Origin of the sequence: Neorhizobium lilium (assembly GCF_004053875.1) — a bacterium.
GTDB lineage: Bacteria > Pseudomonadota > Alphaproteobacteria > Rhizobiales > Rhizobiaceae > Neorhizobium > Neorhizobium lilii.
In genome coordinates, this window is sequence record NZ_SBIP01000004.1 from 394,388 (window position 1) to 620,271 (window position 225,884).

224 protein-coding genes, 3 tRNA genes, 2 pseudogenes and 1 other annotated feature (2 of these 230 running past the window's edge) are annotated in these 225,884 nt (G+C 60.4%); of the genes and pseudogenes, 123 read left to right on the plus strand and 106 right to left on the minus strand.

What is annotated here, in order from left to right; all coding sequences use genetic code 11:
- Positions 1–836 carry the 5' portion of a capsule biosynthesis protein gene (locus EPK99_RS18865; protein WP_128444631.1) on the minus strand. 556 nt of this gene lie to the left of the window's left edge, so the window shows 836 of its 1,392 coding nt (coding positions 1–836); the start codon lies at positions 834–836; its stop codon lies off the left edge, out of view.
- Positions 837–999: 163 nt separating this feature from the next.
- Here EPK99_RS18865 and EPK99_RS18870 point away from each other — a divergent pair, with 163 nt between their 5' ends.
- A complete protein-coding gene (locus EPK99_RS18870; RefSeq protein ID WP_128444632.1) occupies positions 1,000–2,289 on the plus strand; it encodes a capsule biosynthesis protein in 1,290 nt (429 codons plus the stop codon).
- Between the two features lie 182 nt (positions 2,290–2,471).
- Here the strand turns inward: EPK99_RS18870 and tuf are convergent, their stop codons facing one another.
- The 4 genes from tuf to EPK99_RS18890 form a co-directional block, all read right to left on the minus strand.
- Positions 2,472–3,647 carry an elongation factor Tu gene (tuf, locus tag EPK99_RS18875; RefSeq protein ID WP_128444619.1) on the minus strand — a complete coding sequence of 392 codons (1,176 nt, stop codon included), beginning with the start codon at positions 3,645–3,647 and terminating at the stop codon, positions 2,472–2,474.
- Positions 3,648–3,913: 266 nt separating this feature from the next.
- A complete protein-coding gene (locus EPK99_RS18880) occupies positions 3,914–4,408 on the minus strand; it encodes a histidine kinase (RefSeq protein WP_128444633.1) in 495 nt (164 codons plus the stop codon).
- A gap of 134 nt (positions 4,409–4,542) precedes the next feature.
- Positions 4,543–4,616: transfer RNA gene (locus tag EPK99_RS18885), tRNA-Gly, on the minus strand.
- A 25-nt stretch (positions 4,617–4,641) separates the two neighbouring features.
- A tRNA-Tyr gene (locus EPK99_RS18890) sits at positions 4,642–4,726 on the minus strand.
- A gap of 202 nt (positions 4,727–4,928) precedes the next feature.
- On the opposite strand from EPK99_RS18890, the gene rlmB reads away from it, so the two are divergent.
- The 3 genes from rlmB to EPK99_RS18905 all read left to right on the plus strand — a co-directional run bounded on the left by rlmB (position 4,929) and on the right by EPK99_RS18905 (position 8,118).
- Entirely contained in the window at positions 4,929–5,807 is an 879-nt protein-coding gene (gene rlmB, locus EPK99_RS18895; RefSeq protein ID WP_128444634.1) for a 23S rRNA (guanosine(2251)-2'-O)-methyltransferase RlmB, read from the plus strand.
- A gap of 18 nt (positions 5,808–5,825) precedes the next feature.
- A complete protein-coding gene (cysQ, locus tag EPK99_RS18900) occupies positions 5,826–6,614 on the plus strand; it encodes a 3'(2'),5'-bisphosphate nucleotidase CysQ (RefSeq protein WP_128445008.1) in 789 nt (262 codons plus the stop codon).
- 202 nt (positions 6,615–6,816) lie between these two features.
- Complete coding sequence (locus EPK99_RS18905; RefSeq protein ID WP_128444635.1) at positions 6,817–8,118, plus strand: UDP-glucose dehydrogenase family protein; 1,302 nt, start codon at positions 6,817–6,819, stop codon at positions 8,116–8,118.
- Positions 8,119–8,232: 114 nt separating this feature from the next.
- Here the strand turns inward: EPK99_RS18905 and EPK99_RS18910 are convergent, their stop codons facing one another.
- The 6 genes from EPK99_RS18910 to EPK99_RS18935 all read right to left on the minus strand — a co-directional run bounded on the left by EPK99_RS18910 (position 8,233) and on the right by EPK99_RS18935 (position 15,406).
- Entirely contained in the window at positions 8,233–8,442 is a 210-nt protein-coding gene (locus tag EPK99_RS18910; protein ID WP_128444636.1) for a KTSC domain-containing protein, read from the minus strand.
- A 316-nt stretch (positions 8,443–8,758) separates the two neighbouring features.
- Complete coding sequence (locus EPK99_RS18915; RefSeq protein WP_128444637.1) at positions 8,759–9,409, minus strand: hypothetical protein; 651 nt, start codon at positions 9,407–9,409, stop codon at positions 8,759–8,761.
- 43 nt (positions 9,410–9,452) lie between these two features.
- Positions 9,453–11,729, minus strand: a complete 2,277-nt coding sequence (locus EPK99_RS18920; RefSeq protein ID WP_128444638.1) for a polysaccharide biosynthesis tyrosine autokinase — start codon at positions 11,727–11,729, stop codon at positions 9,453–9,455.
- A 53-nt stretch (positions 11,730–11,782) separates the two neighbouring features.
- Positions 11,783–12,541 (minus strand): hypothetical protein, encoded by a 759-nt coding sequence (locus EPK99_RS18925; protein WP_128444639.1) that lies wholly within the window; start codon positions 12,539–12,541, stop codon positions 11,783–11,785.
- A 139-nt stretch (positions 12,542–12,680) separates the two neighbouring features.
- Complete coding sequence (locus EPK99_RS18930; protein WP_245582485.1) at positions 12,681–13,874, minus strand: polysaccharide biosynthesis/export family protein; 1,194 nt, start codon at positions 13,872–13,874, stop codon at positions 12,681–12,683.
- Between the two features lie 113 nt (positions 13,875–13,987).
- On the minus strand, positions 13,988–15,406 hold the full coding sequence (locus tag EPK99_RS18935; protein ID WP_128444640.1) for an O-antigen ligase family protein: 1,419 nt from the start codon (positions 15,404–15,406) through the stop codon (positions 13,988–13,990).
- 261 nt (positions 15,407–15,667) lie between these two features.
- On the opposite strand from EPK99_RS18935, the gene EPK99_RS18940 reads away from it, so the two are divergent.
- From EPK99_RS18940 to EPK99_RS18950, 3 genes are all read left to right on the plus strand, one after another.
- Entirely contained in the window at positions 15,668–16,255 is a 588-nt protein-coding gene (locus tag EPK99_RS18940) for a transglutaminase-like cysteine peptidase (protein WP_128444641.1), read from the plus strand.
- 144 nt (positions 16,256–16,399) lie between these two features.
- Positions 16,400–17,206, plus strand: a complete 807-nt coding sequence (locus tag EPK99_RS18945; RefSeq protein WP_281033479.1) for a DUF6030 family protein — start codon at positions 16,400–16,402, stop codon at positions 17,204–17,206.
- An 86-nt stretch (positions 17,207–17,292) separates the two neighbouring features.
- The gene (locus EPK99_RS18950) at positions 17,293–18,078 is read left to right on the plus strand and encodes a metallophosphoesterase family protein (RefSeq protein WP_128444643.1); all 786 of its coding nucleotides are present in this window, start codon (positions 17,293–17,295) and stop codon (positions 18,076–18,078) included.
- A gap of 41 nt (positions 18,079–18,119) precedes the next feature.
- Here EPK99_RS18950 and EPK99_RS18955 read toward each other — a convergent pair whose 3' ends face one another.
- The 3 genes from EPK99_RS18955 to EPK99_RS18965 all read right to left on the minus strand — a co-directional run bounded on the left by EPK99_RS18955 (position 18,120) and on the right by EPK99_RS18965 (position 27,788).
- Positions 18,120–18,908: an SDR family oxidoreductase gene (locus EPK99_RS18955; RefSeq protein WP_128444644.1), complete on the minus strand. Its 789-nt coding sequence runs from the start codon at positions 18,906–18,908 to the stop codon at positions 18,120–18,122.
- 16 nt (positions 18,909–18,924) lie between these two features.
- A complete protein-coding gene (locus EPK99_RS18960) occupies positions 18,925–20,283 on the minus strand; it encodes an aminotransferase class I/II-fold pyridoxal phosphate-dependent enzyme (RefSeq protein WP_128445010.1) in 1,359 nt (452 codons plus the stop codon).
- Positions 20,284–20,354: 71 nt separating this feature from the next.
- A complete protein-coding gene (locus EPK99_RS18965) occupies positions 20,355–27,788 on the minus strand; it encodes a type I polyketide synthase (protein ID WP_128444645.1) in 7,434 nt (2,477 codons plus the stop codon).
- A gap of 353 nt (positions 27,789–28,141) precedes the next feature.
- Here EPK99_RS18965 and EPK99_RS18970 point away from each other — a divergent pair, with 353 nt between their 5' ends.
- The gene (locus EPK99_RS18970) at positions 28,142–28,993 is read left to right on the plus strand and encodes a DUF6030 family protein (RefSeq protein WP_128444646.1); all 852 of its coding nucleotides are present in this window, start codon (positions 28,142–28,144) and stop codon (positions 28,991–28,993) included.
- On the opposite strand, the gene EPK99_RS18975 is transcribed toward EPK99_RS18970, so the two are convergent.
- The 6 genes from EPK99_RS18975 to clpP all read right to left on the minus strand — a co-directional run bounded on the left by EPK99_RS18975 (position 28,893) and on the right by clpP (position 39,295).
- Positions 28,893–32,363, minus strand: coding sequence for an ATP-binding protein (locus EPK99_RS18975; RefSeq protein ID WP_128444647.1), 3,471 nt, complete (start codon positions 32,361–32,363; stop codon positions 28,893–28,895). The genes EPK99_RS18970 and EPK99_RS18975 overlap by 101 nt on opposite strands.
- Positions 32,363–33,592 carry a metallophosphoesterase family protein gene (locus EPK99_RS18980; RefSeq protein ID WP_128444648.1) on the minus strand — a complete coding sequence of 410 codons (1,230 nt, stop codon included), beginning with the start codon at positions 33,590–33,592 and terminating at the stop codon, positions 32,363–32,365. The genes EPK99_RS18975 and EPK99_RS18980 overlap by 1 nt, the downstream gene beginning before the upstream one ends.
- Before the next feature lie 221 nt (positions 33,593–33,813).
- Positions 33,814–34,092 carry a DNA-binding protein HupB gene (gene hupB, locus EPK99_RS18985; protein ID WP_128444649.1) on the minus strand — a complete coding sequence of 93 codons (279 nt, stop codon included), beginning with the start codon at positions 34,090–34,092 and terminating at the stop codon, positions 33,814–33,816.
- Between the two features lie 198 nt (positions 34,093–34,290).
- Positions 34,291–36,711 carry an endopeptidase La gene (gene lon / locus EPK99_RS18990; RefSeq protein WP_128444650.1) on the minus strand — a complete coding sequence of 807 codons (2,421 nt, stop codon included), beginning with the start codon at positions 36,709–36,711 and terminating at the stop codon, positions 34,291–34,293.
- A gap of 401 nt (positions 36,712–37,112) precedes the next feature.
- Positions 37,113–38,390, minus strand: a complete 1,278-nt coding sequence (gene clpX / locus EPK99_RS18995; protein ID WP_128444651.1) for an ATP-dependent Clp protease ATP-binding subunit ClpX — start codon at positions 38,388–38,390, stop codon at positions 37,113–37,115.
- Between the two features lie 272 nt (positions 38,391–38,662).
- A complete protein-coding gene (gene clpP, locus EPK99_RS19000) occupies positions 38,663–39,295 on the minus strand; it encodes an ATP-dependent Clp endopeptidase proteolytic subunit ClpP (RefSeq protein WP_128444652.1) in 633 nt (210 codons plus the stop codon).
- A 389-nt stretch (positions 39,296–39,684) separates the two neighbouring features.
- On the opposite strand from clpP, the gene ggt reads away from it, so the two are divergent.
- Positions 39,685–41,439: a gamma-glutamyltransferase gene (gene ggt / locus EPK99_RS19005; RefSeq protein ID WP_128444653.1), complete on the plus strand. Its 1,755-nt coding sequence runs from the start codon at positions 39,685–39,687 to the stop codon at positions 41,437–41,439.
- A 41-nt stretch (positions 41,440–41,480) separates the two neighbouring features.
- Positions 41,481–42,728 carry a cytochrome P450 gene (locus EPK99_RS19010; protein ID WP_128444654.1) on the plus strand — a complete coding sequence of 416 codons (1,248 nt, stop codon included), beginning with the start codon at positions 41,481–41,483 and terminating at the stop codon, positions 42,726–42,728.
- A 31-nt stretch (positions 42,729–42,759) separates the two neighbouring features.
- On the opposite strand, the gene EPK99_RS19015 is transcribed toward EPK99_RS19010, so the two are convergent.
- Positions 42,760–43,563: an SDR family NAD(P)-dependent oxidoreductase gene (locus EPK99_RS19015; RefSeq protein WP_128444655.1), complete on the minus strand. Its 804-nt coding sequence runs from the start codon at positions 43,561–43,563 to the stop codon at positions 42,760–42,762.
- A 125-nt stretch (positions 43,564–43,688) separates the two neighbouring features.
- On the opposite strand from EPK99_RS19015, the gene EPK99_RS19020 reads away from it, so the two are divergent.
- On the plus strand, positions 43,689–44,168 hold the full coding sequence (locus EPK99_RS19020) for a MarR family winged helix-turn-helix transcriptional regulator (protein WP_128444656.1): 480 nt from the start codon (positions 43,689–43,691) through the stop codon (positions 44,166–44,168).
- A 2-nt stretch (positions 44,169–44,170) separates the two neighbouring features.
- Here EPK99_RS19020 and EPK99_RS19025 read toward each other — a convergent pair whose 3' ends face one another.
- From EPK99_RS19025 to EPK99_RS19040, 4 genes are all read right to left on the minus strand, one after another.
- Complete coding sequence (locus EPK99_RS19025) at positions 44,171–44,515, minus strand: cupin domain-containing protein (RefSeq protein ID WP_128444657.1); 345 nt, start codon at positions 44,513–44,515, stop codon at positions 44,171–44,173.
- A 56-nt stretch (positions 44,516–44,571) separates the two neighbouring features.
- On the minus strand, positions 44,572–45,285 hold the full coding sequence (locus EPK99_RS19030) for an exopolysaccharide biosynthesis protein (RefSeq protein WP_245582486.1): 714 nt from the start codon (positions 45,283–45,285) through the stop codon (positions 44,572–44,574).
- 121 nt (positions 45,286–45,406) lie between these two features.
- Positions 45,407–46,690, minus strand: coding sequence for an O-acetylhomoserine aminocarboxypropyltransferase (locus tag EPK99_RS19035; protein ID WP_128444658.1), 1,284 nt, complete (start codon positions 46,688–46,690; stop codon positions 45,407–45,409).
- A 140-nt stretch (positions 46,691–46,830) separates the two neighbouring features.
- The gene (locus EPK99_RS19040; RefSeq protein ID WP_128444659.1) at positions 46,831–47,259 is read right to left on the minus strand and encodes a CoA-binding protein; all 429 of its coding nucleotides are present in this window, start codon (positions 47,257–47,259) and stop codon (positions 46,831–46,833) included.
- A 353-nt stretch (positions 47,260–47,612) separates the two neighbouring features.
- Between EPK99_RS19040 and rplM the strand changes: the two genes are divergently transcribed.
- The 5 genes from rplM (at position 47,613) to EPK99_RS19065 (ending at position 51,490) form a co-directional block, all read left to right on the plus strand.
- The gene (rplM, locus tag EPK99_RS19045; protein WP_128444660.1) at positions 47,613–48,077 is read left to right on the plus strand and encodes a 50S ribosomal protein L13; all 465 of its coding nucleotides are present in this window, start codon (positions 47,613–47,615) and stop codon (positions 48,075–48,077) included.
- A gap of 2 nt (positions 48,078–48,079) precedes the next feature.
- Positions 48,080–48,547, plus strand: a complete 468-nt coding sequence (gene rpsI, locus EPK99_RS19050) for a 30S ribosomal protein S9 (RefSeq protein ID WP_128444661.1) — start codon at positions 48,080–48,082, stop codon at positions 48,545–48,547.
- A gap of 110 nt (positions 48,548–48,657) precedes the next feature.
- On the plus strand, positions 48,658–49,608 hold the full coding sequence (gene speB / locus EPK99_RS19055; RefSeq protein WP_128444662.1) for an agmatinase: 951 nt from the start codon (positions 48,658–48,660) through the stop codon (positions 49,606–49,608).
- 74 nt (positions 49,609–49,682) lie between these two features.
- Positions 49,683–50,615: an N-acetyl-gamma-glutamyl-phosphate reductase gene (gene argC / locus EPK99_RS19060; RefSeq protein ID WP_128444663.1), complete on the plus strand. Its 933-nt coding sequence runs from the start codon at positions 49,683–49,685 to the stop codon at positions 50,613–50,615.
- Positions 50,612–51,490, plus strand: a complete 879-nt coding sequence (locus EPK99_RS19065) for an aminoglycoside phosphotransferase family protein (RefSeq protein ID WP_164901817.1) — start codon at positions 50,612–50,614, stop codon at positions 51,488–51,490. The genes argC and EPK99_RS19065 overlap by 4 nt, the downstream gene beginning before the upstream one ends.
- On the opposite strand, the gene EPK99_RS19070 is transcribed toward EPK99_RS19065, so the two are convergent.
- Positions 51,480–52,580 (minus strand): COX15/CtaA family protein, encoded by a 1,101-nt coding sequence (locus EPK99_RS19070; RefSeq protein WP_128444665.1) that lies wholly within the window; start codon positions 52,578–52,580, stop codon positions 51,480–51,482. The genes EPK99_RS19065 and EPK99_RS19070 overlap by 11 nt on opposite strands.
- Positions 52,581–52,718: 138 nt before the next feature.
- Between EPK99_RS19070 and EPK99_RS19075 the strand changes: the two genes are divergently transcribed.
- Positions 52,719–52,931 carry a DUF2842 domain-containing protein gene (locus EPK99_RS19075; protein WP_128444666.1) on the plus strand — a complete coding sequence of 71 codons (213 nt, stop codon included), beginning with the start codon at positions 52,719–52,721 and terminating at the stop codon, positions 52,929–52,931.
- A gap of 110 nt (positions 52,932–53,041) precedes the next feature.
- Positions 53,042–54,277: a GNAT family N-acetyltransferase gene (locus tag EPK99_RS19080; protein ID WP_128444667.1), complete on the plus strand. Its 1,236-nt coding sequence runs from the start codon at positions 53,042–53,044 to the stop codon at positions 54,275–54,277.
- Positions 54,278–54,289: 12 nt separating this feature from the next.
- On the opposite strand, the gene EPK99_RS19085 is transcribed toward EPK99_RS19080, so the two are convergent.
- Entirely contained in the window at positions 54,290–56,506 is a 2,217-nt protein-coding gene (locus EPK99_RS19085) for a GumC family protein (protein ID WP_128444668.1), read from the minus strand.
- A gap of 168 nt (positions 56,507–56,674) precedes the next feature.
- On the opposite strand from EPK99_RS19085, the gene EPK99_RS19090 reads away from it, so the two are divergent.
- The 9 genes from EPK99_RS19090 to EPK99_RS19125 all read left to right on the plus strand — a co-directional run bounded on the left by EPK99_RS19090 (position 56,675) and on the right by EPK99_RS19125 (position 64,043).
- Positions 56,675–57,250 (plus strand): polysaccharide biosynthesis/export family protein, encoded by a 576-nt coding sequence (locus EPK99_RS19090; protein WP_128444669.1) that lies wholly within the window; start codon positions 56,675–56,677, stop codon positions 57,248–57,250.
- A 6-nt stretch (positions 57,251–57,256) separates the two neighbouring features.
- On the plus strand, positions 57,257–58,417 hold the full coding sequence (locus tag EPK99_RS19095) for a glycosyltransferase family 4 protein (RefSeq protein WP_128444670.1): 1,161 nt from the start codon (positions 57,257–57,259) through the stop codon (positions 58,415–58,417).
- 79 nt (positions 58,418–58,496) lie between these two features.
- Positions 58,497–60,044 (plus strand): undecaprenyl-phosphate glucose phosphotransferase, encoded by a 1,548-nt coding sequence (locus tag EPK99_RS19100; protein ID WP_128444671.1) that lies wholly within the window; start codon positions 58,497–58,499, stop codon positions 60,042–60,044.
- On the plus strand, positions 60,041–61,300 hold the full coding sequence (locus EPK99_RS19105; protein ID WP_245582487.1) for an O-antigen ligase family protein: 1,260 nt from the start codon (positions 60,041–60,043) through the stop codon (positions 61,298–61,300). The genes EPK99_RS19100 and EPK99_RS19105 overlap by 4 nt, the downstream gene beginning before the upstream one ends.
- Positions 61,301–61,331: 31 nt before the next feature.
- Complete coding sequence (locus EPK99_RS19110; protein WP_128444672.1) at positions 61,332–61,625, plus strand: helix-turn-helix domain-containing protein; 294 nt, start codon at positions 61,332–61,334, stop codon at positions 61,623–61,625.
- A 79-nt stretch (positions 61,626–61,704) separates the two neighbouring features.
- Positions 61,705–61,854: a hypothetical protein gene (locus EPK99_RS25350; protein WP_164901818.1), complete on the plus strand. Its 150-nt coding sequence runs from the start codon at positions 61,705–61,707 to the stop codon at positions 61,852–61,854.
- A gap of 100 nt (positions 61,855–61,954) precedes the next feature.
- The gene (locus EPK99_RS19115; protein ID WP_128444673.1) at positions 61,955–62,143 is read left to right on the plus strand and encodes a hypothetical protein; all 189 of its coding nucleotides are present in this window, start codon (positions 61,955–61,957) and stop codon (positions 62,141–62,143) included.
- A gap of 157 nt (positions 62,144–62,300) precedes the next feature.
- A complete protein-coding gene (locus tag EPK99_RS19120; RefSeq protein WP_128444674.1) occupies positions 62,301–62,636 on the plus strand; it encodes a hypothetical protein in 336 nt (111 codons plus the stop codon).
- A gap of 162 nt (positions 62,637–62,798) precedes the next feature.
- Positions 62,799–64,043 (plus strand): flavin monoamine oxidase family protein, encoded by a 1,245-nt coding sequence (locus EPK99_RS19125; protein ID WP_128444675.1) that lies wholly within the window; start codon positions 62,799–62,801, stop codon positions 64,041–64,043.
- A gap of 177 nt (positions 64,044–64,220) precedes the next feature.
- Here the strand turns inward: EPK99_RS19125 and EPK99_RS19130 are convergent.
- The 8 genes from EPK99_RS19130 to EPK99_RS19165 all read right to left on the minus strand — a co-directional run bounded on the left by EPK99_RS19130 (position 64,221) and on the right by EPK99_RS19165 (position 69,560).
- A tRNA-Pro gene (locus EPK99_RS19130) sits at positions 64,221–64,297 on the minus strand.
- Between the two features lie 139 nt (positions 64,298–64,436).
- Positions 64,437–64,916 (minus strand): BA14K family protein, encoded by a 480-nt coding sequence (locus EPK99_RS19135; protein WP_128444676.1) that lies wholly within the window; start codon positions 64,914–64,916, stop codon positions 64,437–64,439.
- A 100-nt stretch (positions 64,917–65,016) separates the two neighbouring features.
- The gene (locus EPK99_RS19140) at positions 65,017–65,553 is read right to left on the minus strand and encodes a MerR family transcriptional regulator (RefSeq protein ID WP_128444677.1); all 537 of its coding nucleotides are present in this window, start codon (positions 65,551–65,553) and stop codon (positions 65,017–65,019) included.
- A 250-nt stretch (positions 65,554–65,803) separates the two neighbouring features.
- Positions 65,804–66,142: an integration host factor subunit alpha gene (locus EPK99_RS19145; RefSeq protein ID WP_128444678.1), complete on the minus strand. Its 339-nt coding sequence runs from the start codon at positions 66,140–66,142 to the stop codon at positions 65,804–65,806.
- Between the two features lie 122 nt (positions 66,143–66,264).
- The gene (locus EPK99_RS19150) at positions 66,265–67,236 is read right to left on the minus strand and encodes a beta-ketoacyl-ACP synthase III (protein WP_128444679.1); all 972 of its coding nucleotides are present in this window, start codon (positions 67,234–67,236) and stop codon (positions 66,265–66,267) included.
- 19 nt (positions 67,237–67,255) lie between these two features.
- A complete protein-coding gene (gene plsX / locus EPK99_RS19155) occupies positions 67,256–68,302 on the minus strand; it encodes a phosphate acyltransferase PlsX (RefSeq protein ID WP_128444680.1) in 1,047 nt (348 codons plus the stop codon).
- Between the two features lie 147 nt (positions 68,303–68,449).
- Positions 68,450–69,016 carry a YceD family protein gene (locus EPK99_RS19160; RefSeq protein ID WP_128444681.1) on the minus strand — a complete coding sequence of 189 codons (567 nt, stop codon included), beginning with the start codon at positions 69,014–69,016 and terminating at the stop codon, positions 68,450–68,452.
- 7 nt (positions 69,017–69,023) lie between these two features.
- Positions 69,024–69,560 carry a ubiquinol-cytochrome C chaperone family protein gene (locus EPK99_RS19165; protein ID WP_128444682.1) on the minus strand — a complete coding sequence of 179 codons (537 nt, stop codon included), beginning with the start codon at positions 69,558–69,560 and terminating at the stop codon, positions 69,024–69,026.
- A 244-nt stretch (positions 69,561–69,804) separates the two neighbouring features.
- Here EPK99_RS19165 and EPK99_RS19170 point away from each other — a divergent pair, with 244 nt between their 5' ends.
- Complete coding sequence (locus EPK99_RS19170) at positions 69,805–70,326, plus strand: outer membrane protein assembly factor BamE (RefSeq protein ID WP_128444683.1); 522 nt, start codon at positions 69,805–69,807, stop codon at positions 70,324–70,326.
- A gap of 79 nt (positions 70,327–70,405) precedes the next feature.
- Here EPK99_RS19170 and EPK99_RS19175 read toward each other — a convergent pair whose 3' ends face one another.
- The 4 genes from EPK99_RS19175 to ribH all read right to left on the minus strand — a co-directional run bounded on the left by EPK99_RS19175 (position 70,406) and on the right by ribH (position 74,874).
- Positions 70,406–72,547, minus strand: coding sequence for a sodium-translocating pyrophosphatase (locus EPK99_RS19175; protein ID WP_128444684.1), 2,142 nt, complete (start codon positions 72,545–72,547; stop codon positions 70,406–70,408).
- 147 nt (positions 72,548–72,694) lie between these two features.
- The gene (locus EPK99_RS19180) at positions 72,695–73,885 is read right to left on the minus strand and encodes an MFS transporter (RefSeq protein WP_425374225.1); all 1,191 of its coding nucleotides are present in this window, start codon (positions 73,883–73,885) and stop codon (positions 72,695–72,697) included.
- Positions 73,886–73,931: 46 nt separating this feature from the next.
- Positions 73,932–74,411, minus strand: a complete 480-nt coding sequence (gene nusB / locus EPK99_RS19185) for a transcription antitermination factor NusB (RefSeq protein WP_128444686.1) — start codon at positions 74,409–74,411, stop codon at positions 73,932–73,934.
- Positions 74,412–74,415: 4 nt separating this feature from the next.
- Positions 74,416–74,874: a 6,7-dimethyl-8-ribityllumazine synthase gene (gene ribH / locus EPK99_RS19190; protein ID WP_128444687.1), complete on the minus strand. Its 459-nt coding sequence runs from the start codon at positions 74,872–74,874 to the stop codon at positions 74,416–74,418.
- A 297-nt stretch (positions 74,875–75,171) separates the two neighbouring features.
- On the opposite strand from ribH, the gene EPK99_RS19195 reads away from it, so the two are divergent.
- Complete coding sequence (locus EPK99_RS19195; protein ID WP_164901819.1) at positions 75,172–76,317, plus strand: HD domain-containing phosphohydrolase; 1,146 nt, start codon at positions 75,172–75,174, stop codon at positions 76,315–76,317.
- On the opposite strand, the gene EPK99_RS19200 is transcribed toward EPK99_RS19195, so the two are convergent.
- The 7 genes from EPK99_RS19200 to EPK99_RS19230 form a co-directional block, all read right to left on the minus strand.
- Positions 76,314–76,934 (minus strand): riboflavin synthase, encoded by a 621-nt coding sequence (locus EPK99_RS19200; protein ID WP_128444689.1) that lies wholly within the window; start codon positions 76,932–76,934, stop codon positions 76,314–76,316. The two genes, EPK99_RS19195 and EPK99_RS19200, sit on opposite strands and share 4 nt — an antisense overlap.
- Entirely contained in the window at positions 76,934–78,031 is a 1,098-nt protein-coding gene (gene ribD, locus EPK99_RS19205; RefSeq protein ID WP_128444690.1) for a bifunctional diaminohydroxyphosphoribosylaminopyrimidine deaminase/5-amino-6-(5-phosphoribosylamino)uracil reductase RibD, read from the minus strand. Before ribD ends, EPK99_RS19200 begins: the two co-directional genes overlap by 1 nt.
- Positions 78,032–78,033: 2 nt before the next feature.
- Complete coding sequence (gene nrdR / locus EPK99_RS19210; RefSeq protein ID WP_128444691.1) at positions 78,034–78,513, minus strand: transcriptional regulator NrdR; 480 nt, start codon at positions 78,511–78,513, stop codon at positions 78,034–78,036.
- A gap of 9 nt (positions 78,514–78,522) precedes the next feature.
- Positions 78,523–79,812 (minus strand): serine hydroxymethyltransferase, encoded by a 1,290-nt coding sequence (glyA, locus tag EPK99_RS19215; protein ID WP_128444692.1) that lies wholly within the window; start codon positions 79,810–79,812, stop codon positions 78,523–78,525.
- 169 nt (positions 79,813–79,981) lie between these two features.
- Positions 79,982–81,313, minus strand: coding sequence for a L,D-transpeptidase family protein (locus tag EPK99_RS19220; RefSeq protein WP_128444693.1), 1,332 nt, complete (start codon positions 81,311–81,313; stop codon positions 79,982–79,984).
- 348 nt (positions 81,314–81,661) lie between these two features.
- Positions 81,662–82,174: a transcriptional regulator LdtR gene (ldtR, locus tag EPK99_RS19225; RefSeq protein ID WP_205909118.1), complete on the minus strand. Its 513-nt coding sequence runs from the start codon at positions 82,172–82,174 to the stop codon at positions 81,662–81,664.
- A gap of 238 nt (positions 82,175–82,412) precedes the next feature.
- Positions 82,413–82,844: a DUF6163 family protein gene (locus EPK99_RS19230; RefSeq protein WP_128444695.1), complete on the minus strand. Its 432-nt coding sequence runs from the start codon at positions 82,842–82,844 to the stop codon at positions 82,413–82,415.
- 130 nt (positions 82,845–82,974) lie between these two features.
- Between EPK99_RS19230 and EPK99_RS19235 the strand changes: the two genes are divergently transcribed.
- The 7 genes from EPK99_RS19235 (at position 82,975) to EPK99_RS19265 (ending at position 87,500) form a co-directional block, all read left to right on the plus strand.
- A complete protein-coding gene (locus EPK99_RS19235) occupies positions 82,975–83,355 on the plus strand; it encodes a cupin domain-containing protein (protein ID WP_128444696.1) in 381 nt (126 codons plus the stop codon).
- 93 nt (positions 83,356–83,448) lie between these two features.
- Complete coding sequence (gene hemB / locus EPK99_RS19240) at positions 83,449–84,462, plus strand: porphobilinogen synthase (RefSeq protein WP_128444697.1); 1,014 nt, start codon at positions 83,449–83,451, stop codon at positions 84,460–84,462.
- Between the two features lie 87 nt (positions 84,463–84,549).
- A complete protein-coding gene (locus tag EPK99_RS19245; protein WP_128444698.1) occupies positions 84,550–85,008 on the plus strand; it encodes an RDD family protein in 459 nt (152 codons plus the stop codon).
- A gap of 142 nt (positions 85,009–85,150) precedes the next feature.
- Complete coding sequence (locus EPK99_RS19250; protein ID WP_128445013.1) at positions 85,151–85,912, plus strand: arginyltransferase; 762 nt, start codon at positions 85,151–85,153, stop codon at positions 85,910–85,912.
- A gap of 11 nt (positions 85,913–85,923) precedes the next feature.
- Complete coding sequence (locus tag EPK99_RS19255) at positions 85,924–86,808, plus strand: DMT family transporter (RefSeq protein WP_425374217.1); 885 nt, start codon at positions 85,924–85,926, stop codon at positions 86,806–86,808.
- 84 nt (positions 86,809–86,892) lie between these two features.
- On the plus strand, positions 86,893–87,114 hold the full coding sequence (locus EPK99_RS19260) for an AbrB/MazE/SpoVT family DNA-binding domain-containing protein (protein WP_128444700.1): 222 nt from the start codon (positions 86,893–86,895) through the stop codon (positions 87,112–87,114).
- A complete protein-coding gene (locus tag EPK99_RS19265) occupies positions 87,111–87,500 on the plus strand; it encodes a type II toxin-antitoxin system death-on-curing family toxin (RefSeq protein ID WP_128444701.1) in 390 nt (129 codons plus the stop codon). The genes EPK99_RS19260 and EPK99_RS19265 overlap by 4 nt, the downstream gene beginning before the upstream one ends.
- Here the strand turns inward: EPK99_RS19265 and parC are convergent, their stop codons facing one another.
- Positions 87,501–89,786 carry a DNA topoisomerase IV subunit A gene (gene parC, locus EPK99_RS19270; RefSeq protein WP_128444702.1) on the minus strand — a complete coding sequence of 762 codons (2,286 nt, stop codon included), beginning with the start codon at positions 89,784–89,786 and terminating at the stop codon, positions 87,501–87,503. It lies immediately after the preceding gene.
- A gap of 224 nt (positions 89,787–90,010) precedes the next feature.
- Here parC and EPK99_RS19275 point away from each other — a divergent pair, with 224 nt between their 5' ends.
- Positions 90,011–91,198: a hypothetical protein gene (locus tag EPK99_RS19275; protein WP_128444703.1), complete on the plus strand. Its 1,188-nt coding sequence runs from the start codon at positions 90,011–90,013 to the stop codon at positions 91,196–91,198.
- 66 nt (positions 91,199–91,264) lie between these two features.
- On the opposite strand, the gene EPK99_RS19280 is transcribed toward EPK99_RS19275, so the two are convergent.
- From EPK99_RS19280 to aspS, 3 genes are all read right to left on the minus strand, one after another.
- Positions 91,265–92,749 carry a SulP family inorganic anion transporter gene (locus EPK99_RS19280; RefSeq protein ID WP_128444704.1) on the minus strand — a complete coding sequence of 495 codons (1,485 nt, stop codon included), beginning with the start codon at positions 92,747–92,749 and terminating at the stop codon, positions 91,265–91,267.
- A gap of 64 nt (positions 92,750–92,813) precedes the next feature.
- Positions 92,814–92,871 (minus strand) — a sequence feature (sul1 is cis-regulatory element that is thought to sense ions involved in sulfur or methionine metabolism; They are found in Alphaproteobacteria).
- Positions 92,872–92,976: 105 nt separating this feature from the next.
- Positions 92,977–93,312 carry a DUF1236 domain-containing protein gene (locus EPK99_RS19285; protein WP_128444705.1) on the minus strand — a complete coding sequence of 112 codons (336 nt, stop codon included), beginning with the start codon at positions 93,310–93,312 and terminating at the stop codon, positions 92,977–92,979.
- A 233-nt stretch (positions 93,313–93,545) separates the two neighbouring features.
- Positions 93,546–95,336: an aspartate--tRNA ligase gene (gene aspS / locus EPK99_RS19290; protein ID WP_128444706.1), complete on the minus strand. Its 1,791-nt coding sequence runs from the start codon at positions 95,334–95,336 to the stop codon at positions 93,546–93,548.
- Between the two features lie 219 nt (positions 95,337–95,555).
- Between aspS and EPK99_RS19295 the strand changes: the two genes are divergently transcribed.
- From EPK99_RS19295 to EPK99_RS19305, 3 genes are all read left to right on the plus strand, one after another.
- Positions 95,556–96,794 (plus strand): MFS transporter, encoded by a 1,239-nt coding sequence (locus tag EPK99_RS19295; RefSeq protein ID WP_128444707.1) that lies wholly within the window; start codon positions 95,556–95,558, stop codon positions 96,792–96,794.
- A gap of 69 nt (positions 96,795–96,863) precedes the next feature.
- Positions 96,864–98,009, plus strand: a complete 1,146-nt coding sequence (rnd, locus tag EPK99_RS19300; protein WP_128444708.1) for a ribonuclease D — start codon at positions 96,864–96,866, stop codon at positions 98,007–98,009.
- Between the two features lie 160 nt (positions 98,010–98,169).
- Complete coding sequence (locus tag EPK99_RS19305; protein WP_128444709.1) at positions 98,170–99,180, plus strand: DUF2891 domain-containing protein; 1,011 nt, start codon at positions 98,170–98,172, stop codon at positions 99,178–99,180.
- A 22-nt stretch (positions 99,181–99,202) separates the two neighbouring features.
- On the opposite strand, the gene EPK99_RS19310 is transcribed toward EPK99_RS19305, so the two are convergent.
- Positions 99,203–99,610 carry a DUF2000 family protein gene (locus EPK99_RS19310; RefSeq protein ID WP_128444710.1) on the minus strand — a complete coding sequence of 136 codons (408 nt, stop codon included), beginning with the start codon at positions 99,608–99,610 and terminating at the stop codon, positions 99,203–99,205.
- Positions 99,611–99,716: 106 nt separating this feature from the next.
- Here EPK99_RS19310 and EPK99_RS19315 point away from each other — a divergent pair, with 106 nt between their 5' ends.
- Positions 99,717–100,517 (plus strand): AraC family transcriptional regulator, encoded by an 801-nt coding sequence (locus EPK99_RS19315; RefSeq protein ID WP_128445014.1) that lies wholly within the window; start codon positions 99,717–99,719, stop codon positions 100,515–100,517.
- A gap of 149 nt (positions 100,518–100,666) precedes the next feature.
- Positions 100,667–102,022, plus strand: a complete 1,356-nt coding sequence (locus tag EPK99_RS19320; protein ID WP_128444711.1) for an esterase-like activity of phytase family protein — start codon at positions 100,667–100,669, stop codon at positions 102,020–102,022.
- Between the two features lie 80 nt (positions 102,023–102,102).
- Here EPK99_RS19320 and EPK99_RS19325 read toward each other — a convergent pair whose 3' ends face one another.
- The 5 genes from EPK99_RS19325 to EPK99_RS19345 all read right to left on the minus strand — a co-directional run bounded on the left by EPK99_RS19325 (position 102,103) and on the right by EPK99_RS19345 (position 108,214).
- Positions 102,103–102,360 carry a hypothetical protein gene (locus tag EPK99_RS19325; protein WP_128444712.1) on the minus strand — a complete coding sequence of 86 codons (258 nt, stop codon included), beginning with the start codon at positions 102,358–102,360 and terminating at the stop codon, positions 102,103–102,105.
- Positions 102,361–102,550: 190 nt separating this feature from the next.
- Positions 102,551–104,071 (minus strand): exopolyphosphatase, encoded by a 1,521-nt coding sequence (ppx, locus tag EPK99_RS19330; protein WP_128444713.1) that lies wholly within the window; start codon positions 104,069–104,071, stop codon positions 102,551–102,553.
- A 6-nt stretch (positions 104,072–104,077) separates the two neighbouring features.
- Positions 104,078–106,261 carry an RNA degradosome polyphosphate kinase gene (locus tag EPK99_RS19335; protein ID WP_425374226.1) on the minus strand — a complete coding sequence of 728 codons (2,184 nt, stop codon included), beginning with the start codon at positions 106,259–106,261 and terminating at the stop codon, positions 104,078–104,080.
- An 86-nt stretch (positions 106,262–106,347) separates the two neighbouring features.
- On the minus strand, positions 106,348–107,046 hold the full coding sequence (hdaA, locus tag EPK99_RS19340; RefSeq protein ID WP_128444715.1) for a DnaA regulatory inactivator HdaA: 699 nt from the start codon (positions 107,044–107,046) through the stop codon (positions 106,348–106,350).
- A 7-nt stretch (positions 107,047–107,053) separates the two neighbouring features.
- On the minus strand, positions 107,054–108,214 hold the full coding sequence (locus EPK99_RS19345) for an AI-2E family transporter (RefSeq protein WP_128444716.1): 1,161 nt from the start codon (positions 108,212–108,214) through the stop codon (positions 107,054–107,056).
- A 188-nt stretch (positions 108,215–108,402) separates the two neighbouring features.
- On the opposite strand from EPK99_RS19345, the gene purM reads away from it, so the two are divergent.
- The 4 genes from purM (at position 108,403) to EPK99_RS19365 (ending at position 110,830) form a co-directional block, all read left to right on the plus strand.
- A complete protein-coding gene (purM, locus tag EPK99_RS19350; protein ID WP_128444717.1) occupies positions 108,403–109,476 on the plus strand; it encodes a phosphoribosylformylglycinamidine cyclo-ligase in 1,074 nt (357 codons plus the stop codon).
- Positions 109,470–110,141: a phosphoribosylglycinamide formyltransferase gene (purN, locus tag EPK99_RS19355; protein WP_128444718.1), complete on the plus strand. Its 672-nt coding sequence runs from the start codon at positions 109,470–109,472 to the stop codon at positions 110,139–110,141. Before purM ends, purN begins: the two co-directional genes overlap by 7 nt.
- A gap of 65 nt (positions 110,142–110,206) precedes the next feature.
- Entirely contained in the window at positions 110,207–110,440 is a 234-nt protein-coding gene (locus tag EPK99_RS19360) for a type II toxin-antitoxin system Phd/YefM family antitoxin (RefSeq protein WP_128444719.1), read from the plus strand.
- Entirely contained in the window at positions 110,441–110,830 is a 390-nt protein-coding gene (locus EPK99_RS19365; RefSeq protein WP_128444720.1) for a type II toxin-antitoxin system VapC family toxin, read from the plus strand.
- A 9-nt stretch (positions 110,831–110,839) separates the two neighbouring features.
- Here the strand turns inward: EPK99_RS19365 and EPK99_RS19370 are convergent, their stop codons facing one another.
- The 3 genes from EPK99_RS19370 to EPK99_RS19380 form a co-directional block, all read right to left on the minus strand.
- Complete coding sequence (locus EPK99_RS19370) at positions 110,840–112,009, minus strand: alpha-D-ribose 1-methylphosphonate 5-triphosphate diphosphatase (protein ID WP_128444721.1); 1,170 nt, start codon at positions 112,007–112,009, stop codon at positions 110,840–110,842.
- A gap of 95 nt (positions 112,010–112,104) precedes the next feature.
- Positions 112,105–112,698, minus strand: a complete 594-nt coding sequence (locus EPK99_RS19375; protein ID WP_128444722.1) for an NUDIX domain-containing protein — start codon at positions 112,696–112,698, stop codon at positions 112,105–112,107.
- Positions 112,695–114,833 (minus strand): molybdopterin-containing oxidoreductase family protein, encoded by a 2,139-nt coding sequence (locus tag EPK99_RS19380; protein ID WP_128444723.1) that lies wholly within the window; start codon positions 114,831–114,833, stop codon positions 112,695–112,697. The genes EPK99_RS19375 and EPK99_RS19380 overlap by 4 nt, the downstream gene beginning before the upstream one ends.
- Positions 114,834–115,187: 354 nt before the next feature.
- Between EPK99_RS19380 and EPK99_RS19385 the strand changes: the two genes are divergently transcribed.
- The 3 genes from EPK99_RS19385 to EPK99_RS19395 all read left to right on the plus strand — a co-directional run bounded on the left by EPK99_RS19385 (position 115,188) and on the right by EPK99_RS19395 (position 117,400).
- Positions 115,188–116,057, plus strand: coding sequence for a 23S rRNA (adenine(2030)-N(6))-methyltransferase RlmJ (locus EPK99_RS19385; RefSeq protein ID WP_128444724.1), 870 nt, complete (start codon positions 115,188–115,190; stop codon positions 116,055–116,057).
- Between the two features lie 73 nt (positions 116,058–116,130).
- Complete coding sequence (locus EPK99_RS19390) at positions 116,131–116,784, plus strand: ribonuclease T2 family protein (RefSeq protein ID WP_128444725.1); 654 nt, start codon at positions 116,131–116,133, stop codon at positions 116,782–116,784.
- 19 nt (positions 116,785–116,803) lie between these two features.
- A complete protein-coding gene (locus tag EPK99_RS19395; RefSeq protein ID WP_128444726.1) occupies positions 116,804–117,400 on the plus strand; it encodes a glutathione S-transferase in 597 nt (198 codons plus the stop codon).
- Positions 117,401–117,474: 74 nt separating this feature from the next.
- On the opposite strand, the gene EPK99_RS19400 is transcribed toward EPK99_RS19395, so the two are convergent.
- Positions 117,475–118,113: an outer membrane protein gene (locus EPK99_RS19400; RefSeq protein ID WP_128444727.1), complete on the minus strand. Its 639-nt coding sequence runs from the start codon at positions 118,111–118,113 to the stop codon at positions 117,475–117,477.
- A 677-nt stretch (positions 118,114–118,790) separates the two neighbouring features.
- Between EPK99_RS19400 and uvrC the strand changes: the two genes are divergently transcribed.
- From uvrC to EPK99_RS19420, 4 genes are all read left to right on the plus strand, one after another.
- A complete protein-coding gene (gene uvrC, locus EPK99_RS19405) occupies positions 118,791–120,833 on the plus strand; it encodes an excinuclease ABC subunit UvrC (protein WP_128444728.1) in 2,043 nt (680 codons plus the stop codon).
- 118 nt (positions 120,834–120,951) lie between these two features.
- Complete coding sequence (gene pgsA / locus EPK99_RS19410) at positions 120,952–121,542, plus strand: CDP-diacylglycerol--glycerol-3-phosphate 3-phosphatidyltransferase (RefSeq protein WP_128444729.1); 591 nt, start codon at positions 120,952–120,954, stop codon at positions 121,540–121,542.
- Entirely contained in the window at positions 121,539–121,793 is a 255-nt protein-coding gene (moaD, locus tag EPK99_RS19415; RefSeq protein WP_128444730.1) for a molybdopterin converting factor subunit 1, read from the plus strand. The genes pgsA and moaD overlap by 4 nt, the downstream gene beginning before the upstream one ends.
- Positions 121,794–121,798: 5 nt before the next feature.
- A complete protein-coding gene (locus tag EPK99_RS19420) occupies positions 121,799–122,266 on the plus strand; it encodes a molybdenum cofactor biosynthesis protein MoaE (RefSeq protein WP_128444731.1) in 468 nt (155 codons plus the stop codon).
- Between the two features lie 3 nt (positions 122,267–122,269).
- Here EPK99_RS19420 and EPK99_RS19425 read toward each other — a convergent pair whose 3' ends face one another.
- Positions 122,270–123,166 (minus strand): branched-chain amino acid ABC transporter permease, encoded by an 897-nt coding sequence (locus EPK99_RS19425; protein ID WP_128444732.1) that lies wholly within the window; start codon positions 123,164–123,166, stop codon positions 122,270–122,272.
- 61 nt (positions 123,167–123,227) lie between these two features.
- On the opposite strand from EPK99_RS19425, the gene EPK99_RS19430 reads away from it, so the two are divergent.
- From EPK99_RS19430 to EPK99_RS19440, 3 genes are all read left to right on the plus strand, one after another.
- Positions 123,228–123,776, plus strand: a complete 549-nt coding sequence (locus EPK99_RS19430) for a CGNR zinc finger domain-containing protein (protein ID WP_128444733.1) — start codon at positions 123,228–123,230, stop codon at positions 123,774–123,776.
- 14 nt (positions 123,777–123,790) lie between these two features.
- Positions 123,791–124,270 (plus strand): hypothetical protein, encoded by a 480-nt coding sequence (locus tag EPK99_RS19435; RefSeq protein ID WP_128445015.1) that lies wholly within the window; start codon positions 123,791–123,793, stop codon positions 124,268–124,270.
- 432 nt (positions 124,271–124,702) lie between these two features.
- Positions 124,703–125,422 (plus strand): hypothetical protein, encoded by a 720-nt coding sequence (locus tag EPK99_RS19440; RefSeq protein ID WP_128444734.1) that lies wholly within the window; start codon positions 124,703–124,705, stop codon positions 125,420–125,422.
- Between the two features lie 50 nt (positions 125,423–125,472).
- On the opposite strand, the gene ndk is transcribed toward EPK99_RS19440, so the two are convergent.
- Together ndk and EPK99_RS19450 are read right to left on the minus strand one after the other, a co-directional pair.
- The gene (ndk, locus tag EPK99_RS19445; protein ID WP_128444735.1) at positions 125,473–125,895 is read right to left on the minus strand and encodes a nucleoside-diphosphate kinase; all 423 of its coding nucleotides are present in this window, start codon (positions 125,893–125,895) and stop codon (positions 125,473–125,475) included.
- Between the two features lie 80 nt (positions 125,896–125,975).
- Complete coding sequence (locus tag EPK99_RS19450; protein WP_128444736.1) at positions 125,976–126,665, minus strand: glutathione S-transferase family protein; 690 nt, start codon at positions 126,663–126,665, stop codon at positions 125,976–125,978.
- Positions 126,666–126,944: 279 nt separating this feature from the next.
- On the opposite strand from EPK99_RS19450, the gene EPK99_RS19455 reads away from it, so the two are divergent.
- The 8 genes from EPK99_RS19455 (at position 126,945) to EPK99_RS19490 (ending at position 134,399) form a co-directional block, all read left to right on the plus strand.
- On the plus strand, positions 126,945–127,973 hold the full coding sequence (locus EPK99_RS19455; protein ID WP_128444737.1) for a GGDEF domain-containing protein: 1,029 nt from the start codon (positions 126,945–126,947) through the stop codon (positions 127,971–127,973).
- 118 nt (positions 127,974–128,091) lie between these two features.
- On the plus strand, positions 128,092–129,975 hold the full coding sequence (abc-f, locus tag EPK99_RS19460; RefSeq protein WP_128444738.1) for a ribosomal protection-like ABC-F family protein: 1,884 nt from the start codon (positions 128,092–128,094) through the stop codon (positions 129,973–129,975).
- A gap of 57 nt (positions 129,976–130,032) precedes the next feature.
- On the plus strand, positions 130,033–130,290 hold the full coding sequence (locus EPK99_RS19465; protein WP_128444739.1) for a type II toxin-antitoxin system VapB family antitoxin: 258 nt from the start codon (positions 130,033–130,035) through the stop codon (positions 130,288–130,290).
- On the plus strand, positions 130,290–130,682 hold the full coding sequence (locus EPK99_RS19470; protein ID WP_128444740.1) for a type II toxin-antitoxin system VapC family toxin: 393 nt from the start codon (positions 130,290–130,292) through the stop codon (positions 130,680–130,682). The genes EPK99_RS19465 and EPK99_RS19470 overlap by 1 nt, the downstream gene beginning before the upstream one ends.
- Before the next feature lie 38 nt (positions 130,683–130,720).
- Positions 130,721–132,763: a prolyl oligopeptidase family serine peptidase gene (locus EPK99_RS19475; RefSeq protein WP_128444741.1), complete on the plus strand. Its 2,043-nt coding sequence runs from the start codon at positions 130,721–130,723 to the stop codon at positions 132,761–132,763.
- Positions 132,764–132,866: 103 nt separating this feature from the next.
- The gene (locus tag EPK99_RS19480; protein WP_128444742.1) at positions 132,867–133,160 is read left to right on the plus strand and encodes a CopG family ribbon-helix-helix protein; all 294 of its coding nucleotides are present in this window, start codon (positions 132,867–132,869) and stop codon (positions 133,158–133,160) included.
- The gene (locus EPK99_RS19485) at positions 133,160–133,465 is read left to right on the plus strand and encodes a type II toxin-antitoxin system RelE/ParE family toxin (RefSeq protein ID WP_128444743.1); all 306 of its coding nucleotides are present in this window, start codon (positions 133,160–133,162) and stop codon (positions 133,463–133,465) included. Before EPK99_RS19480 ends, EPK99_RS19485 begins: the two co-directional genes overlap by 1 nt.
- A gap of 73 nt (positions 133,466–133,538) precedes the next feature.
- Positions 133,539–134,399 (plus strand): polysaccharide deacetylase family protein, encoded by an 861-nt coding sequence (locus tag EPK99_RS19490; RefSeq protein WP_128444744.1) that lies wholly within the window; start codon positions 133,539–133,541, stop codon positions 134,397–134,399.
- A gap of 9 nt (positions 134,400–134,408) precedes the next feature.
- On the opposite strand, the gene EPK99_RS19495 is transcribed toward EPK99_RS19490, so the two are convergent.
- Positions 134,409–134,858: a DNA polymerase III subunit chi gene (locus EPK99_RS19495; protein WP_128444745.1), complete on the minus strand. Its 450-nt coding sequence runs from the start codon at positions 134,856–134,858 to the stop codon at positions 134,409–134,411.
- Positions 134,858–136,348 carry a leucyl aminopeptidase gene (locus EPK99_RS19500; RefSeq protein WP_128444746.1) on the minus strand — a complete coding sequence of 497 codons (1,491 nt, stop codon included), beginning with the start codon at positions 136,346–136,348 and terminating at the stop codon, positions 134,858–134,860. Before EPK99_RS19500 ends, EPK99_RS19495 begins: the two co-directional genes overlap by 1 nt.
- Positions 136,349–136,629: 281 nt before the next feature.
- On the opposite strand from EPK99_RS19500, the gene EPK99_RS19505 reads away from it, so the two are divergent.
- The 7 genes from EPK99_RS19505 (at position 136,630) to EPK99_RS19535 (ending at position 145,087) form a co-directional block, all read left to right on the plus strand.
- Positions 136,630–137,802: an LptF/LptG family permease gene (locus EPK99_RS19505; RefSeq protein WP_128444747.1), complete on the plus strand. Its 1,173-nt coding sequence runs from the start codon at positions 136,630–136,632 to the stop codon at positions 137,800–137,802.
- On the plus strand, positions 137,799–138,887 hold the full coding sequence (lptG, locus tag EPK99_RS19510) for an LPS export ABC transporter permease LptG (protein WP_128444748.1): 1,089 nt from the start codon (positions 137,799–137,801) through the stop codon (positions 138,885–138,887). Before EPK99_RS19505 ends, lptG begins: the two co-directional genes overlap by 4 nt.
- Positions 138,887–141,226: an LPS-assembly protein LptD gene (locus EPK99_RS19515; protein WP_128444749.1), complete on the plus strand. Its 2,340-nt coding sequence runs from the start codon at positions 138,887–138,889 to the stop codon at positions 141,224–141,226. The genes lptG and EPK99_RS19515 overlap by 1 nt, the downstream gene beginning before the upstream one ends.
- A gap of 122 nt (positions 141,227–141,348) precedes the next feature.
- The gene (locus EPK99_RS19520) at positions 141,349–142,290 is read left to right on the plus strand and encodes a SurA N-terminal domain-containing protein (protein ID WP_425374227.1); all 942 of its coding nucleotides are present in this window, start codon (positions 141,349–141,351) and stop codon (positions 142,288–142,290) included.
- A gap of 16 nt (positions 142,291–142,306) precedes the next feature.
- Complete coding sequence (pdxA, locus tag EPK99_RS19525) at positions 142,307–143,332, plus strand: 4-hydroxythreonine-4-phosphate dehydrogenase PdxA (protein ID WP_128444751.1); 1,026 nt, start codon at positions 142,307–142,309, stop codon at positions 143,330–143,332.
- Complete coding sequence (gene rsmA / locus EPK99_RS19530; RefSeq protein WP_128444752.1) at positions 143,332–144,177, plus strand: 16S rRNA (adenine(1518)-N(6)/adenine(1519)-N(6))-dimethyltransferase RsmA; 846 nt, start codon at positions 143,332–143,334, stop codon at positions 144,175–144,177. Before pdxA ends, rsmA begins: the two co-directional genes overlap by 1 nt.
- A 115-nt stretch (positions 144,178–144,292) precedes the next feature.
- Positions 144,293–145,087, plus strand: a complete 795-nt coding sequence (locus tag EPK99_RS19535) for a Crp/Fnr family transcriptional regulator (RefSeq protein ID WP_128444753.1) — start codon at positions 144,293–144,295, stop codon at positions 145,085–145,087.
- A gap of 67 nt (positions 145,088–145,154) precedes the next feature.
- Here EPK99_RS19535 and EPK99_RS19540 read toward each other — a convergent pair whose 3' ends face one another.
- Positions 145,155–145,802 (minus strand): TetR/AcrR family transcriptional regulator, encoded by a 648-nt coding sequence (locus tag EPK99_RS19540; RefSeq protein ID WP_245582489.1) that lies wholly within the window; start codon positions 145,800–145,802, stop codon positions 145,155–145,157.
- Here EPK99_RS19540 and EPK99_RS19545 point away from each other — a divergent pair.
- Entirely contained in the window at positions 145,801–146,544 is a 744-nt protein-coding gene (locus EPK99_RS19545; RefSeq protein WP_128444755.1) for an SDR family NAD(P)-dependent oxidoreductase, read from the plus strand. The two genes, EPK99_RS19540 and EPK99_RS19545, sit on opposite strands and share 2 nt — an antisense overlap.
- Before the next feature lie 157 nt (positions 146,545–146,701).
- On the opposite strand, the gene gmk is transcribed toward EPK99_RS19545, so the two are convergent.
- The 7 genes from gmk to fabD all read right to left on the minus strand — a co-directional run bounded on the left by gmk (position 146,702) and on the right by fabD (position 153,322).
- The gene (gene gmk / locus EPK99_RS19550) at positions 146,702–147,367 is read right to left on the minus strand and encodes a guanylate kinase (RefSeq protein ID WP_128444756.1); all 666 of its coding nucleotides are present in this window, start codon (positions 147,365–147,367) and stop codon (positions 146,702–146,704) included.
- Positions 147,368–147,370: 3 nt separating this feature from the next.
- On the minus strand, positions 147,371–148,258 hold the full coding sequence (locus EPK99_RS19555; protein ID WP_128444757.1) for a YicC/YloC family endoribonuclease: 888 nt from the start codon (positions 148,256–148,258) through the stop codon (positions 147,371–147,373).
- Positions 148,259–148,332: 74 nt separating this feature from the next.
- A complete protein-coding gene (mltG, locus tag EPK99_RS19560; protein WP_128445016.1) occupies positions 148,333–149,502 on the minus strand; it encodes an endolytic transglycosylase MltG in 1,170 nt (389 codons plus the stop codon).
- A 138-nt stretch (positions 149,503–149,640) separates the two neighbouring features.
- Complete coding sequence (gene fabF, locus EPK99_RS19565; protein ID WP_128444758.1) at positions 149,641–150,903, minus strand: beta-ketoacyl-ACP synthase II; 1,263 nt, start codon at positions 150,901–150,903, stop codon at positions 149,641–149,643.
- A gap of 114 nt (positions 150,904–151,017) precedes the next feature.
- Positions 151,018–151,254 (minus strand): acyl carrier protein, encoded by a 237-nt coding sequence (locus EPK99_RS19570; RefSeq protein ID WP_027675866.1) that lies wholly within the window; start codon positions 151,252–151,254, stop codon positions 151,018–151,020.
- Between the two features lie 283 nt (positions 151,255–151,537).
- Entirely contained in the window at positions 151,538–152,275 is a 738-nt protein-coding gene (fabG, locus tag EPK99_RS19575; protein WP_128444759.1) for a 3-oxoacyl-[acyl-carrier-protein] reductase, read from the minus strand.
- A gap of 102 nt (positions 152,276–152,377) precedes the next feature.
- Positions 152,378–153,322 carry an ACP S-malonyltransferase gene (gene fabD, locus EPK99_RS19580; RefSeq protein ID WP_128444760.1) on the minus strand — a complete coding sequence of 315 codons (945 nt, stop codon included), beginning with the start codon at positions 153,320–153,322 and terminating at the stop codon, positions 152,378–152,380.
- A gap of 165 nt (positions 153,323–153,487) precedes the next feature.
- On the opposite strand from fabD, the gene EPK99_RS19585 reads away from it, so the two are divergent.
- Positions 153,488–154,531, plus strand: coding sequence for an aldo/keto reductase (locus tag EPK99_RS19585; protein ID WP_128444761.1), 1,044 nt, complete (start codon positions 153,488–153,490; stop codon positions 154,529–154,531).
- A gap of 91 nt (positions 154,532–154,622) precedes the next feature.
- Here EPK99_RS19585 and EPK99_RS19590 read toward each other — a convergent pair whose 3' ends face one another.
- The gene (locus EPK99_RS19590; protein ID WP_128444762.1) at positions 154,623–155,183 is read right to left on the minus strand and encodes a tyrosine-protein phosphatase; all 561 of its coding nucleotides are present in this window, start codon (positions 155,181–155,183) and stop codon (positions 154,623–154,625) included.
- A gap of 751 nt (positions 155,184–155,934) precedes the next feature.
- On the opposite strand from EPK99_RS19590, the gene rpsF reads away from it, so the two are divergent.
- The 5 genes from rpsF to EPK99_RS19620 all read left to right on the plus strand — a co-directional run bounded on the left by rpsF (position 155,935) and on the right by EPK99_RS19620 (position 160,207).
- Positions 155,935–156,384 (plus strand): 30S ribosomal protein S6, encoded by a 450-nt coding sequence (gene rpsF / locus EPK99_RS19600; protein WP_128444763.1) that lies wholly within the window; start codon positions 155,935–155,937, stop codon positions 156,382–156,384.
- 21 nt (positions 156,385–156,405) lie between these two features.
- Complete coding sequence (gene rpsR, locus EPK99_RS19605; protein ID WP_128444764.1) at positions 156,406–156,654, plus strand: 30S ribosomal protein S18; 249 nt, start codon at positions 156,406–156,408, stop codon at positions 156,652–156,654.
- Between the two features lie 158 nt (positions 156,655–156,812).
- The gene (locus EPK99_RS19610) at positions 156,813–157,787 is read left to right on the plus strand and encodes a DUF2232 domain-containing protein (protein WP_128444765.1); all 975 of its coding nucleotides are present in this window, start codon (positions 156,813–156,815) and stop codon (positions 157,785–157,787) included.
- Between the two features lie 13 nt (positions 157,788–157,800).
- Positions 157,801–158,376 carry a 50S ribosomal protein L9 gene (gene rplI / locus EPK99_RS19615; protein ID WP_128444766.1) on the plus strand — a complete coding sequence of 192 codons (576 nt, stop codon included), beginning with the start codon at positions 157,801–157,803 and terminating at the stop codon, positions 158,374–158,376.
- Positions 158,377–158,647: 271 nt separating this feature from the next.
- A complete protein-coding gene (locus tag EPK99_RS19620) occupies positions 158,648–160,207 on the plus strand; it encodes a replicative DNA helicase (RefSeq protein WP_128444767.1) in 1,560 nt (519 codons plus the stop codon).
- Positions 160,208–160,230: 23 nt separating this feature from the next.
- On the opposite strand, the gene EPK99_RS19625 is transcribed toward EPK99_RS19620, so the two are convergent.
- Together EPK99_RS19625 and EPK99_RS19630 are read right to left on the minus strand one after the other, a co-directional pair.
- Positions 160,231–160,539 (minus strand): helix-turn-helix domain-containing protein, encoded by a 309-nt coding sequence (locus EPK99_RS19625; RefSeq protein ID WP_128444768.1) that lies wholly within the window; start codon positions 160,537–160,539, stop codon positions 160,231–160,233.
- Positions 160,532–160,870 (minus strand): hypothetical protein, encoded by a 339-nt coding sequence (locus tag EPK99_RS19630; protein ID WP_128444769.1) that lies wholly within the window; start codon positions 160,868–160,870, stop codon positions 160,532–160,534. Before EPK99_RS19630 ends, EPK99_RS19625 begins: the two co-directional genes overlap by 8 nt.
- A gap of 175 nt (positions 160,871–161,045) precedes the next feature.
- Here EPK99_RS19630 and alr point away from each other — a divergent pair, with 175 nt between their 5' ends.
- The 17 genes from alr (at position 161,046) to rarD (ending at position 175,852) form a co-directional block, all read left to right on the plus strand.
- Entirely contained in the window at positions 161,046–162,212 is a 1,167-nt protein-coding gene (gene alr / locus EPK99_RS19635; protein WP_128444770.1) for an alanine racemase, read from the plus strand.
- A gap of 93 nt (positions 162,213–162,305) precedes the next feature.
- Positions 162,306–162,611, plus strand: a complete 306-nt coding sequence (locus EPK99_RS19640) for a type II toxin-antitoxin system ParD family antitoxin (protein WP_128444771.1) — start codon at positions 162,306–162,308, stop codon at positions 162,609–162,611.
- Entirely contained in the window at positions 162,550–162,873 is a 324-nt protein-coding gene (locus EPK99_RS19645; RefSeq protein ID WP_245582490.1) for a type II toxin-antitoxin system RelE/ParE family toxin, read from the plus strand. Before EPK99_RS19640 ends, EPK99_RS19645 begins: the two co-directional genes overlap by 62 nt.
- 4 nt (positions 162,874–162,877) lie before the next feature.
- A complete protein-coding gene (gene radA / locus EPK99_RS19650; protein WP_128444772.1) occupies positions 162,878–164,281 on the plus strand; it encodes a DNA repair protein RadA in 1,404 nt (467 codons plus the stop codon).
- 101 nt (positions 164,282–164,382) lie between these two features.
- A complete protein-coding gene (locus EPK99_RS19655) occupies positions 164,383–164,970 on the plus strand; it encodes a CvpA family protein (protein ID WP_128444773.1) in 588 nt (195 codons plus the stop codon).
- 142 nt (positions 164,971–165,112) lie between these two features.
- Positions 165,113–166,615, plus strand: a complete 1,503-nt coding sequence (purF, locus tag EPK99_RS19660) for an amidophosphoribosyltransferase (RefSeq protein WP_128444774.1) — start codon at positions 165,113–165,115, stop codon at positions 166,613–166,615.
- A 91-nt stretch (positions 166,616–166,706) separates the two neighbouring features.
- A complete protein-coding gene (locus EPK99_RS19665; RefSeq protein WP_128444775.1) occupies positions 166,707–167,447 on the plus strand; it encodes an SDR family NAD(P)-dependent oxidoreductase in 741 nt (246 codons plus the stop codon).
- A 90-nt stretch (positions 167,448–167,537) separates the two neighbouring features.
- On the plus strand, positions 167,538–168,116 hold the full coding sequence (locus EPK99_RS19670) for a DedA family protein (protein ID WP_128444776.1): 579 nt from the start codon (positions 167,538–167,540) through the stop codon (positions 168,114–168,116).
- 210 nt (positions 168,117–168,326) lie between these two features.
- Positions 168,327–169,712 carry a cysteine--tRNA ligase gene (cysS, locus tag EPK99_RS19675; RefSeq protein WP_128444777.1) on the plus strand — a complete coding sequence of 462 codons (1,386 nt, stop codon included), beginning with the start codon at positions 168,327–168,329 and terminating at the stop codon, positions 169,710–169,712.
- Between the two features lie 244 nt (positions 169,713–169,956).
- The gene (locus EPK99_RS19685) at positions 169,957–170,319 is read left to right on the plus strand and encodes an endonuclease domain-containing protein (protein WP_128444778.1); all 363 of its coding nucleotides are present in this window, start codon (positions 169,957–169,959) and stop codon (positions 170,317–170,319) included.
- 1 nt (position 170,320) lies between these two features.
- A complete protein-coding gene (locus EPK99_RS19690; RefSeq protein ID WP_128444779.1) occupies positions 170,321–170,815 on the plus strand; it encodes a GFA family protein in 495 nt (164 codons plus the stop codon).
- Complete coding sequence (locus EPK99_RS19695) at positions 170,812–171,288, plus strand: GFA family protein (RefSeq protein ID WP_128444780.1); 477 nt, start codon at positions 170,812–170,814, stop codon at positions 171,286–171,288. The genes EPK99_RS19690 and EPK99_RS19695 overlap by 4 nt, the downstream gene beginning before the upstream one ends.
- Entirely contained in the window at positions 171,285–172,259 is a 975-nt protein-coding gene (gene pip, locus EPK99_RS19700) for a prolyl aminopeptidase (RefSeq protein ID WP_128444781.1), read from the plus strand. Before EPK99_RS19695 ends, pip begins: the two co-directional genes overlap by 4 nt.
- Before the next feature lie 74 nt (positions 172,260–172,333).
- Complete coding sequence (locus tag EPK99_RS19705) at positions 172,334–172,801, plus strand: GFA family protein (protein ID WP_128444782.1); 468 nt, start codon at positions 172,334–172,336, stop codon at positions 172,799–172,801.
- The gene (cimA, locus tag EPK99_RS19710; protein WP_128444783.1) at positions 172,798–174,414 is read left to right on the plus strand and encodes a citramalate synthase; all 1,617 of its coding nucleotides are present in this window, start codon (positions 172,798–172,800) and stop codon (positions 174,412–174,414) included. The genes EPK99_RS19705 and cimA overlap by 4 nt, the downstream gene beginning before the upstream one ends.
- Before the next feature lie 105 nt (positions 174,415–174,519).
- The gene (locus tag EPK99_RS19715; protein ID WP_164901820.1) at positions 174,520–174,804 is read left to right on the plus strand and encodes a BON domain-containing protein; all 285 of its coding nucleotides are present in this window, start codon (positions 174,520–174,522) and stop codon (positions 174,802–174,804) included.
- 121 nt (positions 174,805–174,925) lie between these two features.
- Positions 174,926–175,852 (plus strand): EamA family transporter RarD, encoded by a 927-nt coding sequence (gene rarD, locus EPK99_RS19720; protein WP_128444785.1) that lies wholly within the window; start codon positions 174,926–174,928, stop codon positions 175,850–175,852.
- Here rarD and EPK99_RS19725 read toward each other — a convergent pair.
- Positions 175,841–176,446, minus strand: coding sequence for an LOG family protein (locus EPK99_RS19725; RefSeq protein WP_483466561.1), 606 nt, complete (start codon positions 176,444–176,446; stop codon positions 175,841–175,843). The genes rarD and EPK99_RS19725 overlap by 12 nt on opposite strands.
- Before the next feature lie 170 nt (positions 176,447–176,616).
- Here EPK99_RS19725 and EPK99_RS19730 point away from each other — a divergent pair, with 170 nt between their 5' ends.
- Positions 176,617–178,473, plus strand: a complete 1,857-nt coding sequence (locus EPK99_RS19730) for a LysM peptidoglycan-binding domain-containing protein (RefSeq protein ID WP_128444787.1) — start codon at positions 176,617–176,619, stop codon at positions 178,471–178,473.
- Positions 178,474–178,874: 401 nt separating this feature from the next.
- Here the strand turns inward: EPK99_RS19730 and EPK99_RS19735 are convergent, their stop codons facing one another.
- Positions 178,875–179,261: a response regulator gene (locus EPK99_RS19735; protein ID WP_128444788.1), complete on the minus strand. Its 387-nt coding sequence runs from the start codon at positions 179,259–179,261 to the stop codon at positions 178,875–178,877.
- 226 nt (positions 179,262–179,487) lie between these two features.
- On the opposite strand from EPK99_RS19735, the gene EPK99_RS19740 reads away from it, so the two are divergent.
- Positions 179,488–181,377, plus strand: a complete 1,890-nt coding sequence (locus EPK99_RS19740; RefSeq protein ID WP_128444789.1) for an ABCB family ABC transporter ATP-binding protein/permease — start codon at positions 179,488–179,490, stop codon at positions 181,375–181,377.
- A gap of 23 nt (positions 181,378–181,400) precedes the next feature.
- Complete coding sequence (locus EPK99_RS25355) at positions 181,401–181,541, plus strand: hypothetical protein (RefSeq protein WP_164901821.1); 141 nt, start codon at positions 181,401–181,403, stop codon at positions 181,539–181,541.
- A gap of 9 nt (positions 181,542–181,550) precedes the next feature.
- On the opposite strand, the gene EPK99_RS19745 is transcribed toward EPK99_RS25355, so the two are convergent.
- Positions 181,551–181,805 (minus strand): hypothetical protein, encoded by a 255-nt coding sequence (locus EPK99_RS19745; protein WP_128444790.1) that lies wholly within the window; start codon positions 181,803–181,805, stop codon positions 181,551–181,553.
- A gap of 178 nt (positions 181,806–181,983) precedes the next feature.
- On the opposite strand from EPK99_RS19745, the gene EPK99_RS19750 reads away from it, so the two are divergent.
- Positions 181,984–183,006 (plus strand): LLM class flavin-dependent oxidoreductase, encoded by a 1,023-nt coding sequence (locus tag EPK99_RS19750; RefSeq protein WP_128444791.1) that lies wholly within the window; start codon positions 181,984–181,986, stop codon positions 183,004–183,006.
- Positions 183,007–183,025: 19 nt separating this feature from the next.
- Here the strand turns inward: EPK99_RS19750 and EPK99_RS19755 are convergent, their stop codons facing one another.
- Positions 183,026–183,919 (minus strand): LysR family transcriptional regulator, encoded by an 894-nt coding sequence (locus EPK99_RS19755; protein WP_128444792.1) that lies wholly within the window; start codon positions 183,917–183,919, stop codon positions 183,026–183,028.
- A 100-nt stretch (positions 183,920–184,019) separates the two neighbouring features.
- Between EPK99_RS19755 and EPK99_RS19760 the strand changes: the two genes are divergently transcribed.
- Complete coding sequence (locus tag EPK99_RS19760; RefSeq protein WP_128444793.1) at positions 184,020–184,760, plus strand: SDR family oxidoreductase; 741 nt, start codon at positions 184,020–184,022, stop codon at positions 184,758–184,760.
- Between the two features lie 29 nt (positions 184,761–184,789).
- Positions 184,790–185,008, plus strand: a complete 219-nt coding sequence (locus tag EPK99_RS19765; RefSeq protein ID WP_128444794.1) for a tautomerase family protein — start codon at positions 184,790–184,792, stop codon at positions 185,006–185,008.
- A 112-nt stretch (positions 185,009–185,120) separates the two neighbouring features.
- Here the strand turns inward: EPK99_RS19765 and EPK99_RS19770 are convergent, their stop codons facing one another.
- On the minus strand, positions 185,121–185,408 hold the full coding sequence (locus tag EPK99_RS19770) for a hypothetical protein (RefSeq protein WP_128444795.1): 288 nt from the start codon (positions 185,406–185,408) through the stop codon (positions 185,121–185,123).
- Between the two features lie 128 nt (positions 185,409–185,536).
- Positions 185,537–185,707 carry a hypothetical protein gene (locus tag EPK99_RS25360; protein WP_164901822.1) on the minus strand — a complete coding sequence of 57 codons (171 nt, stop codon included), beginning with the start codon at positions 185,705–185,707 and terminating at the stop codon, positions 185,537–185,539.
- Positions 185,708–185,890: 183 nt separating this feature from the next.
- On the opposite strand from EPK99_RS25360, the gene EPK99_RS19775 reads away from it, so the two are divergent.
- From EPK99_RS19775 to EPK99_RS25365, 3 genes are all read left to right on the plus strand, one after another.
- Complete coding sequence (locus tag EPK99_RS19775; protein ID WP_128445018.1) at positions 185,891–186,589, plus strand: phosphatidylserine decarboxylase; 699 nt, start codon at positions 185,891–185,893, stop codon at positions 186,587–186,589.
- 12 nt (positions 186,590–186,601) lie between these two features.
- Positions 186,602–187,420 carry a CDP-diacylglycerol--serine O-phosphatidyltransferase gene (gene pssA, locus EPK99_RS19780; protein WP_128444796.1) on the plus strand — a complete coding sequence of 273 codons (819 nt, stop codon included), beginning with the start codon at positions 186,602–186,604 and terminating at the stop codon, positions 187,418–187,420.
- Positions 187,421–187,594: 174 nt separating this feature from the next.
- A complete protein-coding gene (locus tag EPK99_RS25365) occupies positions 187,595–187,732 on the plus strand; it encodes a hypothetical protein (RefSeq protein ID WP_164901823.1) in 138 nt (45 codons plus the stop codon).
- Positions 187,733–187,737: 5 nt separating this feature from the next.
- On the opposite strand, the gene EPK99_RS19785 is transcribed toward EPK99_RS25365, so the two are convergent.
- From EPK99_RS19785 to EPK99_RS19795, 3 genes are all read right to left on the minus strand, one after another.
- The gene (locus EPK99_RS19785; protein ID WP_128444797.1) at positions 187,738–188,361 is read right to left on the minus strand and encodes a LysE/ArgO family amino acid transporter; all 624 of its coding nucleotides are present in this window, start codon (positions 188,359–188,361) and stop codon (positions 187,738–187,740) included.
- 22 nt (positions 188,362–188,383) lie between these two features.
- Positions 188,384–189,151 (minus strand): SOS response-associated peptidase, encoded by a 768-nt coding sequence (locus EPK99_RS19790; protein WP_128444798.1) that lies wholly within the window; start codon positions 189,149–189,151, stop codon positions 188,384–188,386.
- A gap of 65 nt (positions 189,152–189,216) precedes the next feature.
- Entirely contained in the window at positions 189,217–189,543 is a 327-nt protein-coding gene (locus EPK99_RS19795) for a YnfA family protein (protein WP_128444799.1), read from the minus strand.
- 142 nt (positions 189,544–189,685) lie between these two features.
- Between EPK99_RS19795 and EPK99_RS25760 the strand changes: the two are divergent.
- The 11 genes and pseudogenes from EPK99_RS25760 (at position 189,686) to EPK99_RS19850 (ending at position 196,871) form a co-directional block, all read left to right on the plus strand.
- Positions 189,686–189,963: pseudogene (locus EPK99_RS25760) on the plus strand (type II toxin-antitoxin system RelE/ParE family toxin).
- Between the two features lie 23 nt (positions 189,964–189,986).
- A complete protein-coding gene (locus EPK99_RS19805; RefSeq protein WP_128444800.1) occupies positions 189,987–190,295 on the plus strand; it encodes a HigA family addiction module antitoxin in 309 nt (102 codons plus the stop codon).
- Positions 190,296–190,310: 15 nt separating this feature from the next.
- A complete protein-coding gene (locus tag EPK99_RS19810; RefSeq protein ID WP_128444801.1) occupies positions 190,311–190,736 on the plus strand; it encodes an NUDIX hydrolase in 426 nt (141 codons plus the stop codon).
- Positions 190,737–190,769: 33 nt separating this feature from the next.
- Complete coding sequence (locus tag EPK99_RS19815) at positions 190,770–191,210, plus strand: TIGR02301 family protein (protein ID WP_128444802.1); 441 nt, start codon at positions 190,770–190,772, stop codon at positions 191,208–191,210.
- Positions 191,211–191,308: 98 nt separating this feature from the next.
- Positions 191,309–191,566, plus strand: a complete 258-nt coding sequence (locus EPK99_RS19820; RefSeq protein WP_128444803.1) for a hypothetical protein — start codon at positions 191,309–191,311, stop codon at positions 191,564–191,566.
- A 16-nt stretch (positions 191,567–191,582) separates the two neighbouring features.
- On the plus strand, positions 191,583–192,368 hold the full coding sequence (locus EPK99_RS19825; protein WP_128444804.1) for a hypothetical protein: 786 nt from the start codon (positions 191,583–191,585) through the stop codon (positions 192,366–192,368).
- Positions 192,369–192,485: 117 nt separating this feature from the next.
- A complete protein-coding gene (gene ygfZ, locus EPK99_RS19830; RefSeq protein ID WP_128445019.1) occupies positions 192,486–193,346 on the plus strand; it encodes a CAF17-like 4Fe-4S cluster assembly/insertion protein YgfZ in 861 nt (286 codons plus the stop codon).
- A gap of 8 nt (positions 193,347–193,354) precedes the next feature.
- The gene (locus EPK99_RS19835; RefSeq protein WP_128445020.1) at positions 193,355–193,963 is read left to right on the plus strand and encodes a YfbR-like 5'-deoxynucleotidase; all 609 of its coding nucleotides are present in this window, start codon (positions 193,355–193,357) and stop codon (positions 193,961–193,963) included.
- A complete protein-coding gene (locus tag EPK99_RS19840) occupies positions 193,960–194,484 on the plus strand; it encodes a tyrosine phosphatase family protein (protein ID WP_128444805.1) in 525 nt (174 codons plus the stop codon). Before EPK99_RS19835 ends, EPK99_RS19840 begins: the two co-directional genes overlap by 4 nt.
- A 115-nt stretch (positions 194,485–194,599) precedes the next feature.
- Positions 194,600–195,424, plus strand: a complete 825-nt coding sequence (locus EPK99_RS19845) for a mechanosensitive ion channel family protein (RefSeq protein ID WP_128444806.1) — start codon at positions 194,600–194,602, stop codon at positions 195,422–195,424.
- Positions 195,425–195,933: 509 nt separating this feature from the next.
- Positions 195,934–196,871 (plus strand): annotated as a pseudogene (locus tag EPK99_RS19850) (IS110 family transposase).
- A gap of 14 nt (positions 196,872–196,885) precedes the next feature.
- On the opposite strand, the gene EPK99_RS19855 reads toward EPK99_RS19850, so the two are convergent.
- Genes EPK99_RS19855 through kaiC form a run of 3 tightly spaced genes read right to left on the minus strand, consistent with a single transcriptional unit; the run spans position 196,886 to position 200,370 of the window.
- A complete protein-coding gene (locus tag EPK99_RS19855; protein WP_128444807.1) occupies positions 196,886–198,370 on the minus strand; it encodes a sensor histidine kinase in 1,485 nt (494 codons plus the stop codon).
- 2 nt (positions 198,371–198,372) lie between these two features.
- Positions 198,373–198,675, minus strand: coding sequence for a circadian clock KaiB family protein (locus EPK99_RS19860; RefSeq protein ID WP_128444808.1), 303 nt, complete (start codon positions 198,673–198,675; stop codon positions 198,373–198,375).
- Between the two features lie 15 nt (positions 198,676–198,690).
- Positions 198,691–200,370 (minus strand): circadian clock protein KaiC, encoded by a 1,680-nt coding sequence (gene kaiC, locus EPK99_RS19865; protein WP_128444809.1) that lies wholly within the window; start codon positions 200,368–200,370, stop codon positions 198,691–198,693.
- 206 nt (positions 200,371–200,576) lie between these two features.
- Here kaiC and EPK99_RS19870 point away from each other — a divergent pair, with 206 nt between their 5' ends.
- The 4 genes from EPK99_RS19870 to EPK99_RS19885 all read left to right on the plus strand — a co-directional run bounded on the left by EPK99_RS19870 (position 200,577) and on the right by EPK99_RS19885 (position 205,931).
- On the plus strand, positions 200,577–203,375 hold the full coding sequence (locus tag EPK99_RS19870; protein ID WP_128444810.1) for a DUF2339 domain-containing protein: 2,799 nt from the start codon (positions 200,577–200,579) through the stop codon (positions 203,373–203,375).
- On the plus strand, positions 203,372–204,037 hold the full coding sequence (locus tag EPK99_RS19875; RefSeq protein ID WP_245582491.1) for an HD domain-containing protein: 666 nt from the start codon (positions 203,372–203,374) through the stop codon (positions 204,035–204,037). Before EPK99_RS19870 ends, EPK99_RS19875 begins: the two co-directional genes overlap by 4 nt.
- Before the next feature lie 7 nt (positions 204,038–204,044).
- A complete protein-coding gene (locus EPK99_RS19880; RefSeq protein ID WP_128444811.1) occupies positions 204,045–204,893 on the plus strand; it encodes an MOSC domain-containing protein in 849 nt (282 codons plus the stop codon).
- 135 nt (positions 204,894–205,028) lie between these two features.
- A complete protein-coding gene (locus EPK99_RS19885; RefSeq protein WP_128444812.1) occupies positions 205,029–205,931 on the plus strand; it encodes a DMT family transporter in 903 nt (300 codons plus the stop codon).
- Between the two features lie 6 nt (positions 205,932–205,937).
- On the opposite strand, the gene recO is transcribed toward EPK99_RS19885, so the two are convergent.
- Positions 205,938–206,690: a DNA repair protein RecO gene (gene recO, locus EPK99_RS19890; protein WP_128444813.1), complete on the minus strand. Its 753-nt coding sequence runs from the start codon at positions 206,688–206,690 to the stop codon at positions 205,938–205,940.
- A gap of 178 nt (positions 206,691–206,868) precedes the next feature.
- Here recO and EPK99_RS19895 point away from each other — a divergent pair, with 178 nt between their 5' ends.
- Positions 206,869–207,261, plus strand: a complete 393-nt coding sequence (locus EPK99_RS19895; RefSeq protein ID WP_128444814.1) for a hypothetical protein — start codon at positions 206,869–206,871, stop codon at positions 207,259–207,261.
- A gap of 27 nt (positions 207,262–207,288) precedes the next feature.
- On the opposite strand, the gene EPK99_RS19900 is transcribed toward EPK99_RS19895, so the two are convergent.
- The 9 genes from EPK99_RS19900 to rpoZ form a co-directional block, all read right to left on the minus strand.
- Complete coding sequence (locus EPK99_RS19900) at positions 207,289–207,792, minus strand: PAS domain-containing protein (RefSeq protein WP_164901824.1); 504 nt, start codon at positions 207,790–207,792, stop codon at positions 207,289–207,291.
- Positions 207,793–207,940: 148 nt separating this feature from the next.
- A complete protein-coding gene (gene era, locus EPK99_RS19905) occupies positions 207,941–208,882 on the minus strand; it encodes a GTPase Era (RefSeq protein ID WP_128445022.1) in 942 nt (313 codons plus the stop codon).
- A gap of 110 nt (positions 208,883–208,992) precedes the next feature.
- On the minus strand, positions 208,993–209,712 hold the full coding sequence (rnc, locus tag EPK99_RS19910; protein WP_128444816.1) for a ribonuclease III: 720 nt from the start codon (positions 209,710–209,712) through the stop codon (positions 208,993–208,995).
- Positions 209,709–210,458, minus strand: coding sequence for a signal peptidase I (lepB, locus tag EPK99_RS19915; RefSeq protein ID WP_128444817.1), 750 nt, complete (start codon positions 210,456–210,458; stop codon positions 209,709–209,711). Before lepB ends, rnc begins: the two co-directional genes overlap by 4 nt.
- Before the next feature lie 88 nt (positions 210,459–210,546).
- Positions 210,547–210,951: a holo-ACP synthase gene (acpS, locus tag EPK99_RS19920; RefSeq protein WP_128444818.1), complete on the minus strand. Its 405-nt coding sequence runs from the start codon at positions 210,949–210,951 to the stop codon at positions 210,547–210,549.
- Positions 210,952–210,960: 9 nt separating this feature from the next.
- Complete coding sequence (locus EPK99_RS19925) at positions 210,961–211,515, minus strand: DUF2062 domain-containing protein (RefSeq protein WP_245582492.1); 555 nt, start codon at positions 211,513–211,515, stop codon at positions 210,961–210,963.
- A gap of 258 nt (positions 211,516–211,773) precedes the next feature.
- A complete protein-coding gene (locus tag EPK99_RS19930) occupies positions 211,774–211,929 on the minus strand; it encodes a DUF3563 family protein (protein ID WP_128444820.1) in 156 nt (51 codons plus the stop codon).
- 136 nt (positions 211,930–212,065) lie between these two features.
- Positions 212,066–214,303, minus strand: coding sequence for a RelA/SpoT family protein (locus EPK99_RS19935; RefSeq protein ID WP_128444821.1), 2,238 nt, complete (start codon positions 214,301–214,303; stop codon positions 212,066–212,068).
- Between the two features lie 124 nt (positions 214,304–214,427).
- Positions 214,428–214,835, minus strand: coding sequence for a DNA-directed RNA polymerase subunit omega (rpoZ, locus tag EPK99_RS19940; RefSeq protein ID WP_128444822.1), 408 nt, complete (start codon positions 214,833–214,835; stop codon positions 214,428–214,430).
- Between the two features lie 281 nt (positions 214,836–215,116).
- Here rpoZ and EPK99_RS19945 point away from each other — a divergent pair, with 281 nt between their 5' ends.
- Positions 215,117–215,692, plus strand: coding sequence for a LabA-like NYN domain-containing protein (locus EPK99_RS19945; RefSeq protein WP_128444823.1), 576 nt, complete (start codon positions 215,117–215,119; stop codon positions 215,690–215,692).
- Positions 215,693–215,752: 60 nt separating this feature from the next.
- Here EPK99_RS19945 and EPK99_RS19950 read toward each other — a convergent pair whose 3' ends face one another.
- The 5 genes from EPK99_RS19950 to dapA form a co-directional block, all read right to left on the minus strand.
- On the minus strand, positions 215,753–216,718 hold the full coding sequence (locus EPK99_RS19950; RefSeq protein ID WP_128444824.1) for a lysylphosphatidylglycerol synthase transmembrane domain-containing protein: 966 nt from the start codon (positions 216,716–216,718) through the stop codon (positions 215,753–215,755).
- An 84-nt stretch (positions 216,719–216,802) separates the two neighbouring features.
- On the minus strand, positions 216,803–217,087 hold the full coding sequence (locus tag EPK99_RS19955) for a WYL domain-containing protein (RefSeq protein ID WP_128444825.1): 285 nt from the start codon (positions 217,085–217,087) through the stop codon (positions 216,803–216,805).
- A 62-nt stretch (positions 217,088–217,149) separates the two neighbouring features.
- Positions 217,150–217,563, minus strand: a complete 414-nt coding sequence (locus EPK99_RS19960) for a DUF3830 family protein (RefSeq protein ID WP_128444826.1) — start codon at positions 217,561–217,563, stop codon at positions 217,150–217,152.
- Between the two features lie 2 nt (positions 217,564–217,565).
- The gene (gene smpB / locus EPK99_RS19965; RefSeq protein ID WP_128444827.1) at positions 217,566–218,042 is read right to left on the minus strand and encodes an SsrA-binding protein SmpB; all 477 of its coding nucleotides are present in this window, start codon (positions 218,040–218,042) and stop codon (positions 217,566–217,568) included.
- Between the two features lie 174 nt (positions 218,043–218,216).
- Positions 218,217–219,101: a 4-hydroxy-tetrahydrodipicolinate synthase gene (gene dapA / locus EPK99_RS19970; RefSeq protein ID WP_128444828.1), complete on the minus strand. Its 885-nt coding sequence runs from the start codon at positions 219,099–219,101 to the stop codon at positions 218,217–218,219.
- Positions 219,102–219,416: 315 nt separating this feature from the next.
- Between dapA and EPK99_RS19975 the strand changes: the two genes are divergently transcribed.
- The gene (locus tag EPK99_RS19975) at positions 219,417–221,498 is read left to right on the plus strand and encodes a lytic transglycosylase domain-containing protein (RefSeq protein ID WP_128444829.1); all 2,082 of its coding nucleotides are present in this window, start codon (positions 219,417–219,419) and stop codon (positions 221,496–221,498) included.
- A 262-nt stretch (positions 221,499–221,760) separates the two neighbouring features.
- A complete protein-coding gene (locus tag EPK99_RS19980) occupies positions 221,761–222,099 on the plus strand; it encodes a hypothetical protein (RefSeq protein ID WP_128444830.1) in 339 nt (112 codons plus the stop codon).
- A 196-nt stretch (positions 222,100–222,295) separates the two neighbouring features.
- Here EPK99_RS19980 and EPK99_RS19985 read toward each other — a convergent pair whose 3' ends face one another.
- The 3 genes from EPK99_RS19985 to EPK99_RS19995 form a co-directional block, all read right to left on the minus strand.
- Positions 222,296–223,321 carry a porin gene (locus EPK99_RS19985; RefSeq protein ID WP_128444831.1) on the minus strand — a complete coding sequence of 342 codons (1,026 nt, stop codon included), beginning with the start codon at positions 223,319–223,321 and terminating at the stop codon, positions 222,296–222,298.
- A 342-nt stretch (positions 223,322–223,663) separates the two neighbouring features.
- Entirely contained in the window at positions 223,664–224,734 is a 1,071-nt protein-coding gene (locus tag EPK99_RS19990) for a porin (RefSeq protein ID WP_128444832.1), read from the minus strand.
- Positions 224,735–225,299: 565 nt separating this feature from the next.
- Positions 225,300–225,884: the final stretch of a type I restriction endonuclease subunit R gene (locus tag EPK99_RS19995; protein WP_128445023.1), read on the minus strand. The gene runs 2,538 nt beyond the window's last position; the window shows 585 of its 3,123 coding nt (coding positions 2,539–3,123); its start codon lies beyond the right edge, outside the window; it ends in the stop codon at positions 225,300–225,302.

Here is a 225,884-nt window from a genome sequence, read left to right on the forward strand (position 1 = left end):
CGCGCCGCGAGCTTGGTCACGACCTTATTCCACGCTTCCAGATCGTTATCGAGCGGGTGCTGCTTGATCAGCAGACGGCTTTTATCAGGTGCATGCCGCGCAAAAGACTGAACCACCTGATCCAGCATCTGCGACAAGTGCCGGTAAGGCGAGTTGCCGCGAATCTGGTAGTCGCTTTGCAGCTGGAGCGCCAAAAGATAGGTTTGGGGGGAGCCTTCCTTGAAAAACCCTTCGGGCAGCCGGTGACGCGGGCGCATCATGCGCGGCAGCCAGGACAGATAATCGACCAGAGGATCGTAATATTTGTCGGACTTGTAGAAGGGAAAGAACGGACGTCCAAAATAAGACGCCAGGTTGTAGATGACCTCGTTCGTGGCTTCCTGGTTGAAGGTATGGGCGTAACGCGGCTGGAGATCCGGCGAATCAACCTTGTCCGATATGCGGCGTATCTGCGTGGGATCGTTCGGAAAATGGGAGAAGCGACCCATTCCGTCACGCTCAAGGGTGATCCAGTCAGGCCGCAGATAGCCGAACTCGACCGCATAGCAGCGCAGACCGAGCTTGCGACCGACCCTTGCCGCCAGGCGGTGATAAGGCAGGCGGTCTGCATAATAGAGAATGTCGGTGAAGCCTTCGCGCTTGATAAGGTCGGCGAGAAAACGCGGCCAGGCTTTAAGGGTCCCGCGGTAGTTGATCGCGCCCCTCTTGCGCCAGTAGAGAAGATCGCCGAAGGAGAAGTTCACCCGTTTGGTTTCGATCCCCTGCGTTTCGAAAGCGTCCGACAGCTCTCGCCAAAATATCGAAGGTGGACCTTGCAAAAAGAGAACTTTAGTCATCGGGGAGCCGCCACCTTCGATCATAGACGCGCCAATATGTTGGCAATTAACAACAGTTGCATCCACCTGTTCGTCAATGAAGACGTGTTGATATGCGGCCATTCAGCCGCTTCCGTCAATCACAAACGATCTTTGTCCGGGTCAATCCAGTGGAGGGTGTGACATGATTGCCCGCACCTTCCTTTTTCTCCAAGGACCCGCGTCGCCGTTCTTGAGGCTGCTGGCCGACGCTATCGAAGCACGCGGCCCGACAATCCGAAAAATTAATTTCAGTGTAGGTGATGCCGTGTTCTGGTGGCCGAAAAAAGGCGATTGGTTCCGGAATCGACGGGAAGATTGGCGAGACTATCTGGCGCAATACATCTCCCGCCACGGCGTGACGGACATCGTCATGCTCGGGGATGGGCGCCCCCAGCATGCCATTGCCGCAGAGGTTGGCATCGAGATGGGCGTGCGGGTGCATATCCTCGAGCATGGCTATCTGCGGCCGGACTGGCTTACCCTCGAGCCGGACGGCATGACGGCATATTCGCGCTTCCCTCGGGAGCCGGACGCCATCAGGGCACTCGCGGCCGGCCGACCTCCTGCCGACAGCGGCCGGCTGTTCCAATCGAGCTTCCTTACTTACGCTCTGTACGACCTTGCCTACCACATCCCCAATGTCGCACTTGGTTGGCTGGTTCACCGCCATTACCGGGCACATGGTCCTGTGCATCCAGCCGTCGAATATGCGGGCTGGATCGGCAAGGCGCTGACGCTGCGGCGTCGTCGCTCAAGGGCACAGCAGGCCATCACCGGCTGGTCCGCCTTTCCGGCAGAGTCACGGTTTCTCTTTCCGCTGCAACTGCCCGGGGACTATCAGATCCTTCGTCATGCACCTGGCGGAGATTTGTTCTCCATTGTCGATGCCGTCATTCAATCGTTTGCCCGGCATGCCGCGCCCGAAGCAAGCCTGCTTTTCAAGGTCCACCCGATAGACAATGGCCTGTCCCGCTGGCCGCAACGCATCAAGGCAGCAGCCGAACGGTGCCGCGTCAGCGCGCGGGTCTTTATCGCGGATGGTGGAGACACAGATGACCTGATCCGCCGATCTGCCGGGGTCGTGGTGGTCAACTCCACGGTGGGTCTGACAGCGCTCGGTCAGGGAAAGCCCGTTATCGCCCTCGGCTCCGCCATCTACGATGTTCCAGGTTTGAGTTTCCAAGGCAGTTTGGCCAGCTTCTGGACGGCGCCTCAGCTTCCCGACCCGCAACTCTTCGAGGATTTCAACCGCGCCCTGGCAGCGACCACGCAGGTTCGGGGTGGCTTCATCGGGCGGGATGCCCTTCGTGTCGGAGTGCGAAATATTGCTGAACGTCTCATGGAGGAAGAAGACCGCCTTCCGGTCACTCTTCGCAAGCCGCGCAACCGGCCGGTCTTTCGCTACGAGCGCGAGCTGTTCAATTTAGATTAAGCGAGTCAAACGTCAGCCGATATCCGCTACAAACGCAAAAAGCCCCGCCGTCGCCGGCGGAGCCTTTTGAATTCAACGCAGCGTCAATTACTCGACGATGCCGGCGCCGCCCTCAAATCGCGCTGGCGTGATCTGAGGAAACTTTGTTGCGTCGGCAGCTTTCGGCCTCGGTTCCCCGTCGATTACTCGACGATGGAAGCGACGATGCCGGCGCCGACGGTACGGCCGCCTTCGCGGATCGCGAAGCGCAGCTTTTCTTCCATCGCGATCGGAACGATCAGCTCGACGTCAACGGTCACGTTGTCGCCAGGCATGACCATTTCCGTACCTTCCGGAAGCGTCACGATGCCCGTCACGTCCGTCGTGCGGAAGTAGAACTGCGGACGGTAGTTGGTGAAGAACGGCGTATGACGGCCGCCTTCTTCCTTCGTCAGGATGTAGGCTTCGGCCTTGAACTTCTTGTGCGGCTTGACAGAGCCAGGCTTGCACAGGATCTGGCCGCGCTCGACGCCGTCACGCTGTACGCCACGGATCAGCGCGCCGATGTTGTCGCCGGCCTGGCCCTGGTCGAGCAGCTTGCGGAACATTTCAACGCCGGTCACCGTCGTCTTGGTGGTGGCGCGGATGCCGACGATCTCGACTTCTTCGCCAACCTTGACGATGCCACGCTCGACGCGGCCGGTCACGACCGTACCACGGCCCGAGATCGAGAACACGTCTTCGATCGGCAGCAGGAACGGCATGTTGATCGGACGCTCAGGCGTCGGGATGTAGGCGTCGACGGCAGCCATCAGCTCGCGGATTGCGTCTTCGCCGATCTTCTTGTCCGAGTCTTCCAGGGCAGCAAGAGCCGAGCCCTTGACGATCGGAATGTCGTCGCCGGGGAAGTCGTAGGACGACAGAAGTTCGCGAACTTCCAGTTCGACCAGTTCCAGCAGTTCTGCGTCGTCGACCTGGTCAACCTTGTTGAGGAACACCACGATCGCCGGAACGCCAACCTGACGGGCGAGCAGGATGTGCTCGCGGGTCTGCGGCATCGGGCCGTCGGCAGCCGAGCAAACCAGGATCGCGCCGTCCATCTGGGCAGCACCGGTGATCATGTTCTTCACATAGTCGGCGTGGCCGGGGCAGTCCACATGCGCATAGTGACGGGCAGGCGTTTCGTATTCGACGTGCGCCGTCGAAATGGTGATCCCGCGCGCCTTCTCTTCCGGAGCGGCGTCGATCTGGTCATAGGCCTTGAACTCGCCGAAATACTTCGTGATCGCTGCCGTCAACGACGTCTTGCCGTGGTCAACGTGACCAATCGTGCCAATGTTGACGTGAGGCTTATTGCGCTCAAACTTGCTCTTTGCCATTGAATGCTTCCTGTGAACATAAGAGGTGAACCCGGGGCGCGGGTTTGGTGTCGCCGTTTAAGGCTTTCCACCACAATGCGCAAGACATAATTACGCCTCGCGCCAGTACAAGGGGACGGGTCCCGGATGGCCGAAAACATGGGAATTCGGCACCCAATTTGGCGATCCACGCACAATGGGGCGGAGGTACTGAACAGGCCGCTCACCAGCTAGGGCACAAAGGGGCGCACGAGCAAGAGGTGCGCCCGATCGCGTCTTGAACGGGATTACTTTACCGGCTTCAGCGAGTTGATCAGAGCCATCAGTTCCTTGGCGTGCTTCTCCTGCTCGCCCTTGGTTCCCCAATAGGTGATGACAAGAAGCTTGTCCGCCCGTGGCTGAACGAAGGACAGGCCGATGCTGACCGGGCCGTCCTTGTCCTTGCCGTCCCAGTCCAGGTTGCTCATCTGCATGCCGTTGACGCTGTCCTCGGACTCTTTCTGCGTCTTCTCGTCGATCGTGATGCCGTTCTTCTGAAGAAAATCGACAGCGTCGCTCACGACCTTGTCCGAGGTCTTGGCGTCCGCAACATCGATCGAGAGATAGATCGCGGAATCGTCGGAGGTCGCCTGGATACCGGTTTCGGTTTCTTCCGGACCCCAGGCATCAGGAATGGTGATCTGAGCAATAGGCGCATCGCTTGGGAATTTCAAAGTTTCGGCAAAGGAAAGTGTAGGCGCAAGCATGGTCGCAAGCGCGGCAGCAGCGAAGATGTTCTTCATGGAAGGCTTCCGGTGAAAGAGAAAAGCGCGGCTCATCTAGCCGGCACAATAGATCTACGCGGATTCCAAGAAAAAGTCGCAGTTAAAAATGCGAAAAATCACTGCTCGCGATATATGGTAAAGACCTGCGAGAATGGAGCGGGTAGCGGGAATCGAACCCGCGTATTCAGCTTGGAAGGCTGCTGCTCTACCATTGAGCTATACCCGCGGGATGGTCCGATCACGAGGACGAATGGTGGAGAGAGTTGGATTTGAACCAACGTAGGCTGAGCCAACGGATTTACAGTCCGTCCCCTTTAACCACTCGGGCATCTCTCCAGATTCGTCCGGATCGTTAGACCAAGTTCTTCAGATCTTTGAGGTGGTTGGTGCCCCGCAATCTGCGCCGCGTATATGACGGGACGATCAGCATCTGTCAACACGAGCAAGATGCAAAAATAAGGAAAATGAATCCGCGCCGCATTCCTTCTGCTGCCAGCCAGGGGCTTTGCCGCGCGGACGCCTATGGCTATAAAGCCTTATGAGCAATGACGACAAAAACGACCGATCGAACCGCGACACGCATTATGCAACGTTGCGACGCGCCGTGCGCGATTCAAAACGCGAACGTGGCGAAATCCCGACGCCGCCGCTAAAGCGGCAAAAGAGCAACAAAGACTGGAAGCCTCCCCAGCTTCAGGCGGAACAGGTATTTCTCTACGGGCTGCATACGGTGCGCGCGGCACTTGCCAATCCGCAACGCAAGCTGATCAAGCTGTCGGTGACGCAGAACGCTTTCGCCCGGCTCGACCTTGAGGAATCAACTCCGCTCCCCTTCCCTGTCGAGTTCGTCTCGCCGCAGGATATCGACAAGGTGCTGGGGCCAGAGGCGATCCACCAGGGCGTCATGCTGGAGACCCGAGCGCTACCGATGCGCCGGCTGGAAGCCCTCAAGGAAAGCCCGCTGCTTCTCGTCCTCGACCAGGTGACGGATCCGCATAATGTCGGCGCGATCATGCGTTCCGCCGTTGCTTTCGGCGCAGGCGCGGTTGTCACCACTCAGAGACACAGCCCAACGGAATCCGGCGTTCTTGCAAAATCCGCATCTGGAGCGCTGGAACTCATTCCCTATATACAGGTCACCAATCTCGCAGATGCACTGGAAGAGCTTCATCGGCTTGGCTTCCAGACGATCGGCCTCGACTCGGAAGGACCAGCCGAACTCGAACGGAGTTTTAACGGTGAGCGCGTGGCGCTGGTGCTGGGTTCGGAAGGCAAGGGATTGCGGCAGAAGACCCGCGAAACGGTGACCGCGCTCGCGCGGCTCGACATGCCTGGCGAGATCAAGTCACTGAACGTCTCGAATGCCGCAGCCGTCGCCCTTTATGCCGCCCGGCAACATCTGGTCAAGATAAGCTGAGGGTAACCGATGAACGCCATGCTGGAAGCTTTTGAGAAAGCGGCACTTGAGGCGGGGAAAGCGATCCTGGCCATTAGGGCTGCAGGCGCACGGGCATCTTACAAAGCGGATAATTCTCCGGTGACTGAAGCCGACCAGCAGGCGGAACGAATCATTCTCGAAAAGCTTGGTCAGCTCTACCCAGGCATTCCTGTCGTGGCGGAGGAAGCCGTTGCCGCAGGCCAGATGCCGGCAATCAACGACGCGCCGTTTTTCCTCGTCGATCCGCTCGACGGAACGAAGGAGTTCATCAAAGGGCATGACGATTTCACCGTCAATATCGCCCTGATCGAATCTGGAACTCCAACCGTAGGGTTTATCTACGCGCCGGCGCTGGGCGTGGCTTATGGGGGCGCGGGCAATGAAGCCTACAAGCTTCTCGTCGGGTCTGACTTCACGATAAGCGAAAGAACCTCGATCCGCGCTTGCACACAGCGCCAGCCGCCGGTTGCCATTGCAAGCCGTTCCCATCGAACACCGGAGACAAATGCCTATCTGGCGGAAGCCGGTTCTGGCGATGTCCGCAGCATCGGGTCGTCTTTGAAATTCTGTCTGCTCGCGGAAGGCGAGGCCGATCTATACCCACGCTTCGGACGCACCATGCAGTGGGACACCGCAGCGGGCGATGCGATTTTGCGCGCTGCCGGTGGGGTCACCACAGATCCCGAGGGGCGGCCGCTTCGGTACGGACGGTTCGAGCGGGCCGGAGAAGCTCCATTCATAAACCCCGACTTCATTGCCAGGGGAGCGAAACGAAATCAGGATTGAGAGCATTCGACAGGCGCTGACCATAGCGGACGCGATCTGTCTCTCCGCGTGCTGAAGCAGGTCATCCGCACCAGTCGATGCTTCGGCATCGGAAAGCACATCAGGCCGCAAATCTGTTCGACCTATACCCACAGAATTGGTTTCATTTGCCCCGGAAACGCTTTAGGTAATTCGGCAAAATGGCGCGACTGAAAGGTGTTTTATGCGTATTGTAATGGTTGGGTCTGGTTATGTTGGACTTGTGTCGGGAGCTTGCTTTGCGGATTTCGGACATGAAGTTGTTTGCGTCGATAAGGCTGTAGAGAAGATCGAGGCTCTGAGGCAGGGCGTCATCCCAATTTTCGAGCCCGGCCTCGACCAGCTGGTAGAGAATAACGTCAAGGCAGGCCGCCTCTCCTTCTCCACCGAGCTTGCTGGCCCGGTTTCCGAGGCCGATGTCGTCTTCATCGCAGTGGGCACGCCCTCGCGTCGCGGCGACGGGCATGCTGATCTCGGTTATGTTCATGCCGCAGCCGAGGAGATCGCCAGAGCCGTCAGCGGCTTTACTGTGGTCGTCACCAAATCCACCGTGCCGGTCGGAACTGGTGATGAGGTGGAGCGCATCATTCGCGAAACCAACCCTGAGGCCGATGTTGCGGTGGTCTCAAACCCGGAATTTTTGCGTGAAGGTGCGGCGATCGAGGACTTCAAGCGCCCTGACCGCATCGTCGTCGGCCTCTCCGATGAGCGCGCCCGCCCCGTCATGACCGAAGTCTACCGTCCGCTCTATCTCAACCAGTCGCCGCTGCTGTTTACCTCCAGGCGCACCTCCGAGCTCATAAAATACGCAGCCAATGCCTTTCTGGCCATGAAGATCACCTTCATCAACGAAGTGGCAGACCTGTGCGAGAAGGTTGGCGCGGACATTCAGGACGTCTCGCGCGGCATCGGTCTTGACGGCCGTATCGGTTCCAAATTCCTGCATGCAGGCCCCGGCTATGGCGGCTCCTGTTTTCCCAAGGACACGCTGGCGCTTGCCAAGACCGCCCAGGACTATGACAGCCCCGTGCGGCTGATCGAGACCACGATCGCCATCAATGACAGCCGCAAGCGGGCGATGGGCCGCAAGGTGATTGCAGCGGTTGGCGGCGAGGTGCGCGGCAAAAAGGTCGCCGTCTTCGGCCTCACCTTCAAGCCCAATACCGACGACATGCGCGACAGCCCGGCAATCGCCATCGTACAGGCGCTGAAGGATGCCGGCGCCATCGTCTCGGGCTATGATCCGGAAGGCATGGGCAATGCCCGGCAGATGATGGAAATCGAGTTTGCGGGTAGCCCTTACGAGGCGGCAACGGACGCCCATGTGGCGGTGCTGGTCACCGAATGGAATGCTTTTCGCGCCCTTGACCTCGACCGGCTGAAGTCCCTGATGGCATCGCCAGTCCTCGTAGACCTGCGCAATGTCTACCGCGCGCATGAGGTGGAAGCGCATGGCTTCGCCTATCACAGCATCGGCAAAGGCTGAGCGCAGGGAGCGAAACGGTCGACCTATAAGCCAAGCATCGCACCTGAGAATGCAGCGGTTCCGCTTATGACATGCGACAATGCAAAGAGCGAAGCGAGTATTAATCGAGCCGCTTCAATCCGGGTGGCGGAAACGCCCCCGGATGTGCTCCATGAAATAATGGCCGGCCGACCGGGCACCAACCAGTTGCTCAAACACGGTGCGTGGAACCTCCACATAATCCCGCATCTGCCCATTGGTAAGATAAACGCGCATGAGCTGGGCTGCGTCCTCATAGGACGCCGCTTCAACCAGCTTTGATCTCAACTCGACACGAATTGTCATATCCCCGAGCCTTTCGCAGCCGCATCAGGATATTGTGCAGTGCAAAATTTGCAAGAGAAACCTGAGGCAACTTACGGTGCGGCAGGATAGACTAGCTCTATTCGAGCTCCGGGTCTTTTGGACAGTATAATCCGGGCAAAAAGCAAGCGGGATTCGTATCTGTAAGGGAGAGAGGATTGCGGTGGATCTGTCCAACACAAGGATTTTCGACCGTAGGATGTGGTTTATCGGACTTGCCGACCGGCCAGGACAAGATCTGCGGCGTCCGAAGAGATATGATGAAAAATCGCGCCCCGAGTCCTGACTTTCACAAGCCCTATGGCAGCGTGATATCCGCCTTGCGAAGAGCATCGCTCCGCTCAGGCGGCATGCCCACTGCCTCGCTGCTCAAAAGCGGTAACATGAACGCTGACGCCTCGGTGAGCATGGCCTTGACCTCACCTACCGGAGCATAGAGGAGAGTGATCCTGATATCGGAGCGCAAGGCATCTCCCGCGAGATCGATAACCGCGGGCGTGACCCGTTTCCATTGTAGAATGCGTGTTTTAACGATATCCAGTTCGTAGGGTGCGTAGGCCTGGGACATAGATAAGAGATGAGCTTCTTCCTGAGCAGTGCCGCCGAGGAACCAACGCACCACTGCGAGACGCTGCCAGAGAAGGCCGTCTGTCGGAACGCAGCCGAGACCTTGCCGCAGGCGCGGTTCCATTGCGCGTAAAGAGGCAATCCAAGACACTTGGTCGTCTATACCGCGCATTTGATCTACGTTGCGGATATTGACGGCAATTGCCGCGTTCAGCAGGTCCGTTCGACATGTGGACGGTAACTGATCCGCCTTGCTGGCATAGTTGGCCACCGCAGCCGACGAGACAGACTCTCCCTTGTCCATCATCGACGCCAGAGTGACATAGACGCCGTAACGTGCGGTCACAACAAACTGCCATACGGCAAGCGAAGCCGCTGCCATACAGGCCACTACCGTTATGGGATAAGCGAGACCACGCCGGAGGCTAGGACGCATTTTCGTGATAATAGGAGGTGTAGCGAGATGCGTAATATTCCGACGAGCCATATTCGCGGTACAGCTTCATCTTTTCGCTATTGACCTTGTTGAGGATAACGCCAAGGCAGCGACTGGTGATTTGCGGCTCGGCTGCAAGCGTGTCTCGCACGACCTTACGGGACGTCTCACCCCACTCCACGACCATGACGAAGCCATCTATGCGCGAGGCAATGGCTCTTGCATCCACGACAGGACCCAGTGGCGGCAGATCGAGAACGATATACTCGAATTCGCTCGACGCCTGCGCGAGAAGTCGCATCATCGCCTGCGAAGCCAGAAGCTCAGAGGAATGCGGGATACGGCGTTTGACGACAGCCGGCAGGAACTTAAGTCCCGAGTCCGGGTCGGTCAGTACGGCTGAGGACGGGGAAAGATTATCCATAAGCACCTCGAGCAGTCCCTCGTCAGCGTGCTGCGCCAGGGCCCGAGTTGCGCCAGGATTTCGAAGGTCGGCGTCGATCAGCAGGGTTTTTGCACTTTTCGCAAGTGTCTGAGCGAGATTGACCGCAACGGTGGATTTGCCTTCCCCAGGAAGTGCGGACACGATGCCGATGATCTTCTGCGACTTGTTGACCTGAAGATCAGCCGCAATTCGGGCACTCCGAAGCGTTTCCGCAAAGGACGAAAGCGGATGCTCGACGGCAAAATTCGAAACCTGACTACGCTTGTAGACCTCGCCCTTGACCGGGGCGTTGTCCAGCGGCTTGGCTTTGGAAGGATCGACCAGAGGGACGGCTCCCAGATATTCCAGACCGAGAACGTCCCTCACCTGCTCGCCGGTGCGGAAGAAGCGGTCTCGGAATTCCCTGAAACCGGCAACGCCGCCGCCGAGAACGAAGCCGAGGATGAGGCAAGTGCCAAGCACCATCCCAGCACGTGGCTCGCTTGCATTCTGAGGCGGAACAGCTCTGCTGATAATGCGCGCTTCCGTAACCGGGAAAGACTGTTGCTGAACAGCTTCCTGATAGCGCTGCAGGAAAGTCTGATAGAGGTTCTTGTAGGTTTCCGCACCTCGCTCCAGTTCGCGCAGCTGAACCTGTGTCTCACCGGCAGTTACGCTGACCCCGGTAGCATTCTTGAGGCCTTCCGCAATTTGTCGCTCACGCGACTGCGACACTTCAAGTTCGCTCTGGTAACTTTCTGAAATCCTGCGCAATTCGTCAAACATCAGCCGCGTATATTCGGCCATTTCCTGCCGCAAGCGGATTGCCTGAACGTGGCCCTCGCCCAGCCGTTTGCTGATCTCGGACTCTCTCTTGGACGAATCCAGGTACTTTTCCCGAAGCGTATTGATGACCGAACTATCCAGGGCATCCGTTACGATCGCGTCGGTCTGCCCATTGTTCAATATAGACTGGATTCGGTCCAATTTTGCCTGAGCGCGCGCCGTGTCCGCACGAGCAACCAGCAGGGCGCTGTTCAATTCCGTCAACTGCTGATCCGAGACAAGCTTGTCGTTGGCGACGAGAAGCCCGTTTGCGGCACGAAATTTCTGTACGGCAAGGTCGGATTCGAGAGATTTCTGACGAAGTTCTTCGATGCGCTCCTGCAGCCATGTGCCTGCGCGCCGAGTCGCTTCGTATTTCGCATTGAGCTTGTCGTTGAGATAGGCATCCGCAATGCCCCCAGCGATGGAAGCCGCCAGCTGCGGTGAAGTCGCAGTAATGCCGATTTCCAGGACATAGGAACGGCCGACCCGCGATATGTCCATGTTATCGACAATCCGCTTGAGAGCCTCCCGCCGGTTGTTTTCAGCGGCGTCCAAAAGCGTAGTCTCGTCACCTCCGAACCAGTTCTTCGGGTTGATCACGGAGCGAACGTAAGAAGCTGCAGCGCTGAGGAAATTGCCGCCGCTTCCCATGAATTCAGAATTGTCAGAAAGCTTCAGCTTCTCGACCACCGATAGTCCGATAGTCTCCGATTTCAGAAGTTCGACCTGGCTGAGTATAGAAGCTTCGTCATCAGGGACTCCGCCGATAGTCGAAAGCTGCTCCACGACCTGCCCATTACTGCGGTCGATCAATACGCTGGTTTTTGACGTATATTTCGGAACGGCCGTAACGATATAGCATACGCCTAGTATGAGGCATATTGCAACGCATATAGCAACGACACGCCACTGCCGTCTCGCGACGGCAATGACGTTATCAACGTCAAGTTTTGGAGCTTGTCGCTCCAAAACTTGATCATCGGCACGAGCATGAAAGATAGGCCTCTGGTTCATTATCTTGTCCGAAAAAGCATTCGCCAGAGTATCTAGTGTCTAAGCGACCACTATCAGCCGCGCGTAATAGGGCTGGTGTCCGTACCGCCGCTGCTGCTGCCATTATTGCTGCTGGAACCGCCGCCACCCGTAGCAGCAGAGAACGTACCGCCCCCGCTCGCGACGCCAGAACCAGAGCCTGATCCAGTGGACGAGCCAGCCGCCGAACTGGAGCCGCTCGATCCACCTGTGCCAGCCGAGCCGGCGCCACCTATAGCACTGCCGCCGCCGACAACATTACCGCCGATTCCAGCCGTCTGAGGGCTCACTTCCGAGGTAGCAACCTGCTGCTGGCCCTGGGCCTGCGTCTGGGCAGCCGCCATCTGGGGGCTTGCCGCAATCGCGAGCTGGATCTGAGCCTGAGCCTGAAGATTGCCGGCAGCCGCCAGAGACGCAGCAGCAACGTTGGCACCTGCGCTCATGGCTGCAACCTGCACAACACTGACGCCAGCCGATGCAGCCGCGGTCTGAATGGCGGTCAGCACGCTTGGTAACTGGCCATTGGCCGCAGCAACTTCAAGGATCTGCTGGATACGAGCCTGCAAAGCGGCACCGCCCTGAGGAAACTGAACCAGAAGAGCATTCGGATTTTGAACGAATTCCTGCACATCAGCCACAGTAACGGCAGGCGCAGCAGCCACTACAGGAGCGACAGGCGCTACCGGAGAGGCAGGCGCAGGAGCAACTCCCGTGTCCTGGGCGACAGCCAGGCCTGTACTAAAAGCAAACACGCCGGCCGTAGCGGCCTGCAACAATGTCGAACGGATACTCATCCCGGCGCTCCACGAATTAGATTAACATTCCATTACCAGACAGCGATTTCGAGAGAAATGCAATGCTTTTTCCCACGTAATCAAAGCAACTGGCGAGAACTTATAAGTAAAGTTAAGACGGCGATCGCCGCCTTAACTTTTAGTTGCGAATTTTGTCGCGCGTATCAACCACATCGCGCGTTGATGACGTTACCGAGTTCACGATCGTCAAGAACTTCACAAGCTCAACAGCATCCGACGTCGAGACATAGATGACGTCCTTGTTCTGCATTGGGAATTTCTGCACCGCGAAGAACGCTGCGGGGTCACGCAGGTTCGCCCGGAAGATCACCGGAATCTGGTCCCCAGCAAAGTGGCTGGTATCTACGCCGAGGCTACGCAGGAAGTCGCGATCAACAACACGATAAAGAAGAACCGCCTGTGGCTCCGCCTTGTCGTCCAGCAACCCACCGGCCTTGGCCAAAGCCTCGCCGAGCGACAGATTACTGTCATCGAAATCGTAACGTCCGCTTTGACCTGTCACGCCGAAAGCGAGGTAGGTTCTGCGGTCGCGATTGACGAAGATAGTATCGCCAGGTTGCACAAAGATATTCTCACGCGGCGTATCGCTCAACTTATTGTAGGCGACCGTAACGCTCTTGGAGCCACGCTGCACAGTGACCGTCGTTTCGTCGCCCGGTGAACTCAAGCCACCAGCCTCCGAGATCACGTCGATAACGCGCTCGCCTGCGGGGCTAAGTTCCACCTTCTTGGGCTCCTTGACGTCACCCAAGACGGAGGCTTCCATCGAACGATTTGTAATGGTCGATATGACCACCTGCGGCTCGATCGCCCGATTGGCCAGGCGCTGAGCTATATCAAGCTGAACTGCATCCACGGGACGCCCCGCAGCCGTGATCTTGCCGGCATACGGAACACTGACCGTTCCGTCGCGGCTGATCGTCTGGTTGGGGAGAGTAATGTAATTTCCCGGACGCGCACCAGCGTCTACCGGAATAAAGAGCCCTCCGGACTGCGCTTCGAACACCGAGATCTGCACCACGTCGCCGACGCCGAGTACGATGTTAGGAGGACCACCGCGCCCGCCTCCGAACCCGGCATTCAATGTTGGCGCCGTCGTCTGGGAAGCATGAGCCAAGACCGTCTTGTTGATATCAACAAGAGCATAGTCGATTCCGACCTTCTTCTCAGAAGCACTTACCTTGACCGTGGCCTGAGACTCCACAAGATGCGGGTCCGGACCGGACCTTGGCAGGCCAGTACAACTTGACAACATTGCAATAGTAGCAATTGATAAAATAGTTTTGGACGACCTGACCATATGCCCCGCCATGATTACCCCACATCGCTTCTATAGGTTCGTTTAAATACGAAAACCAGCGGTTTTCTTAATATGAGTTAATTACAGTGCTGAATCGGTGCGCCTGTAACAAAGAAATCACATTTCTACATGGAAACACTTCTAGTGCTGGACGATTTAAAGCTTATCGCTATCCCTAGCCCAGATATTAGCGCGAGAATCATTGAAAACGCAGGAATTTGAAGAGAAAAATCCGTGAATGCGTGCACGGTCGCTATTACCACCGCAGAAATGGCGCCCCAGATCATGGGCCTCATGCTCTTTCGCCGGCGCAATCCAGCTTGGAAAGTTCCCAGCAGAACGGAATAGGCAAAAACGAAAGCAGCGAGTGACGGAAAGACGCCAAGCGCCAGAATGGTGTCGACATAGAAGTTATGGGCCCGGTACCAGGTGCCCTCAAGCCCACACTCTGCATTGCGGTAAGCCGGGAAGTAATAGCGGAACGAGGCCGGCCCCAGTCCGGCTGCCCAGTTGCCTGCAATTGCGGGCAGTACGCTCTGCGTCACGCAAAGACGGCTGTCGTTCAGCCCCTGCCGCTCGGCACGAATCATAGAGCGTCCGAACAATAAACCGCCGGCCGCCATGACGAGAGCGGCAAGCGTCATGGCAATAAGGACCTTCTGCCACCGAGTGAGGTTTCCACCGCCACGGCGTCGCCGCTGTTTACTGCGGAAGTGAAAGATCAAAGCAACGGCTAAAACGGTGCAGCCAGCAAGAGAGGCCGCCGCTCCCCCTCGCGACTGGGTCAGAGCCACAGCGACTGCAGAAATGAGCGCCATGAAAGCGAACGCCCATTTATTCTCAAAGATCGAGACAGGCTGGGTAGATGGTCGCGCGTCTCTCGTCGCTGCAAGCGCGTAGCACACGATAAGGACGACGAGAATCACGCCATAAAAGGTTGCAGCGGTATTACGGTTGACGAACGGCGCCGTCAGGCTACCAAAATAGGTTTGTCGTGGGCCGAACATCAATGTGTTCGGGAACAATACTGTCTGGACGATTGCAAATAGTGCTAAACCTGCACCGCAGATGCCGAAGATCTGCCAAGCACGCTCCACCTGCCTGTCGTTGCGAAACAGAAGCAGCGCACCCAGAAATGTCATGAAAGCCAAGCTGATCGGCATAAGGGAGTAAAGGGCGTCCCCAGGTACGACGGAAATTCGCGGTGCAGCGTCGATGCCGACATCGCTCAAGCTTGCCCAGGCCGCGTTCGACAACAAACCACCCGGTAAGGGCAGTGTCTGGATCACCACCCAGGCTGCTACTGCCACCCACAAAAGCAGAGCGGCAAGAAAGACGCCCACTGTACTTGCGTGCAGCCCCCGCTCGATCACTCCACTAAGAACCGATAAGGCCATGAGCAGTACCGAAATCGACAGTGAGAAGGGGTAAACCCCGCCATCCGTCAAAAGAACAAGCGCAAAAGAGAGTAGGTAGAAGGCGAGAGGCAGGATTCTTAAGATCATGATGTAACCGAAAATCGGAGTAACGATTGCAGACAGCACTTACCGTTAGAAATTCCGCATATTCCCAGTTCGGCGTTCAAAGCTGATCGTTAGTAGAGCGCTCTGTCTATGCCTGCGGCTTTTTCATCTCCTTCTTCTGCCGTTGCTTCTTGATAAACTCAAGGCCGATCGAAACGACACAAAACAAGTCAGTTCGATAAAATTGAAATTATCCACTTAAGCCGGCCGAATAGTTTGATCTGTAAAACCAGGCGCAGAGGCCGAAACAACGGCTCACAAGAACGAACGGGGCGAATCTCAATGATCAAGAATTACGTTTTTGGCGTATTTGCCGCAGCTTCTCTTTGCCTTTCCACTTCCAGTGCTTTTGCAATCGGTCCCGCGGGCATGGCAGCGCCATCCAAGCTACGTCCGCTGAACATCGTCGCCCAGAAGCCGACATTGGCGCCCTTCGCATTCGTCAAGTTCTGCGTCGCCAATGCCTCGGACTGTGCAGATGCCCATGGCGATGCCAGCGTATCCCTCACTTCAGGGCTCATGCGCCAGCTTCGCCAAGTGAATGCACAGGTCAACCGTTCGATCGAGCCGCAGTACGACAACGACGGCGATGACGAATGGCAGGCGGACGTAGCTGCAGGCGACTGCGAAGACTTCGCCCTGACCAAGCGGCGGCGGTTGATCGAACTCGGCTGGTCGCCGAATGCTTTGCGGATGGCCATCGCCTATACGCCGAACAATAATGGCCATGCCGTTCTGGTCGTCAGCACAAGCAAAGGCGATCTTGTTCTAGACAACCGAAGCAATTCGATCCGTAACTGGCGCGACACGGACTTGCGATGGGTAATGATCCAGTCGTCTGTTAACCCGTTGTACTGGAACCAGATCTAATACATACCGTCTATTCCAGTCGCGCAAGACAGGGCATAGTCGCCTTCTCCTGCAATCGATCACGGAGCCACGACGGTATCTGATCACGCCTCCCAGTCTCGATATAGCAAGCGACTCGATCTCGCCCCCTCCGGCGAGAACGAGATGGAGCCGCCGCGTCCGCCAGGGTTCGCGGTGCCCGTGCTCATATTTCTCCTGGTTGTCGCTGGGGTTCTGGCCACGGTGCTGATGGCGAATGAGGGAAAGAACCTCCATCTTCTGGCTAAGGTTCTCCACATCCCGCTCAAAGAGCAGCGGACCGAGACTCAGGCGGTTCCGGTTGCCGCAAAGCCGGCGCAGCTAGCGCGCCAACCATCACATCTTTTGAGCGCGCCTACCACCCAGTCAATGGGAGCGCTGGAGCCTCCCCTCAAGCCTCAGGACTTCTGCCAGAGGCTCGCCCAGCGGAACCAGGAAACTCCCGCATTTGTGGCCGAAAGCGACGGGAACTGGGAGTGCTCCCTGCTGAGGCAGTATCCACCGCAAACGGGTACTGCATCGCTTTTCCTGCAGATCCGCGGCGCTGCACACGGTGCCTTTTCCCGTCTGCGGATCAAGTTCAACCTCCCGCCAGGCGAGCCGAACGAACAGGCGGTCGAGGATGCGCTCAACATCCTTCAGAACAGTATCAGGCCGTTTTGGAGCGACAGAATATTTTTCGATGCGCTCCGGCGAAAGCTCGGCGGGAAAATGGATTTCTCTATGCTTGTCGGATATTACCCTGCAAGCTTCAAGCACGAAATGAGCGACTCGAATCGTTTGAACCTGATCGTTGCCAACCGGCCTGTCCCAAAGGTGGAACCTTTACGCCTTCCCGTTGCTTGGACGGCAATGATCCCCACGGGGCGAGCACCCAAGGCTCAAAGGGGGCCTCGGATTGGAGCGGATGAACCGAAGCTCCCGCCGCCGTGATCATAACTGTAAAGAACACGATTTTAACAGGGTTTTAACGCCGACTTTCCATGGTCGGCATGATGAGTGGCGCGAACGGCGACAAGATGCGTAAATTGCTGACCTGGCTTTCCCAAAAGCGTCCCGCACCGGAGCAGGCTGCGCCGCGTCGCCGTATAGACATGGGAGATAATCCGCCTGCCTATCCGATCTACGCGATCGGCGACATTCATGGCTGCATGGATCAGTTGCAGCGCGCGGAAGAGAAGATCGCGACCGACATCGAAGTCTCCGGCCAGTCGGGGCCGGTGGTGCTGCTTGGCGATTACGTGGATCGGGGATCCGCCTCCTCCCAAGTGATCGAACATCTCGTCAATCCAAGTGCACTCGGCCTCAAACGGGTTCCGCTTTGCGGTAACCATGACGATATCTTCGGCAAGTTCATCGAGGAGCCGGACCTTCACCTGGAATGGCTGGCGCTCGGGGGCGAGCAAACCCTGATGTCCTATGGCATCGACATCCATCATGTCGGGCTGCGGCAGCGCGGCCGCAACAGCAAGCTGAAACATGTCTTGGCAGAAGCAATTCCCTTGAGCCATAAGCAGTTTCTCGAAAACCTGCCTATCCATCTGAAGATTGGGCAATACCTCTTCGTGCATGCCGGAATCCGGCCCGAAATTCCTCTTCAGCGGCAGACCGATGAAGACATGATGTGGATCCGCGAGCCGTTTCTCAAAGAGGGCCCGAAACTGCCTCTGATGGTAATCCACGGCCATACGCCCCAGCCGATGCCGGATCTAGGGCCTCATCGGATCGGCATCGATACCGGAGCCTTCTACACAGGCAAGCTTACCGTCCTGAAGATCGATGGCGGCCAAACCCGGTTCCTGTAGGGCACCCGTTCCTCTCGGCGTAGAACAAATGAGGCAGATTTCTAACGCTTCGTCTCTCGCCCGAACCACCATAACAGCGCTGGCTTGAGCAGAGGGCCAATCCATCCGAGGGCCGTCAGCGAGAAGCCGAAGAACGTCTTCGAGCGCCCGCGGTCGATGGCGCTGACAATCTTTGCTGCGACAGCGTCCGCCGGCCAAGCGGCGGCTGCCCCCATCAGGCGGCGTGCCTCAGGCGAGCGTTTAGGCAGTTCCTGCTCGAACTGGGGCGTCAGAGTGTCCGGTGGAAAACAAATGGCTACCTGTATCCCGAAAGACCGCGCTTCAGCCTGCAACGCCTCTGCAAAGCCGACCAGCGCCGATTTCGACGCGCAATAGGCGCTGTAACCATGGATGCCGATCAGCGCAGCGCCGGAAGAAATGATCATGATCTTGCCAGACCTGCGTATCTTCATGCCGGAATAGACAGCGCGGACACTGTTGATCGTGCCGAGAAGATTGGTGTCGATCTGGCCGGCAAAGACGGCGGAACTCTGCTCGTCGAACAGGCCAGGCTCGACTATACCCGCAGATGCCACAAGAATATCGCAAGGTCCGAATGTCAATTCACACGCGGAGATGGCAGAGCTGATCTCAGCCTCCACCGCAACATCGGCCGAGACGAGGCCAATCCGCCCGACCCCGGCAGCTACGCTGCGTTCAAGATCCTGCCGTGCCTCGTCCAGCCGCCGTGCGTTCCGTGCGATGATGGAGACCTTAGCGCCGGAGCGCAGATATTGCCTCGCCACCTCCAACCCGATGCCGCTTGATCCTCCCGTGACGATGACGTGCACGCGCGGCTCCCAGCTGTCAGTTTTTTTCGCTTGCCTGAAGCAAAGGCGAAAGCTGCATCATCTTTTCGAGGTCGAGTGCGCCAAGCCCGAAATTGCGCTCTTCGAGAGTCCGCAAACGGCGAGCCGTGACATCCACCGCATGGCGGATCTGGTCTTCGGTATGATCGCAGGTGATGAAGAAGCGCAGCCGTGCCATGCCTTCCGGCACGGCCGGGTGAATGATCGGCAATGCGTTGACGCCTTCTTCCAGAAGCTCGTTCGACAGTTGGACAGCCCGGAGCGAGTCGCCCACGATGATCGGAACCACAGAAAAACCGAGGCTAAGCCCCGTATCCAGTCCCGCCTCCTTGGCACATTCCAGAAAGAGCGCACCATTGCGGTGCAGGCGCTCGGTCCGTTCCGGCTCCGAACGCAGAATCTCAAGGCCCGTGGTCGCTGCCGCTGCCAGCACGGGCGCCAGACCGACGCTATAGACGAAGCCTCCGGCGTCAGCCTTCAGAATGTCGGCCAGTGCCTGGCTTCCGGCGATATACCCACCGCAGCTCGATGTTGTCTTGGAAAGCGTGCCCATCCAGATATCGACCTCCCGCGGATCGATCCCGAAATGCTCGAAGCTGCCGCGGCCTGTCGCACCCAGCACGCCGAGCGAATGCGCCTCATCAACCATCAGCCAGAAACCGTGGCGGTTTCTAAGCTCGAGCAAGGCCGGCAGATCGGCAATATCGCCGTCCATGGAATAGACGCCTTCCACGATCACCAGCACACGCCGGAAGTCGCCTTCCAAGGTGCGCAGCACCGTATCGAGATTTTCGACGTCGTTGTGGCGGAAAAACCGGCGTGTTGCACCCGACTGTTTGATACCCGCCAGTGCGCTATTGTGAATGAACTCATCGTGCACGACCAGATCCTGGGGGCCGACAAGGGAGCTGATCGCTGCCAAATTGGTCAGATAACCGCTGACGAAACAGACGGCGGCTTCGACGCCGTAGACGTCCGCCAAAGCACCTTCCAGTGCTTTGTGCACCGGCCGCTCACCAGCCACGAGACGGCTGGCCGACGCTGAAATGCCGAAACGATCGATCGCCGCCTTCGCCTGCTCTATCACTTTCGGATCGGTATTGGTTCCGAGATAGTCGTAGGACGCGAAGTTCACGAAGGTCTTGCCGCCCATGACCGTGGTTGCACCGGCTGCCTGGTCATGGGAACGGTAGAATGGATTGGCAACGCCGATCACTTCGCCGATCTTCCTTTGTGCCTCTACCCGCTGGTATTCTGGCAGCGACTCGAATCGCAAAGGCTGGCGTGCGGGCTGTTGTGGCTGGCGGCTTAGTCGAGCAGCGCGATTGCGCCCCGCGGTTTCGCTTGCCTGACGCATCTGATCAATAAAGCCGCTACGTTCCTCCGAGCTTGGCTTGGATGGAGCTTTGCCTTGCGGATCATGTTTATTCACTGTGCGGCTGCTTTCTGCTGCGGCGTCGAGTGGCTCTTCACCAGCCGGTCGATGACCTCGTCCTGCGTTGCGGCATCCTCCCCATCGTTCCGCTTGGTGACGCGCTCGCGCAATCGGGTTACGACATCACTGACGGTCGTATCCTCCCCTACTCCACTCAGCGGAATATCAAAACCGGTCTTCTGCTGGAAGCTCATTCCAAGTTCCATGGCCATCAAACTATCCAGACCGATGTCCTTCAGGATCTTCTCCGGGGTGATGCCGTCTTCGGTGACCCTTAGGATCGTCGCGATCTCTGCCGCCACCAGAGTATGCAGCAGAAGCTGCGCTTCCTCGGTTGACTTGCCTCGGATCATCTCCTCAAGATCCACTCGGTCACCTTCAGCCGCAGACTGCTGGCTGCCTGCGGAACGGATAACGGTTTGGAAGATCGCTGCCTGAGAAATCGGCAGCATCCTTACCGCCGCCCAATCCACTTCGGCAATCATCACGGCCGCAGCGTCGATAGAGCCGTTGTCACTAACAATGTAACGCTCGACCTGTTCCAGCGCGTCACGCGCTTTCATTGCGGTCTTGCCGATCCGCTTCGACAGCAATTCGTTGACCTCGGAATTGCGCGCAAGGAATCCTGTGTCCGCAATGGCGCCGAAGCCGATCGCGAGACCTGTTTTGCCGGCAGCACGACGGCTGCGGGCAAGGCCTTCCAGATAGCCGTTGGCGATGACGTAGTTCGCCTGCCCCGGATTGCCGATCATGGTGGTCGCGGAGGAGAAGAGCAGGAAGAGCTCTAGCTCGTCATCGGCCGTCAGACGATCGAGTAGTTCGGCGCCCCGCACCTTGACCTCGACGACAGGGCGGTTGCGCTCCGGCGTCAGGTTGGAAAGCAAGGCATCGTCAAGCACCATCGCCGCGTGGACAACGCCCTTGAGGGGTGCCTTGGCACGCAGTTCATCCAGCAAGGTCGTCAGCGAAGCTTCATCCGTGATATCGCAGGCATGCACGCTCGCGACGACGCCCTTGTCAGCCCATTTCGAGATAGCAGCAATGGTTTCAGCGTCGGCGACACCGCGACGCGAGCAAAGCGCGATATGCTTGGCGCCCTTGGCGACCAGCCAATCGGCAGCCACGAGACCAAAACCACCAATCCCACCAGCGACAAGGAAGACGCCTTCGTTGTCAAAGCGCAACGGCTTGCCGGTCGAGACCACGACCTTGTCCTTGCCGGAAACCGGAGGCTGGATCACGATCTTGCCGATATGACCTGCGTTCTGCATGAGACGGAAGGCGCTGCCGATCTCATCATAGCCGAAAGCACGATAAGGCAAGGGCTGCAATTGCCCTGCGTCGAACAGGCGTCCGATCTCGGCAAAGATCTTCTTGGTTACGGACGGCAAGTTGACCAAAAGCTGGTCCGCATCGATTCCGAAATAACTGATATTGCGGCGGAATGGGCGCAGCCCGATTTTTCTGTCGGAGTAATAGTCGCGCTTGCCGAGCTCCAGGAAGCGGCCGAAAGGCTTCACCAGTTCTAGGCTGCGCTCCATGGCTTCGGAGAAGAGCGAATTGAGCACGAGGTCAACGCCCTCGCCATTGGTAACGCCGCGCACTCGGTTCACGAAATCGAGCGAGCGCGAATCGAATACATGATCGGCGCCCATGGCTTCGAGGAAGCGACGCTTCTCGACCGTACCTGCGGTGGCGATCACCACAGCACCTTTGAGCTTGGCGATCTGCAGGGCCGCAAGCCCGACGCCGCCGGCCGCGCCATGGATGAGGATGGTTTCTCCGGCCTCGATATGGCCGAGATGAACCATGGCATAATAGGCGGTCAGGAAGGCCACCGGAACCGTTGCAGCGCCGGCGAAATCCAATCCCGCCGGGAACTTCGTCACGCCATCGCGGCGCACCCGCACATGGGTGGAAAACGCGGCCGGACCAATGCCCATGACCCTGTCGCCGGGTACGAGATCGCTCACGCCGGCGCCGACCTGAACCACGCGGCCAGACAATTCCATTCCAATCGTGGCGCCGGCAAAACCGTCTTCCAGCGCTTCTTCCGGCAAGACGCCCATGGCCCACATGACGTCGCGGAAATTGAGGCCCGTAGCCTCAACCGCTATGACCACCTCGCCAACTGTCGCCACCGGCAGGCCGCATTGCTGCCAGACAATGCTATCGACTCTGCCCGTGGAAAGCTGATGAATAGTAGCGGCCTCGTAATCCGCCGTCTCCACCGCCTTGGCCGGGAAAGGACCGAAGGCCGCCCGCAGCTCGCAAAGCGCGCCGTCGCGCAGAACCCATTCGCGATTTGCACTCGGCGCTGCCAGGATGGCAGCAGTCCGCGCAGGTAGATCGCCAAGCTCGGTCTCGGCATCGAGCAGATGAATATCGAGCCCTTCATATTCGTTCTGAAGAACACGCGTAAAAGTCCAAAGGCCCGCATTTGCCGGATCCGTCGCATCCGCTGCCAGAGGCGAACCGCCGGGCGCGGCGATCAGGATTTGCGGACGACCACCCTCAGTCAAGGCCGGCTGTCTGGCCAAAGTTTCCGCCAGCAGCTTGAAGCGCTGGAGCCGAAGCTGCGCTAGTTGCGAAGCATCCCGGCCGCCAAGCCGCTCAGCAACATAGAGGATCCTGACAGGCGCACCCGTCGAGGCTGCAATCGACGCCGAAATCTCTTCTTCGTTGAAATCCGCATCGAGTACAATCGAGCTGGAAGTGGACGCGAAACGGCCGGAGCGCTCGGCAAGCACGAGCAAGCCATCGGACGCTACGGCTTCCGCGTCAACGGTCTCAGGCAAGGTTTGCGCAGCTGCGAAAACCAGCTTACCTTCGGCAAAGTCTTTTTCCTCGACCTGCGGTTCGGCAAAGCCGAGATCACGCAGAAGACCGTCGATTTGCTGGACCGTTCCGAGCTGGCCCACCGGGAACTCGGCTGACTGGCTTGCTGCAAACCAACTGTCGGACAGCCCGAACACGAAGTCGTTGAAGGCGGACGGCGCACGGTCGGCGAAGACCAGTGCCGTACCTGCAGCTGCGAGACTGCGCATCGCGGAACGGAATTCTTCGCTCGATGCCAGCATCTGCTGGCTTTCGAGGCCGGCCATGACCACAAGATCGACCGATTTCAGCTCGCTCAGCTTGGCCGGCTCCAGAACCGAAACATGCGTATGTTGTTCGAAAGCGAGTTCCAGCGTCCGGCGCAGGTTTTCGCGCGGTTCGACGATGACCAGCATGGCGCCCTGTTCGGAGGCAAGCGATGCAAGGTGGGTGCTGAAGGACGGTGAAGTGGCGCCGGCCTCCAGGATGATACGAATCCGGCCTGGATTGGCGAGGCAGATCTCTGCCGCGGTCTCCAAAGCAACGGCCGATTTGCGCTGTGCCAGGGGCGCGTGGACGAGCACATGGTCCACAGTCGCTTCACTGCTGTTGCGCGAAGCTTCGGTCTCTGCCTCGGGATGCAGCAAGGCAAGCGAAAGCTGCTCCAGCGCATCGCGGTAAGCATTGTTAACCAACACGGCTTCAGCAACCCGGCCCGAATCTTCCTTGTAGATTTCCGCCAGCAGGTCGGCCACCGGTGGGAAGCCGAACTCCAGCGGCAGGCGCCACCCATCATCCTCCGGCGCGGCAATGCCCGCATCTTCGAGGATGAAGAGGCAGCTTGTCAGGAACGACCGGAAGCTGCCATTGCCGACGAAATTCTGCGGCGACACCAGCCCGTCATGATTTGCAAGCGCAAGACCGATCTCATGGCATCCCCGGTAGACGGCAGCGTCGATTATCAGCGACGCATTGTCGGAACCCGCCTCGCCAGCACTTGCGCGCATCACGTTGGCGCCAATCTCGACAGGAGCCCTTGGTGCGGCCTGCAGGAAGGACGGCACGGCGTCGAAATGGAAGGCAAGAGCTTCCAGTCCATGATGGCGGCGCAGCGAGGTGCGGCGGAACCGGCAGTCCATGAAGCTCATGACCTGATGGCCTTCCGCATCGAACATGCGAAAATTGACCTTGATCGAGAAGCCGCTGAAGCGTTCGATCTCGATGACGGCCTTGGCAATGGTCGCACTTTGGCTGGATACACGGACCGAGCCGAAACGAACCGGAATATAAGGCGATCCAGCTTCGTTACCCGAGAGCTTGTCGAAGAGCGCAACCAGCCCGTGGAAGGCGGCGTCCACCGAGAAGGGGTTGAAGTTGAACGTTACGAAGGGATGCGCAGGCGCCGAAGCAGGTTTCAGCTCGACTTCAACGAGGTTGCGGCCGAAAGAGACCGCCTTCGACAACAGCCTGAAGCGCGGTCCGTATTGCAGGCCAAAGCGTTCCGCCGTCTCGTAGACCTGCGCCGCATCCATGGAATGACCATCGCTGCCGGTGGCGCCCCAGGGCTGGCGGTAACCTTCCTCGTCGATCGCTTTGCGGCAACGAGCAACAGCGTGAACTGTCCAGTCGTCATTGCTGAGACGCTCACGCGAACGGATCTCGATATCACCCGTTTCGGGCGACAGAACCGTCGAAAGCTCCAGCATACGGTCTTCGCGCAGCTCCAGTGGCCGCACGATTTCCATGTTGGACAGCTCGACCTCCTCGGTCTCAAGATGAGCCTGAGCAGCCCTCAGAGCGATTTCAACAAAGCCGCTGCCTGGAAGGATAGCCCTGGAATCAACGACATGTTCGGCCAGATCCGGGAAAAGAAGGGCATCGACATGATTTTTCCAATGCGTCGCACGGGGGTCCGTCCGCCAGCCAAGCAATGTGTAAGCCGTTTTGCAATCGCGGCCGAAGACATCGATTTCGTCCGTCGTGCCCGGCATCCTCAACTGCACCGGTTCCAGCGGCAAGAGCGGAAGATGCACGGAGGCATTTCTCTTTACGCCCTGACGAACGGATGCAGGTGCTGCACCGGACGCGACTGCACGGGCAAAGGAGCGGGCGACCGGATCATAGCCGCCACCCAACGCCTCACGCTGCAGCGTGCCGATGACCACGGCCGGCTGGGACATGCTCTTTGCAACTTCGGAGACATAGCTCGACAGGATCGGCCTCGGCGAAATCTCTATGAAAAGGTTGCACCCGAGCTCGACAGCCTTTTCCGCAGCCGCCTTGAACAGGACAGGATCGCGGACGTTGCGCCACCAATAGTCTGAATCCAAACCCTGTCCGTCATAGACGTCGCCGGTGACGGTGGAGACAAAGGTGCAGGCGCCGCTCTTCGGTTCGATGGTCGGCAGATCGCTCAGGAAGGAGTCCCGGGCACTGTCGATGATCGGGTGATGGAAAGGATAATTGATATCAAGGATATGCGCGACAATCTGCGATTTGCGCGCGGCATCCTTGAAGGCCTGGATCTCATCCACCGGGCCAGAAATAGTGACGGAGCTGGGCGCGTTGATGGCTGCCACGCCGATTTGATCGAGGCCCTGCGCCTTGGCAAAGGCAAGCGCAGCCTCTTCGCTGAGTACGACGGCCGCCATCTTTCCTTTGCCGGCAATCAAGTCCTGCGACTTCGAGCGCTTGGCGACGATGGCGACGGCTTCCGCTGCCGTCAGCGTTTTTGCAGCATAGGCGGCAGCGAGTTCGCCAACGGAATGGCCGAAAACGACGTCCGGGCGAATGCCGCGTGCAGACAGACAGTCGGAAAGCGCCGCCTGTATGGCGAACAGCAGCGGTTGGGCGATCTTCGTGTCGGCCAAACGCAGCGCGAGGTCTGGAGCCGTCAGCAGATCGGTCAGTTTTTCGCCGAGATGGTATTCGAATAGCGCGCTGAAGGACTGGAAGCACTGGCGAAAGTGGCGATTCTCGCGATAGGCGTCCACGGCCATTCCGGCCCATTGGGCGCCGTTGCCCGAGAAGACAAAGGCGATCTTGCCGGCATGCGAAGGGGCTTCGCCCGCCTCGCCTTGCGAGGCCTCTGCAGACAGATGCGCGGCAACCGCCGCAAGCACTGCCTGGGTATCCTTGGCATCGACTGCGAAGCGGTGGCGCATCGGGTCGCGATTTGTGGTCGTGGCAACGACGATTTGCCGGGCCTTTGCGGGCTCCGCCCGCTCCAGGAGGGTTTTATATTCCTCCAGCAGGTTCCTGAGCGCGGTCGCGGTATGAGCGCTTGCCAGGAACAACCCGCCTTCGCCCTTGGCGGGAGCATCGGCCTGCGCTGCCGGCTCGGGATCGCCGATAACGACGTGAGCATTGGTGCCGCCAAAGCCGAAGGAGTTAACGCCGGCCAGCCGCGGCTCCTTTCCGGGAAGGAGCTTGATCGGCGCAGTATTCACCCGCACGTTAAGGCCGGCAAAATCAATATCTTCGTTGATCTTCTGGATGTGGAGCGTTGGCGGCAGAAAGTTCTCTTCCAGCGCAATCATCGCCTTCAGGAGGCCGAACAGCCCGGACACCGGCTCGGTGTGGCCGATATTCGATTTAATGGAACCGATCGGCAAAGGTGCTCGCCGGTTGCGCCCGATGACACTGCCGATTGCCCAGACTTCAGCAGGATCGCCCACGCGCGTGCCCGTGCCGTGTCCCTCGATAAAGGCCACCCGATTGACGTCGATCCCATTGCCCACATAGATCGAGCGTAGCAGATCCGCCTGCGCCTCCCGCGAGGGCAAGCTGATGCCGTTGGTGCGGCCGGAAGAGTTTACCCCTGTCGCGTGGATGCGCGCATAGCTGCGGTCGCCTTCCTGGCGGGTGCGGTCGCTGCGGCGCAGAATAATGGCGGCACCACCTTCTGCGCGGACATAGCCATGCCCGTTCGTATCGTAAGCACGGCACAGGCCTTCAGGAGACAGCATGCGCGCTTGCGCAAAGCCCACAAATGACAGCGGATGCACAAGAAGGTTCACGCCGCCGACGATTGCGGTATCGATATCACCCCGCTCAAGCCCCTTCACCGCCTGGTCAAGCGCAACAAGAGAGGACGAACAAGCCGTGTCGATCGTCATGCTCGGTCCATTGAGGCCAAAGACATGCGAAACCCGGTTGGATACGATCGACAGCGTGTTACCGGTCATGAAGTAAGGGCTGCCGGATGCCGGATCCTCGGCGGCCAGATTGCCGCTGTCCAGGCTCGATGCGCCGACATAGACGCCCACCCTCTCCCTGGCGAGCGCGCTCACGGGAAGGCCTGCATCTTCGAGCGCTCGCAAGACCAGCGTCAGCAACAGGCGCTGCTGCGGGTCCATCTGCATGGCTTCGCGCTGCGACAACCCAAAAGCAGCTGGATCGAAGTCGTAGATCGAATCAACAATACCTGCCGCGAATGTGTAGGTCTTCCCAGGCGTTCCAGGCACGGGATGCCAGAACCGGGCAAGATCCCAGCGCTCATCAGGGATCTGAGTGACCGTGCACTGTCCCTTGCTGAGAACCTTTTGCAGTTCCTTGATAGAATTCGCGCCTGGCGCTACGCAGGCTCTGCCGATAATTTCGATCGTCATGGTCTCTCAGTATTTGTCCTGGAAGCCGCGGTGAATATTTCACTGCCTCGCCAGCAACCTAAGCAGCACAGCTAGGACGGGTTATCATGAGACAGGCCCGCGGAGCAACACTACTATCTTTTGCCCACAGGCGCCATAAAAGCGAGTTGCGCGCCCATGGGCTACAACCCTATGTGGATCCAGCCACAACGATATCGCCAGTGTCTAGTTCCGCCGCTTGAAGCTTTCTGGCGTTATGCTATCGGAAACCCCCGTTGCCAAGGCATTCTATCAACATGGACGAAATGCGGCCAGGAGAGAAAGCCGGGCCTGCGACGCCAGACGATCGCCGGCGGCGGCGCAGGAAGAACCTGTTGGTTTTCGTCCTCATCTTGATCGGAGTGTTAGGCGCACTCGCGACGACCGTGCTTTCGGTCAACAACGGCCGAAACTACAAGCGCGTCGTCCACCAATTCGGACTGGAACGCTACCTTCTGCCACCGCCCCCTGCTCCCAAGCTGCGGATCGGCCGCCAGAAGCACCTTTCGCCGGTTGGCCGTTACCCATCCTGGCTGCTGAAAGCAGGCCTGGAGCGAAATGCTCGTTTCGAGAATGCACCGTCCACTGACGCCGAGGAGCGCTGCAAGAGCCTGAAAACTCAGACTACGACCGAATTGACCTTCACACCGAATGGCAGAGACTGGGAGTGCCTCGCGCTCGAACCGTTCGGCTCCGCCGACGATCATGCCTCCATCTTCGTGCAGGCGAGAGGCACAGATTCCGATCTGCGCACCTTTCGGATGAAGCTCAGCCTGACGGACCCGACGCAGCTTGCCGCGGTGACGCAAGCGGCAATGGATATGCTTGATCATTTCAGCTTGGCGCTCTCGCCAGAAAGCCGACAATATTTGGCTGACAAACTTGCCAGGCAGGTCAAATTCTCGTCCGCACTCGAGAATTACCAGGCGAGCTTCAGTCGCGAGTTCCTGGACGACAGGCGGTTCAACCTCCTGCTCCTGCCGCGACCGCAAACCGTGAACTGCGACGCCGCGGATCTGCCGACTGGCAAGGCCAGAGCAAGCACATTCCGCATGACGATCGGCTGCCTCGACTTTCAGTCCAAGGTCAGGGCTGAGCCTGATCTTGAGCCCGATCCAGCATCACCAGGTCCAGACCATCCCCCAATTCCATCTGCGCGGCCTGAACCAGGCTCATCTGGTGGGTAAAAAGGATCGTCTGGAACTTGGCACCCGCCGCCGCCAGAACGCGGATACCGGCCGCCGTCCGTTCATCGTCGAAGGTCTGGAAGATGTCGTCGAGGATAAGCGGTGCAGGCTCGTTTCGGCTGCAATAATCCTCAAGGAAGGCAAGCCGCAGCGCCAGATAGAGTTGGTCGCCGGTTCCTTCGCTGAGGCCGGACAACGCGACCTGCTCGCCGCTTTTCCGCTCCACGGCAAGCCGCAGTTCATCCCTTTCGTCATAAACCTGCATCAGCCGCGAGAAGCGCCCGCCCGTAAGGTCCGAAAAAATCTGGCCCGCCCGCTGCATGACCGGATCCGCCTGGCGTTCGCGGTATGCTTCCATGGAATTATTCAACAACGCTGCCGCAAGCTTCAGCACTACCCAGCGCCGTGCCAGCTCCTTGGCCTCCTCTTCCGCAGCAAGCCGCAGGAACACTGCCCGCTCCGCGCCGATGCCTGCCTCTAGCTCCCGTCGTCGCCGGTCGTTATCGGCCTGGGCAATGCCGAGCGCCTTCAGCCGCTCGACCTCGCGATGATCTTCCCCCTCAAGCCGCTCGATCTCGAGATCCGCGGCAACCCGATCAAAGCCGGATAGGGCCAGCCGCGCATCGTCTTCGCTCAAGCCTTGCGCCTGTTCGGCAAGTCGGCGACGGCACTGTGAGAGACCGGCTTCCAGCCGCGACCGTTCCCGCAGGTCAACCAGCAGCGTCTCCACATCGTCGGCAGGTCTTCCCGCTTCAGCCGCCATTGCCTGCAGCTCGCTCACGCAGACCAGTTTTTCCTCGGTGTGGCGCTGAAGGGCGAGCCGCGACCGTTCCAGTCCTGTGTTCAGTGTCGCCTTCTGGTTGGATGCCGTCTTCGCTTCGGACGCGCGTGCATTCAACATATCAGCGGCCACATCGACCGGAAGACCGGCGAGATCCGGCGCCACCTTGCCACAGAGGTCGCGGATTTCATCCTCGAAATCCCCCATGTCTCGGACCATGCCGCGCACCCGGCGGTCGCGGTTCTCCCGTTCCCCGAAAAGGTCCGGCACACTGCGCCACACATCAAGCGCAGCTACGGCCATCGCAATCGTCGCATCCTCGCCGAGCCCGAGCGGCAGGACAGCTGCTGAGAAGGCCATCCGCCAGGAGTCTGCCCGGCGGCTGAGATCCACTTCCTGGTTTTCCAGCCTCTCAATAGCATCCTGCGCCACCTGGCGCTTGGCTTCCAATGACCGAGTTTCGCTCCAGCGCTCGGAAAGTTCGTCAATGCGGCGCTCGACACCGCGCGCCAAAGCCAGGGCCGGAAGGCCTCCAGAGGAGAAGCCGATGCCATCCGCAAGTGAAATGAGCGCAGGCTTCAGCCGCTCCTCCTTGAGGCGCAGAACCGCCAGCTCGTCGCTTGCTGCATCCAAAAATTGCGACAGCCGCGACAATTCCTCGACGGCACGTCGCCACTCGATCATCCGTTCGGGGCTTGACGGCACCACGGGAGCTGCATGAAAGAGGTCTTCGAACTCGGTCACAGCGTCGGCCGCCGCAATACCGGCTTCGTGCTCAGCACTCTCCGCATGCGTAAGCGCCTGCTGTAGCTCCTTCTGCCGAAGGCTGAGCTGCGCGTGGCGGCTCACCCGCTCGGCATCGGCGAGCGCCGCGTCTGCAAGCTCGTCCGCTTCCGTCACTGCCTTCTTCAGTTGAGCCAGAAGATCTTTCTTGGGATCTTTTGCCAAACCGTCGATCAGGTCGTCGCGGCGAGCTCTCGCAGAAGCGATCTCACCGGGGGAAGCGATACGCCCCTGTTTTTCCAGCGCAACCAGCTGCGTCGCCACCGAGCGGGTTTCATCCCGAAGCGCATTCAGCGCCTGGATGGCCTTTGCGTGATCGGTCTTCGCGGCGTCGATCATGCGCCGGTGCTGCGTGAGGGCGGCTATATCCGGAAGCGGCGCGGAAAGCAGACGCTCGATATCCTTCACCGGCGGATCGAGCCGCCCTGCAGCCGCGTTGAGATCGCTATGGGCCCGGGCAACTCGAACCTCCAGGGCCTCGATCTTGGAAAGCTCTCCAAGCTCGGGACGAAGGGCCGCCAGATGCTCCGACCAGGGCCTCGGATCCACCAGTCGCATCTCCGGCACCGCATCGGCGAGCCGCCGTTGGACTGCATGCGCCTCTTCTATCTGCTGTCGCAGTTTGGAGAGATCCTGGTCGATCGCGGTCCCGTCATCGACGAGCTTGCGCAGGCGGACGAGTTCGCTGTCAGCCGGCTGTGCACGTTCGAGGTCCTGCGGACCTGTCAGTCCAAGCCGCCGCGCCTCCTGGGTCAGGCGAAGATCGAAACTGGCGACCTCATGGCGAACCCGGGAAAGATCTTCCTTCGCCCGCAGATAGGCGCCTTTCTGGGCATAAGCCGCCAAAACCTGGGCCGCGACTGCAACGAGCGCCTCGTCCACACGGACAGCGGCGATCTCGTCGGCGATATGCACGGCCTCCCGCTCTGCCGCTTCCTGTGCCTCAGCGTTTTTCCTTAGTGCCTCCAGCACTGTCGCCAGCCTCGTCTCGAAGCCCGCGGGCAAGCCGTCCAATCCTTTATACCGCTCGAGTTGCTGTTGCTCGCGGTCGATTTCCCGCAAAACTGGCTCAAGCCGGCTCAGCTGGCGCAGATGTTCAAGCCTTTGCTTGGTCTCCTGCCGCACCGCCTGGACGCCGGCCAGGTCGCGTTCGATCTCAGCCTGTTCCGTGACGAGTTTCTTCCAGTCGCCGGCTCTCAGCTCACTCTCGCGCTCGGCACGGCGCGCCTCGTCATGGGCGTCGAGAACCTGGTAGAAAGACCTGTCCTTTGACCGGCGCTGGGCGTAAATGCCGTCGGCCTCTGCTTCCATCGTCTTGCGCAGGTCGCTGAGACCCGTCAGGCCGGAAGCCGCTGAAAACAGCAGGCTGCCGATCTCACCGCCACTCCTCAGCATGGCGTCGCCACCAGCTCTCAAAGACGCCGAGTCAAGGCCGAATGCCCGCTCGAAGACATCGCGGCTCAACGTGCCGAGGAAAGGAATGAGCGCATCGTCCGCCAGAGCGCTCTCTACTTCTTCGGCGGCGAGAAGCGTGCTTTTGCGTCCACGCCGGCGACGAAAGGCAAGCGTCCTGCCGTCGCGAGCCTGAAGCTCTGCTCCAACGCGCAGCGATGCCGGATCATGCAGGAAGCTATAGGTCGCCCGATCCGGAAAGCCGAAGAGCAGGTCGGATATCGCCGAAAGAGCAGATGACTTGCCGGCCTCGTTCGGTCCGTAGACAACGTGAAGCTTGGCATCCGGGCGGAAGGTCAATCGTCGGTCGGTGAGCGAACCGTAGCGCAGGATGTCCAGACGACCGAAGCGCATCAGTTTTGTGCCGCCCGCAAAAGCAGAAGATCTCGCGCCTCGGCAAGTAGGCTTCCGGCATCTGCGCCCAAGGCAAGCTCTCCTGCACCAAGGCCGCCGGGAAGGCGCGCTACAATCTCTGCAAGCCGAGCATTCGCTTCAGCCAAAAGCTCGGGTGGGAAATCGCCCATGGGAAGAAGACTATCCAGGCCCAGCGCCGCACTTGCCGTTCCCACAATCTCATTCGGCTCTAGCCGCACGTCCAGCTTTTCCAGCCATATGTCCTGGTGGCAGCGGTGGCAGGCGGCCTGCACCTCGTCGCGCAAATCCTGCGCTCGCACCATCAACTCGCTCCGGAAGGCACTCTTGCCCGTCAAGCGGATGCGTAGCGCGAGCGGCCGCCCTTCCATCCGATCCACAACGGCTTCAAGCGCTTCTTCCAGACGGCGCAATATCCCGGATAGAGGCTCGTCCGGCTGCACGACCAGTGTGAGTTCGGCAAAGCGGGCGCCATCGGTGATGACCCGTTCGTGCGTGACGCGACCGTCTTCGACCGTGACCAGTACCGCGCCCTTGGCGCCCTGTTCGCGGATGCTGCGGCCCTGCAGATTGCCGGGAAAAACGATCAGCGGATCTTCCGCCACGATTTCGAAATCATGCACATGGCCAAGCGCCCAATAGTCGTAGCCGCGCGAACGCAGATCTTCCACCGAGCAGGGAGCGTAGGACGCATGCGGCTCCCGTCCTGTCAGCGAGGTGTGAAGCACACCGATATTGAACCAGCCGCTCTCCGGCTTCGGATAAGCGAGCGCCAGGTTCTCGGTTGCAGAACGCTCGGCAAATCCCTGGCCGTGCAGCGCGACTTTCAGATGCGGGATCTTGAAGCTGCCGGGCTTGTTCACCGGAAAATCACTGACATTTGCCGGCAGAGTGATGGTCCGGGTAATCACGCTTTCGGCGTCGTGATTGCCCTTCAACAGATAGACCGGGATGCCCGCCCGCTCCAGCCTCGCGACCTCCCGGTTGAAAAAAAGCCCGATCTTGTTGTCCTTCCAATCCCCGTCGTAAACGTCGCCGGCCACGATAAAGAAATCCACCTTCCGCTCGACCGCCTGATCCACGAGACCGGAGAATGCCTTGCGGCTTGCCTCAATGAACAGTTCGGCGACGCTAGCGTCCTTGAGGGCCAATCCCTGAAATGGACTGCCCAAATGCAGGTCTGCTGCGTGGATGAAGCTGAATGATGTCATCGACTCGTCTAACGCGAACACATCGGGAACGCCAGACTTAATCCAGCCAATGCGGCAAGAAAAGGCCGACGACAGAGGGGGCCAACTTTTCCTGTTGATGGAGCGCTGCCGAGACTTGCCTAAACGTTGAACGGGATCACCCGCATTCGTGCCTGTAAACGAAACAGGCCCGGCCGAAGCCGAGCCTGTCTCAAAATCTGCTGGACTACGCCGAGGAGCAATTACTTGCTGTTGACGGCGTCCTTGAGGCCCTTGCCGGCCGAGAACTTCGGCACGTTGCGTGCCGGAATGTCGACTTCGGCGCCAGTGGACGGGTTACGTCCCTTGGAAGCTTCACGATGGGAAACGGAGAAGCTGCCGAAGCCGGCGAGACGGATATCGCCGCCCTTCTTCAGTTCAGCCTGCACAGTCTCGAAAACGGCATCCACTGCAGATGTGGCATCGGCCTTGGAGAGACCAGCCTTTTCGGACACTGCGGATACCAGTTCGGTCTTGTTCATGTTTCCACCCCTTTCAACGGTTTTGAAACGATTCGCTATCGGCGCCGACAATAGTTAGCAGTCGGCCCTTGGCAACCCAAAAGCTCCGCTATGGCCTGAAAAACAAGGGGTCTTGGGTAGTTTTCACAAAAAAAGCCGGCTGAAAACCGGCTTTTTTCACAGTTGATTATAATCGACGGCGCCTATTGGCACCCTTGATCAGTGCGCCAGAGTAGCGCCTGCATCATCGACACCGTCGACAGTGGCGATGACGGGCGTCTCTACCGTGCCATCCCACTCGATCGGCTCAGGCCGGCGAACCAAAGCATGCTTGATCACCTCGCCCATGCGGGATACGGGGATGATCTCCATGTTGTTCTTCACATTGTCCGGAATCTCCGCCAGATCCTTGGCGTTTTCTTCCGGGATCAGAACCGTCTTGATATTGCCGCGCAGGGCAGCCAGCAGCTTTTCCTTAAGCCCGCCGATCGGCAGGACACGGCCGCGCAGGGTGATCTCACCCGTCATGGCGACATCCTTGCGAACCGCGATTCCGGTCATGATCGACACGATCGCGGTTGCCATCCCGACACCTGCCGATGGTCCGTCCTTCGGCGTCGCACCTTCCGGCACGTGGACGTGGATGTCCGACTTGTCGAAGCGGGGCGGCTCGATGCCGAAATCGACAGCGCGGGAACGGACATAGGACGCCGCTGCCGAGATCGATTCCTTCATGACTTCCTTCAGGTTGCCCGTCACCGTCATGCGACCCTTGCCGGGCATCAAGACGCCTTCGATGGTCAGCAACTCACCGCCGACTTCGGTCCAGGCGAGACCCGTGACAACACCGACCTGATCCTCACGCTCGGCTTCGCCATGGCGGAAGCGCGGCACGCCAAGATAATCATCGATATTGGCAGCCGTAACTTCGACCGACTTCGCCTTGCCCTTGATGATCTCGGTAACCGCCTTGCGGGCGAGCTTCATCAATTCGCGCTCGAAGTTACGGACGCCGGCTTCGCGGGTGTACTGCTGGCTGATTGCCATCAGGGCATCGTCGCTGACCGAGAATTCGTGCGGCTGCAACGCATGTTCCTTGATGGCTTTCGGCAGCAGGTGCCGCTTGGCGATCTCGCGCTTTTCGTCCTCTGTGTAGCCGGCAATACGGATGACTTCCATGCGGTCCATCAAAGGCGCCGGGATATTCAGCGTATTGGCCGTGGTGATGAACATCACGTCGGACAGATCGTATTCGACTTCCAGGTAGTGATCCATGAATGTCGAGTTCTGTGCAGGGTCCAGCACTTCGAGCAGAGCCGAAGACGGATCGCCGCGATAATCCTGGCCCAACTTGTCGATCTCGTCGAGCAGGAAGAGCGGGTTGGACTTCTTCGCCTTCTTCATCGACTGGATGACCTTGCCGGGCATCGAGCCGATATAGGTGCGGCGGTGACCGCGGATCTCGGCCTCGTCACGTACGCCGCCAAGGGCCATGCGCACATATTCGCGGCCGGTCGCCTTGGCGATCGACTGAGCAAGCGAGGTCTTGCCGACGCCGGGAGGGCCGACGAGGCAAAGGATAGGACCCTTGATCTTTGTCGCACGGGCCTGGACCGCAAGATATTCGATAATGCGTTCCTTGACCTTGTCGAGGCCGAAGTGATCCTGTTCCAGGATCTGTTCGGCATTGGCGAGGTCGGCTTTGATCTTCGACTTCTTGCCCCACGGAATGCCAAGCAGCCAATCGAGATAGTTGCGCACGACCGTCGCTTCCGCAGACATCGGGCTCATCTGGCGCAGCTTCTTCAGCTCGGCATCCGCCTTTTCGCGGGCCTCCTTGGAGAGCTTGGTCTTGGAGATGCGCTCTTCCAGTTCGGCCATCTCGTCACGGCCTTCTTCGCCGTCGCCGAGCTCCTTCTGGATCGCCTTCATCTGTTCGTTGAGGTAGTATTCGCGCTGGGTTTTTTCCATCTGACGCTTGACGCGCGAACGGATACGCTTCTCAACCTGAAGGACGGATATTTCGCCTTCCATGAAGCCGAGCGCCTTCTCGAGCCGCAGCTTGATGCTGACGGTCTCAAGCATCTCCTGCTTCTCGGTGATCTTGATCGACAGATGCGAAGCGACGGTATCAGCGAGCTTGGAATAGTCCTCGATCTGGCTGGCAGCGCCGACCACTTCCGGGGAGATCTTCTTGTTCAGCTTCACATAGTTCTCGAACTCGGAAACCACCGAACGCGACAAGGCTTCGACTTCGACGGCGTCTTCATCCGGCTCGTCGAGTGTGTTTGCTGTGGCTTCGTAGAATTCCTCACGGTCCGTGTACTGGTCGATCTTGGCGCGGGCGCGGCCCTCGACCAGCACCTTCACAGTACCGTCAGGAAGCTTCAGAAGCTGAAGAACATTGGCAACCGTGCCGACTTTGTAGATTGCAGACGGTTCCGGATCATCGTCGCTGGCATTGATCTGGGTGACGAGCATAATCTGCTTGTCGGAACCCATGACCTCTTCGAGCGCGCGGATCGACTTTTCCCGTCCGACGAACAGAGGCACGATCATGTGTGGGAAGACCACAATATCGCGCAGGGGCAGGACGGGATAGGTTTCGCCGCCAGGTGCCTCAGACGTTGAATTCGTCATGATATTTCCTTTCATCGTCCCGTTTCCGGGATTCACCTGAGCATACACTCAGGCATTTTACTCCCGCTCAAGGTGGAGTGTCCGAAAACTGATTTCAAGCCTTGCAGAACCGCCACCGCGCTGATTGTGACGGAGACATTACAAGACGCTTACGCAAACTTTATGCTGCAAATGCCTGGAGGCGCGGCATCGGTCCACCGGTCTTTCGGGGGATTCGAACCTGTCGGCAAAGCAGCAGGAACAGGGATGATCTTCTCCCAGTCCCTCCATTGCAAGAAGAATATGCAGCAACTGTTGCAATGCAAAAATAGTGAGCTCGTTAAAAAGGGACACAAGCCGCCCCAACGGAAAAGAGGCCCTCTGGGGGCCTCTTCAAAATCTTTCGGCAAAGCTAACCGCCTTTAAGCAGAAGCGTTGGCCTTTTCTTCCTGACGATCCGCGTAGATGTAGAGCGGACGGGCAGAGCCGCGCACAACTTCTTCCGAGATCACCACTTCGCGGACACCTTCCAGTGCCGGCAGCTCGAACATGGTATCGAGCAGGATCTTTTCCATGATAGAACGCAGGCCGCGGGCGCCGGTCTTACGGAGAATCGCCTTCTTGGCGATCTCGCGCAATGCGTCCTCGTGGAAGGTCAGTTCGACGTCTTCCATCTCGAACAGGCGCTGGTACTGCTTGATCAAAGCGTTCTTCGGTTCCGACAGGATCTGGATCAGGGCGTACTCGTCCAGGTCTTCCAGGGTCGCCAGAACGGGCAGACGGCCGATGAATTCAGGAATGAGGCCGAACTTGACCAGATCTTCCGGCTCCAGTTCGCGCAGCACTTCACCCACACGACGGTCATCGGCGGACTTGACGGAAGCGCCAAAGCCGATCGAAGTCTTTTCGCCGCGAGCCGAGATGATCTTGTCGAGCCCGGCAAACGCGCCGCCGCAGATGAACAGGATGTTCGTCGTATCAACCTGCAGGAATTCCTGCTGCGGATGCTTACGGCCACCCTGCGGGGGAACCGAGGCAACCGTGCCTTCCATAATCTTCAGAAGGGCCTGCTGGACGCCCTCACCCGACACGTCGCGCGTGATCGACGGATTGTCGGACTTGCGGGAGATCTTGTCTACTTCGTCGATATAGACGATGCCGCGCTGGGCGCGCTCGACATTGTAGTCGGCCGCCTGCAGAAGCTTCAGGATGATGTTCTCGACGTCCTCACCGACATAGCCGGCTTCGGTCAGCGTCGTCGCATCCGCCATGGTAAAGGGTACGTCGATGATGCGGGCAAGCGTCTGGGCGAGATAGGTCTTACCGCAGCCGGTCGGACCGACCAGCATGATATTCGACTTCGCCAGCTCCACATCGCCGCCCTTGGAGGCATGCGCCAGTCGCTTGTAATGGTTGTGAACGGCCACCGACAGGATGCGCTTCGCCTGCTTCTGGCCGATGACGTACTCGTCGAGAACCTTGATGATGTCCTGCGGCGTCGGAACACCGTCGCGCGACTTCACCATCGAGCTCTTGTTCTCTTCGCGGATGATGTCCATGCACAGTTCGACGCATTCATCGCAGATGAAGACGGTCGGTCCGGCAATAAGCTTCCGGACTTCGTGCTGACTCTTTCCGCAGAACGAGCAGTACAATGTGTTCTTCGAGTCGCCGCCGTTGCCGCTGCTGACCTTGCTCATATCACTTTCCTTCCAGCACTCCGCTCTCCGTCCGGGACGGCGCGGTCCACTTTACCGCTGTCGGCAAGCCCGGGCCATCCCGCGCCTGCCTTTGCTCCAGGGTACTCTACCGGAAGGACAGCAAATCCGAACCGGCGGCAACGAAACCCCAAGCACACACGATGTCACAATAGTTCAACACAGCTTTCGTATGTACTAATAGCGCGTTCCGTGCGACTTGAAACCCCTCAATTTGTCGAGAGCGGAGCAAGCCGCATAGCTTCAGCGGACTATCAATCCGCCGATCCGCCTTCCATTTCCAGGCGCGACGTCATGATATTGTCGATGACGCCCCAGGTCTGGGCTTCTTCCGCATCCATGAAATGGTCACGATCGAGCGTCTTTTCAACTTCCTCGTAGGTCCGACCTGTATGCTTGACGTAAATCTCGTTGAGGCGGCGCTTCATCTTGATGATGTCGCGCGCATGGCGCTCGATATCGCTTGCCTGGCCCTGGTAACCACCAGAGGGCTGGTGGACCATGATGCGGGAATTAGGAGTGGCAAAGCGCATGCCCTTGTCACCCGCGGCCAGGAGCAGTGAGCCCATGGATGCCGCTTGGCCGATGCAAAGCGTCGATACGGCAGGCTTGATGAACTGCATCGTGTCGTAGATCGCCATCCCAGCCGTCACCACGCCACCCGGCGAGTTGATATAGAGGGCAATTTCCTTCTTGGGGTTTTCCGCTTCCAGAAACAGAAGCTGAGCGCAAACCAGCGAAGCCATTTGATCTTCCACCGGTCCGGTCAGGAAGATGATGCGCTCCTTGAGAAGGCGTGAAAAGATGTCATAGGAGCGCTCACCGCGATTGGTCTGCTCTACGACCATCGGCACGAGGGCCATTGCGGTATCAACTGGATTTCTCATGTCCGTCCTTTGTCAAATGCCTTGCCGAAGGCAGCCTTGCGCTCCGGAATCATTAGAATTGGTTATCCCTACATAGAGTGTCATCGCCGGGTACTTCAAGACGGAGAGGCCGATATCCTTAACCGCAGTGCCGTGCGGCGATCTCGTCCATATATGTTCTTGATGCGGCGGGGCTCCTTTAGTGGCTGCTGGGATGAGACTTCGCGGACTTTTGTCCGTTCAAGGTAAAGTGGCTGTGAACGATTCCATGCAAAGCGCAGGTGCGGAAGACCGCGTTCATCGGGCGAGATCTCACCTTCCGCAAACCGATCACGATTTCCCCCGGCTGTCTTGCTCTTCATCCCATTCCTCCACATTATTCTCTGCGTAAGATCGAGGGAGGAATTTCCATGCGGATCGCGTTCATCACCGGCGTTGCAGCTTTCCTGCTCCTATCGGGTCAAACTTTGGCCCAGCAGGCGTCCGACCAGATCGCGCCCGAGGCGAAGACGGGCATAACAGCCGCCCGCCGCGTGGAAGCCAAGCGATTCATGGTTGCGGCCGCCAATCCGCTGGCGGCGGAGGCCGGGCGCGACGTTCTTGCCGAGGGCGGAAGCGCCATTGACGCCCTTGTCGCAGTGCAGACCGTGCTCGGGCTTGTGGAGCCGCAGAGTTCCGGTCTCGGCGGCGGCTCCTTCCTCGTCTACTATGACGCGTCCGCCAACCGGCTCACCACGTTCGACGGGCGCGAGACAGCGCCGATGGAGGCAAGCCCAACCTTGTTCCTCGACATTCAGGGACAACCGCTCAAGTTCATGAGCGCGGTGGTCGGCGGCCGCTCGGTCGGTACGCCCGGCACGGTTCGTTTGCTTGAAGATGTTCACAAGCGTTTCGGCAAGCAGGCGTGGGCCAGCCTTTTTCAGCGGGCGGAACAGCTTGCCTCGGACGGCTTTGCAGTCTCACCGCGCCTTGCCTCGCTGGTTGCGGCGGAAGGCGACAAGCTGAAGACCTATGACGGGCCACGCACCTATTTCTTCGACGGTTCCGGTGCGCCGCTCAAGCCCGGCAGCATCCTCAAGAACCCCGACTACGCCCAGACATTGAAGACGATCGCCGCCGGCGGTGCGGATGCTTTCTACCATGGGCCGATTGCCGAGGCGATCGTCAAGGCCGTGCGCGAGGCCAGCGGCAACCCAGGCGTCCTGTCCCTGCAGGATCTTGCCAACTACCGGATCAAGGAACGCGAGCCGGTCTGCGCCAGCTACCGCGCGCTCGACATCTGCGGCATGGGACCGCCCTCCTCCGGTGCCGTCGCAATAGGCCAGATGCTGGGCGTTCTGGAGAATTTCGACCTGAAAGGCTTCGGACCGAACAATGCGCAGAGCTGGCGGCTGATCGGCGACGCGCAGCGGCTAGCCTTCGCGGATCGTGAAAAATATCTAGCGGATACCGATTTCCTCCCCGCTCCCATCAAGGGCCTGCTCAGCAAGGATTACCTGGCAAAGCGAGCCGCGCTGCTGGACGGCGACAGGGCGATTGTGCCCGACCAGGTCAAGGCCGGGGAGCCTGAATGGGACCATGCCATGCTGCTCGGCAAGGATGCAGCGATCGAGCTGCCCTCCACAAGCCATATCGTGATCGTGGATGCGCAGGGCAATGTCGCCAGCATGACGACGACGATCGAGAACGGCTTCGGTTCGCGGCTGATGGTGAACGGCTTCCTGCTCAACAACGAACTGACGGATTTTTCCTTCAAGACGCATGACGGCAGCTTGCCAGTCGCCAATCGCGTCGAGCCGGGCAAGCGGCCGCGCTCCTCCATGTCGCCAACCATCGTCATGAAGGACGGAAAACCTCTGCTCGCCATCGGATCCCCGGGCGGCAGCCAGATCATCGGCTATGTAAGCCAGGCGCTCATCGCTTATATCGACTGGGGCATGCCGGTAGAGCAGATCGTCGCGCAGCCGCATCTTATCAACCGTTTCGGCACTTATGATATTGAGGCCGGCACCGTAGCCGAAAAGTTGATCGAGCCCCTGAAGGCGCTCGGCTACGAGGTGAAAGCCGGCGACCTGAATTCCGGCCTGCAGGCGATCGAGATCACGCCCAGCGGGCTTGTCGGCAGCGCCGACCCGCGCCGCGAAGGGGTGGCGCTCGGTGAGTAACGGCACTTTTCCGGCAGGCGGAATCGTTATAGCCATGACCCATGTCCATTTTGCCCCCGTTCCTGCGCATCGACCGTGAAAACCGCCGCGTATCGCTCGATGCCCGGAATCCTGCCTTCTACGGTAATCCAAATGCCGTCTATGCCGCCCTTCACGCTCATTGCCCGACATTTTACTGGGAAGAGCAGAAACAATGGTTTCTCACCGGCTATGACCATGTCAACGCGCTTCTGCGCGACCGGCGATTCGGGCGGCAGATCCTCCATATCGCCAGCCGGGAAGAACTCGGCCTACCGGAACCCGAGCCCCAGCTTGCGAACTTCGATCTGGCCGAACGATTCTCCCTGCTCGAACTGGAGCCGCCGGAGCACACCCGCTTGCGTACGCTCGTCAATCGCGCCTTCGTCTCCCGCCATATCGAGCGGTTGCGGCCGGAGATCGCAGCCATGGCCGAAAAACTGATCGACGGGTTCGAACAGGCGGGCGAGACGGAGCTCCTATCCTCGTTCGCCGACATCATTCCGGTGACGATGATCGCGCGGATGATCGGCATTCCGGACGAGATGGGGCCACAGCTGCTGGCCTGGTCGCATGACTATGTGGGCATGTACATGTTCAAGCGAACACCTGCGGACGAACTGGCCGCCGATCGCGCAGCGCAGGAGTTTGCCGACTATGTGAAGGGGCTGATTGCCGAACGTCGGCGCGAGCCGCAGGACGATTTGCTCAGCCATATGATCCATACGGAGCACAAGGGCCAGTTCCTGACCGACGAGGAACTGGTCTCCACCACGATCGTGCTTCTCAATGCCGGCCATGAAGCGACCGTCCACCAGATCGGCAATTCCGTGCGAGTCATTCTGGAAAGCGGGCTCGATCCGGCGGACCTTTTCCGGGACGCAAGCGCGACGGAACGAACAGTCGAGGAAACACTGCGCATCTGCGCACCGGTGCATATCTTCCAGCGCTGGGCGCTCGAAGACGTCGAGGTGGATGGTGTTTCGTTCAAGCGAGGCGACAAGGTGAGCCTGATCCTCGCCGCCGCCAATCTCGCTCCCGCGAAGTTTACCGATCCACTCACGTTCAAGCCGGATCGGCAGGAGGCGCCCAACCTGTCATTCGGTGCGGGCATTCACTTCTGTATCGGCGCACCGCTTGCCCGGCTGGAGCTGAACACGGTGCTTCCCATGCTCTTCCAGCGGCTACCGGGCATGCGCATCGCGGCACCTCCGGTGGTCAAGGACGTCTACCATTTTCACGGCCTGGACCGGCTCGACCTCAGTTGGTGAGGCGACGTGCTGGCGTCGCCCCATGTTGCGCTTACGCTTTGTTATAGCGCGGTGCCGGCATCCTGAGCGACAGATGTGGTGCCAAGGCGCCCCGGGCTGTCTCATAGGCCTGGTAAAGGCCGGCATTGGCCAGCGAGGGGATGGTCACCAGTTCGCCCTGGTCGAAACCAGCCAAAGCCGCATCCACCATGTCGCCGACATCCATGACGCGTTCCGGATCGAGCCCGTCCATCGAGCCACCGGCGCGGTCAAAAATCTCCGTGCGGGTAAGCCCCGGAAGAACCGCCTGGATGCGCACGCCCTTGTCCTTCAGTTCACCGGCCAGCGCTTCCGTCAAGGAGAGCACGAAGGCCTTCGAGGCCACATAGGTGCCGCTGAAGAAATGCGGCGCTAGCGCCACGACAGACGCGGTGTTGATGATCGCGCCACTGCCCCTCGCGGCAAACACCTGCGCCGCGGCGACGGCCAATCGGTTTGCTGCAAACACGTTGAGGTCCACCATCCGGTCGAGATAATCGAGATCCGCCGTCAGGAGCGGTCCCTGCGGGCCGATGCCGGCATTGTTGACCAGAAGCGTAATCGCCCCATCGTCACGCAGCCGCTGCTCAACTTTCAGCACGTCCGCGCGATCCGTCAGGTCGGCCGCCAGGACCTCAGCCTTCACGCCATATTTTGCAGTAAGCAAGGCAGCCGCTTCCTCAAGGCGGGCCTTGTCGCGGGCGACAAGAATGAGGTCGTAGCCGCGGCTGGCCAAGCGGTCGGCATAGGTGGCACCGATGCCCGAAGAGGCGCCGGTGACAAGGGCAGTGCCGGAAGTGGAAGATTTGGAAGCCATGTTTTCATCTCCTTTGATTTACTGGTATATACCACTATATATGCGAGAGCGGATTTGACGGCGCAAGAGGGCTCTGCAAAATCATTTTATCGAGTATCCACCCATGGCGGCAGGAGATGATCCAGATGACTGAAGACGAACCCACTACGGAAGATGGCGTCTGGCTCGATTGCAGCAACAGTGCAGTGCGCCGCGCGGCGCGCCGTCTCGGCCAGCTCTATGATGATGCCATGGGCGAGACCGGGCTGAAGGGAACGCAGTTTTCGTTGATGACACAGATCGTCCGGTCCGAGGAGCCGACCCTGAAGAGGCTGGCAAAGGCCATGGTCATGGATCTTTCCGCGCTTGGCCATACGCTGAAGCCGCTGATTCGGGACGGTCTGGTGGAGCTTGTGCCAGACGAACAGGACCGCCGCGCCAAGCGCGTCAGGCTCACGGCGGCTGGTGTTGCCAAGCAAAGGGAACTGCTGGCGCTCTGGCAGCAAGCGCAGAACAGGTTCGACGAGGCGTTCGGGAGAGAACAAGCCGAAGAACTGCGCCGGACGCTCGCCTTCATCTCTTCATCAGAATTTACGCAGGCCTTTTCGCGCAAGCAAGATCAATAGCGCTACAAGCGGATGACGTAATCCTTGCGAGTCGTTTCAACCACTTCCCAGCTTCCCTTGAAGCCCGGCCTCAGGATCATGCTGTCACCAGCGCGCAGATGCACGCCTTCTCCACCTTCTTCCGTGACGATGGAATAGCCGGAGACGATCCGGAAATATTCCCATTCGTCATAAGAAATGAGCCAGCTTCCAGGGGTCGCTTCCCATATGCCGGCATAGAGAGCGCCTTTCGCCTCTTCGAAATTCCAGGTCTTAAAGGTCGGATTGCCGGAGATCAGCCGGTCCTCGGCCGGCGCGCCCTCTTCCGGCGCCATGGTCGTCGTGTCGAAGGTGATCCAATTGCTCATATGTCGTCTCCGCCAGGTGGATACGTGAGGCTACCTTCGCAATCCCACAGCCGCAACTAGCTAAAGAAGCGCCCTATGAACGCCGCCCCTGCAGCAAGTACGCCGAAGACGACGCTGGACGCGAGAACGAGGGAGGCGATCGCTGCCAACACACCCAGGATGATGAAGATCCCGTCCGCCGCCAGAAGCCCCAGTGCCATGATGCAGAGCGAGACCGCGGGCGGCATATTGCCGAGCGGGATCGGCAGGACCAAAACGATCGCAAGGATGAGCCATAGAGTGCCGAGCAGTCTCTCGGCGGCATAGCTCGTCAGGACGCTAAGCCGCGGCTTAAGGAAACGCTCGGCTTTCGCCAGCCAGGGCTCCGCTTTCGTCAGAAGTGCCGAAAAATCGGCCCTCTTCATCGATCTGTCGGTGATGAAACGCGGCAGCCAGACCGGCCATCCCACAGCGAACTGCGTGCAAAGAAAGAGCAAAGGGATGCCGAGCACGGTCGAGGTGCCGGGTGGCGTCGGCAAGGCATTAGGAAGAGCGAAAATGAGGATAAGAGCCGCGGCGGCACGGTCTTCCATGCCATGAAGAAGATCGCCGATCGTGATGCGCTCCTCATTCGACGAGGTCTCTACCGAGCGGAAGAGCTCGATAACCGAGGGCGGTCTTTTGTCGAGGGTGTTGTCGTGGGCCTCCTTACCCGCGTCTGCCGCATTGCCGCTGTTGCGGGGAAAGTCGGGCTCGGCCTTCACGCTCAACTCCTTCTTCATTTCGGTCATGCCTCGCCGCATGTGCTTGCTGGACGCATCCGCGTGAACGGTTTCGCCCTCGCCTCGTTCCGCGCTGGCGGTTCAAGACAAGGGCGATGAAACATCGGAATGCTACGAAATAATGACGCGGTCAGACTTTCGACAGCGCCTGATCGAGGTCGGCGATGATGTCCGCGGCATCCTCTATGCCAACGGAAAGGCGCACCACGTCGGGACCCGCGCCGGCCGCTACCAGCTGGTCTTCCGTCAACTGCCTGTGCGTGGTGGACGCCGGATGGATGACGAGCGAGCGCGTGTCGCCGATATTGGCCAGATGCGAGAAAAGCTGAAGGCTTTCGACAAACGTCTTGCCCGCCTCATAGCCGCCCTTCAGCCCGAAGGTGAAGACAGCCCCCGCGCCTTTCGGTGAGTAACGCTGCTGCAACTCGTAGTTCGGATCGTCTTCCAGGCCTGCGTAGCTGACCCAGCCGACCTTGGGGTGACCCTTCAGCCAATTTGCGACGGCAAGAGCATTTTCGCTGTGCTTCTGCATTCGGAGCGGCAGCGTTTCTATACCGGTCAGGATCATGAAGGCGTTGAAGGGCGAAATTGCCGGACCAAGGTCGCGCAGACCGAGAACGCGGGTGGCGATGGCAAAGGCGATATTGCCGAAGGCCTGGTGCAGAACGACACCGCCATATTCCGGGCGTGGTTGCGACAGGGCTGGGTAATTGCCGGAGGCAGACCAGTCAAATGTGCCGCCATCGACAATAATGCCGCCCATGGAATTGCCGTGGCCGCCGAGGAATTTGGTCAGCGAGTGGATGACGATATCAGCCCCGTGCTCCAGCGGCCGAACAAGATAGGGACTTGCCATGGTGTTGTCGACGATGAGAGGCAGGCCGTGTCGATGCGCGACCTCGGCGATGGCGGCAATATCGACAAAGGTTCCGCCCGGATTGGCCAGGCTTTCGATGAAGATGGCGCGCGTTCGCTCATCGATCCCGGCCTCGAAGCTCGCGGTATTTGCGGTGTCGGCCCAACGCACATGCCAGTCGAAGTTCTTGAAGGCATGCCCGAACTGGTTGATCGAGCCGCCATAGAGCTTTCGGGCTGCAACAAAATTGTCGCCGGGCTGCATGATCGCATTGAAGGCAAGAAGCTGGGCCGCGTGGCCTGAGGCAACGGCCAGCGCTGCCGCTCCGCCCTCAAGTGCAGCCACCCGCTCCTCGAGTACCGCCTGGGTGGGGTTCGTGATGCGGGTATAGATATTGCCGAACTGCTGCAGACCGAAGAGCGCTGCGGCATGATCGGCATTTTCGAAAACGAATGAGGTTGTCTGGTAGATGGGCGTCGCGCGGGCCCCAGTGGTGGGATCGGGTGCTGCGCCTGCGTGAACTGCAAGCGTCGAAAAACCTGGTTGTTGGTTCGGCATGATGTCCTCCCTGCCTTGAACTCAATCCCTTCAAGAAACAGTGACGACCGAGCGCGATCAAGCAATATCGTTCCTCCTGGCCGTTGCCGGAAGAAATATCGCCCAGCTTTGGCTGGATATAATCGGCCTGGACGCTTGGCTTAGGCCATTAGGCGCGGGTATTCGATGGCCGGGCAGCGGTCCATCACAACTTTGAGCCTAGCTGCTTCGGCCTTGGCTGCGGCCACGTCGTCACGCACGCCGAGCTGTCCCCAAATCACCTTGGGCGGCGTTTCGAGCGCCAGCGCCTCACCAACTATGCCATCCAGAAATTCCGCCGCCCGGAAGACATCCACCATATCCACAGGCTGCGGCACATCCGCCAGCCGCGAATAGACTGTCTGGCCAAGGATCTGCTTGCCCGCCTGGCCCGGATTGACGGGAAAGACCTGATAACCCTTCGACAGAAGGAAGCTCATGACGCGGTTGCTGGGGCGATCGGGGTTCGGGGACGCGCCGAGCAGCGCGATAGTCTTGGTCGTCTTCAGGATAGTCGCGATATAGTCGCGGTCGTAGCTGTCGTGGTTCATCCTGATCTCCTCAGATGCTGTTGTCCGTCTGACTTAGTGACTGGCATGCCAGATCACCATGCCTATGCTGTTCGACACATACGGCGTGGTTTCCGCCAAACCAGCCCTCAGCGCCGCTGGAATTTTGTGGTATTATATAACCACATATTTAAGTTATTGTTTTTAATACATTATTTTTCCATCTTGTCCGATACGCCTCCTTGACTGGACCAAGACCGATTTGTATAAGCCACCAGAGATCGCGGACCTCTTGAGGCCCGCTTTCTTTTTTGTCGGCATGCCGGCAATTCAAGCAACAAGAAACGCCCTTGCAGCCGGGTCCGGATGCCTTGGGTCCAAGCGAAAGAGATAACATGTCAACCTTCGTTCAGAAGCCCGCAGAGGTGGAGAAGAAGTGGGTGATCATCGATGCCGAAGGGCTCGTTGTCGGTCGCCTCGCCACCATCGTTGCAAACCGTCTTCGCGGCAAGCACAAGGCCACCTTTACACCCCACGTCGATGACGGCGACAACGTCATCATCATCAATGCCGAGAAGGTCGCACTCACCGGCAAAAAGTATTCCGACAAGAAGTACTACTGGCACACCGGCTATCCGGGCGGCATCAAGGAGCGCACTGCGCGCCAGATCATCGAAGGCCGTTTTCCGGAACGCGTCGTCGAGAAGGCTGTCGAGCGCATGGTTCCCCGTGGCCCGCTCGGTCGTCGCCAGATGAAGAACCTGCGTGTCTACGCCGGCGCCAACCATCCCCATGAAGCTCAGCAGCCTGTCGCACTCGACGTGGCTTCGCTGAACAAGAAGAACGTAAGGAGCGCCTGATCATGGCCGATCTTTCCTCTCTGAAGGACCTCGCTCCGGCGACTGAAACCCAGGCTCCTGTCTACGTCCGTAAGGTCGATGCACAGGGCCGTTCCTATGCTACCGGCAAGCGCAAGAACGCTGTCGCCCGCGTCTGGATCAAGGCCGGCTCCGGCAAGGTCATCATCAACGGCCGCGACTTCACCGCCTATTTCGCGCGGCCGGTCCTGCAGATGATCCTGCAGCAGCCTCTGATTGCCGCCAATCGCGGTGGTCAGTTCGACATCATCGCAACCGTTGCCGGCGGCGGTCTTTCCGGCCAGGCCGGTGCCGTTCGTCACGGCCTGTCCAAGGCCCTCACCTATTTCGAGCCGAGCCTTCGCGCCGTGCTCAAGAAGGGTGGCTTCCTGACCCGCGACAGCCGCGTTGTCGAGCGTAAGAAGTACGGTAAGGCAAAGGCCCGCCGCTCCTTCCAGTTCTCCAAGCGTTAATCGCTTCGGGTTCTTCGGAATTCAAAAGGCGGGGCTTCGGCTCCGCCTTTTTCGTTTGTGCTTCCACATTGCTGCTGCCATCTCTGCTTCATGGGTATCCGGAGAAGCTTATGCCGTCCAAGACCATCGATCACGCCTTCACGGCAACGAGCCTGACATCGGCTGCGACCGACCCGACGTTTGCCGGCGCGCTCTCCTTCATGCGGCGGCGGTTTACCAAAAACCTCGATGGCGCGGATGCGGTGGTCTGGGGCATTCCCTTCGATGCGGCGACCTCCAACCGGCCCGGCGCGCGCTTCGGGCCGCAGACAATCCGCCGTGCATCGGCCATTTTCGACAACGATCCGCAATATCCCTTCGGGCGCGACCTCTTCTCGGAGATGGCGGTGATCGACTATGGCGATTGCCTGCTGGACTACGGCAATCATCAGGGCACGCCCGACGCGATCGAAGCACAGGCGAAAACGATCCTCGGCGCCGGCGCCTTTTTGCTGACGCTTGGCGGCGACCATTTCATCACATGGCCGCTGCTCAAGGCCCATGCGGCACTCCATGGGCCGCTGGCGCTCGTCCAGTTCGACGCGCATCAGGATACGTGGTTCGACGATAACCGCCGCATCGACCATGGCTCCTTCGTGGCGCGCGCCGTGCGGGACGGCATTATCGACCCGGCCCGTTCGATCCAGATCGGTATCCGCACTCATGCGCCTGAGGATTTCGGTATCCGGCTCGTCTATGGCCATGAACTTGAGGAGATGACCGCTGCAGAGGTCTCAAAGCTCATCCTCGACCATGTGGAGGATAGGCCGGCCTACCTCACCTTCGACATAGATTGCCTGGATCCGGCCTTTGCGCCCGGCACAGGCACCCCCGTTTCCGGTGGCCCGTCAAGCGCCAAGATCCTGTCCGTGCTGCGCCGGCTCGGGAGGCTCGATATCCGCGGCGCCGACGTGGTGGAAGTGGCACCGGCCTACGACCACGCCGATATCACCGCCATTGCCGCTGCCACGGTCGCGATGTATATGCTGGGGCTGCGCGCGGAGCGACACGCAACCCGTTAACATTCTGAATCAAACAACTGGCATACTGATTCCGGTTACTCATCCAAGCCATTGGTTTTTATAGGACACGAGCAATGACGGCAAAGATCTTCATCGACGGCGAACACGGCACCACGGGACTGCAGATCCGCACCCGCATGGCCGATCGCCGCGACGTCGAGCTTCTGTCCATCCCGGAAGCCGAGCGGCGCAATGCCGCCATGCGCGAAGATCTGCTCAACAGCGCCGACATCGCCATCCTCTGCCTGCCGGACGATGCGTCCCGCGAGGCGGTCGGCATGCTTGCCGGAAACAACAAGGTGCGGGTCATCGACACCTCGACCGCCTTCCGGATCGATCCCTCCTGGGCCTACGGCTTTGCGGAACTGGACAAGGCGCAAGCCGACAAGATCCGCTCGGCGCGCCATGTCGCAAATCCTGGCTGCTATCCGACCGGCGCGATCGGCCTCATCCGGCCGTTGCGGGAGGCGGGCATTCTGCCGGACGGCTACCCCGTCACAGTCAACGCCGTGTCGGGCTATACGGGCGGCGGCAAGCAGATGATCGGCCAGATGGAAGACCAGTCCCGGGACGACGCCATCAGCGCCAACAATTTTCTCTACGGCCTGCCCCTCAGGCACAAGCACGTCCCTGAAATGAAGGTGCACGGCCTGCTCGACCGGGCGCCGCTATTCTCGCCGTCGGTCGGACGCTTCGCCCAAGGCATGATCGTGCAGGTGCCGCTTTTCCTTGACGATCTCAAGGACGGCACAACGACCGAAGGTATCCACAGGGCGCTGGTGGATCACTATGCCGGACAGGACATCGTTTCGGTCGTGCCGCTGGAAGAGAGCGCCAAGCTCTCACGCGTGGATGCGGAAGAACTGGTCGATACGGACCGGATGAAGCTCTTCGTGTTCGGCACGTCCGGCGGTCCGCACGTCAATCTCGTGGCGCTTCTCGACAATCTCGGCAAGGGCGCATCAGGTGCGGCCGTCCAGAACATGGACCTGATGCTGTCGGCGTGACCGGTATCGGCGCGACGGATTTTCCTCATGACCTGGCAGCGCGCTGGGCAATCGTCAGCGCCGATCTGCTTGTGGATACGCGAACCAGCCGGGTCTTCCGGGTCGTTCGGCGCGACGGGTCCTTGGCTATCGCCAAGCTGCTGAAACCGGAAGGCCTGCACGAACTGCCTGGCTTTGACTTTCTCACGTGGCGGAATGGCGCTGGCGCCGTGCAACTGATCGAGATGGCCGGAACCGCATGCCTTCTGGAAGATGCGGGCGTACTGACCCTGCGGGAATGGCGGCTTTCAATGGGTGACGTCGCTGCCAGCCACGTCATTGCGGATATTGTCGGACAACTGCATTCGGCGTGCAAGGCAGAAGTCCCGTCGGGTCTTTTGCCCCTGCGTCACCATTTCCGGGCACTTTTTCTTCAGGCGGGCGCTGATGCTATGGCGCTGGCCGAACCGCTTCGCTGGTGCGCCGATATTGTGGAGAGTCTGCTCCAAAACCAGTGCGGCATCCGCCCGCTGCACGGCGACCTGCACCACGAGAACATCATCTCCGGCGGCGGTCGTGGTTGGCTGGCGATTGATCCGCAAGGACTGCTTGGCGACCCCGCCTATGAGGTGGCCAATGTCTTTGGCAATCCTGATGGGGCTTTTCCTGACATCATCGAGCCGGCGCGTATCGCCATGCTTGTGCGCCTGTTTGCACCGCTGATCGGCTGCGGCGAGGAGAAAATCCTTCGCTATGCCATCGCCCATGCCGGTCTTTCCATCAGTTGGGCCCTCGAAAATGGCGATCCGCTGTCGGACGGAAGCGACGCTTTCGAGCGCCGAGCCTTCCTTGATGCAGCCAAGCGGTTACTGGAAGAGAAAGTCTTCAGCTCCTGACCTGAATCTCAGTCTCCGGCGGATATTCGCCGAAGAAGCCTCGCCAATGGGCGATGGCGAAGCCAAGCACCACCAGAGCCATCGCCTGGTGCGTCAGCGCCAGGTGAAGCGGCACCTGCATGACCAGCGTAGAAATGCCGATTATGGCCTGCACCGTCACCAGCAGGAACAGCAGGACAGCACGACGGGCATGGGTCGAACGGGGCGCCAGCCTCAGCGAGACAATCATGTGAACCAAGGTGACGGTCCAAAGCAGATAGGCGCCGCAACGGTGCACGAACTGCACCGTCTTGGGGTTTTCGAAAAGGTTTATCCACCAAGGCTGCCGTACGAAGAGGTCGCCAGGAAGCAGGCTGCCGTCCATCAGCGGCCAGGTATTATACGACAGCCCCGCGTCCAGTCCCGCCACCAGCGCTCCGAGATAGATCTGGAAGAGGGTGAGAGCGGCAATGGCACCTGCCGCCAGATAGGATTTCGGTGTCGGCGGTGCATCGCTCGTATGGGGCGAAAGCCCGCGCAATATCCACAGACAGGCCGCGAAAATCAGACAGGCCATGACGAGATGGGTCGCCAGGCGATATTGGGAGACACTGGTGAGCTTGGTGAGCCCCGACGACACCATCCACCAGCCAATGAAACCCTGAAGGCCACCGAGCGCCAGAACGCCGACCAGCGGCCAGCGCAGACGCTTCTCGATCCGGCCGGTGAGCCAGAAAAACGCAAGCGGCAGTGCGAAGACAACACCGATGGAACGGGCCAGAAAGCGATGCGCCCATTCCCACCAGAAGATGGACTTGAATTCGCCCACCGTCATGCCGCTGTTCAGTTCCTGATATTGCGGGATACGCTTGTAAAGGTCGAATTCCTCCTGCCATTCGGCCGCGTTCAGCGGCGGAATGATGCCATGGATCGGCTTCCACTCGGTAATGGAGAGGCCAGAGTCGGTCAGCCTCGTGGCGCCGCCGACCAGCACGAGACAGAAGAGCGTAAAGACGACGACGCCAAGCCAGATGCGTACTGCACGCCGGTCACGATCGCGCCGGGTCGTCTGCTTGAGGACATCGATGATCACAGCATCGCTCGCCGACATGGTTACTCCTGCCGCTTCTGCCAAAGATGCGCCATCCAAAACGGGGCATTTGGCTACAGGTCGTTGATTTGCCCCATCAACCCATGCAAAACAAGTCCCGCGGCTTTGCGGCATGCCGTCGCGGTGGAGGATAATGTCTTGGTTCCGGGTATCAAAAGCTTCATCGGCACGATCCTGATCATTGTCATCGTCATTGCCTACGCCCTGCTCGCCACTACTTTCGCATCCCTGCTGCTTGGCACTGCGCCCTGGTGGGTGCATCTGCTCTATTTCTTTTTGACTGGTCTGCTCTGGATCCTCCCAGCCATGCTGATCATCAAGTGGATGGCCGGGTCGAAACCCCGTTCGTGACTTTACCCAGCGTTAACCAGCCTGCGGTGTTCTCCTCCTCCCGTGGGCATTTTAAACCGAATATTTGCTCTGCTTTCCTAGCGTCCTGCGCAGAACGCGTGAGGAGAAGAATGCAAAAGCGGAACGCCTTATACGCGCAGCCGATCCCGGAGGTGGTGGAGACGGAACGGCAAGGTCGGACCGTTGGCTTTTCCGCGCTCGACATCCGCCTCGAAATGGCCCCCGGCGCGCTGGAGCAGGAATGGCGGCGGCTCGAGCAATCCGGCCGGACGTCTTTGCATCAGGGGTTTGACTGGTGCCGAGCCTGGTGTGACGCTCAAGACACGGAGCTATTTTTGGTTCAAGGAACGGCGGGCGGAGAAACCTGGCTGCTTCTTCCATTGGAAGTATCGACTGAAACCGGCCTAAAGGTAGCCCGTTTTCCGGGAGGTCGCTTCAACAACATCAATACCGGGCTCTTCGACCCGATGCTCGCCGTCCCCGATGCAGAAGAACTGCAGAATTTCGCCGTCTCGCTTGCACACTTGCTTCGCGGCCACGCCGATTTGATAGCCCTGGACAATGTGCCACTCTCCTGGCGTGGAGCGGCTCACCCGCTTGCAGGGCTTGCCACCATTGAGAACCAGAACCGTTCCTTCCAGCTGCCGCTCTTCCCCAATTTCGAGGCGACGCTATCGCAACTGAATGCCAAGGGCCGGCGGAAGAAATTCCGGTCGCAGATGCGAAAACTTGAGGCGATCGGCGGGTTCGAGCACATCGTGGCGACAGGACAGGATAGCCATGCACTGCTGGAGCTGTTCTTCCGGCAAAAAGGCGAGCGGCTGACTAGTTTGGGTCTGCCGGATGTCTTTGCCTCGCCTGAGACACGGCAGTTCTTCCACAACCTGCTGAACGTGCCTGCCGAAAACAGCAACATGCCGCTGTCGCTGCACGCAATCCGGCTCAAAGGCACGCATGACGGCCATATTGCTGCCATTGCCGGCCTCGCGCGAAAAGGCGACCATGTCATCTGCCTGTTCAGCTCGATCGACGAAAGCATAGCCGCAGATGCCAGCCCCGGCGAACTGCTGTTCTGGCTGATGATCGAGCAGTGCTGCCATAACGGCGTCGCGATCTTCGACTTCGGTATCGGCGACCAGCTTTACAAGCGAAGCTGGTGCAGCCAGGAAACCATCCAGCACGATCTCCTTATCCCGGTCAGTTGGAAGGGATCGCTTGCCCGGCCGGCGCTTATCGCCTCCACCAAAGCCAAAGCCGCCGTCAAGCGCAATCCTCGCCTTTATTCCCTGCTTCAGCGCTGGCGGTCCGGAGCTTTGCACAATTCCTCTGGCGGAAAACGGAGTTAGCTTCGCACGCCTCTAAGCGGCCCTACGCCCGGCCTTCGAACCACCCACCGGGGCCGGGCCGGACATGATCAGGATATTGCGGTAACCTGCATCCTCGTATTCCAGCACCAGATCTGCTAGGTCGTCTTCCTCGATGGAGGGAACGGAAAGCACAATTTCTGCATCCTCGTTGCGGGTCAGACGCGAGAGGCTTGATGTGTCAGCCGGTCCGCACTCGATGATCACTACGTCATAGGCATCCACAAGGGCGTCGATGATCATAGGCAGACGGTCGGCGCCCTGCATGGCGCGGGTCGCCTCAGCCGCGCCACGCGGCACGATATGTGCTTCCGACAGCCTGTCCCTGTGGATGGCTTCGCCGAACGCGGCATCCCCGCAGAGAAGATCGGTAATGCCCGCCAGTTTCTCATCCTCGGCCATCAGCCGGGTCGGGCAGGCAGAGCCTGTCATATCGACTAGAACAACCGTATTGCCTTGCTCTGCCACGGCGCGCGCCAGCATCACGGTCATGGTCGAGCCTTCGTCACCAGTCGGCGACACTGCGATCGCGACGGGAACCGCCCGGCGATGCAAATAGTGGGCAACGGACGTAATGCTGAACGAGGGTTCCTCGTCAGAGGCCGATACCGGCTCGTCAACCCGTGCGGCTACGCCATTCGGTCGAACCGGAACGGCGTCATCCCGGACCTCCGGCGCCGGACGGCTGAAACCGACTGCCTCCGCCTGCATCTTATGGACCGGCAGAGTGGCAGCGGCCACAGGAACGGCAGCGGCGACCGGCATGACAGGCACTACCATTGGCTCAGGATCGGTCTCCTCTTCGGGCGGACGCGTCGGGCGCAAGGCGCGACCGCTGAACAGCTCGCTCACGATCACCACGAGGCAACCCGCGATCAGCGTTGCCAGCGTAACGACGATGACGATCGGGATGACCTTTGGGAAAAATGGTTCGGACGGCTCGACCGCGCTCGACACGATACGGGCGTCGGCCGGGCTTGAATTGCCTTCCAGCCTCGATGTCGCCTCGCGATAACGGGCGAGATAGGTTTCAAGCAACTGCCGCTGGGCCGCCGCTTCGCGTTCCAGTGCCCGCAGACCGACTTCCTCTTCACCCGCTTTGGCGGAATCCGCCTTCAACCCATTGAGCTGACCGATCAACTGGCGCTCCCGGATGCGCGACATTTCCGCCTCGTTGTCGAGGCTTGACAGGATCTTCTTCGTTTCTATGCCGATCTGCTGCTTGATACCCGTCAGCTGGGCACGCAGCCCCTTCAGGCGAGGATGACCATCCATGAGCGCGGTCGATTGGTCGTTTATCTGTGCCTGCAGATTGGCCTCAGCTTCTTTCAGCCGCTGGATGACCTGCGAGCCCACGACATCCGAGAGCGTATCGGAGTCGCGCCCAGCCTTCAAAGCTGCCCGAACGTTTTCAGCGCGTGCTTCTGCGTTCGCTCGTTCGCCCCGCACCCGTGCGAGCTCCGTCGAGATGTCGTTCAACTGCTGGGTCGAGAAACTGTTGGTCTCGGTCGTCTGGAACAACCCGTTGGACGTACGGTAGTCGGCGACCTTCTTTTCCGCCTCCTTCACCTTCTGGGTGAGGTTTGCGATTTCCGGTTCCAGCCATTTTGCCGTGTCGGAATGGGTATCGAGTTTGGCACCGCTCTGGATCTCCAGATAGATATCCGCCATCTTGTTCGGAATGTCCGCAGCCAGCTTCGGATCATGCGACGAGAATTCGATGGCGATGACACGCGAATTTTCGACCGGATAGACCTGCAGCTTGTCGCGGAACTCCTGGATGACACGATCTTCCGGATCGAGCTTCATCGGATCCTGCTTCAGACCGATCAGGACCAGAGGGTCGGGGATCAGGGATTGCGCCGCCGGATCGAACTCCTTCAGCTGCGCCAGCTTGAGGTCCCGCGCCACTCGCTTGATGAGATCAGTGGATTGAAGAAGCTGCGCCTGGCTGGTGATGTTCAAGGAATCGAGAACGGGATCGTTTGCTGCCGCAGCACTCCCGCCCGCTCCGAGGTTCGGCGAGCGGGATTCAATCAGTAGTCGCGACTCGCCTTTGTAGCTCGGCTTGATCAGACTCGCACCGACAAGGGAAAGAACGGCGGCCGCAACCCCAGCCAGGAGAATGCGCGTGCGGCGCTGCCAGACGGCCGAGGCAATTTGCCTGAGGTCGATGTCCACATCCTGATGGCCGCCGTTTACGCTCGACATGACATGCTCCAACTGTTCTTGAGCGCGATGGTAAAGGCTTATGGTAACCCGACGGTTAATAGGACGCCGGTTGCCTGCGACCCTCTTTTTCGCAGTCCTTTACCCGTCATTAACCATAACGGACAGATAACGGCTGCAGATATGTCCAGCCGGAGCCCCAAAGCGAAAATGGCTTTCGTCCGATCCAAACATCTATTGGCACTGGCGCTGGCGAGTGCATCCATGGCACTCGGCGGTTGCACATCCTATGCTCCCGCTCCAAGGAGCTTCGTGGCGGCAGCCGTCCAGCCCTACCGGCTCGACAGCGGCGACCGGATGCGCATCAGCGTGTTCGAGCAACCCGGACTCACCAACAGCTATACGGTGGATCAGGCTGGCTACATCGCCTTCCCGCTGGTCGGCCAGGTGGCCGCCCGTGGTCAGACCTTGCCGGCTCTCGAGGGAGCTATCGCATCGCGTCTGAAGCAGGGCTATCTGCGCGATCCCGATGTAACGATCGAGATCGACCGCTATCGCCCGGTCTTTGTCATGGGTGAAGTAGGTCGGCCGGGCCAATATTCCTACGTGCCGGGGATGACGGCGCAGAATGCAGTGGCGATTGCCGGCGGCTTCACCTCGCGCGCCAACCAGAAGGATATCGACGTTACCCGTAAGATCAACGGACAGGTGATTACCGGACGCAGCATCATTGCGACGCCCGTCATGGCAGGCGACACGATCTATGTGCGCGAGCGGCTGTTCTGACGCCACATGCACCAAGCTCCTCCTCTTCGTATCCTTCACTGCTTCCGCTCGCCCGTCGGCGGCATTTTCCGCCATGTGCGGGATCTGGTGGAGGAGCATCGGGCCGCGGGACACGAAGTCGGCATTCTCTGCGACAGTTCTACCGGAGGCGAACACGAAGAGCGCCTATTCGATCAGATCAGACCTCAGCTTTCGCTGGGCCTTACACGTTTTCCCATGCACCGTTCCATAAGTCCCGGAGATCTTACGGCGCTCTATAGAAGCTATAAACACATAAGGAGCTTGCAGCCGGATGTATTGCATGGGCATGGCGCCAAAGGTGGCGCAGTTGCCCGGCTCATCGGCTCAGTCCTGCGGGTAAACAGGTATCGCGTAGCCCGCTTCTATTCCCCGCATGGCGGGACCCTGCACTTCAACCGCGCCAGCCTTTCCGGGCAGGTCGTGCTGCGACTGGAGCGGATGCAGGAGCGTTTCGCAGATGCGATCGTATTCGTCTGCGATTACGAGCGGCGCACCTATGCGGAAAAAGTCGGGGCGCCTCGAACCGTCACCCAGGTCATCTACAACGGCATCAAGGACGCAGAGTTCGAGCCGATAGCCCTGGCGCCGGACGCGGCGGACTTTCTCTATATCGGCATGCTGCGCGACCTTAAAGGGCCGGATGTCTTCATCGATGCCTTCGCGCTCGCGGAGCGGGCCATCGGACGACCTCTGTCTGCGCTGATGGTGGGCGATGGACCCGATCGCGACCGCTATGTCGAGATGATGGCCGAGCGCGGGCTCGGTCGGCGGATCAGGATGATGCCGGCCATGCCGGCGCGCACCGGCTTCGCCATGGCCGAAAACGTCGTCGTTCCATCGCGCGCGGAGGCTATGCCCTATATCGTCCTGGAGGCGCTTGCTGCAGGCAAGGCCGTCATTGCGTCACGCGTGGGCGGCATTCCGGAGGTTTTGGGCGAAAGCAGCGCTGGACTGGCGATGCCGGGCAATGCCGGTGACCTTGCCCGCATCATGATCGAGGCTCTGACCACCGCACGGTGGAGGGAGATCAACATGCCGAAGCCGGACGCGTTCCGGTCGGTATTCTCCGCCTCGGTCATGGCCCGGTCCATGCTCGATCTGTATCAAAATGTGCTGGACAAGGGGCAAGACAGCCCTACTCGCTAAAGGCTTCTTTAGCATATTTTTGCTACTGCAGATACCAGATTTCCTCCCCATGAGGGGCCGGAAGCCGAAGGGTCATGGCATGAACCAACTCCGGAAGCCAGACGAGTTCGACGTCGACGACCTTCGCCGCAAGGTTTCGGAGGTCCGCGAACGGGAGCAGCAGGCCGACGCGGCAAGCGAGCTCAACCCATTCGCGAGGCAGATTGCCGAGCAGTTTCGCGCCATAAGCCGCTCGCCGACCATACTGATCGGCCAGTTCAGGGTCTTCGAGTTCGGCTGCCTCCTGATCATCAGCCTGGTCATGGAGACGCTGATTTCAGGCGAAGCGCCGGGCGATTTTCTATCGCGCCTTGCGCTGCTCGCGACAGGCACTGCCCTGATCGTGCTTCTGCTGCAGTTGGTGGACACCTACCAGATCCCCTCCCTGAGAGCAGCACGCCGCACCGCAAAACGTGTCCTCACCGCGTGGACCATCGGCTTCGTGCTGACCGTTGCCAGTCTCTACCTTTTGGCGGCCACGAGCTATCCGCCGGTTGGCCTGGCGATCTGGTTTCTCATTGGCGCGGGCTTTCTGTTTGCGGAGCGACAGCTGACGGCGCTCGCCATCCGCCACTGGGCGCGCAATGGCGTGATGGAACGGCGCGCCGTGATCGTCGGCGGTGGCGAGCCCGCAAAATATCTTGTCCGGCAACTGGAGCAGCAGCCGGACAACGACATCCGTATCTGCGGCATCTTTGACGATCGGGGGAGCGACCGCTCGCCCACGGTCGTGGCCGGCTATCCCAAGCTTGGGACCTTTGCGGAACTGGTGGAATTCTCCCGGTTGGCGAGGATCGACATGCTGATCATCGCCCTGCCCGCCTCGGCCGAGCAGCGCATCCTCCAGCTCCTGCGCAAACTTTGGGTGCTGCCGGTCGATATCCGCCTGGCGGCCCATACCAACCAGTTGCGCTTCCGCCCCCGCTCCTATTCCCACGTCGGCGAAGTGCCGATGTTCGACATTTTCGACAAGCCTATCCGGGACTGGGATTCGGTCGCCAAACGCATATTCGACATTGCGTTCACGCTGATCGCCCTCGTGCTCCTATGGCCGATCATGCTGGCTGCTGCGATTGCGGTAAAGGCCACGTCCAAGGGCCCGATCCTGTTCCGCCAGAAACGCCACGGCTTCAACAACGAGGTGATCGAAGTCCTGAAGTTCCGCTCGATGTTCACCCATATGAGCGACCAGACCGCGGTCAAGGCCGTCACCAAGGGCGACCCTCGCGTGACGTCCGTGGGCCGCTTCCTGCGCAAGTCTTCCATCGACGAACTGCCGCAGTTGTTCAACGTTTTGCGCGGGCAGCTTTCGCTCGTCGGGCCTCGCCCGCATGCGATCAGCGCGCAGACGGGCACACGCAAATATGTGGATGTGGTGGAAAGCTATTTTGCCCGCCACCGGGTCAAGCCCGGGGTTACCGGCTGGGCACAGATCAACGGCCTGCGCGGAGAGCTGGATTCGGACGACAAGATCCGCGCTCGTACTGCCTATGACCTCGACTATATCGAGAACTGGTCCCTGCTTTTCGACCTCAAGATCCTGTTCCTCACGCCGATCAGGCTCCTCAATACGGACAACGCCTATTGAGCCTCACCCTCGACAGTCACAGCAAGCCGTTTAATCCGGGCCGGGCGGGGCTCCACCTGTTCGGCAGCGCCATGATCGGGCTGGGTGTCTTCCTGTCTGGTTTCGTGATGTCCGAGCCCGCGCCCTACGAGTTGATCATGGCCGCGCAAATCGGCCTGTGGTTTCTGTTCGGCCTGAAAATCTCGCGCACAGTGGCGTTCCTCATGGTCATGCTGCTGGTTTTCAATATCAGCGGCCTGTTCTCCATGTTCGTCATGAAGGATGTCAGCAATGCGCCGATGTATTTCTCCGTCTCCACCTTTCTCGCGTTAAGCGCCGTCTTCTATGCCGCCGTGGTGGAAGCAGACGGCCGGCGGCTCAAACTGATCTTCCATGCCTGGGTAATAGCCGCGCTCATCACAGCCCTGCTCGGCATATTGGGATATTTCAACGCCTTCCCCGGCGCGCATGTCTTCACGCGCTACAATCGCGCCATGGGCGCTTTTCAAGACCCGAACGTCTTCGGCCCTTATCTGGTGGCGCCGCTTCTCTATCTTCTCTACCGGATGCTGACCGGTCCGCTTCTCAAGACGCCGCTTCTCATCCTCGGCATTCTAATACTCGCGCTCGGCATCTTTCTGTCTTTCTCGCGTGCTGCCTGGGGTCTTCTCGTGTTCGGCGGGGTCGCGCTGGTGATCGTGATGCTTTTGAAAGAGCGCACGACAGCCTTCCGTTTCAAAATTCTGGCGATCTCCATCGGCGCTGCTCTCTTTCTTGGCCTGGTGCTGGCCATTGCTCTGCAGTTCCCCCAGGTTTCCGACTTGTTCAGCAACCGTGCAAAGCTGGTGCAGGATTACGACGGGGCGCGTCTCGGCCGTTTCGAACGGCACAAGATTGGGTTCCTGATGGCCATGGAACGCCCGCTTGGCCTTGGCCCAATGGCTTTCGGCAAGATCTTCGGAGAGGACGAGCACAATATCTGGCTGAAGACTCTCACCACGTATGGCTGGCTGGGCGCCGTAACCTACCAGATCATGCTCTGGTCATCCTTGTGGTTCGGCTTCCGCTACATGCTGCGTGAGCGCCCGTGGCAGCCATATCTGATGATTGCCTGGGTGCTGATCCTCGGCCACGCCATGATCGGCAATGTGATCGATACGGATCACTGGCGCCATTTCTACATGCTGCTCGGCATGCTATGGGGCGGCATAGCGCTGGAGCATCGGCACCAACGCAACCTTGCGACCGGCGCAACACGACCGGCGACAACGGCTTGACTTCATGCCATCGCGCTCCAGATCAAGCGTTATGCTGACCGCTCCCCAACTTCGCGCCGCCCGCGCGCTTCTCGGCCTCTCCATAGAGGATATCGCATCCGTATCCGGCCTCTCCGCCGACGCAATACAAGAGGCCGAAGCTGACCAGGTCCATGGGGAGCCTGAAGTCATAGAACGACTGCGGACACTGCTGGAATCAAAAGGCGTTCTCTTTCTCGGTGCCGGCGAGGAAGATGCAGGCGCCGGACCGGGCGTGAGGCTGCGCCAGACCCTCCAGGATGAAGGTATTCGCCCGCAGAACCTCAATTCCGCAAACGACGGCTAAATATTTTCGAGTTGCCGGGAACCCTTTGACGATCAAGGCGTTTTCTCGCCGGAAAATCGTACGCAAAAGGGGTAAATGCGTGGCACGTACCAATAATCTCTACTTTATTATCGGCGCCTTGTTCGTGGTTGTTCTTGGTCTCGGCTTTTATGTCTACCATGAACAAACAAAGCCCAAGGGTGTCGATATCAGCATTGGTCAAGACGGAGTAAAAGTAGAAGGCAACTGACAACATCATGGCATAGGGATTGTTTTAATAATCTCGTTTTACAATTCTTTACTGAACATGACTTGCATGATCGGGCGGGCAAATAAAACGGGAGGCAACTATGACATCACATGCCGCAATCGACAAACTGAGCGACAAGAACTTGAAGAAAGTTTGGAGCGTCACGGACTTTGCCAAGCGCTATCGGCTTGATGGTGAGGAAGAGTCGCGCCTGCTCAAACTTTTGGGTTCTTTCGCGTCGGAACACGAACTACTGATGAATGCCAGCCGCGCTCCACGTTTTCGTTGAGCCGCGCCTGGGAAACAACGCCACGTAAGACTTTGGTCCTAATGTTACGATCCTTAGTCTAGGCGGCCACTATACAGGAACCTTTGCAGCTTCATCGAGTTGAGCAAGGGTCAAACAATTACAGTGCCGGTACTCGTAACTGGCGAAGGAGGAATTCATGTTGAAAATCATCACCAAGGCCGTGCTGGCAGCCGCTTTTGTAGCGGGCACCGTCGGCACTTCGGTCATCCCGGCTGCAGCTCAGGACCTCCAGCTTCGGGTCGGTCCAGACGGCGTTCGCCCCGTTATCCGCGACCGTGACCGTGAAATGGACCGGGATCGTCGCCGCGGCGGTTGCAGCCCAGAAGAGGCCCGCGAAGCTGCTCGCGACGAAGGCTTTCGGCGCCCGCAGGTCACCCGCGTTACCGATCGTAGCGTGACCGTCCAAGGCTTTACCCGTAACGGTCCCGACCGCATCACCTTTGCGAACCGTCGCGGCTGCCCCGAGATGTGAAGCTCGATCCTATGAATAACGAGAGCCCTGTCCTTGCCGGCAGGGCTTTTTCGTTTATGGGCATCGTTGCCCGGATCGGCTGCGGCCGATAGCCGAGAGTTCTAAGATCTTGCGCGACGAGCTTTGCCGTGCATGATCCACTTGTTTATCAGGCTGGTTTCCATGACGTCAGAACCGGACATTGTAATCATCGGCGCGGGCGCGGCAGGCATTGGCGCAGCACGCCGCCTGGCCGGATCCGGGCTCTCAGTCATGATAATCGAGGCGCTGGCACGGACGGGAGGACGCGCCTGGACCCATCCGACGCCGCTTGGCCCTCTCGATCTCGGCTGCGGCTGGCTTCATACAGCAGAGCACAATCCGTGGGTCGGGATTGCCGACCAGGCCAACTTTCCCGTGGAGCGTCGCGCCTCCGCCTGGGGTCGTCAGTTTCGAAATCTTGGCTTCTCGCCAGCGGAACAGCAAGCCGCCGGTGAGGCCTTCGAGGCCTGGAACCGGCAGCTCGCCGAACATCCTCCGCACAGCGATCGTGCCTCCGATGCGCTGGACCTTCAAAGTCCGTGGACAGCCTATATCCAGGCGATCAGCGGCTTCATCAATGGGGACGAGACGGAGAGGATTTCAGCACAGGATTATTCCGCCTATGACGAAGCCTCCAGCGACAATAATTGGCGGCTGCCGCAAGGCTACGGTGCGCTCATCACCTCAAGCCTTCCGGCAGAGACGGAGCTTCATCTCGACACGCCGCTTGTGGCCGTCGATCTGAACGATACGCGCGTAAGCTTGGAAACCACGGTTGGGCACCTGCGTCCCCATGCCGTTATCTTCACGGCCTCTACCAATGTTCTTGCCAGCGACACAATCCGCTGGCCCTCCGAGCTCGACGCCTGGCGGGACGCTGCAAAAAGGCTGCCGCTCGGTCACAATGAAAAGCTGTTTATCGAAATCACTGGCTCCAACACCTTCGAGCCGGAGACCCATGTTCTTGGCGATCCCAAAGATGCAGCAACGGGAAGCTACTATATCCGCCCCTTCGGCTACCACGTCATCGAATGCTATCTCGGCGGGGCCGGGGCAAGAGCGGCGGCGGCAGAGGGAACCGATGCGGCCTTTGCGCATGCCATCGATCAGCTTGTGGCACTATTCGGTTCTTCCGTGCGAGGGTGCTTACGGCCGCTGATCGCCTCCGACTGGGCGCATTCTGCGACCATCCGTGGCGCCTACAGCCATGCCCTGCCGGGAGAGGCTGAAGCGCGGAGCAATCTTGCACGACCCTATGATGATCGCATCTTCTTTGCCGGCGAAGCGACTCATCGGAGCTACTTCTCTACCGCGCACGGCGCCTATCTGAGCGGCATTCGGGCAGCGGATGAGGCCGTGGCCGTGCTTGGCCGCAAGAAAAGGTGATCCTCCGGCCATCGGGCAGAGCACTTGCGTCAGAGTATGCAGGTCGATTGAAAAAATGCCGAGGGACCACGACGCGGGGCGCCTTACAATGCCGGGATTGTCACGCCGGATGTCTTGGCTCGTCCTCTCGGCTATCGAGCCGCTGGGGGAAGAAGATGAGCTTTGCGAATATTTAAATGGTCGGGGCGGCCGGATTTGAACCGACGACCCCTTGACCCCCAGTCAAGTGCGCTACCGGGCTGCGCTACGCCCCGACCAGCTTCAGATGAAGCATGACTTCCATAATGACATGGCAACGGCGGCGCAAGGGAAAAATCCCTCAATCCGCCGCCGCTTTTAGCCTAATCTCGAAAGCCCTGCTTCAACTCCGCGAGAGGGAGTTTCGATTGCTCCTCAATAAGGCGAGTTGCACTGACGGCGCGGGCCATTGTTCGGCTGGAAGGTGTTGTCGGAGGCACGATAGGACCGATAGCGCGAATAGCACCACTCTACATGGGAATTGCCGCCGACATAACGGCGTGGAGCGGCGTAACGCGGCTGAGCCAGAGCGCCGCCGATAATTGCGCCCGCGGCCAAACCACCAATGATGGCACCTGCATTCGAACCACGGTGGTGGCGGGAATAGCGATCGCGGTAGTAGCGGTTGCCGTTGTAGTCGTGGCGATCACGGCCCCAGCTGCCTCTGTTTCCGCCCCAATTATCCCTGTTTCCACCCCAGCGGCCGTCGCGGTGGCGCCAGTATTGCACCTGCTGGACGTCCGCCGTCTGCTGGGTTTCGACCTTGGGCGCGCTGGCAAGCGGCATGGCCTGGGCCGGCAATACGCCCGTGAACGCCGTCATGACGGACACCGCGATGATGGCAAGTTTCTTCATTTTTATCTCCTCAGAGTGTTTCCTGTGGAGCTAAACGACTTCGGACGCTTTGAGAGCCATAGCCGCCGGTAACATTCCGGTGAGCAGGAGAATCCGTACGTTACCGCACCTGGTCGAGCAGCCGCTTGCATTCCAGCAGATCGAAAAGCGCTTCCTGAAGCAAGGCACGGTCTTCCTTGCCGACGCTGGATTTACCAATGGAGACTTCCGGTGTCTCATCATCCCCGACAGCGCCGAACCCGAAGAACCGGCCGCTCGCCTTTACCTTCGGACGGCCGACGATCTGGTCATCATCAACGGTCGCAACAGCCGGCTCGACATGCTTCTCGTTATTGGCCGCCATGATGGCTTCCATGGTTGCCATGTCGCCCGTAGCGATTGCCGATACGAACTTGTTGCCGTTCGTCTTCAGAAGCTTCTGTACGCCCTTGATCGTATAACCATGGTCGTAGAGCAGATGCCGGATGCCCTTCAGCAGATCCACGTCTTCCGGGCGATAATAGCGGCGGCCGCCGCCCCGCTTCATCGGCCTGATCTGCTGGAAGCGGGTTTCCCAGAAACGAAGCACATGCTGAGGCAGATTGAGATCGTCGGCGACCTCGCTGATCGTGCGGAAAGCGTCCGGGCTCTTGTCCAAGTGTCTTTCTCCAAACAGCGAAACCTCCGCGGCCGCGAACGAGGCAAGGCAGCTACGGCTAAAGCATGTCGTGCAAAAAGCGTGTATCGGTTTGCGTCAACGACATGCGATAAAACAGAAGACTAAAGCGTGGAAGCGAATCTAAAAGATCGCGACATGCTCTAGTATGCGACGAATCGCACATATCTCAACGGTTTGCACCGTGAGATTCAAGTATGTTCACAGGAATGGAGAAAGTTTGGCAGCGAGATCAACTCACCGGGCTGACCGGCTTCTGCTTGGCTTTGCGGGATGTATGGGCCTTGAGGATACGCTGCTTTAGTACGTTGGAGGCTTTGAATGTCATGACCCGACGCGGGGAAATCGGCACTTCCTCGCCGGTCTTCGGGTTGCGGCCGATGCGCTCGTTCTTCGCGCGAACCTGAAAGGTCGCAAAAGACGACAGTTTGACGACCTCGCCGCGCACAATGGCGTTGCAGATCTCATCGATCACCGTTTCGACGAGCTCGGCCGATTCGGTGCGGGAAAGCCCGACCTTGCGAAACACCGATTCCGCCAGATCCGCGCGCGTCACTGTCTTTCCGGCCATGATCCCCGCCCGATTTCTTAAATTTATCTCTTCAAAGCGGCCAAAGAGTATTTTGGTTGAGGGCAAGGGTCAAGCACCTGTCTCTAGTCGCTTATTTGGCTTTCGACCGGACAGGCGCCGGCCTACCAGCGGACGAGCAAGGCGCCCCAGGTAAAGCCACCGCCCATGGCTTCCAGCATCACCAGATCGCCCTTCTTGATACGCCCATCGGAGCAGGCAACGGATAGAGCAAGCGGGATGGATGCGGCAGACGTATTGCCGTGAATATCAACGGTGATCACGACCTTTTCCGGCGGAATCCCGAGCTTTTTTGCCGAACCGTCAATGATTCGCCGGTTGGCCTGGTGAGGCACCAGCCAGTCGAGGTTCTCGGCCGTCGTTCCCGTGGCCGTAAAGACGCCCTCGATAACGTCGGTGATCATGCCGACAGCGTGCTTGAAGACCTCGCGGCCCTCCATGCGCAAATGCCCGACCGTGCCCGTGGTCGATGGCCCGCCATCGACATAGAGCTTTTCCCTATGCGAGCCGTCGGAACGCAGTTGGGCGGCCAGAATGCCGCGGTCGGACACCGCCCCCTGCCCTTCCTGCGCCTCCAGAATGAGAGCGCCGGCGCCATCGCCGAAGAGCACGCAGGTTGTCCGGTCCTTCCAGTCCAGGATGCGGGAGAAGGTCTCTGCGCCGATCACCAGCGCGCGCTTGGCCATGCCGCCCCGTAGATGCAGATCGGCCGTTGCCATGGCATAGACGAAACCGGTGCAAACCGCCTGCATGTCGAAGGCATAGCCATGCTTCATGCCAAGCCGGTTCTGGATCTCGACCGCGGTGGCGGGAAACGTGTTGTTGGGTGTCGAGGTGGCGAGCACGATGAGATCGATATCGTCGGGCGTCAGCCCGGCATTGTCGAGCGCCGCGCGGGCTGCCTGCTCGCCAAGCGATGCCGTGGTCTCGTCGTCTCCGGCAATATAGCGCTGCCGGATGCCCGTGCGCTGCACGATCCATTCATCGGATGTATCGACGATATCTTCCAACTCGCGGTTGGATAGCACGCGCTTGGGGAGCGCGGCTCCATAGCCGCAAACAACTGAACGGATCATTATCGCTTACATCCTGTGCTCACGCGGCTTCGGGGTCAGCCGGCGGCTGACGCTTGGCGTGATAAAGTTTCAAGTCCTGGGAGATCTTGGCGTTGAGATCGTTGCGGGCCATGTCGTAGCCCACGTCGATCGCCGCCGCGAACCCATCCGCATTCGCGCCGCCATGGCTTTTGATGACGATGCCGTTGAGGCCGAGGAAGACGCCGCCATTGACCTTGTTCGGGTCCATCTTTTCGCGCAGCCGGTCGAAGGCAGGCTTCGCCAGCAGATAGCCTATACGGGCCAGAAGCGTTCGCGACATGGATTCGCGCAACATGGTGGCGATCTGGCGCGCCGTGCCCTCCGCAGTCTTCAACGCGATATTGCCGGTAAAGCCTTCCGTCACCACCACATCCACGGTGCCTTTGCCGATATCGTCGCCTTCGACAAAGCCGTGATAGGCGATCGTCGGAAGATTGGCTTCGCGGATCAGGCGGCCGGCCTCCCTGACCTCTTCCTGACCCTTGACCTCCTCTACGCCGACGTTCAACAGGCCGACGGTCGGACGGTCCACCTCGAACAAAGCGCGTGCCATGGCGCCGCCCATCAGCGAAAAATCAAGGAGCTGCTGGGCATCCGCACCTATGGTCGCACCAATGTCGAGCACGATGCTTTCACCCTTCAACGTCGGCCAGATGCCGGCAATCGCGGGCCGCTCGATATTGGCCATGGTGCGCAGACAGAACTTCGCCATGGCCATAAGCGCGCCGGTATTGCCGGCAGACACGGCAACATCCGCTTCCCCGAGCTTCACCGCCTCGATCGCCCGCCACATCGTGGAGACGTAGCGGCCGCGGCGCAGGGCAGCGCTGGGCTTCTCCTCCATGCTCACCGCCAGCTCACATTCGTAAAAAACGGAGCGGTCGCGCAGCTTCGGGAATTTCGCCAGCAGCGGCTCGCACTCGCCCTTCAAGCCAAAGATGAGAAAGCTGACATCCGGATGACGCTCCAGCGCCTTGGCTGCGCCGGGAATGACGACCTCTGGACCAAAATCGCCGCCCATGGCATCAAGAGAAATTCTGATCACGCGTCTCTGGTCCTTATGTTCGCCTTGAGCACAGACCTTAAAGGCCCAGGCCGCAGCTCTCGCGCCTGCAACGGCACCTGCTCATGATAGGCGCTGCCGACGAAATCGTGGCCAAAATATAGTTTTTGTCCCTGCTTACAACAGCCCTCAGTCCTTTTTCCAATCTTTGAGAGCTGCAAATGGGTTCGGGCGCTCGTTCTTGTCGGCACCATCGCCTTCGATATGATCGGCAAATTCGATACCGGGTTTGCGGGGATACGGGTCTATGGCGAGTGCCGCAAATTCGGCGGTCGCATCACCGACATCGATGCTGTCGCCTTCAAACTGTTCGGGAAGGTCGGGAGCGTCCGGATCGACCACCATCTCAGCAGCCTCGCTCGTAACGATGCGCGCCAGCTTCGAGCCTTCCGGCACGAAAATCTGCTCGAATTGCTCATCGATTACCGAGTCGACCGGTTCCAACGTCACGACGCAAGCCTGGGTGATTGCCGCCCGCACCCGCCCTTTGACGCGCACGCCATCCTTTTTCCAGCGATTTACCTGCAGGTCCGCCGTCAGCGATTGCACCGACAGCACTTGCCACAGCTTGGCCAGATCAGCCAGCTCGCGCTCATTGGCTTCCAGCTGAACCGTAACCGGGTTTGTTGCGATATGTCCCACCTTCACGAGATAGGAGAATGGCGGCTTCCCACCAGGGATATTGTTGATCTTCATTTCAGCCTCATTGGCCCGGAACAGGCAGAACCACCTGTCCGCGGGCGATATCGTCTTCCGGCAGGCTTGCAATGGACTGCTCAGCGAGCAGCATCCACGCAGCCAACGCCTTCATGTCGGGTGCATCGTCCTTCTGCGGGTGGATATTCCGCCGCAAAGCTTCCGCCAGCCCGTCACTATCCTTGGCTTCGAGTGACGCCGAGTAGGTTTCCAGCCGTCCATAGAACATGCCGGCCAGCTTCTTCATGCGCTTCGGCACGCCCTGATCGCCGATGCCGAGCTCCCGAATCGAGTGATCGATATCCTGAAAAAAGGCATCGACAATTTCCTGGGCGAGTTCCTGGCCGCTGCTGCCGGATCTCGCTGTGCGCCTGAAGAACAGGATCATTACCGCCGATAGCATCTCGAACCGGCCCATGACTGTGTCGGGCACTCCAAGATCGCTATAAAAGAAAGGAATGCGAGCCGACGATGTCAAGGCGGAATACTGCCTGTCGACGATCGTCTGGTTTTGGCTCTTCTTCCGGAACAGGCTGAAGATCATCAAAAAGTCCTGTCTTGCCTTCAGGATCGGGGAATGTTGGCGTCGCGCCATGTTGCATGCGGGCGCAAGCTGGTTTACCGAAGCATGCACGAATTGCAATGCCGTTCCGCCGGGGCGCGAGCGGGGATACCACGGCGCATCTCCTCTTTGGTTTTCGCCGGCCATCCTCCGTTTCCCCGGAATAGCCACAATGGTATGAGCAGCAGAGTGACCGGCGCAAGCCGGGCGTATCGAGATGTGGGGGATGCCGTTGAACAGGCGGGTTTTCGGGTTCGAGATGAGAACAGTGAACAAGACAGCGATGGCATTGCTCATCGCATCCGCAGCCCTTTCCGGCTGCACCTCCATGCAGATCGGCGATACGATCTATAACGGCTACGTCATGGACGAAGAGTCCCTGAAGCTCATCCCCGAAGGGTCGAGCCGCGAGCAGGTTCTTTTGACCATGGGCACACCCTCCACGACGGCAACCTTCGATTCGGAGGTCTTCTACTACATCTCCCAGAAGCGCCAACGCGCCGCGGCATTCATGAAGCCGCATGTGGTCGATCAGAGCGTGCTGGCAATCTATTTCAGCAAGGATGGCGTGGTTGCGCGCCGTGCGAACTATACGATGAAAGACGGCAAGGTGTTCGATACGATCACGCGCACGACGCCGACCGGCGGCCGAGATCTGACCTTCCTGCAACAACTTCTGGCAGGCGGAACCGGTGCTGCAAGCAGCGGCGCAAATGCAGTCAAGAGCATGTTCCAAAGCATGAAATAATACATTCCAGAGATTGTAAGAGGAAAAGCCCGCGGATCGCTCCACGGGCTTTTCTTGTGCGGGTCTTGGCTACTCCCCTTCAGCCGGCCAGAACGGCGAGAAGCAGAAGCGCCACGATGTTGGTGATCTTGATGGCCGGGTTGACCGCCGGGCCAGCCGTGTCCTTGTAGGGATCCCCGACGGTATCGCCCGTCACCGAGGCCTTATGCGCCTCCGAGCCCTTGACGTGCCGGACGCCGTCCTTATCGACGAAGCCGTCTTCAAAGCTCTTCTTGGCATTGTCCCAGGCACCGCCGCCTGAAGTCATCGAGATGGCGACGAACAGCCCGTTGACGATGACGCCCAAAAGCGAAGCGCCAAGTGCTGCGAAGGCTGACGCTTTGTCGCCACCCGACACCAGCAGAACGCCGAAATACACCACGATCGGCGCCAGCACCGGCAAAAGCGATGGCACGATCATTTCGCGGATGGCGGCGCGGGTGAGGATATCGACGGCCCGGCCATAATCGGGGCGCTCGGTGCCCTGCATGATGCCCGGCTTCTCGCGAAACTGTCTGCGGACTTCTTCCACGATCGAGCCGGCAGCGCGTCCAACCGCCGTCATGGCGATGCCGCCGAACAGATAGGGGATGAGCCCGCCGAAGATCAGGCCAGCCACCACGTAAGGGTTGGACAGGCTGAAGGAGATCGGCCCGACGCCGGTAAAGTAAGGATACTGTTCCGGGTGGGCTGCAAAATACTGCAGGTCGTTTGAATAGGCGGCGAACAGCACCAGCGCGCCGAGCCCCGCCGACCCGATGGCATAGCCTTTGGTCACGGCTTTGGTGGTGTTGCCCACTGCGTCCAGCGCGTCCGTCGATTTGCGGACTTCGGGCGACAGATGCGCCATTTCCGCAATGCCGCCCGCATTGTCGGTCACCGGACCGAAAGCGTCCAGAGCGACGATCATGCCGGCGAGGCCAAGCATGGCCGTCACGGCGATACCGGTGCCGAAGAGGCCGGCAAACTGGTAGGTGGAAATGATGCCGCCGACGATGACGATTGCCGGAAGCGCGGTGGACTCCAGCGAGATCGCCAGACCCTGGATCACATTGGTGCCATGCCCTGTCACCGAGGCCTGGGCGATGGAATTGACCGGTCGCTTATTGGTGCCGGTATAATATTCGGTGATAACGACGATCAGTGCCGTCACGACCAGCCCCAGCAGCCCGCAGATGAAGAGATTGGTGCCGGTAATGTCCTTGCCCGCAACATTGCCGATCGAGCCCCAGCCGACGGTGGCGGAGGTAGCAAGGGCCAGTCCGAGAATGGACAGAAGGCCCGTGGCGATCAGGCCCTTATAGAGAGCGCCCATGATCGACCCATTGGTGCCGAGCTTGACGAAGAAGGTGCCGATGATCGAGGTGAGGATACAGACACCGCAGATCGCCAGCGGATAAAGCATGGCGCTTTCGAGGATCGGTGTACCAGCAAAGAAGATGGCTGCCAGCACCATGGTGGCGACCACCGAAACCACATAGGTTTCGAACAGATCCGCAGCCATGCCGGCGCAGTCGCCGACATTGTCGCCGACATTGTCGGCGATCGTTGCCGGGTTGCGCGGATCGTCTTCCGGGATTCCTGCTTCGACCTTGCCGACCAGGTCGCCTCCGACATCGGCGCCCTTGGTGAAGATGCCGCCGCCAAGTCGAGCGAAGATGGAAATCAGCGAGGCCCCGAAGCCGAGCGACACCAGCGCGTCGATTACCTCGCGCGAGCCGCTGGCATGGCCGAGGACTGCCGTCAGGATCCAGTAGTAAATGGTGACCCCGAGTAGAGCGAGGCCGGCAACGAGCATGCCGGTGATGGCACCCGACTTGAACGCGATACCGAGGCCTGCAGCAAGGCTATGGGACGATGCCTGCGCGGTGCGCACATTGGCCCGCACCGAAACGTGCATGCCGATGAAACCGGCAAGGCCGGACAAGACGGCACCGATCACGAAACCTATCGCGGCAGTCCCGGACAGCAGAACCCAGACCAGCACGGCTACAATGACACCGACGATGGCGATGGTCATGTATTGGCGCGCCAGGTAAGCCTGCGCACCCTCACGAATATAACCGGCGATTTCCTGCATGCGCTTATTGCCCTGATCGGCAGCCAGCACGGAACGCGTCGCCCACGCAGCATAGATGATCGACAGCAAACCGCAGACGACCACACCCAGTATAACTGTCATGCCTATTTCCTCTCCCTGATCGCCGGTGGCGGACGCGACCGGCCTGCATACCGCGGCAACGACTCCCCTCCCAAGGAATACAAATGCCATGCGCGCGGAGATTGCTGTGGAGACGTACAGCCGTCAAGCCCCTGCAAGGCTTGAAAATCAGGAGGATGCAGGCGGGCGGCGCGAGAAGATCAGCGCCAACAGGATGGCGAGGCATAGGATCGTCACCGGCCAGATGGCGAGGTTGATGAAGGACCAGCCCCAGGTGACGAAGATCTTGCCGGACGAGAAGGATGACAGGGCAACGGTGCCGAACAGCACGATATCGTGGAAGCCCTGTACCTTGTCGGCCTCGTGTGGCCGATAGCTGGACGCAACGATTGCCGTCGAGCCGATAAAGCCAAAGTTCCAGCCAATGCCAAGCAGCACAAGCGCGCCCCAGAAATTCCACAGCGCCACGCCCATATGGGCGACAACCGCGCAGCCCATCAGGGTCAGGAGGCCGGCAGCGACAACTTTCTCCGCACCGTAGCGGCTGATCAGCATGCCGGTGAAGAAGCTCGGCCCGAACATGGCAAGCACATGCCACTGGATGCCGAGGGCAGCCATCTCGGTCGGGAAGCCGCAGCCGATAACCATGGCGAGTGGTGCTCCGGTCATCACGAACGTCATCAGCGCATAGGTTCCGATGCCGCAGATCATGCCGCTCATAAAGCGCTGAGTGAGCACGATCTCGCGCAGCGGCCGGGCCGGCAGACCAGCCTGCGACACAACGTTCATTGCGGGAAGCTTTACGAACGCGAGGATGCAGACGGCCAGAAGCCCGAGGGGCACAAGTGCGACGAAGGTTCCGGCGAAAGTGACCGGCGCAAGCCAGTCCTTGGCCCAGATCGCCAGTTGCGGACCAACGACAGCGGAAACGATGCCGGCGCCGAGTATCCAGGAAATCGCCTTCGGCTTGTAGGAGCCGGGTGAGGCATCGGCTGCAGCGAAGCGGATCTTCTGGGTAAAGCCGGCGCATATGCCGATCATCAGAAGGGCGAGCGCAAAGAGCCAGAAGCTGTTGCGAATGAGAGCGATCGTGGCGAGCGCACCGCCCGCAAGGCCGATCAAAGCGCCGGCGATAAAGGCGGCCTTGCGGCCGAGGCTGCGCGCAGCAAGGGCGATAAGAATGGCCCCAACGGCCGTGCCGACATTGAAGCCGGTGACCGGCGCCGTCGCAAGCGACTTGTCGTCCGCCAGCAGCTGGTAGCCTGCAAGCGACCCGACAGAGATGGAAAGAGGTGCGGCAGCACCGAGAACAGCTTGCGCCGCCGCCAGAATGTAGACGCGGCGGCGCACGGCACTCATATCCACATGAGCGCCTGTTGCCGCAACGTCCATCCCTGTCCCCTATCTACTTCTTTGCGTCGGCGCGGATCTGCTTGGCCAGACGGTCGAGAACGGCATTGACGATCCGCGGCTCTTCTTCTGCGAAGAAGGCTCTCGCGATCTCCACATACTCCGTCACGATGACTGCAATGGGCACGTCCTTGCGTTCCAGGATCTCGAACGTGCCGGCACGAAGGATGGCGCGAAGAGTGGAGTCGAGGCGCGACAGCGGCCAGTCCTCCTGCAGCGCCGAGCGAACCAGTGGGTCGATCTTGGTCTGGTCCCGAACCACGCCGGCGACGATGGAGCGAAACCAGGACGGGTCGGCCTTCAGGTAGGTGTCGCCATCGAGTTCCTGACCCAGCCTGTGCGCCTCGTATTCGGCCACGACTTCCAATACGCCCGTGCCGCCGATATCCATCTGATAGAGCGCCTGTACGGCCGCAAGACGGGCAGCGCCGCGCTGGTTGGCCGGCTTGACGGGGTGTTCGCCTTCCTTCGTCATTCGCTCAACCACCATTCAGCCTTTCGCGCAGCTTGATCATGGTCAGCGCAGCGCGGGCGGCAAAGCCGCCCTTGTCCTTGTCCGAACGGCGCGCGCGCGCCCAGGCCTGCTCGTCGTTTTCGACTGTCAGGATACCGTTGCCGATTGCTAGTGACTCCGACACCGCGAGGTCCATCAGCGCTCGCGAGGATTCGTTGGCGACGATGTCGAAGTGGTAGGTTTCGCCACGGATGACCATGCCGAGGGCAACGAAGCCGTTATATTCGGTGCCCCCTTCTTCGGCGGCGTCCAGCGCCATGGCAATTGCAGCCGGAACTTCCAGAGCACCGGGCACGGTGACAACGTCATAGGTGGCGCCAGCTTCCTGGAGCGCAGCAGTTGCGCCTTCCAGAAGGGCGTCCGCCATATCGTCGTAAAAGCGGGCTTCGACGATCAGAATATGAGGTGCGGTTTCGCGCGGCATGATCTTACCTTTATTTAGAGTGGACGGCCCTTTGGAAAACCGCTCGCGAGCAGGTGGGGGTCAAAACACGCCCGCACGAGAATGGCAAGCAAATTTGCAATAGGCTGCAATGCGGTGGACGAATGGCTGGCTGCGACGCGGCAAAGGTGGCCTCGCATGCCCCCTTCCCACCAAATTAAACTTAGCCGCCCAAAATCAAAGCGCATGGATTGAGCGCTTTTGCCATTTCATCTTTTTGTTTAATTAGTATTTTCGTATATATTCAAATGCGTGAACTCGCTTCCACGGATGCCGCCAATGCAACTCACTTCCGCCTGCATCGAAGATCTTGTTTTGAAGATGTCGATGGCGCGCGACCTGGACGAGATCATGACCGCGGTTCGCCAGTCGGCACGCGACCTGATCGGGGCGGATGGCATCAGCTTTGTGCTGAAGGACAACGACTGCTGCTATTATGCAGACGAGGACGCAATCGGGCCGCTGTGGAAGGGCCAGCGATTCCCGATCCAGTCCTGCCTGTCGGGATTTGCCATGTTGCAGGGCAAGGTCGTGGTGATCAACGACATCTTTCGCGACGGCCGTTTTCCGATAGACGCTTACGCCAACACCTTCGTCAAAAGCCTGGTGATCGTGCCGGTTCGGCAGGACGATCCGGTGGGTGCCATCGGCGCATACTGGAGCAAGCTGGATGGTCCGTCACCCGAGAGCATCGAGCGGCTGGAACGTATCGCAAATACTGCCGCGGTCGCCATGACCAATGTTGCCTTGATCAAATCGCTTGCCGCCGCCAAGGAAGAGGCGGCCCAGGCACGCGATGCGATGATCCTCGCCATGGCCTCGCTTGCGGAAACCCGCGACCACGAGACGGGGGACCATATCCGCCGGACGCAGCACTACGTCCGGGCTCTCGCCGAGGCGCTGCAGGAGCAGGAAGCCTATGCCGAGCAATTATCGGACGAAGTGGTCGACCTTCTTTATAAATCCGCGCCCCTGCACGATATCGGCAAGGTCGGCATTCCGGACTGCATCCTTCTCAAGCCGGGCAAGCTCGAGCCGGAGGAATTCGAGGTTATGAAGACCCATGCGGAGCTCGGTCATGCGGCCATAGCCACCGCCGAGCGCTATATGAGTTCCACAACGCCCTTCCTCAGTCTCGCCAAGGAAATTGCTCATACTCATCACGAAAAGTGGAACGGGACGGGCTATCCCAGAGGCTTGAAAGGAGAGGAAATTCCGATCGGCGGGCGCATCATGGCAATAGCAGATGTCTATGATGCCCTTGTATCGGCGCGCATCTATAAGCCGGCCCTGCCCCATGAGGAGGCAGTCGATATCATCATCAAGGATAGCGGCGAGCACTTCGACCCGAAGCTGGTGCAGGTTTTTTCAAAAATCGCACCAAAGTTTGAGGAAATCCACCGCGCCTTCGCTAAAGGCCATTAAACTACGTCAGCCTTCGAAAACTCGGCCAGACGGGCGGCATAGCGCGCCATGGTATCAATTTCCAGGTTTACGAAATCGCCTGCCCGGCGCTCGCCCCAGGTGGTGACGCCCAGCGTATGACGGATCAACAGCACGTCGAAGTCCGTGCCATCAACAGCGTTCACCGTCAACGACGTGCCGTCCAAAGCAACCGATCCCTTGGGTGCAATGAAGCGGGCGAGGTTTTCAGGCGCCCTCAAACGAATGCGAACCGCTTCGCCTTCCGGCTCCACGGAGAGGATTTCCGCCTTGCCGTCCACATGACCGGAGACAATATGGCCGCCCAGCTCGTCACCGATCTTCAGCGCTCGCTCCAAATTGACCTGCGTACCCTCGCTCCATGCGGAGATCGTCGTCAGCCTCAGCGCTTCTTCCCAGGCCTCGACCTCGAACCAGCGCTCGTTGCTGCTCTCGCCAGGAAGATTGGTGACCGTGAGGCACACACCGCCATGAGCGATAGAGGCCCCCATGGCGATGGTCTTGGGATCGTAGTTCGTGGCAATCCGCAGCCGCACGCCTTCGTTCATCGGCGTTAAAGCCGACACCTTACCGACATCCGTGACGATTCCAGTGAACATCAGAACGACCTTTCGTATTCGAAGCAGAGGTCGCGGCCATAGGCCTCGGCGCGGATCATGACGAAGTTCGCCGCCATATCGGAGGGCTTCAGAGGCGATTCAAGTCCGCCCGGCCCAATTTCACCCGGCCCCTGGGAGAGGATGACGCGGTCTGCAAGATTCTGGTGGAAGAAGGTCGCGGCCACGGTGGCGCCGCCTTCGACGAAAAGCGAGGAGATGCCGCGGCCAGCCAGTTCATGCAGAAGCTCTGAAAGACTGCCTGTCTCCAAGACTTCCACCCCGGCTTGCAGCAAAGCGTCACGCCGCACGTCCCGTTCGGGATCGGACTGCGCATCGAATGCTGGAGCTTGTACGGATGCCACGATTACCGGGACCCCTGACGCGGAGCGCACCAGATGGGATGTGAGCGGCAATTCCAGCCGGCGGTCCAGCACGATGCGGATCGGCGAGCGTCCGGTCATCCCGGGAAGGCGCACCGTCAGCTCGGGATCGTCGGCCATGACTGTGCCGATCCCGACAAGAATGGCATCGCTTTCGGCACGAAGCACATGCACCTGTGCCCTGGCAAGCGGTCCGGTGATCGACACTTCCTCGCCGCGTCGGCCGAGCATGCCGTCCGCGGAAACCGCAAGCTTGAGAGTGACATGGGGCCGATGCTTCGTCTTGCGCATCAGGTAACCGGCCAGTGCCCGCCGCCCCTCTTCTTCCAGAAGACCGATCTCGACCTGGATGCCCGCGTCGCGGAGGATGGAGATCCCACGGCCAGATACACGCGGGTCCGGATCCGTCAGGCAGATAACGACGCGGGAGACGCCTGCCGCAACCAGCGCATTGGCGCAGGGTGGCGTCTTGCCGAAATGCGAGCAGGGTTCCAAGGTAACGTAAGCCGTGGCACCACGTGCTTCTTCGCCGGCCAGGTCCAGCGCCTGCGTCTCCGCGTGCGGCCGTCCGCCCTGGGCGGTCACGGCTGCGCCCAAGATTCTGCCGTCTTTGACGATCACGCATCCGACCGAAGGGTTGGCGCCTGTGAGACCAAGATGCCAGCGCGACAGGCGCAATGCAGCCCCCATAAACCGCCGGTCGTCGGCAGACCACATGGTCAGCCCTCCGCGCCTGGATCGCGTGCGATCTTGGCGTTGATCTCCTGGATCACCTTTTCGAAATCCTCCGCATGGGAGAAGTCGCGATAGACCGAGGCATAGCGCACGAAGGCCACGTCATCCAGGCTCTTCAGCGCCTCCAGGACCTGAAGACCGATCTGCTCGGAACTAATTTCGCTTTCACCGGAGCTTTCCAGGCGCCGCACGATACCGGACACGGCCCGCTCGATGCGGTCATTGTCGATCGGCCGCTTGCGCAGCGCGATCTGGAAGGACCGGACGAGCTTGTTGCGGTCGAAAGGGACTTTGCGGCCTGTCTTCTTGGTGACCATCAGTTCGCGCAGTTGCACCCGCTCGAACGTAGTGAAGCGGCCGCCGCAATCGGGGCAGATACGCCGCCGGCGGATGGAGGTGTAATCCTCCGCCGGGCGTGAATCCTTGACCTGCGTGTCTTCCGAACCGCAATAGGGACAGCGCATTCCGTCGCCTTACATATAGGGGTACATGGGGAAGCGGCCCGTCAGCGCCACGACCCGGTCACGCACGGCGGCTTCCACACCCGCATTGCCTTCGTCGGAGTTAGCGACCTTCAGGCCGTCGAGAACCTCAACGATGAGGTTGCCGATCTCGGTGAATTCCGCTTCCTTGAACCCGCGGGTCGTGCCGGCCGGCGTACCCAGACGGATACCGGAAGTGACGAAGGGCTTTTCCGGATCGAAGGGAATGCCGTTTTTGTTGCAGGTGATGTAGGCACGGCCAAGCGCCTGTTCGGCGCGCTTGCCGGTCGCGTTCTTCTTGCGAAGATCGACCAGCATCAGGTGGTTGTCTGTGCCGCCGGATACGATGTCGAGACCACCGGCCTTCAACGTATCGGCGAGCGTCTTTGCATTCTTGACGATCTGCGCGGCATAATCCTTGAACGAAGGCTGCAGCGCTTCGCCGAAAGCGACTGCCTTGGCAGCAATGATGTGCATCAGCGGGCCGCCCTGCAGACCGGGGAAGACCGCCGAGTTGAACTTCTTTGCCAGATCTTCGTCATTGGTCAGGATCACGCCGCCGCGCGGACCGCGCAGAGACTTGTGGGTCGTCGTGGTGGCCACATGGCAATGCGGGAACGGCGACGGATGCTGGCCGCCGGCGACGAGACCGGCGATATGGGCCATGTCCACCATGAGGTAGGCGCCCACTTCGTCGGCAATCTCGCGGAAGCGCTTCCAGTCCCAGATACGGGAATAGGCCGTGCCGCCGGCGATGATCAGCTTCGGCTTGTGGGTACGCGCCTTTTCGGCAACCGCATCCATGTCGAGCAGGTTGTCGCCCTCGCGCACGCCGTAGGAGACGACGTTGAACCACTTGCCGGACATGTTGACCGGGGAGCCATGCGTGAGATGGCCGCCCGAATTGAGGTCGAGGCCCATGAAGGTGTCGCCCGGCTGCAGCAGCGCCAGGAATACGGCCTGGTTCATCTGGCTGCCGGAGTTCGGCTGAACGTTGACGAAGTTGACGCCGAACAGCTTCTTGGCGCGCTCGATCGCTAGTTCTTCGGCAATGTCCACAAACTGGCAGCCGCCATAATAACGCTTGCCCGGATATCCTTCCGCATACTTGTTCGTCATGATCGAGCCCTGAGCTTCGAGCACGGCGCGCGACACGATGTTCTCGGAGGCGATGAGCTCGATCTCGTGACGCTGGCGGTCGAGTTCCTTATCGATGGCGCCAAAGATTTCCGGATCGGCTTCGACAAGCGGGCGGGAGAAGAAGGCGTCGGCGTTCGACATGGCGAAGCTCCTCGATAAAGGGAAAGCGATGTCAGGCGTCTTATCGTCCCCACCAATGGAGGGCAATACGGGCAGCGACATTTGCAAGCCGAACTCGGACCAGCGACCGTCAAAATGAAAAAGCCGCAGCGCTTCCGTTGCGGCTCCTCAAATTACGGTCTGACTTGGCTTACTGCGGCAGGACGGTGTCCTGATCGATGGCGCCCGGGGTCTTTTCCATGCCGGCGGTCGTCTGCAGCGCCAGTTCCTGGTCGCCGTCCATCTGGTAGATGTCGTCGCGGAACTGAACCACACCGTCCTTGGCGGACCAGGCGGTGATGTAGGAGAAGTAGACCGGCACTTCCTGCGAGAGCTTGATCGGCGTGTTGACGCGGCTCGCGATCACGCTTTCAATACGCTGGCGCGGCCAGTCCGGGTTTTCACCGAGCATCCAGACCGCGAGGTCGCGCACGTTCTGGACCCGCACGCAACCTGAACTATCGAAACGCATCAGCTTGTTGAACAAGCCCTGCTCCGGCGTGTCGTGCATGTATTCGTTGTTCGGGTTGTAGAAGTTGATCTTGGTGGATGCCATGGCGTTGTTCTTGCCCGGATCCTGGCGGAACATCAGGTTCGGCGCCTTTTCCGCGTTCCAGTCCACCGTCTCGGGCGCTACTTCTCCACCCTTTGGATCGATCAGGCGGATATTGTTGCGCGCCAGATAGGTCGGGTCCTTGCGCATCAGCGGCATGATGTCCTTCTGGATGATCGAGCGGGGAGCCGTCCAGTAGGGGTTGAGGATGACCTCGTAGATCTTCGAGTTGATGATATGCGTCGGCCGGCTCAGGCGGCCCACGATGGCGCTGTGACGCAGCACCACCTGATCTTCCTGCACGGCTTCGATGTAGGTCGCCGGAATATTAACCATGACATGGCGGCGGCCGAGATCGGCGGGGAAGGTCTGCAGACGGATAAGGTTGGTGTTGAGCTGCTGCAGGCGGACATTGACCGGTATGTTCATTGCCTTGATCGTGTACTCGCCCAGCACACCGTCGGCCGGCAGGCCGTGGCGGGCCTGGAAGCGCTTGACTGCGCCGTCCACGTAGGAATCGAAGGAACTGGAGATGCCGGCCTCGCGCTGCATGTCGCCAACGATGATCAGGCGCTGGCGAAGCGCCTGTACGGCAGGATCGACGACGCCGATCCGAAGCCGCCCGGGCTGCGCGCTCACCTGCGGCCAGCCGCCGGATGAGGCGATCTGCTGGTACTGGGAAATTGCCTGCTGGATATTGGGAACCGACTGCGGGCTCAGGATCGGCGTGTTGGATACCGTATTGCCAGCCGTGCGGGAGACCTGAGCGTCGAACTGATCGTCCCAAGTGCCGCGACGGGGCGAATTGATCAGATCGTTCAGCGTGTCTTGCGCCAGAGCGGGCGCAGCTACGGCAGCCGCCCCCACAGACAGGGCCGAACGCAGAAGCGTCCGGCGGGAAACAAGTTCAGATCCGATCTTCTTCGACATCATTTTATCCATCTGATCCAGGCATGAGCAAAAGCTACGTGGATATGGTTAACCAAGCTGCAAAACAGCGCTGCCGGCCGGATTTAAAACCGCGACGAACAAACGTGAATGCGACATTATCCGCCAGCTACATCATCTGGCGGTCCCATAGCAATATGGCCAATTCGTGTCTGGTCGGGGCCGCGTCACGAAGCCGTGTTTCAGCGTCATCAGGAGCCGCCTAGAACACGGCCTAAACTGCACGCGCGAAAACCGGATGCGCAGGGAGCGCACCCGGTTTCGATCGCTTGGAGGTCTGGTTTTGCCGGCAGCAAGCCTGGTGGATCAGCCTTGCTGCCTGTGCGGCATTTACAGGCGATAGAGGATCTGGTCGTTCCAGAAACGGTCGAGACGCTGCAGCAGCTTGTTCATCTGGCTGAACTCGCCCTCGCCGATGCCGCCGACCTTTTCGATCGAGCCGATATGGCGCTCATAGAGCTTGCCAACCGTTTCAGCGATGGCCTGGCCTTCCGGCGTCAGGCTGATGCGGACCGAGCGGCGGTCGATGCGAGACCGCGAATGATTGATGAGACCGAGGTCGACCAGCTTCTTGACGTTGTAGGAAACGTTCGAGCCGAGATAGTAGCCACGCGAACGAAGCTCGCCGGCGGTGAGTTCGGAGTTGCCGATGTTGAACAGCAGCAGCGCCTGTACTGCGTTGACGTCGTCGCGACCCTGGCGGTCGAACTCGTCCTTGATCACGTCCAGGAGCCGGCGGTGGAGACGTTCCACCAGGTGCAGCGATTCCATGTAGAGCGAGCGGATGGTCTGCTCATGCGTATCTGCGATGGCCGCAGCCTGCGGCTTGACTTTCGTGTTCAACATGACTGCCTCACTGTTTGTTTGGCGGTTTGTTTTGATATTTCCGCCTTGAGGTAGACACTATCGAAGGCCGATAAAATTCGACTTAAAACGTTGGGTTAACAGCTGGTTAGTGCGCGGATGAGATCCCGGTGCCGGCGCCTCGCCCTATTCGTGCACGTAAAATGGCCTCAATCGAATCAATAACTTAACCGCCAATTTTGCGTAAAATCAGGCCGCGAAAGCTTTAATTTGAGGGTTAATCGATCCTTACCCGTTCCGCCTTACGGCGCTCTTCGAGCCATAAAGCCAGCCGGAAAATCACATAAAGGCCCGCCACAAGGGCATGCAGCAGGGGCACGAGGGTGTTGTGGCCATAGGTTTGCGGCCAGACGAGATACATGAGGACCTGGGTGGCTGCGGCAATGGTCCAGAGCACGGCGCCCCAGGATACGGTCAGCCAGAGCCCGAGTGCCGCGACCGGAAAAAGAACCGCAAGCGCAGAGGCGGCCACCTTCCAGGGAAGGTTGAGCAGATCGAACCGCGCCATGCCGTTCAGAGAATAGCCGACCAGCATTCCCCAGTACTGCAGCCCGAACCACAGGCAGGCAATCGCGATCAACCGCAGGAAGATCACGAACAGGATTTCGGTCAGGGTTCGCTTCGGCGCCGTCAGTGAATCAAGTTCCATGGACGGTACACTAGCCGCGGCTGAGGTCAGCCGCCAGTACCGGCCGATGTCTGGAGGAGGCTTTGCACAATCGTTCAAGAGGCGGATCGCCGACGCTGCTAATCCTGTGCGCCTGATCGAAGGAGCAAGTATGGACAACGGCACCTCTTCCTATTCCCCCATCAATTTTGCGGAGAAGCTCAAGCTGATATCCGACCAATGGCAACCGCGCGTCGTGGCCGAAATGAACGACTACCAGTTCAAGCTGGTGCGCATCGAGGGCGACTTCCTGTGGCACGACCATCCCGAGACCGACGAGACCTTCATCGTGATTGCCGGGACATTGCGCCTCGACTTCCGCGACGGCTTTGTGGAGGTCGGCCCGGGCGAGATGTTCGTCGTGCCGAAGGGCGTTCAGCACAAGCCGTCTGCGGCGACGGAAGTCCAGATGATGCTGATCGAGCCGCGCGGCACCGTGAACACCGGCCGAGAGGGTGGCGAGCGGACGGCGCAAAACGATCTCTGGATCTGATCCGGGAACCCTGGTTGCGGCGAAGGCGCGCATTCGCAAGCCGCCTGTCCCGTGATATGGAGCAGCCAACATAAAGGATATGAGGCAGCATCCATGGACAAGACGCATCTGGTCGACGAGATCACCGGCCACCGCCGCATGCGCCGCAACCGCAAGGCGGACTGGACGCGGCGCATGGTGCAGGAGAACCGCCTGACCGTGGATGATCTCATCTGGCCGATCTTCATCGTTCCAGGCACCGGTATCGTCGATCCGATCAAGGCCATGCCGGGCGTCAGCCGCATGAGCATCGACAAGGCGGTCGAAGCCGTCAGGGAAGCCGCCGACCTCGGTATTCCGGCGATCGCCACGTTTCCCGATATCGAGATGGGCCTGCGCGACGAGACGGGATCGCAGAGCGTTGTCGCCGACAACCTGATCAACAAGGCGACCGCCGCCATCAAGAAAGCCGTGCCCAATATCGGCATCATCACCGACGTCGCGCTCGATCCCTTCACCAGCCACGGCCATGACGGGATTTTGCGCGAGGGCATCATCGTCAACGACGAGACGGTGGATCAGGTCGTCCGGGCCGCCGTGATGCAGGCCGATGCCGGGGCCGATATCATCGCGCCCTCGGAAATGATGGATGGCCGCATCGGCGCCATCCGCCGCGGATTGGACGCCGCCGGCCATCAGGATGTCGGCATCATGTCCTATGCCACGAAGTTCTCGTCTGGCTTCTACGGCCCCTATCGCGAGGCGATCAACACGAGCGGGCTGCTGAAGGGCGACAAGAACAGCTATTACATCTCACCGGCCAATGCGACGGAAGCGATGCGGGATGCGGCGCTCGACGTGGAGGAAGGCGCCGACATGCTGATGGTAAAGCCGGGGCTGGCCTATCTCGACATCTGTTGGCGCATCAAGGAGGCTTTCGGGCTTCCGACTTTCGCCTATCAGGTTTCAGGCGAATATACCCAGATCAAGGCCGCCGCCATGAACGGCTGGATCGACGGCGACCGGGTGATGATGGAGACGCTCCTCTGTTTCAAGCGCGCCGGCTGCGATGGCATTCTCACCTACTTCGCAATCGACGCGGCAAGAAAGCTCGCCAAAAGCGGATAAATCAGTGCGCTTCGACGATCTGCGCTCGAATCTTGTTGCGCGATAATCGGCTCCCCATATTCTAGGGGAATAGGAGACAAACCAGCAATGAGCCTCGATCAGAACCCCACCCTTGCCGCACCGGAAGATTGGCGCGCTTATAGCGGCGTCCTGTCGCGGCGCGTATTCGCCTTCCTCATCGACTACCTGATCGTGTTGCTGCTCTGCATTCCGGCAGCCGTTGTCGTGTTCTTCCTCGGCATCATCACGCTCGGCCTTGGCTTCATGCTTTATCCGGCTCTGTTCGTGATCGTGGCGCTGCTCTATTTCGGCTTCACGCTCGGCGGCCCAAGCCAGGAAACGCCCGGCATGCGCGCCATGGGTATTGCTATCACGCGCATCGACGGCCGACCGATGGATTTCCTGACCGCCATGGTCCACACGGTGCTCTTTTGGCTGATCAACTCGGTCGTGACGCCGCTGATCCTGCTCGCAGGCCTCTTTACGGAGCGTTCGCGCCTGGTCCACGACATGCTGCTTGGCACTGTGATGGTGCGAACCTCCTGATGCAGCTCGTCGTGCGTCAGGAGATCGCGTGCAACCATTGCCGCAAACGACAGCATTGAGTTGACGTTTTACGTTTATGCGCCATGCTGGAGCGCTTCAGGGCTAAATGGAACATCAAGACGACGGGACCGGTCGCGGCACCATGAACACGCAGGCAACGCCATCACCGCAGTTTTACCTGACGGCACCGGCAGTTTGTCCCTACCTCCCGGGCGAATTGGAGCGAAAGGTCTTCACCCATCTGGTGGGGCCACGCGCAGCGGAGATGAACGACCTGCTGACGCAGGGCGGCTTCCGCCGTTCGCAAAATATCGCTTACCGGCCCGCCTGCGAAGCATGCCGCGCCTGCGTGTCGGTACGGATCCTCGCTCATGACTTCCAACCCGCCCGGTCCATGAGGCGGGTTCAGGCTGCAAATAGCGATATCGTTTCGACGCTTGGCCCTGCGCAGCCCTCGACCGAACAGTTCTCTCTCTTCCGGCGCTATCTCGATCATCGTCATCAGCGCGGCGGCATGTCCGACATGTCTGCGCTCGATTATGCGATCATGGTCGAAGACACCCACGTCAACACGAGGGTGATCGAATATCGCCGCCGCATGCCAGGGGCCGGGATCGGAGAGGCGCCAAAGGGCGAGCTACTTGGCGTTGCGCTGACGGACCTGATGAGCGACGGGCTGTCCATGGTCTATTCCTTCTTCGATCCGGACCTGGAGAAGCACTCGCTTGGGACATACATGATCCTTGACCATATCAGCCGCACCCGGTCTCTCGGCCTGCCGCATGTCTATCTTGGCTACTGGGTCAACGGATCTCCCAAAATGGGCTACAAGACGCGCTTCCAGCCGCAAGAGCACCTGACCGCGCGGGGCTGGGAATTGTACGACGCGCTTCCTGAAGCCTGAGCGTCTCATTCATGAACAATCATCGGAAGGGCTTTTTGCTTACCACAGTCGGCGGACTGGCCCTCTCCTTCGACGTGCCGCTGGTGCGCCTTGGCCAGGGCGAAATGTGGTCGATCATCGCTTTTCGCAGCATCACGACCTTTGCGGTGGGGCTTGCCCTCTGGATCGCCCTGCGGTTCTTCGGGCGGGCACGGCCGGCACTGGTTTCAGGCAAAGCCGGTCTTCTGGCAGGTCTCTGCTATGGCCTCTCGACCGTCACCTTCCTTTCAGCCGTCTTCCATACAGCCACGGCCAACGTCGTGTTCATCGTCGCCTTCACGCCCATGTTCGCGGCCCTGCTGGGCTGGATCCTCCTGAAGGAAAGGCCCTCGCCGGCGACCCTGATCACCATGCTGGTCATGGTGGTGGGCGTTGCGCTGATCGTTTCCGGCGGACTTGCGAGCGGTCATCTGATTGGAGATTTGCTGGCTGCGCTGACCGCACTGGCGCTTGCCTGCGCCATTACCATCGGCCATGCGACGCGCATCGAAATGGGCCTCGTACCGCTTCTCGCCACCATTTTTCCCGCAGCGGTCGGCTTCACCTTCATGTCTTCCGGCGGCTTTCAAATCGAAGCGCCGCTTTGGGTTATATTCGATGGCGCTGTCATGATCCCTCTCGCCTTCTGGTGCCTGGCTACCGGCCCGAAATATCTGACCGGACCGGAAGTCGGCATGTTCTACCTGCTGGAGACCATCCTGGCCCCAGTCTGGGTCTGGATCGTCTTCCGCGAAGTCCCCTCGCTGGAGACCCTTGCCGGCGGCGCCATCCTCGTTCTGGCGCTGGTCGGATATTCGATCGTCCAGATGCAGCGGATGGACAAAATTCGAACGCTGGCGGTGCCAAAGGGCTTGTGAGCCGGAGCTGGCGACCGGTCCTGCACCCGGTTGAAACACGTGACAGACCATGTTATAACGGCGTTGCAACATCAGGAGTGACCTATGAACGCCACCATCCGCAAGATTGGAAATTCTGAAGGAATCATTATTCCAAAGGAAGTCTTGGACCGCATGGGCCTGAAGGCTGGGGACACTTTGGAAATCCGCGAGGAGGACGGTAATATTTCCCTGGTCCCTGAACAGGCGGATCTTGCCGAGCAGCTAAAGGCCGCCCGCATGGGCATGGAAGAATATCGCGTCGCCCTCCGGGAACTCGCGAAATGAGTTTGCCCAAATGGCTGTCCCGGCAAGCCATCGAGATCATCCACAGTGAGCAACTGGCGGAGCACGGTGGCCTGTCGGGCATCAAAGACGACAATGCGCTTGAAGCTGCACTTGCTCGACCCCTCCACAAGAACGCCTATGGAGAGGACGATATCTTTCGGCTGGCTGCCGCCTATCTCTACGGCTTTGCCCGCAATCATCCGTTTTCCGATGGCAACAAGCGGACAGCCTATCTGGCGGCCTTCACCTTTCTGGTCATCAACGGCCACCTGATCGAGGCAAGCCAGGCCGAGGTGATCGAATTCGTCCTCGCAGTCGCAGCGGGTGAGATCGACGAGGACGGCGCCGCGCGCTTTCTGCGCGATCACACCGTCCCCTACCCCTGATCAGCCCGCGAACTTGCCGCTTCTCGGAAAGCCCTTCGGCACGGCGCGGCCGGCCGTTGCGCGGTCACCAATCCACTCCAGCAGCTCGTCTCTGTTGCGCGTGAAGGATCGACCGGCACTGTCTTCCCAGGAAAGACCTGAGTCTATTGCAAAACACTTGATGTCGGAAATGCCGCCGTCCTTGTAGCGCTGCAGGCGCACGCCCTTGCCTCGGCTCATTTCCGGCACCTGCGACAGTGGGAAGACCAGCATTTTGCGGTTTTCGCCCACCACCGCCACATGATCACCGGAGACGGGAACCACGAGCTTCGCTTCATCCGGCATGGAGACGTTCATGATCTGCTTGCCCTTGCGGGTGTTGGCAACCATTTCCGTTTCCGGCACGACGAAACCATAGCCACCGGTGGAGGCGACGATCAGCTTGCGCTGGCTATCATGCACGAAGGCCGTCAGGATGTCCTGGTCGTTCTCCATGTCGACCATGATGCGGATCGGCTCGCCATGTCCGCGCCCGCCAGGCAGCTTGTCGGCACCAAGCGTGAAGACCTTGCCCCCTGTCGTGACCAGCAGCAGCTTGTCGGTCGTCTGGGCGGGGAAAGCGAGCCGCAGGGCATCGCCTTCCTTGAAGGTCAGCGAGGCGATATCGGCGATGTGGCCCTTCAGCGCGCGAATCCATCCCTTTTGCGAGATGACGATGGTGACCGGTTCCTTCTCGATCATCGCCTGCTGGATCGCTTCGACATCGGCGTCCGGCGCATCGGCAAAGGTGGTCAGGCGCGCATAAGGCTTGCCGCGACCCTTGGCGAAGCTCTTGCGCACGTCCTGGATCTGGTGCTCGATCACTTTCCACTGCTTCGGATCGGACGCGAGAAGTGCCTCGATCTCTCCCTTCTCCTTGGTGAGCTCGTCGAACTCCTTGCGGATCTCGAACTCCTCCAGCTTGCGCAGATTGCGCAGCCGCATGTTGAGGATAGCTTCGGCCTGGGTGTCAGTCAGATCCCAGCGCGCAATCATCACCGGCTTCGGCTCGTCTTCCTCGCGGATGATGCGGATCACCTCGTCGAGGTTGAGATAGGCGATCAGCAGGCCGCCGAGAATGTCGAGCCTGCGGTCGATCGCTGCCAGGCGGAAGCGTGACCGGCGGATCAGCACGTCCTTGCGATGGCCCAGCCACTCGTTCAGGATGTCGTTGATCGCCATGACCTTGGGCACGCGCCCCATGGAAAGCACGTTCATGTTGAGCGGGAAGCGGTTTTCCAGCTCGGACAGCCTGAACAGCGATTCCATCAGGAGCGTCGCGTCCACCGTGCGGCTCTTCGGCACGAGAACGACCCGGACATCCTCTGCCGATTCGTCGCGTACATCCTCGAGCAGCGGCAGTTTGCGGGCCAGCAACAGCTCCGCGATCTTTTCGATCAGCCGCGATTTCTGGACCTGGAAGGGGATCTCGGTGACGATGATCTGGTAGCCGCCGCGGCCGAGATCCTCGATGTGCCAGCGGGCACGCACCCGGAAACCGCCACGGCCGGTCTTATAGGCTTCGATCATGGAGGCCCGGCTGTCGATCACGATGCCGCCAGTCGGAAAGTCGGGGCCTTCTATGCCGCCTTTGGAAGGATCTGCGGGATCGACCATCAGGTCTTCGACCGTCGCCTGCGGATGACGGATCAGATGCAATGCCGCGTCACAGAGTTCATGGACATTATGCGGCGGAATGGACGTCGCCATGCCGACGGCTATGCCGGACGTGCCGTTGGCCAGCAGGTTCGGAAAACTGCCCGGCAGCACCACCGGTTCGCTGTCTTCCTCGTTGTAGGTGGCACGGAAATCGACCGCGTCCTGGTCGATACCCTCGAGCAGAAGTGCTGCCACTTCGGTCATGCGCGCTTCGGTATACCGATAGGCGGCGGCCCCGTCGCCGTCGATATTGCCGAAATTGCCCTGCCCATCCACCACCGGATAGCGCTGCGAGAAATCCTGCGCGAGCCTCACCAGCGCATCATAGACCGACTGATCGCCATGCGGGTGGAACTTACCGATGACGTCGCCGACGATACGGGCGCATTTCTTGAACGCGGAATTGGGCCTGATCCCCATCTCGCTCATGGCGTGGATAATGCGGCGATGAACAGGCTTCAGCCCGTCGCGGACGTCCGGCAGCGCACGGTGCATGATGGTCGATAAGGCATAGGCAAGATAACGCTCTTCCAGCGCCGCCTTGAGATCGACCGGGATGATATGGTCCCCGCCGTCACCGTCGGATGGTGGTGTCAGATTTTTTCCCATGGCGCTTGACTAGCGGAAAGCCTGATTCCCGGCAAGAAACACGGCGGACAGCCCTGTGGATGACGCCTTGCCCGGCCATGTTTTTACCTGCTTCCACAGCCAAATGATCCTGGTAACGATGCCGCCGAAGTTTGTAGAAGGCCATGGACCTTTACGTATCCCCGTCTATAACTTTCGCGAACGACGAAACCGCGGGCCTTTTCTCGCCCGCCAGGAGGATTATAATGCACTGCTCCATCAAGGCCCGCCCGCTTCTGGCCGGCGTTGCGCTGACGATCCTTGCCGGCCCGGCCTTCGCTTTGGACGGCAATGATCTGCTGGCCAAGGTCAACAAGGCGCTGGCGATCCAGGGCGGCACGATCGAAGCCCAGTCAATTGCCGTCAACGGCGACCACGTCATCCTGACCGGAACCAGCTTCAACCCGAGCGGTGCCACAGAGCGCCTCCCGATCGGCACCGTCACGCTCGATGGCGTGAAGGACGATGCAGGCGGCTATTCGATCGACAAGGTGACCTTTCCGAATTTCAGCACCTCCAAGGAGGGCAGCACGGTTTCGGTCTCCGATATCACCATGAGCGGCGTGACCGTACCGGGCGACGCATCGACCGGCGGCTTCGATTCGCTTCTTCTCTACGACGAAGCGCATAGCGGCCCGATGACCGTTGCCGTCGATGGCAAGACGATCTTCGCCGTCGCCGAAACCAATGTCACCACTGCCCTTTCCGATGACAGTTCCGGCCTCGATTTCGACCTAAACCTCAAGGGGATGAAGGCTGACCTTAGCGTGATCGACGATCCGCAGACAAAGGAAGCCGTGACGGCTCTCGGGCTTACCTCGCTTGACGGCAAAATGACCGTGTCCGGCAACTGGACGCAGAATGATGGCACCGTCGACATCAAAGAATACTCTCTGGACTTTGCCAAGGTGGGGCGCCTGAACCTTGCTGTCAGCCTGTCAGGCTATACGCTTGATTTCATTCGTTCGGCCCAGGAAACGGCAAAGGCTATGGAAGCCAATCCGGACAAGCAGGAGGCCCAGCAGGCGGCAAATCTTGCCATGCTCGGCCTCATGCAGCGATTGACGTTCAATAGCGCGCAGATTCGCTTCGAAGACGACGGAATCACCAAGCGAGCGCTGGATTATGCCGGCAAGAAGCAGGGCACTACGGGCGAACAGATGGCGCAGATGGTGAAGGCGATGACGCCACTCATGCTCGCTCAGTACAACATCCCCGAGCTGCAGAACATGCTGAGCAGCGCCGTCAACACCTTCCTGGACAAGCCGGGCGCATTGACGGTGGATGCGGAGCCCGCCAATCCGGTGCCCTTCCCGATGATCATGGGGGCGGCCATGGGAGCGCCGAACACCCTGCCGAAAGTGCTCGGCGTCAAGGTCTCCGCAAACGATTAGACCTGAGCGTTTCAGTCACCCGGCCCCGGATGCTGCGAGCGTCTGGGGCCGTTTCGTTTCAGCCGGTCAATGCACCACCGCTCCAAATGCAGCATGCTCTTTGTCGTGCAGGGCGTAGCGGTCGATCATGCTGGCGCTTGCCTGATTTGCGCCGTCCACCGCAACCTCGACCCCATGCCGGCGGAACTTCATGACCACCTGGTCAAGCGCTCCGATTGCCGAAATATCCCACAGGTGAGCCCGGCGGACATCGATAACCACGCGCTCCAGCGGTTCAGCAAAGTCAAACGCCGCAACCAGGCTTTCCGCAGAAGCGAAGAAGATCTGCCCCTCCACGTCATAGGTGCGCTTGCGTGCGTCTTCGGACAGGTACGAGGTAACGCTGAACATCTTCGCCACCTTGCCCGCAAAGAAGACACCGGAGAGCACGACGCCCACGATGACGCCCTTGGACAGATCCTGCGTGGCAAGCACCGTCGCCACGGTTGCCAGCATGACGATAGAGGATGTTCCAGGGTTATGCCTGAGCTCGGCGATTGACTTCCAGGAGAAGGTGTTGATCGACACCATGATCATGATGGCTACCAGTGCCGCTACCGGCACGATGCGCAGGAGATCATCCAGAACCAGAAGCAGCACCAGCAGGAAGGCGCCGGCGACGAAAGTGGATAGACGTCCACGTCCGCCTGAGGAGACGTTTATCACGGACTGGCCGATCATGGCGCAGCCACCCATGCCGCCGAACAGGGCAGAGACGATATTGCCTGTGCCCTGCCCGAAGCATTCCTGGGTCTTGCTGCTCGTCGTGTCCGTCATCTCATCGATGATCTTCGCGGTCAGCAGAGACTCAAGCAGTCCTACGGCGGCAAGCGCCAGCGAGTATGGGAAGATGATCCGCAGCGTCTCGAACGTCAGCGGCACGCCGGGCAGCGTAAAGACCGGAAGCGATGTCGGCATCTCACCGAGGTCGGCAACGGTCTTGATGGGCACGCCGAGGGCGAGCGTGACGCCGGTCAGGACGACGATCGCAATGAGCGGCGATGGCACGACCTTGGTCAACCGCGGGAATAGGTAGATGATCGCGAGACCAAGCCCGATCAGCCCATAGGTAGCGAGGGGCACATTGGTAAGCTGCGGTATCTGTGCCACGAAGATGAGAATTGCCAGGGAGTTGACGAAGCCGGTCATCACCGACCGGGAGACGAAGCGCATCAGACGTCCAAGCTTCAGGAAGCCAGCAAGGATCTGCAGCAGGCCCATCAGGATGGTGGCGGCGAAAAGATATTGGATGCCGTGATCGCGCACCAACGGCCCCATGAGCACGGCGGTGGCGGCGGTAGCGGCCGATATCATGGCCGGGCGCCCACCGGTAATGGCGGTGACGCAGGCAATCGCGACGGACGCGAACAGCCCGATCTTGGGATCGACTCCGGCGATGATCGAGAAGCCGACGGCTTCGGGGATCAGTGCGAGCGCAACAACTATGCCGGAGAGAAGGTCTCCACGAATGTTGGAGAACCACTCACGGCGGTAACGGGATAGATTGATCATGTTGATTTCGCACAAAGAGGCGCATCGCCGGGAAAAATCCAGGTTGGAAATGGGCAATGCTTTGTGTTGTCCGGCGGATAGGCGGCCGGAAGAGCCACTCGGGAGTTGCACCCAAGTCCTTGCGATGTGCAGCTTCTACCTGCAGACGCGGTGCGCGGCAAGGGTCAGCATGAAAAAGCCCCGCCTGCGTCAGGCGCGGGCGGGCCTTCAACCGTTGTTACGTGGGATCAGTCGAGAACCTGAACGACTGCGCGAGTGCGCGGATCGACAATCACACGATGCTCATTGACGACAGTGTAGGCGTAGTCGTCATAGCCATCCACGGTGTGCACTTCGACGGTTTCCGGCAGTGTCGAACCGACGACGACGTCGCCTTCGTAGACTACGGATGGGACACGCTGTTCCAGAACGTAGGTGCGGACCTGGCCGGGCATGACCACGGTGGACCGCTGGGTGACCACGGGCGCCGGTGCAGGCTCCTGGATAATGACCGTGCTCTGCGCCCAGGCCGCGCCCGTAAGGGCAACAAAGGCCGCCGACGCGGCCAGTAGAGTCTTGCGCATAATCTTTCTCCCTCTGCTTTTGCTGCGGTAACAACACAAGCTGAAGGAGATGGTTCCGGCGTCAGCCTTAAGGCTGATGCCGTCGTACATGCTTGACGGTAAAACCCGTAGGCGGACGGCCGCAACGTCTGGAAGGTAAACTCGCAATGGCATTATCCGGACGACGCAGTACCGAATACCTGAAACGACAACGGCGGCACGAATGCCGCCGTGCTTGATCGAATGTCGAACGATCAGTTCTTCTTGACGGGCGGGATCGGGCGGATCGCCAGTTCGCGCAGCTGCGTTGGCGTCGCTTCCGAAGGCGCCCCCATCAACAGGTCCTGTGCCTGCTGGTTCATCGGGAAAAGCGTGATCTCGCGTAGGTTCTTGGCACCCGTCAACAGCATGACGATGCGGTCCACACCCGCGGCCATGCCGCCATGCGGCGGGGCGCCATACTGGAAGGCACGGTAAAGGCCGCCGAAGCGGTCTTCCACGTCCTGCTGGCTCAAGCCGACCATTTCGAAGGCCTTGACCATGACCTCCGGCAGCTGGTTACGGATCGAACCCGAGGCAATTTCGAAACCGTTGCAGACCATGTCGTATTGATAGGCCTTGATCGACAGTGGCTCCTGACCTTCCAATGCCTCGATGCCACCCTGCGGCATCGAGAAGGGATTGTGGGCAAAATCGATCTTCTTTTCTTCCTCATTGTATTCGAAGAAGGGGAAATCGACGATCCAGCAGAGCTCGTACCGGTCGCGGTCGATCAGGTTCAGCTCATCGGCGGCGCGATTGCGCGCCTCACCCGCGAACTTGTAGAACTTGTCCGGGTCGCCGGCCACGAAGAAGCAGGCGTCGCCAGCGTCCAGGCCAAGCTGCGTGCGGATGGCGTGCGTGCGTTCCTCGCCAATGTTCTTGGCAAGCGGGCCGGAGCCGGCGATCTTGCCTTCGTCTTCCTTCCAGAAGATGTAGCCGAGGCCGGGCTGCCCCTGCGACTGCGCCCAGGCGTTCATGCGATCGCAGAAAGCGCGGGAGCCGCCGGTCTTGGCCGGGATGGCCCAGATCTCGACCTTCGGGTTGGAGGCGATCATGCCTGCGAAGACCTTGAAGCCGGAGCCGGCGAAATGCTCCGTTACAGCCTGCATTTCGATCGGATTGCGCAGATCCGGCTTGTCGGAGCCATATTTGCGGATCGACTCGTCATAGGGGATGCGGCGGAATTCCTTGGTGACAGGCTTGCCTTCCGCGAATTCCTCGAAGATGCCGCGGATCACCGGTTCCATCGTGTTCCAGACGTCTTCCTGGGTAACGAAGCTCATTTCCAGGTCGAGCTGATAGAATTCGCCCGGCAGGCGGTCGGCGCGCGGGTCTTCGTCGCGGAAGCAAGGGGCAATCTGGAAATAACGGTCGAAGCCGGCCACCATCAGAAGCTGCTTGTACTGCTGCGGCGCCTGCGGCAGGGCGAAGAACTTGCCGGGATGGATGCGCGAGGGCACCAGGAAGTCACGCGCGCCCTCCGGCGAGGACGCCGTCAGGATCGGTGTCGAATATTCGGTGAATCCGATGCTGCCCATTTCGCGGCGCATGGCGGCAATGACTTGCGTCCGCTTGACGATGTTCTTGTGGAGCGTGTCGCGGCGCAGGTCGAGGAAGCGATATTTCAGACGCACGTCCTCAGGATATTCCGGCTCGCCGAAGACCGGCAGCGGCAGTTCCTTGGCTGCGGCCAGCACCTCGATCTCCTGCGCGTAGAGCTCGATCTCGCCGGTCGCCATGTTCTTGTTGACCGTTTCGTCGGAACGCGCCTTCACAGTGCCGTCGATACGGATCACCCACTCGCCGCGCACGGTCTCGGCGATCTTGAAGGCGGGGCTGTCCGGATCGGCAACCACCTGGGTCATGCCGTAATGGTCGCGCAGGTCGATAAACAGCAGGCCGCCATGGTCGCGCACGCGATGCACCCATCCCGACAAGCGGACGGTGGATCCGACATCGGACTTGCGGAGGGCGGCACAGGTGTGGCTGCGGTAACGGTGCATTTTCATATCCTGGACTGATGAGCATGACCGCTTTCGGCGCGCAAAACGCTGCCTTCCGGTCGCATGGAAAATCGGCGCGACAAGCGCATGACAGGCTTTGTTTGTCAAGACTGGTCACTGTCTGTCGCATTGACCCTGTCTTTGGCAGGTTTTTCAAGCTACTCCCTTACAAGTCAAGATTCCCCGCCAGCGGCGCAGCCGATTCAGCTTGAAAATCCGATGAGCCATGTTCGCCCGCTGATACCCCTCCTCGTCACTGCCGGCATTCTGATCGGCGGCAACGGCCTGCAAGGCACCTATATCGCGTTGCGCGGATCGGCCGAAGGCTTCTCGCCTTCCATCATCGGCATGATCGGCGCAGGCTATAGTGTCGGCTTCGCCATCGGCTGCATCTATGTGACGAGGCTGCTGCGTCGCATCGGTCACATCCGCACCTTTTCCGCGATGGCCGCCGTCAGCGCCTCCGCCTCCATCGGCATGTCCATGGTTGTGGATCCGACCTTCTGGTTTGCCATGCGCTTCGTGATCGGCATTGCGGTGGCGAGCCTGTTTGCGACCGTGGAAAGCTGGATCAATGCCAAGGTCACCAATGCCAACCGCGCCCGCACGCTCTCTATCTACCGCTTCGTGGATCTGGGCTCGGTCACCGTTGCTCAATACATCATCCCGACCGTCGGCATGGAAGGCCCGATCGTCTTCAATATTATCGCCATTGCACTGACGCTGTCGCTCGTGCCGATCTCGGTTGCCGACAAATCGAGCCCGAGGCCGCCCGAGGCGATCACCTTCGACCTGCGCGCAGTGTGGCGCATTTCGCCGCTTTCGGTAGTGGGCGTGGTGGCGGTCGGGCTCAGCATGGCTGCCTTCCGCAATATCGGGCCGATCTATGCCAAGGAGCTTGGCATGAGCATTACCTCGATCGCGACTTTCATGAGCGCCGGGATCATCGGCGGCGTCGTGCTGCAATATCCGCTCGGCATATATTCCGACAGGCTCGACCGCCGGCGCGTCATTTTGTGGGCAACCATGGGGTCCATCATCACCGGCGCCTATCTATCCTTCGGCGCCGGCACGAACGAGCTTGCCAATATCGTCAGCGTCTTCCTGTTCGGTGCCTTCTCCATGCCGCTCTATTCGCTGTGCTCCGCGCACGCGAACGACTATGCCAAGGAGGGCGAACATGCGCTTGTATCCGCCGGCCTCCTGTTCTTCTGGTCGGTGGGTGCCACGATCGGACCGCTGCTGGCCTCCATGCTGCTCGAATATTACGGCCCCCGCGCTTTCTTCCTGTACACGTCCTTCATCTTCGCCGGCTTCATGATCTTCACTCTGCAGCGCATGCGGGTGCGGGCTCCTGTCCCGCCTTCCGAACGCAAATGGCGCTTCCGCTCGCTGCTGAGGACCTCAGCCTATTTCAACCGGCTGGCCACTCCACCAGAGAAAGATGAACAAGCTTAGGGTCAGGACGTATTGACTTATGCAGCCGGAAGGAGAAGGAAAGCTGACAACCTTCACGTGATTGAAACGATGATCGAAACGACTGCCGCACTTCAGGAGGCCTGCGCAAAGCTGGCTCAATCGGACTTCATCACCATCGATACGGAGTTCCTTCGGGAAACGACTTTCTGGCCGCAGCTCTGCCTGATCCAGATGGCGAGCCCGTCGGTTGAAGTCCTGGTCGATCCCTTGGCAAAGGGGCTCGATCTCCAGCCCTTTTTCGAACTGATGGCGAATGCTGCGGTCACCAAGGTGTTCCACGCGGCACGGCAGGACATCGAAATCGTCCACCATCTCGGCGGCCTCGTTCCGCACCCGATCTTCGACACGCAAGTGGCCGCCATGGTCTGCGGGTTCGGCGATTCCGTGTCTTACGACCAGCTTGTCAGCCGCATCAAGAACGTCCCCCTCGACAAGTCGTCTCGCTTCACCGACTGGAGCCGCCGGCCGCTGTCCGACAAGCAACTTGAATATGCCCTGGCAGACGTCACCCATCTGCGCGACGTCTATCTCTTCCTCAAGGCGCAGCTCGAGCGCGAAGGCCGCGCCCTGTGGCTGACGGAGGAAATGGCGGTGCTGGAATCGCCGCAGACCTACGACATGCACCCGGACGACGCCTGGCTGAGGCTGAAGTCCCGACTGCGCAAGCCCCAGGAACTGGCGGTTCTCAAGATCATTGCCGCCTGGCGTGAACGCGAGGCGCGCAGCCGCAACGTGCCCCGTTCGCGGGTCCTGAAGGACGATGCCATCTATGAGATCGCCCAGCAGCAGCCAAAGGATACGGAAGCCCTTTCACGCCTGAGAACGGTGCCGAAGGGCTGGGAACGCTCCTCTTCCGGCACCGCGATCGTCGAGGCCGTCAACGCCGCGCTGGGGCTTCCGAAATCGGACATGCCGCAGCCGCCCAAGCATGTGCATGTGCCGGAAGGCACCGCGGCTGCGGTTGAGCTCCTGAAGGTGCTGCTCAAGCTTATCTCGGACAAGGAAGGTGTTGCCGCCAAGGTGATCGCCAATACCGACGATCTGGAGCGGATCGCCGCCGAGGGCGACAAGGCCGAAGTTGCGGCTCTTTCCGGCTGGCGCCGCGAGCTTTTCGGCGACACAGCCCTGAAGCTTATCGAAGGCGGCGTTGCGCTGCGCTTCGTCAACAAAAAGGTCGAAGCTGTCGAACTGTAGGCGAGAGCGTACAGGGATTGACGATCGGAATGCCGGCCGCTCAAATGGCGAAGTATCGCGGGTGGTGGTGATGAGGCCGTGCATTTCGCGATGGCGGGCTCCGTACGTCGGTGATGACAGCGTTCAGTGGTAAATGGCATCTTTCTGCCAGCGAGGTTCCATGTCCCCATCTCCAGGCCTTGACTCCCCCACCGCCCAGCGTTTCGCAACCATCGCGCTCGGGCATGTGAGGCGGGAATACCCCTATAAGCCGGGCAATGTTCTGGCAGGTCCCGAAGATGCGAAAACGCCGAGCCAGCTTCATCCGATCTTCCACGGCAGCTTCGACTGGCACTCCTGCGTCCACGGCTACTGGATGCTCGCCCGCATCCTGCGCCGCTTTCCGCAGATCGATGCGGCCGCCGACATTCGCAGTCTGTTCGATACGATGTTGGTGCCGGAGAAGGTGGGAGGAGAATGCGCCATGTTAGCGCAGCCTCTCGAACGCGGGTTCGAGCGGCCTTACGGCTGGGGATGGCTGCTGAAGCTTGCCGCGGAACTCGAAGAGCTGGAAGGCGGAGACTGGGCCGAAAGCCTCCGTCCGCTGACACATGTGTTTGTCGAACGCTTCATGGAGTTCCTGCCGATCGCCACTTATCCGGTGCGGGTCGGCACGCATTACAATACTGCCTTCTCCATCCGCCTTGCAGCCGATTATGCCGAGGCAGTTCAAGATGACGCGCTGATATCCTTGCTTCAGAAGACGGCGCGGCGCTGGTATGGCGAGGATGAAGCTTGCCCTGCCTGGGGAGAGCCGTCGGGCGACGATTTCCTGTCCTCGGCACTGATCGAGGCCGAGTGCATGCGCCGCCTGATGCCGGTGAACGACTTCCTGCCCTGGTTCGACCGCTTCCTGCCGCGGATAGCCGAGAGCCAGCCCGCAACGCTGTTCCACCCGGCATCGGTCTCTGACCGTTCGGACGGGAAGATTGCTCATCTCGACGGGCTCAACCTGTCCCGCGCCTGGTGCTGGCGATCGCTGCTCAAAGCGCTTCCAAGCAACGATCCACGCCGGCCTGTCATGGAGCATGCCGCCGCTGCGCACATGGATACAGCGCTGCCGCATGTCGCGGGGGACTATATGGGCGAACATTGGCTGGCAAGCTTCGCCACGCTCGCGCTTGAGGCTTGAACGGGCGTCGGATGGCCGATGCTCACGGGTGCATTTTGGCACCCTTGGTGATCTTGTCGATGATCTTCTTATCGGTGCGCAAAGCAATGCCGACGAGCCTTGCATCTTCCGGAGAGAAACGGGCGAAGACTTCGCGATTGGCCGCATCATGGCCGGTGGAGAACATTTCCTCGACATAGGCCGAGCTTGTCACCTGCCGCTCCAGCGAACGGCGGTGGATGGCGCGCAATGTCTCCTGGTCGGCGACCAGGATCACGATTGGCTGGACCGACAGCGGGTTGTAGACATTGCCGCTTCTGTCCCAGTAAGCTTCGCCGATGATATCCGGCGTCTGGGCAATGATCCCGCTCGTCAGGAAGGCTGTCACATTCAGCGCCTGCCAAGGTGCAAGGTCATCGCGGAGGACGATCGCGATCTTGGTATCGAACATGGGTAAGAACTCCGGCTCTCTTTCTGCAGTTGGACAGGCCATAGCCGCCGGCCCGTCATTGAGTCTTGAACGTTCGTGCAAGGGTGCCGTGAAGCCGGATGGGATCCTGCATGCGCCGGCGGCAGGCAATATCGAACGGATCGAGGCCAACTTTCATGGGCATGGCTTCGAGCCGCACCGGCACGACACTTATGCGCTCGGGATTACGGTCTCCGGCGTACAGACTTTCCGCTATCGCGGCGCCGAACGCGCCAGCCTGCCCGGCAATGTGATCGTGCTGCACCCGGACGAGGTGCATGACGGTTCGGCTGGAACGGACGACGGCCTCACCTATCGCATGCTCTACCTTCCGCCGGAGCGCCTGACCGAGGCAGGCGGCGGCGCCAAGGGCTTGCCCTTCGTGCCGGATCCTATCGTGGCCGACCACAGGTTCCGGCTCTGTCTTGCGGAAGCGCTCGATGACCTCGACACACAGCCAGAAGCCCTGATGCTGGACGATCTCATCCTGCGGCTGGGTGCAGCGTTGCGGCGGAACTCCGACGACTTAACAGGCCAAGCAGCACACCAGACTGGCAGCAGCATCGATCGAGCCGCGATGCTGCGGTGCCGGGACTATCTGCGGGAGCATTGCGACCGGCCCGTATCGTCGGAGGAACTTGAAGCCGTGAGCGGCCTCGACCGCTATCAGACGGCGCGCCAGTTCCGTCGCCTGTTCGGCACCAGCCCGCACCGCTATCTCGTTATGCGCCGGCTGGACCGCGCCAAGGCGGCGCTGACCGAGGACGTTGGCCTTGCGCAGGCCGCGCTTGATTCGGGCTTCGCCGACCAGGCCCATTTCACCCGCCATTTCAAGAAGACCTTCGGCATGACGCCCGGGCGATGGACGGCGCTCAGACGAAGCGTCTGAAACCTTCGCTCCCTGGCAAGCCAATGATCCTTTTTGAAAAATCGCCCTGGATCAAGCTTCATCCAAAGTTCAAATAGCCATCATCTCCCCGTCATGCGGACAACCTATGGGGTTCAGCATCTTTCGACACGCCAACCAACGGGTGATTCATGACCAGACTTCTTGCTTCCGTGGCGCTTGCCGCGCTTTTCGCCGCGCCTGCCTTCGCCGACGACCAGGTTTTCCCCGCCAAGCTTGCCGGTCAGGCCATCCTGCCTGCCAATACGCTTGCGGCGGCACCGGCCGATGCGCCGGACTTTCTGAAGACGTCCGGCAAGTTCACGACGCCCGACCGCAAGCGTACCGAAAAGCTCGGCACCGTCGACGGCAAGGACGGAGCACGGGTTACCGACATCAAGCTTCCGCTCGCTGGCCAGCCGGTCCAGGGGTTCTCGGGTATCAAGACCATGACGGACGGCACATTCTGGACCCTGACGGACAACGGTTTCGGCTCCAAAGCCACTTCCAGCGACGCCATGCTGTTCCTGCATCAGGTCAAGTTCGACTGGGCCAGCAACAAGGTGGAGATCGTCAAGAACCTCTTCCTGTCCGACCCTAACAAGGTCGCCCCGTTCCCGATCGTCATGGAAGGCAGCAATACGCGCTACCTCACCGGCTCCGATTTCGACATCGAGTCCATCCAGCCGGTTGCCGACGGCTTCTGGATCGGCGACGAATTCGGTCCCTACCTCATCAAGGTGAACGCGCAGGGCCAGCTGACCGACGTGTTTTCGACCACTATCGACGGCAAGCCGGTGATGTCGCCCGACAATCCGCTGATTCAGCTCCCCGGCAATCCTACCCTCAAGAACCCGGGCTTCAACTTGAAGCGTTCGGGCGGCTTTGAAGGGCTCGCCATGTCCAAGGACGGCAACAAGCTCTACGCGCTTCTGGAAGGCCCGCTCTACAAGGACGACGGCCAGGTCGAGAGCGTCGATGGGCACACCGCCATCCGCATCGCCGAGTTCGACGTTGCAGGCAAAAAGTGGACCGGCCGCACCTGGCTCTATCCGTTTGCCGACAAGGGCGCCTCGATCGGCGATTTCAACATGCTGGACGAAACGACTGCTCTCGTCATCGAGCGCGACAACGGCGCCGGCACCAAGGACAGGGCCTGCGCCGACCCCAAGCAGCCGAAGCCTGACTGCTTCGAAGCCCCGGCGGAACTGAAGCGTGTCTACAAGATCGAATTCAACGACGCCAATGCCGGCAAGACCGTTCGCAAGATCGGCTATATCGACCTGCTGAACATCCAGGACCCGGACAACAAGAAGAAGGCCGGCTCCAAGGACGGTGTCTACGACATGCCCTTCGTAACGATCGAAAACGTCGATCGCGTGGATGCGACGCATCTCATCATCGGCAACGACAACAACCTGCCTTTCTCGGCCGGCCGTGCTGTCGACAAGGCAGACAATAACGAATTCAGCCTGATCGAAGCGGCAGAATTCCTGAACGCCAAGTAAGACTTTAGAGCGTTTCAAGGCTAAATACGGAAAAGCCCCGGACTGTGCCGGGGCTTTTTTATCCAATCAGACAGCTGCGGTTATCGGTCGCCAGGGATCTGCACCATATGGCGCTCCACCAGTTTCAGGCTGCGGTCCGGCTGAATGATGTAGGTTTCCCGGTAATCCTCGCCATTATAGTAAAACTGGTTCTGGACGGGGCTTCCAACGGGAGCCTTCTGCAGCCTCGTATGCGGCTGGCCCCGATAGGTGATGCTGCCGGGGATAGGTTCGATCGCAAACGCAGAATGCGCGCCGGCAAGGGCAGCCAGCACGGCGACCGCAAAGACCTTTTTCATGATGATGTTCCTTTGGGATTTTGCTGCCGGGCTGTGCGTCCGGCGTATCCTTTAAGTGGATATCCCGTATCCGATCTACAATCGGCAGATGGTGACTGCAGCGTTTCGTATCCGTGAACAATGGACGGAGCCGGTCTGCGGCACCCCATGCACAGATGTCGCGCCTGCCCCCTTTTCGATATGCTGCAGCTTATTCGAATGTGAAGGCGAGCCGCCGCCCGGTCAGCTTTGCAAGTTGCTGGAGCCGTCCGTCCAGACGTTCGCCTGCGAAATCGCGATAGGCATGCGGCACGACGAATTCGAGGTCGAGATCCGGCTGCGAGGCGGCGCGGAAGGCGAGATGATTGACGATGCCGGGCATGGAGGCGGAGAAGAGATAGACCACGCGCAACAGCCCGCCAAGGAGCTTTGCCAACTCGAGCAGACGCGGCGTGACAATGGCGACCAAGGCATCCGTTGCCCCGTCGTCGTTCAGGCCCTCGAAGCGGTAGTAATTTGCAAGGCCCAGATAGGCGCGACCCGGATGGGTGATGCCGACGAAAGACGAATGGGCAATGACGTTGAGTGCCTGGGCACCGCGATAGTCGGGATGAGCGCGCCAGCTTATATCGGCAAGCAGGCAGGCTGCCCGGCGGTAACGGCTTTCCTCCTCGGTCTCGTCGATACCGAAGAAGGGAACCATGCGGCCCGTCCATTCGGCCAATTCCCTCGCATGCTTGGGGGAGCGGGCGCGAAGGATCGCTAACTGGTCGGCGGCAACCACGAGCGGGTCGCTGTCACGTTGCTCGTCAGGCAGCAGCGAGTAGAGATAGCCTTCGCGCACGCCCTGCGCCGAAAAGACCACCTTGGCGGGCTTCATGACCGTCAGCACTTCCTGCAGCGCGACCGCGCCAAAAGGCAAAAGTGCGCGGCGGCTCTTGGATACAGCCTGCCAGGCAGGGTCCTTGCTGTCCTTGGCGGCGATCACGTCTTCAAGGAACCGCTGCAGCTCGGCAGTCGGCAGCTCGTAGCCCTGCAACATGTGCAGCGGGTATTTGGTGATCTCCATGTGCAGCTTGGCGATGTTACGCCAGGTGCCGCCCACGGCATAGAAGGTGCGCCCTTCCCCTTTTTCGAGGAAGCGGGCGGTGTTCACCTGCTTGCGGGCAAAGGTGCGGGCTTTGGGAAGCGAGTTGCCCGACGATTCCGACAGGCGCAAGCCTCCGAGAGGAAGCGTGATGCCGCGTCCGAATTCCTTGCCGCGAATGTCGATCAGTTCCAGCGATCCTCCACCCAGATCGCCTGCAATTCCATCCACATCGTGAAAGCCGCTGATGACGCCAAGTGCCGAATATCGCGCCTCGTCCTCGCCAGACAAGACCTGGATCGGCTGGCCGAGGATTTCTTCCGCCTGGCGAACAAAGTCCGGCCCATTGGAAGCCTCGCGGGCGGCGGCCGTCGCCAGCACATACACCTCATCGGCACGAGCTTGAGTCGACAGCGCGCGGAAGCGCCTCAATGCCGCAAGCGCCCGCTGCACAGCCTCTTCGTCCATACGCCCGCTCGAGCCCAGTCCCTTGCCGAGACCGCACAGGACCTTCTCGTTGAACAGGATTGTCGGAGCGCGCGACATGCCTTCATAAATGACGACGCGGACGGAGTTCGAACCGATGTCGATGACGGAGACAGGGGCAATTCCCGGAAGGCGCCCCTGGGCTTCAGATCGTACCATGCTGTTCTATTTCTTGCGTCCGGACATGACGCCGGCGATCAGTTTCGGGGCGCTGGACTTCAGGGCTTCGCCGCGGCCGGACAGGCTCGGATTGGTCATGAAGTAGTGCTGCGCGTTGAACGGTTCTTCGCCTTTGCGCACCTCCATGCGCCGTGACGTGCCGTCGGCCAATATCTCGTAGCTCTGCTGATTGTCAATCAGATTGCCCAGCATGATCTGGGAGAGAACCTGCTCGTGCACAGTCGGGTTCATCAGCGGCACCAGGGTTTCCACGCGCCGGTCGAGATTGCGCGGCATCATGTCGGCCGAGCCGATATAGACCAGCGCCTTGTCGGACGGCAGTCCGTAACCATTGCCGAAGCAGAAGATGCGGCTGTGCTCCAGGAAGCGGCCGACGATCGATTTGACCCGGATATTGTCCGAAAGTCCCGCAACCTGCGGCCTGAGGCAGCATATGCCGCGCACGACCAGATCGATTTCCACCCCTGCCCGGCTAGCGCGGTACAGCGCATCGATGATCTCCGGATCGACCAGCGAATTCATCTTCATCCAGATGGCCGCCGGCTTGCCGTTCTGTGCGTGGCAGATCTCTTCCTCGATATGGCGCAGAATGCGCGGACGTAGCGTATAGGGCGAGACGGCAAGCTTCATGCTCTCCGTCGGCTCCCCGTAGCCGGTTATGAAGTTGAAGATGTTCGCCATGTCGTGGGCGATCTTCGGATTGCAGGTAAAGAAGGACAGGTCCGTATAGATCTTGGCTGTCACCGGATGATAGTTACCGGTGCCGAGATGGCAGTAGGTCCGCAGCTTGCCTTCCTCGCGACGCACCACCATGGACATCTTGGCATGCGTCTTCAGCTCGATGAAGCCGAACACGACCTGCACGCCGGCGCGCTCCAGATCACGCGCCCAGCGGATATTGGCCTCCTCGTCGAAGCGGGCCTTGAGCTCCACGAGGGCCGTCACCGACTTGCCCATATCGGCAGCATCGATCAGCGCCCGCACGATCGGGCTGTCATTGGAGGTCCGGTAGAGTGTCTGCTTGATCGCGATCACATCCGGGTCACGCGCCGCCTGAAGGAGGAACTGGACCACAACATCGAAAGACTCATACGGGTGATGGACCACCATGTCCTTTTCGCGGATGGCGGCGAGGCAATCTCCTGCGTGTTCGCGGACGCGTTCTGGAAATCGCGCATTGTAGCTTTCGAAGCGCAGATCGTTGCGCGGCGCCTTGGTGATCTCCGACAGCGTATTGAGCGCCAGAAGTCCCGGCAGAACCGCCACGCGGTTATCCGGCACGCCGAGCTCATGCACCACGAACTGGCGCAGGGAGGCCGGCATTTCCGAATCGGTCTCGATGCGGATGACCTTGCCACGGCGGCGACGCTTCAAAGCCGTCTCGAAGAAGCGCACCAGATCTTCGGCCTCTTCCTCCACTTCGATGTCGCTGTCTCGGATGAGGCGGAAGGTTCCCGCGCCCTTCACCTCGTAGCCCGGGAACAGGCGGTCCGTGAACATGCTCACCACATCTTCGAGCGTGATGTAGCGGATCGTCGTTCCCTCATCGGGGATGCGGATGAAGCGGTCCAGCGTCGTCGGCAGACGCAGAAGGCCGGTCATCGGCTCCTTGCCATGCTTGCTGTTCAGCTGCAGGCCCATGGAGAAGCCGAGGTTGGGAATGAAGGGAAAAGGATGGGCCGGATCGATGGCAAGCGGGGTGAGGACCGGGAAAAGTTCCGCCTCGAAAGCCCCGGCAAGCCAGTTGCGATCTTCGGGGGAAAGAGCGGCCGGGCGAACGATCAGAATGTCTTCCTGCGCAAGATACTGCTGCAGGACGGCAAGCGAGGCCTGCTGCTCCATTTGCAGGTTGACGATCTCCTGGAGAATGAAATCGAGCTGCTCGGCCGGTGTCTTGCCGTCGGGGCTGCGGATGACGATGCCCTGGCGCACCTGGCCCTCGAGACCGGCCACGCGCACCATGAAGAATTCATCGAGATTAGTCGCGGAGATCGACAGGAAGCGCAGACGCTCCAGAAGCGGATGGGCGGTGTTGAGCGTTTCCTCAAGAACGCGGCGATTGAACTGAAGCCAAGAAAACTCACGGTTGATGAATCGATCCGGGCTTGCCAGCAAATCATCGGCACTGCCGGACGTCACCGGCTCCGGCTGCTGCGTTTCCGTCGTCATCGTGTCCATTTCATCTATCCCTGCGTGTATAGCGTGACCCTAAGCCATTGGCGCGGAAACACAAGTTCCTGACGGAACTGTCATAGTCAATCGCCGGTTCCAGAATTTCCGACGTCGCTCAGAACCTCGGCCGCCAGAGCCCGGGTGATGCGCGTTCCGCGCCCCAGGGCGAGCCGGTCCAGTCTCTCGACGATCGTTTGCGCCGCACCGAGCGACCGCTCCATGCGGTTCACGATGTAGAGAACAAGTTTGTCGTCGATATAAAGCTGACGGTCCGAGAACAGCTTGACGATGACCTGTGCCAGCAGATCCTCGTCCGGCTCGCCGATCTCCACCACGGTCGCCGCCTTCAGGCGCGACTTGAGATCGGGCAGCGCGACCGGCCAGGATATAGGCCACATCCGCGAGGTCATCAGCAGCGTGTGGCCGTTCTGGCGCACGCTGTTGATCACATGGAAGAGCTCCGTCTCATCGAAGCCGCGACGCTCGGCATCCTCGAACAGAACAGGTCCTGCCGCGGCCGTGACGGACGCATCCGAACCCTGCAGCGGATGAATCTCGGTGGCGCCCGACCGCTCGCGCCAGATATGCGCCAGATGCGATTTGCCCGATCCCACCGGGCCGGCCAGGATCACCACAGGGGACGGCCATGACGGCCAGTCGTCCACAACCGACACCGCAGCCGCCAGGCGTTCGGAGACCAGCAGGTCGTCCCGGCTCCTGGCCGGATCATGGGCAAATTGCAGCGGCAATTGCTCGACCCTGCTTCGCTCGCGTTCCGTCATTGGGCCATCAATCTTTCCGCGGCGCGATCTGCGAGGCCTTGCCATGCTCCAGCACGGGCGCATTGGGTTCTTCCCATGGCAGATCGACCGAACGTCCGTAATAGATGTCGCTATCAAGATATCGCGACAGGGCGTAGCGGACAAGCACGCCAACGACCGCCGCCGCCGGCACTGCAATCAGCAGACCGACGAAACCGAACATGGCGCCGAAGGCGAACAGCGCGAACATCAGCCAGACCGGATGAAGTCCGACGCTCTGGCCGACAAGCTTCGGCTGCAGAATGTTCCCCTCGAAGAACTGGCCAGAGAAGAAGATGCAGGCGACTGCGATGATCCAGCCATAGTCAGGCCAGAACTGCACGAAGGCTATGCCGACGGCCAGCACGAGCCCGAATGTGGAGCCGATATAGGGAATGAAGCTGACCATGCCGCTGACGAAGCCGATCAGCAGGCCGAAATTGAGGCCTACCAGCGAAAGCCCAACTGCGTAATAGATACCGAGGATGAGGCAGAGCGAGCCCTGACCGCGGATGAAGCCCGCCACCGACTGATCCATCTGGTGAGCAAGCTCACGGACCATGACTACCTGGTCACGCGGGATCCAGCTATCGACCTTTGCCACCATCCTGTCCCAGTCGAGCAGCAGATAGAAGGCGACGACGGGCGTGACGATCAGCAGCGAGACGACATCGACGATCGCCTTGCCGGAGTTCCAGATCTGCGCGAACAGCGTGCCGATAAAGCCGGCCCCTTGCCCCAAGACCTCCGTGAAGTTCTGCTTGAGCGTCTCGATCTGGTCGGTGATCCAGCTTGGCAGGAAAGAGGTCTGCGGACTCGACAGTATCCGCTGCAGGTCCGAAATATAGCCTGGAAGCGCTGCCGCAAACTGCGCAAACTGGTTGACGATGATCGGGATGACCAGCATCAGTGACAGTGCGAAGACGAGCACGAAGCAGACCAGGATGACGACAGTCGCCATGGTGCGACTCAAGCCACGGCGCTCCAACCAATCCGCAACCGGGTCCAGGAAATAGGCAAGCGCCATGCCCGCCACGAAGGGCAGGAGAATGGTCCGGAAGAACCAGAGAAACAGGACGAAGAAGAGCAGCACGCCCGTCCAGAACAGGATATGGCGTTTCAGGCTGGCGCCGCTGACTTGATAGGGCATGTCCGATCCTCTTGTTTCTCGGCGTGGAGGCATATGAGCGGCGAGGGCTCAGAGGTCAAGTTCGATGCCATTGCGCTGAAGCGGTCCTTGTGAAAACCTTTCAAAAGCCGCCGCAACGCTTGCATATCCCGGCAGGCCGTGCAATGGCGGCAGCTTGTTGTTTCCATTGATCCCACTGGAGGTGGAGGATGAGCGAGCCGGGCAAAAACGGTCTCACCTATAGCGATGCCGGCGTCGATATCGATGCGGGCAACCTCATGGTGGAGAAGATCAAGCCGGCGGTTCGATCTACCCGCCGTCCCGGTGCCGATGGCGAAATCGGCGGGTTCGGCGGACTGTTCGACCTGAAGGCGGCCGGTTTTACCGATCCCATTCTCGTGGCCGCCAATGACGGCGTCGGCACCAAGCTGAAGATCGCCATAGATGCCGGGCTTCACGACACGGTCGGTATCGATCTTGTCGCCATGTGCGTCAACGATCTGGTCGTCCAGGGCGCCGAGCCTCTGCTCTTCCTCGACTATTTCGCCACCGGCAAGCTCGACCCGGACCAGGGTGCGGCTATCGTGCAGGGCATCGCTGCCGGCTGCCGGGATGCCGGCTGTGCGCTGATCGGCGGCGAGACGGCCGAAATGCCCGGCATGTATTCCGACGGCGATTACGACCTTGCCGGCTTTGCCGTGGGCGCCGCAGAACGCGGCCAGCTGCTGCCGGTGGGCGATATTGCCAGCGGCGACGTCATTCTGGGTCTCACCTCTTCCGGCGTGCATTCGAACGGCTTCTCGCTGGTGCGCAAGATCGTGGCCTTGTCCGGCCTCGCCTGGGACGCACCTGCGCCCTTCTTCGATGGCAAGACGCTGGGCCAAGCCCTGCTGACGCCGACGCGCATCTATGTGAAGCCGCTGCTGAAGGCGATCCGCAGCACCGGAGCACTCAAGGCACTGGCCCATATTACCGGCGGCGGGTTTCCGGAAAACATTCCGCGCGTACTGCCGAAGACCCTCGCGGCCGAGATCGACCTCGACGCCATTCCCGTTCCGTCGGTCTTTTCATGGCTTGCCAGGACCGGCGGCGTCGAGCCAAAGGAAATGCTGCGCACCTTCAACTGCGGCATCGGCATGATCATCGTGGTGTCGCCCGAAAACGCGCAACTCGTCAGCGATACCCTGACTGCCGAAGGTGAGATCGTCGTGCCGCTTGGCCGCATGATCGACAGGGCAGAAGGGGGCACCGGCGTCGCCTACAAGGGCACGCTCGCATTATGAGTTCCGGCCCGGCTCCGGCGCGCAAGCGGGTTGCCGTGTTCATCTCCGGCGGCGGCTCCAACATGATCTCGCTGGCAGATGCCTGCGCCGCGTCTGACTTCCCTGCCGAGATTTCAGCGGTGATCTCAGACAAACCCTCCGCCGGAGGTCTCGCCAAGGCGACAGCTCGCGGCATCCCGACCTACGCCTTCGAGCGCAAGGATTTCGCTTCCAAGGCGGAGCACGAAGCTGCCATCCTCATGGCGCTGGATGATATCAAGCCCGACATCATCTGCCTCGCCGGCTATATGCGGCTGATTTCCGGCGCGTTCATCAGCCGCTATGAAGGCCGGATGCTGAATATCCACCCTTCCCTGTTGCCGCTGTTTCCCGGTCTCCACACGCACCAGCGCGCGCTCGATTCCGGCATGAGGCTCGCCGGCTGCACCGTTCACTTCGTCACCGAAGGCATGGACGAAGGCCCGATCGTGGCGCAGGGCGTTGTCCCGGTTCTGACCGGCGATACTGCGGAGATCCTTGCCGGCCGCGTACTGACGGTCGAGCACAAGCTCTATCCGCTGGCGCTCAAGCTTTTGGCTGAAGGCAAAGTGAAGATGGAAAATGGCAGGGCTGTGCACGAGACGGCGACGGCACCTCTCGATGCAGGGATGCTGATCTCCGCCTGAGGCCGATCCTTGACCGACTGCCGCGTGCGCGTCATCATGCGCCCTCGCATCCATGGAGCATGACCATGACGATTACCGTCAATATCGGCGACGCGGACTTGTCCGAATTGCTTGCAAAGGTCGAGGCCGGCGAGGAAATCATCCTCGTCCGCGATGGCGTGTCGGTGGCAAGAATTGCTGCTGTGACAAAGCCTGCCAGTTCGAAAGAACTGATTGAAACCATATTTCGCGAGCGTTCGGGCCGGCAGCCGGTGACGCAGGCTGAAATCGCAGAATGGAAGCAGATCGGGCGGCGTTGAATGGCTTTTGTCATTGATGCGTCGGTTGCGCTTGTATGGTTTCTTCCAGACGAGGAAAGCACGGTTGCGGACGCGGTGCTGCTGCGTTGCGACGCCGAACTTGCTCTCGTTCCCGATCTTTTCTGGCACGAGATGCGAAATGTTCTGATGATGGCCTGCAGGCGGCAAAGACTATCATTTGCTGAGGTACACCGTTCCATGATGCGGCTCAGTCAGTTGAAGATCGATACTGTTTCCACCTTCAACTCATCCTTGATCCTGGACCTTGCAGAAAGGCACCGCCTTACCGCTTACCTCGCACTGGCCATCGAAAGGCAAGTGCCGCTGGCCACGCTGGACAGGCGCCTGATGACGGCCGCCGTGAATGAGCGTGTTGTCCTTATCGCCTGATTGCTTGCCTCAAGCAGCAGCCGCTCGAAGCGAATGGAGCGTGCCGTCGCTGTAGACGAACTGGCCGCTTCGGAAAGTGGCTCGAATACGGTGCACGTCGCCTTTCTCGACCACGACAAGATCAGCGCGCTGTCCGACAGCAATGGCGCCGCGATCATTCAGGCCGGCCGCCCGCGCCGCATTGGCAGTCGCCATGGCGACCGCTGCGGCCAAGCCACCCTCACTCACTTCGGCGAGCTTGAATATGCCCGGCACGAACGCGGCAGGATGATAATCCGCCGCAATCACGGTCAGCAATCCCGCCTTCGCTGCATCGAGTGCGCTCAGATTGCCCGACATGGACTGGCCGCGCAGCGCGTTCGGCGCGCCCATCAATGTCCACAGACCCCGACGGCGGGCTTCTTCGGCGGCCGGTGCCGTCACCGGGAATTCGCTGATCGTGACACCGAGATCGAACATCTCAGCCACTTTTTCCGCGCTGTCATCGTCATGGGAGGCGAGCGACAGGCCATGCTTGCGCGTCAGGGCGACGATTTCCTTCAATCTGGCATCGATATCGGGATTGTCGCGCATGGCGATCCGCTTGCGCACGATCTCGGCTGCCATCTCCTCGGAAATGGCGCGGCGCTCGGAAATGCTGGCGATATAGGCGGCAACATTGTTGTACTGGCCCTGACCCGGCGTGTGGTCGGTCAGCGAAACCATGTCGATTTCACCTGCTTCCAGCAGTCGCTCCAGCGCCGGTGCTGCACCGATATTGGTGATCTCGTAGCGGGCATGTACGCGGTGATCGACGAGCAGATTGTCGCGCAACCTGTTGATGCCTTCGATGACGGCGGAGGTCGTTTCCAGGGAGCGGACATGGCCATAAACGCTCTCGGTGGCGAAGGAGACGGCGGCATAGGCGGTCGTCACGCCGGCGGCTGCCAGTTTCTTGTCGAGTTCGTGGATGCCGAAATCGATCGGCATCTGGGCATTGGGGCGCGGCGCGATCTCGCGCTCGATCATGTCGCCATGCAGATCTACGAAGCCCGGCATCAGCAGCCGCCCTCCGCCGTCCATGGCCGCATTCGCCACAGGCTCATCGCGGATTTCGGCGATCTCGCCAGCCTCGATCCGCACCGATCCGTTCTCGACTACCTCGTCCGGCAAAACCAGGGTGAAATTGCTGAGCCACATGGCCGTCTCCGTCCGCTTGAGGTGTTTTACGAGGGGCAGCGATTATGCTTCCATCGTGACAGTCCTATGACGCCCAGCCGTAGCCGTGGCAAAGGTTAGCCCGCCAAGCTATTGCGATTGATCACCGCCCATTGCAGGAGCATGATCGTCTTGCCATCGCAGATCTCGCCCCTCTCGATCATTGCAAGTGCGTCGTCCAGCGGCACGTCAAGCACTTCGATATCCTCATGCTCTTCGGCCAGCCCGCCGCCCTGTTCCATCCGGTCGCTGAGATCGATCGGCGCATAGAAGAAGTGCACGATCTCGGTGATCGCGCCGGGCGACATGAAGGCCTTGAACAGGAGCCGGACGTCCCGCAGGCGGTAGCCGGTTTCCTCCATGGCTTCCCGGCGGATGGCTTCCTCCGGGTGATCTTCGTCCAGCATACCTGCCGGCACTTCCACCATCCAGGCTGGGTTGCCGGTGAGATAGGCTGGCAGTCGGAACTGCTTCACCAGCACGACATTGCCGCGCCCGGCGTCGTAAAGCAGGATAGCTGCCGCCTCGCCCCGGTGGTAGATTTCCCGGTGCAGGCGGTGAACGTTGCCCTGCTGGTCGGCGTAATCCAGTTCGTAACCGGAAAGCCGCGTCCAACCCTCCGACAGGGTTTCTTGCCTGACGATCTTTACCCGGCCGTTCGTATCCGTCATGCCATGTCCTTGCGCAGCCAAACCTTGTTGTCGTGGAAAGCCGCGCCGCCATAGGGCGCAACCGCGTCGGCGCCGGTCAGCACGTTGATGCCTTCGCCGTCCAGATGCTTGCTGTTCGGCCACAAACCTTCGGCGATCAGCACGCCCGGACGCGCACCCGAAACCAGCTTCGCATGAAGGCGAATCTCGCCGCGCGCATTGCCAAGCCGCACGACGTCGCCATCGAGGATGCCCAGACGGGCGGCATCGGAGGGGTCGATCATTACGTTCGGGCGCCCCTCCCGCTCGTAGGAGCCCTTGGTTTCACTGAAGGACGAGTTGAGGAAGCTGCGCGCAGGCGAGGTCGCGAGCCGGAACGGATGTTCCGCGTCGGCCAGCTCGATCACATCCACCTGATCCGGGAAGACCGGAAGCTGTGCGTAGGGACCCTGCGGCCCGACATTCTTCGGCGGCTTGTCCGGCGACGGGCCGTTTACCCAATCCGGGCTGAAGCGGAATTTGCCATCCGGATAGCCGAAGCCCTTGAGATAGTGAGCCGTCTCGAAATCAGGCTGCGCGTCGATCCAGCGATCGCGTTTCAGGTCCTCGTAGGAGCCCCAGCCACTCGCCTGCAGGATCGTCTCGATATGCTGTCGCTCGTCGCGGCCGAAGCCCTGGAAGTGATCGACACCAAGGCGCTTTGCCAGTTCCTCGATGACGAAGAGGTTGGTGCGAACGGTCGCCGGCGGCTCCACCAGTTTCGGCCCGAGCAGGATGTGCTGGTGTCCGCCACCGCGATAGAGATCGTCGTGTTCAAGGAACATGGTGGCCGGCAGCACGATATCGGCGACCTGCGCCGTATCCGTCATGAACTGCTCGTGGACGGCCACGAACAGGTCTTCGCGCATGAAACCCTGGCGAACGAGGCGCTGTTCGGGCGCAACGTTCATCGGGTTGGTATTCTGGATCAGAAGCGCCGTCACCGGGCCGCCGTGGCGCAGGGCCTCCGCATCGCTGGTCAGCACGCGACCAATCTGCGACTGGTCGAGCTGGCGGATGTCCGGATCGGCATAGGCCGCACCCATGAGTTCCGACTTGTTCAGCCGGTAGATCTCGCCATTGTTGTGGAAGGCGCCGCCGCCCTCATATTGCCAGGAACCAAGCACGGTCGCGACCGACAGCGCTGCGTGCATGGCGGCGGTGCCGTTGCGCTGGCGGGCAAAGCCGTATCCGAGGCGGAAGAAGGTCTTTTTCGTCGTGCCGACAAGCCTTGAGAAATCCTCGATCTCTGCGACGGACAAGCCCGTGATGGCGGAGGCCCATTCCGGCGTCTTCGTTCTCAGATGCGCTTCGAGCCCCGCCGGATCATCGGCATAAGCATCCATATAAGCCCGGTCGGCATAACCGTCGCGGAAGGCCACGTGCATGACCGCGCAGGCAAGTGCGGCATCCGTGCCGGGCTTCAGCACCAGCGCCAGATCCGCCTGCTTCATGGTCGGGTTGTCGTAGATATCGATGACGACGATTTTGGCGCCGCGCTCCTTGCGGGCCTTTATCGCGTGGGTCATGACGTTGACCTGGGTGGAGACCGCATTCGTGCCCCAGATCACCACGCAGTCGGACTTCGCCATTTCGCGCGGATCGGGACCGCGCAGGGCACCCGTGCCCATGACATAGCCGGTCCAGGCCATGTTGGTACAGATCGTACCGAAGAAGCCGGAATATTTCTTGGCGTGGCGCAGCCGCTCGATCGAGTCGCGCTGTACCTGCCCCATGGTGCCCGCGTAGAAATATGGCCAGACCGCCTCCGAGCCATGCCGCGCCTCGGCCTTTACGAAGGCGTCTGCAATCTCGTCCAGCGCTGCTTCCCAGGAAATCTCCTGCCAGGAGCCGCCGCCTTTGGGGCCGATCCTACGCTTTGGGACCATCAGCCGGTCGGGATGGTAGATCCGCTCACTATAGCGGGCCACCTTGGCGCAGATAACCTCTGCCGTGTATGTGTTGTCCGCAGACCCGCGCACTCGGCCGATGCGGCCGTCGGACGTCAGATCGACATCCAGCGCGCAGGCGGAGGGACAGTCGTGGGGACAGACCGTGTGGCCAATGGAATTGTGCCCAAGCGTCGACTGGGCGGTGATTTTGGTCGCAACGTTCATGGCTTTTCTATAGGACAAGCGGAGCCCGGCCAAAAGCGGCATTTGCAGCGCATCAATTTAATTCATCCGGGCCATAGAGCCTTTCAGGATTAAATGGAAACAGTGCTGTTGGCTCAGGCGGGAGCAGATGCGAGGAGAGCGGCGCGTGTCGTAGCCATAGCATACGGCCAAGCCGCTCGACAAAGCGGATGCCCCGCCTTGAGCCAACCCGAAGGGCGGCATGATTTTCCGCCATTATCTTCGGCTTTCGTCTCGGACGTACCTAAGGTATGCCCGTCGCCGAAAGCCTCGATTCTGACGGAAAATCCCGGCCGCAGAATGGTTCCATTTAACCCTGAAAGGCTCCAGAGGCACATGAACTACCGGCACATCTATCATGCAGGCAATTTTGCCGACGTTCTCAAGCATGCGGTTCTCGCGCGGCTGATCCGCTATGCGCAGAACAAGGACAAGGCCTTCCGGGTGCTCGACACCCATGCCGGGATCGGGCTTTACGACTTGTCTTCCGAAGAAGCGCAGAAGACCGGCGAATGGCGCGACGGGATCGGCCGGCTGATCGAGGCTGAACTGCCGGCGCCGGTGGCGGAACTGCTGGCGCCTTATCTCGATGCGGTTCGCGAGCTGAACCCGAATGGCGGCGTGAGGCTCTACCCCGGATCGCCTAAGCTCGCCCGCATGCTGTTTCGCCCGCAGGACCGCCTGTCGGCCATGGAACTGCATCCGGACGACTATAACCGGCTGCACCGGCTGTTCGAGGGCGACTACCAGGTCCGCGCCACTGAGCTTGACGGCTGGCTTGCGCTTGGCGCTCACCTGCCGCCGAAGGAAAAGCGCGGCATCGTGCTGGTCGATCCTCCCTTCGAGGCGGAGGGGGAATATAGCAGGCTCGTCACGGGCTTCGCCACCGCCTATCGCAGGTTTCCCGGCGGCACCTACTGCCTTTGGTATCCAATCAAGAAGAACGCGCCGATCAAGGCCTTCCATGAAGAGCTGCAGGCGCTGCAGATCCCCAAAATGCTGTGCGCCGAGCTATCGGTGAAAAGCGACCGGGACGAGACCGGTCTTTCCGGCTCGGGCCTCGTCATCGTCAACCCGCCTTTCACGCTCAAGGCCGAGCTGCATACGCTTCTGCCTGTGCTGAAGACGATCATGACGCAAGACCGCTTTGCCTCGCACCGCGCCTTCTGGCTGACGGGAGAAAGCGTGCCGGACGAAACGGATTAGGACAGGCAGCCTTGCCATCTTGACCGGTTCCGGCTTCCCGACCATGGTGCCCGCGCATCGGAGGGGTAGAGCGATGAAACAGTTTCTGACGGCAGTGATTCTGGCATGCCTTGCAACCTCGGCATCGGCGCAGGAGCGCCGCCAGCCACAGCAGCCGGGCGTATTCGATTTCTACGTGCTCGCTTTGTCCTGGTCGCCGAGCTTCTGCAGCAGCCAGCAGGCTGGCAAGAACGATCAGCAATGTGGTGTGAAGAAGGATTTCGGCTTCATCGTCCACGGTCTCTGGCCTCAGAATGAAAAGGGCTATCCTGTATTCTGCACGACGAAGGAAGAGAAGCGGGTCCCGACAGAGCTGGGGCGGCCGCTGTTCGACATCATGCCCTCCATGGGCCTGATCGGCAATGAATGGCGCAAGCACGGCACCTGCACCGGCCTCAACCAGCAAGACTATTTCGCACTGGTGAGGAAGGCCTACCAGAAGGTCCGCATTCCGCAGGACTTCGCCCATAGCAAGGGTGTGCTGACGATTTCACCGGACCAGATCGAAGACAAGTTCGTCGCCGCCAATGCCGGCCTCAGCCGCACCGGCATGTCGACAAGCTGCAAGGGTCGCCAGTTTGCCGAAGTGCGCATCTGCCTGACCAAGGATTTGCAGTTCCGGGAATGCGCCGAAGTGGATGAGGACAGCTGCTCGGCCGAACAGGTCACCTTGCCGCCTGTGCGGTGAGACACTGAAGGATGACGTAATGAAACTGCTCTATTCTCCCGCCTCCCCCTATTCCGCAAAGGTGCGGATGGCAGCGCGCCACCTCGGCATCGAGATTGCCGAGGTGAAGACCGACACCAATGCGGAGCCGCCCGAGTTGCTGGACAGCAATCCGCTCGGCAAGATCCCTGTGCTGATTCGAAAAAGTGAGCCTGCGATCTACGACAGCGTCGCGATCATGCACTATCTCGACCGGCTGTCGGGCGGAAAGCTCTATCCGAAAAGCCAGGACAAACGGACTCAGGCGGAAGTGCTTGAAGCGCTGTGCGACGGTATCACGGATTGCCTTTTGGCGATCGTCTACGAGCGCCGCACGCGACCTGAGGACAAGATCCACCAGCCCTGGATCGACAAGCAGTGGGACAAAGTCGTGCGCGGTCTCGACTATCTGGAAAAGAACTTGCCGAAGACGGGCAAGAAGCTGCATGGCGGGCATTTCGCGCTTGCAGCAACCATCGGCTATCTCGACCTGCGCTTCAACGGACAATGGGCGGAGGGCCGGCCCGAACTGGCCTCCTGGCCGGATGTCTTCGGCAAGCGGTTCAGCCATTACGCAACGATGAAATCCGCTGCCTAACCCTAACCTTCTACTTCACAAACGAAAAAAGCCCGAACCGAGGTCCGGGCTTTTTTCATGAAGGCTTGGCAGCCTTAGAACTTCACGCCGATACCAACTTTGACGCTGTGATCGTCGAAGCCCTTCGAAACCGAACCGGAGTCGAGGCTGTAGCTGTCCTTGCCGAAATCGGTATAGCGATATTCGACACGGGCCGTGATGTTGCTGGTGACGAAGGCTTCTGCACCAACGCCGACGGTGTAGCCAACGGCAGTCTTGCTGTCGGAGGAGGTCGCGTCGGACAGCTTGTTATCCTGAGCAGCGATACCTGCAGTACCATAGATCAGGAAGGGGTTCATGTCGTAGCCGATGCGGCCGCGGACGGAGCCGTTCCACTTGGCCTTGGCATCATAGCCTTCGATCGTGTCGTTGCTGGTGCCGTTGTAGCCGACGTCCGCTTCGATACCATAAACGATCTGGCCAGACTGCCAGTTGTAGCCGGTGAAGGCGCCACCACCGAGGTTGCCGTCACGGTCGCCATAGCCACCGAACCGACCCCAATCATAGGCACCATAACCACCGAGGTAGAAGCCCTGCCAGTTAGAGACCGGAGCTGCTTCTTCAACAGCGGTCGGTGCTTCCGGGATCTGGCTTACGGCATCAGCGGCGTTGGCCGCGGAAAGCGCGATAAGGCTGGTAGCCGAGGCCATCAGAGTTGCGACGAGAATACGCATACAATTTTCTCCTTTTACTGCTGTGCCGGGAAAGACGTCGTGACAATCGCTTGACGACGGCTTTGTTCCCTGCCCGCTGAGGATGAATTTGGATGCCAATTGAGGAATTGGAAGAGCCGAATTGTGAATTGATTGTGGCACTCAGACGGCTAAAATTCGATGTTGCTATGCGGCAACATGTATATCATTAACCCTAACAAAACTTAAATTCATGTATAGTTCGGCTAATCTTCCTTACATACTCATTAAACCGGAAGCACATACTCGTCAAGATGACTTGGCTGTGTGGCCGCAGCCGCGGCCACTTGGGATCAGGCACTTTCGTCACAAGCATAGATCAAGCATCTCTTTGGAGGGATAGGCTGCTCTCCAAGCAAACTCCGAACTGACGCTGCTTGCAGGTGGGATTTAGAGCCCCGAGGGATCAAATTTTTGCCTGATTTGGTCCCGGTATCCTCGGCTGTGCCATGTCCTGTCGTTTGTAAAAAGCAGATCAAGGAGGCCCTGCCCTCGTCGGGAAGCTTTCAAACCCTGCCCAAAATCACTATCTCTGCTGCCTCGAATATCGCGAGGATTCGCGAAAAAAATGCTTGGGCTCTGTGCCGAGCTCCAATATTTGGAGCCGCGACTGGAAGTCTTCTCGTTTTGAGCTTCCTGCCCGCGGCGGAGACGATGGAATGAACGCAGCAAAGCTGCCCGATGGCGGCATTCTCTATGACGAACTGGACGAGGATGACGATGAAGCCGTCGTTGTCGGCGAACTCGTCGTAGGTCCATCTGCCGCGATCGAGTGGAATGAGGCCCTCAGGAACGAGAGCGGCCTCAAGGGCGCCGACCTGATTGCGGAGTTCGTCAAGCACCTTCCCAATGCGCCGGGCGTCTACCGCATGTTCAACGAGGCGGGCGACGTCATGTATGTGGGCAAGGCGCGCAGTCTGAAGAAGCGCGTCGGCAATTATGCGCAAGGCCGGGTTCATTCCAACCGTCTGGCGAAAATGGTGCGGGAAACCGCGCATATGGAATTCGTCACGACGCGGACGGAGACCGAGGCGCTTCTGCTTGAGGCCAACCTCATCAAGCGCCTGCGGCCGCGCTACAACGTGCTGCTGCGCGACGACAAGTCGTTTCCCTATATCATGATCACCGGCGACCACCGGGCACCGGCGATCTTCAAGCATCGGGGAGCCCGGGCTCGCAAGGGCGCCTATTTCGGCCCCTTCGCCTCGGCCAGTGCGGTTGGTCGCACGATCAACTCGCTGCAGCGCGCCTTCCTGCTGCGCACCTGCACCGACAGCGTATTCGAAAGCCGCACCCGCCCCTGCCTGCTCTATCAGATCAAGCGCTGTTCGGGGCCGTGCACCCATGAGATCAGCGACGAAGGCTATGCGGGACTGGTGCAGGAAGCGCAGGATTTCCTGTCCGGCAAGAGCCAGACCGTCAAGGCCACCATTGCCGGACAGATGGCGGAGGCTTCCGAGGATCTCGATTTCGAGCGCGCGGCAATCTATCGCGACCGGCTTTCCGCGCTTTCTCACGTCCAGAGCCATCAGGGCATCAATCCGGCCGGCGTTGAGGAGGCAGACGTCTTCGCCATCCAGCATGAGGGGGGCTTGTCCTGCATCCAGGTGTTCTTCTTCCGCACCGGCCAGAACTGGGGCAACCGCGCCTATTTCCCGAAGGCTGACCCGCAACTGACAGGAGCCGAGGTTCTCAACGCGTTCCTCGCGCAGTTTTATGACGACAAGCCCATTCCGAAGCAGATCCTGCTGTCGGAAGTGGTGGAGGAGCAGGAGCTTCTCTCCATGGCCTTCTGCGAAAAGGCCGGTCACAAGGTGACGATTAGCGTGCCGCAGCGGGGCGAGAAGAAGGATCTGGTCGATCACGTGCTGGCCAATGCGCGCGAGGCGCATGGCCGCAAGCTTGCCGAGACCGCGTCGCAGGGGCGGCTGCTGCAGGGCCTGGCACACACCTTCTCCCTGCCCTACGTGCCGCGCCGCATCGAGATCTACGACAACTCCCACATCATGGGCACGAATGCCGTGGGCGGCATGGTTGTTGCCGGGCCTGAAGGCTATGTGAAGAACCAGTACCGCAAGTTCAACATCAAATCGACGGACATCACCCCCGGCGACGACTTCGGCATGATGCGTGAAGTGATGACGCGCCGCTTCTCGCGCCTCATCAAGGAGGAGGGCCTGCCTGACCGCGGCGCTCTTGCCGTGACCTCGGTCGAGGATGCCAATGACGCGGCCTTCCCCGCCTGGCCGGACGTCATCCTGATCGACGGCGGCCAGGGCCAGATGACCGCCGTGCGCGCCATTCTGGACGAACTTGGCATCCGCCATCTCGTCACCGCCATCGGCGTCGCCAAGGGCGTCGATCGTGAAGCTGGACGCGAGCGGTTCTTCGTCGAAGGCAGGAGCGACTTCTCGCTGCCGCCGCGCGATCCGGTTCTCTATTTCATCCAGCGCATGCGCGACGAAGCCCACCGCTTCGCCATCGGCTCTCACCGGGCGCGGCGCAAGAAGGAAATGATCAAGAACCCGCTGGACGAGATCTCCGGCATTGGCCCGGGGCGCAAGCGCAAGCTTCTGCAATATTTTGGAACCGCCAAGGCCGTTTCCCGGGCGGGCCTTACCGACCTCATGGCGGTGGAAGGCATCTCGGAAGCGGTTGCGAAACAGGTCTACAATCATTTCCACGAGAACCGTGCCTCGTGACGCCGCATCCGCCATACTGTCGCAAAAAAGGCGAGCGACGATGTTGACGCAGGCCCTTCGAGGTTGACGCAAGCCTTCCGAGGGCTCAACTAGGTTCAAACGCAAGCATAGGTCCGCCATGGCTTCCCGCGCATACAATATTCCCAATCTCTTGACCTATGCACGCATCCTGGCTGTGCCGCTGATCGTCGGCTGCTTCTTCATCGAAGGCCGGCTGGAGAGTTCCGACTTCGCCCGCTGGACCTCTTTCTGGATTTTCGCCGTCGCCTCGATCACCGATTATCTTGACGGTTATCTGGCACGTATCTGGAACCAGACGTCCAATATCGGGCGGATGCTCGACCCGATCGCCGATAAGCTGCTGGTCGCCGCCGTGCTGCTGTTGCTTGCTGCTGATCAGACGATAGCGGACTGGTCCGTCTGGGCCGGCATCACCATTCTGTGCCGCGAAATCCTGGTTTCGGGCCTGCGGGAATATCTCGCGGGTCTGAAGGTTTCGGTGCCGGTAACGCGGATTGCCAAGTGGAAGACGACGATCCAGATGGTCGCCATCGCCTTCCTGCTTGCGGGGCCGGCCGGCGACAAGGTGCTGCCGCACACGACCGACATCGGGATCGCGCTCCTGTGGATCGCGGCCATCCTCACCTTCTATACCGGCTACGATTATTTCCGCGCTGGCCTCAAGCATCTTGTGGACGACGAGTCATGACCAAGCTCGTCTATTTCGCCTGGGTGCGGGAGCGGATCGGCAAGCCGGAGGAAGAGCTGGAAATCCCGCCGAACGTGGTGACGGTGCGCGATCTCTTGAACCATCTGAAGACGCTCGGCGAAGAATATGAGAACGCCCTGCAATATCCGGAAGTGATCCGCGTCGCCCTCAATCAGGAGCATGTCGAGCATTCGGAAGCCATCGCCGGCGCCCGCGAGATCGGCCTCTTTCCACCGATGACCGGCGGGTGACCGGGATGCCGGAGGCAGTCATCTCGACCATCCGCGTTCAGACGGAGGATTTCGAGCTTCAGGCGGAAGTTGCCGCACTCACTGCCGGGCGGCACGATATCGGCGCAGTCGTCAGCTTCTCCGGCCTCTGCCGCGACGAACAGGGCGCGCTTTCGGCGCTGGAACTGGAGCATTATCCGGGCATGGCGGAAGCCGAGATGCGCCGCATCGGCGGTATCGCAGTGGAACGCTTCTCGCTTCTCGGACTGACCGCCATCCATCGCTACGGCAAGATCCTGCCCGGTGAGAACATCGTGCTGGTGATTGCCGCGGCTCCCCACCGGCAGGCTGCTTTCGACGGTGCGAACTTCGTGATGGATTTCCTGAAGACGTCCGCGCCCTTCTGGAAGAAGGAGCACGCCGTCGACGGCACGGAGGGGGGCTGGGTTTCCGCCAAGGACGCCGACGGTGAGGCGCAGGACAAATGGCGGTAGCGACTATGGCACCGCCCTTTCCTGCCGGCTGAGAACCAGGACAATGACGAGGACGGAGAAGGTGACGAAGTCCCGCCACAGGATAGGGCCGTAGCCGCTCCACAGGGTTTCGCCAAGCGCAAAGACAGCCGCGCCTCCAGCAGAGCGCAACGGATGCGACTGCCCGCCGGCCGCCGCGATCAGCACGACCTTCAGCCCGAACAGCAGGCCTGCCCCGAAGTCCATCGTGCCGTAATAAGAGGTGGCGAGAACCCCTGCAATCGAGGCGTAAAGTGCGGCTGCGCCATATGCGAGCACGAAAATCAGCGAGGCATTGGCACCGACCAGTTCGGCGGCCAGCGGATCGTCCGCTACTGCGCGCCAGGCGCGTCCCCAGCGCGTGCCGGACAGGACAAGCTGACCTGCCGCGATCGCAGTGCAGATCGCCATGACGTTGAGAAGTTGGATCAGGGTCACCGTCACGGGAAAATGGCCATCTGGCCACAGCATCAGCGGGTCATTGAGGAAGGGCGGAAGCCAGAGCTCCCGCGTCTGCGCCGCCAGCCGCGCACCTTCCATCAGCACCATCAGCACGCCGAGCGAGGCAACGATCAGCGCATTGTGCGAGACTCTTGCAAGCGGCAACATGATGAGCCGCCCGACGGCCAGCCCAGTTCCTGCGCCGCCGACCAATCCCGCAATTGCGCCGAGCGCGAGCGCGGCCGGCAGCACGAGCCATAGCCGGTCCCAGCCGAAATGAGCAGACAACAGGTAGATATGGCCGGCAAAGGCGAAGATCGCACCATAGGTGATGTCCGCCCTCTTCGTGACGGCAAAAGCAATGGCGTAACCAAAGGCCAGCACTGCATAGAGCGCCGCCAGGGGCACTGCGTTGACCAGTTGCTGCAGAAGATAGAGCATCGCCGCCTCCTTCAGCCATTTTCTAACTGGTAAAATACATTTAGCCAGTTATAATTTTTAAATGAGCTTTACCTGGACACAGCATCGCTTTGCCGGAGGCGCATTGGCGCTGGATGTCGTCAACAGCGTCGTCCTACGTGCTGACCCGGAACATCGCGCAGACCGGTTCGAGATCGCCGAGCAGCTGGAAGCATTTCCGGAAGCCGCCGCACGATTCTCCGCCGAGCGAGCGCTGTTTGGCGACCTTCGTCCTCCGGCGGCGAACAGCAGAGAGGCTTTCCTTGCTCTTCGGGAAGCGATCGACCGGTATTTTCGCGCCCGGGTCTCTGGAATCCCGTCGCCCGCACTGCTTGCGGACCTGCTGGAAGCCATTGCCTTCATACTCCGGCGCTCGGAAACAACCTCGCTGGAGGCTGCCACCGCCCATTCGGCCTTGCGCCTGTTGTCGGACACGGAAAGCGCGCGCCTCAAGATCTGCGGCAATTGCGGCTGGCTGTTTCTGGATCGCAGCCGAAACCGTAGCCGTGCCTGGTGCGACATGGCGGTCTGCGGCAACCGCATCAAGGCCAGCCGGCACTATCACCGAAAGAAGAAGGAGAGCCTGCCGTGAGATGTCGTGCGGTGATGTTCGGGTTAGCACTCCTGCTCGCCGGCTGTCAGCGCGAGACGGAAAAACTGGTGGAGGTGAGCGGACATATCTTCGTGTTCAACTACCGGGTGGCAAGCGCCACCTACCTCGTCACGCTCCAGAAAACCGGCCCGATCCCGGATGGCGCGGTGGCCGTTGCCACGTTCGAAAATCCGGCGGGCGGCGACGCCATCGTGACCAACGAGAAGATCTTCCCGGCGTGGGACAAGATTACCCTGCAGAGCCCGAATGTCCGGTGCGTGCGCAAGGACCGGCCCTACACCGTCGCAATCCGCATTCTCGGTGCGGACGGCGGTCTGCTTCAGGAACTCCACACCCAGCTTGTCTCGGACGTGGACCAGTCCGTGCTGCCGGAAAAGTCGCTCGTGGTCGGGGCAGGTTATGAGAAGAACCCGGAGGTCTTCAAGCCGGATGGAACCACGGATTACGGGCAGCCGGGAGTGTGTCCGACCTGACGCATCCTAAGAGAGTAATTTATATATTTACAACTTTATGGATGAGAGCCATAATGGCCTTATGTTGTCAGCGCGCTTCGTCCTCCTTGTCCCACTCATACTGCCCGCTCTACCGGCGCTGGGCCAGGAGACAATTGGAGGCGTGAAGAATATGCAGGTTTTGGGGGGACTGCAGATCCTCATCGAGAAGCCCACAAGCGTGCCAATGTTTCAAGATCAGCTGGGAAAGGGCGTAACGCCAGAGCCAAGCGGGCTTGCACTGCCTCGACAACCTTCAGGCCCAGAGTTCATTGTCGTCCCGGGCGCGCCTTTTCCCCATTTGTCTGAAGTCACACCAACGCAGCCACCGTTGAATGCCGGCACGGCATCCTGCCCTGCTGCGCCGCAATGGTGTTCGCTCGTGCTGAATCCGGAAACATATGAGGCTTGCCGATGCTAAAAGCCTTGATGGTGCGCCCTGCCGCTTTTCTGGCTTGGCTTTTGGTTTACCTGTTCATGGCGACGACAGCTCTTGCGCAGCAGCCGGCACCTTCCCAAGCCGAGGTTGATAGACTGCAGAAGGCAGTTCAAGAGCGCGATCGCGCCCTGACCGAGATCGCGCGTCAGCTCCAGGAAGCGAATTCGATGCCGGAGGACCAACGCTCTGCGATTGCTGCGGCGAAAGCACAAGCCCTCGCGAGCTACTTTCAAAGCCAGGTTTCGTACAATCAGAATGGAGACCGCCTGCGGGAATATCAGCAGAGGATCTTCTCCTGGCAGATCACTGCAGCAAACTGGCTGCTCTTCGTGGTCATGGTGGTGTCGCTGTCAGGTGTAGTCTTTGCCGGTTACGAAATGGTCGCCACCCGCCGCATGCTTGGCTCAGCCACCACTGCTCCGGTCTATCCAGCAGGCGCAGTTGCAGCGCCGCCACAAGCTGACGGTTATGCGCCGGCCATTAGTACCATCGTCATCGAACCGACCAAGATCCATATCACCTCGGCGGTGATCGGCATTGTGATCCTGGGGCTTTCGCTCGGCTTTCTCTACCTGTTCCTGAAGGAAGTTTACGCGATAAAGGTCTTCGACATCACCGATACAGGAACTGCCCGCGTTCTTACTGCATCGGCCCCTGATCCTAATTCTCAGAAACCCGGTGAGAAAACGAAATAGGGCCGGAGACAAGCCCCGGCCCTTTATCTTCACAATGTCGCAGTGTGCAGTCAGCCGACGATTTCGGTTTCTGCGAACCAGTAGGCGATTTCCTGAGCAGCGGTTTCCGGAGCGTCGGAGCCGTGGACAGAGTTTTCGCCGATCGAGAGCGCGAACTGCTTGCGGATCGTGCCTTCGTCGGCATTGGCCGGATTGGTGGCGCCCATGATTTCGCGGTTCTTGAGAATGGCGTTCTCGCCTTCCAGAACCTGAACAATCGTCGGGCCGGAGGTCATGCCTTCTACGAGTTCGCCGAAGAAGGGACGCTCCTTGTGAACGGCGTAAAAGCCTTCGGCTTCGCGCTTGCTCATCCAGACGCGCTTGGAGGCGATGACGCGCAGGCCATTGTCTTCAAATACCTTGGTGATGGCACCCGTCAGGTTACGCTTGGTTGCGTCCGGCTTGATCATCGAAAACGTGCGTTCAATCGCCATGTCTCTTATCCTTTATTTCCTTAGAAAGTGGGCGGTGTTTACCTGCCCCTTCCTTTCGAAACAAGGGGGTTCGGCCAATTTCACGCGGCCGTCACATGCCGCCCGACGCCCCCGTGGAGGTCGAGGCAGCGTTCGAACCAGAGGCTGACAGGATCGTCCTGCGCCAAGACCTGGGTGCCGGCAGTTATCCGCATCCATTGCAGCGCCCCGAACAGGATGTAGTCGGCAAACAGCGGTCCATCGCCTCCGAGGAAGTCCTGGAAGCCGAGCGTCTGGCGGACGGGCTCCAGCTTGGCGGCAAACCCTGCGATCACCGCATCCCGTTCAGCCTTTACCTCTTCCAGCCGGCGACCGAGAAAAGCTTCCCGAGAACTGCGGAAATACACCTTATCCGTCTCACCCAGCATGTCGTGGATGTCTGCAACCGCGATATGGGTGACCATTGGGTGGACGATGCTCTGCGAAAAACGCTCCACGAAGCGCGACAGTGCCTTGCCACCCTCGCCGCCGAACAGCGTCGGGCGATCCGGATAGCGCTCCTCCAGATAGAGCGCGATCTGGAAACTATCCCGCACCAGCTCGTTGCCGTCGCGCAGGATCGGCACCGTCTTCGAAAATCCACCCTCAAGCTCCGGGATCTGCGTGAAGGGTGTCGGCCTTTCCACGAAGTCGAGGCCCTTATGATGCAGTGCCTGCACCACTTTCCAGCAATGGGGCGAGAAGGGACGGCTCTCGTCGGCGCCGCAGAGCGAATAGAGGATACGGGTCATGCTCGAACTCCAGTGATTTTCGTCAGGGCCGATGTTGATCGAGTTTCTTCCGACGATCCAATCAGAAAGATTCATCCATTGTATCACGCAATGCGACGCCTCTGGTAGGCGCCGTCAGTGCCTTCCTCACGCCAACATGAACCGGTCCTTAACTGTAAATGCGGCGAGTTTCCTCAGGCATTCCCTGTTTGGATGCGGTTTCAGTGGATTTTAATGCCTGACGGAGATGACTTGCCGCCACGACTGCGTGCCTGACGCGCAGGAACAAGGGGCGAGGACATGTCGATTCAGACGCGCAAACCGGCACAGGACAGGATGCTGCAGACCGTCAGCCAGCATATGGCGCGTCTGGAGGTCGGCGGACTGCCTCGCAATTACGAACTGTTCTATGAGGCTCATTGCGGTGCAGATCCCGGCCTCCGCCGCGAAGTGCTTGCCTTGCCTGTTCTGCCGCCGCAACAGCAGCTGGATGAAATCGGTACCCGTTATCAGCTGCCGGGTTTCGTGGCGCCGGCTCTGCCGCCGTCGCGCGAAAACGACATCCGGCTGCTTTCGTCCCTGCGCGATCAGATGGTCAGCGGCGTCGAGCAGAAGAAGGGCTTTACCCGCGTGCTCGAAGCCGTGGCGCGCAGTCTGCGGGAAGACAGCAATGCCGGGCCGCAGGACATCCTGGCAGAGATCGAATATCTGAGCGTGTCGCTGTCGGATGCCGTGGTTGCGGAAACCGAGCTGGAGGCGGCTTTGCGCACCGGCGCGAACCAGTTGGTGAAAGCCGAGCGCGATGCCTCGGTTGCCCGCGCCGTGCTGCTGCGCGACCGGCTGACGGGGCTGCCGAACCATGCCGCATTCGTGGAACGGCTGGAGATGCTTTACTCGTCCGACAACGAGTATCACGAAACAGCCCTGTTCCTGGTTGCCATCTCCGATATCGGCGAGCTTGCCGACACATATGGCGAGGCGACGGCCAATCGCATTCTGAAGAAGGCTGCTTCCATCTTCCGCAAAACGATCAAAAAGAACGATTTTCTTGCCCGCATCGGCAAAGGTGAATTTGCCTTTCTGTTCCGCGACGTGAACCGGGACAGCACTAGGTCAATCGCCGAACGCCTTTCCGTCGCAATCGCAGACAATCTGGTCTTCGCCACCTCGGATGGTTCAGCCGGCGTAGATCTGCTGATCGGCGCAGCACTTCGGGCCGATGCCATCTCGCCCCAGCAACTGCGCCACCAGGCCGTAACGGCCGCAGAGACGATCCGCAGCAATACGCGCATGACTGTTGTGCTTTCTGGGAATAGCAGCCGCAGCTGAGACGCCAGAGGCGAACGGCTGCGTATTTCCATCCGCTGGCCCAGGCATTTGCAGAGAAGCGCCTTTGCTCTGCGCAGCAAGTCTTGCCTTGCCCGCCGGTTTCGGCCAAAACCGCGGCATGATCACAATCACAGACCTTTCTGCCCGGATCGCCGGGCGCCTTCTCCTCGACCATGCCAGCGTGACGCTTCCAGCCGGCACCAAGGCGGGGCTCGTGGGCCGTAACGGCGCCGGCAAATCGACGCTGTTCAAGCTGATTACCGGCGAGATGGGCTCGGAGACCGGCTCCGTCTCCTATCCGAAAAGCGCAAAGCTCGGCCAGGTGGCGCAGGAAGCGCCCGGCACTGAGGATTCGCTGCTGGAGATCGTGCTTGCCGCTGACAAGGAGCGCGCCGCTCTGATGACCGAATCGGAGACGGCCACCGATCCGCACCGGATCGCCGAAATCCAGATGCGGCTCGTGGATATCGACGCTCACTCGGCAGAAGCAAGGGCGGCGAGCATTCTAGCCGGCCTCGGCTTTTCACAGGAAGCTCAGCTTCGCCCGGCCTCGTCGTTTTCCGGCGGCTGGCGCATGCGTGTCGCACTCGCCTCGGTGCTGTTTGCCGAACCGGACCTGCTGCTGCTCGACGAGCCGACCAACTATCTCGACCTTGAAGGCACGCTCTGGCTCGAGGATTACGTGCGCCGTTACCCGCATACCGTAATCGTCATCAGCCACGACCGCGACATGCTCAACAACGCGGTCAATTCGATCGTCCATCTCGATCAGAAAAAGCTCACCTTCTATCGCGGCGGATATGACCAGTTCGAACGCCAGAAGGCCGAGAACGACGAGTTGCAGATGAAGGCCAAGGCCAAGAACGATGCAGCTCGCAAGCATTTGCAGACCTTCATCGACCGCTTCAAGGCCAAGGCTTCCAAGGCCAAGCAAGCGCAATCCAGGGTGAAGGCGCTGGAACGGATGGGAACGGTCGCCTCCGTCATCGAGGATCACGTTCAGCCGATCACGTTTCCCGAGCCCGAAAAGCAGCCCGCCTCGCCGATCATCTCGGTCCAGAACGCTGCCGTCGGCTACGAGCCGGGCAAGCCCATCCTCAAGAACATCACGCTGCGGATCGACAATGATGACCGCATCGCCCTGCTCGGCTCGAACGGCAACGGCAAGTCCACCTTCGCCAAATTCATCGCCGGCAGGCTTGCCCCGGAAAGCGGCGAACTGCGTACGGCCCCAAGCCTAAAGATCGGCTTCTTCGCCCAGCACCAGCTCGACGACCTTGTTCCTGGCGATTCCGCGGTCGAACATGTGCGCCGCCTGATGCCGGCCGCACCCGAAGCCAAGGTGCGTGCCCGCGTCGCCCAGATGGGGCTTGCCACCGAAAAAATGGCGACCCCCGCCAAGGATCTATCGGGCGGCGAAAAGGCCCGCCTGCTGATGGGCCTTGCCGCTTTCCACGCACCGAACCTGCTGATCCTGGACGAGCCGACCAACCATCTTGACATCGACAGCCGCCGGGCTTTGATCGAGGCACTCAATGACTATGAGGGTGCCGTGATCCTGATCTCCCACGACCGGCACCTGATCGAAGCGACCGTGGACAGGCTCTGGCTCGTCAACAACGGCACCGTGCAGACATTCGAAGGCGATCTAGAAGAGTATCGCGACCTGATCGTCAGTTCCGGTAAAAAAAAAGAAGAAAAACCGCAGCTGAATGACGACGCCTCGTCGAAGGTCGAGCAACGCAAGGCGAACGCCGAACGGCGCGCCTCGCTGGCACCCTTGCGGAAAAAGATCAACGATATCGAGTCGTTGACGGCTAAGCTTGAGAAGCTGATTCAGGGCCTTGATAAAGAGCTTGCGGACCCAGTTCTCTACGAAAAGGCGCCTGCCAAGGCCGCGCTGAAAGCCAAGGAGCGCGGCGAAGCTGCCGCCAAGCTCTCGGCCGCGGAAGAACAATGGCTCATGCTGTCTTCCGAATACGAGGAGGCCATGGCGGGTTGAGCTTGTTCACCTCGTGAATATACATTATTTACCGTTGTATATTCACGAGGTGACGCCATGCCCCTCTACGTCCGCGACGAACGGGTGAACCAGCTCGCCGAGCAAGCCCGCAGAATTCTCAACGCGCCGACCAAGACGGACGCCATCCGGCAGGCGCTGGAAAAGGTCGTGGAGGACGCCACCCCTGAGGCGGTGCCTGACGAGCCTCCATTGGCCGAGCGACTGAAGGCGCTGCAGGAGAAATACCGTTCCATGGGTACTCCAAACCCTGACTTTGATGAGAAGAAGTTCCTCGACGAAATGTGGGAGATCTGATGTTCCTCGATACATCGGCGATCGTGGAATATTTTATCGTTGGTCCGGACTACGATCGCATCTCACGGGCGCTATCGAGCGGGGGTATCCAGTTCTACACTTCCCCCACTGTAATGTTCGAAGCCGCCTGCGTGCTTGCCAGCAGGCGGCAGATCGAAGTCAGTGAAGCGGTCAGTCTGCTCGAAGATTTCCTCTCGGAACTTAGGGCAGAAGTGCTGCCTGCGACCCGGGAAACGGGGCTTGCCGCCATCGACGCCTTTGCGCGCTATGGCAAGGGCCGCCACCCGGCCAAACTCAATTTCGGCGACTGCTTCTCCTATGCCGGCGCCAGGGCAGCCGGTTCGCCGCTACTCTACGTGGGCAATGATTTTGCCCACACCGATCTCGCCTGACGGCGCCTCCCCTCAATGTTCATCAAGGACGGACCACCATGGACCTTTTCCTCGAGACTGACGACGATCCGAACACGCTCGCCTTCGTGGCCGACCTGAACCAGATCTCCGACGAAAAACTGAAGACGCCGGAGTTCGAGAAGGACCGGGACATCGTCAAGGCGATGATGGAACGCGAGGACCGTCTGATCGTGCCTGCCCGTCGCGGCAACTGGCTATTCGATTACCACCGCACCAAGGACAATCCGCTCGGCCTCTGGCGCCGCCTGCCAGCCGACCTGGAGCCGCGCTCAGATGCGAACTGGGAAACCGTGCTCGATCTCGACGCCTTCTGCAAAAGCGAGGGCAAACGCTGGATCTATTCCGGTGCGATCACCTGTCCTTTCGAACCGACGCTGGTGCTGCTCGTCCTCTCGGACGGCGGGTCGGATCTGCTGCGGCTGCTGGAATTCGATACGCAGGAGAAGAAGATCGTCGAAGGCGGCTTCGACACGCCGGTGGCGCGCGCACATGCGAGCTGGCTCAGCCGCGACGAGATCGCCTATTTCGGCTCCGTGGACGAGAAGTCCGCCACCCGCTCCGGCTGGCCGCGCGTCGGACGTCGCTTGAGGCGCGGGCAGAAGGTGCAGGATGCGCCGGTCTATTTCGAGGCCGGCAAGGACGACGTCTATGGCAGCGCCTTCTCGATCGACCCGTTGTTCTGGGGTGATGGCAAGGACGAGAGGTCGATCGAGACCTTTTCCGTCGGGCACGAGATCGGCAAAGCGAGCGTCTATGCGAAGGATGCAGACGGGCAAATTCGCCGCCTCGACCTGCCGACCGAGATCGACAGCGACCTCAACCATACCCACATCCTCTGGCGCGCCAAGACTGATGAGCGTTTTGCAAGCGGTAGCCTGATCTTGCAGACTTTTTCGCCATTTGCGGAAGAGCAGCTCGGCGAGGCCCGCATTCTTTTCGCACCGAAGGACGGCCAGTCGATCTCGCGCTTTGCGCTGTTCAAGACCTGGGGCGTCTTCATCGTCAGCGACCGCATGGTGCCGCAGCTGTTCCTGATTGATCTGACCAAGCCGGATGCAATCCCAGCACAAATTGTTCTTCCATCGGAGTTACAGACTGTAAGCTTCAGATTGCTGGATGCCGACCTGACGCTCGGCGAAGAAGTGCTGACCGTCATCGGCCAGGGCTTCCTGCAGCCCTACAGCGCCTATCGCCTCGACCTCACCGACCACGACCGGACGCCTGAACTGGTGGCAACCGACACTGCCCCGGCCTATTTCAATGCCGAGGGCATGACGTCGCAGCTGCTGGAAGCGACATCCGAAGACGGCACGAAAGTGCCTTACCACATCGTGCTTCCCAAGAGCTGGACCGAAGGCGAACTACCTATCCTGCTGTATGGCTATGGCGGCTTCGCTTCACCGCTTGCTCCCTACTACTCGGGCAATAACGGCCTCTGGCTGCAGCATGGCGGCGCCTATGTGCAGGCCTATATCCGCGGCGGCGGAGAGCTTGGACCGGACTGGCACCATGGGGCCAAGGGAAGCGGCCGCCATAAAGCCTTCGAGGATTTCGTGGCCGTGGCACGCGATCTCGTGCAGCGGGGCTATACCAAGCCGTCTCGCATTGCCTGTACGGGCGGCAGCAATGGCGGCTTGCTGACAGCCGTCATGCTGACGCGCTACCCGCAAGACTTCGGCGCCGTTTGGACCCGCGTGCCGGTGATCGACATGTCGCGCTTCCACGTCTTTCCCGCGGGCCGCGCCTGGATGGACGAATACGGCAATCCGGATGTCCCGGCGGATCTCGACTATATGCTGACCTATTCGCCGCTGCATCAGGTGAAGCCTGCATCGGACACCACCTATCCGCCGGTCTATATCGAAAGCTCTTCCAACGACGACCGCGTGCATCCGTCGCATGCGAGACGCTTCGCCAAGCGGCTGATCGACAATGGTCACTCACCGCTCTTCCACGAGTTCGGATCGGGCGGGCATGGCGGCGCTGGCGATTCGGGCGAGCAGGCGGCACGGCTCGCCATGGGCTACAGTTTCCTGCGCCAGACTATTCTGAAAGACTAAAAGGGTTGGGAGGGTCGCGCTGTCGCCGCTTCTTCCAAGATGAGCTTCATGATGTTCTTTCATTCGGGTAGAATGAAACTTGTCTCGAACTTGGAGGATGACCATGCAGAAGCCATTGCTTTCGATCCGTCTTACGCCGGACATCCAGCAGCGCCTCGACGCGGAGGCGCGGGCAAGCTCGCAGGAGGCATCGGATGTCGCTGCGGCAGCCATCGAGACTTATCTGGATCATCAGGCAGACAAAAGGGCTCAAGCTTTGGAGGCGATAGCCGCTGCCGATCAAGGGACATTCATCTCAGGCGAAAAGATGAAGGAATGGATCAGTTCCTGGGGTAGTGAGAACGAGACGACCGCACCCGACCCCGACATCTTCCCGAGGTCAACCAGAGCGCTTTGATGCCGATGAAGATCGTCTATCTGCCGCAGACGCGAGCCGATCTTCGCTGGATGAAGGACTATTACAGCAGGATCTTCCCGGAGGGCGCTCGTCAAGCTCGCATGAGGTTTAAGACTGCAGCGCAACTTCTTGAAGACAATCCGGAGATAGGACGACTAGGTCCCATAGCCGGTACTTGGGAATTCGTGATTGCGAAAACTCCTTTCATCATTTTCTACCGCATACAGATGAACAGGATCGAGATCCTCCGCATCTGGGACGGCCGGGCGCTCCGCAGTAACGAGGCGAGCGACAGCGCGGTTTAAACCGGCTGTTAACCATAATTGGCGAATGTCGGGACGTCACCTGTTCGTCCAATCTCATCCGAGTCGCCCCCCGATGTCCGTTCGCGTCCTTTGCGCCGCCGCAGCCCTTGCCTGCCTGCTTTCCTCCTGCGCCAACCGCAGCCAGACCGAAAACGGCACCCTCGTCACCTCGTTCGCCCCGGCCAAAGCCCTGTCTTCGCCGAAGAAGGCCAATGCGGACGATCCCGTCGCCCTCACTCCCGCTGCCTGGGGCCGGTTCAACAATCCCAAGGGCCTGGCCGGGCGAACAATGGATGTGTCTTCGATTTCCGATATCAGGCTGCGCGACAAGGAAGTTGTCCTGACCTTCGATGACGGCCCCATGCCGAAGAAGACGGAGAAGATCCTCGCCACGCTTGACGAATACGGGGTAAAGGCGACCTTCCTGATGGTTGGCGAGATGGCCAAGGCGCATCCTGAAGTCGCGCGCGAAGTGGTCGATGCGGGCCACACGATCGGCAGCCACACCTATCGTCACGCGGATCTGGCCCATCTTTCCTTCGATGCCGCCATTGCCGAGATCGAAAAGGGACGCAATGCCGTCTCCAGCGTCACGCGCGACGACGCGGATTTCTTCCGTTTCCCCTACCTCGCCGACAGCAGGAAGCTGCGGCAATGGGTCGGCGCCCATGGCATGGTGGTGATGGACGTGCAGATCGATTCCAAGGACTATTTCGGTGTCTCGCCTGCCGCTGTCGCCACGCGGACGATGAACGCGCTGCGCGCCCAGCGCAAGGGAATCATCCTGCTGCACGACATCCACAACCGTACCGCCGCCATGCTGCCGGCGCTCCTCACCCAGTTGAGGGCCGAGGGATACAAGGTCGTGCAGTTGCGTTATGGCGGCCATGCACCGATGCTGACAGCGTCGCTTGACAGAACCTCGCACGACTGAGGAAAGGGATCAGCCCTTCTTGACCCAGCGGCCATCTTGCGACTGTTGCCAATAGGTCAAGGCATGCCCCTCGCCCTTCAGCGTCTTCCACTGGCTGCGGGCATTGTCGAGCTGCAGCGGATCGTAGCCGTCGAACATGAAGACGACGCGGGCATAGGAGCCGAGCGGCGGCGGCTCGGCACCGTCGACAACGAAGCGCACGGTCGCATCATTGGGATTGTCCGCCGAGGCGACCAGCAGTACCGGCTGCAGCTCTGCCATCGGCATGGCGTCTGTTCCGTGCGGCAGGAAACTGTCGTCGCGGAAGGTCCATAGATGCGCATCGAGGAAATCCCGGCGCGCCTCCGCATTGGTCTGAACGACGACACTCCAGCCTCGCTCGACGCTCTTTTCCAGCAAGGCCGGGAGAGCGTCCTCGAGCTTGGACTCGGTCAGATGATAAAAGAGGACTTCTGTCATCAGCCCTCGTAGTAGCTGCGGACCAGTTCGTCGAGCAACCGCACACCGTAGCCGGATCCCCAGGACTGGTTGATCTCGTTGGAGGGCGAATTGAGCGCCGTGCCGGCAATATCCAGATGCGCCCATGGCGTTTCGCCGACGAAGCGTTTCAGGAACTGCGCCGCCGTGATCGAGCCGCCAAGACGTCCGCCGGTGTTCTTCATGTCGGCAAACTTGGAATCGATCAGCTTGTCGTATTCCTTGCCGAGCGGCATGCGCCACAACTTCTCTGCGGTGGTTTCGCCCGCCGATGCAAGATGAGCGGCAAGCGCGTCGTCGTTGGAGAAGAGCCCGGCATGGGCATTGCCGAGCGCAACCGTGATGGCGCCGGTCAGGGTCGCCAGATTGACCATGAAACGCGGCTTGAAACGCTCGTTGCAATACCAGAGCGCATCCGCCAGTACGAGCCGGCCCTCCGCATCCGTGTTGATGATCTCGATCGTCTGGCCGGACATGGAGGTGACGATATCGCCCGGCCGCTGTGCGTTGCCGTCCGGCATGTTCTCGACGAGGCCCAGAATACCGACAACGTTGACCTTGGCCTTGCGCGCCGCCAGCACATGCATGAGGCCCGTCACGGCAGCAGCGCCGCCCATGTCGCCCTTCATATCCTCCATGCCGGCCCCGGGCTTGATCGATATGCCGCCCGAGTCGAAGACGACGCCCTTGCCGATGAAGGCGATCGGCGCCTCCTTGCCCTTGCCGCCCTTCCACTGCAGAACCGCCAGCCGCGGCGGCCGCACAGACCCCTGCGCCACGCCTAGAAGCGCGCCCATGCCGAGCTTCTTCATGTCCTTTTCGGTCAGGATCTCGACATCGACGCCCAGCGCCTTGAGTTCCTCGGCTTTTGCCGCGAACTCCACCGGACCCAGCACATTGGGCGGCAGGTTGACGAGATCGCGCGCCAAAATGACTCCGCCAGCCACCGCTTCGGATTCGGCAAAAGCCTTGGCAGCCGCGTCTGCGTCTTTGGTGACGATGGTGACCGCGACCTGTTTGGGCGAACCGTCCTCGTCTTCACCCTTCTTCGTCTTGTAGGCATCGAAGCTATAGGCGCGCAGCAGCATGCCGAGACCGAAACCTGCCGCCTGCGATGCGCCAATGGCGAGGCCGGGTGCATCGAGGAAGACGGTTACGCTGGTCATGCCCTTCACGGCGGCTGCCGCGACACCGCCAGCCCGCAGCCAGTCATAGGCCTGCAACGCGTCCGGCTTTCCAAGGCCGATCACCACCAGCCGGTCGGCCGGCGATCCCTGCGGGGCGATGATATCGAGCGTCTTCATGGCTTTGCCGGTAAATTTTGCGATACCGGCGGCCCGGGTCGCCACGTTCTGCGGGTCGGCGATCGAAGCGCCGGCCGCGACGCCATCGCCGGAGGACTTCAGCTGGATGGCGAGCCCACCCTTGATCGTGGCCGATTCGGCAAAGACGATTTCGAATTTCAGGGACATCTGAGCTCCAGGCAATTTCTGAATATAAACAAGCGCCGATCATCACCCTTTCGAAAGCGAACGCAAGGGCGGAAGGCCGGCACAAGCGTTCGATGCGGCACGGGAACCAGCAATTGCGCACGTTTTCGGACCGAAGTTTTGTTCGAATGCCACAACGGAAAAGAAAAGGGACGCCACCAACATTTTTGTGACATAAGCCCTGTCGCAATGGCCGCTTCAATCGCTTAGATAGGCGCGACCGCCATCGGGAAATGGCAGCACGGGAAAGATATCGGGCGGGAATGAAGCTTCTCGAAACCTACATACTGCGCCGGATCTTTCAGATGTTCCTGGTAGCGCTGCTTCCGGTGCTGACCATCATCTGGACGATTCAGGTGCTTGGCCGCATCAACCTGGTCACGGACACGGGCCAGTCGATGGGCTCGTTCATGCTGCTTGCCACCTATATCCTGCCCACCATCATCCCCGTCGTGCTGCCTTTCGCGCTGGTGATCGGCATTACCCAGACGCTGACGGCAATGAACAATGATTCGGAGCTTCCGGTCATCGACGCGGCCGGATCCGGGCGCAGCATCATCTACCGCCCTGTCATGCTGCTTGCCGTGGGTCTCAGCCTCGTCTCCTTCGGCATCACCAATTTCATCGAGCCGGAATCGCGACTCGGGGCGCGCCAGATGGTGGCTGCCGCCTATGCGGACCTGTTGTCTTCGGTGATCGAGGAGAAGACGTTCCGGAGCATCGAGGACGGTCTCTACGTCCAGATCTCGGAGCGCCATTCCGGCCGCATTCTCAAGGGTCTTTTCGTCGTGGATTACCGCGACCCGAGCTTCGATCTGATCTATTACGCCCGGGAAGGCTCGGTCGATCCGGGCGGCACGTCGCTGACGATGCGGGACGGCGAAGTCCATCGTAAGGCGCAGGACGGACGCATCTCCATCGTCAAGTTCGCTTCCTACGCCTTCGACCTGTCCGCCATGACGAAGTCCGAGGGCGGCCTGCCGCTCTATTCGGCGGACCGAAGCCTGGGCTTTCTGCTGAACCCGGACCCGACGGACCCGGTCTATTCCAAGTCGCCGGGCGCTTTCCGCAACGAGCTTCACCGCCGCCTGGCCGACTGGCTGTTTCCGATCGCCTTTTCGCTGATCTCGCTGCTGGTCGCTGGCAATACGCGCTCGCACCGGCAAACCCGGCTGCACCCCATGGTCTACGCCCTGATGATCGCCTTCGGCCTGCGCTGGCTCGGCTTCTCGGTGACAAACCTGACCGAGCGCAACGCCGCTTACGTGCCGCTGGTCTATGCAGTGCCGCTGATCAGCTCGGCTATTGCCATCTTTATGATGGCAACCAACCGCCAGCTTCAGATGCCCCGGTTCATTGGCCGCGGCATGGCGGGCCTGACCGGCGCCGTAAGGCGACGTTTCGCCTCGACGCCAGGGCCTGGAGGTACGGCATGATCTTCTCCACGCTCGGCCGCTATTTCTTCCGCCGCTACATCGTCACTGCCTTCTGGTTCTTCCTGGGCGTGAGCGCCATCATCTTTCTCGCCGACTTCAGCGAGACCACGCGGCGCCTGTCGGGCTTTGCCGGATACAGCGTCCTCGGCGCGCTTGCCATGACGGCCATGCGGTTGCCGCTCATCCTCCAGCAAACCATCCCGACGCTCAGCCTGTTCATCGGGATGACTGTGCTGATCGCGCTCAACCGCCGCTACGAACTGGTGGTGACCCGCGCAGCCGGCATCTCCGTCTGGCAATTCGTCGCGCCTTTCGTGCTCGGCGCTTTTCTGATCGGGCTTTCCACGCTGCTCGTCCTCAATCCCCTGGCCGCATGGGGGCAGCGCGAATCGATTTCTCTGGAGAGCACCTGGAAGCAGGCGAGCAATCGCTCCAAGCGCTCCAATTTCGTGCCGTGGATCCGCCAGATCAGTGGAGACGAAGATACGATCATCGGCGCCAAGAGCTTTCGCGAGAAGGGAACCGAGCTGATCGACGTCGTGGTTTTCCACTTCGACAAGGGTGGCGCAGTGACCATGCGGCAGGATGCCAAGACCGCAAAGTTGGAAGATGGTTACTGGCAGCTTAATGAAGTTCTCGAGAATCGTCCGGGCGAAATCCCGGTTCGGCGCGAGTCGGCTCAACTGCGTACCAATCTGAAGCAGGAATATATCCAGGAAAGCCTGTCCCAGCCGGAAAACGTTGGGTTTTATGATCTTTCGCGGAAAATTCACATCGGCAAGTCTTTCGGCATTTCAACAAAGCCGCTTGAAACGCAGTTCCACTCGCTGCTTTCGTTGCCCATCCTGCTTGTTGCGATGACTCTCATTGCTGCAACAGTATCGTTAAAATTCAGCCGGTTCGCCCAGTCTCGCTCCATGATTCTGGGTGGAATAGTTTCCGGCTTCGTGCTTTATGTCGTAACCGTGCTTGTGAAAGCATTCGGGAGCAGCGGGGCGATTCCTCCTTTCGTGGCGGTCTGGATTCCAGTCATCGTCGCGACAGCGTTGGGCGCTACGATTCTGCTTCACCAGGAGGATGGCTAGTGGCGGCAACCAACCGCGAGAAAATAAGACGGCTTGCCGCCGCCCTGATGACCGGTGTGTCAATTTGCGTATTCGGCCTCGTAGGGGCCGCGCCTTTGCACGCCCAGAATCTGCTTCAGCCTGCTGCCGACAGCGATGCCAAGATGCTGCTGCGTGCAAACGAGCTCGTCTACAATCAGGACACCAAGCGCGTCACCGCCAACGGTGCCGTGCAGATCTATTACAACCGCTACCGGATGGTGGCTCAGCGGGTGGAATACGACCAGCAGACCGGGCGCGTCATGGCGACCGGGAATATCGAGTTCATCGAGCCCGGCGGCAACCGCGTGTATGCCGATCAGCTCGACGTCACGGATGACTTTGCCCAGGGCTTCGTCAATTCGTTGCGCGTCGAAACGACCGATAATACGCGGATGGCGGCCGAAAGCGCAGAGCAGCAGAGCAAGGACGTGATGGTGTTGAACAACACCGTCTATACGGCCTGCCTTCCCTGCACTCAGACTCCAGGTAAGGCGCCGATATGGCAGGTCAAGGCCCAGCGGGTGATCCGCAATGGCGCAACCCACACGATTCGGTTGGAAAATGCCGAATTCGAGCTGTTCGGCATGTCGCTTGGCCGTCTGCCCTTCCCTGTGGAAGTGCCGGACGAAACCGTGGAGCGCAAATCGGGTCTGCTATTCCCCCGTTTCAGCGCCAGCGACAATCTCGGCTTCGGCGTCTCGGTTCCCTATTACCATGTGTTCTCGCCGACCATGGATGCGACGATCACACCCACGCTCTATACCAGCCAGGGGCTGCTGGTTGAGGGCGAGGTGCGCAACCGCTTCGAAAATGGCGACCACACGCTCCGCTTCGCTGCCATCAACCAGCGCCAGCCGGACACGTTCGATCCTCATACCAGCGACAGCGAGGCCGATACCCGCCTCATGGTCGCATCAAAGGCTGATTTCGACATCAACTCCCGCTGGCGCTTCGGCTGGAACGTGATGGCGGAGACCGACAACAACTTCGCCCGCACCTACAAGCTGACGGATGTCGATCAGGACGTCTTCACAAACGACATCTATTTGACAGGCTTGGGCACGCGGAATTATTTCGATCTGCACGCATACTACTTCAACGTCCAGGACGACGCGACGCTCCAGACGCTCGAGCAGCAGCAGGCAATCGTTTACCCGTCGCTTGACTATACCTATTACGCGCCGGACCCGGTGGCTGGTGGCGAGCTTTCCATCACAACCAACTTCACCAACCTCACACGGCGTGAAGAAGATTTCTATTTCGAAGGCAGTTCTCCCAATGCCCGTTTCCCCGGTCTCGAAGGCGATTATTCCCGCTTCACAGCCGAGGCGGAGTGGAAGCGCACCTTCACGACGCCGGGCGGGCTGCTGCTGACGCCGATCCTGGCCGCCCGTGGCGACGGGCTTTCGCACTCACTTTCCGCCCTGCCCGCTGCCTATGGCGGCGACCTGGAACCGGATGGCACGGACGGCCGCTACATGCTGACGGCGGGCCTCGAAGCGCGCTACCCCATCCTGATCAGCGGTGCCGGCGGCAGCCACATCATCGAGCCGATCGCGCAGATTTATGCGCGGCCGGACGAACAGATGGCAGGCGGCCTACCGAACGAGGACGCCCAGAGCTTCGTCTTCGATGCGACGACCCTGTTCGAGCGCGACAAGTTCTCCGGGTTCGACCGCGTCGAAGGGGGCACGCGCGCCAATGTCGGCGTCCGTTATACGGGCTCGCTCGACAACGGCATCGGCCTTCGCGGCATTTTCGGCCAGTCCTATCAACTGGCCGGGCAGAATTCCTTCGCGTCCGAAGATCTGGTTCAAGCCGGGGCCAATTCCGGCCTCGAAACGAAGCGGTCGGACTATGTCGGTATGGCAGCGATCGATTTGCCGCAGGGCTTCAATTTCGGCATCAGCGCGCGCTTCGACGAAAAGAACTTCGACCTGCGACGCACCGATGCGTCCTTCGGCTATACGACGCCGCGCGTCAGCGGGAAGCTCATCTACACCCAGGTGGATTCACAGCCGGAATACGGCAACGCCCAACCGACCGAGGTGCTGAAGAACACCACGACCTTGCGGCTGAACGAGAACTGGCAGCTGGCCGGTTCCGCCAGTTGGGACTTCACCGACAGTTCGATCATCCGCCGCGGCGTCGGCATCAGCTATGCGGACGAATGCACCGTGTTCACGCTGGCCTATACGGACAAGCCGTCAGATTCCGATGCCAACGACTGGACCATCAGCGCAAGGTTGAGTTTCCGTACACTCGGCGACATCAACATCGGATCGACCAAGGACTACGACCAGAGCTTCCAGCAGTAGGCGGATCTGGAACAAAGCGTCATGGTTTTGCCGCAAGAATGTGCAATCGGCTTGGAACGGGCTAATATTCCGGCTGGATGGACGATCCGCGGAGCGAGAGGGAAGAGACTTCGATGTTTGCAGTGACTGCAGCACGCAATGTAGCGCTGGCGCTTGCAGCCTTGGCCGCCTCGACTTTGATCGAACCGGCATTCGCACCCGCATGGGCGGCTGGCGGCGGCACGGAGGTCGCCGCCGTGGTGAACCGGCAGCCGATCACCAGTTCCGACGTGGCGCACCGTGTCGCCTTCCTCAAGCTGCAGCACCAGAAAGGCGATGCCAAGACCGCGCGCGAGCAGCTCGTCGATGAGATGCTGAAGCGTCAGGAAGTTGCCCGCGTGAAGATGTCGGTCAGCACCGAGGACGTCGACAAGGCTTTCCAGCGCTTCGCGATCGGCAACAAGCTGAAGCCTGAACAACTTACCCAGATCCTGGACAAGGCGGGCGTAGGCGCCGATCACTTCAAGTCCTACATCGCCGTCCAGATGAGCTGGCCCAGGCTCGTCAACGCCCGCTTCGGCGGTGCTCGCGGCAAGATGTCGAGCCAGGAACTTGTGACCCGCATGATGGAGAACAAGCAGAAGCCGGTCACGACCGAATACTTTTTGAAGCAGATCATCTTCGTGGTGCCGACGGCCAAGCGCGACGCCGTTCTCAACAAGCGCAAGGCGCAAGCAGACGCCGCGCGTCCGAAGTTCCCGGGCTGCGACCAGGCCAAGGAGTTTGCGGCCACCATGCTCGATGTCTCGGTTCGCGATCTCGGGCGGGTACTTGCGCCTGAACTGCCCGACGACTGGAAGCCGCTGATCGAAAAGGCATCCGGCGGCACGACCGGCACCCGCGTCACCGAAAAGGGCGTCGAATTCCTGGCGATCTGCAATCAGCGCCAGGTTTCGGACGACGTTGCCGCCGAAGCCGTATTCCGTGCCGAAGACCTCGGCAAGGAAAAGAAGACCGGCCAAGATCCCAACGAAAAGAAATACCTGGACGAGCTGCGCACCAAGGCCCAGATCGACTACCTCTGAGCCCGCCGGAGCACTCATGCCACTCGATCGTCCTCTCGACCGCCCTTTGGCGCTGACCCAGGGCGATCCTGCCGGCATCGGTCCTGACGTCACGCTTGCCGCCTGGGCTGCCCGTCGCGCTCTGGATCTGCCGCCCTTTCTGTTCATCGGCGATCCTGCGGTTTTGCAGTCGCGTGCGGCTCTGCTGGGGCTCGATATTCCCGTCCGCGAAGCAAGCCCGGAAAACGCTGCCTCCGTATTCGCGGATGCGCTTCCGGTGCTGCCCATTTCCAGCGGCGCGGAGGTCTCCGCGGGTGAACCGCATGTGGCGACCGCCAAAGGCACGATCGCTGCCATAGAGACGGCGGTGCGGCTTTGCTTCGAAGGCAAGGCGTCTGGCGTCGTCACCAATCCGATTGCCAAGTCCATCCTCTACCAGGCCGGCTTCGGCTTTCCCGGCCATACGGAGTTCCTGGCCGACCTTGCGGAACGTGCCACGGGCAAGCGCGTGAAGCCTGTAATGATGCTGGCCGGGCCGAAGCTCCGCGCCATCCCCGTCACCATCCACATACCGATTGCGAGAGTGGCTGAGGTGCTCACCTCCTCGCTGATCGAAGAAACCTGTCGTATTGCTCATCACGATCTTCAGACGCGCTTCGGCCTTGCCCAGCCGCGGCTGGCGGTGGCCGGCCTCAATCCCCATGCGGGCGAGGACGGCGCGATCGGTCGCGAAGATCTGGATGTGATCCATCCCGCTCTGGTGAAACTGCGCGCCGACGGCATCAACGCCTTCGGGCCGCTGCCGGCCGATACCATGTTCCATGACGAAGCCCGCGCCCGCTACGACGTGGCGATCTGCATGTATCACGATCAGGCGCTCATTCCGGCGAAGGCACTTGGCTTCGATACGTCCGTCAACGTCACGCTTGGCCTGCCCTTTATCCGTACGTCGCCCGATCATGGCACGGCCTTCGGCATAGCGGGGCAAGGCATTGCTCGCGAAACGAGTTTGGTGGAGGCGATACGGCTTGCAGGCCGGCTGGCGTCCAAGGCTGCTGCCTGATGGCCACACTCGACGGCCTGCCGCCGCTGCGCGACGTCATCCAGCGCCACGGGCTCGACGCCCGCAAGGCGCTCGGCCAGAATTTCCTTCTCGACCTCAACCTGACGCAGAAGATCGCCCGCAGCGCCGGTCCGCTCGAAGGCGTGACCGTATTTGAGGTGGGACCTGGGCCTGGCGGCCTCACCCGCGCTATTCTGTCGCTTGGTGCTGCGAAACTGGTGGCGGTTGAGCGCGACAGCCGCTGCCTGCCGGCGCTGGCTGAGGTTTCCGATCATTATCCGGGGCGGCTGGAGGTGATCGAGGGTGATGCGCTGAAGACGGATTTTGCATCCCTGGTAAAGGAAAAGGCCGCGAGCGGCCCGGTGAAGATCATCGCCAACCTGCCCTATAATGTCGGAACGCAGCTGCTGCTCAACTGGCTGCTGCCGGAAGACGGTATATGGCCGCCCTTCTGGGACAGCCTGACGCTGATGTTCCAGAAGGAAGTCGGGCTGCGGATCGTGGCCGACGAGGAAGACGATCACTATGGCCGGCTCGGCGTACTCGCCGGCTGGAGGACAGATGCGCATATGGTGTTCGACGTGCCCCCGCAAGCCTTCACGCCACCTCCCAAGGTGACCTCCACCGTGGTACACCTGACGCCCCGCAGCAGTCCCCTGCCCTGCGACGTCGCCAAGCTGGAGCGGGTAACGCAGGCAGCCTTCGGGCAGCGGCGCAAGATGCTCCGCCAGAGCCTGAAGCCGCTGGGTGGCGAGACCTTACTCGCAAAGGCCGGCATCGATCCGCAACGCCGTGCAGAAACGCTCTCGGTCGCTGAATTCGTGGCTCTTGCTAACATTCTGTAGAATCAGTATCCGCTGGATTCTCTACCGCTGATCGCCCTTCCATCGCCGTTTTACAACCTATCCATTGCGGCGGGCTGAAGGGCGCCATAATTAGGATCATGTGAAGCCGAACCGCGTGAGTGTATCTATGCGCCAGAACTACCGGAACGTTCTGCTGAATGCGTGTTCGGCAGAATGCCTTGCCCTGTTGGAACCTCACCTGGAATTGGTGCAATTGAGCAAGGGAGACATTATCGCGAGCCCTGCCGAGGCCATTCTGTGCGTGTATTTTCTCGAGGATTGCCTGGTTTCCACTGTGTCCCATCTGGATGAGGAGCGCGATGTGGAGCTTGGAATCGTGGGGCGGGAGGGGATCAGCGGCCAGGCGGTTGTGTTAGGGGACGACCGGACACCCTTCACGGTGCGCGTGCAGATGCCGGGCATGGCGTGGCAGCTTAAAACTGACGATTTGCGGCGTGTGATGGAGGCAAGCCAGCCCCTGCGGAACCTTCTTTTGCTCTTCGTCCGGGCGCAGGAGCTTCAGCTTGCTTCGACCGCTGCAGCGAACCAGCGCGGTTCGGTCGAAGAGCGGTTGGCACGCTGTATCCTGATGGGATTCGACCGAATCGACGGCGACCGCTTTCACGCCACACATGACACTCTTGCCTGGCTGATTTCGGTCAGGAGGCCAAGCATTACGGACGCTCTTCATGCACTGGAGGGCAAGGGCTTCATCCGCTCCGTCCGCAACATGATCATCATTCGCGATGTGGACGGCCTGAGGACGTATGCAGGTGCCATCTACGGGCTTGCCGAACGGGAATATGCCCGCCTCATCGGCACGGACTTTCGCGAACACAGATCTCCCGACAGCCCGGCCCCGATCCCGAACCTTTTCGTCAGCGACGAGTACCCGCAGGACGAGAGCTGAGGAACCGCTCGAGCCGCTCTCCCCGCATCTGTCCATGATTGAGCCAACAGCGCTCATTGCCGTAGTCTCAGCGCTTACCGACTCCATCCATGAAGACACCCACCAAATGAGCGACATGCGCTTGCGGAGAGCTGTCTTGTTCGGTTGCGAGTGAGATCGCAGTCGCCATGCATACTAGGTCGCTAAAGCTGATATCGGGTCGTACAGCTCCCGCTGTCCTCGCGTTGTGCAAGAGCCGGGCACCCTCCTGGCTGGTTGCAAGACATCCGGGCGTTTCGATCTGTAGAACCGTCCCAAGCGATGCCGCAAGGCCACGATACACATTCGTATGTTGGACAAGTTCTTCGAGATAGACACGCAAAGCGTTCAGCGGATCCTGTCCCGTGTCTCTCAATCTACTGTTTTCAGAGAAAGCCAAAAATCGGGCGCTGTATGTCGCGGCGAGGAGGTCCTCCCGCGTCGGAAAGCGCCGATAGAGCGTCCCGATCCCGACGCCAGCGTGCTTTGCGACGTCGTCTAATGATACATGTGCACCTCTTTCCAGAAAGACTTCCTCGGCTGCGGTCAGGATACGTTCCCGGTTTCGCTGCGCATCGGCTCGCAATGGAATTTCATCTATCAAAAGATCTGCCTCACCAGCACTTGCTAAGTGGAAGATACCTCCATATGGTAAATGGAGCAATCCTCCACTTACTGAGAAACGGAGCAGTGGCATGACGAGACGATTTGGTGACAAGGTCGTGGTGATTACGGGCGGAACGGACGGGATCGGGTTGACGACAGCAAAGTCGTTCGCGGCAGAGGGCGCTCATGTGTATATCACCGGGCGTCGGCAGGAGCGTCTGGACGAGGCGCTCGCGGAAATCGGCAGAGGAGCCGTTGGTGTTCAGGGTGATGTCAGCGATCCTGCCGCCCTCGATAGGCTTTACGCACAGATAGATCAGGATCACGGTCGCGTGGACGTGGTCTTCGCCAATGCTGGTGTGTCCGAATCGGCCCCAATCGGCGGTATCGAGGAAGACCATTTCGACCGCGTATTCGGCATCAACGTCAAAGGCACGGTTTTCACGGTGCAAAAGGCGCTGCCCCTGATGTCTTCCGGCGGCGCTATCGTGGTGGCCGGATCGGTGGCAGGCAGCAAGGGCTTTGCCAATCTCTCCGTCTATAGCGCGACAAAGGCGGCAATCCGATCGTTTGCGCGGACTTGGACGACGGATCTGAAAAGCCAGGGCATTCGCGTCAACGTCGTTTCACCCGGTATGGTCTTTACTCCCGCAATGCAGAGCTATCTTCAGGACAATGCAGGCGCCGAGGACTGGATGAAGCAAGCCATTCCGTTCGGCAGGCTCGCCCAGACCGAGGAGGTTGCCAAGGCGGTGCTGTTTCTGGCATCGGACGAAAGCAGCTTCGTTGGTGGCGAGGAGCTATTTGTCGATGGTGGCTTCGCGGCCGTCTGACGACTGTGTAAAGTATCAGCCTCGGGGTCTTCTGAAAGCGTTCAAGCAGTTTTCACAAGACGGCGCCGTTGCCATTGGCAGCGGCGGCCCTGCACATGCAGAACGATGCAGTAATGCCATGGTCAGGGCAGAACGGCTCAATTTAGCCTGACACACTCTAAAGCTTCGGCTCTTCCGTCAGAAGTTCCTTGACGAAGTCGAACAGGCCATAGCGCCGGTCGCGGCGGACCCGCTCGGCATTGACGATGCAGCTGACATTGCGAAACGCCTCGTCCAGATCGTCGTTGACGATGACATAGTCATACTCGCGCCAGCGCTCGATCTCTGCGCGCGAGTTGAGCAGCCGGGTTCGTATCACCTCTTCGGAATCCTCGGCGCGGCGATGCAGGCGCGACTGAAGTTCCGTCATGGTCGGCGGCAGAACGAAGATCGAAACGATATCGGCCTTCATCTTGTCCTGCAGCTGCATGGCTCCCTGCCAATCGATGTCGAACAGCATGTCGCGGCCCTCTTTCATGGCCTGCTCGACCGGCTCGCGCGGCGTGCCATAGAAATTGCCGTGGACCTCAGCACACTCGAGGAGATCGCCAGAGTCGCGCATGCGCTCGAACTGCGGCACAGTGATGAAGTGGTAGTGCGTGCCGGCGATTTCACTCGGCCGCTTCGCGCGCGTCGTGACGCTGACTGAAATTTCCAGACTGTGGTCGTCCCGGAGGAGATTTCCCGCAATCGTCGACTTACCGGCGCCCGAGGGGGAGGATAGAACCAGCATCAGCCCGCGCCGGGCGATGTTCGTAGCCGTTCTCGACGGGGCCGGGCTCATAGGCTACTCCAGATTCTGGACCTGTTCGCGGAACTGGTCGATGACCACTTTCAATTCTATCCCCGCAGCGGTTACCGCAGCCGAATTGGATTTGGAACAGATGGTATTCGATTCCCGGTTAAATTCCTGTGCAAGGAAGTCGAGGCGGCGGCCAACCGGCCCGCCTTTGTCCAGAAGCTCGCGGGCCGCGGCGACATGCGCCTTCAACCGGTCGATCTCCTCACGCAGATCGCTTCTGGTGGCAAGCAGCGCCGCTTCCGCATGCAGGCGGTCACGATCGAGCGTGCCGTTGTCCTGCAACAGCGCGTCAAGCTGTACCGCCAGACGGCGGCCAATCTCCTCCGGCGTGCGGGAAGGATCTGCCTCCACCACGTCCGTCAGCTGCGCAATACGATCGACCTGCCCCTTCAGCACGGTCAAAAGAGCGCTGCCTTCGCTCAGCCGCATCTCTTCCAATCGAGCCACCGCCTGCTTCAGGCTCCCCAGAATAGCCGCGTCGCGGGCAGCAACGGCGTCTTCGCCTTCCTGAGCCTCACGAATATCGACAAGACCGCGAATGCCGAGCAGCGTATCCAGCTTCAATGGCGCACGATCCACGAGGTCGCCCAGCTCCTCCCGCAGCGCCAGAATTGCCGCCAAGGCGTCCCGGTTGAGCACCGCCTCCACCACCGCTTCCGTCACCGTAACATTGAGGCTGACCTGCAGATTGCCTCGCGAAACGCATTCGCCAATCAGCTGGCGGATATCCGGCTCCAGCCGTTCCATGCCAGGGGGCAGCCGCAACCGGATATCGAGACCTTTGCCGTTCACCGATCGCAATTCCCAGACAAAACGGTTGCGCCCGCTCGATCCCTCTGCGCGGGCAAACCCCGTCATGGACTGCAATCTCATCGGCGTCTCCAGAACGGTTGACGGGCTTACGTATGTCGGCTGCGTAATGGCTAACGACGGCTTAGGGTCAGAACCTAGTTGCCTTTCGGCGGCTTTTCCGCCTCTTCGCCATCGGGCTGGCCATCCACAACCTCGTTGGCGCCGGTTGTCCGTTCGCCCTCGACCTTTCGCCATCGACGGACATTGGCATTGTGCTCATCCAGCGTCGCGGCGAATACATGACCGCCCGTGCCGTCAGCTACGAAATAGAGGTCATTGGTACGCCAGGGATTGGCGACGGCTTCCAGTGCCGCACGTCCAGGGTTGGCAATCGGCGTCGGCGGCAGGCCCTTGATCTGATAGGTATTGTAAGGCGTCGGCTTGGTCAGGTCGGACTTGTAGATCGGCCGGTCGGAGGGCTTGCCCTCGCCGCCGAAGAGACCGTAGACGATGGTTGGGTCCGACTGCAGGCGCATGCCCTTCTGCAGGCGGTTGAGGAAGACGGAAGCCACATGAGCGCGCTCGTCTTCCTTGCCGGTTTCCTTTTCGACGATGGAAGCCAGCACGACGAATTCTTCCTTCGACTTGACGTGCAGGTCGGGATCGCGCTTCTCCCAGATCTGGTCGATGATCTTCTGCTGAGCCGCACGCATCTGCGAGAGGATTTCGGCGCGTTTGGTGCCGCGGGAGAACTTGTAGGTATCCGGCCTCAGGCTGCCTTCCGGTGGCAGTTCGGCGGGAAGGTCCCCTTCCAGAACCGGGTCCTCGGCAAGCCGCAGCATCATCTGCCGAACCGTGAGGCCTTCAGGCAGCACCACCGAATAGAGGATAGACTTGCCCGATTCCAGCGTCTCCATGACGTCCTTCATCGAAGCACGCGCCTTGATCTCGTATTCGCCAGCCTTCAGCGTCTCACCCTTGCGCATGTAGGTCGCCGTCACGTAGCGGAAGATGCGGCCGTCAGCGATAATGCCGTTGCGCTCCAGGTTGGATGCGATTTCCGTCAGACCATTTCCGGGACGCACCGTGAAATGGGTGTTGGTCTCCAGCGGACCCGGCGCCTGGAAGCTCCGGATCATGTAATAGAACCCGATCACGCCGATGACGCAGATCGCGACGATCATCGTCATCACGAAATTCAGGAAGATGACAAGCTGGCTGCGCGCCTTCTTGGAGCGGCGCGGCGGTTCGGGCACGCGTTCGGGTTTCAACGCTTCGTTTGGCGATTTTGGAATGATGGGGCCGCGCCCGTTGCCAGGCGGCATGTCACCTATGTTGTTGGTATTGCTCACACCTCGCCCCCATCGTCATACAAGCGTCGCCTGCTGTTTGACCAAGCAATGCGGCAAAAAACAGGTCCGGACAATGTTTAGGGCCCGGCCCTTCGATACGGCTGGCGCCGTTCAAGCCTGGTAGCGACGCAGGACCAGAGATGCGTTCGTGCCGCCGAACCCGAAGGAGTTCGACAGCGCAACATTGATCTCGCGCTTGCGCGCCGTGTGCGGCACGAGGTCGATCGCGGTTTCGACATCCGGATTGTCGAGGTTGAGCGTCGGCGGCGCGATGTTGTCGCGGATGGCAAGTGCCGAGAAGATCGCCTCGACGGCACCGGCGGCGCCCAGAAGGTGCCCGATCGCGGACTTAGTGGACGACATGGAAATGCCCGAGGCAGAATCGCCCACTAGCCGCTCGACCGCGCCAAGCTCGATCGTGTCGGCCATGGTCGAGGTGCCATGGGCATTGATGTAATCGATGTCGGAAGGAGCAAGGCCGGCGCGCTTCAGCGCAGACGTCATGCAACGGAAAGCGCCGTCGCCGTCTTCGGAAGGGGCGGTGATATGGAAGGCATCGCCGGACAGGCCGTAGCCCACCACTTCCGCGTAGATCTTGGCGCCACGCGCCTTGGCATGCTCCAGTTCTTCCAGCACGACGATGCCGGCGCCCTCGCCCATGACGAAACCGTCGCGGTCGCGGTCATAGGGACGGGAAGCCTTTTGCGGATCGTCGTTATGCTGGGTGGACAGCGCCTTGCACGCCGCAAAACCGGCAAGCGCGATACGGCAGATCGGCGATTCCGCGCCGCCAGCCACCATGACATCCGCATCGCCGAGCGCGATCAGCCGCGCAGCGTCACCGATCGCATGGGCACCGGTGGAACAGGCGGTAACAACCGAATGGTTCGGTCCGCGCAGCTTGTGGCGGATCGAGACCTGGCCGGAGACGAGGTTGATCAGGCGGCCTGGAATGAAGAAAGGCGAAATGCGGCGAGGACCCTTGTCGCGCAGCGTGTAGCCCGCTTCGACAATGCCGTCGAGACCACCGATCCCGGAGCCGATCAGCACGCCTGTCGCGATCTGGTCCTCGTTCGAGGTCGGATGCCAGCCGGCATCCTCCAGCGCCATTTGGGCGGCAGCCACGCCGTAGATGATGAAGGGATCGACCTTGCGCTGTTCCTTCGGCTCCATCCACTGATCGACATTGAACGTGCCGTCGGTGCCGTCACCGAGCGGAATGCTGCAGGCGATCTTGGCGGGAAGATCCTCGACTTCGAATGCGGTGACAAGGCTGGCGGCATTCTGGCCGGCAAGAAGCCGTGTCCAGCTGATTTCAGTTCCACACCCCAGAGGAGATACCATGCCGGTACCGGTGATAACGACACGCCTCATCGTCAGCGTCCATCCCGAATTTTATCTTGTTCTAATTGCTGAAACGGCCCGAACAAGCGGGCCGTGACTGGAACCTTGGCGCCGAAAAGACGCGCGTTCCGACTATGTTATCGATCAGGCTTGAGCCTTCTCGATGAACTTTACCGCATCGCCGACGGTCAGGATGGAGTCGGCAGCGTCATCCGGGATTTCAACGCCGAATTCTTCTTCGAAGGCCATGACCAGTTCGACCGTATCAAGCGAGTCCGCGCCGAGATCGTCGATGAAGCTCGCGCCTTCGACAACTTTGTCGGCATCGACGCCGAGATGGTCAACAACAATTTTCTTAACGCGTTCTGCGATATCGCTCATGTCGGTTTCCTCGACCTTTTCTCTTCGAATGCTCCTAGCATCCGACCCTGTTACAACCCGTCATCACCGCTTCTAAGGGCGGCGACGCAGGCAAACCCGTTCGCCCTCGTCAGGTTCCGGTCATAAGGATTTCACGCATTATGACGGCCTGCATTTCGGGGTGACTTTTCATAGTCATGGCCCGCTTAACACGCTTTCACGGTCGAGCAAAGCCAGAATTTGTTCCGCAGTGCCGCCACCAACAGGCATTTGCATCAGAGTTTCCGATGCTTGGCCACAAGCGTCAGATCATTGCCATGCCGCCATTGACGTGGATCGTCTGTCCCGTCACGTAGCCGGCCTCGTTGGAAGCGAGATAAAGCACGGCAGCGGCGATATCCGCCCCCGCTCCCATGCGCTTCATGGGAATGGCGCCGAGGATGGCGTCCTTCTGCTTGTCATTCAGCTTGCCGGTCATGGCAGACTCGATGAAGCCAGGCGCCACGCAGTTGACGGTGACGTTGCGGGTGGCAATTTCCTGGGCCAGCGACTTGGAAAAGCCGATCATGCCGGCCTTGGAGGCACAGTAGTTGGCCTGGCCGGGATTGCCCGTGACCGCAACGACCGAGGTGATGTTGATGATACGGCCATGGCGCCGGCGCATCATGGGATGGGTGAGTTCCCGCGTCAGGCGGAAAGCCGACGTGAGGTTGACTTCCAGCACATTGTCCCAGTCCTCGTCGCTCATCCGCACGAACAGGCCATCCTTGGTGATGCCGGCATTGTTGACGAGGATATCGACGCCGCCGAGCTCCGCTTCCGCCTTTTCGCCGAGCGCCTTCACTTCGGCTCGGTCGGAAAGATTGGCCGGGAAGATATGCACACGCTCTCCCAGATCCGCCGCCAATGCCTCCAGCTTCTCCACGCGGGTGCCGTGCAAGCCGACTGTCGCGCCCTGACGGTGCAGCAGCCTTGCGATCTCTTCGCCGAGGCCGCCTGTGGCCCCGGTCACCAAAGCCTTGCGGCCGGTCAAGTCAAACATCGTTCGTTCCTCTTTTGAGAGAGAATGGGAATGGCGAGTAGCGAATAGAAAAAGCTGATAGCGACGGCGAACTATTCGCTAATCCCTACTCGCCCCTTCAACTCACCCAAGAAGGGCGGCCAGAACCGCCTCTATGTCGGCTGGAGAATTCACGGCAGTGCCGGAAATGTTCTTGTCGATGCGGCGGGCAAGGCCAGTCAATACCTTTCCGGCGCCGAGTTCGTAAAGCGTCGTGACGCCGTTGGCGCCGAACCATTCCACCGTTTCGCGCCAGCGGACCTGGCCCGTCACCTGGCTGACCAGCAGCTTTGAAATTTCATCGGCATCGTAGACCGGCACGGCGCGCACATTGGCAATGACGGGCACGACCGGGTTCTTCTTTTCCACCTTGTCGAGAGCGTGGCGCATGGCGTCCGCCGCCGGCGCCATCAGGTCGCTATGGAAGGGCGCAGATACCGGCAGCATGATGGCACGCTTGGCACCTTTTTCCATGGCGATCGCCGCTGCCTTTTCCACCGCAGTCTTTGAGCCGGAAATGACCAGCTGGCCGCCGCCATTGTCGTTGGCGATCTGGCAGATCCCGTCACCACGCGCCTCGGCGCAAGCCGCTTCGACATCGACCTGATCGAGCCCGATGATCGCAGCCATCGCCCCCTGCCCGACGGCAACCGCCGACTGCATGGCATCGCCGCGGATGCGCAGGAGACGCGCCGTGTCGGCCAGCGTAAACGTGCCGGCCGCACACAGCGCCGAATATTCTCCCAGCGAATGCCCGGCAACGAAGGCGACCTTGTCGGCAAGGTTCAGGCCGCGCGCTTCAAGAACGCGGATGACTGCCATGGAAACGGCCATCAGCGCCGGCTGGGCATTGGCCGTCAGGGTCAGCGTCTCTTCAGGCCCGTTCCAGATGATGTCGGAGAGTTTCTGGCCAAGCGCCTCGTCAACTTCGTCGAAGACGGCACGAGCTTCGGGAAAGGCCTCCGCCAGGTCCTTGCCCATGCCGATGGACTGGCTGCCCTGTCCCGGGAACGTGAATGCGATGGTCATGGGATCGTTTCCTTCCCTCATATTTCGCCTCTCCATTCACATTCCCGCCCGCGGAGTCAAGCTCGGGAGGCCTGCAAACCGGCGCCAATCAAGCCTTTTTGCCCCTTGCGCTGCAGCAATTCACCCGTAAAGTCCGCCCGAATTTTCCTGCAGGGACGCTTTACCATGAAATACCGGAAACTTGGACGCACCGATCTCTCGGTGTCGGAAATTTGCCTCGGCACCATGACCTGGGGCACGCAGAATACGGAAGCCGAAGCCCATGAACAAATGGACTTTGCGGTCGAAAAGGGCGTCAACTTCTTCGATACGGCCGAGCTTTATCCGACGACTCCCGTGAGCGCCGAAACCTATGGCCGCACCGAAGAGATCATCGGCAGCTGGTTCAAGAAGACCGGCAAGCGGGATGACATCGTTCTCGCCTCGAAGATCGCCGGCAGCGGAAGATCGCATATCCGCGACGGCCAGGATATCACGCCACAGACGATGCGCGAGGCCGTCGATGCCAGCCTTCGCCGCCTGCAGACCGATCGCATCGATCTTTACCAGATCCACTGGCCGAACCGCGGACATTATCATTTCCGCGGAGCCTGGGGCTTCGACGCCTCCACGCAGGACCGTACCCAAGCCGCAGCCGACATCCTGCAGATCCTGGAGACCGCCGGCGAGCTGGTGAAGGAGGGAAAGATCGGCACGCTGGGGCTCTCCAACGAGACCGCCTGGGGTACGCTGAAATATCTTCGGACATCGGATGAGAAGAGCCTGCCGCGCGTCGCCTCGATCCAGAACGAGTATAATCTGCTCTACAGGGTCTTTGACCTCGACATGGCAGAGGTCGCCCATCACGAGGATGTCGGGCTTCTGGCCTATTCGCCCCTGGCAGCCGGCCTTCTGACCGGCAAATATCTCGACGGGTCACGGCCGGCCGGATCGCGCGGCACCATCAATCAGGATCTCGGCGGCCGCCTGCAGCCGTTGCAGGAGCCGGCTGTCAAGGCCTATCAGGTGCTTGCCGCGGAACATGGGCTCGACTTCGGGCAGATGGCGCTCGCTTTCTGCCTGACCCGGCCTTTCATGGCTTCGGTCATCATCGGCGCAACCACGATGGAGCAGCTGAAGACGGATATCGCCGCAGCCGACGTGACGCTGTCTGCGGACGTGATGAACGCTATTGCGAAGATCCACCGCCAGTACCCGATGCCGATCTGACGCGGGCAATCTGACAGTTAGCAAGCCGTCCAGATGGGCGGCTCGCGAGCCAACGGGAATAGCAGCAAGCCTAGAGTGTGTCCGGGCTAAGTCAGCTGCGCAGCCGGATCGCCTTTTCGAAAGCCTCCCAGCTGTCGTCCATCGCATAGGCATAGAGGAATGGCAGGTTTATGTGCCCATAGAGCGGCGAAAGCTGCCATTCTGCCGTCTTCTCGTCCGCACCCGCGATCTGCTGGAGATAGAGGACAGAGGCGAGCCCGCTCCGGTCGGAACCGCCCTGGCAATGGACGAGGATTGGACCGCTCGCATTGCGCATCAACGCGACCAACTGAAAGCTCTGCTCCACCGTAAGCTTTCGCCCTGCCGACATTTGAAAGTCGATATGCTCTGCGCCGTGGTTGCGGGTGGCGGTAAGTTCCTCCTCGTACCAGACCCGGCCCGGCGCCGGCCCGCGCAGATTGATCACCGTCTTGATGTCATAGCGCTCGATGTAACGCGCCAAGGTGGCAGGCGACAACTGCCCGGACCGATAGAAGCGACCGGCGACGACTTCATGAAAGTTCCCGGACAGATGCAGGGCACCCAGATAGCTGCCCAGCATAACGCCACCCAACAGGAACAGACCCGCAAAAAGGTTTACAGCCCCACGCATCCGACGCCCCTCGTTGCCGCCTGTATGGAAGTCGTCGCCTGTATAGGAAAGAGAGGTGACGCCGGAATGACGATTCGGGGCTGCGGGCAAGGAATAGCAGAGCTTTTTTTGATCGGTGGCGATGTCTCTACTTCGCCCAGAGCCAGTCTTGCTTGCGGGGAAAGCGTCGACCCCCATTCACGCGTTGGCGGACCGCGCGACAAGGCCGCAAGCAACCTCGCAGGCGACCTTCGACCGGCAACAGGGAGGGACTTTTACGGTCAGGCTACCTGCCAAACCCGATTGATGAAACTGCATGAAGAACGACAGTCGGAGCCGGCGACGCCGGAACTTCAAGACATGCCCCAGGTTACGGGCTCCCGCGAGGGAAGAATGCAATACTTCATCATCTGCCTGATCGTCGTGGAAGTCGCCATCGGACTGGGTATATTGTGGCTGGCGCTCAAACGCTGAGCTATCTCCAAATCGGAAGCGGGCTGGACCTTTATCCAGTCTCCCCTTGCCTTATGCCGAAAAATCCGTATAAGCGCGCTGTTCGAAACACCCGGTCTTCTGGCTGGTGGCTGAACGGAGGGCTGGTTCCGGAAACGGAACCGCATGGACAGCCAAGGTTGTCCGGCCTCCCGTGTCTCCGCTCTCGACCGTCTCGATACAACACTTTTCTTGCCTGGGTCCGCCCGTTCAGGAGCAGTCGTTGAGGCTTAGCCGCCGAGGTCCGGGTTTGATAACCGCAAGAAAAGGCAAAGCTTACATGGCTCTTTACGAACACGTATTCCTTGCCCGGCAGGATATGTCCGCTCAGCAGGTTGATGCCCTCGTCGAACAGTACAAGGGCGTCATCGAAGCTAACGGCGGCAAAGTCGGGCGCATTGAAAACTGGGGCCTCAAGTCCCTCACCTACCGCATCAACAAGAACCGCAAGGCTCACTACGCCCTGATGGACATCGACGCGCCGGCTCCTGCCGTGCACGAGATGGAACGCCAGATGCGCATCAACGAAGACGTTCTGCGCTACATGACGATCGCCGTCGAGAAGCATGAAGAAGGTCCGTCTGCAATGATGCAGAAGCGCGACCGTGACGACCGTCCGCGCCGCGATGGCGATGACCGTCCGCCGCGCCGCGAATTCGGCGATCGTCCGCCGCGCCGCGACGGCGACTTCCAGCGGGCACCACGCCCCTTCACGCCCCGCGAAGCCTGATCGGTATAAGGAGAAAAAACAATGGCTGACGTATCCTCCTCACCGGCACGCCGCCCCTTCCATCGCCGCCGCAAGACCTGCCCCTTCTCGGGCGCGAATGCACCGCGGATCGATTACAAGGACGTACGCCTCCTGCAGCGCTACATTTCCGAGCGCGGCAAGATCGTTCCTTCCCGCATCACGGCCGTTTCCCAGAAGAAGCAGCGCGAACTCGCCCAGGCGATCAAGCGCGCCCGCTTCCTCGGCCTGCTGCCCTACGTTCTGACCTAAGCTAAGATCTTGAAGACCCTCTGGTTGCAGAGGGTCTTCCTCCCTTCCGCGTTGGGCGCGGATCGGAACCCCCAAACCCCATGTTGGGGACTACGAACCTGATGCAGATGCTCCGGTTCAGTCCTCTAACTGCTTGACCAAGCAGGACAGCGAGAGCCGTGACACAAAAGAACCAGACAGTGCTGCCCGCCGGCATTCTTGCCGGCATCGTCGCCACCCTGCTCGTGCTGGGTGCGAATGCGCAGCTGTCTTTTGCGTCCATGCTCTATGCGGCCTCGGCCCTGCCGATCCTCGTTGCCGGCCTCGGCTGGGGCAACCGCGCGGCAATCGCCGGGGTGCTGACAGCCACGCTTCTGTGCGCGCTTCTGGTCTCGCCCTTCTTCGCCATCGCCACCGTCGTCATCACCTTCATTCCAGCGGGCTGGCTGTCCCACCTTGCCAATCTGGCGCGTCCGGCATCCGAGCTCGGCGGCCCTTCGGACCTGATGGCCTGGTATCCGCTCTCGGACATCCTGCTGCATTTGTGCGGGCTGGTGACGGTCGCGGTGATCGCGCTTGGCGTAGTGATCGGCTACGGCCCCGATCTTACCGACCGGATGGTCGATGCGATGAGCGCCGCCATGCAGATGCAGGAACCGTCGCTTGCCCAGAGCCCCGATGGTCTGGCTCAGACCAAAAGCCTGATCGTGCTTATGCTGCCCATGATCCAGGGCGGTCTCTGGGTCATGCTCTTGTTTGCGGCCTTCTACATCGCAATCCGTGTCGTTTCGCGTTCCGGCCGGGCGCTTCGCCCGCGCGAGGACATGCCGTCGGCGCTGCGGATGAACCGCCATGCGATCTTCATCTTCCTTGCCGGCATCGCGCTGACCTTCATGGGCGGCGTGCCTGCCATGATCGGCGCGACCATCTGCGGAACATTCGGCGCAGGCTTTCTCATGGCCGGCTTTGCCGCGCTGCATTTCCGCAGCCAGGGCAAGGACTGGCGCGTGCCGGGCCTGATCCTGTCCTACCTCTCCTGCATGCTGCTCCTGCCGGTCTTGGCCGTGCTCGTGCTCGGTCTTATGGACACGCGCCGCACGATCGCGCTGACGCCGGCAAAGGGCGAAACCAAACCAACCAAAACCGACACTTGAAAGGAAAGAAACGATGCAAGTCATTCTGCTTGAACGCGTGGCCAAACTCGGCCAGATGGGCGAAACCGTAAAGGTTCGCGACGGCTTTGCCCGCAACTTCCTGCTTCCGCAGGGCAAGGCGCTGCGCGCCAACGAAGCCAACAAGAAGCGCTTCGAAGCCGAGCGTTCGACGCTCGAAGCCCGCAACCTGGAACGCAAGGGCGAAGCTCAGCAGGTTGCCGAAGCGCTTGAAGGCAAGTCCTTCATCGTCGTCCGTTCAGCCGGCGAAACTGGTCAGCTCTACGGTTCGGTCGCTGCCCGCGATATCGTCGACGTTCTGGCTGCCGAAGGCTTCACCATCGGCCGCAACCAGGTCGACCTCAACACGCCGATCAAGGAAATCGGCCTGCACCAGGTTGTCCTGCACCTGCATTCGGAAGTCGAAGTTTCGATTGAACTGAACGTTGCCCGCTCGACCGAAGAAGCCGAACGCCAGGCGAAGGGCGAGAGCCTCACCTCCGCCGACGCGATCTACGGCGTCGACGAAGACGCACTGCGTCCGGAAGACTTTTTCGATCCGGAAGCCGACCGCGACGAAGACGAAGAATAATCGACTCGATAGAGTCGATCCGCATTGGACGCCCGGGTTTCGATCCGGGCGTTTTTTTGTCTCTTTCACAGCGTATGATCGACCTCTGCGCGGGGTGAGTCGCCGATATCCCGTCAACCGGATTCCGTGTTTCATTGGGTTTTTTGTTGTGGGTTGGCGACAGGCGCTGTGAATAGCTGTGGGAAACGGCTTTCACGCCCCAAGGCCGTTTCGCCGGAGAGGACGAACCTCTAGAACCGACCGCTTGACGAACAGGACGGATAAGAAACCCATGAACGATGCTGTGCGCAAACTCGCGAACATCCAGCCGGCAGAGCCGCATTATCGCGAAGCGCCCAACAACATCGAGGCGGAGCAGGCGCTGCTCGGCGCAATCCTGGTCAACAACGACGCCTATTACCGCGTCTCCGATTTCCTGAAGCCCGTCCACCTTTACGAGCCCCTGCATCGCAAGATCTTCGAGGTTGCGGGCGACATCATTCGCATGGGCAAGACCGCAAACCCGGTCACCATCAAGACATTCCTGCCCGCAGACGACAAGGTGGGCGACCTGACGGTGGCTCAGTATCTGGCGCGCCTTGCCGCCGAAGCCGTGTCGATCATCAACGCCGAGGACTACGGTCGGGCGATCTACGACCTGGCGCTTCGGCGCGCGCTGATCACCATCGGCGAGGACATGGTCAACATCGCTTTCGACGCGCCGCTCGACATGCCGCCGCAGGCGCAGATCGAAGATACCGAGCGGCGCCTGTTCGAACTGGCGGAAAACGGCCGCTATGACGGCGGCTTCCAGTCGTTCAACGATGCGGTGGCGCTGGCCATCGACATGGCCGGACAGGCTTTCGAACGCGACGGTCATCTGTCCGGTATCTCGACCGGCATCATGTCTCTCGACAACAAGATGGGTGGTCTGCAGCGCTCCGACTTGATCGTGCTCGCCGGACGTCCGGGCATGGGCAAGACCTCGCTTGCCACCAATATTGCCTATAACATCGCCGCTTCCTACGAGCCGGAAGTTCAGCCGGACGGATCGTTCAAGGCCAAGAACGGTGGCGTCGTCGGCTTCTACTCGCTGGAAATGTCGGCCGAACAGCTTGCCACCCGTATCATCTCCGAGCAGACGGAAGTCTCTTCCTCCAAGATCCGCCGCGGCGACATCACCGAATCGGACTTCGAGAAGCTCGTCGCCTGCAGCCAGATGATGCAGAAAGTGCCGCTGTTCATCGACCAGACCGGCGGTATATCGATTGCGCAGCTCTCTGCCCGTGCGCGCCGCCTGAAGCGTCAGCGCGGTCTTGATTGCCTGGTGGTCGACTATATTCAGCTGATGACCGGCTCCGGCAAATCCGGCGAGAACCGCGTTCAGGAAATCACCCAGATCACCACCGGCCTCAAGGCACTCGGCAAGGAACTGAACGTGCCGATCATCGCGCTGTCGCAGCTTTCGCGTCAGGTGGAAAGCAGGGAGGACAAGCGTCCCCAGCTTTCCGACCTTCGCGAATCGGGATCGATCGAGCAGGACGCCGACGTGGTGCTCTTCGTATTCCGCGAGGAATACTACGTGAAGAACATGGAGCCGCGACTATCCCAAGAAGAACAACAGCAAAAAGATGATTTCGACAAAAAAGGCAACGGGCATATTTTTATTTCAGACAAAGAGGAATGGAATACTTGGAACACTAAACTTAACGAGGTGAAGGGCACGGCGGACGTGATCATCGCCAAGCAGCGCCACGGACCGACCGGCACGGTCAAGCTCGCCTTCCAGGCCGAGTACACCCGCTTTGCCGATCTCGCCGACCCGAGCTTCACGGCTTACGAAGAGCATTAGGACCAATCGCCGCTCGCAGCTAGTCAGGCCGCCTGTGCGGCCTCCTCCACAATTTCGGGGTGAGCTTCAAGGATCTTCAGCAAGAGACGCCCTGCCGGATCGGGCGACCGGCGTCCCTGCTCCCAATTGTTGATGGTGGCAGCGGGAATCCCGAAGCGCCGCTCGAATTCCTTGGCGGATTTCGCAACGTTTTTGCGGATAGCACGGATGCGTTCTGCCGACATTGGATCGATTGTCACTGTCTCGAGGATAATCTCGCCTCGCTTCCACGCCAGCGCCTCATCAAGCCCTTCCTTGAGGGCAGACGCAAAATCGAAATCCTTTTCAGTCATGCTCCAGATCCTTCAATAGCCTTAGCATTTCCTTGCGCTGCAACGGGCTGAGATCGTCCTGCTCATTCTTGGCATAAGCAAGAAGCATGATCGCAGTCTCGTCAGACAGCATCAGAAAGTAGATCGCTCTGCCACCGCCTCTCTTTCCTCGGTTTCCGATTCCGAAGCGGATCTTGCGAATGCCACCGAGCCCCTTGATTACGTCTCCGGCAGTCGGATCGGACGCCACGAAATGCTCTACGGCATCCATGTTGACTGTCGAGGCGCCGATGCGCCGATGCGCTTCATGTCCTTCACATAGCGTCTCGTACGAACGATCTTCATGCGTCATGAATACACGCCAGCCACGACATCAACAAGGATCAATTGCGCCAATGGCGTAATTTATTTATAAGCACCCCGAACGAAAAGATTGTGCAGTGCGACGAAATCTTATCCGCGCGTCTTTTTCCCGCCGCTGAAACGGTTAAGGATCGCGGGACACTGATCCCTACCGGCGAGACTCCATGACGGACCTGCAAGATGCGTTTTCCTTTCCCGACGAATTCGACATCGCGCCCGTGCGGCTGACCGTCGATCTCGGTGCACTGGTAGAAAACTGGCAGGAGATGGCGCGACGGTCTTCTCCGGCCCGCACGGCGGCCGTTGTGAAGGCGGATGCCTATGGGCTCGGCATAGAGGACTGCGGAACGGCACTCTACGAGGCCGGTGCCCGTGATTTCTTCGTGGCCGTCATGCAGGAAGGCGTCACGCTGCGTTCGTTCGCGCCCGATGCACGCATCTATGTTCTGTCCGGCATCTGGCCGGGCCAGGAGCCGAGCTTCTACGAGCATGGCCTGGTGCCCGTCCTGGCGTCGGAAGAGCAACTCAGCTTCTGGATGTCGGTTACCGCAGAACATGGCGACCACCCTTGCGCCTTGCAGGTGGATACGGGCTTCAACAGGCTGGGCCTGCCGCTGGAGGACGCCATCGCCTTTGCCGACGACGTGTCGCGTCCCGCCAGTTTTTCGCCGGTGCTGGTGCTCTCGCATCTCCATAGCGGCGATACGTCCTCTTCTCCGCTCAACCGCCAGCAACTCGAAGCCTTCCGCAAGCTGGCGCAAGCCTATGACGGCATCGAGCTCAGCCTTGCCGCATCCGCCGGCACACTTCTCGGGCCCGAATTCCATTTCGACCTCACGCGGCCGGGAATTGCCGTCTATGGCGGCGAAGCGCTCAACGGCGTGCCGAACCCGATGAAGCCGGTCGCTTTGGCGGAAGCGCGGATCATCCAGATCCGCGAGGCTAAAAAAGGTGAAACCGTCAGCTATGGCGGCACCTATCAGCTGACCCGCGACAGCCGGCTGGCGGTTGTCTCGGCCGGCTACGCGGACGGCTATCTGCGCTCGCTCTCTGGAACCGGTGTGCCGCTACGCCAAACGGTAGCGGAAGGCGCCCATGGCTTCGTCGCCGGGCGCAAAGTGCCCGTCGTCGGCCGCATCACCATGGACCTCACCATTTTCGACGTGACAGACATCCCCTCCTCCGAAATCCGCGCGGGAGACTATGTCGAGCTCTTCGGGCGGAATATTCCGCTCGACGACGCGGCCCGCGCCGGCGGTACGATCGGCTACGAACTGCTGACCAGCCTCGGCCTGCGCTACGAGCGGCGCTATCTTTACCCCGGCGATTAATCGCCATCTCCGGTTCGGCATTTCCTGGTGCTGCCAAGCTGCCTCTTGGAAGTGCAAACACGTCGTGCTATACGAGAACAAAAGGAGATCGAAATGGCCGAGATCCATCTCAGCGACGACCACAAAGCTTTCATCGAAGACCTTGTGAAAAGCGGCGCCTACAAAAATGAAGACGAGGTCGTAGCAGCCGGATTGCGGTTGCTGCAACAGAAGGACGCGAACCTCCGGAAGCTGATCCAGGAAGGCCTGGATGACGTCGAGGCCGGCCGGGTCTTGAGCTTCGCCAGCAGCGAGGAATTGACTGCCCATATTATGAAGATGGCGGAGGAACGTAAGAATGCAGTCGCGCCGGCTCGTGGTATCGCTGAGGGCGCTGGACGATCTTCTCGAAGATTATAGCTACGTCGCAGACTTCAATCCGGCGGCGGCGCGGCGGCTGTTGGATGACATCAACACCAAGATGATGTCGCTTGCGCAGCTCGGAATTACCGGCGCCGCGCGTAACTTCGCTCCTAATCTGCGTGCTTTTCCCTATCGAGACCGTTGCATCTATTTCGTCGTGACTGAGACTACGATGACCGTTCTTCGGGTCTTGCATGGGCGTCAGGATATTACTGCTGCGGATTTCTCATCTGCTGGCGATACAAACGAAGACAACTGATCCCATGGCAAAACCAAAAACTCAATTCGTGTGCCAGAACTGCGGCACCGTTCATAACCGCTGGGCGGGCAAGTGCGACGGCTGTGGCGAGTGGAACACGATTGTCGAAGAAGACCCGATGGGCGGCATCGGCAGCGGCCCCGGCAAGGTGCCGAAAAAGGGGCGCGCTGTCGCGCTCACCACGCTTTCGGGCGAAACCGAGCATGCGCCCCGTGTCCATACGGGTATTTCGGAACTCGACCGCGCTACCGGCGGCGGCTTCGTGCGAGGCTCAGCCGTTCTGATCGGTGGCGATCCGGGCATCGGCAAATCGACGCTTCTGATGCAGGCTGCTGCCGCGCTTGCACGCCAGGGTCACAAGATCATCTATGTCTCCGGCGAGGAAGCGGTGGCGCAGGTGCGTCTGCGCGCGCAGCGGCTCGATGCTGCGGATACGGACGTGCTTCTTGCTGCCGAAACCAATGTCGAGGATATCCTTGCCACCATTGCGGAAGGCAAGCGGCCCGATCTCGTCATCATCGATTCGATCCAGACACTCTGGAGCGACACGGCCGATGCCGCACCCGGCACCGTTACCCAGGTGCGCACCGGCGTGCAGGCCATGATCCGGTTTGCCAAGCAGACGGGCGCCGCCATGGTGCTTGTCGGCCATGTGACCAAGGAAGGGCAGATCGCCGGTCCCCGCGTGGTAGAGCACATGGTCGATGCCGTGCTCTATTTCGAAGGCGACCGCGGCCACCATTATCGCATCTTGCGCACAGTGAAGAACCGTTTCGGCCCGACAGACGAGATCGGCGTGTTCGAAATGTCGGACAAGGGTCTGCGTGAAGTCACCAATCCATCGGAACTGTTCCTGGGCGAGCGCAATTCCAAATCGCCGGGTGCCGCGGTCTTTGCCGGCATGGAAGGCACACGTCCCGTGCTGGTCGAAGTGCAGGCGCTGGTGGCGCCCACCTCACTGGGGACGCCCCGGCGCGCCGTGGTCGGCTGGGATTCGTCCCGGCTTTCGATGATTCTCGCCGTGCTCGAAGCCCATTGCGGGGTTCGCCTCGGTCAGCACGACGTTTATCTCAATGTCGCTGGCGGCTACCGGATCTCCGAACCCGCAGCGGACCTTGCGGTCGCCTCGGCACTTGTCTCTTCGCTGGCCAACGTGCCCTTGCCGGCCGATTTCGTCTATTTCGGCGAAATCAGCCTTTCCGGCGCGGTGCGACCGGTGTCGCAGACCGCACAGCGGCTCAAGGAAGCCGAGAAGCTAGGCTTTGCCGGCGCCATGCTGCCTGCCAGTTCCGCGGAAATGCCCAAGGGTGGGAACGGCCGCTGGACGAAGATAGAGGACCTGCCAGACCTTGTCTCGCGGATCGCCGGATCGTCAAAGAAGCTGGGGAAAGGGTCGGAAGATGATTGATCTTCCGTTAAACGAACCGCTGATGTAAGACACATCGCCCAATGCTACAGTGGCAGGTAAAGCGCCGGCATGGAACGGCAGGTCTTGGAGTAAGAGTCTACATGCCCATTACGATCTTCGACGGTATTGTCATCGGCGTCACGCTGTTTTCAGCCGTGCTTGCCATGGTGCGCGGCTTCTCGCGCGAAGTGCTGTCGATCGCCAGCTGGGCCGGGTCCATCGCCGCCGCCTATTATCTCTACCCCCTCGTGCTGCCTTACGCGAAGAACTACACATCGGACGACAGGATCGCGCTTGCGGCCTCGGCGGGCATCATCTTCCTGATCGCGCTGATCATCATCTCCTTCATCACCACGCGAATCGCGGACTTCATCATCGATAGCCGCATCGGTGCGCTCGACCGCACGCTCGGCTTCCTGTTCGGAGCGGCCCGCGGCATTCTTCTGCTCGTAGTGGCCGTCGCCTTCTTCAACTGGCTGGTGGCGCCGGACCGGCAGCCGGTCTGGGTTACACAGGCCAAATCCAAGCCCTTCCTCGATACGCTCGTCGGTCGCCTGGAAGCCATGCTGCCCGACGACATCGAGCCGCAGATCCGTGCCCGCATCCTTGGCCACGAGACAGCGCCGGCCGAAGGCACGCCTGGCCAGGAGCCGGCACCGGCAGAAGACGCTCCGGTTACGAATAATTGACGCTGTGTTGCGCTTGATGCAGCGCACAGAGCCACCATCTGTGTTACAAGACGCTCAGACGTGACATTAAGTGAAAAAACGGGCCCGGCCCGGGACGCAATCCCGGCCGGCCTTTCCCTTTTTCCGGAAGACGAGGTTCGAGATGAATCAGCCGATTTCGCAAGCATCCGCTATCCATGGTTTCGATGAACTGGATGGCGATACTCTTCACGAAGAGTGCGGTGTCTTCGGTGTGCTCGGACATCCCGACGCGGCGACCTTGACGGCGCTAGGGCTGCATGCCCTGCAGCACCGCGGCCAGGAAGCTGCCGGCATCGTTTCCTTCGACGGTCTGCGCTTCCATTCGGAGCGGCGCATGGGTCTGGTCGGCGACCATTATACGGATCCTGCGACCATTGCCCGCCTGCCCGGCAATATCTCGATCGGCCATAACCGCTATTCCACCACTGGCGAAGTGGCGCTGCGCAACGTTCAACCGCTGTTTGCCGAACTGGAAGTCGGCGGCATTGCCGTTGCCCATAACGGCAACTTCACCAACGGCCTGACCCTTCGCCGGCAGCTGATCGCCGGCGGCGCCATTTGTCAGTCGACATCGGACACCGAAGTCGTGCTGCATCTGATCGCCCGCTCGCGCTACTCCTCCACAGCCGACCGCTTCATCGATGCGATCCGGCAGATGGAGGGCGGCTATTCCATGCTGGCCATCACCCGCACCAAGCTGATCGCCGCCCGCGACCCCACCGGTATCCGTCCGTTGGTCATGGGCGAACTTGACGGCAAGCCGGTCTTCGCCTCCGAAACCTGCGCGCTCGATATCATCGGCGCGAAGTTCGTGCGTGACGTCGAAAACGGCGAGGTCATCATCTGCGAGATCCAGTCGGACGGCTCGATCTCGATCGACGCCCGCAAGGCCGGCAATGGCCAGCCGGAACGCCTGTGCCTGTTCGAATACGTCTATTTCGCCCGCCCGGATTCGGTCGTGGGCGGTCGCAGTGTCTATGTGGCGCGCAAGAACATGGGCATCAACCTTGCCAAGGAAGCGCCGGTCGAGGCCGACGTCGTCGTGCCGGTGCCCGATGGCGGCACCCCGGCAGCCCTCGGCTATGCGCAGGAGAGCGGTATTCCGTTCGAATACGGCATCATCCGCAACCACTATGTGGGCCGCACCTTCATCGAGCCGACGCAGCAGATCCGCGCCTTCGGCGTGAAACTGAAGCACTCGGCAAATCGGGCGATGATCGAGGGCAAGCGGGTCGTTCTGGTGGACGATTCGATCGTGCGCGGCACGACTTCGCTGAAGATTGTCCAGATGATCCGCGAGGCCGGCGCCAAGGAAGTGCACATCCGTGTCGCCAGCCCGATGATCTACTATCCGGATTTCTACGGCATCGATACGCCGGACGCGGAAAAGCTGCTGGCCAACCAGTATGATAGCCTGGAGGCCATGTGCCGCTTTATCGGCGCCGATTCGCTGCAGTTCCTGTCGATCAACGGCCTCTACCGGGCCGTCGGCGGCGAGGATCGCAACAATGCCCGCCCGCAATTCACCGACCATTATTTCACCGGCGACTACCCGACCCGCCTTCTCGACAAGGACGGCGAGACCATGGGCCGCAAGGTTTCCCTGCTCACCAGCAACGGGTAAGTGCGGAAAGCGATTTCCAATTCATGCGGGATTCTCTAGAAGGCTGCGGTAACGCGGCCTTCTTTTTTGGCCCTGGCGAGGGGAAGAGAGCATGACGATCGATTTGACGGGCAGGATCGCCCTGGTGACCGGCGCATCGCGTGGCATAGGCTATTTCACCGCCCTAGAACTGGCAAAGGCCGGCGCGCATGTCATCGCGACGGCCCGCACAGTGGGCGGGCTGGAAGAACTCGATGACGCGATCAAGGCCTTCGGCGGCAGCGCGACGCTCGCGCCTTTCGACATCACCGACATGGAAGCGATCGACAGGCTCGGCGCCTCGATTTTCGAACGCTGGGGCAAGCTCGATATTCTGGTTGCCAATGCCGGTATCCTCGGCGTCATCTCGCCGCTTGCGCATATCGAGGCGAAGGTGTTCGACAAGGTCATGCTGACCAATGTCACCGCCACCTGGCGGCTGATCCGGTCGGTCGAGCCGCTGCTCACCCGCTCCGATGCCGGTCGCGCACTCATCCTGTCGTCCGGCGTCGCCAGCAATCCGCGCGCGTTCTGGGGCGCCTATGCCATGTCCAAGGCAGCGGTCGAGACCATGGGCCGTATTTGGGCGGCGGAAACCGAGCACACGTCCCTCAAGGTCAATCTGATCAATCCCGGGGCAACGCGCACTGCCATGCGCGCTCAGGCCGTGCCGGGCGAAGACCCGGAAGCCCTGCCGCATCCTTCCGAGGTGGCGCAGAAGATCCTCTTTCTCGCCTCGCCTGACCTGAAGGATAGCGGCCGACTGTTTGTCGTGCGCGACAACTGTTTCGTGGACTTCCAGTCGCCGGCCTGATCGGGCATTTGGCACGACGCGGCTTGCCTTGGCCCTCGAACCCTCTAGCTTCTGCTCTGTTCACCCTAGCCCCTTGCCGAAGGCCTGAACTTGTCGCTGGAAACGCTGATTTCTGAATACGGGCCGTTGGCGGTCTTCCTCGGCGCCGGGATCGAGGGCGAAACGGCCGTATTTCTCGGAGGTGTGTTTTCGCACCGCCAGCTGTTTCCGTTCTGGCAAGCCGCGACGGCGGCTGTGTTCGGATCTTTTCTGATCGATCAGGCCTGGTTCTTCGCCGGGCGTTACGCCAACCGGCTCGCGCTGGTGCAGCGATTCATGCAGACCAGCGCCGCTGCCAGGGTCAACCGGCTTCTCGAAGCCCATCCCACCGGCTTCATCCTCGCCTTCCGGTTCATCTACGGCATGCGCACCGTGAGCCCGGTCATCATCGGCCTCACCTCGGTTCCCGCGTTGCGCTTTGTGGTTTTGAACTTCATCGCCGCCCTTGTCTGGGGGATCGCGATCACCGCCATCGGCTACCTGTTCGGCAATGCGGTCGAGGCACTGTTCGGCCGGCTCAAGCTGCATGTGCATCTCCTGATCGCGCTGGTGGTCATTGCGACTTCGATCGGCCTCGTGGCATGGCTGTTGCACAGACATTTCCGCAAGACGGAAGGCGAACAGGCCTGAACAGACGCCCTTATCCTCCTGCGCCGCCTCTTGACCAAATCCGCCGCCCGCGCCATAACCTCCACCATGAAAACGGCGATTTCCATCTGCGGGATCATTATTCGCTAGCGCAAGCGCTGGCCCGGCCGTTCTCGTCTCTCGAAATCCTTGAAGACAAACGATCCGGTCCGGTGCCGGCCTATTCCGTCGCCTTGCCTTGGGGAGATTTCGATGAGCGTGCCGCTCAAGCTTTACAATACGCTGACCCGCGAGAAGGCGGAATTTGCGCCGATCGACCCCCGGAACGTGCGCCTCTATGTCTGCGGCCCGACCGTCTATGACTATGCCCATATCGGCAATGCCCGGCCCGCCATCGTGTTCGACGTGCTGTTCCGCCTGCTGCGCCAACGCTACGGCGCCGAGCACGTCACCTATGCGCGCAACATCACCGACGTAGACGACAAGATCAACGCCCGCGCTTTGCGCGACCATCCGGGCCTGCCGCTCAACGAGGCGATCCGGCAGGTGACGGAAAAGACGGAAACGCAGTATCACGAGGACGTGGCTTCGCTCGGCTGCCTCGAGCCCAGCTTCGAGCCACGGGCTACCGACAATATCGCCGGCATGGTTGCGATCATCGAGAAGCTGATCGCCAAAGGCCATGCCTATGTGGCGGAAGGCGAAGTGCTGTTCGATACCAAGTCGATGCCGGATTACGGCCAGCTCTCCAAGCGCCCGCTCGATGAGCAGCAGGCCGGCGCCCGCATCGCCGTCGACGCACACAAGAAGAACCCGCAGGACTTCGTGCTGTGGAAGCTGTCTTCCCATAACGAGCCCGGCTGGGAAAGCCCCTGGGGCCGCGGCCGTCCTGGCTGGCATATCGAATGCTCGGCCATGAGCGAGCGCTATCTCGGCGAGGAGTTCGACATCCATGGCGGCGGGCTGGACCTCATCTTCCCCCACCACGAAAACGAGATCGCCCAATCGCGCTGCGCCCATGGCACGCCTGTGATGGCGAGGGTGTGGATGCACAACGGCTTCGTGCAGGTCGAAGGCCGCAAGATGTCGAAGTCGGACGGCAATTTCGTCACCATCCACGACCTCCTCCACACGGAAAAATTCGGCGGCCGTCAATGGCCGGGCGAAGTGCTGCGGCTGGCCATGCTGATGACCCATTACCGCGAGCCGATCGATTTTTCGGTCAAACGTCTGGAAGAGGCCGAACGGCTGCTCGCCAAGTGGCCGGCCGTCGAAGACATGGGCGGACTGCCTTGCGAGACCGTACTCGACGCGCTTTCCGACGATCTAAACACGGTGGCGGCCGTTCAGGCGCTGCACGCGCTGGCGCAGGAAGCCAATCTCGACAAGAGCCTGCTTCCTCTGTTTGCCGCCAGCGCCAGCCTTCTGGGCGTTCTTCCGAAAAAGACGGAGGTTGACGAGGCGCTTGCGGCAGCCGTGGATGCGTTGGTCGCCATGCGGCTCGAAATGCTGAAGGCGAAGAATTTCGCCGAGGCCGACCGCATTCGCGCCGAACTTGCGGAAAAGGGCATCCAGCTTAAGGATGGCAAGGATGCCGCCACCGGCGAGCGCGTCACGACGTGGGAGGTCAAGCGGTAGGATGTCCTGGGCTGCGGTGATCCTTACCCCCCTCTGCCCTGCCGGGCATCTCCCCCTCAAGGGGGGAGATCGGCAAGACGCACTCATCAGCCAAGCCACGGACGACAATCTACAACAGCACTGGAATCTCGGCCTTGCATGGAATCGGCGGCGCCACCACGATGTGATCTCCCCCCTTGAGGGGGAGATGTCCGGCAGGGCAGAGGGGGGCATCTCGCACACGGACCGAAGGAAGGAGCATGGCATGCCGCACGCCCCTGTCCCAATTACAAACCGCGCAAACGCCCGCCAAATGCGCAAGGCGCTGACAGACGCCGAACTAAAGCTTTGGAATGCACTGCGTGCTCATCGGCTGATGGGACTGGGTTTTCGCAGACAGTTGCCGATTGCCGGATACATCGTGGACTTTGCATGCCCGTCTCAAAAGATCGTTGTGGAACTGGATGGGTCGCAGCATGGCGAAGGTATCATTGCGGAATATGATGCCATCCGCACCCGACGCATAGAACAGCTCGGCTGGACCGTGCTGCGTTTCTGGAACGACGACGTTCTCAAAGATATCGATAATGTCTGCCTTCATCTCCTGACTATCGCTGGGGAGGCTTGAGATGATCCCTACCCATTCCGGCGGCTGCCAGTGCGGCGCGGTGCGCTTCCGGCTCGAGGGAGAGCCGCTCGACTGCGCCATCTGCCATTGCCGCATGTGCCAGAAGGCCTTTGGCGCCTATTACGCGCCGCTGGTGGCGATCGGTGAGGCGAAGCTCACCTGGACCCGTGGCGCGCTCAAATACTTCCACTCCTCCAACCATGTCCGTCGCGGTTTCTGCGAAAACTGCGGCACACCCTTAAGCTATGAAGCGGATGACGGTGTCGCCGTGTCGGCCGGCAGTTTCGACAATCCGGCCTTCCTGCCGCCCGTCGTACAGTTCGGCATCGAGAACAAACTGCCTTTCGTCGACGGCCTGCATGTACTGCCCGGCCGGCACACGATGGAGGATCTCGACTCGGCACCCTTTCTGGACGATATCGTTTCCAACCAGCATCCCGACCACGACACCGCAACCTGGCCTGTTCGACAAGGCCACACGGAGGACAAGCTATGACCGAAGACACAAGAACAGGCGGTTGCCAGTGCGGTGCCGTCCGCTTCCGTATCCATGGCGAGCTCGGCCGCGCCTCCATCTGCCATTGCCGCATGTGCCAGAAAGCGTTTGGCGGCTTTTTCGGCCCGCTGGTCAGCGCGCCGAAGGACGGGCTGGAGTGGACGCGGGGTGCGCCTAAGTATTTCCAGTCTTCGGTGAATATCGACCGCGGCTTCTGTGAAGACTGCGGCACGCCGCTCACCTACCGCCACCCGGGCGGCGTCGAGCTCGCCATCGGCACCTTCGACAACCGCGACGACCTGGCCCCGCAAATCCAGGTCAACTTTCATTCGCGCCTGCCCTGGGTCACCTCCATTTTCGACGCGCCAGTGCACGGCGATCCGGAATTCTATGTGCAGCAAGAGCAGGTCATTTCCTTCCAGCACCCGGATCATGACACGCAGATCTGGCCTGCGAAGGGGTTGCACCTGTGAGCGCCGCCCAGGAACCCAAAGTTTTGCGCACGCTCTACCCTGAGGTCGAGCCTTACGAGAGCGGTCATCTCGATGTCGGCGACGGCCACGTGATCTATTGGGAACGGGTGGGCACGAAGGGTGCCAAGCCGGCCGTTTTTCTGCATGGCGGACCGGGCGCGGGCTGCAATCCCCGCCAGCGCCGGCTGTTCGATCCCCAACTCTACGACGTGCTGCTGTTCGACCAGCGCGGCTGCGGGCGCTCGACACCGCATGCAAACCTTGAGGCGAATACGACCTGGCATCTGGTGGCCGATATAGAACGGCTGCGCGAAATGCTGGGCGTGGAGGCATGGCAGGTGTTCGGCGGCTCCTGGGGTTCGACCCTGGCGCTTGCCTATGCGCAGACCCATCCGCAGCGCGTGACCGAGCTGCTGGTGCGGGGCATCTACACGGTTACCCGGGCGGAGCTGGACTGGTACTACCAGTTCGGCGTCTCGGAAATGTTTCCGGACAAGTGGGAGGCTTTCGTCGCTCCGATTCCGGCGGACGAGCGGCACGAGATGATGGCGGCCTACCACCGCCGCCTCACCGGCCCGGACCGGGTCGAGCAGATTGCCTGCGCCAAGGCCTGGAGCGTCTGGGAAGGATCGACCATCACCCTGCTACCCGATCCGCAGCTTGCGGGCAGCCATGACGACGACCATTTCGCGCTCGCCTTTTCGCGCATCGAGAACCACTATTTCATGAATGCCGGATGGTTCGAGGACGGTCAGCTGCTGCGCGACGCGGTCAAGCTCAAGGGTATTCCGGGTGTCATCGTGCATGGCCGCTACGACATGCCCTGCCCGCTCAAATATGCCTGGCAGCTTTCGAAAGTCTGGACGGATGCCGACTTCCACATCATCGAGGGCGCGGGGCATGCGGTGTCGGAGCCGGGGATCACCGACCAGCTGATCCGCGCAACGGACCGGTTCGCGGGGAAGGTGTAGATATAGGGGCTTGCTGGGGCACGCGAGCTGGTAACAGGAGTGGACGACCTGCTGGTCGCGCAACGGAGGGTAGCATGACGGAACTGCTTAGTGGTGGCTGCCAATGCGGCGCCGTGCGATATACGATCCGAGGCCAAGTCAGCGACCGGGCAATCTGCCATTGCCGCATGTGCCAGAAGGCTGTGGGATCGGTTACCTGGCCGTTCTTCACGGTCAAGCTTGCCGATATGGAGTGGACCCGCGGCCGGCCCGCCCTCTATCGTAGTTCGGAAGCGGCCGAGCGGGGCTTTTGCGCCGCCTGCGGTACTCCTTTGAGTTTTCAGCCGGTTGATGGGGACGCGCTCGACCTTTCGATCGGCAGCCTGGACGATCCGGCAAAAATGCCGCCTGACAAGCAATATTGGGCCGGCCAGCGCATGCCATGGTTCCACGCCCTCCCCGACCTGCCCGAGACGACGAGTTCCGCTTCGCCCGATGACACTAAACGGCGTCGCCCTTACCAGCATCCCGACCACGATACAGACGATTGGCCCAATCGATGACACGCGAACGCATCTATCTCTTCGACACGACCCTGCGGGATGGCCAGCAGACGCCGGGCATCGACTTTTCCGTCGAGGACAAGATCGCGATTTCGCAAATGCTGGATGAGTTCGGCTTCGACTATGTCGAGGGAGGCTATCCGGGCGCCAACCCGACAGACACGGCCTTCTTTTCCGCCAGGCGCACAGCGAAGGCACAGTTCGTAGCCTTCGGGATGACGAAGCGCGCCGGCATCTCCGCCTCCAACGATCCGGGCCTTAACGTGCTCCTGCAGGCCAAAAGCGACGCCGTCTGTTTCGTTGCCAAGAGCTGGGACTACCATGTGCGGGTGGCTCTCGGCTGCACCAACGAAGAGAACCTGCAATCCATCCGTGACAGTGTGGAGGCGGCCCGCGCTACGGACAAGGAGGCGCTGGTCGATTGCGAGCATTTCTTCGATGGCTACAAGGCCAATCCGGATTACGCGCTTGCCTGCGCCAGGGCCGCCTATGACGCCGGTGCCCGCTGGATCGTGCTCTGCGACACCAATGGCGGTACGCAGCCGAACGAAGTGCGCGAAATCGTGTCGGCAGTGATCGCCTCCGGCATTCCCGGTTCCTCGCTCGGCATTCATGCGCATGACGATACCGGCCAGGCCGTTGCCAATTCGCTCGCAGCGATCGAGGCGGGCTGCCGGCAGGTGCAAGGCACGCTGAACGGCATTGGCGAGCGCTGCGGAAATGCCAATCTGGTGACGCTGATCGGCACGCTCTGTCTGAAGGAGGCCTATGCCTCCCGTTTCGAGACGGCGATCGACCCGGAGCGGCTGACAGGCCTCACCCGCCTCTCCCACGCCTTCGACGAATTGCTCAACCGCTCGCCGAACCACCAGGCGCCTTATGTCGGGGCTTCCGCCTTTGCCACCAAGGCCGGCATCCATGCCTCCGCGCTGCTCAAGGACCCGCGCACCTATGAGCATGTGACGCCGGAAAGCGTTGGTAATTTCCGCAAGGTCATGGTGTCGGACCAGGGCGGCAAGTCGAACTTCATCAATGCCCTCAAACGGCGCGGCATCGCGGTCGCCAAGGACGATTCGAAGCTCGATCTGCTCATCTCCATCGTCAAGGAGCGCGAATCCACCGGTTACGCCTATGAGGGCGCCGATGCGAGCTTCGAACTGCTGGCAAGGCGCACCCTCGGCACGATCCCGGAATTTTTCACCGTCGACGGCTTTCGGGTGATGGTCGAGCGCCGTTTCGACAGTCTCGGTCGGGTGAAGATCGTTTCCGAAGCCGTGGTGAGACTGGTGATCGACGGTGCCCAGCATATGTCGGTGGCGGAAGGGGACGGCCCGGTCAACGCGCTCGACCTCGCGCTGCGCAAGGATTTCGGCAAGTATCAGAACGAGATCGACGACCTCGTGCTGGCCGACTTCAAGGTGCGTATCCTCAACGGCGGCACGGAGGCGATTACCCGCGTCCTGATCGAATCCACCGACGGCACCGGCGTTCGCTGGTGGACGGTCGGCGTTTCGGAAAACATCATCGACGCTTCGTTCCAGGCGCTGATGGACAGCGTCATCTACAAGCTGATGAAGAACCGGGAACTGGCCGGCAAGATCGCGGCGGAGTGAAATCCCGCGCCATCTTACCTGGCAGCGGCGATTTTCATGGAGCCGCGGAACCTAAACGCCTGACAACAGTTTGTTCATCCGACGTTCATGTTAGGATTTTGCAAAATGTTCCTCAGCAGTGTTCAGCCCACCATCACCAATTTCGACTTTGTTCGGGACCATGGCGTGTCTATCGAAAAGACCGCCGTGGAAGCGGAACTGAGCTACCTGGCCGACTTCGACGCGCGAGACCTGACAGTCGACATGACCGGCCATTATCTGGTGCTCGAAGGAACGGTTACGTCCGCCGCGGATGCTGAACGTGCCGTCAAGGTGGCACGCGAAATCGTCGGTTCCGACCGCGTCATGTCTCGGCTGGTGGTCGTGCAGCCGGCAACTGCTCTGATCTGATCGGAAACCGAGGTTCACCTCGGGTCTTCCACGCTTCATGGATGCTTCACGCGAATGAATTGGTCTGTTTCGGAGCCCTGATCTACAGCTCGGGGAAAACAGAACGATCGAGGAAACATCCATGGCCACCGACGGCACACCTGCGGCCGCGCAAAGCGGTGATACGCCGCGCGGCTTCGCCTTTGCACTTGCTGCCTATTTTCTTTGGGGCTTCCTGCCCTTCTACATGAAGGCGGTCGGGCATGTTCCGGCGGCGGAAGTGCTGGCGCACCGGGTCGTCTGGTCGCTGCCCGTCGCCGGCCTCGTGCTTCTCACCCTCGGCCGCACCGCCGACATCAAGATGGCGCTGCGCTCACCCCGCACGCTGATGATGGCCGCCGTCACCGCCATCTTCATCACCATCAACTGGACCACCTATATCTGGGCAATCAGCGTAGGGCGCGCGCTCGATGCGGCGCTCGGCTATTTTATCAATCCGCTGTTCAGCATTTTTCTTGCCGCCGTGCTGCTCAAGGAAAAGCTGTCGCGGCTGCAGCTTGCGGCCGTCGGCCTGGTCGTGATCGCGGTCGCCATCATCACTGTCGATGCCGGAGGTCTGCCATGGGTGGCAATGGTGCTGACAGTGAGCTGGGGCTTCTATGCGTTTTTCCGCAAGACGCTTCCGGTCGGCCCCAACCAGGGGTTTTTCCTGGAAGTGCTGATGCTGAGCCCGTTCTGCCTTGCCTATGTTGTTTACCTGGAAGCGAGCGGACAGGGACATCTACGGCAGACGGGGCTTTCAGATACATTGCTTCTGGCCGGATGCGGGCTGGTGACAGCCATACCGCTCATCCTCTATGCCAATGGGGCCAAACTGCTGCGGCTCTCCACCATCGGCCTCATGCAGTATCTGGCGCCGACGATGATCTTCCTGATCGCCATCTTCGCCTTTCACGAGCCGCTCAACACCGCAAAGCTGCTCGCCTTCGGGCTGATCTGGGTGGCATTGATCGTCTATTCCTGGCCGATGATACGACAGGCTATGGGGTCTGCGGAGTCAAAGCCTTGAAATAACCGTGTCTTCCCCCCTGGATGCGGCGCGTTCCTCGCCGCGTTCCAGAATGGCGGGGACGATGTCCTCGACATCCGCGATCACCAGCGGCCGCACCAGGTGGGCGCGGTGGATGAAGCCTTCGTCGCGCATGTGGTCGATCAGGCTCAGCATGGGGTCCCAGAAGCCGCCGATATTGGCGAAGACCATCGGTTTTTCGTGCCGGCCGAGCTGGCCCCAGGTCATGATCTCGACGATTTCCTCCAGCGTACCGATGCCGCCCGGCAGCGTCACGAAGGCGTCGGAACGCTCGAACATCTTGTGCTTGCGCTGGTGCATGTCCTCGGTCACAATCAATTCGTCGAGCTGGCCCAGCGAATGCCGCGTCGCCTCCATGTCCACCAGGAATTCCGGGATGATGCCCGTGACCTGGCCGCCATTCGACAGAACTCCGGCTGCGACTGCGCCCATGATGCCCTTGGTGCCGCCGCCATAGACGAGCCGCAGCCCGTGAGCGGCGATGGATTTTCCGAGCGCACGCCCGGCGGCCAGATAGGCCGGGTCACGTCCCGGCTGGGAGCCGCAGTAAATGCAGATGGATCGAATCGGCACAGTTTTCTCCTGAAGGCATTCGTATGCGAAGCGGATGAGCGCCTCTGCCTCTAAAACTGGAGGGAAACGGTGGCAAGGGCAAGGCTTCCAAGCGCGAAAAGCTTGTGAATGCAGGAGGAAACGGCTAATCCGGATAAAGGCGGCAGGCTCCGCCCTGAAAGGCATCGACAATGAAAATCCGCGCCGGCTGGCTTGCCCTGATCGTACTCGTCATCGCATCACTGCTGATGGTTTTCTTCGTGCTGCCAAGGATCAACCAGGGATCAAAGCCGCTCGGAGACGCGATCAATGCCGCCGGTACTGCCGTTCAGGACGCAGTGAAGGACGGCCAGCAGGTCACCAAGCCTGCGGAAAACGCAAAGCCCGCCGACCAGGCCGCCGCAACGCCTTCCGCACCATCGGCGACGCCTAATGCTCCCCAGTCCGACCAGGCTGCAAAAACCGGGCGTGCCGTTCCCTCCGGCGACGCTGCAAAGCCGACGCCCTCCTTCGACGTGCTGCGGGTGGAACCGGACGGATCCACCGTGATTGCCGGCCGGGCCGAGCCTCATTCCACGCTTGAAGTCACCGACGGCAGTTCCGTCGTCGCCAAGGTCGATGTCGGCCCGAGCGGCGATTTCGCCGCCGTGCTCGAAAATCCGCTGCCGCCGGGGGACCACCAGCTCGTGCTGAAGGCAACCGGCAAGGATGGCAAGAGCATCGTTTCCGAGGAAGTTGCGACGGTGTCCGTGCCGACCGACAAGAACAGCGGCAAGCTGCTTGCCATGGTGACGACGCCCGGAAAGGCGAGCCGCCTCATCGCGACGCCGAACGCTGCAGCGCAGGTGCCGGCCAGCAGCGAAAGCGCTTCCGCATCGCCTGTGACAGCACCTTCGCCAAGCTCTTCAACCTCTCCTTCCTCCGCAACTCCCGCCGTATCGGCTCCTGCCGCTTCCGGCGCAACTCCGGCTGTGCCCGCCCTGCCCGCGGCATCGACGGAGCTTGCCTCCAACCCGCCTTCCATGGCGCCAGGTGCGACAGGTCTATCTTCACCACCTTCGGCCGCGCTGGCAACGCCCGGGACAGCCGCCGAGTTGCAGATCACAGCTGTGGAGCTTGAAGGTAACAAGATCTTCGTGGCGGGTCTCGCAAAGACCGGCACGACCGTGCGCGGGCTCGTGGACGGCACGGCAATCGGCCAGGCACAGCCCGGCAGCGACCGCCATTTCGTGATCGAAGGCACGGCGGATCTGACCGTCGGCGACCACACGATCAGCGTCGAATCGCTCAACGGCGCCGGCCAGGCGCTGGTGCGCGTCGAAGTTCCCTTCAACCGCCCTGCCGGTGAACAGGTGGCCGCCATTGCCGCGCCTGCCGCCAACAGCCCGATGACATCGGTCGATGGCGGATTTTTCGACCGGCTGCGCAGCGACACGGTGCGTGCCTTCAACCTGCTGCAGAACCTTTACGCCGGTGGCAAGCTTCCTTCCCTGGAGGAGATGACCGCCGCACGCTCCGGCACGAGCATCGCGCTGAAGTCGCTGTCCGAATACCACCTGCCGGACGGCGCAACAGCCTCTGCCCGCATGCTCGCCGAAACAACCACCAAGGATGCAAGCACTGCCGCTGCCGCGCTGGACAAGCTTCCCTCCGATGTTGCCGCCGTCGGCGCTGCGCTGGACGAAATCCGCACGCTCATTGTCAAGGCGATCGGACCGGTGATGGCGCAGCAGATCGCGGGCGCGGAGCCTGCGGCAGAAGCGCCGCAGGCTTCGGCTGCCTCGGACGGCCCGCGGACGATACAGCAGGCACCGCTGACGCAGAGCCAGCGTACTGCCGTCATCATCCGCCGCGGCGATACCTTGTGGCAGATCTCGCGCCGAGTTTACGGCCAGGGCGTGCGCTACACCACGATCTACCTCGCCAATGAGGACCAGATCCACAATCCGGATATCATCCAGCCCGGCCAGATCTTCGGCGTTCCGGAAGAATACCGGCCTGATGCGGAAGAACTGCACCGCCAGCGCCTGCAGCACCGCAAGGGCTGACGGCGTCTCCCGGTAGCCGGGGATGTTTGCGGCAGTCGCCGAAGTTTTCCGCATTCGCCCCCAGGCACTTGGTCGGGCAAGACGCTGTCGTTTGTCCCCGGCATCCGTCTATCGACAATAATCAGAGCGTCATTGGATGGGAACCGGGTTCGCGAACCGGCGCTCAACGGTCTCAAGGACCCGGTCCCGATGATGGTTGATCGATGTGGGGAGTGGAGGGCTCGGAAATCCTCCAGAAACCACTGAAAGCAGCCGGGGCAGGCAAAAAGCCTTACACCCTAAGCAACCCGATACCTTGCCTGCCCCGTTCCCGACCTCAACCACGCCGGAGCATCTCCCGCGTGGCCGGACGCGTTTCAGCAGCATCGACGCTGGAGCGATCTGATAAACGATGGTGAGGCTCAGCTGAGCTTATCGATGGCGTTCTGGTTCAACAGCGTGGTCACCGCGGTGATCAGCTGTGCCGGCACGAACGGCTTCTGGATGAGAACGCTGTTGGGCACGCCTTGCGACGCCCAGGCCTTGGCGCTATCGGCCGTCATGTAGATGACAGGCATGGTCAGCACCAGTTCACGAGCACGGTGGCCGATATCCCAGCCGCTCGGGCCGTCACCAAGACGTATGTCCGTGACGACAGCATCGAATCGTTCTGCATCTTCGTCGAGCTTGGCAAGGGCCTGGGCTCCATTGCCGACGGAAACGACCTCGAAGCCTTCGGCGGCTAGTGCCTCCTCCGCATCCAGCATCAATAGTTGATCATCTTCTACCAGAAGGACCGTAGGTATCATTGTCGAATTCGCCGTCATATGCCGCTGCTTTCAAGAGAGCGCTCGGTTTATCTTGAACCCTGAAGATTAGACCCCGGTTAACAGACGCCGTCAAACGTCCGAAGTACGTCGATGTTCCGTTGAGGTCGAGGATCGTCACGCTCCGCAAGTTTCACGATCCTGTCATTGCAACATGCGGCTCTGCGCCTTATGTGCCGGAAGCGCGACGCGCCGCCCGGAGACAATAATGGCAGCAGCTAAGAAGACGATCTCGGCCGATGCCAGCAATCCGCTCGGCACGCTGATGAACCTGTGGCCCTATATGTGGCCGCAGGGCCGCGCGGACCTCAAGGCGCGGGTGGTCTGGGCCACCTTCTACCTCGTGCTTGCCAAGCTGGTACTGATCGCCGTCCCCTATTTCTTCAAATGGGCGACCGATGCGCTGAACGGCAAGCTGGACATGGCGGGCATATTGCCTGCCCTTCTGCTTGGCGCGGTCATCCTCGTCATCTTCTACAATCTTACCCGCATTCTGCAGGTCGGCCTCAACCAGCTGCGCGATGCACTGTTCGCCTCTGTCGGCCAGCATGCGGTGCGCCAGCTCGCCTACAAGACCTTCGTCCACATGCACGAGCTGTCCTTGCGCTTCCATCTGGAGCGCAAGACGGGCGGCCTGTCGCGTATCATCGAGCGCGGCACGAAGGGTATCGAGACCATCGTGCGCTTCACGATTCTCAACTCGTTGCCAACCCTGTTCGAGTTCTTTCTGACTGCGATCATCTTCTGGGTGAGCTACGGCTTCTGGTACGTGCTGGTGACGGCGGTAACCGTCTCGCTCTATATCTGGTTTACCGTCAAGGCGAGCGACTGGCGGATTTCCATCCGCCGCTCGATGAACGACAGCGACACGGACGCCAACACCAAGGCAATCGATTCGCTGCTCAATTTTGAGACGGTCAAATATTTCGGCAATGAGCAGATGGAGGCCCGCCGCTTCGACTCGTCCATGGCGCGCTACGAGAAAGCAGCAACGCAGGTCTGGACCTCGCTCGGCTGGCTGAACTTCGGCCAGGGCGTTATCTTCGGCCTCGGCCAGACGGTGATGATGGTCATGTCGGCGCTCGCCGTCCAGCGCGGCGAACAGACCATCGGTGACTTCGTGTTCGTCAACGCGTTGCTGATGCAGCTTTCCGTGCCGCTCAACTTCATCGGCTTCGTCTATCGCGAAATCCGCCAGGGCCTTACCGATATCGAGCAGATGTTCGATCTGCTGGAAGTGGAGCCGGAAGTGGTGGACCGGGCCGGGGCTACGGAATTGCAGATCCGCCAGGGAGCGATCGCCTTCAAGGACGTGCATTTCGCCTACGATCCGGAGCGAGCCATCCTGAAGGGAATCTCCTTCGATGTGCCGGCCGGAAAGACGGTGGCGATCGTCGGTCCCTCGGGTGCGGGCAAATCCACCATCTCGCGCCTGCTCTACCGCTTCTACGACATTCAGGGCGGCTCGATCACCATCGACGGGCAGGATGTGCGCGAGGTCACCCAGACATCGTTGCGCAAGGTCATCGGCATGGTGCCGCAGGACACGGTGCTGTTCAACGATACTATAGCCTACAACATCCGCTATGGCCGTCCGTCAGCGACCGAGGAGGAGGTACAGGCGGCGGCGGACATTGCGCAGATCGGCACCTTCATCCAGACGCTTCCCGATGGCTACGAGACCAAGGTCGGCGAGCGTGGCCTAAAGCTTTCGGGCGGCGAAAAGCAGCGGGTGGCGATTGCCCGCACCATCCTCAAGGCACCGCCCATCCTCATCCTGGACGAGGCCACCTCCGCTCTCGACACCACGACCGAGCACGAGATCCAGTCCGCTCTCGACGTGGTTTCGAAAAACCGCACCACACTCGTGATCGCCCACCGGTTATCGACTGTCATCAATGCCGACGAGATCATCGTGCTGCGTCACGGGACGATTGCTGAACGAGGCTCGCATGCCGATCTGCTGTCGCAGAACGGACTCTACGCTTCGATGTGGAACCGCCAGCGGGAAGCGACCCAGGCGGAAGAACAGCTGCGCAAGGTGCGCGAAAACGACGATCTCGGCGTAGTGTTGCGCGGCCAGCCGGCGGCGGAATGACGCGTTATAGGACAGGCTCGAACGTGAACCGATATCTCAACAAGCGCATGTTCATCCTTGGCACGGTCGCGCTGGCCTATATGCTCGTCCTGATCTTCTACGGCTCGCCGCTGCTTGCCTTCACCACCTGGATGGGCTGGGTCGATCCGCAGGCAGTGAGATAGTCGAAGACGTCAGCGTTTTGCGCGCAGAATCCGCTTCCAGATCGTGCCGCCCAGGAACTTGTTGAAGATGACGAAGTAGGCAACGATCAAGAAGAAGAGCAGAATTGCCGGGCCGCCCTGAAGGTTAAAGCCGCCATCGGTCGATCCACCGAATATTGAGGCGATCAGCAGTCCGAATATCCAAAACGCGGTAAAGAAATCAAATATGGCCGCAAGTACGATGCGCCATGTCGATGGGCCTTTAGATGTCACGACTTCACTCATTTACCCCTCCTATCTATGGAACATACCTAACCTGCCGCATTGCGATTCTTCAATAGCCTGCCCTAAGGCTTCTATGATCTCCTGTGAGCTTAAGGACGCACTGTTCACCGGCTGGCATCTGTAAGTGCAAGAGATGGCATGCCATCTGAGTGCCAAGTAAATTCTGGAGTGGTTCATTATGAAAAAGATCGGTTTTCTCTCCTTCGGGCACTGGAACCCCTCGCCGCAGTCGCAGGCGCGTTCGGCTGCGGACGTCCTCTTGCAGTCGATCGATCTGGCGGTCGCCGCCGAGGAACTCGGCGCGGACGGCGCCTATTTCCGCGTCCACCATTTTGCCCGGCAGCTTGCCTCGCCCTTCCCGCTTCTCGCAGCCGTCGGCTCCAGGACGAAACGGATCGAGATCGGCACCGGCGTCATCGACATGCGCTATGAGAACCCGCTCTACATGGCGGAGGATGCGGGTGCCGCCGACATCATATCAGGCGGTCGCCTACAACTCGGCATCAGCCGTGGCTCGCCCGAGCAGGTGATCGAGGGCTATCGCCATTTCGGCTACCAGCCGGCGGAAGGCGAAAGCGATGCGGACATGGGCCGCCGCCATGCGGAAGTCTTTTACGACGTCCTGCGCGGCGAGGGTTTCGCCAAGCCCAATCCACGGCCGATGTTTCCGAACCCGCCCGGTCTCATCCGGCTGGAGCCGCATTCGGAAGGCCTGCGCGACCGCATCTGGTGGGGTTCGGGCTCCAACAGCACCGCCGTCTGGGCTGCCAAGCTTGGCATGAACCTGCAGAGCTCGACGCTGAAGGACAATGAGACGGGCGAGCCCTTCCATGTGCAGCAGGCCAAGCAGATCCGTATCTTCCGCGAAGCCTGGACCGAAGCAGGCCACACGCGCACGCCACGCGTTTCGGTCAGCCGCAGCATATTCGCGCTGATGAACGACATGGACCGCGCTTATTTCGCCGGCAGCGGCGAGAGTAAGGATGCGATCGGCTTCATCGACGCGCAGACTCAAGCGATCTTCGGTCGTTCCTATGCCGCGGAGCCGGACAAGCTGATCGAGCAGCTGAAGGCGGACGAGGCTATCGCAGAAGCCGACACGCTGCTGCTGACCGTGCCGAACCAGCTGGGCGTCGAGTACAATGTCCATGTGATCGAGAGCATTTTGAAGCACGTGGCGCCGGCCCTCGGCTGGCGCTAATCCCCGACAAGACTGCCGGTCAAAGCCGCGCCTCCGCAAAAACCTGAACCAGCCAGTTGAGGAAAACGCGCAGGCGCGGCGATAGCTGCCGGTTCTGAGGGTAGAGCACCGACAGCGGCGTTGGCGTTGGTGGAAAGTCCTTCAGGACCTCCACCAACCGACCCGCCTCGATATCCGGCTGCAGCCGGTAACGCGGTGCCTGGATGAGCCCCAGGCCCAGCCGCGCCATGTCGTGGATGGTATCCGAATGGTTGGCGGCGACCCGGCTCGGCAAAGTGATTTCCCGCACGCTCCCGCCGATCGTGAATTCCAGCGGCATGACATTGCCCGTCCGGGAAGAGACGAAGCCGACCATGAGGTGGCCCTCCAGCGCGTCCGGCGTTTCGGGCGTGCCGTGGGCGGCAAGGTAGGCCGGGCTGGCGCAGGTGATTTCCTCCATCGTCGCCAGCCGCCTTACGATCATGCCGCTATCTGCAAGTTCGCCCGCACGAATGGCGCAATCCACCCCCTCCCGCACCAGATCCACCAGCCGATCGCCCTGCCCGAACTGGATGTCCACCTGTGGATAGAGGGCCAGGAATTCCGGCAGGCGCGGCAGCAGGAAGGTTCGCGTCTGGAGCACATTGGCGTCTATGCGCAAGAGCCCGCGGGGCTTGGGATCGCGGAACACGGTTTCCGCATCATCCACCTCGGAAAGGATCGCCAGGCAGCGATCATAGAAGGCTTGCCCGTCCAAGGTCGGACGAACATGGCGCGTGGTGCGCTCCAGGAGACGGGCACCGAGATCCGCCTCCAGCTGCTTGATGGCTTCCGTGACGGTGGAACGGGCAAGGCCAAGATCGCCCGCAGCGGCCGTGAAGCTGCTGCGTTCCACCACGCGGACAAAGAGCTGCATGCGATCAAGTCGGTCCATCAGAACTGTTCATCACAGACGAACAGATATGTCAAAATTTGCGGAATTGTTTCGATGGACCGATGCAGTATCTTCTGCCCATACAAACAAGGAGCGAGCCATGGAAGATCATCAACAACGTGTTGCCATCGTCACGGGAGCCTCCAAGGGAATCGGCGCGGCGATCGCCAGACGGCTGGCGACGGACGGAATCGCCGTCGTCGTCAACTACTCCCGCGGACGCGAGGCGGCCGATGAGGTCGTCCGGTCCATCGAGGCTGCCGGTGGCAAGGCTGTCGCGGCGGGTGCCGATATCGGCAGCCCGGACGGGATACCATCCCTGTTCCAGGCGGCGGAAGAGGCGTTCGGCGGCGCCGACATTCTCGTCAACAATGCCGGCATCATGAGTCTTGCGCCGATTGCGGACGTCACGGACGAGCAGTTCGAGACCATGGTATCCGTCAACCTCGGCGGCGTGTTCCGCGGCCTGCGGGAAGGTGCGAGGCGACTTCGCCAGGGCGGCCGCATCATCAGCTTTTCCTCCAGCGTGGTCGGGATGTACCAGCCAAACTACGGGGTCTATGCCGCCACCAAGGCAGCGGTCGAAGCCATGACGCATGTGCTGGCCAAGGAACTGGGGCCGCGCGGAATTACCGTCAATGTGGTGGCGCCCGGCCCTGTGGAAACGGACCTCTTCATGACCGGCAAGAGCGAAGCCCAGCTGAAGGCCATCATCGGCGCGAACCCCTTCGGTCGTCTGGGCCAGCCGGACGATATTTCGGGTCTCGTGTCCTTCCTCGCCGGCCCCGACAGCGGTTGGGTGAGCGGGCAGGTCATCCGCGCCAATGGCGGGATACTTTAACGAACTGACAACCCAAAGGAGACAAACCCATGCCATTTGCCAATTTCAAGCTTCCGGAAGGCGCGCTCACCAAGGCGCAGAAGGAAGAACTTATTCACAAGACCACGCAGATGCTGGTGGACTATCTCAGCGAAGCGGCACGGCCGCACACCATGGTGCTGATCGAGACCGTTCCTGACGGCGGTTATGGCCGTGCGGACGAGGTGTTCACCATTCCCGAGGCCTACCGGGCCGGGGACCTCGCCTGAGCCATGGATCTTCCGGCAAAAGCCGCTCGCGGCTTTCCAGACAAAGCAATGCCGCCGCCCCGGTCTTGAGCCAGGGCGGCGGCATCTCTTATCGGTTCATGCTACCGACATATCAGTAGCGGTAGTAACCGGGCGGTGGCGGACGGTGCATGTGTCCACGCGGACCGTCCCAACGGGGCGGAGGCCGATGCCAACGCGGCGGGGGCGGTGGCGGACGGCGCCAGCCGCCGTAAGGCACGCAATCGCCGCGGCGATTAAGGTGCCATCCACGACCGCAGGGGTAGTCCACCTTCACGATAAGATCAGGTGCCTTGACGCTGGTGACGGGCATTGCCTGCGCAGCAGTGCCGCCGATGAATCCGCTCGCGGCAATGGCGGCTGCGATAATCAGATTTCTCATATATGTTCCTCCTTAAAGGCAAGCAGACGATAGGCCGCAGGCGATGAACGAAAGCTGAATCCCGGCCTCAGTTCATGTTCATCGAAATCATCCATCGCCTTTGTACACATACGGCTTTTGCAGTGATCTCAGGAGCTGCCGACCATTGCCCATATGCCGATGCCCGCATAGAGCATGAAGGCGAAGATGGCGACGCCGGCAATGATGATGATGCCGATGCGGCCAGCTTTCAGCTGCTTCTTCTGATGCGCCGCCGACGTACCTGGCTTCTGGATCGGATCTCTTTCATTGGCTTGCATAATGATCTCCCTTGTACGGCTGCCCGCCGAACAGAGCCGGCGGGCTGCGGTTCCATTTTCACCCGCCGCCTTGTCCCCCCGCCCCCTCCGTTGCGCGCGTGATGCCGCAGATGCGGAACCGCATTGCCGCAAATGCGGTTTCCTTGTAGTCAGTCGGCGCTGAACATCAGGAGAAAACGGTTGATCAATCTTTTCGACACCATCCGCAACACGCTCGTGCCGATCCACAAGGAAGGCTATGTCTTCGTTGCCGCCTTCTTCATCGTGTCCCTGATCCTCGGCTATTTCGCCGAGCCGCTGTTCTGGATCGGCCTCGTGCTGACGCTATGGTGCGCCTATTTCTTCCGCGATCCGGAACGGGTCGTGCCACAGGATGACGACCTTATCCTCAGCCCCGCCGATGGCCGCATCAGCCATGTCGCCGTAGTGGTTCCGCCACCGGAACTGCAGCTGGGTTCTGTGCCGATGCTGCGCATTTCCGTCTTCATGAACGTCTTCGACTGCCACATCAACCGCTCGCCGGTACGTGGCCAGGTGACGCGCATCGAGTATCGCGCCGGCCAGTTCATCAATGCTGAGCTGGACAAGGCCAGCTCCGACAACGAGCGCAATGGCCTGGTGATCGAAACCCGCCACGGCCAGGTTGGCGTCGTCCAGATCGCCGGGCTCGTCGCCCGCCGCATTCTCTGCTGGGCCAAGCCAACCGAGCCGCTCAATGCCGGGGAACGCTTCGGTCTCATCCGTTTCGGCTCGCGCCTTGATGTCTTCGTACCCGCCGGTGGGCAGCCGCGTGTATCGGTCGGCCAGCGCGCCGTTGGCGGCGAAACCGTTCTTGCCGAGTTCGGATCGCCAAAAGGCCCCACGATCAGCCGCCGGACCTGAAGGACCAAACCCATGGAAACGCCGATCCCGCCCGCCGACCCTGCCCGTCCCAAGGATGAAGCCCGAGGACCGCGGCTTCGCGAGATCCCGCTGCGGCTGATGGTGCCGAACCTCATCACGGTTCTGGCCATTTGTGCGGGCTTGACCGGCATTCGCCTCGCCTTCGAAGGTCGCTACGAGCTGGCCGTTGCCATGGTGCTGCTTGCCGCCTTTCTGGACGGTATCGACGGACGGGTGGCGCGGCTTCTCAAGGCCACATCCAAGTTTGGCGTCCAGATGGATTCGCTGGCGGACATCATCAACTTCGGCGTGGCGCCGGCTCTCGTCTCCTATGCTTTCCTGCTGCACAATGCCCGCTCGATCGGCTGGATCGCAGCCCTACTCTACGCCATTGCCGCGGGCCTGAGGCTCGCCCGCTTCAACGTCATGGCGGAGCAGGAAGTCAAGGCTCCCTGGCAGTCGGAATTCTTCGTCGGCGTCCCGGCCCCCATGGGGGCCATGCTGATGCTGCTGCCTGTTTATCTCGGCTTCATCGGCGTCGATCCCTCGCCTGTGTTCGTCTATGCCAGTGTCGCCTATACGGTGGTGATCGGCTATCTGCTCGCTTCCCGGCTGCCGGTATGGTCCGGCAAGGCCAGCCGCATCCGCCGCGACCTGATGTTTCCTATCCTGCTCGGTGTCGTGCTCTATGTGGCGTTGCTGATGAGCTATACGTGGGAAGTGCTCTCGGTGACCGTTGTCGGATACCTCTTCGTGCTGCCCTTCAGCGCACGCGCCTGGCATCGCCGCTACGGCACGATTACAATCGAAGATGATCGTACGCATGTCTGAACGCCCAAAAAACGCGTAAACTGCAACTTACGCGCAACAGTTTCCCGCAAGATGACGATTCCATGATCGGACGTAAGTCCCGGCGGCTTGTCTAGCCACTATTCCGCCCGCTTTAATGGCGACAGCGGGACTGTAGACGACAAAACATTGAATCGTGCGTGAGAGGAGACAGACATGAGCACCGAGACATCCGCCAAGAAGATCGAACTCAAGCCGGAACAGAGCACACCTTATCGTCCGCTCGGACTGAAGGCCGTTGCCGCCGCCGCCATGATGCTGCAGCGCAAGCCCAAGCTTAGCCCCGCCGGCTAACCGCTTCATCCGCCGCGCAGGAAGCTTACCATTAGACCGAGCGCGAGCATGCTCATGACGATGCCGATCAGGACATCCAGGATCCGCCATGCGGCGGGCCTGGCGAAGACAGGCGCCAGGAACCTCGCGCCGTAGCCGAGGCCGAAGAACCAGGCAAAGGATGCGGTCGCCGCACCCAGCCCGTATGCCGCGCGCTCTGCCCCGTGATAAGCGGCCGACAGGCTCCCCAGCAGTACGACAGTATCCAGATAGACATGCGGGTTCAGGAACGTGAAGGCGAGGCAGGCCAGCACTGCCGGCTTCAACGCCATGCTTTCCGGCGCGCCTGCCACCAGAACTCCGGGCTTTGCCGCTCGACGAAATGCCATGACGGCGTAGGTGCCGAGGAAGAGCGCTCCACCCAGCGTGACCGCTGAAATCAGCAATGGCGATTGGGATATCACCGTGCCCAGACCACCGACGCCCGCGGCGATCAGCAAGGCATCGGACAGCGCACAGATGAAACACAGCACGAAGACGTGGCTGCGGATCAGGCCCTGGCGCAGGATGAAGGCGTTCTGGGCGCCAATCGCGATGATGAGCGAGCCACCCAGGGCAAAGCCGGAAAAGGCAGCAGACAAGAGGTTCATGGACTATCCAAAAGGGTAAAAGCTAGAAAAGCGACATCTGCCGTATGTCGGGCCCCGGCTTCGGCGGCTTCTCTTCCGGTATCGCCACCGCCACTGGCTTTTGCACGTCCGGCCCCATGTTGGCGACCTTGTTGACCAGATCGGATACCGGCACCGCCTCGAAAAAATCCTCCTGCACCGGCCGCATCAGATCGGCCACATCGCGCGGCTCCTGCGTCTTGCAGTCCAGCCAGCGCTCGAAATCCTGCGGCTGGATGACCACAGGCATGCGCTCGTGAATGGGGCGGAAGGCGGCAGTGGCGGCGCTGGTCAGGATGGCGGCGGTATCGACCTCCGAGCCATCGGCCGAGGCCCATGTTTCCATCAACCCGGCGAAGGCGATGACGCCGCCCTGCTTCGGTCGGACCCAGTAGGCCTGCGGGTTGACGCCGCTTTCCTTGGGCGGGCGGCGCCATTCATAGAAGCCGGAGGCTGGAACGAGAATGCGGCGATGGCGCATGGCAGCCTTGAAAGATGCCTTGCCGGCCGCGGTTTCGGCCCGGGCATTGAAAAGCAGCGGAAATTCCTTGGGGTCCTTGACCCAGCCAGGAATGAGCCCCCAGCGGGCGAGAAAGGCGCGCCGTGGCGGCAGGTTGCTGCCGGGCTCGCGCTTGTCCGAGGCCATGACCACGAGGATCGGCTGCGTCGGCGCGATGTTGAACCGGGCCGGAAAGTCATCCTCGAAATCGACGACGCCGAGGAAGTTGAGAACCTCCTCCCGCGTTGCCATCAGCGCATAGCGACCACACATCTGCTCGTCATCGCACCCGATTTCCAACGCGTCAAGCGACCTCGCAGGCCTATACGCACCACCATCTATGCCGACCTCGGGCCAAAGAGAATGATGGCGCCGCCCACCAGACACACGGCCGCGCCGATGACGTCCCAGCGGTCAGGCATACGCGCCTCAACTGTCCAGAGCCAGACGATCGAAGCGACGATGTAGATCGCGCCATAGGCTGCATATGTGCGGCCCGCAGCCTCTCCCGGCACGAACGCCAGCGCAGAGGCGAACAGCATCATCGAGCCGAGGCCCGGGATCAGCCACCAGATCGACTTGTCCAGCCGCCACCAAGCCCAGAAGGCGTAACAACCGGCGATTTCCGCCACAGCCGCGAGAAGGTAGAGGGGATAGGTTTTCATTGAGGATACGCCACAACAGTCATCGAAGCGGACTCTGGCATAACTAGCGCATGTGAACCAGCCTCGTCCAAGCAACCTCGCGCGTAAGCTGTTGGCTTACAAAACCTTTGACATACCGTAAGCAGGATGCTTACATCGCGTGATGATAAAGTCATTCAGGAGCAAGGCCCTCGCGGCCCTGTTCGAGACGGGCAAAACCGGAAAAATCGACGCAAGGATGCACAAGCGCATTTTTCTGCGGCTTGACCGTCTGGAGATTGCCGAGCGCGCTGAAGACATGAACTTGCCGGGTTTCGACTTCCATTCCTTCTTGGGTTTGATCCCACGCGCTACAGTGTTCACGTCAACGGTCCCTGGTGCATTACCTTCGAATTCGACGGCAAGAACGCCGCCCGCGTTGATTTCGAGCAATATCATTGACGCGGCAGATTGGGAGCAAAGCGATGGTAGATCACGAAGTCAGAAGGCCTATCCAGAGGTGCCCGTCCCATCCCGGCGCGCTGCTCGAAGATATCATCCCTGCGACAGGCAAGACCAAGGTGGAGATCGCCGAGCTTCTCGGCATTTCGCGCCAGCACCTCTACGACATCCTGAGGGAGCGCAAGCCAGTTTCACCCAACGTGGCTGCTCGTCTGGGCAAGATGTTCGGCGACGGCGCCGCTATATGGCTGCGCATGCAAGCGTCTCACGATGCCTGGTGCGCGGAACGCGATACCGATGTCAGCAATATTCCGACACTAAGCGCCGCATAGGAATCTCCTCAGCAGATGGAGCACAGCATACCCACCCCGCAACCGGCTTCTTCCGCCATTCTCGAGCGCGACGGGAGGTTTCTGCTGATCCGGCGGATCAACCCACCATCCGCCGATCTCTTCGCCTTTCCGGGTGGCAGGGCGGAGCCTGACGAGACGCCGGCCGAAACCGCAATACGCGAGTTTCTGGAGGAGACCGGCATTGCGGTGCGCAATCCCATGCTGTTTGCCACCTATGACCTTCCGGGGGAGAAGGACGACAGCCGGCACTTCTTCCTGTCCGTGTTCACGGTGGAGGCGGATACAGAGAGCCTGGCAGTTGCAGCAGACGATGCGGCGGAAGCCGGCTGGTACACAGTGGACGAGATCCGCAGCCTGCCAGTGCCGCCAAGCGTCCTGGAATGCGCGGAAAGACTGGCAGCAATGCGCAATGGCGGGTAAGACAGCGTTTCCTGCCGTTTCGAGACGCCCCGAATGATCGTGTTGCGCCTGCTCTTTCTCGTCCTTATCGCTGCGCTGGCGACGGCCATGCCCATGGCTGAGGGCTGGGCGCAGTCGAAGAAGCAACAGCAGGCAGCGCCGCCGCCTCCCCCGCCGCCGGTCGAAGACAAGCCTGCCCCTTACGATACGCAACTCAACCGGCTTGCCGAAGTGCTAGGATCGATCAGTTATCTGCGGATGCTATGCGGAGCCCAACGGGAAGATTGGCGCGATGCGATGCGGCAGTTCCTCGATGCCGATACTGCCAATGAACCCAAGCGGCGCGAGAAACTGACCGCCGCATACAATCGCGGTTATAGGTCCTTTGCCGCCGTGCATACCGCCTGCACGCCGGCTGCGCAGACGGCTGCCGAGCGCTACCGTAACGAAGGTGCAACACTCGCGACAGAAATTACCAGCAGGTTTGGAAATTAGAGGATTATTTACCTCTTTTCGCAGGAAGCCGTGTCGTTTCGCTAAAAGGCTGATAGTGTTCTTAACGGCTCAGTAATGAAACCGGCAGGGAATGAAACATGCAGTCAGGCCTTAACGACATCGACGACATGATCGTACATGAGAAGATGCAGGCTGCATTGGAATACCAAACGGAAGCTTGGGCTGACGGGCGTGCAGACGGTATCGAGCCTGAGATCATCGCCGATGCGGCTATCGCCTTTGCCATGCGCGAAACCATTCGGGTACGGGGCGAATCAGGCGCGGAAGAGCTGCTTGAATCGCTTCGCGAACGCATGCTCGCAGGTGAATTCTCTCCGGAACGCAAGATTCAATAGCCGCGGAGATCTGCCGATGCGACAGGCCATCCGTTCGGGACAAGGTTCCTCGGCGTCGTTGCGCGCGTTGTGCCTTGCCACCACCGTCATCCTTTCCGTTTCCGCGGCCGGCGCAGCACAGGCGACCAGTCCAACCGGAGCAGAGAGACCTGTCCAATCCGATGCCGCCCAGGGCCCGAAGAGTGACGGTCCCAAAAGCGATGGTCAATTGCAGCAGGCGCTGGACAGTACGCTGCCTCAGCCCGCGCCCGCCATCGACCGGCCCAGCACGGCGACCACTCCCGATACCGCACCCGCTGTCCCCGGCAATTCAGGCGATGGAAATATTCCGGACGGACCAAGCGAGATCATCCGCGACATGTCGGCGCTTCCGGCGCCCGTCAAGAAGATGCGCGACCAGCTGATAGAGGCTGCAGCCTCCGGCGATGTGGAGCGACTGCGGGCACTGGTCGGCACCGGCGCCAACCAGACGCTGGTCATGAACAGCGACGGCGACGATCCGGTCGATACGCTGAAGACCTTTTCCGGCGATCCTGACGGGCAGGAAATCCTCGCCATCATGATCGATATCCTTTCGACCGGCGCTGCACGCTTCGATGCCGGCAAGCCGGACGAGGTTTATGTCTGGCCCTATTTCGTGGCCAAAAATGTCGAGAGCCTGACGCCGCCTGAACGTGTCGATCTGTTGCGCATCGTCACCGCGGGCGACCTGATCGGCATGCAGGAAAACGGCAATTACAATTTCTACCGGATCGGCATCACCCCGAACGGGCAGTGGAAGTTCCTCACCGGCGGCGATTGACCCTGCGGACAAGAGCACCAGCCGACGCATGTCCCCATGCTCAATCGCGCTCACCGTCTTGTCCTGTTCGTCGCCAAGGCATAAATGTCAGAGCCCGACGAGCAACCGGACGAGCTCATGCCATTTGCCTATCTCCCTTCGCGAAGCCTGGTCCGCATCTCCGGAAAGGATGCGCAGGACTTCCTGCAGAACCTGATCACCACCGATGTCGATGGACTGCCCGAGCGGGAGGCTCGGCCCGGCGCGCTGCTGACGCCGCAGGGCAAGATCCTGTTCGACTTCCTGATCTGGCGCAATGAAGATGGCTTCACGATCGAGACGGAGCTTGCGCAACGCGAAGCGCTGGTCCGCCGGCTGACCATGTACAAGCTTCGCGCCGCAGTGGAACTGGCAACCGGGGCAGACGGCGTCACCGTGTTCTGGGGCGAAGACGCAGAGCGCGGCCGCGTGAGAGACAGCGCTTTCGCCGGGGCGGGCATTGCGCTCAGCCGCGCAGCGGGCCAGCAAGACGCCGGCCTCGACCAACAGATCGACGGCGCGGAAGCAGCCTATCATGCGCTTCGCATACGCGCAGGCCTGCCGGTTTCCGGCGAGGATTTTGCCCTGCAGGACGCTTTTCCGCATGACCTGCTGTTCGACAAGAGTGGCGGCGTCTCCTTCCGCAAGGGCTGCTATGTGGGCCAGGAAGTGGTATCGCGCATGCAGCATCGCGGTACGGCAAGACGACGCACCGTTCTCGTTGCCGCGGAAACGCCGTTGCCCTCACCCGGCACGGAGATCATGGCCGGGGACAAGCCCGTCGGCACGCTCGGCTCCGTTCAGGGCACCCAGGGCCTCGCCATCGTCCGCATCGACCGGGTTGGCGACGCGCTGAGCCGCAGCCTGCCGCTTCTGGCCGCGGGCGTTTCCGTCGTGCTGACGCTGCCCGCCTGGAGCGGCCTTACCTTTCCGACCGAGGGCCAAGAGGCAGAGACGTGAGCGCAGCCATGACGGCCGGGGCCAGAGCCTGGCAGCGCATGCTGTCCGGCCGCCGTCTCGACCTGCTCGACCCGTCGCCGCTCGATGTGGAGATTACCGATATCGCCCATGGCCTCGCCCGCGTTGCACGGTGGAACGGCCAGACACGGGGAGATCATGCTTTCTCCGTTGCCCAGCACTGCCTCGTCGTGGAGGAGATCTTCACTCGGCTCGAAGAGAGCCCGGCGGAAGCGCGACAGATGGCTCTGCTGCATGACGCGCCGGAATATGTGATCGGCGACATGATCTCGCCCTTCAAGTCCGTGGTGGGCGGCGGCTACAAGGCGGTGGAACAGCGGCTGGAGGCGGCGATCCATCTCCGGTTTTCGCTTCCTGCCCATGCCAGCCGTGCACTGAAGACGCTGATCAAGAAGGCCGACACGATCGCCGCCTATTTCGAGGCGACGGAGCTTGCCGGCTTTTCGATGACGGAAGCGCGCAAGTTCTTCGGCCAGCCGCGCGGCATCACGCGGGAGATGCTGCCGATCGAACCCATGCCGGCGCTTGAGGCGCAACAACGCTTCCTAGACCGTTTCCATGCTCTTGAAGCCGAGCGGGCCGCCGGAGGGCGGGCATGAGCGCGATCATTGTCTGCCCCCTCTCCCACATCGCCGAACTCTCCGTTCGTCATGGCGCGCGCGACATGGTGAGCCTGATTGCCGAGAAGCAGAATTTTCACCGGCCGGGCGTCATTGCCGCGGAGCGACACCTGAAGCTCGCCATGAACGATATCGGCTTTGCCGGCGGTCATGGGCTGGTGGCACCGAGCGAGGCGCATGTGGAACGGCTGATCTCCTTCGTGCAGTCTTGGGACCAGTCGGCGCCCATGGTCATCCATTGCTGGATGGGTGTATCCCGCTCGCCGGCAGCGGCCGTCATCGCAGCTCTTTCGCTCCACCCCGACCAGAACGACGCCGCGCTGGCAGCGCGACTGCGCAAGGTCGCACCGCATGCGACGCCGAACAGCCGTTTGATCGAGATCGGCGACCAGATGCTGAACCGAAATGGCCGGCTCGTCGCCGCAATCAAGGCCATCGGCCGCGGCGCCGATACCGATGGCAGGGCGTCGTTCGTGCTGCCACTCATGGGCGCGACGTAAGTAAAAACCGCAAACATCTCAGCTGGTTATCCGAAACTGAAAAACCCTTTTATCCGCGCCTTGATCTCGCGGGCTGTTGCTCCAATTACGACCGCATCCCGGTTAAGGAAGCAGCATGGAACAGGCATCGAATATCGTCGTGGCGACACGCGCCGCGCTGGCGCAATTGACGGCTTTGGCCATCCAGTACTCGTTCTCGGCAATCGGCGCGATCATTCTGCTGGTCATAGGATGGCTGCTGGCTGGTTTCCTTAGCCGCTGGGCCCATAACGGCCTGTCGCGAATCCACGGCATAGATGCGACGCTTGCGCAGTTCTTCGCGAACATCATCCGTTACGCCATGCTGGTGCTGGTCATCATCATGGTGCTTGGCCAGTTCGGCGTACAGACCGCCTCCGTCCTCGCGGCACTCGGCGCTGCGGGTCTGGCCATCGGGCTTGCGCTCCAGGGCACGCTGCAGAACATCGCCGCCGGCATCATGCTTCTCGTGCTGCGGCCCTTCCGGGTTGGGGAAAGCATCGAGACCGGCAATATCAGCGGTACGATCGTCGATGTGGGCTTGTTCGCCACCGAATTGCGCACGGCCGACGGGGTCTACCGGATGGCGCCGAACTCGACGCTCTGGAACGTGCCGATCACCAATTACAGCCGCCACAAGACGCGGCGACATGAAATTACCGTCACGATCGGCAGCGGCGACGATGTAGAGGAGGCGCAGGCAAAGCTGATCAAGCTGGCCCAGGACGAGCCGCGCGTGACGAAGGCTCCTGCCCCCACCACCTACGTGGCCGATTTCGATGCTGGCAGCACCAAGGTGACGTTACGCTATTGGGCAACCAGCAGCGAATGGTGGGCGACCCATACTACGCTCACCAAGGCGACCAAGCTTGCCTTCGACAAGAAGCCGGACCCCACCCCATCCTCAGGCAGCGACGTATAATTCGGCCCAGCGGACCTGCCGCGGCGACGCGGTAGCAGGCCGGATGAGATGATGCACCTGAGCGACAGGCAACGGCGGATCCGGGTTTACGAGGAACCCAGATCCGCCGTTGGTTTTTTCCCATGATGAAAGCTATGCCCGACAACTAACCCGCCGGGCTTAGAGCGCTTCAGGGTTAAATGGAAACAGTTCTGTTGGCTCAAGCGGGAACAGATGTGAGGAGAGCGGCGCGGAAGCCTCGATTCTGACGGAAAATCTCTCCGGCACAACGATTCCATTTAGCCCTGAAGCGCTTGTCTTATGACTTTTGCTGCCGAACAGGCGAGAATGTACCGCTGCGAGAGGGTTGCCGCCCTCCCTCAGCGGCGAGGGTCGGATCGTTGAAACGCAGACCGCCATTCTTGCGAGTGCCGGGTCGAGTTAGAGTGTGATCGCCCTCGTCTTTCTCTTTGGTCCTGAACGGATACCCGGAGTTTAGCTCCGGACGACAAGCAGAGGACAAGCGAAAGATGACGGATATTACCATCGGCGCAGACATCTCGAAAGACCATATCGACCTGCACAGCCTGCCGGACGGTCAAACCTTGAGGGCGACCAACGACCGCAAAGGTTTGCGGCCATCATCCGATGGATCGGAGCCAGGAGTGTGGAGCGCATCGTCTATGAGCCCACCGGTCCCTATCACAAGGCCTTCGAGCGCTTCATGGCAGCAAACGGACTGCCGCTCTCCAAGGTCAATCCCCGCCTTGCCCGGCGTTTTGCAGAAGCGACCGGCAAGCTTGCCAAGACAGACAGGATCGATGCCGGACTGCTGGCCCGTTACGGCGCACTTCTTGAGCCGCGCCTCCTGCAGACCGACACGCAAATCCACAATGACTTGAAAGAACTGCATGTGGCGCGGCTGGCGCTCATCAAGGACAGGACCGCCGCCAAGAACAGGTCCAAGAACCTTTCCAGCCCGCTGCTGAAGAAACACAATGCCGACAGGCTCAGGCAGATCGAGCGGCAGGTCAAGGCGGTGGATGAGGCCATCATGGTGCTGATCGGCCAAGACGCGTTCCTCAAGGCCAGGTTCGACATCCTCGTCTCGATCCCCGGTGTATCGCAGATCACGGCCTTTACGCTTCTCATCGAAATGCCCGAACTGGGCGAGCTGGATGAGAAAGCAGTAGCCGCTCTATCGGGTCTTGCCCCCATGAGCCGCCAGTCCGGACGATGGACCGGCCGCGCCTCAATCGCCGGTGGAAGGGCCATCGTCCGGCAGGCGCTCTACATGCCAGCCCTCGTCGCATGCCGCTTCAACCCCGACCTCAAGGCGAAATATGACCAGCTGACCGCCACAGGAAAAGCGCCAAAGGTCGCCATTACAGCCGTCATGCGAAAGCTCATCGTGCTTGCAAACGCACTGCTGCGAAACAACCGAAAATGGACGCCAAAACCAGCTTGATCAAAACGGATACTCTAACTGCGCACCAGATCCTCTTCCGGGATGCGGATGCGGCAACGAACGCCTTCCGCCGGATAATCGATTTCGGCGCCGCCATTTGCCGAATATTGCAGGCTGCGGGTAATCACGGTCTGGCCGAAGCCGCGTTTGCTGGGCGGGCTGACCGTCGGTCCGCCGCTTTCCACCCATTCGATGCCGAGGAATGCGTCGTCCGGCTTCTTGCTGACGAGGACATGCACCCTGCCGCCTTCTCGCGACAGAGCGCCATATTTTACCGCATTGGTGGCAAGCTCGTGGATGACGAGGCCGAGCGCGATCGCTGCCCGTGGCATGACCAAAGCGTCCAGACCACCCACGGAAAGCCGCGTCTGGTTGCGGCTGACAAAGGGATCGAGCTCCGCATTGACCACTTCCGCGATCGAGATCGAAGACCAGCTCCGGTCGGCCAGCAGATTATGGGTTGCGGCAAGCGCCTGGATGCGGCCCGAGAAGGCGACCTGAAAGCCTTGCACCGTTTCTTCGGTGGAAGCAGTGCGCTTGCAGATCGACAAGACCAGCGCCAGCGTGTTCTTGACGCGGTGGTCGAGTTCACCCATCAGCAGCAGCTGCTGCTTTTCGGCAGCCTTGCGCTGCGAAAGATCGACCATGGTGATGACGCAGCCGCTGACCTTGTCGCTGCCGACCCGCAAGGGTGCGGCGCTGAGGAGAAGGTCCCTCACCCGCGGCGCATCAGGCGCCAGGGCTTCGATGCCCTGCACCGAGGTCCCGGCGATGGCAAGCGCGATCACGTCGCTTGCCTGCAACAAACCCGTGGTGTCGGGCAGCGTCAGCGGGATAACCTCCCCGAAGACACGACCGACAGGGTTACCGGCATAAATGGATGCAACTGCGGCATTGGCATGTGTGACCACTCCATCGACATCGCAGACCACCACGGCTTCGTTTGCCGAGGCGATGATGGAATGAGCGGCACGCTCGGAGGCTTCCGCAGCGGCGGCGCGCACCTTAGCAGTGATATCCGTAAACGTAACGGCCAGGCCGCGGTTGGCTCCGATATGGAGGGGCGCCGCCGTTACCAGCAGATGAAGTTCATCTTTGCCCACGAAGACACGGATTTCGCCCGTCTTCTTGGCGCTACGGGCCTCCTTCATCAGGCCTGAGACCAGAAAGCGGGCTTCCTCGTCCAGGGCATTGCTCAGATGAGAGGCGTCGACATTGTCCTCGGGCAGACGCAGCAGTTCGCGCAGAGCCTTGTTGGCATAAAGAAGCCGGTTGGACTCGTCGAAGGCCGCTGCGCCGAGATCCATGGCTTCCATGAAGGCGTAATAGGAGGCATCCCCCTCGAGCGTAAAGACCTCGTCCTCGCTGCGCGGGTTGCGCACCATCAGCGCATCGACCTCGCCCTCGCGAATGGCTCTCAGAGTTTCCTCGGCCTCCTCCAGCCGCTGGCGAAGTTCGTGAGCGCTTAGCTGGCCATAGTCCGAGACGTCGATCGCCATGGCTATTCACCCACTTTCAGATGCACCAGTACCTTTTCCAGGTCGGACAGATCTCCGATGATCTTCCGCATCGGGGTCGGCAATTGCCGCACAAGCGTGGGGATGGCCAGGATATTGTGCTCTCGGGCGAGTTGCGGCGTCTTCTTGAGGTCGATGACCTCGACCACATATTTTCCTGGCATGTTCTCGGCGCAGATCCGCTCGAGATTGGCGATAGCAGCCATCGATTTGGGGGTCTGGCCGGCAACATAGAGCACGAGCCTCAAGGGCTCGGAAGAATCGGCTGCGTTGGTCTGGTCCTGCATCGTCACATCCCTCCGTCAAACCCGACGGCTTTTTTCCATTTCCGCAAGGTCATTTTCGACCTGCGCCTGGAAGTTTTCCTCGTCTACCCGAATGCGGGAAAGCTCAAATTCGTCCGCTTCAAGCTCTGCCTGCAGCGCTGCAATCTCGGCTCTCGCCTTTTCGCGGCGCTTCTGGATCGCGTCCGTCTGGCGCTGCACGTCGTGCTGGCGCTCCATCCTTTCGCGGCGATCCTTCGCCTCCTGTGCCCGCCGTGCCGAGCCCGTCAGCGCCCGTCCTTCGCCAAGGTAGGGAGGAATGAGCTTTATGCCATTGTCGCTCATGACGAATTCGCGCACCTGGTTGGAATGCGCCATGCCGCGGGCCTTGAGGAGGTAAAGCTCGCGGTTGAACTCGCCACTTGTTTCGCGGTTGAGAAGCAGTATCCAGGCATCCATCAGCGAGGACAAGCCGACATCGGTTTCCGACGCGTTCTGCTGAGTGTGCATGAGATGGGTGAAGACCGCGGTTATGCCGTTCGATTTCAGAAAGTCCACCATGCGCAACAGCATGGACTGCACTTCCAGCTGGTCGGCAATGCCGAGGAAAGCCGAGATCGGGTCCAGCACGACCAGCGTCGGACGGAACTTCACCACCTCACGAAGCATCACGGCAAGGTGCATTTCCAGACTGTAGAAGGTGGGACGGGCCGCGATGTGGCGCAACGAGCCGTCGTCGAGAAAGCGCTGAAGCTCCACCCCGATGGAGCGCATGTTGCGGACCGTCTGGGCTGCCGATTCCTCGAACGAGAAGTAAAGCGCCCTGCCGCCCGAAGCACAGGCTGCCTCCGCGAAACAGGCCGAGAGCGAGCTTTTGCCGGAGCCGGCAACGCCGCTGATGAGAATACTGCTGCTGCGGTGAAAGCCGCCGCCGGTCATCATGGCATCAAGGTCGGGAACGCCGCTGAAGATCCGTTCGTCGAAGACCTGATGGTTCAGGCCGAGAGAACTGACCGGCAGCACGCTGAACCCGTCCTCGTCAATCAGGAAGGGGTATTCGTTCGTCCCGTGCGCAGTGCCGCGATATTTTACGATGCGCAGGCGGCGTGTCGAGACCTGGTTGTGAACCCTGTGATCGAGCAACAGGACGCAGTCGGAAACATATTCCTCCAGTCCCTGACGCGTCAGCGAGCCATCGCCGCGCTCGGCGGTGATGACGGTCGTCATGCCGCGGTCCTTCAGCCAATCGAACAGACGGCGGATTTCGGCACGCAGGATGGCGGGATTGGTAAAAGCGGAGAACAGGCTCTCGATCGTGTCGAGCACGATACGCTTGGCGCCGACCTGGTCGATTGCCAGCTCGAGGCGCATGAACAGCCCTTCAAGATCGTAGTCGCCGATTTCGGCGAGTTCCGACGGATCGACGGCAATATGCTCGATCAGGATCTTGCCCTCATCGACCAGCCGATCCATGTCGAAGCCGAGAGAGGCGACATTGTTGACGATATCGACCGGACGCTCCTCGAAGGTCACGAAAACCCCCGGCTCATCGAATTCACGCGCGCCATTGATCAGAAAGGTCGAGGCAAACAGCGTCTTGCCGCAGCCCGCCGAACCGCAAACGAGAGCAGGCCGGCCTCTCGGCAGACCACCCAGCGTCAGTTCGTCAAAACCCTCAATCCCCGTAGGCGATTTGCTGATCCCCTTGGCATCGCCCATTCCGTCTTCCTGTTCTGTAAAACTAACCGGAAATAACGCGGATGCGAAACTCCGGCAATTGGATTTGACATAGCGAAACAAGAGAAAATAACAATGGTTTCCCTCTTCTTACACTGCCAAATCTGCCAAGTCATAGGGCTCTTTCCTTTCTCACGGCGAGAAAGCTATAACTCGTTTCTAAACATAGGGTCCTTGCGAGCGTGACGATGATCGAACTCCTGCTTCTGCTTCTGGTCGCGTTGATGATCGGCCTGAACCGCAAGACCGCGGCGCGTCTTTCCACCCTGGAACAGGAAGTGGAGGCTCTTCGTACCAGCCTGGCGCGTGAACCGGCACCCTCGCCTTCAATTGCTTCGGTGGCGGAAACCGCCGTTTCAGAGGCAGAGATCCCTGCGATCGAGCTTGCCGCCCGCGAGGGAGTAACCGAAGTTTCAACATCCGAGGCCGCGAAAGCTGCGCCGGAAGACATCGGCACGGGCGAGGAAACGACGGCACCCGTTGCTGCCCCCCAACCCGCCACACCTGTCACCGCCCCGGCACCGGCCTCCGCACTGACGCGAGAAAACCTCGAAAGCTATCTCGGCGCCCGCTGGCCGGTCTGGGTGGGCGGCGTGGCCTTGGCGCTCGGCGGCATTTTCCTGGTTCGCTATTCGATCGAAGCGGGGCTGCTTGGCCCGGGTGCTAGGCTCATTCTCGCCACCCTGTTCGGTCTGGTTCTGATCGGAATCGGCGAGTTCGTACGGCGCAGGGGCATGCCCGCAATCGCCGAGCGTCACAGCAATGCCATGATACCGGGAGCGCTGACGGCGGCAGGCGCGGTAACGCTTCTCGGCGCCATCTATGCCGCCCACGGAGTCTATGGCTTCATCGGGCCGGCCCCGGCCTTTCTCCTGCTGGGATTGGTGTCGTTCGGGACGATCGGGCTTTCTCTGTTGCACGGCCAGGCACTGGCTGGCCTCGGCCTCCTCGCCTCGCTCGTGACGCCCGCTCTGGTCTCGACCGACACCCCGAACGCAACCTCGCTCTTTGCCTTCCTCTCGCTGACCTGGCTTGCCGTCAACGCCGCCGCGCGTATCCGTCGCTGGAGCCTGGTGCCGACACTTGGTAATATCGGCATGGGGCTTTGGGCGCTTGCCTATCTTGCCTTCGAGGAAGGTGCAGATCTTGTGCCGGTGACGGGCGGCGTGCTCGTCATGGTCGCCGGTACAGCCTTTCTCTGGCCCGGCGCCGCCTATTCGGCGTCACGAACCGCAAAATCCGGATGGCGCGGTCTCCTGCGGCGGCGCCCCTTGTCCATCATGCTGTCGGCCTCCATCATGGCCCTGCTGACAGCGCTCACCATGGAAGTGATCGGGACGCCCGCAGGCATTTCGCCCTTATTCGCGGCTGCCGCCATCATCGCCGCGGTTGCGGCCCTCGGCGCTGCCCGCGCCTATGCTTTCTGGCCGGCGGCGTTTTCCGCTGCCTCGGCCGTGCTCAGCGTTCTGCTGATCGCTTTCGTCTGGCTGGATTTCATGCCGCCGACGCCGATCGCCGGCCAGCTTGCGCCGGTGAAGTCCTTCACCGTGGAGATCGGCATCAGCCTGCTGCTCGGCGCTGTCTTCACCCTGCTCGGCTTCTTCTTCTTGCGCCGTTTCCGCAGAAGCGAGCCAGAATTCGCGATGGTCTGGAGCGTGCTGATGTCGGCCGTGCCGGTGGCCATTGCAACGATCAGCTTCCTCAATTTCGGCAGGCTTTCCGCAGATTTCACCCATGGGCTTTACGGGCTCATCCTGGGCGCCGTGCTTCTCGTGATGGCCGATGGGCTGTTCCGCAACAGGGAGGACGCAGACACCGATCGTCCGGACTGGCCGGCAAACCTGCTGGTGGCCGGCTCTTTTGCTGGCTTCACGCTTTGCCTGCATGCGCTGACCAATGGCATGGTGACGACCATCCTCGTCTCAGTGCTCGGCTTTGCCTATCTGCTGGCGCAGCGCCTGCGCGCCTGGCCCGCCCTGCCCTGGATGATGGCGGCGGCGATGCTGGTGGTGTTCTCCCGCATTGCCTGGCAGCCGACCCTTGTGGGCGCCGACAGCCTCGGCACCACGCCCTTCTTCAACGCGCTCCTGCCCGGCTACGGCATTCCGGCGGCACTGGCTATCGTCTCCGCCTATCTCCTCAGAACATCGTCCGACTTCCGCGTCCGCAACATCATGCAGGCGCTCGCCTCGCTTTCGGCGCTGCTCACGGTCGCGGTGCTCGTGCGGCACGCGATGAACCACGGCGTGCTCGACGCATCCGTGCCGACGCTCGGCGAGCAGTCGATCTATACGTTGCTGACGGTCGGCTTCTCCGGCATCCTGATGACGCTCGATCTCAAATCGCCGAGCCCGGTTTTCCGCTGGGGCTCGATGCTGGCGGGCGTGCTTGCCACGATCAACGTGCTGTCGCTGCACGTCTTCGGGCTCAACCCATTCTTCACGGGCGAAGATACGGGACCCTGGCCGGTCGTGAACCTGTTGCTTCTCGGCTATCTGCTGCCGGCGATCGCCTACGGCATCGTCGCCTTCTATGCGCGAGAGCGTCGCCCGCAGCCCTATGTTGCGATGCTGGCGATAGCCGGCGCCGTCCTCGGCTTCCTCTGGGCGACGCTTTCGGTACGGCGCTTCTGGCAGGGCACGAACATTGCCGACTGGAAGGGCTTCCTGTCGGCGGAAACCTACAGCTACTCGGTTGTCTGGCTGCTGATCGGCGTCGGCCTGCTGGTGCTTGGCTCGCGGCTGCACGCACGCAGCCTGAGGCTCGCCTCCGGCGCGCTCGTCATGGTGACCGTTGCGAAGGTCTTCCTGATCGACATGTCCAATCTCGAAGGCATATTGCGCGCGCTTTCCTTCATCGGGCTCGGCGCCGTGCTGATCGGCATCGGGTTGTTCTACCAGCGTATCCTGGCAGGCAACCCGCAGCCGGAGACACCCGAGCCGGTTCCAGCCCCGCCGTCATCCCCACCCGGGGACCCTTCGCCGTGACTGCCGCTATTACCTCGGCCAGCCTTGCTGCGGCCTTCTCGCCCTTCGAAACCTTGGCAGAAGTCCTGATCCCTCATGCGACCGAAGGCGATGACGGCAGCCACGACATTGCACATATCCTGCGCGTCTTCCGCAATGCCATGCGTATCCAGGCCGATGAAGGGGGCAATGCCCGGCTGCTGGCCGCCGCCGTGCTTCTGCACGACTGCGTGGCGGTCGAGAAGAACTCGCCGCTTCGCGCCCAGGCCTCCCGGCTGGCGGCGACGAAGGCTAACGAAATTCTGGCAAAGCTCGGCTGGAGCGAATACGACCGTACCGCCGTCGCCCATGCCGTTACCGCCCATAGCTTTTCCGCGCAGGTAATGCCGGAAACGCTGGAAGCCAAGATTTTGCAGGATGCCGACCGGCTGGATGCGATCGGCATGGTCGGGGCTGCACGCTGCTTCTACATCGCCGGGCGCATGGGCTCCGGCCTTTACGATCCGGCGGACCCTCTTGCGGCGAATCGCCCGCTGGACGACAAAGCTTTTGCAATCGATCATTTCGAAACCAAACTGTTCAAGCTTGCCGAAGGATTTCAGACCGCGGCCGGTCGTGCATTGGCGCAGGAACGTCATGCACGGCTGAAAGCGGTTCTGGATCTCTTCCTGGACGAAATCTGAGGCTTTCATGCGTGTCAGCGAAATCAACGTCTTTCCCTTGAAGAGCGGCCGCGGCATTGCGCTTGCCGAAGCCGAAGTAGCGCCCGAAGGACTTCCCGGCGACCGCCGAATGATGCTGGTGGACCCAAGCGGGCATTTCGTGAACCAGCGCGACCTTCAGGCCATGGCGCAGTTGCAGGTGCACCCAGAAGGAGACGGCTTCCGTTTCGCCATGGACGGCAAGGGGGAGATCCGCGTGGCGCGGCCGGCTGCCTATCGGCGGATCGACGTGGTCGTGTGGAAGTCGATCGTCAGCGCAGCGCTTGCCGAACGAGAGACCAACGCCAGGCTTTCCGAATGGCTGGGGCGCGAGGTACAGCTCGTCTTCTTTGACGAAAAGGCGAAGCGCACTGCAGGTGAAGACTGGGCCGGACCCGACTCGCCGGTGACATTTGCCGACGGGTATCAGGTTCTCGTCACCACGACAGGCTCACTTGCCGCCATCAATGCCGACATGGCGCGCCATGGAGAAGGCGCGGTCGGCATGGACCGGTTCCGCGCCAATATCGTCATCGACGATGACCAGGCCTTTGCCGATGACGGCTGGGAGGCGATCGAGATCTCGGGTGTCCGCCTCGACCTCGTCAAGCCTTGCTCCCGCTGCATCATGATCACCCAGGACCAGATAACCGGCTCCCGCGAAGGCGCGAACCCGATGACGGCGCTCGGCCGCATCCGCATGTCGGCGGACCGGCGCGTGCCGGGACCGCTGTTCGGCTGGAATGCCGTACCGCGCGGCACAGGCCGGATCAGGCTCGGGGACGAGGTTCGCGTTCTTTCAAAGCGCGAGGGATGGGCGATCAAGCAACGGGCCTAATCCTGGCCGCACTTGCCGAAGAAATTGACGAAAAGCAGCCCTGTATCGTTGCGCCGCCCGGTACAGGGGTGCATACCGATCCCTATCCATTCGATGCAGCAGACCTCTCGGTCCATCTGAAGACGGCTTTTCCGCATGACACCACGGTCGACCGGCCTCGTTTTCGCCCTGACGGCGGTGAGCATCTTCGCTATCCAGGACGGGATCTCCAAGCATCTTGGAACCGCCTATCCGCCGATCTTCATAACCATGATCCGCTATTGGGCCTTTGCTGGCTTCGTGGTTGCCGTTGCCAGCCGGTCCAAGGGCGGGCTCAGGGCAACCGCCTCGCCGAACCGGCCCTGGCTGCAGGTTGGCCGCGGCGTCCTGCTCGTGGCGCAGATCGTCGTGTCGATCTTCTCCTTCTCCCGCGTCGGCCTGGCCGCAACCCACACGATCTTTGCGGCAACGCCTCTGGTGGTTGCGTGCCTCTCCGTTCCGCTGCTCGGGGAAAAGGTCGGCTGGCGGCGCTGGCTTGCGATCGGCATCGGCTTTATCGGCATATTGATGATCGTCGATCCGCTGCATGCGAACTTCGACTACCGGATCGTCATACCGATCATCGGCACGGTCATGTTCGCGCTCTACTCGGTCATGACGCGGCTGGCGAGCCGCACCGACACGGCCGACACCGCCTTCTTCTACACCGGTTTTGCGGGCGCCGTCGCCATCACCGTCATCGGTCCCTTCTACTGGAGCCATATCACCGCCGTGAATTGGATCTGGATGCTGGTCCTGTGCATGACCGGCATGAGCGGCCACTACCTGCTGATCCGCGCCTATTCGCTGCTGGATGCGGTAGCCGTGCAGCCGATGTTCTACGTGCAGTCCGTGCTGGTCTGCATCATCGGCGTGGCGCTGTTCGATGAGGTCATGACCAAGAACATGATCATCGGCTGCGCCATCGTGATCGGCGCCGGCATCTTCACCATCTGGCGGGAAGCAAAGTCCGGACGGGCGCGAATTCAAGCGCCGGTGGAGCCGCCGGGCGCTCTGTAGGCACAATTATCGGTCGATCTGCCGAGATCCGTCCGACAGCGCCTTCAACGCTGCCTGGACGAAGCCTTCCCGCGCCGTGCTTTCGGTCAGCCCGCGCGGCTCATAGACGTGCCGGTGCAGGAAGAAGCCGGTGAGTCGGAATGCTTCCGCCATGGTTCCCCTGTTCGCCGCCAGGCTGTTTCTCTCCTGCAGGAAGGGCGGCAACGCCAGCATGCGGTCCGCATAAGGTGCGCCTGCCTGACGGCTGACGGCCCGGCCGCTTTTTGGCGAGACATAGACGAGATCGTCACGCGCGCCGGTCGCAGCGCATTCGGCGAGGTCGAGGCCGAAGCCGAGATCGTTGAGGACAGCCAGTTCGAAGCGCACGAAGAGCTCTCCGGCTTCTGAGGGATCGTCCATGGCGTCGAGGATGATGTCGAGCGCTTCGAACAGGTGCGGATGCGGATCACGCTCGGGAAGAAGCCGGAGCAGCGCACCCATGGCCTGGACGCCATAGACGGCCGTTGCCGTCTCCATCAACTTGGCGGCCCGCAGGCGCACGGGCTCCAGCTTGAACTCGCCCAGATGCTCGTCAAGCCGGGCGCGCCACACGGCTTCCACCCGGTTGCCGGGCTGCAGCACGGGCTGCATGGTTCGGGAGCGGCCGGAGCGCACGAGGCCGAGATGACGCCCGCGCTCGCGCGTCATCAATTCAGCGATGACACTTGTTTCGCCATGCCGCTTGACGCCAATGATGACCGCTTCGTCCTGCCACTGCATGTCTTGGATGAGGCTCCTGCCGGGAAGAGTCATCTTTATCCCATAAGGGCTTCAGGATGAATCGTTTTCTGCTTTTTTGCTAATCTTCGGCGAAAGACGATTATCTGCCTGCCGCCTTGGAACAAAAGGCCCTCCACCGCAATTCACTCCGCGAAATCACGCTGTTGGGGAAGACTCCATGAAACACGCATTTGTCGCCGCCGCCCTGCTTGTCGCCACGCCAGGCGCCCTCCTTGCCGCTTCGCCGGCCGTTGCGCAATCTCCGCAGCTGGAGCAGGCCTGCATCTCCGTCGCCAGAAACTTCCTGCTGATGCCAACCATCAAGACAGGGGTCGTGCAATCCTTCCCGGAACTCGATCCCCCCGGTGCGCGCCTTACCTATTCCACCCGCGAGGATGCAAAGCCGACGGATTTCAACAATGAAATTTCGTGCGAGTTCGAGAAGGCGACGGCTCCGCTCGGCCTGCGCCGCTTCTGCATTTCCGACACCTGCTACGGGCCTAACGAGCAGGAAGAAGCAAACCGTCGCCGCTACCTGGAAATCAAAGCGCTGATGGACCGTCAGAAGTAAGCTGAACGTCCATCAACCGGTTCAAGCTTAAGCGCCGAGCACCCTGAGAGCCGATGACAGATACCGCGCCGCCAGAGCATGGCGGCGTTTCGTTGCGAGGCCCAGCGCCGCGCGACAGTGCACTTCCAAAGGATCCACCGCGTCGGCACTTGCGTGTAACGGCAGGATCGTGGACGTGCCCGTATAGATGGACGGGGTGCCATCGGCGTCGCGCAGACAGCAACCGTTTGCAGCCACTCGGAGAATGCGTCCATCGACATGGGTCATGTGGTATTCGGCATCGTAGCGCTCGCCCGTCACGATCGCGGTGTGGATCGCCTTGGCAACGCGTCGTCTGTCCGGCTCGTCAATATATTGAATTATTTTCTCGATAGGAACGCCCGCGGCAAGTTCAGCCGGCGTCGCACAGTAGATGTGCGCAATGACATCATCTCCGTACAACCTGTTTTCGGGTACATTCCAGCTATAAAATCCGATCGTACCGACAGGGTATGTTCGGGAGCCCAGGTCTCCGGCATTCGCCCTCGCCATTCCAACCTCCCTCACCGAGATGCGACTCATTCCGCTTACCGTAATGCCTAAACCATGAAGAACAAGGAAGTTCCTGAAACACAGGCATGCTTCGTACAAAGGCTGACGACAATCTCAGGGCGGCGCTTCGATGAAACGGCAGGGGGGATCAGCCCTTGGGAAATTCGAGCCCCATTTCGCGGAAACGTTCGGGGTCGTCACCCCAGTTCTCGCGCACCTTCACGAAGAGGAAGAGATGAACCGGCTGTTCTAGGATTTCCGACAGCTCCTTGCGGGAGGCGGTAGAGATGGCCTTGATGGCGTCGCCATTCTTGCCGAGCGCGATCTTCTTCTGGCTGTCACGCTCCACATAGATGACCTGCTCGATGCGCACCGAGCCGTCCTTGCGCTCTTCCCATTTTTCCGTTTCCACATGGGACGCATAAGGCAGTTCCTGATGGAGGCGAAGGAACAGCTTTTCACGGGTGATTTCAGCCGCAAGCTGGCGCATGGGAAGGTCGGAAATCTGATCTTCCGGATAGTACCAGGGGCCTTCCGGAAGACGCTTGGCGAAATAATCCATCAAATCGTCGCAGCCTGAACCGGTGGTGGCCGAGATCATGAAGGTGCGTTCGAACTCGACCTTTTCGTTGGCCGCGGCGGAAAGCGCCAGCAGATCTTCGCGCTTCACCTGGTCGATCTTGTTGAGGAGCAGGATCTTCGGCTGGTAGACTTCCTTGAGGCCTTCCAGAATCGCATCCGCATCGCCGCGAATGCCGCGCTCGCTGTCGATCAGGAGCGCGATCAGATCGGCATCCTTGGCGCCGCCCCAGGCGGTCGTGACCATGGCACGATCCAGCCTGCGGCGCGGCTTGAAGATGCCGGGCGTATCCATGAAGACGATCTGGGCATTGTCGTGGATGGCGATGCCGCGTACGATGGCACGGGTCGTCTGGACCTTGTGGCTGACGATCGAGACCTTGGCGCCCACCAGCCGGTTCACCAGCGTGGACTTGCCGGCATTGGTGGCGCCGATCAGCGCAACGAATCCGGAATGGGTCGGCGCCTGCTCCGGGCTCGTGCCAGTGCCAGCCTGCCCATCCTCAATCATGTTGTCGTTCTCGGTCATAGGTCCAATCGATCCGCTTGCCGGACGCGCCTCATGCGGGCAGCGCCGGCCTTGTGTCTGGTCCGGACCATAGCATGTCCGGCGATATCTTCTTAGTTTTCTGCCTGCGGCTTCTGCCAGATGCCTTCGCGCTCCAGCATCTTCGTCGCCGCAACCTGCTCGGCCGCGCGTTTCGACCGGTCGATGCCGGTTTCCGGCTTCACACCCTTGATCTCGACCGTGACGGTGAAGCGCGGATCATGATCCGGGCCCGAGCGGTCGTCGATCTTGTAGGCGGGGGTCACGCCGAACTTGGCATGGGCCCATTCCTGAAGCTCGGTCTTGGCGTCACGCCTCGCGGCGTCGGCACGAGTGGCGCGACATTCCCAGTAGCGCAGGATGAAGCGCCGCGCCGCCTCCAATCCGCCATCCAGGTAAACGGCCGCAATGAGGCTTTCCACCACGTCGGCGCGGACGTTCATCATCCGCTTGCCGGTGATCTTCTTGACGTCGGCACCAGTGCGGATGAAGCGATGAAGCTCCATTTCGTCGGCAATCTCCGCACAGCTTTCGGCGCTGACCAGCTGGTTCAGCCGCACGGACAGTTCGCCTTCAGGCGCCGCACGGAATGTCTTGAACAGGAGCTCTGCAATGCAGAGCCCCAGCACCCGATCGCCGAGGAATTCCAGGCGTTCGTAATTGGAGCCCTTGGCAAGACCGGTGCTCGAATGGGTGATCGCCCGGTCCAGCCATTGCTTGTCAGCGAAAGTGTGGCCGAGCGCCTGTTCGAGCTCGTCCTTCTCCTCCTCCGAAAGCGGCCGCGCCTTATTCATTGAACGCCCTTGAACAGGCGGTCCCAACGCATATTGGCCGGCCATTTCCAGAATTCGCGGAAGGAGGTGTCGTTGCCGAGCGAGAAGAAGATGACGCTGGCGCGGCCAACCAGGTTTTCAGCCGGAACGAAGCCGACGTCGAAGCGGCTGTCGAGCGAGTTGTCGCGGTTGTCGCCCATGAAGAAGTAATGGCCGGGCGGCACGAGGAATTCCACCGTATTGTCGCCACGCGACACCGGAGACTGGTCGAGCGTGTCATAGGTCACACCATTGTCGAGCGTTTCGCGGAAGACCGGCACATTGGCACCCGGGTCAAGACGATAATCGGAGGTGAAAGTGCCGTCGGCCTGTTTCGGCACCGGCTGGCCATTGACCAGAAGGATGCCGTTGGTGACCTGGACCCGGTCGCCCGGCAGGCCGATCAGACGCTTGATGTAATCGATGTCGGGCTGCTGCGGTAGGCGAAATACGATGACGTCGCCGCGCTTGGGCTCGTTGAACTCCAGAATACGGCCGGAGAACAGGTTAGGCGAAAACGGCAGCGAGTATTTCGAATAGCCATAGGCGAATTTGTTGACGAAGATATAGTCGCCGACCAGCAGCGTCGGCATCATGGAGCCGGATGGGATGGTAAAGGGCTGGAACAGAACCGTACGGATGACCATCGCAAGCAGCAGCGCCTGAATGATGACCTTGATATTTTCCCAAAGGGCGTTCTGCTGCTTCGTCTCGGCTTTTTCGGACACGATGGACGTCTTTCTGTTATCCGGCGGAATGCGGTTTCTCTAAACCCTTCGCAAAGCCGCCGCAATGGCTGTTGAGGTTACCGATCCTTCACGTGCCCGCGGGCAGAGCCTCGATGATGACGAAGGCCTGCGCGTAAGGATATTCATCGGTGATGGTGACATGAATGACGGGCACATGGCCCGCAGGAATCAGTTCTGCCAAGCGCTCGCCTGCGCCGCCGGTCAGCACCATGGTGGGCTTGCCGCTCGGCAGGTTCACAACGCCCATGTCGCGCCAGAACACACCCTGCGCCAGCCCCGTACCAAGCGCCTTGGAGCAGGCCTCCTTGGCGGCAAAGCGCTTGGCGTAGGATTCTGCGCGGTTCTTGCGGCGCTCGGATCTGGCCCGCTCTATCTCGGTGAAGCAGCGATGGGTGAACCGTTCACCGAACCGCTCGATCGATTTCTCAACGCGTCTGATGTCGATGAGGTCACTGCCCATGCCGATGATCATGACGTTATCCTATGCGCCAATGCCGCTTTGCACCGACCTGAGCACTTGCGCGCGTGCCGTCAAGCGCTGGAGGCGACGGTTGCGGAAGCTTCGGATGCCGAAATAGGTGATGGCGTAGATGACCATGCCGCAGAGGAGGCCGGGCGGTATCGAGCCGATCAGCATGGGCTCCAGTATGGGGCGCCAGAGCTGCGAGACATCGAGATGGGAAAAGAGGGCGCCGAGATCGAGGTGGTCATGGCCAGCGGCAGACTGGCCGAGCATGACTTCACCAATCTTCCAGGTGAGCGGCCAGATGATGGGACATGTCACGGGATTGGCAAAGGTCGTGCCGAGCGCGGCGGCCACCATGCTGCCGCCGAGCAGATAGGCAAACGGAACGGCGAAAAGGATATGAAGGCCAAGGAATGGGGTCCAGGCGCTAACAACGCCAACGGCGAGGCCAGCGGCAACCGCATGCGGAGAGCCGCCGATACGCATGACGCGCAGGCGGAAATAGCTGAGGCGGCGCCGGAAGCCCTTTGGGGGGATCAGCGCATGGCGCAACTTTTGAACAAAGCTCAAGGATGTACGGCGGCGAAACGGCATGGCTTTACTTTTTTGCGCCTGAGACCCGAACAGTCGCGCATAGGGCGAAAGCGGGAGCAGCGGGCAATTCCAATCTTCTGCTTCTAGCGAAAGCGGAAGATGATGGCAAATCTTGGCCAAGCCATGGCCAAAGCCGCTCAGTATAGTCCACAAGATGCCGTCAGGGCGACTATGATCCCATGCGGCGCCACGGATAGCGGCGGCGGGCTCGCATAGGGCGAGCCCAGCCGGATATTAGAAAGCGGACTTGCGGAACATGCCACGATCGACCTGGCGCATACGGTATTCGAGGTCGATGCGGTCATTGGCTTCGCTGAGATAGGCCATTTCGCGATCCTGAAGGGTCGGGACGCGGAAAGCGCGGGCAAGTTTGCGGACTGAGGTCAACATGGCGTTGTCTTTCTTTCGTTATTGCACTGCAGCAATATACGTCCGACCCTCATGCTTTACCAACGCCACAACCGATGGTCAGCCTTGCACTGCGCGCATGACGCCTTAACGCGGCGCCTACGGATTAGGCAGCGTGTTAATCGTAGAGGCGTTTGACGGTCGAAATACAGTCAAGCTCCTTAAGCTGCGACAGAAGCTGGTTGAGCTGCCGCAGATCCCACACCTCCACCTGCATATGAAGGTCCGAAAAATCTGCCGTGCGATTGCCGCCCATGGTGAGCGTGCGGATGTTGATATCTAGGCGGGCGATCGTCTGTGCAACGGTCGCAAGCGTGCCGGGCTCGTTGATCGTGTTGAGCTCGATCGTCGCCACGAAACGCGATTTGTTCGCCTCGTCCAGATCCCATCTCACATCGACCCATCGATCCGGCTGATCGTCGAAGCGCTGCAACGCCGACGCCTGGATGGGATAGATGGTCATCCTGTTGTCTTGTTCCATGATGCCGACGATACGATCGCCCGGCACAGCGCCGCTGGGTGCGAAATCCACTTCGGTGTTGGCCGACAGTCCGCGGATAGGAATATATTCCATTCCCTCGTCACGGACGGGGATTTCCTCCAGAGCAGCCTTGGAGCGCTCCGGCAGCTTGAACATCATGCCGCTGGCGCTGCGCATGTTGAACCAGCCCTCGTCCGGCGCAGGTTTTACGGTGACGCGCTCGTCCTTGTAATCGGGATAGACGGCGCGCAGGACGTCCAGCGAAGACAATTCGCCGCGGCCGACGGCGGCAATCGCGTCCTCCACGTCCTTGTGGGCGAGCCGATGCAGCGCCGGTTTCAAGGCCTCCTTGGAGAATATCTTAGCGGCGCGCTCGAAGGTACGCTCCAGAATGCGATGACCGAGGCCGCTATATTGTTTGCGGATCGCCATGCGGGTGGCGCGGCGAATGGCGGAGCGCGCCTTGCCGGTGACAACGATCTCTTCCCAGGCCGCCGGCGGAACCTGAACGCCGGAGCGGATGATCTCGACTTCGTCGCCATTGTTGAGGCGGGTGACAAGTGGCATGATGCGGCCGTTGATCTTGGCGCCGACCGTGGTATCGCCGATATTGGTGTGCACGGCATAGGCGAAATCGATGGGAGTGGCGCCCCTCGGCAGGGCGATCAGCTTGCCCTTCGGCGTGAAGCAGAAGACCTGGTCCTGGAAGAGCTCGAGCTTGGTGTGCTCCAGAAATTCTTCCGGATTGTCGCCTTCCGCGAGGGATTCGATCGTGTGCCGCAACCATGAATAGGCACTCGATTCCTTCGGCAGAAGCTCTCCGCCCTTCACGGCACCGCGGCCATCCTTGTAGAGAGCATGGGCGGCAATCCCGTATTCGGCGATATCCTGCATCAGCTGGGTGCGGATCTGCAGTTCGATGCGCTGGCGCGACGGCCCGACGATGGTGGTGTGGATGGAGCGGTAGTCGTTCTGCTTCGGGTTTGAAATATAGTCCTTGAAACGGCCCGGCACGACACGCCAGCGGGTATGGACGATGCCGAGCGCCCGGTAGCAGGATGGAATGTCGCCGATGATGATGCGAAAGCCGTACAGGTCCGAAAGTTGTTCGAAGGAGAGAGACTTCGACTGCATCTTGCGGAAGATCGAATAGGGCTTCTTCTGGCGCCCCTTCACAAAGGCGTCGGCAAGACCGTTGGCAACCAGAAGCTCGCGCAGCTCGTCCTCGATCTTCTTGATCAGCCCTTCGTTGCGGGCAGAGAGATCGGCAAGCCGCTCGGTAACGGTTTCATAGGCTTCCGGGTTGATGTAGCGGAAGGAAAGGTCCTCCAGCTCGTCGCGCATGTCCTGCATGCCCATGCGGCCGGCCAGCGGCGCATAGATTTCCATGGTCTCTTCGGAAATGCGGGCCTTCTGCTCGGCCTTCATGTGCTCAAGCGTGCGCATATTGTGCAGCCGGTCGGCAAGCTTGACCAGAAGCACGCGCACGTCGTCGGAGATGGCCAGCAGCAGCTTGCGGAGATTTTCGGCTTGCTTTGCTTTTTTCGACACGAGGTCGAGGCGCTTCAACTTGGTGAGGCCTTCCACGAGGCGACCGATATCTTCGCCGAAGAGCTCATCTATCTCGGCGCGCGTCGCCGTCGTATCCTCGATCGTGTCATGCAGCAGGGCGACAGCGATGGTCGATTCATCAAGGCGCATGTCGGTGAGGATGGCAGCGACTTCGAGCGGATGGGAGATATAGGGATCTCCGCTGGCGCGCTTCTGCTGGCCATGCTTCTGCATGGCATAGACATAGGCTTTATTGAGAAGAGCTTCGTTGGCGTCGGGCTTGTATTTCTGCACCCGCTCCACGAGCTCGTACTGCCTCATCATCCTTTAAAACGCCCTCGATACGACCGCAGGAAACAAAAATGGCGCGCCGACAGAAGCCGGCGCAGCCATCATATGCAAACTAGGGCGATAGAATGAACGATATATTGCCGCAGCAACATCCGTCTTAGTAATCGTCGCTCTTTTCCGGTGGAACCAGGCCTTCGATGCCGGCCAGCAGTTCTTCTTCCGACATCTGGTCGAAATTCACCGTCTCCGGCGCATCGTCTTCCTCGTCGCGATCGGAAGCAACGGCAACGCCGCCAGCTGCAATCAGCGAAGCCGGATCGGGCTCGGGCTCGTCGATTTCCACATGCTTCTGCAGCGAGTGGATGAGGTCTTCCTTGAGGTCGTCGGGCGACAGGGTTTCGTCGGCAATCTCGCGCAGCGCAACAACCGGGTTCTTGTCATTGTCGCGATCGATTGTGATCCCGGCGCCCTGGGAAATCTGACGGGCGCGGTGGCTTGCGAGCAGGACGAGCTCAAAACGATTATCGACTTTGTCGATGCAATCTTCTACTGTGACGCGGGCCATTGCCTGTCCTTTACGGTCGTGATTTCTGGAATTGATACGCCCGATACAGCTATCGCAGGAGAAATTCAAGTTTTTCCTGCCGGGCGGCGGCCGGAGGCTCTGCGAAGCTCGCCATAGGAGGCGGCGAATTTCAACGGGAGGTTGCTTGGAATATTTCGAAACCTGCCATAAATGACAGCTATATGAATAGTTCATAATGTAAGAATTATTCTAGGCCTCCAGATAAACTTTTCGTTTTCTGGAGCACCTGCCTAGCAGATGTAAAAAGGGATGGAGATAGAATGTTTGACCCGAGAGAGAAAATTGCTCTCTTCATAGACGGCGCGAACTTATACGCGGCCTCGAAAAGCCTTGGCTTCGATATCGACTACAGAAAGCTTCTCAAAGCATTTCAGAAACGCGGTTATCTTCTCAGAGCCTATTATTATACAGCGCTGATCGAGGATCAGGAATATTCCTCCATTCGCCCGTTGATCGACTGGCTGGATTATAACGGTTATAAGGTCGTTACCAAGCCCGCCAAGGAATTCACCGATTCACTCGGCCGCCGCAAGATCAAGGGCAATATGGACATCGAACTCGCTATCGATGCCATGGAGCAATCCGAGACCGCAGACCATCTGGTGATCTTTTCCGGCGATGGCGATTTCACCACGCTTGTGGAGGCATTGCAGCGCAAGGGCCGCAAGGTTTCCGTCGTATCGACAATGGCCACACAACCGCCAATGATCGCAGACGACTTGCGCCGCCAGGCCGATCATTTCATCGACCTCGTATCGCTGAAGGCGGAAGTGGGCCGCGACCCATCCGATCGCCCTCCCCGCCCGACCGAGCCCGTCGAAGCGGCCGACGTCTGACACTACGAGAGGCAGGCGCCGTGCAGTGCATTAGCGCCTGATCTTCTTTCGGTCGTTGCTCTATGCTGAGGCTGTGCTGCTGAGTTCGGAATGAGTGCTCGATGCCCTCTTCGCCTTTCTTGTGCGAAAGACCGCTTCAACGATCAGCGACAGGGGCAGTCCGATGAAGAAGGGGATGAAGAAGTAGATCACCCGAAAGGCGACGAGGGAGCCGATCGAGGCCTGATCGCCCATGACATGCCTGACGGTCGCTTCCAGAACGCCGAGTCCGCCCGGGGCATGAGTGATGAGAATGGCGAGGTTTGCAAGCACGAAGGCCGTTGCCGCCTTCAGATAGCTCACATCGGCACTGGCAGCCATGACTTCGCGCAGGCAGGCGGCGACCAGCGCGAAATTGATCGTTCCGATCACTACCTGGGCTATGGCGATCCTCAGTTTCGGCATCTGGAAGGTCCATTTGCGGATTTTCAGGGGCGTGCGCAGGAAAGCGGCGAGTGCCAGATAGGCGGCGGTGATCAGGAAGCAGGCTATACCGATCGTCATGATCGTTCCCTCGCTCAGATGCAGGACCGAGGCCGCATCCCTGGGGTTCAAAACCATGACGATGCCGGACAGCACGGCCATACCAATGCCGACGGTGACGCCCGACAGAAGCACGATCTTGGCGACATCCTCCGTCGTCATGCCCCAATGGGCATAATAGCGGTAGCGCAAGGCCCCGCTGCTCAAGCCAGACATGCCAACGCTTTGACCGATGGACAGGGCGATGAAAGATGCCAGCGCGATCTTGGGATAGCCGAGATCGCTTTTGACGTAGCGCACCCCTGCCCAGTCGAAGCCCGTCAGGCAGATATAGGAGCCGAGCGCATAGCCGAGTGCCGCCACAAGATGGAAGGTCGGGATGGCACGAACCGATTCGACGATTTCAGACGGGGAATGCTCGCGAAATGTGAGGTACAGCAGGTAGCCGGCAACGCCGAAACCGATCACCAGCATTCCATAGGTCAGGATTTTCTTTCGCGACATTGCCCGCTCGCCCTCACAAGATGGCGTCCAACGGATAAGCGCAGATTTGGTTCCTGGAGCGGACGCGGCCCGGTCATGCGGAGGTCAAAGGCGAGCGAGGATACGGGAGAAAATCGGGTCGCGCGGGTTGTAGGCAGGTGCGGCCTGGTGAAAGCGCTTGTCCGTCGCGGCAAGGCTCTCGATCTCGTTCAGATGAAAGAGGCGCCAGCCGTCGCCCGTGCCCGCCACCTGCCAGCCGCTCAGCGCCAGTTCATCCCGCCCGACATACCCGAGGATATGAGGTCGAACGATGCGCTCGACCTCATGATAGCGGAGCTTCAAAAGCCTGCGATTTGCAATCGCATTAGCAATGGTCTGTTTGTTTGCCATGTGCTCACCTCCGCCTTGGCCATCTCAAACGCCAAGACCGGAGTGAAAGTTCGGCAGCTCGTTCAGAGCGGCTCGAAGGAGATCGGCTGCGCACCCTGCCAGAGAACCATCTTGCCCATGGCCTCCAGCTGCTCGTGACCTTGCGTCAAGGTGAGGAAATGATTGCCGGCAAGTGCTCCCATCTTGCTGGCAAAAGACGAGCTGCCATAGGCAAACAGGAGCTCCGTTTCGCTGTGACCGCCCGGATACAGCAGGATATCCCCGCGCGAGGGATGGCAGGTGTGGTTTTCGAAGCCGACGCCGAACTGGAAGTCGCCGAGCGGCACCCAGACCGCCTCGCCGCTCCAGCGGGAATGAATGGCCTGGTTGCGGAAGGGCATCAGGCCTTGGAAGATCCGGCAGGTCTCCGGTGCCCGTTCGAGCTCCAGGCGGGCGGTGAAGGAAAACGGACCGACGGTGATGCGCAGCTGGGACATGCTCAGTTCGCCTTCATGAGGCGGGACTTCTGCCGGTTCCAGTCGCGCTCCTTCTCCGTCTCGCGCTTGTCGTGCAGCTTCTTGCCCTTGGCGAGCGCGAGTTCCAGCTTGGCACGACCCTTTTCGTTGAAATAGATCTTCAGCGGCACGAGGGTCATGCCTTCGCGATTGATCGCAACGCGCAAGCGGTTGATCTCGCGCTTCGACAGGAGAAGCTTGCGGCGACGGCGCGGCTCGTGGTTGAAACGGTTAGCCTGCAGATATTCCGGCAGATGCGAGTTGATGAGCCAGATCTCATTGCCTTCGTCCGAGGCGTAGGATTCTGCGATATTGGCCTTGCCTTCGCGCAGGGCCTTGACCTCGGTGCCTGTCAGCATGAGACCGGCCTCGTAGGTATCTATGATCTCATAGTTGTAGCGGGCCTTGCGGTTTTCCGCGACAATCTTGTTGATCGTGCGCTGGCTGCCTTTGGGTGCCATCAGACTATTCCGCTCCGCCCTTCGCTAAACGATTATTCCCCGCCCATGGGCCATGAGCGGGGTTGCCGTGTATGTAATGCGTGGATGGTGAAATGTGAAGCCGCGGAGCCAACCTCCCCCGCCCCCGTGACCAAACACAGAAATGAAGAAGATCCGAAACCCGTGCCCTCAAACTCAGTTCAGCAGGCCCGCATGGCGAAGCGCGGCGTCGATTGCGGCTTCCGTTGCAGGCTCCAGACCGGAGATGAGCGGCGAGCGGACCGTTCGGTTCATGCCCCGCAGGCGGTGGAGGCCGTATTTCGCCCCGCAAAGACCTGGCTCCATGAAGATCGCCTTATGAAGCGGCATCAGCCGATCCTGATACTCCAGCGCCAGTTTGAAATCACCGGCAAGGGTCGCTGCCTGGAAGTCGGCACAGAGGCGCGGTGCGACATTGGCGGTGACCGAGATGCAGCCGACGCCGCCGTGGGCGTTGAAGCCAAGAGCGGTCGCATCCTCGCCGGAAAGCTGGATGAAATCGGAACCGCAGGTGATGCGCTGCTCCGAGACACGCTCCAGCTTGCCCGTCGCGTCCTTGACGCCGACGATGTTCCTATGCGCCTTGACCAGAGCGCCCATGGTTTCCGGCGACATGTCGATCACCGAGCGCGGCGGAATATTGTAGATAATGATCGGCAGGCTGACCGCCTCGGCGATCGCCGAGAAATGTGCGATCAGGCCCTTCTGCGTGGGCCTGTTGTAATAGGGCGTGACGACGAGAATGGCATCGGCGCCTGCCTTTTCGGCATGCTGCGCCAGTTCCACCGCTTCGCGGGTATTGTTGGAGCCGGCGCCGGCAATGACCGGGACGCGCCCGGCTGCCACCTCGACGCAAAGCTCCACCACCCGTTTGTGCTCGTCATGGGACAAGGTCGGAGATTCGCCCGTGGTGCCGACGGGAACAAGGCCACTGCCCCCTTCGTCTATCTGCCATTCCACATGCGCGGCAAAAGCATCCTCATCCACCGCGCCCTCGCTCGTGAAGGGGGTGACGAGGGCGGGGATCGATCCCTTGAACATTAACAACTCCCATCGGCCGCATCCATTGTTCGGCCGTAATCAACACCTACAGCATGTCGCGCGAAAGTGCCCAGCGATTTTGCGCCAGCGACATGCACCGAAACGAAGCTAAAGCGGATCGAGCGAATTTGGAAGATGGCGACACGCTTGTGGTCGGGCACCATAAAGCGATGGCAAAGCGGCGACAAGCGCAAGCGCGCAGGGTTTTATGAGCGTTCCCATATAAGAAATCGCGCCTTGTTATAAATATGGTAAGCTTTCGTTAATCCTCTCGGCAGCTAATTAGGAGTCATCATCTTTGTCGCGAGTTGCCGGATGAACAAGCCTGTTCTCATCCTCGCTACCCTTGGCCTCAGCGCCGCAAGCCTGCCGAGTTTCGCCGCGCCGCCGGCCGATACGCTCGTGCCCCTGCCCTTCGTGCGCCCCGACGCACCTGCGACCATTCCCACGCCGATGACGGCCGCCATGCCCGTGCCTGACGTCACCGGCTCCATTCCGCGCATGAACCGCATCGCGCCGACCTCCGCGCTGAAGGCGGGGCTCGACGCACTTTCCAACAATGACGCAGCGGCGGCTTTTGCCGCCCGCGATGGCCTGCCCGAAGGCTCGCTTGACGAGCACATCCTGACTTGGGCGATTGCCACATCGGGCCTGTCCGGTGTTCCTTCCGGCGAAATCGCCGCAGCGCAGCGCAGGCTCAAGGGCTGGCCGGGCCTGAGCAGCCTTCGGGCGCAGTCCGAACGCGCGCTCTATCGCGAAGATCCGCCGGCGTCCGACGTGCTTTCAGCCTTCGGAGCGACGCGCCCGGAAACCACCGAGGGCGCGATCGTTCTTTCCCGCGCTCTGGTTTCCACCGGGCGGTCCCCGGAAGCTGCGCGCATCCTGCGCAATCTCTGGGTTTCCGAGCCGCTGGACAAGGGAACCGAGGACAAGATCCTCAAGGAGTTCGGCACGTTGTTTTCGGCGGCCGACCACAAGGCGCGGATGGACTGCCTGATGTATCGAGGGCGGGTAGCGCAGGCCAAGCGTTTTGCCGATATGGGCAATGCCGGCTCCCTCTATAACGCCTGGAGCGGTGTGGTCGGAAATGCAAGGAACGCCGATGCGCTTCTGGCGGCGGTGGATCGCCCTCTGGCAAGCGACCCCGCCTATCTCTTTGCGCGCGTCGAATATTTGCGCCGGCAGGACAAATATCGCGAGGCGGCCCAGCTTCTCCAGACGCTGCCGCGCGACCCTGCCCGGCTGGTGAATTCGGCGGAATGGTGGAACGAGCAGCGGATCGTAGCCCGCGGCTTGGCCGATAAAGGCGACTTCGTCCAAGCCTATGAAACAGTTGCCGCTTCCGTGGCGAATGCGGCGCCGGACAGGGCCGATGCGGATTTCCATGCCGGTTGGTATGCGCTGCGCGCGCTGAACAACCCGGGGCTGGCGGAAAGCCACTTCCGCAAGATTCTCGAGGCCTCCAGCCGGCCGCTCTCGGCTTCACGCGCCTGGTATTGGCTGGGACGTGCCGCGGAAGCCGGCGGACCGGGCAGCGCACGCGAGTTCTATACAAATGCCGCCCACTATTCCGGTACATTCTACGGCCAGCTTGCGGCAGCCAAGCTCAATATCCGTACGCTCGACGTCACCTACCCCTCTCCCAGCCCAGCGGACAGGGAGCGATTCGTGAGCCGCGAGGCGGTGCAGGCAATTGCAAGGCTCGACTCGGCCGGGCACGACAGGCGCGCCGCCTCGCTCTACAGGGCGCTGGCTGAGGAGATGGACAGCCCGGGCGAGCTTGCTTTGCTCGCCTCACGGGCCGAAGCTCAAGGTGACCATGCGCTCTCGCTGCAGATCGGCAAGAGCGCCTTCGGCCGTGGAATAGAAGTCGCGGCGCTTGCTTTTCCGATGGGAGTGATCCCGTCAGATGCCGATATCGGCGGATCGGGCAAGGCGCTTGCCTATGCGATCGCGCGCCAGGAAAGCGCCTTCAATCCGGCCGCCATTTCGCCTGCCAATGCGCGGGGGCTGCTGCAAATCCTGCCCGGTACGGCGCAGGGCGTTGCCAAGCGGCACGGCATCAGTTTCAAGGCGGACCGACTGACGTCCGACGCAGCCTATAATGCCACGCTTGGAGCTCATTACCTTGGCGAGCAGATCGGCACGTTCGGCGGCTCCTATATCCTCACCTTCATTGCCTATAATGCCGGCCCGAAGCGCGTGAACGAGTGGATCGACCGCTATGGAGACCCGCGCGGCAAGCCGATCGACGAGGTGGTAGACTGGATCGAGCGTATTCCCTTCCCCGAAACGCGCAACTACGTGCAGCGGGTGATGGAGAACTACCAAGTCTACAAAACGAGACTTGGAGAGAAGTCCGACATCGAGTCGGACCTGCGATTCGGCCGCATTTAGAGCGCTGCAGCGAAAATCTTGAGCCCTTCAACATCTCACGGGGAGTTGAACAGCTTCGACGGCCTCTGTGCAACCGCGGCGCCGAAAGTTCTACAAGCCCTACTGGATAAGAGATGGAGCTATTGCGCTCGGGCTGACTTCGGCGACGTTCGGGAGGCCGATAGCCTGTTCAGGTATCGAATAGACGGAACATCACCGTGCCGGTGGGGTTCTATCCTCGTCACCATGACGAACCGAACAGTACATCATCTGGAGGATAGACATGAACAAGTTCATCACCGCAGCAGCGTTTTCGCTCGCCCTCGCCTCTTCTGCTCTGGCGCAATCTTCGTCCGGTCAGTCCGGCTCCAGTGGTCAGGGCGGCGCCGACAGCTCCTGGAACAATAGCCAGAAGCCGGCAACCCCTGTTCAGCCGATGGATTCGGGTTCGATGAAAACAGATCCGACTACGACTCAGAGCACCACGTCAGGCGCCAATGACGGCACATCCGGAAGTTCTGCCGCCGGCACCTCCGCCGACTGCCCGGCCGGAACACCAGGCGCAGGCACTGCGGGCAAGACCCCGGCTTCTTCGGAGAAGCTCAATCCAAATTGCCCCTGATCCAATTCGCCGCATGATCCGCTAAAGCAGGTCTCAATTTTAGCTTCGTTTACGCGACATGCTGCAATCCCCGTTCGATATAGGCAGGGGCATTGTCGAGCATTTTAACCTGGCTCCCTAAGCGCCATCGCCCATGCGCATAAACGAGAAAAGCCCGGACAATGTCCGGGCTTTTCCAATGGAAGCAGTCGATCTATTAGAACGAGCGCTGCAGACGAACGAAGCCGCTCCATACGGAGTCGTCAGAGTTGTCGGAGTCGGTGTACTGAACCGAAACCTTAGACGTCAGGCCTTCGGTGACCTTGTAGTCCAGGGTCACGCCAGCGCGCCAAGCATCGCCACCGCTAAAGTTGCCGGCAGTGTTGTAATCGATCGAGTCCCAGTACTGGAAGGCCGGGGTGATCGAGAACTTGTCGTTCAGCTTCGCAGCGTACTGAACAGCAACGGTCCATTCTGCGAGGTCGTAGTAAGCGTTTGCACCCGACGACCAGATACCAGCGCCGCTCAGCGTGCCAGGACCAATGTCAGCCGACAGGATCAAGCGGATCGAGCCGTCGTTGACGTGGAAGTCATAACCACCGAGCAAAGCAGCCGAAACCGGGCCGAAAGCGCCGGATACCTGTGCTTCAACGCCAACACCGTCGTTGCCGTATGCGTTGTTAGCGCCCTGAGTCGGCTCGCTGTAACGCTTGCTGAGTTCGTCTACGAATACGCCAGCGCTGATCGTCGAGCCGGTGTAGTTGTAGCCGATTGCGTTGACGCGGTTGGAACCGAGGTCGTCGGTTTCGCCCGACAGGTCGGCGTCCCAGTAGTTGTACATGTAGCCGACCTTGAAGCCGCCCAGCGTGATGTACGCTTCGTCGATTTCAACGTTGCCGCCGTTGTAGTCTTCTTCAGCCCAGGTGCGCAGAGCGATGTACGAGCCGAGAGCGCCGTATTCGGTGTCGCTCTTGGTTTCGAAGTTCAAGAGAGCGCGAGTACGCGCGTTCCAGTTGTTGTCACCGTCCGTGTCGTTCCACTGAACTTCGAAACGAACATAGCCGCCGATCTTGAGGCAGGTTTCGGTGCCGGGGATGTAGAAATAGCCGGTGCCGAATGCGTCGCAAACGCGAACGTATTCCAGCGGCTCGGGCTCAGCGGCTACGATGGCGTCAGCAGCGTGGGCGCCGGACACTGCTGCGAGGGCCGCAGCGGAGCCAAGGAGAAGGCTCTTCAGGTTCATGTTTGACCTCCAAGTCAAGTTTTGCACCGGGCGAAGCGATGACTTTAATTCACCAAAGCTCACCCAAAGAACTGTGCGGATTACGATTCTAACCTCGTCACATATGCAATCTACCTGAAGTGCCGAGGACGACAATTGCTAACTGGCCAAACTGTCACAAACCGACCTTCATTTAGACCCTAGTGTTGCGAAGTTGCACTAGTTGCGGCGTCAACCGGGCGATTTGGCGCAGAAAGTTAAGAAATCGTAAACACTTAGGAGAACCCACAGGTTCTTCCCGCGGCTCAAACAAAAAAGCCCGGCTACGAGAGCCGGGCTTCGATAGACATATTTGCGTTCGAATTAGAACGAGCGCTGCAGACGGACGAAGCCGCTCCAGACTTCTTCGTCGTCCGTACGGTCACCGTCGTTATCCATGTCGGTGTACTGAACCGAAACCTTGGACGTCAGACCGTCGGTGATCTTGTAGTCGAGCGTAACGCCAGCGCGCCAAGCTTCGCGATTGCCGACGAAGTTGCCAGACGGAGATACGTCGAGCGTATCCCAATACTGGAAGGCCGGGGTGATCGAGAGCTTGTCGTTGAGCTTTACAGCGTATTCCGCAGCAACGGTCCATTCCGCCAGGTCGTAATAGGCGTTGGCGCCCGACGACCAGATGCCGGCAACACCGAGCGTGCCCGGGCCGATTGCAGCGGTGACGATCGCACGGATCGAGCCGTCTTCGGCAGCGAAGTCGTAGCCGCCGAGCAAGGTGGCGGAAACCGCACCGAACGTGCCCGATACCTGAGCTTCGATACCGATGCCGTCGTTGCCGTAGGTGTCGGTGGTCGCGGTCGTGGCACCGAAGTCGTTTTCGCTGTAGTGAGCGATCAGCTCGTCAACGAAGAAACCAGCCTTGATCGTGTCGCTGCTGTATTCGTAGCCGACTGCGTTGATGCGGTTGGAACCGAGGTCGTCGGTTTCGCCCGAAAGACCAGCATCCCAGTAGTTGTACATGTAGCCGACCTTGAAGCCGCCGAGCGTGATGTACGCTTCGTCGATTTCAACGGAACCGCCGTTGTAGTCTTCTTCAGCCCAGGTGCGAAGAGCGATGTACGAGCCGAGGGCGCCGTATTCGGTGTCGCTCTTGGCCGAGAAGTTGATCAGGGCGCGCGTACGAGCGTTCCAGTTGTTGTTTTCTACGCCCGGAGCAGCGTCGATGTTGTCCCAGTTGGTCTGGAAACGAACATAGCCGCCGACCTTGAGGCAGGTTTCAGTGCCGGGAATGTAGAAGTAACCCTTGCCGAACGCGTCGCAAACGCGAACGTATTCCATCGGCTCGGGCTCAGCAGCAACGATAGCGTCGGCCGCGTGAGCGCCGGATACTGCAGCGAGAGCTGCAGCGGAGCCGAGAAGAAGGCTCTTGATGTTCATTGTTGACCTCCAGTCAAAGTTAAATTGGGTATGGGTTCTTTTTGCTGAAGGACAGCATTCCCTGCCCCACCCCGTCCATGCTGGAAGAAGGACGATCCACCGCCTTGCTTCCAAGCGGGACAATACAAAAGGGCACCGCCCATGCAATCCCGAACCTCAATCCTAAGTGGAGATGAACACCGCTTGTTGGGCCATGTTGCGGAAAGGCCACAAACCCTTGCTGCAACATGCTTATGTTTTAGGGTTTGTTAAGAAACAACTACAATGGACCCGCAAATAGTCCAACCGAGGCGAACCGTTATACTATTGTCACAAAGTATCGATTCGGATCTTGCATGGCGCAAGAACCGCGGTCAGGGATAATAGAAGAAATATAGGGGGAAGGAATAATGGCGGAGAAGATGGGATTCCCCACCAAGTCGGCGGTAACCTATTGATTCACGAGTCGCCAAAACGTCGGTTTGGGTACGTGCGTGGGTACAGGGTAAAATACAGCGATTTCCGAGAGGATTGTCAACCAACTAACGCGGGGAGTTGACGACACCATCGCGCCAGACGATGTCGGTCAGCCTGCCCCCACCTCTTCACCACGCTGCCGGAGATGTTCGTAGAGCTGGCCTGGGCCGAGAAGCACATCTTTCAATCCCTCACGAACCCTCTCGGAATCCAACGCCTGTTTGCTCATCGTCTGATGCGCGGCAAACGCATCCATAATGGCATCCATGATTGCGTTCTTGAGGTCTGGAGAGTTCGAGAACTGCTCCTTGGTGTTGTTCTCTGCCTGTTGCACCAACGTTTCCGATTGGAGGAGCTTTCCCTTCAGGACATTGTTTACGTAGATCAAGCGGTCGTCGTCGGTGATGTCGCCTTGGAAGAGGTCGTTCACCTTCGCAACTATTGCCGCTAGGAGGGCCTTCTCCTTCTCCTGTACAGAGCCCGATCCTGTTTCGGACAGAGCCGGCAACAGCGGTTTGTCGCCGTCTCCCAATACAAGAATCCGTTTGCCTTGGTTCTTCAAATTGTGATGGGTCAGGACCACCTTTGACAGGTCGATGCCTTCGCGCTCGCGGCCAAATTCCAGAAGAGGAACAAGGCGACGATAGAAGATGGACCGGGCCTCAATCGCCGTATTACCGTAGTCGAATATTTG

Excerpts from the sequence above, each read along its gene's own strand:
- EPK99_RS19400 (WP_128444727.1), bottom strand. The coding sequence starts at position 118,113 with ATGCGTATTCTCGTCGCAACTCTGATGGCCTCGGCTACCAGCCTTATC.
- pgsA (WP_128444729.1), top strand. The coding sequence starts at position 120,952 with ATGGCTTCCCGCGCATACAATATTCCCAATCTCTTGACCTATGCACGC.
- EPK99_RS19320 (WP_128444711.1), top strand. The coding sequence starts at position 100,667 with ATGACCAGACTTCTTGCTTCCGTGGCGCTTGCCGCGCTTTTCGCCGCG.
- EPK99_RS19030 (WP_245582486.1), bottom strand. The coding sequence starts at position 45,285 with ATGACCGAAATGAAGAAGGAGTTGAGCGTGAAGGCCGAGCCCGACTTT.
- EPK99_RS19430 (WP_128444733.1), top strand. The coding sequence starts at position 123,228 with ATGAGCTTTACCTGGACACAGCATCGCTTTGCCGGAGGCGCATTGGCG.
- pssA (WP_128444796.1), top strand. The coding sequence starts at position 186,602 with ATGGAAACGCCGATCCCGCCCGCCGACCCTGCCCGTCCCAAGGATGAA.
- EPK99_RS25360 (WP_164901822.1), bottom strand. The coding sequence starts at position 185,707 with ATGCAAGCCAATGAAAGAGATCCGATCCAGAAGCCAGGTACGTCGGCG.
- EPK99_RS19750 (WP_128444791.1), top strand. The coding sequence starts at position 181,984 with ATGAAAAAGATCGGTTTTCTCTCCTTCGGGCACTGGAACCCCTCGCCG.
- EPK99_RS19390 (WP_128444725.1), top strand. The coding sequence starts at position 116,131 with ATGAAACAGTTTCTGACGGCAGTGATTCTGGCATGCCTTGCAACCTCG.
- EPK99_RS19325 (WP_128444712.1), bottom strand. The coding sequence starts at position 102,360 with ATGAAAAAGGTCTTTGCGGTCGCCGTGCTGGCTGCCCTTGCCGGCGCG.
- EPK99_RS19950 (WP_128444824.1), bottom strand. The coding sequence starts at position 216,718 with ATGTCGCGAAAGAAAATCCTGACCTATGGAATGCTGGTGATCGGTTTC.
- EPK99_RS19245 (WP_128444698.1), top strand. The coding sequence starts at position 84,550 with ATGAGCCTCGATCAGAACCCCACCCTTGCCGCACCGGAAGATTGGCGC.
- EPK99_RS19235 (WP_128444696.1), top strand. The coding sequence starts at position 82,975 with ATGGACAACGGCACCTCTTCCTATTCCCCCATCAATTTTGCGGAGAAG.
- EPK99_RS19990 (WP_128444832.1), bottom strand. The coding sequence starts at position 224,734 with ATGAACATCAAGAGCCTTCTTCTCGGCTCCGCTGCAGCTCTCGCTGCA.
- glyA (WP_128444692.1), bottom strand. The coding sequence starts at position 79,812 with ATGTCGAACGCCGACGCCTTCTTCTCCCGCCCGCTTGTCGAAGCCGAT.
- EPK99_RS19280 (WP_128444704.1), bottom strand. The coding sequence starts at position 92,749 with ATGATCAATCTATCCCGTTACCGCCGTGAGTGGTTCTCCAACATTCGT.
- rnd (WP_128444708.1), top strand. The coding sequence starts at position 96,864 with ATGATCGAAACGACTGCCGCACTTCAGGAGGCCTGCGCAAAGCTGGCT.
- EPK99_RS19370 (WP_128444721.1), bottom strand. The coding sequence starts at position 112,009 with ATGTGGCTCAGCAATTTCACCCTGGTTTTGCCGGACGAGGTAGTCGAG.
- EPK99_RS19795 (WP_128444799.1), bottom strand. The coding sequence starts at position 189,543 with ATGAAAACCTATCCCCTCTACCTTCTCGCGGCTGTGGCGGAAATCGCC.
- EPK99_RS19980 (WP_128444830.1), top strand. The coding sequence starts at position 221,761 with ATGAACAAGTTCATCACCGCAGCAGCGTTTTCGCTCGCCCTCGCCTCT.
- EPK99_RS19285 (WP_128444705.1), bottom strand. The coding sequence starts at position 93,312 with ATGCGCAAGACTCTACTGGCCGCGTCGGCGGCCTTTGTTGCCCTTACG.
- EPK99_RS18945 (WP_281033479.1), top strand. The coding sequence starts at position 16,400 with ATGGAGCCGCCGCGTCCGCCAGGGTTCGCGGTGCCCGTGCTCATATTT.
- fabG (WP_128444759.1), bottom strand. The coding sequence starts at position 152,275 with ATGTTTGACTTGACCGGCCGCAAGGCTTTGGTGACCGGGGCCACAGGC.
- EPK99_RS19480 (WP_128444742.1), top strand. The coding sequence starts at position 132,867 with ATGCAGAAGCCATTGCTTTCGATCCGTCTTACGCCGGACATCCAGCAG.
- acpS (WP_128444818.1), bottom strand. The coding sequence starts at position 210,951 with ATGATCATCGGCATGGGCAGTGACCTCATCGACATCAGACGCGTTGAG.
- EPK99_RS19490 (WP_128444744.1), top strand. The coding sequence starts at position 133,539 with ATGTCCGTTCGCGTCCTTTGCGCCGCCGCAGCCCTTGCCTGCCTGCTT.
- EPK99_RS19805 (WP_128444800.1), top strand. The coding sequence starts at position 189,987 with ATGGTAGATCACGAAGTCAGAAGGCCTATCCAGAGGTGCCCGTCCCAT.
- EPK99_RS19620 (WP_128444767.1), top strand. The coding sequence starts at position 158,648 with ATGAACGATGCTGTGCGCAAACTCGCGAACATCCAGCCGGCAGAGCCG.
- purM (WP_128444717.1), top strand. The coding sequence starts at position 108,403 with ATGAGCGAGCCGGGCAAAAACGGTCTCACCTATAGCGATGCCGGCGTC.
- EPK99_RS19375 (WP_128444722.1), bottom strand. The coding sequence starts at position 112,698 with ATGACGGATACGAACGGCCGGGTAAAGATCGTCAGGCAAGAAACCCTG.
- EPK99_RS19555 (WP_128444757.1), bottom strand. The coding sequence starts at position 148,258 with ATGAGATTGCAGTCCATGACGGGGTTTGCCCGCGCAGAGGGATCGAGC.
- rpsR (WP_128444764.1), top strand. The coding sequence starts at position 156,406 with ATGGCTGACGTATCCTCCTCACCGGCACGCCGCCCCTTCCATCGCCGC.
- rplM (WP_128444660.1), top strand. The coding sequence starts at position 47,613 with ATGTCAACCTTCGTTCAGAAGCCCGCAGAGGTGGAGAAGAAGTGGGTG.
- EPK99_RS19960 (WP_128444826.1), bottom strand. The coding sequence starts at position 217,563 with ATGTCCCAGCTGCGCATCACCGTCGGTCCGTTTTCCTTCACCGCCCGC.
- EPK99_RS19120 (WP_128444674.1), top strand. The coding sequence starts at position 62,301 with ATGTTGAAAATCATCACCAAGGCCGTGCTGGCAGCCGCTTTTGTAGCG.
- fabF (WP_128444758.1), bottom strand. The coding sequence starts at position 150,903 with ATGAGGCGTGTCGTTATCACCGGTACCGGCATGGTATCTCCTCTGGGG.
- recO (WP_128444813.1), bottom strand. The coding sequence starts at position 206,690 with ATGCAGTGGCAGGACGAAGCGGTCATCATTGGCGTCAAGCGGCATGGC.
- EPK99_RS19035 (WP_128444658.1), bottom strand. The coding sequence starts at position 46,690 with ATGCCGAACCAACAACCAGGTTTTTCGACGCTTGCAGTTCACGCAGGC.
- EPK99_RS18950 (WP_128444643.1), top strand. The coding sequence starts at position 17,293 with ATGCGTAAATTGCTGACCTGGCTTTCCCAAAAGCGTCCCGCACCGGAG.
- EPK99_RS19180 (WP_425374225.1), bottom strand. The coding sequence starts at position 73,885 with ATGAGTGCCGTGCGCCGCCGCGTCTACATTCTGGCGGCGGCGCAAGCT.
- EPK99_RS18910 (WP_128444636.1), bottom strand. The coding sequence starts at position 8,442 with ATGACAATTCGTGTCGAGTTGAGATCAAAGCTGGTTGAAGCGGCGTCC.
- EPK99_RS19365 (WP_128444720.1), top strand. The coding sequence starts at position 110,441 with ATGGCTTTTGTCATTGATGCGTCGGTTGCGCTTGTATGGTTTCTTCCA.
- rplI (WP_128444766.1), top strand. The coding sequence starts at position 157,801 with ATGCAAGTCATTCTGCTTGAACGCGTGGCCAAACTCGGCCAGATGGGC.
- EPK99_RS19450 (WP_128444736.1), bottom strand. The coding sequence starts at position 126,665 with ATGACCCGTATCCTCTATTCGCTCTGCGGCGCCGACGAGAGCCGTCCC.
- EPK99_RS19885 (WP_128444812.1), top strand. The coding sequence starts at position 205,029 with ATGACACCACGGTCGACCGGCCTCGTTTTCGCCCTGACGGCGGTGAGC.
- EPK99_RS19820 (WP_128444803.1), top strand. The coding sequence starts at position 191,309 with ATGCAGTCAGGCCTTAACGACATCGACGACATGATCGTACATGAGAAG.
- EPK99_RS19080 (WP_128444667.1), top strand. The coding sequence starts at position 53,042 with ATGCAAAAGCGGAACGCCTTATACGCGCAGCCGATCCCGGAGGTGGTG.
- EPK99_RS25365 (WP_164901823.1), top strand. The coding sequence starts at position 187,595 with ATGAGCACCGAGACATCCGCCAAGAAGATCGAACTCAAGCCGGAACAG.
- EPK99_RS19845 (WP_128444806.1), top strand. The coding sequence starts at position 194,600 with ATGGAACAGGCATCGAATATCGTCGTGGCGACACGCGCCGCGCTGGCG.
- EPK99_RS19135 (WP_128444676.1), bottom strand. The coding sequence starts at position 64,916 with ATGAAGAAACTTGCCATCATCGCGGTGTCCGTCATGACGGCGTTCACG.
- EPK99_RS19495 (WP_128444745.1), bottom strand. The coding sequence starts at position 134,858 with ATGACAGAAGTCCTCTTTTATCATCTGACCGAGTCCAAGCTCGAGGAC.
- ggt (WP_128444653.1), top strand. The coding sequence starts at position 39,685 with ATGCGGATCGCGTTCATCACCGGCGTTGCAGCTTTCCTGCTCCTATCG.
- EPK99_RS18870 (WP_128444632.1), top strand. The coding sequence starts at position 1,000 with ATGATTGCCCGCACCTTCCTTTTTCTCCAAGGACCCGCGTCGCCGTTC.
- EPK99_RS19465 (WP_128444739.1), top strand. The coding sequence starts at position 130,033 with ATGCCCCTCTACGTCCGCGACGAACGGGTGAACCAGCTCGCCGAGCAA.
- EPK99_RS19010 (WP_128444654.1), top strand. The coding sequence starts at position 41,481 with ATGTCCATTTTGCCCCCGTTCCTGCGCATCGACCGTGAAAACCGCCGC.
- EPK99_RS19590 (WP_128444762.1), bottom strand. The coding sequence starts at position 155,183 with ATGCGTGGGGCTGTAAACCTTTTTGCGGGTCTGTTCCTGTTGGGTGGC.
- EPK99_RS18930 (WP_245582485.1), bottom strand. The coding sequence starts at position 13,874 with ATGGCGGGGCATATGGTCAGGTCGTCCAAAACTATTTTATCAATTGCT.
- EPK99_RS19825 (WP_128444804.1), top strand. The coding sequence starts at position 191,583 with ATGCGACAGGCCATCCGTTCGGGACAAGGTTCCTCGGCGTCGTTGCGC.
- EPK99_RS19895 (WP_128444814.1), top strand. The coding sequence starts at position 206,869 with ATGAAACACGCATTTGTCGCCGCCGCCCTGCTTGTCGCCACGCCAGGC.
- clpX (WP_128444651.1), bottom strand. The coding sequence starts at position 38,390 with ATGAGCAAGGTCAGCAGCGGCAACGGCGGCGACTCGAAGAACACATTG.
- EPK99_RS19545 (WP_128444755.1), top strand. The coding sequence starts at position 145,801 with ATGACGAGACGATTTGGTGACAAGGTCGTGGTGATTACGGGCGGAACG.
- EPK99_RS19695 (WP_128444780.1), top strand. The coding sequence starts at position 170,812 with ATGACCGAAGACACAAGAACAGGCGGTTGCCAGTGCGGTGCCGTCCGC.
- EPK99_RS19985 (WP_128444831.1), bottom strand. The coding sequence starts at position 223,321 with ATGAACCTGAAGAGCCTTCTCCTTGGCTCCGCTGCGGCCCTCGCAGCA.
- EPK99_RS19540 (WP_245582489.1), bottom strand. The coding sequence starts at position 145,802 with ATGCCACTGCTCCGTTTCTCAGTAAGTGGAGGATTGCTCCATTTACCA.
- EPK99_RS19250 (WP_128445013.1), top strand. The coding sequence starts at position 85,151 with ATGAACACGCAGGCAACGCCATCACCGCAGTTTTACCTGACGGCACCG.
- EPK99_RS18975 (WP_128444647.1), bottom strand. The coding sequence starts at position 32,363 with ATGCGCTTCGGTCGTCTGGACATCCTGCGCTACGGTTCGCTCACCGAC.
- EPK99_RS18980 (WP_128444648.1), bottom strand. The coding sequence starts at position 33,592 with ATGACATCATTCAGCTTCATCCACGCAGCAGACCTGCATTTGGGCAGT.
- purF (WP_128444774.1), top strand. The coding sequence starts at position 165,113 with ATGAATCAGCCGATTTCGCAAGCATCCGCTATCCATGGTTTCGATGAA.
- clpP (WP_128444652.1), bottom strand. The coding sequence starts at position 39,295 with ATGAGAAATCCAGTTGATACCGCAATGGCCCTCGTGCCGATGGTCGTA.
- EPK99_RS19810 (WP_128444801.1), top strand. The coding sequence starts at position 190,311 with ATGGAGCACAGCATACCCACCCCGCAACCGGCTTCTTCCGCCATTCTC.
- mltG (WP_128445016.1), bottom strand. The coding sequence starts at position 149,502 with ATGCCGCCTGGCAACGGGCGCGGCCCCATCATTCCAAAATCGCCAAAC.
- pdxA (WP_128444751.1), top strand. The coding sequence starts at position 142,307 with ATGCCACTCGATCGTCCTCTCGACCGCCCTTTGGCGCTGACCCAGGGC.
- EPK99_RS19790 (WP_128444798.1), bottom strand. The coding sequence starts at position 189,151 with ATGTGTGGTCGCTATGCGCTGATGGCAACGCGGGAGGAGGTTCTCAAC.
- EPK99_RS19175 (WP_128444684.1), bottom strand. The coding sequence starts at position 72,547 with ATGACAGTTATACTGGGTGTGGTCGTCTGCGGTTTGCTGTCGATCATC.
- uvrC (WP_128444728.1), top strand. The coding sequence starts at position 118,791 with ATGAACGCAGCAAAGCTGCCCGATGGCGGCATTCTCTATGACGAACTG.
- EPK99_RS19860 (WP_128444808.1), bottom strand. The coding sequence starts at position 198,675 with ATGCAGGACCAGACCAACGCAGCCGATTCTTCCGAGCCCTTGAGGCTC.
- EPK99_RS19200 (WP_128444689.1), bottom strand. The coding sequence starts at position 76,934 with ATGTTCACTGGAATCGTCACGGATGTCGGTAAGGTGTCGGCTTTAACG.
- EPK99_RS19740 (WP_128444789.1), top strand. The coding sequence starts at position 179,488 with ATGGCAGCAGCTAAGAAGACGATCTCGGCCGATGCCAGCAATCCGCTC.
- EPK99_RS19500 (WP_128444746.1), bottom strand. The coding sequence starts at position 136,348 with ATGTCCCTGAAATTCGAAATCGTCTTTGCCGAATCGGCCACGATCAAG.
- abc-f (WP_128444738.1), top strand. The coding sequence starts at position 128,092 with ATGATCACAATCACAGACCTTTCTGCCCGGATCGCCGGGCGCCTTCTC.
- EPK99_RS19260 (WP_128444700.1), top strand. The coding sequence starts at position 86,893 with ATGAACGCCACCATCCGCAAGATTGGAAATTCTGAAGGAATCATTATT.
- cysQ (WP_128445008.1), top strand. The coding sequence starts at position 5,826 with ATGCTGGAAGCTTTTGAGAAAGCGGCACTTGAGGCGGGGAAAGCGATC.
- gmk (WP_128444756.1), bottom strand. The coding sequence starts at position 147,367 with ATGAGCCCGGCCCCGTCGAGAACGGCTACGAACATCGCCCGGCGCGGG.
- EPK99_RS19505 (WP_128444747.1), top strand. The coding sequence starts at position 136,630 with ATGAAGCTTCTCGAAACCTACATACTGCGCCGGATCTTTCAGATGTTC.
- EPK99_RS19655 (WP_128444773.1), top strand. The coding sequence starts at position 164,383 with ATGCCCATTACGATCTTCGACGGTATTGTCATCGGCGTCACGCTGTTT.
- EPK99_RS19110 (WP_128444672.1), top strand. The coding sequence starts at position 61,332 with ATGCTGACCGCTCCCCAACTTCGCGCCGCCCGCGCGCTTCTCGGCCTC.
- rnc (WP_128444816.1), bottom strand. The coding sequence starts at position 209,712 with ATGAATAAGGCGCGGCCGCTTTCGGAGGAGGAGAAGGACGAGCTCGAA.
- EPK99_RS19485 (WP_128444743.1), top strand. The coding sequence starts at position 133,160 with ATGCCGATGAAGATCGTCTATCTGCCGCAGACGCGAGCCGATCTTCGC.
- EPK99_RS19385 (WP_128444724.1), top strand. The coding sequence starts at position 115,188 with ATGAACTACCGGCACATCTATCATGCAGGCAATTTTGCCGACGTTCTC.
- EPK99_RS19145 (WP_128444678.1), bottom strand. The coding sequence starts at position 66,142 with ATGGCCGGAAAGACAGTGACGCGCGCGGATCTGGCGGAATCGGTGTTT.
- dapA (WP_128444828.1), bottom strand. The coding sequence starts at position 219,101 with ATGTTCAAGGGATCGATCCCCGCCCTCGTCACCCCCTTCACGAGCGAG.
- EPK99_RS19395 (WP_128444726.1), top strand. The coding sequence starts at position 116,804 with ATGAAACTGCTCTATTCTCCCGCCTCCCCCTATTCCGCAAAGGTGCGG.
- EPK99_RS19125 (WP_128444675.1), top strand. The coding sequence starts at position 62,799 with ATGACGTCAGAACCGGACATTGTAATCATCGGCGCGGGCGCGGCAGGC.
- EPK99_RS19705 (WP_128444782.1), top strand. The coding sequence starts at position 172,334 with ATGACGGAACTGCTTAGTGGTGGCTGCCAATGCGGCGCCGTGCGATAT.
- EPK99_RS19095 (WP_128444670.1), top strand. The coding sequence starts at position 57,257 with ATGCACCAAGCTCCTCCTCTTCGTATCCTTCACTGCTTCCGCTCGCCC.
- EPK99_RS19455 (WP_128444737.1), top strand. The coding sequence starts at position 126,945 with ATGTCGATTCAGACGCGCAAACCGGCACAGGACAGGATGCTGCAGACC.
- EPK99_RS19335 (WP_425374226.1), bottom strand. The coding sequence starts at position 106,261 with ATGACGACGGAAACGCAGCAGCCGGAGCCGGTGACGTCCGGCAGTGCC.
- EPK99_RS19900 (WP_164901824.1), bottom strand. The coding sequence starts at position 207,792 with ATGGCGAGGGCGAATGCCGGAGACCTGGGCTCCCGAACATACCCTGTC.
- EPK99_RS19070 (WP_128444665.1), bottom strand. The coding sequence starts at position 52,580 with ATGTCGGCGAGCGATGCTGTGATCATCGATGTCCTCAAGCAGACGACC.
- EPK99_RS18880 (WP_128444633.1), bottom strand. The coding sequence starts at position 4,408 with ATGAAGAACATCTTCGCTGCTGCCGCGCTTGCGACCATGCTTGCGCCT.
- era (WP_128445022.1), bottom strand. The coding sequence starts at position 208,882 with ATGATTGAGGATGGGCAGGCTGGCACTGGCACGAGCCCGGAGCAGGCG.
- EPK99_RS18915 (WP_128444637.1), bottom strand. The coding sequence starts at position 9,409 with ATGGCAGCGGCTTCGCTTGCCGTATGGCAGTTTGTTGTGACCGCACGT.
- EPK99_RS19625 (WP_128444768.1), bottom strand. The coding sequence starts at position 160,539 with ATGACTGAAAAGGATTTCGATTTTGCGTCTGCCCTCAAGGAAGGGCTT.
- ndk (WP_128444735.1), bottom strand. The coding sequence starts at position 125,895 with ATGGCGATTGAACGCACGTTTTCGATGATCAAGCCGGACGCAACCAAG.
- EPK99_RS19855 (WP_128444807.1), bottom strand. The coding sequence starts at position 198,370 with ATGGCGATCGACGTCTCGGACTATGGCCAGCTAAGCGCTCACGAACTT.
- EPK99_RS19945 (WP_128444823.1), top strand. The coding sequence starts at position 215,117 with ATGTTTGACCCGAGAGAGAAAATTGCTCTCTTCATAGACGGCGCGAAC.
- EPK99_RS19690 (WP_128444779.1), top strand. The coding sequence starts at position 170,321 with ATGATCCCTACCCATTCCGGCGGCTGCCAGTGCGGCGCGGTGCGCTTC.
- EPK99_RS19930 (WP_128444820.1), bottom strand. The coding sequence starts at position 211,929 with ATGTTGACCTCAGTCCGCAAACTTGCCCGCGCTTTCCGCGTCCCGACC.
- moaD (WP_128444730.1), top strand. The coding sequence starts at position 121,539 with ATGACCAAGCTCGTCTATTTCGCCTGGGTGCGGGAGCGGATCGGCAAG.
- lptG (WP_128444748.1), top strand. The coding sequence starts at position 137,799 with ATGATCTTCTCCACGCTCGGCCGCTATTTCTTCCGCCGCTACATCGTC.
- EPK99_RS19015 (WP_128444655.1), bottom strand. The coding sequence starts at position 43,563 with ATGGCTTCCAAATCTTCCACTTCCGGCACTGCCCTTGTCACCGGCGCC.
- EPK99_RS19815 (WP_128444802.1), top strand. The coding sequence starts at position 190,770 with ATGATCGTGTTGCGCCTGCTCTTTCTCGTCCTTATCGCTGCGCTGGCG.
- EPK99_RS18925 (WP_128444639.1), bottom strand. The coding sequence starts at position 12,541 with ATGAGTATCCGTTCGACATTGTTGCAGGCCGCTACGGCCGGCGTGTTT.
- EPK99_RS19715 (WP_164901820.1), top strand. The coding sequence starts at position 174,520 with ATGTTCCTCAGCAGTGTTCAGCCCACCATCACCAATTTCGACTTTGTT.
- EPK99_RS19585 (WP_128444761.1), top strand. The coding sequence starts at position 153,488 with ATGAAATACCGGAAACTTGGACGCACCGATCTCTCGGTGTCGGAAATT.
- EPK99_RS19425 (WP_128444732.1), bottom strand. The coding sequence starts at position 123,166 with ATGCTCTATCTTCTGCAGCAACTGGTCAACGCAGTGCCCCTGGCGGCG.
- EPK99_RS19310 (WP_128444710.1), bottom strand. The coding sequence starts at position 99,610 with ATGTTCGATACCAAGATCGCGATCGTCCTCCGCGATGACCTTGCACCT.
- rlmB (WP_128444634.1), top strand. The coding sequence starts at position 4,929 with ATGAGCAATGACGACAAAAACGACCGATCGAACCGCGACACGCATTAT.
- rpsI (WP_128444661.1), top strand. The coding sequence starts at position 48,080 with ATGGCCGATCTTTCCTCTCTGAAGGACCTCGCTCCGGCGACTGAAACC.
- smpB (WP_128444827.1), bottom strand. The coding sequence starts at position 218,042 with ATGGCACCCAAAGGCAGCCAGCGCACGATCAACAAGATTGTCGCGGAA.
- EPK99_RS19295 (WP_128444707.1), top strand. The coding sequence starts at position 95,556 with ATGAGCCATGTTCGCCCGCTGATACCCCTCCTCGTCACTGCCGGCATT.
- hemB (WP_128444697.1), top strand. The coding sequence starts at position 83,449 with ATGGACAAGACGCATCTGGTCGACGAGATCACCGGCCACCGCCGCATG.
- EPK99_RS19165 (WP_128444682.1), bottom strand. The coding sequence starts at position 69,560 with ATGATCTTCAGCCTGTTCCGGAAGAAGAGCCAAAACCAGACGATCGTC.
- EPK99_RS19640 (WP_128444771.1), top strand. The coding sequence starts at position 162,306 with ATGGCCGAGATCCATCTCAGCGACGACCACAAAGCTTTCATCGAAGAC.
- EPK99_RS19935 (WP_128444821.1), bottom strand. The coding sequence starts at position 214,303 with ATGATGAGGCAGTACGAGCTCGTGGAGCGGGTGCAGAAATACAAGCCC.
- EPK99_RS19255 (WP_425374217.1), top strand. The coding sequence starts at position 85,924 with ATGAACAATCATCGGAAGGGCTTTTTGCTTACCACAGTCGGCGGACTG.
- EPK99_RS19475 (WP_128444741.1), top strand. The coding sequence starts at position 130,721 with ATGGACCTTTTCCTCGAGACTGACGACGATCCGAACACGCTCGCCTTC.
- EPK99_RS19380 (WP_128444723.1), bottom strand. The coding sequence starts at position 114,833 with ATGAACGTTGCGACCAAAATCACCGCCCAGTCGACGCTTGGGCACAAT.
- EPK99_RS19570 (WP_027675866.1), bottom strand. The coding sequence starts at position 151,254 with ATGAGCGATATCGCAGAACGCGTTAAGAAAATTGTTGTTGACCATCTC.
- EPK99_RS19770 (WP_128444795.1), bottom strand. The coding sequence starts at position 185,408 with ATGAGAAATCTGATTATCGCAGCCGCCATTGCCGCGAGCGGATTCATC.
- EPK99_RS19840 (WP_128444805.1), top strand. The coding sequence starts at position 193,960 with ATGAGCGCGATCATTGTCTGCCCCCTCTCCCACATCGCCGAACTCTCC.
- cysS (WP_128444777.1), top strand. The coding sequence starts at position 168,327 with ATGAGCGTGCCGCTCAAGCTTTACAATACGCTGACCCGCGAGAAGGCG.
- EPK99_RS19470 (WP_128444740.1), top strand. The coding sequence starts at position 130,290 with ATGTTCCTCGATACATCGGCGATCGTGGAATATTTTATCGTTGGTCCG.
- hupB (WP_128444649.1), bottom strand. The coding sequence starts at position 34,092 with ATGAACAAGACCGAACTGGTATCCGCAGTGTCCGAAAAGGCTGGTCTC.
- EPK99_RS19085 (WP_128444668.1), bottom strand. The coding sequence starts at position 56,506 with ATGTCGAGCGTAAACGGCGGCCATCAGGATGTGGACATCGACCTCAGG.
- alr (WP_128444770.1), top strand. The coding sequence starts at position 161,046 with ATGACGGACCTGCAAGATGCGTTTTCCTTTCCCGACGAATTCGACATC.
- EPK99_RS19955 (WP_128444825.1), bottom strand. The coding sequence starts at position 217,087 with ATGGCAAACAAACAGACCATTGCTAATGCGATTGCAAATCGCAGGCTT.
- nusB (WP_128444686.1), bottom strand. The coding sequence starts at position 74,411 with ATGACGAAGGAAGGCGAACACCCCGTCAAGCCGGCCAACCAGCGCGGC.
- nrdR (WP_128444691.1), bottom strand. The coding sequence starts at position 78,513 with ATGCGCTGTCCCTATTGCGGTTCGGAAGACACGCAGGTCAAGGATTCA.
- parC (WP_128444702.1), bottom strand. The coding sequence starts at position 89,786 with ATGGGAAAAAATCTGACACCACCATCCGACGGTGACGGCGGGGACCAT.
- EPK99_RS19730 (WP_128444787.1), top strand. The coding sequence starts at position 176,617 with ATGAAAATCCGCGCCGGCTGGCTTGCCCTGATCGTACTCGTCATCGCA.
- EPK99_RS19745 (WP_128444790.1), bottom strand. The coding sequence starts at position 181,805 with ATGAGTGAAGTCGTGACATCTAAAGGCCCATCGACATGGCGCATCGTA.
- kaiC (WP_128444809.1), bottom strand. The coding sequence starts at position 200,370 with ATGGGCGATGCCAAGGGGATCAGCAAATCGCCTACGGGGATTGAGGGT.
- EPK99_RS19195 (WP_164901819.1), top strand. The coding sequence starts at position 75,172 with ATGCAACTCACTTCCGCCTGCATCGAAGATCTTGTTTTGAAGATGTCG.
- EPK99_RS19645 (WP_245582490.1), top strand. The coding sequence starts at position 162,550 with ATGCAGTCGCGCCGGCTCGTGGTATCGCTGAGGGCGCTGGACGATCTT.
- EPK99_RS19160 (WP_128444681.1), bottom strand. The coding sequence starts at position 69,016 with ATGAAGATCAACAATATCCCTGGTGGGAAGCCGCCATTCTCCTATCTC.
- EPK99_RS19305 (WP_128444709.1), top strand. The coding sequence starts at position 98,170 with ATGTCCCCATCTCCAGGCCTTGACTCCCCCACCGCCCAGCGTTTCGCA.
- EPK99_RS19975 (WP_128444829.1), top strand. The coding sequence starts at position 219,417 with ATGAACAAGCCTGTTCTCATCCTCGCTACCCTTGGCCTCAGCGCCGCA.
- ygfZ (WP_128445019.1), top strand. The coding sequence starts at position 192,486 with ATGCCATTTGCCTATCTCCCTTCGCGAAGCCTGGTCCGCATCTCCGGA.
- ribD (WP_128444690.1), bottom strand. The coding sequence starts at position 78,031 with ATGTGGTCTGCCGACGACCGGCGGTTTATGGGGGCTGCATTGCGCCTG.
- EPK99_RS19755 (WP_128444792.1), bottom strand. The coding sequence starts at position 183,919 with ATGGACCGACTTGATCGCATGCAGCTCTTTGTCCGCGTGGTGGAACGC.
- EPK99_RS19150 (WP_128444679.1), bottom strand. The coding sequence starts at position 67,236 with ATGATCCGTTCAGTTGTTTGCGGCTATGGAGCCGCGCTCCCCAAGCGC.
- EPK99_RS19265 (WP_128444701.1), top strand. The coding sequence starts at position 87,111 with ATGAGTTTGCCCAAATGGCTGTCCCGGCAAGCCATCGAGATCATCCAC.
- EPK99_RS19040 (WP_128444659.1), bottom strand. The coding sequence starts at position 47,259 with ATGAACCACGACAGCTACGACCGCGACTATATCGCGACTATCCTGAAG.
- EPK99_RS19785 (WP_128444797.1), bottom strand. The coding sequence starts at position 188,361 with ATGAACCTCTTGTCTGCTGCCTTTTCCGGCTTTGCCCTGGGTGGCTCG.
- EPK99_RS19760 (WP_128444793.1), top strand. The coding sequence starts at position 184,020 with ATGGAAGATCATCAACAACGTGTTGCCATCGTCACGGGAGCCTCCAAG.
- EPK99_RS19020 (WP_128444656.1), top strand. The coding sequence starts at position 43,689 with ATGACTGAAGACGAACCCACTACGGAAGATGGCGTCTGGCTCGATTGC.
- EPK99_RS19665 (WP_128444775.1), top strand. The coding sequence starts at position 166,707 with ATGACGATCGATTTGACGGGCAGGATCGCCCTGGTGACCGGCGCATCG.
- EPK99_RS18965 (WP_128444645.1), bottom strand. The coding sequence starts at position 27,788 with ATGACGATCGAAATTATCGGCAGAGCCTGCGTAGCGCCAGGCGCGAAT.
- EPK99_RS19880 (WP_128444811.1), top strand. The coding sequence starts at position 204,045 with ATGCGTGTCAGCGAAATCAACGTCTTTCCCTTGAAGAGCGGCCGCGGC.
- EPK99_RS19765 (WP_128444794.1), top strand. The coding sequence starts at position 184,790 with ATGCCATTTGCCAATTTCAAGCTTCCGGAAGGCGCGCTCACCAAGGCG.
- EPK99_RS19220 (WP_128444693.1), bottom strand. The coding sequence starts at position 81,313 with ATGTCGAAGAAGATCGGATCTGAACTTGTTTCCCGCCGGACGCTTCTG.
- EPK99_RS19440 (WP_128444734.1), top strand. The coding sequence starts at position 124,703 with ATGCTAAAAGCCTTGATGGTGCGCCCTGCCGCTTTTCTGGCTTGGCTT.
- lon (WP_128444650.1), bottom strand. The coding sequence starts at position 36,711 with ATGACGAATTCAACGTCTGAGGCACCTGGCGGCGAAACCTATCCCGTC.
- radA (WP_128444772.1), top strand. The coding sequence starts at position 162,878 with ATGGCAAAACCAAAAACTCAATTCGTGTGCCAGAACTGCGGCACCGTT.
- argC (WP_128444663.1), top strand. The coding sequence starts at position 49,683 with ATGACGGCAAAGATCTTCATCGACGGCGAACACGGCACCACGGGACTG.
- EPK99_RS19735 (WP_128444788.1), bottom strand. The coding sequence starts at position 179,261 with ATGATACCTACGGTCCTTCTGGTAGAAGATGATCAACTATTGATGCTG.
- cimA (WP_128444783.1), top strand. The coding sequence starts at position 172,798 with ATGACACGCGAACGCATCTATCTCTTCGACACGACCCTGCGGGATGGC.
- EPK99_RS18905 (WP_128444635.1), top strand. The coding sequence starts at position 6,817 with ATGCGTATTGTAATGGTTGGGTCTGGTTATGTTGGACTTGTGTCGGGA.
- EPK99_RS19090 (WP_128444669.1), top strand. The coding sequence starts at position 56,675 with ATGGCTTTCGTCCGATCCAAACATCTATTGGCACTGGCGCTGGCGAGT.
- EPK99_RS19025 (WP_128444657.1), bottom strand. The coding sequence starts at position 44,515 with ATGAGCAATTGGATCACCTTCGACACGACGACCATGGCGCCGGAAGAG.
- EPK99_RS19420 (WP_128444731.1), top strand. The coding sequence starts at position 121,799 with ATGCCGGAGGCAGTCATCTCGACCATCCGCGTTCAGACGGAGGATTTC.
- EPK99_RS19230 (WP_128444695.1), bottom strand. The coding sequence starts at position 82,844 with ATGGAACTTGATTCACTGACGGCGCCGAAGCGAACCCTGACCGAAATC.
- EPK99_RS19115 (WP_128444673.1), top strand. The coding sequence starts at position 61,955 with ATGACATCACATGCCGCAATCGACAAACTGAGCGACAAGAACTTGAAG.
- rarD (WP_128444785.1), top strand. The coding sequence starts at position 174,926 with ATGGCCACCGACGGCACACCTGCGGCCGCGCAAAGCGGTGATACGCCG.
- EPK99_RS19435 (WP_128445015.1), top strand. The coding sequence starts at position 123,791 with ATGTTCGGGTTAGCACTCCTGCTCGCCGGCTGTCAGCGCGAGACGGAA.
- EPK99_RS18940 (WP_128444641.1), top strand. The coding sequence starts at position 15,668 with ATGATCAAGAATTACGTTTTTGGCGTATTTGCCGCAGCTTCTCTTTGC.
- EPK99_RS19275 (WP_128444703.1), top strand. The coding sequence starts at position 90,011 with ATGCACTGCTCCATCAAGGCCCGCCCGCTTCTGGCCGGCGTTGCGCTG.
- fabD (WP_128444760.1), bottom strand. The coding sequence starts at position 153,322 with ATGACCATCGCATTCACGTTCCCGGGACAGGGCAGCCAGTCCATCGGC.
- EPK99_RS19360 (WP_128444719.1), top strand. The coding sequence starts at position 110,207 with ATGACGATTACCGTCAATATCGGCGACGCGGACTTGTCCGAATTGCTT.
- rpsF (WP_128444763.1), top strand. The coding sequence starts at position 155,935 with ATGGCTCTTTACGAACACGTATTCCTTGCCCGGCAGGATATGTCCGCT.
- EPK99_RS19100 (WP_128444671.1), top strand. The coding sequence starts at position 58,497 with ATGAACCAACTCCGGAAGCCAGACGAGTTCGACGTCGACGACCTTCGC.
- EPK99_RS19870 (WP_128444810.1), top strand. The coding sequence starts at position 200,577 with ATGATCGAACTCCTGCTTCTGCTTCTGGTCGCGTTGATGATCGGCCTG.
- EPK99_RS18920 (WP_128444638.1), bottom strand. The coding sequence starts at position 11,729 with ATGAACCAGAGGCCTATCTTTCATGCTCGTGCCGATGATCAAGTTTTG.
- EPK99_RS19170 (WP_128444683.1), top strand. The coding sequence starts at position 69,805 with ATGCCGTTGAACAGGCGGGTTTTCGGGTTCGAGATGAGAACAGTGAAC.
- speB (WP_128444662.1), top strand. The coding sequence starts at position 48,658 with ATGCCGTCCAAGACCATCGATCACGCCTTCACGGCAACGAGCCTGACA.
- ribH (WP_128444687.1), bottom strand. The coding sequence starts at position 74,874 with ATGCCGCGCGAAACCGCACCTCATATTCTGATCGTCGAAGCCCGCTTT.
- ppx (WP_128444713.1), bottom strand. The coding sequence starts at position 104,071 with ATGGTACGATCTGAAGCCCAGGGGCGCCTTCCGGGAATTGCCCCTGTC.
- tuf (WP_128444619.1), bottom strand. The coding sequence starts at position 3,647 with ATGGCAAAGAGCAAGTTTGAGCGCAATAAGCCTCACGTCAACATTGGC.
- rsmA (WP_128444752.1), top strand. The coding sequence starts at position 143,332 with ATGGCCACACTCGACGGCCTGCCGCCGCTGCGCGACGTCATCCAGCGC.
- rpoZ (WP_128444822.1), bottom strand. The coding sequence starts at position 214,835 with ATGGCCCGCGTCACAGTAGAAGATTGCATCGACAAAGTCGATAATCGT.
- EPK99_RS19685 (WP_128444778.1), top strand. The coding sequence starts at position 169,957 with ATGCCGCACGCCCCTGTCCCAATTACAAACCGCGCAAACGCCCGCCAA.
- hdaA (WP_128444715.1), bottom strand. The coding sequence starts at position 107,046 with ATGACGGAACGCGAGCGAAGCAGGGTCGAGCAATTGCCGCTGCAATTT.
- EPK99_RS19345 (WP_128444716.1), bottom strand. The coding sequence starts at position 108,214 with ATGCCCTATCAAGTCAGCGGCGCCAGCCTGAAACGCCATATCCTGTTC.
- EPK99_RS19835 (WP_128445020.1), top strand. The coding sequence starts at position 193,355 with ATGACGGCCGGGGCCAGAGCCTGGCAGCGCATGCTGTCCGGCCGCCGT.
- aspS (WP_128444706.1), bottom strand. The coding sequence starts at position 95,336 with ATGCACCGTTACCGCAGCCACACCTGTGCCGCCCTCCGCAAGTCCGAT.
- EPK99_RS18960 (WP_128445010.1), bottom strand. The coding sequence starts at position 20,283 with ATGCGTCAGGCAAGCGAAACCGCGGGGCGCAATCGCGCTGCTCGACTA.
- EPK99_RS19630 (WP_128444769.1), bottom strand. The coding sequence starts at position 160,870 with ATGACGCATGAAGATCGTTCGTACGAGACGCTATGTGAAGGACATGAA.